Genomic DNA, 230,686 nt, shown 5'->3' with positions numbered 1-230,686 from the left:
TATCGCGCCTTACGGCCACAGTTCAGCACTCGGCCGAATCCGATCTCGCCCATGCCGGTTCCCCTTGCCTGTTCGGCTTTGGAGGCGAGGTTATTCCCATTCCACTATTTGTCAAACCTATATTTAAAAAGCAGTAGCCTTTTCATCCTCGCCATGGCATCACTAGCGTCATGAGACATGGCAAGAAATATGTCTGGGGAAGAGTGGCATGATCCTCAAATATGACGAGGTGGTTCGCACCGGCATCGCCAAGCAGGTGGCCGAAAATATCCGGTCCGCGATCATGGACGGCAGACTGAAGGTCGATGAACGCCTGCCGACAGAAGAAGAACTTGCCCGCAGCTTCGGCATCTCGCGCCCTACCGTGCGCGAGGCTCTGAAGCGCCTCGCCGCGCAGAATCTCATCCATTCCAAGCGGGGGCCTACTGGCGGCAACTTTGTCAAGCGTCCGGATCCGGAGGGGTTGTCCAAGGCGATTACCGGTGCTGCGACCCTCCTCGTCGGCGTCGGCGCTTTCGACATCGAGGAGATCATCACCGCCCGGCTGGAAACGGAGGCTGTCTGCTGCCGGCTGGCTGCCGAAAACCGCAGCGAAACGGACCTCGCCGCCATGGAGGCGGAGATCGCCGTCCAGTCCGACGAGAAAATCAGCGACGAGGATTTCTGTGCTTCCGATGTGCGCTTCCATCGGGCACTCGTGGAGGCGACCGGTAATGGGCCGCTGAAGCTGATGATGTACACGGTGATCGAAGCCTTCATTCCGATCACCAACATGATCGTCTTTCGAGTGCGCGAACGCCGGCACGTCGCATCGCTGCATCAGGAAATCCTGGATGCGGTGCGCGAGCGACAGGATGATAAGGCGACCGATGCGCTGGCCCGGCTGCTGGCTTATGTGCGCGAAAGCTATGCCGCCGTCCTCGATGCGCGGGCAAAACGTGACACCGCCGAGGCATCCGCCTGATCAATTGCCCAAAAAAAGTGGAGAGACGCCATGACCGAGACCTTTACCGCCATGGTGATCGATGCCGTGGACGGCAAGCCAAAAGGCAGTTTCAGGCAAATCTCGATTGCCGATCTTCCCGACCACGACGTGTTGGTCGAGATTGCCTATTCGACGCTGAACTATAAGGACGGGCTGGCTATCACCGGCAAAGGCCGCATCGCCCGCCGTATGCCCATGGTCGGCGGCATCGACCTGTCCGGCACCGTTGTCGAGTCTCGATCGCCGGAATGGAACCCGGGCGACAAGGTGGTGCTGAACGGATGGGGACTTTCCGAAACCGAATGGGGCGCCTTCAGCCGTTATCAGCGGGTCAGGCCCGAGTGGCTGATCCGGCTGCCCGACACCTTTTCCATGGAACAGGCGATGGCCGTAGGCACCGCCGGTTACACGGCTGCGCTCTGCGTCGACGCGCTTGAAAAATGGGGTTCCATCAAGCCCGGCGAAGGTGAAGTACTGGTAACCGGCGCGGCCGGCGGTGTGGGCTCGGTGGCGATCGCGCTCCTGGCGGCTCGCGGCTATAATGTCACGGCCTCGACAGGACGACCGGAAACCCACGACTATCTCGCCTCTCTCGGCGCCACCAACTTCATCGACCGGGCCGTGCTTCAGGAGAAAGGCGGGCCGCTGCAGAAGGAACGCTGGACCGGCGGCGTCGACGCTGTCGGCTCGACTACGCTCGCCAACGCGCTTTCCCAGACGGTGCGCGGCTGTGCAATTGCCGCCTGCGGGCTTGCAGGCGGCGCGGATCTGCCGGGCACGGTGCTGCCGCATATTCTGCGGGCGGTAACGTTAATCGGGGTCGACTCCGTTTTCGCCAGCCGCGAACAACGGCTCGCCGCCTGGGCCCGGCTGGCCCGCGACATGGACAAGGGCAAGCTCGACAGCATGACGGCCGTCGAACCCATGTCCAACCTTCCTCAGCTCGCAGAAGATATCGTCGCCGGAAAGATCCGCGGGCGCGTGGTCATCGATGTGACGAAGTAGAGCGAGGACCTCCAGCAGGTTCGGCACCGGTCCTGGGAATTCGGCAGGCGTTGAATCTGCTGGTGCCAGGAACGGGCAAACAGGATAGAAGCCGCGGGGTGTGATCTAACCGCAGGGTTCTGGAACCATGACACTGGACGATATCTCAAGCACCGTGATCGACCGCGCCAAGGGCAGCAGGCGCTTTATCGTGGCGATTGCCGGCCCGCCGGGTTCGGGAAAATCGACGCTTGCCGAGCGCTTGCACGAAGCCTTGCTGGCCAAAGGCGAAACCGTGGAGATCCTGCCGATGGATGGCTTTCACATGGACAACGCCATTTTGGAGGCGCGCGGCTTGCTGCTCCGTAAAGGTGCACCGGAAACCTTCGACGTGCGTGGCTTTTCGGACGTCCTGCGGGCCGTCCGCAGCGCCGAAGAGGAGGTGCTTGTGCCGGTCTTCGACCGATCCCGCGAGCTTGCCATCCCCTCGGCGCGGCCGATCGATCCTCAGACCCATATCGTGCTTGCGGAAGGCAATTATCTGCTGATCGACGAAGCGCCCTGGTCGAGGCTTGCGGACCTGTTCGACCTTACCGTCTTCGTCGGCCCGAGCGAAAATGTTCTGCGCGAGCGCTTGAGGCAGCGGTGGGTCCATTACGGGCTCGACGAGGCCGCGATCGACTGGAAGCTGGACGGCAACGACCTGCCGAACGGCCGCTACATCCTGCAGCATTCACGGCCTGCCGATATCCAGCTGGACACCTTCTAAGCTCCAATCACAGCGCAATGCCGCTTTCGCGATCGAAGACATGCACCTGGTCGGCGCTGATATTCGCCTCGAACCGGGCGCCGTAGCGGGCCGGATATTCGCCGTCGACAATCGCCGTCACCGGTTGGCCCGCGAGATCGAAGACCACATGGGTCTGGGCGCCGGTCGGCTCGACCAGAAGCGTCTGGCCCGCCAGCGCTGTTCCGCCGGTTCCGGGGCTCAGATGCTCGGGTCGAAGGCCCACCTTGATCGCCTGGCCGCGTTTTACCTTGCGGTCCGGCGCGATGCGGATCGCTGTCCCGTCTCCAAGGCGCGCGGCAGGCTCACCGCCCTCCCCCTCCACCGTGCCGTCGAGGATATTCATCGCGGGCGAGCCGATGAAGGCCGCGACGAAGAGGTTGGCAGGTGTCTTGTAGAGCTCCAGCGGCGTGCCCTCCTGCTCGACCCGCCCCTGATTGAGGACAACGATCCGATCAGCCAGGGTCATTGCCTCGATCTGGTCATGCGTGACGTAGATCGACGTCGTGCCCACCTTCTGGTGGAGCGTCTTGATCTCGGAGCGCATCTGCACGCGTAATTTGGCATCGAGGTTGGAGAGCGGTTCGTCGAACAGGAAGACGGCAGGGTTGCGGACGACCGCCCGCCCCATGGCGACACGCTGCCGCTGACCACCCGAAAGCTGCGCCGGCTTGCGGTCGAGAAGCGGCACGAGGTCAAGCATACGGGCCGCCTCGCCCACCCGTTCCGCGATCACCTGCTTCGTGGCACCCGAGAGACGGAGGTTGAAACCCATGTTCTCGGCAACGGTCATATGCGGATAAAGCGCATAGGATTGAAAGACCATGGCGATGTTCCGCTCGCGGGGCGTCAATTCGTTGACGACCTTGCCACCGATGAGGACATCGCCATCGGTGATCTCCTCAAGGCCGGCGATCATCCTCAGAAGCGTGGATTTCCCGCATCCAGACGGACCGACAAGGGCGATGAACTCGCCGTCCTCTATCGAAAGGCGCACCCCATGGATGATCTCCAGCGAGCCGTAGGATTTTTTGACGTTGGACAGTGTGACGGATGCCATGGGTGCTATCTCCGGTCAGGACTTGACGGCGCCGGCGGTCAGTCCGGCAATGATGTGCTTCTGGGCAAGGAAGAAGACGATGATGGTGGGCAGGATGGTGAGCGTGATGAATGCGAGCACCAGTTGCCACTCCGTCCCGAATTCTCCGCGATAGACCATGATCCCGAGCGGCCATGGATAGATGGATTCGGAGTTGAGCATGATGAGCGGCAGGATATAGCTGTTCCAGCTCGCCACGAAGGAAACGATCGCGACGGTCGCAATGATCGGGCGGGAGAGCGGCAGGGTGACGTGCCAGAAAAAACGCATATAGCCGCAGCCATCCACGAAGGCCGCCTGGAACAATTCCTCCGGAAGGTTGCGGAAATAATTTCGGAACAAAAGGATACTCATCCCGAGGCCGAAGGCGACCTGTGGCAGCACCACCCCCCAATAGGAATTGAGGAGGCCGAGATCGCGGATCCGGATAAAGAGCGGCAGGATCGCCGTGGCGGCGGGAAACATCAGCCCGATCAGAAAATAGTTGAGCAGAAAGGTCGCGCCGAAGAATTTGACATGCGCAAAGGTAAAAGCGGCCATGGCGGCGACGGATACGGTGAGGAACACGGTGAGCGTCGCGATGATCAGCGAATTCATCATCTGCCGCCAGTACCGCTCCCCGAACAGGATGTCGGTATAATTGGACCATTGCCATTCCACTGGCAGGCCGAACGGATTGACACGCAGATCGCCAAGCGTCTTGAAACCTCCGAGAGCTGTCGTCAGCAGCGGGATGACGACCACGGCCGCGATGATGGTGAGCGAGACGTAGAGGTAGATTTTCGTGCCGGCGCTCATCCGGATGGCGGTTCTCGTCTCAGTCATGGCGCATGAATATCCGTTTGTAGCTGAAGGCGAGCGTGACGCAGATCACGAACAGGACGACGCCGACAGCACTTCCAAGACCGACCTGCATCCGGGTCACCCCGAAATTGTAGAGGAAGGTCACCATGGTCTGGGTGGAATTGAATGGTCCGCCGCCGGTCAGAGGCATGATCATGTCGAAGAGCTGCAGCGAACCGACCACCGCAAAGAACACCGAGAGGCGCAGCGTCGAACCGAGCAGCGGCAGCGTGACGAAGCGGAATTTCTGCCAGCCGGTCGCCCCGTCGATCTCGGCGGCTTCGAGCACGCTCTTATCGAGCGACTGAAGCCCGGCGATGAAGAGCATCATGTGGAAGCCGAAATATTTCCAGACCACCACGGCCAGAACCGCGTAGATGGCGAGGTCCTTGTCGGCGAGAACGTACGGCGTCTCGACCCCGAGGAACCCGGCAACGGCCGCGAAAAGCCCGTAGTCGCCGTCATAGACAAAACGCCATATGAGCCCCGCCGCCACGTCAGCGAGCACATAGGGCAGGAAGAAGATCAGCCGGAAGACGACCACCCCAGTAATCCGGTTCGCCAGCATCGTGGCAAGCCAGATCGCCAGCGGTATCTGCAGCAACAGTGAAACGACTATGATCAGGAAATTGTTCTTGAGCGCAGTCAGGAAGGCGCTGTTCTTGAAAAGCACCTCGAAATTCCGCAAACCGACGAACTGCTCGGGCAGGCCGTAGCCGTCCCACCGATAGAGGCTGTACCAGGCGGCCTCCCCCATCGGCATGATCACGAAGATCGTAAAGAGAAGTAGCGCGGGCGGCAGAAACAGGATCAGAACCGGAAGCCGGCCGCGCGCCGTAGGGCTCTTGCGCCTGGCAACGCGCGGGGCGCCAGCCGCGTGATCTATGGCGGTCGTTGCAGAAATATTGGTCATTTTCGTTCCGACTGTCATGGTCGCATGGAGTGCACCGGCGGAGCGTCGGCCCCGCCGGTGCCTCGCATCACATCTTGTCCATCTCCACCGCGTCCTGGATCGCCTGCGCGCCCTCTTCCGGCGACATCTGACCCGACACGATGGCGACCGACGCGTCGTTCACGACCCGGCCGACGGAAGGACCGAGTTCCTGATCGAAGAAGTTCTGGTGCCAGGTGGAAGTTTCCAGCTGTTTGGCCGACTCCCGAAGGAGGGGATTGGTGACGCCATCTTCGGCTCCGACCGCCGCCGGCAGGATCATCCCGGCTTTCGCCATCATGCGCTCATTCTCAGCATTCGTTAGGTAGGCCAGGAAATCGAGAGTTTCCGGCGGCGCCTTCGCCGTCACGGCCCATGCGTTGATGCCGCCCAGCGTATCGGTGGCCTTGCCGGCTCCCCCGGCTACGACCGGGAAGGCAAACCGGCCGATATTGTCGCTCGCAAGCCCCTTGCCGTCGCCGGCATTCCTGCGTTGGAATGCTTCCGTCGTCTCGAAGCCGAGGATCATCGCAGCCTTGCCGTCGCCGAAGACCCCAAGCGCCTGCGGCCAGGTCGTGGCGAGATAACCTGGCTGGAACGGCTCGAGCTTGCCGAGTTGAGCAAGTTGCTCGCCGGCTTTCACCGCTTCCGGCGCCACAAAACCGTCGCCCGCGCCGGTCTTCATCGCGTCGAAGCCCTGCTGTCCGGCATTGCGCATGACGAGATAGCTCCAGTAGAAGTGGATCGGCCACTTCTCCCCGCCGCCTCCCGCAATCGGCACAATCCCGGCATCCTTCAGCTTTTTGACCGCTCCCAGGAAGTCGTCCCAGGTCTTGATGCTTGCGGCATCAACCCCGGCTTTCGTGAAATACGCCTTGTTATAGAAGAAGCTGACCGTTCCCATCTTGTAGGGCACGGCACTGACCTTGCCGTCGAAGGTGACCGCCTTGAGGGCAGCAGGATTGTAGCTCTTGCCCCAGGCGCCGCCATCCGCCTTCATCTTGTCACTGATGTCCTTCAGCGCGCCGGTCGCCTGTTGCTGCTTCAGCACGCCTCCGCCCCAGCTGTAGAAAAACGACGGCGCGTCAGCAGATTGCAGAAGCGTGGGTAGCTTTGCCTTGAAGGCCTCGTTCTCAAGAAACTGCATCTCGACCTTCACGCCGGGATGCTCGGCCTGATATTTGTCGGCGATACCGCGCCAGATCTTCACATATTCCGGATTGAGTTCCAGATGCAGCCATTTCACGACTGCATCAGCCGAGGCTGTGGCAGCCGTCGTGCACAAAGCCAGCATGCCGATGGCAGTGGCAGACGCGAAGCGAATTCCGAATTTTCCGATGGTCAGCATTTTGCACTCCTCCCGTAGCGCTTTATTTCCGATCCCGGATTAAATAAAGCGCGCAGGCTTGTCGACTGTCAATAGGAAGAATGGGAAAACGCCTATTGCCGCGCCAACCTCCGAGGAAGATGCAAATTTTTGTTGCGTCCTGCAGAAAATCGGTACTAGAAGATGACTGATTTAATTTGCCTCACGAAATAAATCGCGGCGCGATTCACTCGTCAGGCCTTGAGAGTGCCGATGAAGACCGCCGATCCCGAGCTGATGCGTGCCATCAATCGCCTGAGCGTGCTGGATACGATCCGCCGCCATGGCGCCATTTCCCGCGTGGAAATAAGCGAGCGCACCGAGCTTTCCACGACCACCGTTTCGGCAATCACGGCCTCGCTTCTCGATGATGGGCTGATCCTCACCCGCCACGAAGGCGATATACGCAATGAAGCCGTGCGCGGGAGGCCGCGGGTCATGCTGGAGGTCAATCCGGATGCTGCCCGCGTCGTGGGGGCGAAGATCGCCGCGAGCCGCATGGTTTTTGTCGTCGCCAATTTCAGGGGCGACGTGCTCTCGACGCTGACACTCCCGATTCGCATCGACCGGCAGCCGATCGCCGTCATTGCCGACCTGGTCGAAGATGGCGTCCGCCGCTGCGTCGTTGATGCGGGGCTGTCGCTGGAGGATGTCGACAGCGTCTGCCTCGGGCTGCCGGGCGTCATAGAACATCGCACCGGCTATATCCGCTCGAGCCCCATCTTTCGCGAAACCAATATCGATTTTGCCGCAGAAATGACGGCGCGCCTTTCGACGCCGACGATCATCGAAAGCGACGCGCATGCCATCACCCTCGCCCACCACTGGTTCGGTAAGGCCCGTGAGTTGGAGGATATGGTGCTGATCTCGCTCGAGCAGACGCTGGGGCTTGGCGTATTGCACCGCAATCGCCTCTTCCGAGGCGCCGGCGGCCTCAGCCACAACCTTGGGGATCTCGTGCTTGGCATGGGAGCACAAGGGATTGTCCGGCTTTCCAGCCAGGCCGGGGAAAGCGCGATCCTGGGGGAGAAGCAGGCCGACGGGCGTTTTGCCGAAGCAGTGCGGCTTGGAAGAGGCATGACCCATGTGCAGGCGCTGATCCAGGCCGATGATGACAGGCTGATCGCCGCAGCGGTGCGTGCCGGCGAAGCCGTCGGCATTACGATAGCCAATATCGTCACCCTGTTCGCCCCGCCACGGGTCATTCTGGTCGGCTCGTCGCTGGCTCTGGGGGAGCCGTTCCTGAACAGCCTTCGCGACGCCTATGCGCTTGCGGTGCCACCCTCGCTCAAAGGTGTCAGTGAACTCGTTTTCGACGATTCCACTGACGATTTCTGGGCGCAGGGAGCCGCTGCGGTTGCCCTTTACGAACTTTATGAATCGCCCTGGAGCACCACGGGACCCGCGCTCTGAGCGGAAAATGCAATTATCGGGAGGAGGAATAATGAACAAGGTCGGCATCGGCATCATTGGATGCGGCAATATTTCAGGCGCCTATCTGAAGGCGATGACCGCTGACTTTCCCATTCTCGACATTCGCGGCTTGGCCGACCTCAACCGCGAGCTGGCCGAGGCCAAGGCCTCCGAGTTCGGTCTGCCGGCGAGAACGGTAGACGAATTGCTTGGCGATCCGACGGTGGAGATCATCGTCAATCTGACTGTTCCGAAAGCGCATGTGGCGGTCGGTCTGCAGGCGCTCGACGCGGGAAAGCACACCTATTCGGAAAAGCCGCTCGGGATTAATTTCGCCGAGGGGAAAAAACTGGCGGAGGTGGCGAAGGCGAAAGGCCTGCGCATCGGCGCCGCTCCCGATACCTTCCTGGGCGGTGGTCACCAGACCGCCCGCGCATTGATCGATCAAGGTGTTATCGGCATCCCAGTCGGCGGCACCGCCACCTTCATGTGCCCCGGCCACGAGCGCTGGCACCCGAACCCTGCCTTTTATTACGAAGTGGGCGGCGGGCCTATGCTCGATATGGGGCCTTATTACATCACCGATCTCGTCAACCTTCTAGGCCCGGTCGCGCAGGTCGCAGGCTTCGCAATCACGCCCCGCAAGGAGCGCATCGTAACCAGCGAACCCCGCAACGGCGAGCGCATTCCCGTCCATGTGCCCACGCATGTCGCCGGCGTCATGGCATTTGCCAACGGCGCGGTCGTGCAGATCGGCATGAGCTTCGATGTTGCGGGCCACAAGCATGTGCCGCTCGAGGTCTACGGCACGGAAGGTACGTTGATCGTTCCGGACCCGAACCGTTTCGGCGGCCCGGTCGAGTACCTCAAGAAGGGTGGCCAGTTCGAAGATCAACCCGTGACCATGCCCTATGCGGACGGCAACTATCGGTCGATCGGGGTGGCGGACATGGCCCACGCGATCCGCTCCAACCGGGCACATCGCGCCAACGGCGATCTGGCGCTGCATGTGCTGGAGGTCATGGAAGCGTTCCATACCGCCGCCGAAACCGCCCGAACGATCGAAATCACCACCGCCGTGGTGCGCCCGGCGCCGCTCTCCGACTCCCTCGTCGACGGCCGGCTCGCCAAGTAAATTCCAGGAGGAAGACATGAAAGAAGCATTGATCGTCTGGGGCGGATGGAGCGGACATGAGCCGCAGGAATGCGCAGCCATCATCAAGGACATGCTCGAAGAGGACGGGTTCAAGGTCTATCTCGAACATTCGACCGAAGCCTTCGCCGATCCCTCGATCCATGACCTGAGCCTGATCGTCCCGATCATGACCATGTCGAAGATCGAGAAGGAAGAGGTCAAGAACCTTGCGGCCGCAGTCGAAAGCGGCGTCGGCATCGCCGGCTATCACGGCGGCGCAGGCGACGCTTTTCGCGAATCCGTCGACTATCAGTTCATTATCGGCGGCCAATGGGTCGCCCATCCCGGCAACATCATCGACTACACGGTCAACATCACCAAGCCGGACGATCCGCTGGTGGAAGGGATCACCGATTTCCCCTACACATCCGAGCAATATTACATGCACATCGACCCTTCGAATGAGGTGCTCGCGACCACCACCTTCACAGGCGACCATGCCTACTGGATCGACGGCGTCGTCATGCCGGTCGTCTGGAAGCGTAAATACGGCAAGGGCCGCGTCTTTTATTCCTCGCTCGGCCATCAGGCGAAGGAATTCGACGTGCCGCAGATGAAGACCATCTTCCGCCGCGGTGCGAATTGGGCTGCGCGTTGATATAGGTACGGGCGACGGAGTCGCCCCTATATCCCTCTTAAGGCGGCAAAGGTTTCCTTGAACAAGGCATCCGCCCGGTAGAAGACCGGTGGATGGCCGATCGGCGAAGCAACCGTCACTTCTTCCCCACCGGCAAACTCCTCGCCACTCCACACATGCACCCAATCTGCCCCTTCCGGCAGATAAACCAGGCGCTCTTCCTGCGCAGCGTGCCACACCGGCGCCACCAGCAGTTCGGAGCCGTAGAGGTAGGCATCCTGAATCGCATAGGTCTTCGGATCGTGCTCGAAATGCAGGAAGAGAGGCCGCTGCACAGGCAGGCCGCAGGTGGACGCCTCCCGCGACAAGCTCTTCAGATATTTCCCGAGATGAACATAGATCCGCGTCATCCGCGCGAAGTGAGCAAGGACGTCAGGGTCCTGATCGACCTGCACATTGTCGCGCGGCCGGTTCCCCTCATGCGTTCGCATGACCGGCGTGAACGCGGCCATTTCCGCCCAGCGCATGATCAATTCGGGTGTGCGGACATTGCCGAAGAGGCTGGTGTAACCGCCTATGTCGGAATGATGATAGGCGTTCCCCAGCAGCCCCGACGACAGCGCCGCACAAATGACGGTCACCAGTCCATCATGCCGGGAAAAATCCACGGACTGATCCCCGCCCCAAAGCAGCGGACAGTGCCTCTGCACGCCCGTGAAGCCGGCCCGCATGAAGAACAGCGCGTCCCCCGCCCTGCCGCGGCTTTCGACCGCCATGGCATTGACCTCGGCCCACAGCGTCGGCCAGGCATTATGCATCAGCTTGGCATCTATGCCGTTCGCAAGCTCGACGTCGATCGGAAGATATTCGCCGAAGTCGGCCATCCATCCGGACAGTCCATAGTCCAGCATACGCCGACCGATGATTTCCTCGGCAAACCAGTCGGCGGCTTCCGGGTTGGTGAAGTCGACGACGCCACAGTCGAACTCGCCGAAATCGACGATCGCCGTACGGCCGAGCTGGTCCTTGGCGAAATAACCGGCGGCTTCGGCCTCCGGGAAAAGAGATCCGTCGACAGCGAGATAGGGGTTCACATAACCCAGGAACCGGATGCCTTCGTCATTCAGGGCAGCAATGCGTTGCCGCAGATCGGGATAACGTTCCTCGTTGGCCTGCCAGTCCCAGAAAAGGCGTGAGCCGAACGAGGTCTGGCGGATGCCGACCCAATCTTCGCACCAGAGGCCGGAAACCTGCACCCCGGCTTTTCGCATCTTCTCCAGTCGCTCGAAGGAATTGGAGCCATCCTTGAGACCGATGATTGCTCCCTTGTAGACCCAGTCCGGCAACTCCGGCTGCCGGCCAAAACGCAGTGACAGCATGGTCACAAGCTCGGCAAAGGTCGGAGCGCAGTAAAATTCGATCCGCTCCGGCACGGCCCACACCTCAAGCTCGTGAAATGACCGGCGGCGAAAATCGAAGATGGAATAGGCAGTCGTCTCGACATGCAGCGCATATCGGGCAGAGGAGAGATAGGTCGGCTGGGGATAGTTGGTGTTGTAGTAATCTCCCCCGGCCTTGTCCTTGAGATCGGATTTGAACGTGATCTCGCTCGTCTTGTCGCGGCCGACGCCAGGTTCGGAGGTCCAGAGCGGAAAACGGCGCCCACGCATGTCGAAATAGGACATTTGCTCGCCGCCGCCCCAGACATGCTCGTCATGTTCGGCGTGGATGCGGATCCAGAAACGATTGATGCTGTCGTCCAGCGATCGGAAAAAGATCGTGGATCCCTCGATCGTCAGCTCCAGACGCGGCGGCAGGCCCTCAGCCTCCGACAGGCTAATCTTTGAACCATCCACCTCTGCATGCCGTAGCGGGCTGCGTTCGACGATATAATCCTCGACCTCGAAATTGCCGCGATACATATCCATCCGTTCCTGGCCATGCCCGACGAAGACGGACGGGGACGAGGCCGTATGCTGCAGGACCGTGCGGCCGCTCAAAGAGATGGAGAAACCTTCAGATGTCGCGTGGAATTTCATCATTCTGCTAATCAATTGAGATCCCTACCGGAGTCGCGACACGTAACGTGCCACCGAATGATCGAACCAGGTGCGGGAGACCTCGGCCACCGCACCGTCCTGCGCCTGACTGAGCCGCAATACGTGGGGAATCGGGGCGCCGGGTCTTTGCCCGAATGTCGGCGGAGCCCATTCGGGCACCGTGTCGAGATCGATCCTGTCCTCGGCCTTCGAGATCCAAAGACCGAGCCGGGTCCGATAATAGAGGTAGAGGGATTCCGAGAGATCTGCGGCCGTGATCGAGGGCGTATAGGACCCGTCGAGCCAGATCTCTTCCAGGGCCGCCATCTGCCCGGACAGCCGACGAATGCGGCGAATGCGATGTCCTTCCGGCGAAAAGCCGAATTTCGGCAATATCCCCGGTTTGTCGAGCCGAGTCACATCCAGCACTTCCGCCGTCGGCAATCCGCCGCCCTGGATGAGCTCCAGTCGGAACATCGCATAGACACTTCTCGGATCGCTCACCGCCCGGACGTAGTTGCCGGATCCCTGCACCCGCTCGAGGAGCCCCCGCGCCTGAAGCTCCGCCAGCGCCTTGCGCAGCGTCCCGACCGCAATGCCGAGCTGCGTGGCCATATCCCGCTCCGGCGCAAGCTTCTCGCCGTCGATTAGCCGGCCGGCAGCGATGTCGCGCACGAGCAGCTCGGTGATCTGCAGATAGATAGGCAGACTGCCGGGATGGCTCTCCATGAACTCTTTTCTCCTCCCCGAGAAAAATTGATACATCATTGATCTACATCAAATCGGATGTTATGCAAGTGACAATCGTCAAGGACGGAGGAGCGTTTATGAGTGTTGTGCCGATTACATCGCCGGAGCTCGATGCGGCGGAGGTCTCCTGGTTTTCGGCGCTGTGTTCGGACGACTATGCCTATCTCGGCGTACCCGAGGACAGTCTGAAATCGAGCTGGGAGCATTGCTCGGATATCGTCAAACGAGCGGAAAAACTAGGCTTCCGCAATATCCTCTGCCCCTCCTCCTACCAGGTCGGCCAGGATACGCTGAGCTTCGTCGCGGCCTGTTCGCAGATCACCGAGAAGATCAATCTTCTGGCCGCGATCCGTTGCGGGGAGATGCAGCCGATCATGCTTGCCCGCACCGTGGCCACCCTCGATCACATGCTGAAGGGCCGGCTGACCCTCAACGTCATCAGTTCCGATTTTCCGGGCGAGATCGCTGACAGCGCCTTCCGCTACCGGCGCAGCCATGAGGTGGTGCAGATCCTCCGGCAGGCCTGGACGCGCGAGACAATCGATCACGAAGGCGAGGTGTATCAATTCAAGGGCGTTTCGACCGAACCCGCGCGACCTTACCAACAGAATGGCGGCCCCCTTCTCTATTTCGGAGGCTATTCGCCGGATGCGCTGGAGCTTTGCGGCGCGCAGTGCGACGTCTATCTGATGTGGCCGGAACCCAAGGATCAGATCGCCGAGCGCATGAAGGCTGTCAATGAACGGGCACAGGCGCACGGCCGCACGCTGGATTATGGCCTGCGGGTCCATATGATCGTTCGCGATACCGAACAGGAAGCACGGGAATACGCCGAACATCTGGTCTCGAAGCTGGATGACGAATACGGCCGGCTGATCCGCAGCCGCGCTCATGACAGCATTTCCCTCGGTGTTTCACATCAGGCCCGCACCCGCGAACTCGCGGATAAATTCGGCTATGTGGAGCCGCATCTGTGGACCGGCATCGGCCGGGCACGTTCCGGCTGCGGCGCGGCACTTGTAGGATCCGTCGACCAAGTACTTTCGGAGATTGAGGCTTACCAGAAAATGGGTATCCGCGCCTTCATCTTTTCCGGTTACCCTCATCTCGACGAGGCGGAACATTTCGGCCAGAAGGTGCTGCCGCAGCTAAAGACCTGCTCCCTGCCGCATGCCTATGGTCGCGTGCCGGCAGAGACCCCCGCAACGTCCCTCGGTACAGGAAGACGCCACTGATGGACCGCATTCAACTTTCGCCCGAACTGAAACTGAGCCGCCTCGTCTATGGCACCTGGCGCATCTGTGACGATCCGGACACCTCACCCAAGCATGTCCAGGCGAAGATCGAGGCCTGCCTCGCTAAGGGCATCACCACCATGGACCACGCCGATATCTACGGAGGCTATACGGCCGAGGCGATCTTCGGCGCGGCGCTGAAGGCCTCGCCTTCCCTGCGCGACAAGATCGAAATCGTCACCAAATGCGGCATCGTTGCGCCTGCGGGCCGGCATTCCTCAGTCCGCGGCAAGCATTACGATACCAGTGCCGCACACATCAATGCTTCGGTCGAGGCGTCGCTGCGCGACCTCGCAACCGAACACATCGACCTGCTGCTGATCCACCGTCCCGACCCTTTCATGGATCCGGACGAAACGGGACCGGCGCTCGACGCGCTCGTCGCCTCCGGAAAGGTTCGCGCCGTCGGCGTTTCGAATTTCCGGCCGTGGGACTATTCGCTGCTTCAGTCGTCCATGGAAAACACGCTGGTCACCAACCAGATCGAGATGAGCCTTCTCGCTGCCGAAGCCTTTACCAACGGCGACCTCGCATACCTTCAGGAGCGGATGATTGCGCCCATGGCCTGGTCACCGCTTGGGGGAGGCTCACTCTTCAAGCCGGAAAATGCCGCTTTGATGAAGCTTCTGGAGCGGGTCGCCGGCGAACACGATGTCGATGCAACCGCAGTGGCGCTCGCCTGGCTGCTCGCGCATCCGGCCAATATCCTGCCGGTTCTCGGCACCAACAATATCGCCCGCATCGCGGCGAGCGTAGATGCCATGAAGGTCAAGATCGACCGCCAGACCTGGTTCGAACTCTACACCGCAGCCCTTGGAAAGCAGGTGCCATGATGCCTTCAGCCGACACCATCCAGAGCCTGAAAGAACAGCTCTTCATCCCCAATGCATCGACTGCAAGGCATTATCGCAATGCGCTCGGCACGTTCACGACGGGAGTGACGGTGGTGACGGCAAAGACGCCGAAAGGGCCGATCGGCATGACGGTGAACAGCTTCACCTCCGTGTCGCTCGACCCGCCGCTCGTCCTCTGGTCACCGGCCAAGAGCTCGAGCCGGCATCCGGCCTTCACCGCTGCGGATCATTTCGCGATCCATGTGCTGAGTGCGGAGCAGGATCGCCTAAGCGCCCGCTTCACGCGCGGCGGACTTGGGTTTGACGAGCTGGAGTGGAGCGAAAACAGCGAGGGTGTACCGGTCATTCCCGGCACACTCGCCCGGTTCGAATGCCGGCTCACCTCTATGCACGACGCCGGAGACCACACGCTGCTCATCGGCCTCGTCCTGCGTGCCGCCCATCGCGAAGGCGATCCGCTGTGTTTCTCGCGCGGCATGTTCGGACGTTTTGAGAGCGCGGGCAGCCAGTAGCCGGGAAAAATGTTGACCTCTCTGCGGAGTTGAGCCTAGGCAGGGAAGACGCAATTCCGACAGGCCAATCATGACAATCATCAGACCGGACATCAGCGCCCGCGCCGCGGCAGCGCCCCGCAGCGGCATCGGCGAAATCGTGACCTACGCCCGAGGCCGCGAAAACCTGATGCCGCTCTGGATCGGCGAAGGCGACCTTCCAACGCCCGATTTCATCACCCGCGCAGCCAGCGAAGCGCTTCTCGCCGGAGAAACCTTCTATACCTGGACCCAAGGCATTCCGGCGCTTCGCGAAGCGATCGTCCGCTATTACCAGCGGCACTACGGAGTAACCCTTGCGCTTGACAACATCTATGTCACCGGCTCGGGCATGCAGTCGATCGTGCTTGCGATCCAGACGGTTGCATCTGCCGGCGACGAGATCATCCACCTCTCGCCGGCATGGCCGAATGTGGTGAATGCGATCGGCGTTTCGGAAGCGAAGCCGGTTGCCGTGGAACTGGGCTTTGAGGACGGACGCTGGGTGCTCGACATGGAACGGCTGAAAGCGGCAATCACGCCGAAGACCAGCGCGCTCTTTATCAACTCGCCATCCAATCCGACCGGCTGGACGGCAACCCGCGAGGATTTAAAGGCGGTCCTCGAACTCGCCCGCCAGCACGGCCTCTGGATCATCGCCGACGAAATCTACGGTCTCTATTATTTCAATGGCGCCCGCGCGCCGTCCTTCATGGACGTCATCGAGCCGGAAGACCGGATCATCTTCGCCAATTCCTTCTCGAAGAACTGGTGCATGACCGGCTGGCGCGTCGGTTGGATGGTAGCACCTGCCGAGATCGGCCAGACACTGACCAATCTCATCCAGTATTCGACCTCAGGCGTTGCTCAGTTCATGCAAAAGGGCGCGATTGCTGCACTCGACGAAGGGGACGATTTCGTCCGCACCAATATCGAACGGGCACGCATATCCCGCGATATCCTCTGCGACGCGCTGATCGCCACCAACCGCGTCGAAACCCGTAAGCCGGATGGCGCTCTCTACGCCTTCCTGAAGATCGATGGCGTCACCGACAGCCGCGAAGAGGCGTTCAGGATCGTCGACAAGACGGGCGTCGGCATGGCGCCGGGAACCGCCTTTGGGCCGGGCGGCCAGGGTTTCATGCGCGCATGCTATCTGCGCGATCCGCTGCAGATCGAGGATGCGGCGAACCGGCTGAGCGACTATATCCGTAGCCGATAAGTCGCACTCTCCACCAAATGAGCTGCACCAATCCCACCTCCCCACGAAGGGAAATGGGTCGTCAATCGCCGAAATCCTCGGCCACGGCCACATTCGGGCGACCGCCGGCGATGATCTCGCGCTTGCCGACATGGTTCGCAGGCCCGACCAAACCTTCCTGCTCCATGCGTTCGACCAGGGAGGCGGCGCGGTTATAGCCGATCGACAGGCGCCGCTGGATATAGGAGGTCGAGCACTTCTTGTCCTTCATGACCACCTTGACCGCTTTTTCGTAAAGCTCGTCGCTGTCGTCACCGCCCATGGCGCTCTTATCGAAGACGGCTTCCTGCGAAACGTCCTCTTCTTCCGCCTCGTCCTCATCCTCGGTGACCGTGCCGAGATAATCCGGCCGGCCCTGGGTCTTGAGATGACGCACGACGGATTCCACTTCGGCATCCGACACGAAAGGTCCGTGGACGCGGGAAATCCGACCGCCGCCTGCCATGTGCAGCATGTCGCCCTGGCCGAGCAGGTGCTCGGCGCCCTGCTCGCCTAGGATCGTGCGGCTGTCGATCTTCGAGGTCACCTGGAAGGAGATGCGGGTCGGGAAGTTCGCCTTGATGGTGCCGGTAATGACGTCGACCGAAGGGCGCTGGGTCGCCATGATGAGATGGATGCCGGCGGCACGCGCCATCTGCGCCAACCGCTGGATCGCGCCTTCGATATCTTTCCCGGCCACCATCATCAGATCGGCCATTTCGTCGACGATGACGACGATGTAGGGCATCGGCGACAGATCGAGCTCCTGATCCTCGTAGACGATCTCGCCCGTGCTGCGGTCAAACCCGGTTTGCACGCTGACGGTGATCACCTCACCCTTGTCGCGGGCAAGCGCCGCGCGCTGATTGTAGCCATCGATATTGCGGACACCGAGGCGCGACATCTTGCGATAGCGGTCCTCCATCTCGCGCACCGCCCATTTCAGCGCAAGAACGGCTTTCTTGGGATCGGTAACGACGGGGGTCAGGAGATGCGGGATTCCGTCATAGACGGAAAGCTCGAGCATCTTCGGATCGATCATGATCAGCCGGCACTCTTCCGGGCGCAGCCGGTAGAGGAGCGACAGGATCATGGTGTTGATGGCAACCGATTTGCCCGAGCCGGTGGTGCCGGCGACGAGCAGATGCGGCATCTTGGCAAGCTCGGCGATGACGGGTTCGCCGCCGATGGTCTTGCCGAGGCAGAGCGCCAGCCGATGCTTGGTCTCCCAATAATCCTCGCATTCGATCAGCTCGCGGAAATAGACTGTCTCGCGGGTCGCATTCGGTAGTTCGATGCCGATCACATTACGACCGGGCACAACGGCGACACGCGCCGAAAGCGCCGACATCGACCGGGCGATATCATCCGAGAGGCCGATGACACGGGAAGATTTCACACCCGGCGCGGGCTCGAACTCGTAAAGCGTAACGACCGGGCCCGGCCGCACGTCGATGATCTCCCCGCGAATGCCGAAGTCCTCAAGAACGCTTTCGAGCAGGCCGGCACTCTGCTGCAGGGCATCCGGCTGAAACGCCTGGCCGCGCTCGCCTTGCGGCTCCTGCAGCAGGGAGATCGGTGGGAATTCATATTCCGCCACGGCCGGACGAACAGCCCGCGCACGTGGAAGCTCGGGCTGCGGCACCGCGGCAGCGGTGATAACAGGTACCGGTTGCGGCGGCTCTGCCAGAACGGGAGCCAGGGCCTTCGCGGCCGGCCGCGGAGCAACCTGAACGGGAACCACGGGCTCCGGAACCTTGATCGGCTCCGGCCTCGGAGACGGTGCAACGACGACGGCGCGGGCAGCCGGCTTTCGGGGCACCTCGCGGTAAAGATTGGTCACCGGTTGACCTGGCTGCGCCGCGATTGGCCGCATTTCCGGTTGAAGAGGAACAACCAGTGGTTCGACAGGCGCCGAGCCTTCCAGTTCGAACGGCATCACATCCCAGAATGCAAAGTCGGAAATTGCGATATCCCGCCGGCTTTCGGTAGGTGCCGCCATCACGGGAATTGCCTCTCGGTACGAAATGATCATGGTTTGCTCTTCGGCCGCGGTTCGCCGCATCGTCGCGGCGAGCCTCTGCAGGCCCGCTATTTCCTCGACCGGCACTATCGCCTGTTCAGCGACGGCTTCCGAATCATGGTCGGCGGCGTTGATGAACATCTCCGAGGAAACGGCTTCCGCCTCGCCGCCCGTCTCTGTGACGGCGGACGGGCCGGAAGGCTCGGTACCGAGCGGCCTCCGGTGCAAGACGCTTTCGGGCGTCCGCGTGAAGCGCACGTTCGGCGCAAGCCGAAACGCGGCCTGCCACGGCGCCTGCTCCAGCACGGGCTGGTTGAAATCCTCGAGACTCTTGGGATGGGCGCGCTCCTGCGCGGCATCGCCTTCGGCACCGGATTGGTCGGAACTCTGGGGAAAATTAAGACGTGAAAATTGCATGAGACCCGGACGAGATACGAGGATGGCACATCCTTTCATTAAGTAAAAAATAAAGGTTAACCGCTTCTTTCCAGACTGCCTCGCGACGATGCAATTCAGGCAATTGATGATCACGCTTGCCAAGGTTGCTGCACTGCGGCAACATTATATGAATGCGGGCTCCCGATCTCACCATTCTGGTCATGGACGAAAATGCCATCCGCGCTTCCATCATCGAGGAAGGGCTGCGGGAGGCTGGCCACAGCAATGTGACGGTCATCCATGAGGTTCAGGGCGTCGCCCGGATCATCGAAACCTTGAAGCCGGACGTCATCGTCATCGATATCGAAAACCCCAATCGCGACATGATGGAGCACCTTTTCCAGCTCACCCGCACCGTGAGCAGACCGATCGCCATGTTCGTAGACCGGTCCGATACGGCACTTATCGAGGCGGCGATGGAAGCAGGGGTCTCAGCTTATGTCGTTGACGGGCTGAAGAAGGAGCGCGTCAAATCGATCCTCGACATGGCGGTCAGCCGTTTCAACGCCTTCAGCCGCCTTCAGCGTGAACTGGCCGAAGCGAAATCGGCGCTGGAGGAGCGCAAGGTCATTGAGCGCGCCAAGGGCATTCTGATGAAGATGCGCGGCCTTTCGGAAGAGGAAGCATTCGCGCTGCTTCGCCAGACTGCCATGAATGAAAAAAAGAAGATGTCGGAGATCGCGCAAAGCGTCGTGACCGCCGCCGGACTTTTGATGTGATGTTTTCGCCCAGGAAGATTTCCGGGAGAAAGCCGGAGTGAACATGATGACGAAAATCGGCCAATCCGGAAGCGACCTCCCCACGCCCGCGCGCGTCAATGGCGAAGGTCCGAGAGTTTTGCGCGCCGGCTTCATTCCGCTGGTGGACGCCTCCGTGCTGATCGCCGCCGCCGAATTCGGCTTTGCGCGCAAGGAGGGCGTGACGCTTGACCTGGTGAAGGACGTATCCTGGGCGAATGTGCGCGATCGCCTCGCCTTCCGTCAGTTCGAAATCGCCCACATGCTGTCGCCGATGCCGGTCGCCTCCATGCTGGGGCTCGGCTCGAATCCATCGCCCACCATCACGCCGTTCTCGCTTGGCCAGGGCGGCAATGCCATCACCCTTTCCACCCGCCTTTTCGAACGCATGCGAGAGATTGCGGGGATTGCCGAAAACGCCACCGCTCTCGAAAACGCGGAAGCTTTGGCAAAGGTACTGGAGGTGATGAGAAAACGGGGAGAGCCTTTGCCGACGCTCGGCATGACCTACCCTTTTTCCTCGCACAATTACGAATTTCGCTACTGGCTTGCAGCAGGAGGAATAGATCCGGATCGTGACGTGAAGCTGGTCGTCGTCCCGCCGCCGATGACCTCGGACGCCCTCGCAGCGGGTGCGATCGACGGGTTCTGCGTCGGCGCGCCATGGAATATGGTGGCCTCCGAACGTGGTGTGGGCCGCATCGTCGCTGCCAAGCAGGATATCTGGCCGTCAGCACCGGAAAAAGTGATCGGCATGCGGCCGGACTGGGCCGAAAGCCGGCCAGAGACCGTATCGCGGCTCCTCGTGGCGCTCGATGAGGCAGCCCGCTGGTGCGACCGGCCTGAAAATCACGATGCGCTCGCCGAAGCCCTGGCCAGCCCCCGCTTCATCGCCGCGCCGGTGGATATCATCCGCCACGTTCTTGCGGGGCAATTCAGCCTCGACGCCAAGGGAAACCGCCGGATCATCGAGGACTATTTCACGTTTCATCGCGGCTTTGCGAATTATCCCCGCCCCAGCCACGCCCTCTGGCTCTACAGTCAGATGATCCGCTGGGGTCAGGCAGAGTTCAACGAACGGGGACTTCGCGCGGCGGCAAGCGCCTACCGACCCGACCTTTACCGTGCCGCCTTGGGCACCGGTCCGGCCAATGCCGATATCGGTATCGAAGGCGAACGCGATGGCGATCGCTTCATGGACGGCCATGTCTTCGACCCGTCCAACATCGCCGCCTATATTGAGAATTTCGCTGTCCGCAGCCCTTTGGCAGACAATGCCGAGCGACACGAAATCTGAGAATGCCGCAATCGGTGCACATCGTTTGCGCGCCTTCAATTTAGCAATCGCACAAAAATATTGCAGCACGGCACGCAGCTTCATATTTAAGCTGCGAATTTCATAGCGAAAATATTTCTTTAAATTCAGCGCTCTAGATCCCCACCCGCAAACTGGCACGCCCTTTGCATTGCTTTATCTGCACCGGTCAATGGCGACCGGCGCGGATAGGCGCGGCATAAGCGCTTACACAAGACACCGACGTCGCAAGGTCTTTGCTGTCCGGGATCCTCCCATCCCGTGGACGCAATTTCCGAGCGGCGTTTTTTTGTGCCTAAAACCGGCCAGCAGAGGGAACCTGCGCATGACCAAGATTTTGACGACCGGCATCACACGCCGCTGCATGCTCAAGACGACTGCCACTGCCGCCCTCATCGGCGCAGTCAAGACTGCCTTTCCGTCCGGTGCTTTCGCAGCCGGTGCTGGCCCGGAGGTAACCGGCGTCAAGCTCGGCTTCATCGCGCTCACCGATGCCGCTCCCCTCATCATTGCCAAGGAGAAGGGGCTTTTCGAAAAGCATGGCCTTCCTGATGCGGACGTCTCCAAGCAAGCCTCCTGGGGCGCGACCCGCGACAACCTCGTCCTCGGCGGCGCCGCGAACGGCATCGACGGAGCCCATATCCTTTCGCCGCTTCCCTATCTCATGCACACCGGCAAGGTGACGCAGAACAACAAGCCGGTGCCGATGGCGATCCTCGCTCGCCTGAATCTCGACAGCCAGGGCATTTCGGTCGCCAAGGAATATGCCGATACCGGCGTGCAACTCGATGCCTCCAGGCTGAAGGCTGCCTTCGAAAAGAAGAAGGCCGAGGGCAAGGAAATCAAGGCTGCCATGACCTTCCCGGGCGGCACCCACGACCTCTGGATCCGCTACTGGCTCGCCGCCGGCGGCATCGATCCGAACAAGGACGTATCCACCATCGTCGTGCCGCCGCCGCAGATGGTCGCCAACATGAAGGTCGGCAACATGGACGTCTTCTGTGTGGGCGAGCCATGGAACGAGCAACTCGTGAACCAGGGCATCGGGTTCACGGCCGCCACCACCGGCGAACTCTGGAAGGGGCACCCCGAAAAGGCGCTCGGCCTTCGCGCCGACTGGATCGAAAAGAACCCCAACGCCGGCAAGGCCCTGCTTATGGCCGTCATGGAAGCCCAGCAATGGTGCGACAGCATGGACAACAAGGCGGAAATGGCCGAGATCCTCGGCAAGCGCCAGTGGTTCAACGTTCCCGCGAAGGATGTTCTCGGCCGTCTCCAGGGCGACATCAACTACGGCAACGGCCGCGAGGCCAAGGGCACCGATCTTTACATGAAGTTCTGGAAGGATGGCGCCTCCTATCCGTTCAAGAGCCATGACACCTGGTTCATGGCCGAAAACGCCCGGTGGGGATACTTGCCCGCCGACACCGATATCAAGGCATTGGTAAATCAGGTGAACCGCGAGGATATCTGGCGCGTGGCCGCCAAGGAGCTTGGCGTCGCGGCTGCCGATATCCCCGCCTCGTCCTCGCGCGGCAAGGAAACCTTCTTCGACGGCAAGGTCTTCGACCCGGAAAATCCCTCGGCCTATCTCGACAGCCTTTCGATCAAGGCTGCGTCCTGAACCCCCGCCTCCGGCGCGTGACGGGCGCGCCGGCTTTTTATTCATAAGGAGCGCTGATGTCCGCCCTGGCAAAAAAAGAAAAACTCTCCACGATCGCCTCAGCCAAACCGGCTGGCAAAGTCGTCCCCTTTTCCGGCAGACAGGTCGCCAAGATCGATGTCCGCCGGATGGGGGCGGCCGCCTTGCGTAACGTTGTTCCGCCGGTCGTCGTCCTGGCGCTGATCCTACTCGTCTGGCAGGTACTTTGTTCGTCGCCGCAGGCCTCGCTGCCATCGCCGCATGTCGTCTGGACGGAAGCCTATGACCTGATCGCCTACCCCTTCTTCAACTATGGCTCCCAGGATATCGGATTAGGCTGGCGCGTCCTGGTATCTCTGCAGCGCGTCGCCTACGGCTTTGGGCTTGCCGCAATCGCCGGCGTCATCGTCGGCGCGATCATCGGCCAGTCCGTCTGGGCGATGCGCGGCCTTGACCCGATCTTCCAGGTCCTGCGCACCGTGCCGCCGCTCGCCTGGCTGCCGCTGTCGCTCGCCGCCTTCCAGGACTCAAACCCATCGGCAATCTTCGTAATCTTCATCACCTCGATCTGGCCGGTGATCATCAACACCGCCGTCGGCGTGCGCAATATCCCGCAGGATTATCGCAACGTCGCCCAGGTGCTGCGCCTTAACCAGTTCGAATTTTTCTTCAAGATCATGCTGCCGTCGGCGGCACCCTACATCTTCACCGGCCTGCGCATCGGTGTAGGCCTTTCCTGGCTCGCGATCGTCGCGGCCGAAATGCTGACCGGCGGTGTCGGCATCGGCTTCTTCATCTGGGATGCCTGGAACTCGTCGCGGCTGCCCGACATCATCGTCGCACTCGCCTATATCGGCGTTGTCGGCTTCGCCCTCGACAAGCTGGTTTCCGCGCTCGGCAAGATCATCACCCGCGGCGCTTCGGCAAACTGAGGAGCGGACCCATGAACGCCTATCTGAAGCTCGACCATATCGACAAATATTTCGACCGCGGCGGCGTGCGCGCCGAGGTGTTGAAGGACATCAACCTGACGATCTCCAAGGGTGAATTCGTCTCCATCATCGGCCATTCGGGTTGCGGCAAGTCCACCTTGCTGAACCTCGTCGCCGGGTTGACGCCGGTTTCGGCCGGCGCTGTCCTGCTTGAAAACCGCGAGGTCAATGCGCCCGGGCCGGAACGTGCCGTGGTCTTCCAGAACCACTCGTTGCTGCCCTGGCTGACGGTGTATGAAAACGTCAATCTCGCCGTCGCCAAGGTCTTCAGCCGGACGAAAACCAAGGCCGAACGCCACGACTGGGTGATGGCCAATCTCGACCTCGTCCAGATGGCACACGCCAAGGACAAGCGGCCCTCGGAAATCTCCGGCGGCATGAAGCAGCGCGTCGGCATCGCCCGGGCTCTTGCCATGGAGCCAAAGATCCTGCTGCTCGACGAGCCCTTCGGCGCTCTCGACGCATTGACCCGCGCGCATCTGCAGGATGCGGTCATGGAAATCCACTCGCGCCTCGGCAACACGATGGTCATGATCACCCATGACGTCGACGAGGCGGTGCTGCTTTCCGACCGCATCGTCATGATGACCAACGGACCGTCGGCCCGGATCGGCGAAGTCCTCGACGTGCAGATCGACCGCCCCCGAAACCGCATCGAACTCGCCTCCGACCGCACATACCTCAAGTGCCGCGAGGCCGTCCTCAAATTCCTCTACGAACGCCACCGCTTCGTTGAAGCCGCGGAGTAATATCATGACTGAGAAACTTGTTATCATCGGTAATGGCATGGCCCCCGGGCGCATGCTGGAACACCTCTTCGAACAGGCGCCGGGCCGCTATCAGGTCACGATCTTCAATGCCGAACCGCGCGTCAACTACGATCGCATCATGCTCTCGCCCGTCCTTTCGGGCGAGAAGACCTACGAGCAGATCGTCATCCATGGTGACGGCTGGTACATCGATCACGGCATCACGCTCTACAAGGGCCACAAGATCGTCGCGATCGACCGCGCCGCGAAGACGGTCACCTCCGATCACGGCGTCACCGAGAGTTACGACAAGCTGGTGATCGCCACCGGCTCGGTACCTTTCATCATTCCGGTGCCTGGCAAGGATCTTCCCGGCGTCATCACCTATCGCGACCTGGACGACGTCAACGCTATGCTGCTCGCCGCCCAGTCACGCGCCAAGGCCGTGGTGATCGGCGGCGGTCTGCTTGGGCTTGAAGCTGCGGCCGGACTTGCCGAGCGTGGCATGGACGTGACCGTGCTGCATGTCATGCCGACGCTGATGGAACGTCAGCTCGATCCCGCCGCTGGCTATCTCCTTCAGAAAGCCGTCGAAGATCGCGGCATCAGGGTCATCTGCAAAGCCAATACCAAAGCGATCATCGGCGATGGCAAAGTGGAAGGCATCGAACTCGACGACGGCCGCATCATCCCGGCAACGCTCGTTGTCATGGCGGTCGGCATCCGGCCGAATGTCGGCCTGGCCAAGGAAGCCGGACTTGCCGTCAATCGCGGCATCGTTGTCGACGCCGGCATGCAGACCTCGGATGGCGACATCTTCTCCATCGGCGAATGTGCGGAAGTGGGCGGCATGGTCTACGGCCTCGTCGCGCCGCTCTACGAAATGGCGCGCGTCGCGGCCGCGCACCTCGCGGGCGATACGAAGCCTGCCTTCGTCCATTCCGACACGCCGACCAAGCTCAAGGTCACCGGCATCGATCTCTACTCGCTCGGTGATTTCGCCGACGGCGACGACCGCCAGGAAATCGTGCTGCGCGATGCCACTGCGGGCGTCTACAAGCGCCTCGTCCTCAAGGACAACCGCATCATCGGCACCGTGCTTTACGGCGAGACCTCCGACGGCGCCTGGTTCAACGATCTGAAGAAAAAAGCGACCGACATTTCGGAAATGCGTGACACGCTGATCTTCGGACAGGCCTATCAAGGGGGTTCTCCGCTGGACCCTATGGCGGCCGTTGCAGCCTTGCCGGATGATGCGGAGATCTGCGGCTGCAACGGCGTCTGCAAAGGCAAGATCACCTCAACGATCACAGCCAAAGGCCTGACGTCGCTGGACGATGTGCGTGCTCACACAAAGGCCTCCGCTTCCTGCGGCAGCTGTACCGGGCTTGTCGAGCAGTTGATGGCGCTCACGCTTGGTGACGCCTACAACCCGGCCGCTGTCACTCCCATGTGCACCTGCACAGAACTCGGCCATGACGACGTCCGCCGCTTGATCAAAGCGAAGAAGCTGAAGACGATCCCTGCCGTCATGCAGGAACTGGAGTGGAAGACCTCCTGCGGCTGTGCCAAGTGCCGCCCGGCGCTCAACTACTACCTCGTCTGCGACTGGCCGGACGAATATGCCGATGATTACCAGTCGCGTTTCATCAACGAGCGTGTCCACGCCAATATTCAGAAGGACGGCACCTATTCCGTTGTTCCGCGCATGTGGGGCGGTGTCACCAACTCCCAGGAATTGCGCGCGATCGCCGATGTGGTCGACAAGTTCGAGATTCCGTTGGTGAAGGTGACGGGCGGTCAGCGTATCGACCTTCTAGGCGTCGAGAAGGAAGATCTGCCGGCTGTCTGGGCCGATCTCGGCAAGGCGGGTTTCGTCTCCGGCCAGGCCTATGCCAAGGGCTTGCGCACAGTAAAAACCTGCGTCGGCTCCGACTGGTGCCGCTTCGGCACGCAGGATTCGACGGGCCTCGGCATCCGCATCGAGAAATTCATGTGGGGTTCCTGGACGCCTGCCAAGCTGAAAATGGCCGTCTCCGGGTGTCCGCGCAACTGCGCCGAGGCAACCTGCAAGGATATCGGCGTCATCTGCGTGGACTCGGGCTTCGAGATCCATTTCGCAGGCGCCGCTGGCCTCGACATCAAGGGCACGGAGGTGCTTGGCCTGGTGAAGACCGAGGACGAGGCGCTGGAGCACATCGTGGCACTGACCCAGATGTACCGCGAGCAGGGCCGTTACCTGGAGCGCATCTACAAATGGGCGAAGCGCATCGGCCTCGACGAAATCCGCCGGCAGATCATGACCGATACGGAAAAGCGCAAGGCCTATTACGAGCGCTTCGTCTTCAGCCAGAAATTTGCGCAGGTTGACCCCTGGTCCGAGCGCGTTTCCGGCAAGGACAAGCACGAGTTCAGGCCGATGGCGACTGTCGGCTTCAATCAGGCCGCGGAGTAAAGGAGATGACGATGAACTGGATTGCAATCGGCAAGATCGATGACATCCCGCTTCGCGGCGCCCGCTGCGTGAAGACGCCCATGGGTAAGATCGGGGTGTTCCGCACTGCTGAAAACCAGGTTTTCGCCATCGAAGACCACTGCCCTCACAAGGGCGGCCCACTCAGCCAGGGGATCGTGCACGGCACTTCGGTGACCTGTCCGCTCCACAACTGGGTGATTTCGCTCGAAACCGGCAAGGCGCTCGGTGCCGACGAAGGCTCCGTCAAAACCATCCAACTGGAATTACGCGGCGACGAAATCTTCATGGCTCTCGAGAGCCTGGCGCTCGCCGCAGCCGAATGATGCTTGCCACACTCTCTACAAAAATCATGACTGGTGGAGGAAATAAACCATGTCCTATGTAGCCCCGCAGGAACTCGCGACGAAAATGATCGACGCGGGTGAATCGAAAATCTTCATGTCCACCAAGGACACCCTGATCCGCGCCTATATGGCCGGCGCCATCCTGGCACTGGCAGCAGCCTTCGCCGTCACCATCACGGTCAATACCGGACAGCCGCTGCTAGGCGCACTGCTCTTTCCGGTCGGCTTCTGCATGCTCTACCTGATGGGCTTCGACCTCCTTACCGGCGTCTTTACGCTCGTACCGCTGGCCTTGATCGCCAAGCGGCCAGGCGTGACGCTCGGCGGCGTGCTGCGCAACTGGGGTCTCGTCTTTGTCGGCAATTTTGCCGGCGCCATGACGACCGCCCTCTTCATGGCGATCATCTTTACCATGGGCTTTTCCGAAGCGCCCAACGCCGTCGGCCAGAAGATCGGTGTGATCGGTGAATCGCGCACGATCGGTTACGCTGCTGCTGGAGCGGCCGGCATGCTGACCCTTTTCGTGCGGGCGGTCATGTGCAACTGGATGGTTTCGACGGGCGTCATCGGCGCCATGATGTCCAATTCGGTATCCGGCAAGGTCATTGCCATGTGGATGCCGATCCTGGTCTTTTTCTATCTCGGTTTCGAGCACTCCATCGTCAACATGTATCTCTTCCCGTCGGGCATCATGCTGGGCGGTCATTTCACCTGGCTGGACTACTTCCTCTGGAACGAAATCCCCACCGTAGTCGGTAACCTTGTGGGCGGCCTGACCTTCGTCGGCGGCGTGATCTACGCCACCCACTACAAGACCTCGCCAAGCCGCAAGGGTGAAGAAAAGCCCGCGACACGGCTTGTCGCCGCGGAGTAGTCTGCACTGGCTCCGCCGCGGCCGGCGGAGCCACCCTCCAGGAAAAATCTATGCTGCAGTCTCTCGCCCCGGGCAAACTCAAGGTCGACATCGGCCAGTATTCGGCGCCGGGCCGCAAGGCAATCAATCAGGATTTCCACGGCGCCATCGTCCCCGAAGGCGCCGTTCTTGCAATGAAGGGCGTGGCGCTTGCCATCGCCGACGGCATCTCCTCAAGTCCGGTCAGCCACATCGCCGCCGAGACTGCGGTCAAGAGCTTCCTGACCGATTACTACTGCACCTCCGATGCCTGGACGGTGAAGACTGCGGCGAGCCGTGTGATCGACGCCACTAATTCCTGGCTCCATGCGCAGAACCGGGGTGTGGAGAATCTCGATCGCGCGCATGTCACCACATTTTCGGCGCTCGTACTGAAGGGGCGTCGGGCACATATTTTCCATATGGGCGACAGCCGTATCTGGCGGTTGTCGGGCGACAGTCTGGAGCCGCTGACAAGCGACCACCGCCTGACCCCATCGCAGAGCGAAAGCTATCTCGGCCGCGCGCTTGGCCTCCTTCCTTCGGTGGAGATCGATTATCACCGGCTGGACATCCATACCGGTGACGTTTTCGTACTGACCACAGACGGCATCCATGACCATGTCGCTCCTCGCCATATCGCAGCGCGCCTCATGTCAAAAGGAGATCTGTCCGCTGCGGCCAAGGACATTGCCGCCTCGGCATATGAAGCGGGAAGCGACGACAATCTGACGATCCAGGTCGTTCGGATCGACAACCTGCCGCATGACGATTTCGAACCGGTCTTCGATCTTGCGGGTTCCCTGCCTCCAGCCTCCCTGCCCCGGATTCCCGGCGATTTCGAGGGATATCGGCTCCATCGGCAGATCCATGCAAGCAGTCGCAGCCACATCTTTTTCGCAACCCAGCCGGAAACCGGCGAGAACGTGGTCTTGAAATTTCCCTCCGCAGACATGCGCCAGGACGAGAACTACCTTCGGCGCTTCGCGATGGAGGAATGGGTCGCACGCCGGGTCTCAAGCATTCACGTGTTGAAGAGCCGGCAGCCGCTCAAGCCGCGCCGGTCGCTCTACCTGGTGATGGATTATGTGGAGGGCGAGACCCTTGCCCAGTGGATGGCCGATCGGCCAAAGGCGGATCTTCGGTCGGTGCGGGATATCGTCGGCCAGATCGCCAATGGGCTTCGTGCCTTGCACCGGAAGGAGATCATCCACCAGGACCTGCGGCCTGAAAACATCATGATCGATCGGAGCGGTACCGTGAAAATCATCGACTTCGGATCGGCAGCAGTGGCCGGAGTGATCGAAGCGGCGCCGAGCCTTGATGACCCCGACATACTCGGGACGGTGCAATACGCCGCGCCGGAATATTTCGCAGGCGAGCGGGGAAGCGAGCAGTCCGACCTCTACTCGCTCGGGGCGATTGCCTACCACATGCTGACGGGCCGACTGCCCTATGGCCCGGCGGTCGCACGCACAAGAAGCAAGAAAGAGCAGCGGAAACTTCGTTTCGCCGGCCTTCGCGAAATCCGCCCCGATGTGCCGGACTGGGTCGAGGAAGCCATCCGCAAGGCCGTCGATCCCGATCCAGCCAAACGATACACCGAACTCTCGGAATTCGAATATGACTTGTCGCATCCGAATGCGAAGCTCCTCAGGACCCGTTCGCCTTCGTTGATGGAACGTAACCCGCTGCTGTTTTGGAAGGTGCTAAGCCTGTTTTTAGGGCTGATCATTATCAGTCTACTGGCCCAAGACTTCACCTGAAAAGGCATATGCACAATTTTTGAGCTGCAATTGCATCTTATTAAATCTTGTGCAATTCCGTTTCTTTTGCGATGATACAGGCGGAGCAAAAGGCCCTTTCAGCCATGTTCCAACCGGCAAATCTGCAACGGAGCGGACCCGCCGAAAGCCCAAATTCAGGCGCCAGCATCGACGCTGTGTACTCACCCAGAGTCCTTTCGGGACTGGTTGATTGCGCAGCGTTTTTCGTTTCCGGCTCCTGGGAATGCCGCTTCAGCAATCTGTCGTCCAGCGAGGAACTAGTAGGCCGATGCGCCCAGAACTCCGGAATGAGAACAGCACAAGGACCACCTGCCCCTATTGCGGCGTAGGCTGCGGCGTCATCGCCTCCGTCGATGGGACAGGTACGGTCAAGATCGCGGGCGATGCCGACCATCCCGCCAACTATGGCCGCCTCTGTTCGAAAGGCTCGGCGCTTGCCGAAACCATCGATCTTGACGGTCGGATCCTCTATCCGGAGATTCACGGCGAGCGCAGCAAATGGGACGAGGCCCTGGATCTTGTCGCCCGCAAGTTTTCCGAGGCCATTGCCGAACATGGACCCGATTCAGTTGCCTTCTATGTCTCGGGACAATTGCTGACGGAAGATTATTACGTCGCCAACAAGCTGATGAAGGGCTTCATCGGTTCTGCGAACATCGATACCAATTCCCGGCTCTGCATGTCCTCCTCCGTTGCCGGCCATCGCCGCGCCTTCGGTTCCGACACCGTTCCCGGGACCTATGAGGACCTGGAACTTGCCGATCTGGTGATCCTCACCGGCTCCAACCTCGCATGGTGCCATCCGGTGATCTACCAGCGCCTTGCGGCCGCTAAGGCTGCGCGGCCGGCTATGAAAGTAGTCGTTATCGATCCCCGCCGCACCATGACCTGCGACATTGCCGACCTGCATCTGGCGATCCGCCCCGATGGGGATGTTGCGCTTTTTATGGGCCTGCTTGCCCATCTCAGCAAAAGCCTGGCCATAGACGAAGCCTATATCTCCGCCCACACAGAAGGTTTTGCAGACTCACTCGCATCCGCATCGGCGCTCACGCTCGACACTTTGATCACGCGCACCGGTCTGCCGGTTTCCCAGCTGCTCGAATTCTTCCGGCTGTTCGAAACGAACGAAAAGGTGGTGACCTGCTACAGCCAGGGCGTCAACCAATCCTCGACCGGTACCGACAAGGTCAATGCCATCCTCAACTGCCACTTGGCCACGGGCCGCATCGGTAGACCCGGCATGGGGCCTTTCTCGCTGACCGGTCAGCCGAATGCCATGGGCGGACGAGAAGTCGGCGGGCTGGCAAACATGCTTGCCGCCCATATGGCGGTCGAAAACCCGGAGCATCGCGACCGTGTGCAGCGGTTCTGGGCATCGCCGACACTCGCGCAGAAACCTGGGCTGAAGGCGGTGGATATGTTCCGCGCCGTGGCTGACGGACGTATCAAGGCGCTGTGGATCATGGCAACGAACCCGGTTGTTTCAATGCCGGATGCGAATGCGGTCGAGGCAGCCATACAGGCCTGCCCCTTCGTCGTGGTCTCCGATATTCAGCACGAGACCGATACGGCGCGCCATGCGCACGTGCTGTTGCCCTCTGTCGGCTGGGGCGAAAAGGATGGCACCGTCACCAATTCCGAACGCCGCATTTCCCGCCAGCGACGCTTCCTGGCCGCTCCCGCGGAAGCCAGGGCCGACTGGTGGCAGGTTGCTGAAGTCGGACGCCGCATGGGTTTCACAGGCTTCGACTTTTCGTCGGCGGCCGAGATTTTCGCCGAACACGCGGCGCTTTCGGCATTCGAGAACGAGGGCAGCCGCGATTTCGACATCGGCGCTCACGCGGCAATCGATGGCCCTTCTTATAACGCCTTGATGCCTTTCCAATGGCCGCAACCTGCTGGCTCGCAGCCCGCGACGACCCGCTTCTTCGCAGAGGGCGGTTTCTTCCACCCTGATCGCAAGGCCCGCTTCGTTGCGGTCCAGGCGCCGGAGACGGACCGGAGCAGCACGCGATATCCGCTGACACTCAACACCGGCCGCGTCCGCGATCATTGGCATACGATGACCCGCACGGGCAAAAGCGCCAGGCTTTCGGGCCATATCGCCGAACCCTTTGCCGAACTACATCCACGCGATGCGATGGAGCTCGGCGTCCGAGGCGCCGGGCTTGTGCAGCTGGAAAGTCCTTACGGCAAAGCCATCGTGCGTGCGCTGGTAACTGAGCGGCAGGCGCAAGGCAGCGTCTTCGTGCCGATGCATTGGAACGACCAGTTCGCGGCGCAGGCACGCATCGACGCACTCGTCGCTCCGGTGACCGACCCCCATTCCGGCCAACCTGCGTCCAAGAACGTCGCCATTGCCGCGCGGTCCTTCGCTGCCGCTCTTTATGGTTTTGCAGTGTCATCCACCAGACCGGCCACACCGAAGGCCGATTATTGGGCTCTTGCCAAAGCCGAGGGCGGATGGCGGGTGGAGCTGGCATTCGCGGATCAGGTCGGCGACTGGACGGCCTGGTGCCGGAAAGCCTTTTCCATAGGCGGCGATATCGAGCCCCTCGGTTATGCCGATCATGACACCGGAGATCTTCGGCTCGCCTTCTTCGATGGCTCGAGACTGCTTGCCGCCCTGTTCCTTGCGCGCCAACCCGTTGCCGTCGCCCGCAACTGGGCGATCGCCCAGCTGACGGCCGAACATAGCGACCTGCGCAAGCGCTTTGCCATCGTCGCCGGTCGGCCCGGCGCTGACCAACCCGACCCAGGCGCCACCGTCTGCTCCTGTTTCTCGGTTGGCGTCAACCGCATCGTCAGTGCCGTCCGGGGCGGCTGCCACAGCGTCGAAGCCATCGGCAGGGAAACCAATGCCGGCACCAATTGCGGCTCCTGCCGCGCAGAAATCAGGGGGATCATCGATGGATGTCTTGCAGCAGCAGCGGAATGATGCGCCCGCCCGCCTGGCGCCCCTTGCGAAGCTTCCCGTCTTCTGGGGGCTTGAGGGCAAGCGGGTGATTGTCGCAGGCGGATCGGATGCCGCGGCATGGAAAGCGGAACTTCTGGCCGCCTGCGGTGCCGAGGTCCACGTTTATGCCAAAGACCTCACCGAGACCTTCGGCCAGTTGGTCGGGCGCGGATCCGAACATCCGCAAGGCCGTTTTGTACATCACCCCCGGATGTGGAGTGCCGAAGTGCTGAACGGGGCCACCCTGGCGGTCGCCGATTGCGAAGAGGAGGCCGAAGCGGAAGCCTTCTTCCATGCAGCGCTGAGAGCCGGCGTACCGGTCAACGTGATCGACAAGCCGGCCTTCTGCCAGTTCCAGTTCGGTTCGATCGTCAATCGTTCGCCGGTCGTCGTGTCGATCTCCACGGACGGCGCAGCCCCGATCCTGGCTCAGGCGATCCGTCGGCGTATCGAGACACTCCTGCCGCAATCGCTGAAAGGCTGGGCAGAGCTTGCCCAATCGATGAGAGAAAAGATCAATGCCCGGCTCGCGCCTGGTCAGCAACGGCGCGCCTTCTGGGAGCGTTTCGTCGATCGTGCATTTGCAGGTTCCAATACGCCGGAGGAGGCGGTCGGCGGGGCGCTTTTGAGGGAGGCGGAAAGGCTCTCGGAAGCCCCCGCCATCGGCCGCGTCACCTTGGTCGGAGCCGGTCCCGGCGACGCGGAATTGCTGACGCTGAAAGCCATGCGTGCCCTGCAGGCCGCAGATGTCATTCTCTTCGACGATCTTGTTTCCGACGATGTGCTGGAACTCGCTCGACGCGAGGCAAAGCGGATGCTGGTCGGCAAACGCGGCGGCCGTGAAAGCTGCAAGCAGGAAGACATCAACGCGATGATGGTCAAGTTCGCCAAGGCCGGAAAACGCGTCGTGCGTCTGAAATCCGGCGATCCGATGATCTTCGGCCGTGCTGGCGAGGAGATCGCCTGCCTGGAGCAGGAGGGAATACCCGTCGACATCGTACCTGGCATCACCTCGGCCAGTGCCATGGCCTCCAGGCTCGGCGTGTCGCTCACCCACCGCGACCATGCGCAGGGTGTCCGATTCGTCACCGGCCATTCCCGCAAAGGGGTGCTGCCGGATAATCTCGACTGGCGTGCGCTCGCCGACTCCAGCACTACGACCATCTACTACATGTCCGGCCGCACTGCCGGAGAGATTGCCGCCAGACTTATGGCGGCGGGAATGAACTCCACCATGCCTGTCGTCATCGTCAGCGCGGTGAGCCGGCCAAACGAACGGCGCTGGAGCGGCTCGTTGAGCGATATGCCTGCCGCGATGGCTGAAATCGGCATCGACAAGCCGGTGCTGATCGGCATCGGCGACGTATTCCGCAAGGCTCTCCGGACTGCGGACGTAAATCGCCTGGATGGCAGGATGGCCGTACGCGCCTGAGACTTGCGGATGAGCTGGAATGAGAAGGGGCGGTAAACCGCCCCTTTCAGTTTATCGAGGCGCCGACGCGGAGCCTTCCTTGTAGTAGGAGAGGTAATTGTTGCGCAGCCGCTCGGGTGCGCCAGGATCCGCATAGCGGTGCAGTTCCGACATCTCCGTCTTGTTGAGGATGACGCCGACCGTCTTGGAAGCGATCTGCGGCTCCGAACGCATCACCGACTGCACTGCCTTCGTCGGTGTGACACCCCATTCGGTCACGAAGACAAAGCCGTCGACATAAGGCTCGAAAGCCTTGGCATCGATCACCGGGATAAGCGGCGCCAGATCCACGACGATGACATCGAACGCATCCTTGACGCTTTCAAGGAACTGGCTCATGCCGGCTGAAGCAAGGAGTTCGCTCGTATGGGCAAGCTGCTTGCTGCGCGTCGTCATCGGCAGGATTGTCAGTCGCGACCGGCGATCTACCCGGGCGGCATTGGTCCAGGACGTCTTCTGCAACACGACCTCGACCAGACCGATCTCCGGCTCCGATGCCAGCATGCGGCTCAAGCCCGGATTGCGGAGATCCGCATCGATGACGAGGGTGCGCACGCCGCTCGAGGCGATGAGACCTGCGAAATTCGCGGCAACCATCGACTTGCCCTCGCCAGGAAGGCAGGAAACGACACCGATGACCCGGCATTTGCGCTCCTGCAGCATGATATCGCAGGCAAGCTTGGTATTTCTGAGCGTTTCGGCAAACTGCGAACGCGGCGCTTCGACAGCGACCCTCATCAGACGCCTGAACGAGATCGGGTTGCCGGGCGGTGCAGCCGCAGCCTCCGCTTCGGTCGGTTGAGGTGCCGGCTTTTCTTCGGCATGGATGCCGGAGAGCGTCGGCAGGTAGCCGAGGAAGCGAAGGCCCAGCTTGTCCTGAACATCATCACCGGTGCGGAAGAAGCGCTCGCGCAGTTCCAACAATGTCGCTGCCGCGCAGCCGAGCATCAGCCCGAGGACGACCGACAATGCCATGGTGAGCGTCTTGCGCGGGCTGGAGGGGGCCGTCGGTGTACCAGCCTCGGAAATCACCCGTGCCTTGGCGATCGGGAACGATTGCCTCTGGGTCGCCTCTTCAAATCGACCGAGATATGACTCATAAAGCGTCTTCAGGGCCGCAGCCTTCTGCTCCAGTTCGCGAAGCTGCACCATCGAGACATTGGCTTCGGAATTGCGGCCGGCGACCCGGTCGATGCTATCCCGCAGCGACTTTTCGCGAGAGCTCGCAACCTCGAATTCGTTGCGGAAACTTCCCGTCAGCTGCTGAAGTTCGCGGTAGATCTGCTGGGAGATCTCCTCCTTCTCGCTCTTGAGGGCAACTGCCTGGGGATGATCCGCGCCGAACTGCTGGATGACGCCCCGCTCGCGATCATTGATTGCGATATAGCGCTTGCGAAGATCCTGGATCACCGAGTTGTCGGTATCGCGCGCCGAAATGACTGCATTCTCGACGGCCGCCTCAGCACCCTTGTCGATGATCGCTTTATATTGCTGGTAGCGCGCTGAAGCGGTCGCGGAATCCGCCTGGGCGACGATCAACTGGCTGTTGAGATCGGAGAGCTGCTGACTGGAGAGGAGCTCACCGCGCGGAGAAACAAGCCCATGCTCGGTCTTGTACTGTTCAACAGCGAGGGAAGCCTGCTGCGCGCGGCTGTTGAGGTCGTTCAGCCGCTCCTGCAGCCAGAACGAGGCTCGTTCAGACGCGTCAAAATTGGCATTGAGCTGGTCGGTCAGATAGGAATCCGCATAAGTGCGAGCAATCGCCGCGGAAAGCTGCGGATCCGGAGAGCGGATGGAAATCGCGATGACCGAACTGCGCCCGACCCGCTCCACCGTCAGAGCCTGCTGCAGAACGGCGGCCGCCTTCTCGCGACGGCCCATGCGCTCGAGCTCTTCAGAGGGGGGCGGTCCGCCCGGCGTCAGCAGAGATGTCACGCTCTTGATCGCGCCCTTGGCGAGATCGACGGGTGATTTCGGTGGATTCACCAGCGTCTCGTTTTGGTCGAACTTCCCCTTATCAACGACGCGCAGTGCCAGTGCCTTCGATTTGAGGATTTCCACGGCGCTCGACATGCGGTTGTCGATCTGCTGGGCGGTCTGGCTGTCCTTCTCATCCTCAGCGTAGCGCGAGAGATTTTCGTCGATGAGAATCTGCGTCATCGCCGTGTAGATTGGCTGGGCCATGAAAAGATAGAGCCCTGCGAGAACGACCGTCGCAACTATGCATGCAATGATCACGCCCAGGCGGCGTATGACCGCTGCCCAGAGCTTGTCGAGATCGATGAACGTGTCGCTGTCGCGCGTCTCGCTCGGAAATATTGTTCGCGGTCGAAAGTTTACCTGATCCATTGGGCTCGCTTTCCGGAGCTTGTAAGTGACGGACGGCAGTTGGTGCTGCCGCCCGCCGCAAATAGGTTTGATTATGCTATGCGGCCTGGACGCGCGTCTCGTGCGACATCAGCAGCTCCTTGAGAGAGGCATGGATTTCTGCGCCCATGTCGGCGCGCAACATGGCGAATGCCACATTGGCCTCGATAAAGCCGCGCTTGCTGCCGCAATCAAATGTGCGCCCCTTGTAAGGATGCGCATGGAACGGCTGGACCTGGGCAAGCTTGTGCATGCTGTCGGTCAGCTGGATCTCGTTGCCGGCGCCACGTTCCTGGCTGGCCAGAAGCTCGAAGATCTCCGGCTGAAGAATATAGCGGCCATTCAGGTAATAATTTGACGGCGCGTCCTCCGGTTTCGGCTTTTCGACCATGGCCGTCACTTCGAAACCGTTCTTGACGCCCCGACCGACACCAACGACGCCGTAGCTCGATGTCTCCTCGGGTGCGCATTCCTCGACCGCGAAGACATTGCCTCCGACCTCTTCATATAGGTCCATCAGGCCGGCCATGCATCCCTGCGGGCCGTAGGACACCATGTCGGGAAGCAGGAGGGCGAAAGGCTCGTCGCCGACAAGCTCACGGGCGCACCAGACCGCATGTCCGAGGCCGAGCGGCACCTGTTGACGGGTGTAGCTTACGGTGCCGGCGACCGGCAGCATCTTCTCGAGCTGCGTTACCTGTACGGTCTTACCCGAGCGCGTCAGGGTGGCGATAAGTTCCGGAGCGCTGTCGAAATAGTCCTCGATCGCGGTCTTGTTGCGGCTGGTGACGAAAATGATGTTCTCGATCCCTGCCTGCATGGCTTCATCGACCGCATACTGGACGACGGGGCGATCGACGATCGTCAACATTTCTTTCGGCATGGCCTTGGTGGCCGGCAGGAACCGAGTGCCGTTGCCTGCGACGGGGATCACCGCCTTTCGAACTGGTCTGTTCATATCCATTCCTTCGTCCTTTCCGGAGGGCGCCCCCGCCCTATCCGATCGGATTTCAGTTGGCGCCAGCGGTGTCCCACCAGCCGGCGCATGCGGACAGCAATCGGCATACGCAGGTGCTTGAGTGCACCCGGATGCCGGACTGCTGTTTTCAAGAAGCCCCCCACGGAGCCTTTCTTGATTTCGTCGACGAGCGTTAGAAATGCCGTCGCCTCGTGGAAACTTCTGGTGCGGCGGGTTTGAGCCGCCATGGCCTTGGCATCCAGTTTGTAGCGGGCGAGAAAGGCCCGGTCGGAAGCCAGCATCGCGTCGATGTGGGACTGCTCCAGCACCCGCGAAATCGAACCCTGCCTCAGGTGATAGACGTAGCCGACATCCGGAGTGATTGCGCAGCGTGCACCGCAGGCAAGCGCCGACGCGAGCAGCAGGTAGTCTTCCCCTACCCTCAGCGTGTCATCAAAACGCAGTTGGTGACGGACCAGGAAATCGCGTTCAAAGATCGGCTTCATGTAACCGAAATTGAAGGTCGACTGGAAGATCACGTTCGAGCCGATGAAGTCGGCAAGCGTCAGGATCGGCCGCCGCTTGAGCTCTTCCCGGGCAAACATGGTCTGCGGCTTTCCGCCCTCAATGGGAACCACGTCGAGATTGTCGAGTACCACCTGAGCCTCGGCTTCCTCAGCACGCTCCAGCATCGTCAGCAGACGGGTGGGATAGACCGTGTCGTCGGCGTCGAGAACGGCAATCCATCGTCCCCGCGCCGCCGCAAACCCGGCATTGCGGGCCGCTGCAGGTCCGCCGTTTTCCTCCTGCTCGATGAGCCGCACCCGCTCGTCCGGATAGTGGCGTACGAGTTCTCGCGTGGCGTCCTTCGAGCAATCGTCGATGACGATCACCTCTACCGCTACGCCGATCTGGGCAAGAGCGCTGGCAATCGCTTGCCCGATCGTATCCTGGGCATTGTAAGCCGCGATCACAAAGCTCACATCTGGCTGGAAATCGGACATCGTCATGCGGTTTCGACGGCTCCATATTGTCGGATTTCGCGCATCCCCAGTGTGCCGGAGACCACGCCGGCATGAAGCGCAGCGCGCAGGACATAACGATTGCGCTTGACGGGTGAAAATGCCGTCGCCGCGCCCATTGCCGCGCAGAAGACGAATTTCAGGCCCGCAACTCCGGTCTGTTTGACACGGCTCAGGCCGGCATTTTTCGCGGCAAGAATGCGCCCATGCGTCTGACCTGACCGGAAACGGCGCTTGGCAAGCCAAGAAAAGCTGGCGCGCTTTTCCGGAACCCGTTCTTCGACGATGGCGTCCCGGGCGAACTCGATGCGCCCGCCGTCGTCGGTCAATCCCGTAAAGAAATGCGTATCCTCGCCACCGCTCTGTCCAAGCGACAGCGCAAACCGTCGCCCAGATACCGCCGGCGAGCGCATGTCGAGCAAAACGTTGCAGGTGTAACCGGTTCTGATACGCCCCTCGACCCACACCGGCATGGTGGAGTGGAAATCACCCTTCCGCATCCAACCGGCGCTTCGGCCATCATAAATCGCCCTGACCGGGCCTAGAACCGCATCGGCTCCGCTGTGCATCAGGGTAGAGAAGAGTTCGGCGAGCCATAGAGGCGTCGCCGTCTCGTCGTCGTCGATAAAGGCGAGATAGTCCGCATCGCTTTCGGCAAGGCAGGCATTGCGCGCGATGGAGATATTCGATTTTGGGCAATGCACGTAGTGGATCGGGAACGGCGAATGCACCCGCATCTCGTCTACCAGCGCCCGCGCACTGGGACTTGCGTCGTTATCGGCGACGATCAGGCGCAGCTGGACTCCCATGGGTTCGGCGAGCCTGAACAGGGATTCGAGCGTCGCCCGCAGTTCCGGCCTCCGATAGGTGCAGATGCCGATATCGATACGAACCGATCTTTCGCCTGCCGTCATCACGCCGCCCTCCGTCCGACGCCGGCCAATTCCAGCCAGAAGCCGGCAGACCAGGCAAAATGCATGATCATGGCCGAGAGCGAGGCGAGCGGGCCGTAGGGGTTTTTCTGTCCGACAGCCATCCAGAAGCCGTAACCGAGGCAGGCAGCAGCCCAGATCACCAGTGGTACCGCCGCCCACCAATAGATGAGTGCCAGAACCGCCCCGACAACGACCGGTGCGACTGCCAACGGAATCGCCTGCCGGAGCTTCGGGACTGAACGGTGTTTCATGAGATTTTTTGCCCGGCCGCGACCGTAGGCGAGATATTGCTTGAAGAGGGCCGAAGCGCTGGCTCGCGGATAATAGGTCATATAGGTCTTGCCGGTCATCCAGATCCGGAAGCCGGCGGCGCGCAGCCTGAAGTCAAGCTCGGCGTCCTCGTTGTGACTGAAATTCTCGTCATAACCCCCGACGGAACGAAAGGCCTCAATTCGCATCAGCGCGTGATGGCCGTGATCGACCCATTCGCCGCCCCCTCCCGCACGATGCTTGGAGCCGCCGTTGCCGAGCTTGGAGTTCTGAGCAATGGCGGTCGCCTTCTGAAAGAGGCCGAAACCGATGGTTTCCATGCCGACCACCACGGAATCGGCGTTCATCTCGATCGCCTCATGGATGAGGGTCCGGCAATAGTCATCCGGGTAATCGCCATGTGCGTCGATGCGGATGAGATAGTCCCGATCTTCTCCGAAACGATCGACGGCAAGATTGATGGCGGCGCTTTGTATCCGCTTGGCGTTGGCGAGCAGCAGGAGGTCTGGAATTTCGGACGTGAGACTGCTGACGATCTCGGGCGTGCCGTCCCGGCTGCCGCCGTCGGCCACGACGATCAGCATATCCATTGCTCCGCGCTGCGCATGAAGCTTGCGCAGAAGAGGTTCGATCGTCGCCGCCTCGTTGAGGCAGGGGATCACCAGAAGCGTTCGGGCATCCTGGATATCGGAGAGCAAACGCGAAACCATACTCCACCTCACGACTGCACGGTTGATACAGCCGGCACATCCGCCGGCGGCGAGATGTTGGGATGTAGGGCGGAGAGCCGGGAAACAAGGGCGCGGCAATCTGCAGGGCCTGTAACCCACTGGCTGCGTTCGACAGCGCTGAGGCGTGAAACAAGATCGAGGTAACGTGCCTCGGTCATGCCCTTGAACAGCATTTCGAGCGCTTCGGGCGTCGCTCTTTCGATCGCCGGGCCAATTCCCCGGTTCTCCACGAACCTCCCGGTCTCGGTTCCGGAAAGGGCAATCGGGACAGTGCCGTAAAGACCGCCTTCGTAGAGCCGGTTCGGCAGGAGCCAGCTTGAATTGAGCCCTTCCTCGAAGAAGTCGATCGCCCAGCTAAATTGGACGTCGCGATAGATCGCCGCAAGATCCTCCGGATTGCGGTAGGCGCCGTGGAATTCCACGTGAGGCGCACTGCTCACCTTCGCATCGAAATCATCGAACTCGCTGTAGGCAGGGCGACCGCGCAGAACGACCTCCACCCTGCCATCCATCCGCCTTGCCAATTCGAGCAAGATATCCAGCGATTTTCGGCAGCGGAGCGCACCGAACCAACCGATCCGCCAGGGTTGTCCAGGCTTCGGCAATCGCGGTGCCGGCGCGGCAGACACGATTTCGGGCTTCAATGCCAGCACCTTGTTCTCCAGGAGCAGGACCGGCAAGTCGAGCCCCGAACGGGGCTTGAAGAAATTCTCCACGAAAGCCGGCGAACTGGTGACCAGTAGGCTGGCACGGCGGCCGAAATAGCGCTGGACCTGACGCATCAGCCGGCCCTTGGCGCCTTCGTCCAGGAGCAGCCTGTGAATATCGAGGCATTCATAAACCACCGGAATGTCGCGACCGAACAGCGAGGCCGCGTGGCCCGCAAGCGCCAGGGTCTCCAGGTTGCGGGCGATGATGACGTCTGGCCGCGTCACTCCGGCCAATTTCGACTTCAAGGTCATTCGCGCAGCGATCACCGCGCCGATACGCTGGGCGAAACGGCCGTCCGCAGTTCTCCCGAGCACTGTGGTCGGTACATCGCGCTCGTCCGCCAATACGCTGGCTCCACGCTTGAAACCCGCGACAGTAACCTCTGCGCCACCCGCCTTCAGCGTGAGTACGCGGCGCCTGATCGCCGCGTCGGCCAGATCGTGAGCGAGATAGAGAACATTCAGACTCAAGTCGTCCAACTCCTTTCAGTCCCTCCCGGCCCTTCCAACCTGTTGGAAAACCGGGAGAGCAAATGCCTCAGTCAAGCGTGCAAAGCACGGATTCGGGAAAACGGCAGTCCTCGCCAAGCGCCGTAAAGGCGATGCGGTCGACAGACATCGAGGCCGGCTGGGTATAGGAGAACGCGCCCATCCAATTCTTCAGGGTGTCCGTACCCCAGAGGCTGAGGAAGATCTTCTGAGGGTTCGACGGTATCTTCGCCTTGTCGGTCACTTCCTGGACGAGTTTTCCGTTCAGGAAATAACGAAGGCGGTTTTCTTCCCAGATGAAGGCATAGTCGTTGAACCCCTGGTCGGCGCCGCCGGCGACCGGCACCAGCTTTTCATTGCCGCCCTTCGCACCGATATACTGATTGACCTGTACTTCGCCCGCGTTCTTGCCGAGAACTTCGAAGTCGATCTCGTCATGCGGTTTCTTGTCGGTGGGGCCGATATAGGTGAAGAACGCCGAATTCAGGCCGGAGCCGGTCGCCGCCTTCATGCGCACCTCGTAGGTACCATATCCGTAGCGAGCCTTCGTCTGAATCTCTCCGCAGGCGTAGTTTCGATCCTTGGCTTTGCCTTCGGAAAATTCCAGCTGCAAGATACCGTTCTCGACCCGTACCTGCTTCTTCGACCATGTGCAGTTCTGATGGCTGCCGTTATTCCAGCCGTCGGAAACGTACCAGAAGGAGCGGTCGAGGCTGTCGAAGTTTTCCACGAAGGATTTGCTGTTCGCACCCTGCTGCGCGAACGCGGCAGACGAAAGCATGCCCAACGCCGCGGTTGCGATGATGATCTTGCAGGTTTGCTGAATCTGTCTGGCTTTCGCCATCATGTTTCACCTTTGTTGTTGCGTCATGGCCGGCTCGCCAGGGCGAGAAAGTCCGGCAGGAGAATGGGACTTTGCAGCTGCGGTAAGTTTGGCCTTGCGCCCGCGGCTGCCGGTCAGCACTTCGTAAAGCGCCGGCATTGCACGAGAGATGTAGCGGTTGGAGAAGGCGAGGATGATGAAGCTCCCCAACGCCGCGCCGAAGTAGAAGAGCAGATAGAACTCATCCCCCGCCAGCCGGTTCCACACCATCCACATCACCACGAGCAGTGGATAATGGGCGCAGAATATCCAGAAGCTCAGGCTGCCGGTGGCGGCGAGACGTTGGCTGATAGGCAGCCGAATCAGGAAGGAGGACATCAGCCAGAAACCCACCACACCGAGCATCGACAGGGTATTGCGGGCAAGATCGACAACCCAGGGGAAGTCGGGCCCGGTATGGTATTGCGCGACGGAAAGCAGGGCTGCCGCTGCAAGGGCAGTTGCACTTCCGATGCCGGCAAAACGGTCGAGAGCCTTGAGGTCCTGCCGGTAGAGCGCCAGGAATATTCCCAGCGTGAAGCTGAAAAGGATCGTTTTCTTCAGCACGATCCCGAGCGTCACCTCGGGCAGGATCGCCACGAAAAACAGGACGCCGAGCGTAGGCCCGGGGTACCGGCGGACCAGGAACGCCAGGATCGGCGAAAGGATGATGCAGACGACGAGATCGCGCAGGAAATAGAGGGGAAGATTGATCGGCAGTTCTTCCGTCGCCAGCGCGGAACTGAGCAATTCGCGCGGCGCAGCATTCCACAGATCGGGGAAATATCCTTCGCCGATACCGATGCGCTGAGCAGCGAACACCGCAGCAAACAGGCCTACGTTCCAAAGCAGGAACGGAAGCAGCACGGTTCTCGCCTTCGAGCGGAGTGTCTTTGAATAGTCGAACCCGCTCCAGCCGCGCTGGAACAACAGGTAGCCCGAAATAACGCTCAGGCATGGCACGCCGATGCGGAACAGGCTGTCGCCTAGAAAGACCCTCAGCCAGTCGAAGAACCCGTTCGCCCCAATGAAGGGGCTGGTCTGCGGATCATGCGGCACATGCACGAAGACGATGCCGGAAATCAGCAGGATACGCATCAAATTGATACGGGAGGATATGTTCTGATCAACAGTCAAACGAGTCACCCCTTTTGGGCAGTGCCTCCCTTCACCGCCGTTTCAATCAGAGCAGACTTGAGCCCGCAATCCGAAAAAGGATCGCCCCGACTTTGGCGCAAAATGTGGCGACGCAGCAAAAAACGTTGATGACAGGTCTCGAAACGACGCGCCTCGACTGGTTTTCACCCCTCAGAAATTGTAGCACCCATCATAATTTCCAAGGGTTTCGTGCCAAGTTCTCATAGATGATTGTTGCAGTGCAGCACGCGAAAAAAATCTGTTTCTCGGCGACAAAAACGTTCTATGTGACCGTACGGGATTACCGCGCGAGATCTGAACCCATCTAAATTGGGGCAAAATAAAGGCGCTTTTGCGGCACATTAAGGCGGAGAAGGCAGAGTTACTGACCCTCGCCTCCATGTGGGATCAATGGCCGAATTTTTCGTAGAGCACATCAGACACCGTTGCGAAATATGGTGAGATCCACCGCGTCGATCACGGCCGGAAACTGCAGGAGAAATAGGCGTCTCAGCCGTTAATTCGAAATCTTCCGGCATGGGTGCTCTTGCCGGAATCGGCGCCGTGACAAATTTCAGCCTGAATGTGACGGTCTTTGATAGCCCGCTTCAGCCGGAATTTGGCGTGATCGCTTCACGCCTTTGGCTGGAGCATATGTCAAAATCCCGTTGCTGGAGTTCAGTCTAATACGGCAGCGAGCTGCCGCCTAAACCCGGAGCCCGACGAGAGTCAACGGCTTGCAATTCTTTGAGGAAGCAGGGGCGAAAACATGGCGACGTTCACGGTTGTTATCCCGTTTTACCAGAAAGAGGCCGGCATACTGCGCCGGGCGCTGACATCGATTTTCGATCAGAACTATCAGGACTTTGACATAGTCGTCGTCGACGATGAGTCCCCCCTGCCCGCCGACATTGAGCTTCAAGATGTTGATAAGGTTTGGAAATCTCGCATTCGCGTCATTCGCCAGCCGAACGGAGGACCAGGGAGCGCGCGCAATACCGGTCTCGACAATGTGCCCGCAGACACCCGATTCGTCGCGCTGCTGGATTCTGACGACGTCTGGCTGCCGGACCATCTCAAGAATGCCTATGACAGCATGACCCGGTTCGACGCGGAGTGCTATTGGGCCTCGATGCAGCCCAGTGAGGAATTCTATTACCACTTCGGAATGGCCGAACTCGAGCGGACGGAGGGCGGCGTTCGGGTCTCCGAGAACCCGTTGGTCATCGAGATGCCGGACCTGGCGAGCGTCATGCTCAAGAATTGGAGTTTCCTACATCTTTCCTGCATGGTCATCGGCCGGCCGGTCTTCGAAAGCATCCGGTTCGAGCCGTCGCTGCGGTTGGCGGCGGAGGATGTGCTCTTCTTCTGCGACTGCATCCTGAAATCGAAGCGGACACTGCTTTGCGATGCGCCGGGCGCGGCCCGCGGAATGGGGCTCAACATCTTCCACAGCATCGACAACCGCTCGCCGCAATTCCTTCGACAGCAATTCAACACCTGGGTGGCACTCGATACGCTCGAAGAACGTTTTCGCTCGCGCCCGAGCGACGTGGCGTCGATTGCCTCCTACAAGAACACCGCCCGCCGCCAGGCCCTCTGGAGCCAGGCCGGGCGGGTCAAACGGCGGCAATCGCCTGATTTTGGTCTGCTCGCCCGTTGGGTCATGCGCGACCCGGGGCTCATCCGGGCCGCTTTCGAACTTGGTGCTGGAAAGCTTGGCCGCAATGCGCGCTGATATCCGCACATCCCTTTCAATCATCATCCCATGGAGGCCCGCATGAAAGCGTACTACTGGGAATCGCATCACGGAAATTTCGGCGACGATCTCAATCTCTGGCTCTGGGACTTCCTGCTTCCGGGCTTCCGGGACGTCCATCCGGACGTTCTGCTGGTGGGAGTTGGCACGGTACTCAATCCGGTACTTCTTCCCAGCGGCCAGAAAAAACTCGTCGTTGGAAGCGGATACGGTTATGGCACCCCTCCTGAAACCGGCAATGCCGCCGAATGGGATGTCCGCGCGGTGCGCGGGCCTCTGACGGCCCAAAAACTCGGGCTTTCGCTCGATATGGGCGTCACCGATCCGGCCGCCATGATCGCTGACATGCCAGAATTCCAGAACGTTCCGAAGATCCACAAGAAGACTTTCATTCCCCATTGGGAATCGGCCGAATACGGAATGTGGGGGGCCGTCTGCGAGCCGGTAGGCCTCACTTATCTCGACCCCCGAGGCGAGGCGAAGTCGGTGATCCGACACATCGCCCAGTCGGAGCTGATCGTCGCCGAATCCATGCACGGGGCCATCCTTGCGGATGCATTCCGGGTGCCTTGGGTGGCAGTCAGCACGTCTCGTTCCATCAACAATTTCAAATGGAACGACTGGGCAAGCTCCGTAGGCACGACCTATGAGCCGCGCTACGTTCCAGTCTCGACGCGCGCTGAAGCGGCGGCCAAACAATCGCGTTTCTGGGGCATGCGTTTCGACAAACAGCCGCCGGCTTTCCCAACAGCTTCCGAAGCGCCTGCCGGCGAGGTCATCGTCCGCCCTGCCCCGCCCCAGAACGGGCTTCGGGGCGTGGCCAAGCAATTTCTTGCGGCCCCCTCCGTGCTGGCTCTCTGGCAGGCGAGCCGGGCTGAACCGCGGCTTAGCCCGGATAGCGTTCTTGAGGAGAAGAAACAGAAATTTCGCACGGTTCTCGACGGAATACGCAGGGATTACTTCTGAGCGGCGGGAATGCCCGGCAGCAGATAACGCATCGCGGGCGCTTCGGCCGGTACTCCCGACTTCGCGCGCAAGAGATCGAGCTTATCGAAGAAGATACCTGTGACAACGGCGGGAAACGCCTGCGGCCGCCCCAGCATGTGGCGGATCGCAGCGAGTTTTCCCGCCTTCGACTTGACGTCCAGGAAGGCACGTAGCTCGTATTTGCCGCGAATATGATCTCTATGCTGCTTGATGACGTCACGCGCCGCCGGCGGCAGTCCCGGATCCGCCAGGATGGCCTCATCCGCCTCGTAGAACTGGCGCAGATCTTCCGTCCGGTGGCGACCGCTCAGGGAATTTGCCCGTATCACGGCGCCATAACCGCAATGCTCGATCACCTTGTAGCGGGCGCCCTTGGCAAGCGCCCGGACATAGAAGTCATAATCTTCACCGAGACGCATTTCCTCCTTGTAGCGCAGGCGATGCGCCTCAATGAAGGACCGCCGGATCACCGGCTTCAGGAAGCCTGTTTCGCCTCGCTTCAGGCCGCGCCGAGAGATGTTGCCCTCCACGAATTCAACAAGCGGTATGGTGCGCGTACGGGCTTGGAAACGCTCCGGCCGGACCGTTTCTGCCTGCCCGTGGACGAAGGCAATATTGTCGGCAATGAGATCCCAGTCGTCTTCGGCGAGCATCGGTTCGAAACGATCGGAAAAGAAGAAATCGTCGGCATCCAGAATCGCAATCAGCGGAGCGGTCGCCATGGCGATGGCGTGGTTGCGGGCAGCCGAAGGACCGCGATTCCTGTCGAATGAAACAACCTTAAGCCGGCCGGTACCGTCGTCTACGTCACGCGCCGCATCCGCGGTCCTGTCGGTCGAGCCATCATCCACCACCACGACCTCGCTGACCTGAGCCTCTTGCAGGGCCGATCGGATGGCTATTCCGATGGTATCCGCGGCATCCTTGGCCGCGATGATGACGCAGATCGTCTGGTGAGCAGTTCCGGCCATAGCGGTCTCCATGCTTCATCGGTCACGGGAACTATGGACTTAGGAAAGTGGCCGCGATGTGGAAAGGGTAGAAAAACCTTCGAGGCTAGGCATCGCTTGCAGGGACGTTGGGAGCCGCATCGGCGCGCATCGTGTCCCGCCGGCTGCTTTCCCTGGCGCTTTTCGAAGAGACCGAATCCGGAGAAGCGGCCTCTTCACGGTACTTTTTTTCGCGATGCACCAGGTAAAGAACGCCTATGAAATAACCGACCTGAAGAATGACGGCACAGATAAGCGTCTGTATAAAGGCCGTATAAAACGAGTCGGTCATAAAATAGGCCGACACCGCAAAAGCGATTAGTACCCCTGTCATGCTGACAAAGACGCGCGGTGCGTACATGATCGTTCCTCCCGACCGCAAACTTGCTTGGCTTGACGGTCTTTCGGCTCCTCTCCCACAACAACAACCATAAGAGCCTGCAAGAGAGGATTCAAGTTTTCCTGCGCCCATTGTGCCGGACTGTTAGTGAAACTTTCGTAAGGTTCCGCAGGTTCCTTTTAAATATCTCGTTTCTTTCTCTCTTCTGGCTCGCCGTCGCAAGATCATTGCCACCTTTTCGCCATATTTTTGCCCCGGTTCGCAAGCGCTGGAACGTTTTTTCCGTTTCCGTCGCTCAGACGGACCGAGGCCGGATCAACTTTTGTTACAAAGCTTAAGAAGGCCGACCGGCGTTTATTGCAGCGCACCATTGTATTGCGGCGCAACAGGAGTGGGCCTTTGGTCCTAGCTGCAAGCTACTTTGGTCCCAGCGGCAAAGAAGCCAGCGGGAGTATAGCTGAAATGCAAGCGGGAGAACGCGTGATCTATAGATAAGGGAGTACGAATAATATTGGTAACCAGACCGTCTCTACGAGAGCCTTACAATAATTTTCCGGCTTTCATCAGCATAAATTGCAATAGAAGCAACCAGTCATAGGGTGGGCCAGCGGGGCCGGCCGACCATCCGGCGATGGTTGAGCCAAAAATTTGACTGGCATCAAATTCCGAACACAGACTTATTATCACATTGCACGCTAATACGCGCCGTAATGGCACCGACTATCGCAAAACCTAAATGGAGTTCACTCTATGAAGTCAGCGACACGTTCGGCAGGTTCGCCGTTTTCAACTTCTGACCAAGCCGGCAGGATTCTCCCCACCGGCGGCTTGGCGAAACGAAGCTTCGACATAACAGCCGCCGCCCTCGCACTCCTCCTTTTCAGCCCCATTTTCATTATGATCGCGGCGCTGGTAAAGTTTTCCGACAATGGACCGATCTTGTACGGACATCGTCGGATCGGTCATAACGGCCGCACGTTCAAATGCCTGAAATTCCGCACAATGGCCGTCAATGGCGATGAAATTCTGCGGAATTACCTCCGAGACAATCCGCAAGCTGCGGAAGAGTGGCGGGCGACCCGCAAACTCAAGAACGACCCCCGGGTGACAGTCGTGGGAACGGTATTGCGTAAACTCAGCCTCGACGAACTGCCTCAGCTCCTCAACATTCTGCGCGGAGAGATGAGCGTGGTCGGCCCAAGGCCGGTGGTGGACGAAGAGCTGAACCTTTATGACAGCTTTGCCGCCTTTTACCTTCGGACCCGCCCGGGCCTTACCGGCCTTTGGCAGATCAGCGGCCGTAACGATGTTTCCTACGAAAGCCGCATCGCCTTCGATACGCAGTATGTCCAGAACTGGTCGCTTCTCGGCGATGTCGCAATCATTGTGAGAACCATCCCTGCTGTTTGCATGGCACGCGGCAGTTATTGATCGTTCTTTCTCTTCCACAGGATCTGAACTCGGTCGTCTGACCGGATCGGAAAATGATGGACCCGGAGCGTGGAAGCAATTCCACGCCACTTGAGGAAAAAACCCATGCAGATAGGAACCGCCTCCGCGAGGAGCTTGCGTGTTTTATGCTTTCTGACCGGCGCATTTCTTGCGCTGACCAGCAGTGTCCTGGCGGACGACAACAGCTATCGCCTCGGCGTGATGGACAAGCTGCGCATCCGTGTGGCGGAATGGCAGCCGGCCGAAGGTACCGTGCGCAACTGGGACGCAGTCAGCGGCGACTATACGATCGGCCCTACTGGCTCGCTTTCGCTTCCGTTCATCGGCGACCTCCCCGCCGCGGGGAAGACGACCGGGGATGTAGCGAAAATCATCGGCGAGGAATTGCGCGGCAAGTTCGCGCTGCGCAACCTGCCGTCCGCTTCGGTGGAGATCGCCCAGTTCCGTCCGGTCTTTGTCACCGGCGACGTGACTACACCCGGCGAATATCCCTATGCACCCAATCTGACCGTGCTGAAGGCCGTCAGCCTTTCGGGGGGGCTTCGCCGTTCCGATGCCGGACAGCGTTTCGCGCGTGACTTCATCGATGCCCGCGGCGACGCTGCGGTTTACGATTCGGCCCGCGGCAGACTGCTGGCCCGTCGTGCACGGCTGCAAGCAGAAATCGCCCGCGCGCCGGAAATCAAGATGCCTCCGGAGCTGGAAAAGGTTCCAAACGCCGCCCAGTTGATCGCTAGCGAAGCGGCTCTCATGAAGTCCCGCCGCGATCGCTATGAACTTCAGCTAAAGGCCCTGGCGGACCTTCGCAGCCTTCTCGAAACCGAGGTGCAGTCCCTCAACCGGAAGGCTGAAACGCAGAAACGCCAGTTGCAACTCGTCAACGATGACCGGGACAAGATGGCGCGTCTGACGGAACAGGGGTTGGCGACCTCGAGCCGGCGCCTGACGGCCGAGGAACGCGCGGCAGACCTCGAATCGAACATGCTCGATACGGACACGGCCGCGCTGCGCGCCAAACAGGACATCAACAAGGCCAATCAGGACGAAGTCAACCTTCGCAACGACTGGGAGGCGCAGCGCGCCAAGGAGCTGCAGGACACCGAGGCCGAGCTCGAAAAGCTCGGATTGCAGCTCACTACCAGCCGCGAAATGATGTCCGAAGCATTGGCACAATCGGCAGAAGCTCTAAAATTCGATCCCGCCGGCCACTCCGCCACGATCAAATACCTGGTGGTGAGGGACGAAGGCCAGGGGCCGAAGGAGATGACTGTCGGCGAAAACGACAGGCTTCTGCCCGGCGACGTCATCAAGGTCAGCTCAGAACTCCTGATGCAGTGAGGACGGCATGAGGATCGCCAAATCTGCGCTGATCGATCCGGCTCGCAACGAGATCTATGGCATCGCGGCTATCGCGCTGTCATTTTTCGTCTTTGCCTATTCGAGCCGGTTCGGGCAGATTTCGATCCTTGCCTATTATGGCGCCTGGTTCCTGCTGGTGCTCGTCGATTATCGGCGGGTGCTGGGCAACTATCTGAAATACATCTGGATCTTCAGCTTTGCGCTGTTCTGTTTTCTTTCCGCCTTCTGGTCGCCTGCCTTCGGCGTATCGTTGCGGACGTCCATTCAGTATCTCACGCACATCATCTGTGCGCTGATCGCCGTTCGGACAATAAGCACACAGACCCTCACCCGCGGCGCGATCGTCGGCACTGCCGTCGTGCTGATGTATTCGCTGCTTTTCGGCACCTATCTCTACGACGCCATCGATGGCGGCTACAGTTTCGTCGGCGCCTTCTCCTCAAAGAACCAGCTTGGGTTTTATGCCTCGCTTGGCGCTTTCTTTTCCTATGCCGCAATCCTGGTCTTCCGGGCGCGATCTGTCTGGCTCGTCGGCGCCGCCGTAAGCGGCTTGCTTTCAGCCTATTCGCTCGCGGCATCGAAATCGGCGACCTCGGTCATCACCACGCTCGGTGTCATAGCGCTTTGTCTGGGGATGCAGGCGATCATGTCCTTGTCGCCCCGGACCCGGCGCATCTTCTTTGCCGCCTCCCTGGTTCTGGTGGTGATTGCAGCTGTCGGCGCGCTTCAGTTCGGCGCCATGGACGCGATCCTTTCCGTCTTCGGCAAGGATTCGACCCTGACCGGCAGAACCTATCTGTGGCAGCAGGGAATCGAGGCGGCCCGCCAGCACCCGCTATTCGGCATTGGCTATCAGGGATACTGGGTCGTCGGATTTTCCGAGGCAGAAAGGCTCTGGCAGGATTTCTTCATCGCGTCCCGCAACGGCTTCCATTTCCATAACACCTACATTGAAACCATGGTGGAAACGGGACTGGTCGGAACACTGCTCCTCACCTTCATCTTGCTGACCACCCTCGCCGGTCATTTGAGGCGGCTGTTGACGGTGGCCCGGAACCCGGAATCCCTCCTGCTCTTCAGCATTGCAGGCCTGCTGCTCATCCGGTCCTTCGTCGAGATCGACATCATGCATCCTTACCATGTCGGCTCGTTCCTGCTCTATTTCGCTACCGGCAAACTGGCGATCAGGCAGGTCCAGGCAAACCGGGCCTATTTCGACCGTTTCGCTACCGGCAGAAGCAACCCGCAAGGCGCCGGAGCGCCCGCATCCTTTAGACGCGCAAACGGCTTCGATCTGGGCCGTCGGAGCTCTTGATTGGGTCGAAACTGATCCGAGCGAGCTTCGCCTACATCTCTTTGTGTTTTGACTGCCATAATGAGGCTCCAACCTAGATGCAGACGCTATACTCCATCCAGTATCTGAGAGCATTCGCTGCCTTGGCCGTCGTGATATTCCACGCCGGCGAACGGACGGGCCTGCCCTTCACAATCGGTGCCGCCGGCGTCGACGTGTTCTTCGTGGTAAGCGGCTTCATCATGATGGCCATCAGCGACAGCCGACCGGTCAGTCCCGGGCACTTCTTCCGCAACCGTCTTCTGCGCATCGCGCCGGCTTATTGGGCTGCAACCTTCGCCATGGTGATCGGCGCGGCCGCCGGCGTCTTTCCGAACCTGCGGCTCGACCCCGCGCACACGCTCGGATCCTTCTTCTTCATTCCCATCGCCTCGCCCAGCAGCGGAAATCTCTGGCCGGTCCTGGTGCAGGGCTGGACGCTGAATTATGAGATCTTCTTCTACACCCTCTTCGCGCTCGTCCTGTTCCTCAGGCCCGGATCGCGGCTCCTGGCCCTGGCTCTCCTGTTCGGCGCCTTCGTCATCGCCGGCACCTTGCTGCAACCAAAGAACCCGATCCTGGCGTTCTACACGGCACCTCTTATTCTGGAGTTTGTCGCAGGCGCAGCGCTTGCGAAACTATGGGCCGCCCGGCGCCTTCCGTCCCCGACAGTCGGCCTTGCGCTCGTCGCTACGGCGGTCGCGGGTTTCGCAGCGATCCATCTGCTGAAGTTGGAGTTCGACGCCTTGACCTGCGGACCGCTGGCGGTCCTTCTCGTGCTCGGAGCTCTGGCGATGGAGGCCGGCGCCCGTCTGCGCAGACTCCCTCTCCTCGCCTACCTGGGCGACAGCTCCTATTCCATCTACCTCTGGCACACCTTCGCCATCTCCGTCATCGTCAAGATCGGTTTTATGCTCTCGCTTCCCGCCGCTGCGATCCTTTTCATAGCGGTCGTGCTGGGCACGGCATCCGGCATCGCCGCCTACGAATGCCTGGAGAAGCCGCTCCAGTCGTTGTTGAAGGGAAAGAGGCCTTCGTTCCGGCGTCTGCCGGTGCGTTCAGTTCGGTAAAGCGCCGGTGCGGTTAGCGGTTCGGAGCGGCTGCAGACTGATCCTTGAGATGATCCGCAAGGCGAAGGGCGAGTGCGACGGCCGGCAGGGTGGGATTGGCGTGCCCGCCCGTCGGGAACAGGCAGCTGCCTGCGAGATAAAGATTGGCTATCCCGTGGACGCGGCAATCGGCATCGGCGACACCTTCAGCCGGCGTTGCCGCCATCCGGCTCAGGCCGATCTGGTGGTACCCGTCAAAAGCCTGGTTCAACACCGCTTGCCGCCGCGTATCGGGATCATGCAGATATTCCAGCCGGCCAAGTCCATTGCGCCGCAGCCAGTCATCCAGAATCTCGTGCGACCTCAGCACGGATGACAGATCCTGATCGGTCACCCTGTAATCGACGGCCAACGCATCGCTGGGCGCCTGCCCGCCATTCGCCTTGAGGAACACTCGGCTTTCCGGATTGGGCACCTGCTCGGCGTGATAGCGGAGGAGATAGCGACCCTTCGGATTGATCAGAATACGCCACCGGTTGCGGCGCCGCTGGCGCATGTTTTGAAGCACACCGGATAGATCGATCAGCCAGCGCCGATCGGTGACGATATTCCTCCAGTGCTCCCTGCGGTTGATGTTCTGCGTCCCTCTCGATGTCGGAGCGAGCCCGTTCGAAAGGCGGCGATAGAGCCCCAAAGCCTTCAGGAAGAGATAGACGAGCGACAAGCTGCCGGATCCGTGGATCGGATCTGCGATCGAGACGGCATCCAGCCAAAAGACGCAGTTGAGTAACCGCTCCTTCAGCTGTACGGCCGTCGAGACCTGAAACCGTCTGCGAACGATGTAACCCTGGTCGTCAAGCTGAAAGGCGAACTGTCTCGCCATGGCGGGCTTCTCCAAGTGCAGCAACGCGATATACCCTGTCAGGTGCCCCTGATAGAACCGCCCGGTAGGACCCTCACTTCCACCACCGAATTCGGACCTGTCCCGTTGCAGCGAGAGAAGCAGGCGGGCATTTTCCAGCCCGCCACCCGCGAGGACAAAGTTCCCGGCTGCAACATGCATTTCCTCGCCGTCTCGATGAACCGTTATGCACTCGACCCGCCCGCCGGAGGAATCGAGCCGGATGCCGGTGGCTCGGCCATTCACCAGCCGTATCCGCCGGGAGCCGTTCAGCCGCCTCGCGCTTTCGGCACCGAGATCTGGCTGCCGGCTCCAGCGCTCGATCGCCTCGGTGGAGATCGACGCGTCGGCGATGCAAAGTTTCTCGGGAGCCGTTTGCGTCGGGCTGCAGTTGAGAAAGGAGAAGGCCTCCGGATAATATGAACGCAGGGATTCGTGCGGCAACGGCCAGCCGGAAAAAGGCACATGGCCGCGCTTCTCGAAATCCAGGTCGTCGAAGGCGACGCAACGTCCGCCCCAGAGCGCCGAGGCGCCGCCAATTCCGGGTCGCGACATCGCAAGCGAAGGCGCGTGATGAGCGTTCTGGAATTCGATATTGCCTGTATTGCCAGCGATGGCAGCGCCATCGGCTCCCATTTCCAGAAGAGTGACGTCAAGTCCAAGCTTTTCCAGCTTGAAGGCAAGCGCAAGTCCCACAGGCCCCGCGCCGACGATACATATGTCCGCCGTCTCTGATCCCCTAACACGGTCCGCCGCTGCCATGGCCGCCTTTCAGCAAGAGCCTACCATCAGCAGATAACGCGAAATGATCCACTTGGGACAGCTCAATTTCGCAAAGCCGGAACTTCTTTGTGATGTCGTGCCATGAATGTCTCCCCGCCACATTCCTGTCGGTCTCATCGTGTCAGCGGGTAAAGCAGTTGCCCATCCTCTTCGCCTCGCGGAAACGCTCCTTCTCGGCTTCTTCTTTCCGACTGCTGGTAGCCCAGCGGGCTGATGCCGATATAGCGTTTGAACATTCGGGAGAAGTAATAGGCATCCGAATATCCGGAGAGTTCGGCCGCGCGTTTTACACTGCAACCTCCGGCCATCAGTCCCATGGCGCGTTCCATCCGCTTGAACTCCTGATATTTGTCCGGCGTCCAACCGACCCGCTTGCGGAATTCACGCTTGAAGTAATCGCTGTTGTAGGGCACCGCGCCGACCGCCCGTTCCACGATCTCGTCGTTCAAGGGATCGGCCGCGATCTGGCTGGCGGCAACCATCACGGAAAACGAAAGGGCGTCGGGATTGTTCACGTTTCCGACCGACTGCTCCTTCCAGCCGATATGCGCCTGCTCGATGAACTCGATCAGTAGGAACATGAAGAGGTGATGCTGGAGAAGGGTCGTGGAATAGGGTGGCGCATTGTCGTGGTAGTAGCGGGTCAATGGCTGCATCATGTCCCAGCGGGCAAGCGTCACCGCTTTCCTGAGGTTCATCTGCGCAATCATGTCGAGGCGCCCGAAGAGATCGAGCGTGAAATGCTGGGCAATCCCGGTATAGGGCTCCGTTGACGTAGAGTAGCCGACGAAGCGTACGCCGGCAGGCAGAAGCATGGCCCTGCCCGGCGCCATGTCGATCGTCTCGTCCTCGACCTCGTAACGAGCCGAGCCCGTTAGGCATATAATCAGGTCATGGACGCTGTTCGATTTGTCGACACCCCAGGTATGGGAATGCTGCATCCTTATGGTTGAACGCGTCAGCGTCAGGGCGAGTGCCCCCATGGGAATTCCAGCCAGAACGCTACCTTCAATTTCGTCCATCCTTTTCCCCCAATTTGTCGATTTGATCCCGCCCCCAAGATGAGATTATCAGCGCAGGAGCTGAAACCTCAACACATCAGAGGGCCAGATTGGGAGGAAATGGCGGAAATCTGCAGGGTGCCCGATACGTATCGGACCCCCGGGGATTCCTATGCCAGAATTTGCGATGCACAATACGGGAACTGTCTCTTCGTTTAATATAGCCTATATCGGCGACCGCTTCCTCAACCGGGCGGCATTGTCTCGCGATCGTACTGCAGGCCTGTTCCGCGGGGGAATTGCCGCGGCGATGCACCGCCTGTCGGAGGCACCTGTTAAAGCGGGGAAAGCAACATGAGCGGAGACAGCCGGTTCCTCGGGCTCTTCTACCTATCGCCCTACATCATCGGGCTGCTGATCTTCACGGCAGTGCCCTTCGTCGCCTCGCTCTATCTGAGTTTCACGAACTACAACCTGATGGACGAGCCGATCTTCATCGGTCTGGCAAACTACGTCAAGCTCTTCACCAACGACCGCACTTTCCGCAAATCGCTCTGGGTGACGCTCGTCTATGTGTTTACGACCGTGCCGCTGAAGCTCGCCTTTGCGCTCTTCATGGCCGTGATCCTCAACTACAAGCTGAAGTTCATCAACGTCTTCCGCACGGCCTACTACGTCCCCTCGATCCTCGGCGGTTCGATCGCGATCGCGGTGCTGTGGCGCTACATTTTTGCCGATGTCGGCCTCGTCAATATGGGCCTGAACCTGCTCGGCTTCGAATCCGTCAACTGGTTCGGCGATCCCACCAATGCGCTTTTTACCATCACCCTGCTCCGCCTATGGCAATTCGGCTCGGCCATGGTGATCTTCCTGGCCGCGCTGCAGAGCATCGACAGGACGCTCTATGAGGCCGCCTCCATCGACGGCGCCGGCAAGTGGACGAGCTTCATCTACATCACCCTGCCGCTGATCACGCCTGTCATCTTCTTCAACCTGATCATGCAGATGGTCCAGGCCTTCCAGGAGTTCAACGGCCCTTACATTATCACCCAAGGAGGCCCGCTGAAGTCCACCTATCTCCTGCCGATCTACATCTATGACGAAGCCTTCAAGCGTTTCGACATGGGATATGCATCGGCCATCGCCTGGGTCCTCTTCGTCATCATCATGGCGCTCACCCTCATCGCCTTCTGGTCCTCGCGCCACTGGGTCTATTACGCCGGCGACAAGAGGAGCTGACCATGACCGAACACGTTCTCTCCCATGATCCGTCGACGGTTGGCGAGGTTGCCGGCATCCGTGCCCGCGAGCATCGCCGCCACAAGGCAGGCATCATGCTGCGTTATCTGATGCTCGCCGCTGTCGGCCTCCTGATGCTCTACCCGCTGATCTGGCTGATCGGGGCATCGTTCAAGACGAATTCTGAGATCTTTGCCAATCCCGGCTTCTGGCCGGAAAACCCGACGCTCGACGGTTATATCAAGGGCTGGCAGACCTCGACGCCCTATTCCTTCGGCACATTCTTCCTGAATACGCTGTGGATCGTGATCCCCAAGGTCATCGGCACCGCCATCTCGTGCACCGCTGTGGCCTATGGGTTCGCCCGCTTCGAGTTCCCGTTCAAGAAGCTGCTGTTTGCGTCGTTGATCGCGACGCTTCTGCTGCCGAATGTGGTGACCCGTATTCCGCAATATCTTCTCTTCCGCGATCTGGGATGGCTCGACAGCTTCCTGCCGCTCTGGGTGCCGTCTGCCTTTGCAGGAGACGCCTTCTTCGTCTTCATGCTGGTGCAGTTCCTGCGCGCCATCCCGCGCGACATGGAGGAAGCCGCCCGCGTCGACGGCGCCACCACCTGGCAGACGATGATCTTCATCGTCGTGCCGCTGCTGATGCCGGCGCTCATCTCGGTCTGCCTTTTCCAGTTCATGTGGACGATGAACGACTTCCTGGGGCCGCTGATCTACATTTCGTCGGTCGACAAATATCCGGTCTCGCTGGCGCTGAAACTCTCGATCGACACCACTGAGGCGTTCGAGTGGAACCGCGTGCTCGCCATGTCCGTGCTGGCGCTGACGCCGGCGCTCGCGGTCTTCTTCCTCGCGCAGAAATATTTCATCGACGGCATCTCGTCCGGCGGCATCAAGGGATAGCGACATGGCACGTCTGCAACTGAGAAATCTCGAAAAGGACTACGGTTCGCTTCGCGCCGTGCATGGCATCAACCTCGATGTCGAGGACGGCGAGTTCATGGTGCTGGTCGGCCCCTCCGGCTGCGCCAAGTCTACGACCTTGCGCATGATCGCGGGCCTCGAACGGATTACCGGCGGCGAAATCCGGATCGGCGGAGAACTGGTGAACGACAAACCGCCGGGCGACCGCGGTATCTCCATGGTCTTTCAGAATTATGCGCTCTACCCGCATATGAAGGTGCGCAAAAACCTGTCGTTCAGCATGCGGCTGAAGCGCCGCCCTGCCGAAGAAATCGAAAAGGCGACGGAGCACGTTTCGGGACTGCTGGAAATAGACCCGCTCCTGGAACGGCTGCCGAAGCAGCTTTCCGGCGGCCAGGCGCAGCGTGTCGCGGTCGGCCGCGCGCTGATCAAGAAACCGCAGGTTTTCCTATTCGACGAGCCTCTCTCGAACCTCGATGCAAAGCTGCGCGCCTCGATGCGCGTTCGCATCACCGACCTGCACAAGAGGCTGAAGGCGGAAGGACAGCAGGCAACGGTTGTCTATGTCACCCACGACCAGACGGAGGCCATGACCATGGGCGACCGGATCTGCGTCATGAAGGACGGCCACATCATGCAGGTCGCCGATCCCATGACGCTCTACAACCGTCCGGCCAATACCTTCGTCGCCGGCTTCATCGGCAGCCCGGAGATGAATTTTCTGGATGGCGAGCTTGAAGGACAAACCCACGTTAAGGCCGCGGATCAGACGGTCGCACTCGGGGACGAATTCGCGCACCGGCTGTCGGTTGGAAAGTCCGGTTGGGTGACGCTCGGCATCCGGCCCCAGCATCTGCGTATCGCCGAAGCCAAGACCGCGGGCACGCTCAAGGGCAAGGTGAACCATATCGAGTTCATGGGCCACGAGGTCTATCTCTACGTCGACATCGGGCCGAAGCGCCTGATCGCCATCGTACCTTCGGCTGCCTATGACCGGACCGCGCTTCGCGATGATTGGATCTGGCTGAGCCCGGACCCAAAGGGAGTCCACCTGTTCGATCGCCAAACAGGTGAAAACATCAGCCTGGCGATCTGAAACTTCAGCGTTCCAACTTGGGAGGAGCCAAAATGAGAACCATGATCATGACCGCGGCACTGTTTGCCGCCACCAGCCTTTCGACCGCATTTGCTGCGGACCTGCGCATGTCCTGGTGGGGAAGCGACGACCGCCACCTCGCAACCCAGGAAGCGCTAAAGATCTGCGGCAGCAAATTCGGCCATACCGTGGCGCCGGAATTCACCGGCTTCCAGGGGCATCAGGAAAAGATCGCCACTCAGCTCGCTGGCGGCACCGAAGCCGACATCATGCAGGTCAATTGGCCGTGGCTACCGCTTTTCACCAAGAACGGCACCGGCTTTGCCGATCTCTACCAGTACAAGGACATCATCGACCTCGGCCAATGGTCCAAGGCCGATCTCGACAGCGGTACGGTTAAGGGCAAGCTGAACGGCATCCCGGTCTCGACCACGGGCCGCGTCTTCATGTTTAACAAGACGACCTACGACAAGGCCGGCGTGCCGATCCCGACCACCTGGGAAGAACTGATCGCGGCCGCGCCGAAGATGAAGGAGAAGCTCGGCAAGGACTATTATCCTTTCGAGGGCGCTGCACTCGACGCCCGCCTCATGGTCATCCTGCGTACGACGCAGAAGACCGGCAAGGACCTGATCGATCCCGCAACGAACAAGGTTTCCTGGACAGAAGAGGAGCTCGTCGAAGGGCTGAAGTTCTACCAGACCCTAGTGGACAAGGGCGTGATCGAGTCCTGGAAGCAAGTCGCAGCCGGCGGCAATACGCCCCTGCATGAAAACCAGAAATGGGCAAAGGGTCAGATTGCCGGCACGTACCAGTGGGACAGCACCTACGGCAAGATTTCCACGCCCATGGAAAAGGGCCAGGAACTCGTCCCGGTCAAGTTGCTCACCGTCGCCGGAGCGAAGATCGACGGCGTCTATCGCAAGCCATCGATGCTGTTTGCCATCTCCAAGAACAGCAAGGACCCGAAAGCGGCAGCGCAGATCGTCAATTGCCTTCTCAACGATCCGGCGGCGGTAAAGGTGCTGGGCGCAACGCGCGGCATTCCCTCCAGCAAGGCCGCACTCGATGTGCTTAACAAGGAAGGCAAGGTCAAGCCTGTCCAGCTGGAAGCCTACAAGCGGGTGATGGAACCCAGCAGTCCTGGAGTTTCGCCGCTGAACGAGCATCCGCGTGTCACCGAAGCTTTCGACACGAACTTCGAGGCCTTCGCCTACGGCCAGCAATCCGCCGAGGACGCGGCCGCTGAGATCATCGCCGGCATCAACGAAGCGCTGACGGGGATCTGAACATCGTGACGATTGCCGCCATCGAACTTCTGACCACCGGACCACGCAGTGCGACCTTCAGTGTCGATGCCGAAAGGCATCTTTTCGAACGGGACTCTTCGTTGGCCTGGACCGTTCGGAAGGTCGATGGCGATATCGTGGCTGAAGGGACGACGAGACGCGTCGTCTTTACAGTCGCTGAACTCGAACCGGGCAGCCATCTTTCCCTCCAGATTGGTCAAGCCCGCCTTGAGTTCACGACAAGAAAGGAAACGGCTCTCACCGACATCAGCGATTTCGGCGCCTCAGTCGGCTCATCAGATAATGCTGAAGCGATCCAGGCCGCAATCGACGCTCTCCCCTCCGAGGGGACGCTTCGGATACCGCCCGGGCGCTGGCTGAGCGGCCCTGTCTTCCTCAAGAGCGACATGACGCTGCTGCTCGACGAAGGAGCCGAACTGGCTGCAGTCTCGGACCGCGAAACCTTTCCCATCCTCCCAGCCCGCCACCCGGATGGCCGCGTGCTCGGCACCTGGGAAGGTGTGACGGAGGCGTGTTACGCCAGCCTGATCAACGCGATCGACTGCCGCAATATCCGGATCAGCGGAAAAGGCATCATCGACGGCGGCGGCGATCGCGGCGACTGGTGGTTCTGGCCGAAGGAGACGCGACAGGGTGCCAGACGGGCCCGCACCGTTTTCCTTTCCGGATGCGAAGACATCACTCTCTCAGGCCTCACCATCCGCAACTCACCGTCATGGACGGTACATCCGGTGCTTTGCAGCCGACTGCTCGCGGCGGATCTCACGATCCGGAATGATCCGGACTCGCCCAATACGGATGGGTTCAATCCGGAAAGCAGCTCTGGTATCCGCCTTGCCGGCCTTCATATTTCTGTCGGAGACGACTGCGTTGCCATAAAGGCGGGCAAGCGCAGCCCGAACGGCGGGCCTGATCGGCCGACGGAGCGCGTTAGGATCTCCAATTGCCTGATGGAGCGCGGCCATGGCGCCGTGGTCATCGGCAGCGAAATGAGCGCCGGCGTCCGCGACATCCAGATCACGAATTGCCACTTCCGGGGAACCGACCGGGGGCTCAGGATCAAGACGCGCAGAGGCCGTGGCGGAACGGTGTCGAATATCCGGTTTTCAGACAGCCTAATAGAGGCTGTCGCAACACCGGTGGCGGTCAACTCCTTCTATTTCTGCGATGCCGACGGGCGGTCGGACTACGTCCAGTCGCGCGCCCGCCTGCCGGTTTCCGACGAGACGCCCAACATCCGGTCGATCTCGGTGAAGAACGTCACGGTCTCGGGCGCCCGCACCGCTGCGGCCGTATTCTACGGTCTGCCCGAAGCGTCCATCTGCGATATCGCTTTCGAAAACTACACAGTTTCCTTCGCGCCAGATGCCAAGGCGGAAGTGCCGGAAATGGCCTGTCTCCTCCCGCCCCTTCGTCACGCCGGCATTGTCGCGGAAAACACCACTTTTAGTCGCCTGGCGATGCTCTCGCCGGCTTCGATCCATCCAGCCCAAGACTGAGCCCATGCTTCAAACTTATTTCGACGATTACGCCCGCGGATACGAATATTACAAAGGCGGAGCCTGGTGTTATGAAGACGGATGCCTCTATCGCGGTCTGATTACGCTTTATCAAGCGACCTCCGAAAAGCGTTGGCTCGATCATCTCATCCGCCTGGTCGGCGGTCAGATCGATACGCAAGGCCGCTTGATCGGCTACGAGATCGATGAATTCAATATCGACAACATCCTCCCCGGCCGCGCCCTCGTTTTCCTTTATGGGTTGACCAGCGACGCCGCCTGGCTTGATGCCGCCGCTCCTCTCGCAAGGCAGCTCGATACGCATCCGCGTACCGGCAGCGACGTCTATTGGCACAAACTCCGCTACCCGCATCAGATCTGGCTGGACGGCCTCTATATGGCTCTGCCTTTCAAGATCGAATATGCGCGCGCCGCCTCCCGGCCGGATATGCTTGATGAGGCTCTTCAGCAATTTTCAACCGCCCTCGACCTGACCTACGACCGCGACGCGGCACTCTACCGGCATGGTTATGACGAGTCGCGCGAACAGACTTGGGCGGACCCGCAAAGCGGGCTGTCCCCGGCTCACTGGGCCCGATCGATCGGCTGGCTGGCCATGGCCTTTGTCGATATCATCGAGAGCCTTCCGCCGGGCCCGGCACGGCAAGATCTCATTCTCCGCGCTTCGGCACTCGCATCCAAGCTGCTTGCCTTGCAAACTTCCGATCATCGGTGGCTGCAGGTGATCGATCGGCCCGATGTGAGGGGGAATTACGCGGAAAGCTCCGCCACCGCGATGTTCGCCTATTTCCTTCAAAAACTCGCCCGCCTTAAAGGCTCGGCAGCTTTTGCTCATGCCGGGAAAGAAAGCCTCCGCTCCCTTGTCGAACATGAGTTGCGCCCGGATGAAACGGGAACATCGAGGCTGCAGAATATCTGCTGCGTCGCCGGTCTGGGCGGCTTCAACGGCCGCTACCGTGACGGGACGGTGGAGTATTACCTTTCGGAGGAAATACGGGCCGATGATATCAAGGGCGTCGGCCCGCTGATGATGGCTTTCGCAGAGACCTTGCGGACGCCAGCCGCCGCCCGGCGATCCTCTGACATTCCAACCGAGGAGCGGATCAAACTCAGCGCCGCCAGGCAATGAAACGGCTGGATCGCCGGATGCCGGCCCTAAGCGGAAGCAGCCATCCTTCCAACCGTCGGCTGCGAAAAGCCGATGGCGCCGACCATGACGGCAGGCATGCCAGCCTCGAGGCATGCTGAAATGAAGGCCTCGCGGGCGACTTCCGTGGGCACCATCCTGTTCAGGGCGGCGCGAGCACGGCGAACTGCGCGGTCATATCGTTCGCCGCGCTTCAGCGGCCACTCGTTCTCCAGGAAATCGAGCGCGTCGTAAACAGTTCTGAAGCATCGTTCCAGGCCCGACTGGAGACGGATCGTCACTGGCACTCTAAACGGCATATCCGGGATGTTCATGATTTCCTCCTTTCAATCTCAGCCGGATAAAAGAAGCGAAATCAATCTGGTGAATGGGATCTGACGTTTCAAGAGGCCTGAATCCGGTTCAGCGCTCCTTGCTCGCGTCCGCCGGATCGAAATTCGGATCCCAATCGTTTGCAACCCGTTTGGTGCCCGGCGGATTGCGATGGGCGGTAGCATCCTCTGATCCGGTGATGACGGTAGGTTTCGCGCTGTGCACGCCACTGCTCTTGCGATCAGCCTGAGACTTGGCGAACTGCCCCTTGGCATCAGCCTCGGGACCGGTGCCCGAATGGTTTTTCTTCATCTCAGTCTCCCTTGGTCTTGCCGGCATCCGACACCTTTTCCCGGGAAGGATCCTGATTGTTCTCGCCAAGCGCATCACGATCGTGATCGGGATCGTCTTTGGCTGGCATGTACCCGCGAGGCCTGTTTTCTTGCGGACCTTCCCAACGTGGAGATTGATCCGTAGTGCCGGGAGCGCCTGGTTTTGGTGTATTCATACCCATGTTTGAACCTCCTTGAGACAAGGATAACAAACTGGCACTCTCAGAGTTCCCCCGCGCGACGCGACGGCCCCGTCAGCCGCAGCTCAGGCCGCGCGGGACAGGAGCTTCTTCTGGATCTCAGCCGCTTCCATGGGTTTCCCCACAAGATGACCCTGCAGTTGATCGCAGCCGGAAAGGTAAAGAGCCTTGGCCTGCGCGGGTGTTTCTACCCCCTCGGCCGTCACGGGAATGTCGAGTGCATTTGCGAGCAGGATGGTTGCGTTGAGAATCTGTGCTCCCCGCTCGTTGTCGATCCCCATCACAAGCGACCGGTCGATCTTCATCCGGTCGAAGCCGAATTCGCGCAGCGCCCCGATGCTGGCGTAACCGCAGCCGAAATCGTCGAGAGCGAACTTGACGCCCACCGCTTTCAGGTTGGCAATCGATCGCTTAGCCTGCTCGGGATTAGCCATCAACACCCCTTCGGTAATTTCGAGCGTAAGCCGTCTCGGATCGAATGATTTCGCCTTCAGCAAGGCGACAACGTTCGCCGCAAAGTTCGGATTTCTCAGCTGGATCGGCGACGCATTCACGGAAATGGCGATATCCTGCCACGTCCCGACTTCATCGATTGCCGATGCAAGAATAAGCAGCCCAAGCTCGTCGATCAGGCCGGCCCGCTCGGCGATCGGAATGAAAATTTCGGGACTGACGGGACCGGTTTCCGCCGTCCATCGGGCGAGGACCTCGACCCCCCTCCATTCCTGAGTGGCGGCGTCGACAAGTGGTTGGTAGACCGGGCGGATGCTGTTGGACGCAATTGCCGCGCGGAGTTTCGTTTCGAACTGGCTGCGGCTTTCCCGTTCCAGGTCGAGTTCCGCATGATATGCGACCGCCTGTCCCCGGCCACTTTCCTTGGCCCGATACAAGGCGACGTCCGCGCGTCGGACGAACTCCAGCGGATCGGTAGCACTTGCATCCGTGGCCACGATGCCGATGCTCACGCCGATCTCGATCGTCCTGCCGCCTATCTCAAACGGACGGCTCAAGGCTTCCAGTATGGAGGAAGACAGTTCCCTGGTGTCACTTCTGGTCGCAGCGATCGCGAATTCGTCCCCGCCGAGGCGCGAAAAAGATGCGCCCGCAGGAAGTAGAGCCGTCACTCGCGCCGCGACGAGCTTGATGAGTTCGTCGCCGACCGCATGTCCCCATGCATCGTTGACTTCCTTGAAACCATCGAGATCGAGAAGGTGAAGTTCGACCTCCTCCTTGTCGGCCAGACGCCGCTCCACCTCCTCCAGGAACCCGGCGCGGTTGAGAAGCCCGCTCAACGGATCATGGATCGCCCGGTGATGCACCTCCTGGGCGCGCCGTTTGAAGCCGCGAGCGGAGAAGAGCCCGGTCGCTACGATGGCAATGAAGAAGGCTGACAGAAGCAGGGCGGCAGCCATCAGGTAGGCCTTGACCCCGTAGTATATCCTGGAGCCGGGATCCCGGCTCGGCCATTCCAGGTAGGACACGGCTTTTCCGTCGATGTCGGGCAGAACTGTATTCAGCGTCTGAATATGGGGGACATCGACGACAAATAGTCCACCCAGATCAAAAGTCTTGGCGATTTCGGCGATGGCTTCGGAGTTCAAGACTTTGGCAAAGATCAGCGTATTGAAGGCCTGCTGCACATCCGGGGTCTCCTCATAGGGCTGGATAGAACCGGCTCCGAAGAGGACGACGCCGTCGGCCGTTTTCACGAATCCGCTCACCGGCTCCTGACCCGATTGCGCCGCCTTCTTTGCGAGATCCGGAAGCGCCGTACCGAAATATTCAAAGGGATCGAATTCCTCGCCTTTCTTGTGAGCAGTCAGTGTGCTTCCATCGGCTCGAAGTACGATCGCAATATCGTACAGAGGGTAGTCCTCGGTCGTGCTTCCCCAGTTCTCATAGGCCCATTCCTGGGCGTTATCCGACGCCATGGCCTTGAAAGCATCGTCCCAGACCGCGTTATCCCTGACGGTTGCCCGCAATCGGCTTTGAAAAGCTTCCACGGCAGCCGAGGCCGCGTGTGAGGCCCGCGCGTCATCGATCGTCGTGGCCGCCTCGGTCATGTCTCGCACGGCGATGGCGACCAGGAAGGCGAGTACCGATCCAACGAGGACAAAAAAACTCGTCACGGCTGCGACGACGAGAAGTGCGGACCGAGATGATCGGGTGCGGAGGCTCTGCATTCTTGACCAGCGTTACTCTGTACAAACAGCAGGTTGGCCTGCCTGGTCAAATATTAGATCACCTTAATCAACGAGAGATTAAACTTGCCCCCATTTTTCGTTCCTGGTTAATGATTCTATCGGATGGAAGCCGTCATAGACACAGTTTGCAGCATCAGAAATCGTGCCGCTTCGCATGCCCTCGTTTCCGCACCTGCGGACAGCGGAACGGCCACCTGAGTTGAAGGAAGCAAACCGGGCGATTTTTTGTCAATCCGGCGACGGCATTTCTTGAAACCACTTGCCGTTACCATAGTTTAGCCCGCAACGGGGTGAAGTTTGCGGGACGAACGCCATGCAGGACTTCGAATACGCTCGTGAGCGCATGATAGAGGCGCAGATAGCACGTCGGGGCCTCAGGAACCCTGAGCTGCTCCGGGCTTTCCGCGAGGTGCCGCGCGAGGCATTCGTCGAGAGCGGGTTCGAAGAGTTCGCCTACGAGGACACACCCCTTGCGATCGGCGAAGGGCAAACCATCTCGCAACCCTATATCGTTGCGTTGATGATAGAACGGGCAAAGATCGGGCGAGGCGATGTCGTGCTGGAGGTCGGCACTGGCTCGGGTTATGCCGCGGCTGTTCTCAGCCCCGCATCGCCGATCAAGTTTACACCATCGAGCGATATCCGAGCCTTGGAGAACAGGCCAGACGCCGGTTCCGCCGCCTGGGGTTCGGCAACATCGCAACCAGGGTGGATGACGGGACCAAAGGCTGGCCGGAAGCCGCGCCGTTCGACGCAATTCTTGTGGCAGCCGGCGGGCCATCTGTGCCGCCGGCACTCAAGGAGCAGCTCGAAATAGGAGGCCACCTGATCATGCCCATCGGTTCGGAAGGCGCTCAACGGCTGGTCCGCGTGACGCGGACAAGCGCTGCGACCTTCGAAGAAGAGGATTTGGGAGGCGTTCGCTTCGTCCCGCTCGTGGGCCAATATGGATGGCGCGACGCGTATGAGAAATCGAGGCGTGTCCCAAAACCGCTTCCTGAATTGATCTCGGACGCACGGCACATCGGAATTCTATCGCGCCCGCGCCGCGATCACTCGCCGCCTCATCGAACATCACGGTTTTACGATCGTCGCCGTCGAGGCAGACTGGCCTGATGCCGCCGCGATCGACCGTTATGTCCGGCACAGGCCCGGAAGGTCCGGCGAGGTTGCGTTCCAGCGCTTCCCGACATGGATGTGGCGCAACCTTGAAGTCGCGGACTTTATCGGCTGGCTGCACAGATACAACGCCGCTGTGCCGGATCAGCGCAACCGGGTCGGCTTCTACGGTCTCGACATCTATAATATGAGCGGCTCAATCGCGGCCGTGCTTGCCTATCTCGACCGCACGGATCCAAAGGCCGCGAGGGTGGCGAGAGAACGTTACGGATGCCTGACGCCTTGGCAGAACGACCCTTCCACCTATGGCCGCGCGGTGCTGATCGAGGGTTACGACAAATGCGAGAAGGCGGTGGTCGCCCAGTGCAGGGAATTACTCGAACGTCAGCTCCAACGAGCCGGCGAAGATGGTGATGACCTCCTTGACGCAGCCCAGAATGCGCGCCTGATTGCTTCCGCCGAACGCTACTACCGGATCATGTATTATGGCGGTGCGGACTCCTGGAACCTGCGTGACACCCATATGTTCGAGGCGCTCCAGCAACTGCTGGAGGCGCACGGCTCGCAATCGAAGGCTGTCGTCTGGGCTCATAACTCCCACATCGGCGATGCGCGGCATACGGACATGGGAACATCCAGAGAAGAAGTGAATATCGGCCAGCTCTGCCGCCAGCGCTTTGGCGCTGCTGCTGCTCTCATCGGCTTCGGCACCCATGAAGGAGACGTGGTCGCCGCAACCGACTGGGATGGGGATATGGAGATAAAAACCATCCGCCCCACGTTGGAGGACAGTTATGAGAGCCTATTCCATATGACGCGGCACAAGCGCTTTCTGCTCGATATGCCGAAACACCCCGAAGTGCGGCAGCAATTGTTGGAGCCGCGGCTCGAACGTTTCATCGGCGTGATCTACCGGCCGGAAACCGAACGCCTGAGCCACTATATGTACGCATCGCTGCCGCAACAGTTCGACGCTTTCGTGTGGTTCGACACAACGACGCCGGTTACGCCGCTCGGACTCGTCGAAAAGCACGAGGGCGTCCCGGAAACCTATCCTTTTGGCCTGTAGCGACGAGCGGCGCCAGGTCGAGTCAGCTTGGGATTGGCTTCAGATGATCCCGCCACCGCCTGCAGCCGAGGCCGGCCGTTCCAGCGCGACCTTTTTGCGGTAACCGCTGGCACGATAAGTGGCTACCGGATCGACCGCCCCTCCCGCACGCCGGCGAGCCTCGGCGAGAATCGGCTCAACATCGGTCCTGTAGGCGCGCTTTAGTGTTTCCGACGCCATTAGCGCATCGTTCTCCTGCTGATAGTCATCCAGAGCTGCGCGATCGACCAACAAGGCCTGCGCATAAGCCCGGCGGATTTCGTTGGCGCTGGAGATCAGACTTTCAATCGGATCGGTGACGTTGTGTGACTGATCGATCATATGGGCCGGGTGGAAACCCTTAACGCCGCGGTGTTCGGCGTCGACCAGTTCATTGAAGACGAGGAACAGCCGGTAGGGCTCGATTGCACCGGCGTCGAGGTCGTCATCGCCATATTTCGAGTCGTTGAAATGGAAGCCGCCGAGCTTGCCGAATTGGATGAGGCGGGCGACGATCATCTCGATATTGGTATTCGGCGCGTGGTGACCGAGATCGACGAGGCAAAAGGCCTTCGGACCGAGCGTGTTGGCGATCACGTAGTTGGTGCCCCAGTCCTGCACCACCGTCGAATAAAACGCCGGCTCGTACATCTTGTGTTCGGAAAACAGCCGCCAGTCATCCGGCAGGGCCTTGTAGATTTCCGCCATGGCGGCAAGATAGCGCTCGAAACTCTTGGTGAAGTTACTTTGCCCCGGGAAATTTGAGCCGTCGCCGATCCAGACGGTCAGCGCCTTGGAGCCGACCGCCTTGCCAATCTCGATACATTCGAGATTATGCTCGATCGCTTGGCTGCGCGTCGCGGCATTAGTGTGGCTGAGCGAGCCGTATTTATAGGACTGGGCCTGGCCGGGTGCGTCGGAAAAGGTGTTGGAATTCATCGAGTCGAAGCCGAGCCCCAACGCGTCACCCTTGGCTTTCAATTCCTTCGCATCCGCCTTGTCCCAGGGGATGTGCAGCGAAACGGTCGGCGTTGCCTGGGTCAACTGATGGATGACAGCGCAATCATCCAGCTTGTCGAAGATGCCCCGCGGTTCGCCCTGCCCCGGAAAGCGGGCAAAACGTGTTCCCCCGGTGCCGACGCCCCAGGAAGGGACCGCGACGAAAAATTCGGATACCTTTCGGGTGATCGCGTCGATATCGATGCCGCGGCGTGACAGGTTCTCGCCAAGCGCCTGGTAGTCGGACTGGAGCGCTGGTGTCCGCTTTTCATTTTCAGCAGCGACAACGTCGCCGGCAATCTTCAGATCTGTCATGACGATCTCCTCCCTGATGCAACCGAAGCGTCCACCCGCCGCCGGCCTTGGGAGAGCCGGAAGCGGGCGGACAAGCTGTTAGCGCGTAAAACTCTGCGCGTTACCGGCATCCACATTGATGATATTGCCGGTCGACTTGGCGGACGCATCCGAAGCGAGGAAATAGATTGCCTCGGCGATGTCTTCCGGGAAGACGTTGAGCTTCAGCATCGAGCGCTTGCGGTAATGTTCCTCCAGATCGGAAACCTCGATCTTCGAGGAAGCCGCCCGCTGCTCGCGCCATTCGCCGTTCCAGATTTTCGAGCCGCGCAGCACCGCATCCGGATTGACCGTGTTGACCCGAATGCCGGCGTCGGCTCCCTCGAGCGCCAGGCAGCGCGCGAGATGAATTTCGGCAGCCTTGGCGGTGCAATAGGCCGATGCGTTCGGCGAAGAGGCAAGTCCATTCTTCGATGCGACGAACACGACGTTGCCGCCGAGCTTCTGGCGACGGAACAGCCGGAACGCCTCGCGCGACACGAGGAAATAACCCGTCGCCAGGATGTCGATATTCTTGTTCCACATCGCAAGGGTGGTGTCCTCGACCGGCGCCGAAGAGGCGATCCCGGCATTCGAGACGAGGATGTCGACGCCGCCGAACTCGACGCAGGCTTCCGCAAAGGCGGTAACGACGGCATCTTCCTTGGTGACATCAAGCACCACGCCGCGCACGGCGTCCTTGCCGAAAGATTTCTCGAAATCGGCTTTCGTTGCGTCGAGCGCTCCGCCGTCAATATCGGCCAGCACCACGCAGGCGCCCTCACCCATCAACCGCGCCGCGGTCGCACGACCGATACCGCCGGCACCGCCCGTGACGAACGCCACCTGACCGGCAAGGCTCTTCGGCTTCGGCATGCGCTGCAGCTTCGCTTCTTCAAGCAGCCAGTACTCGATATCGAAGGCCTCCTGTTCCGGCAGGCCCTGGTATTCGGAAACGGTGGACGCCCCACGCATCACGTTGATCGCATTCACATAGAATTCGCCGGCGATGCGGGCGGTCGCCTTGTCGCGGGCAAAGGACAGCATACCAACGCCGGGGACGAGGAAGATGACCGGGTTGGGGTCGCGGATTTTGGGCGAATTGTCGTGCTTGCAGGTTTCGTAGTAGCGGGAGTAGTCGGCACGATAGTTTTCCAGCGCCTTGTCCAGCGCCGCGATGACGCCGTCCACGTCCGGCTTGGCCGGATCGAAGTCGAGGATCAGCGGGCGGATCTTGGTGCGCAAAAAGTGGTCCGGGCAGGACGTTCCAAGGACACCGAGCGGCTTCAGGTTCTTCGAGTTGACGAATTCCAGCACCGCGTCCTGATCGTCGAAATGACCGAGCTTGCGCTCCGCCTTGCCGATACGGCCGCGGATTTCCGGCATGAGCTTTGCGGCGATCGACCGACGCTCCGGAGCCGGCAGGCTCTGCAGGACCTCGCCGCCGAAGATCGTCTTGCCCTCGGTATGCTGCGCGAACCACTCGATTGCCTTGTTGATGATTTCAAGCGTCAGTTCGTAGCAGGCCTTGGCATCGTTCGCCCATGTGAACAGGCCATGGCTTTCCAGCACCACGCCCTTGGCGTCCGGATTAGCCTTGACGAAGGCTTCGAGGTCGAGACCGAGCTGGAAGCCGGGGCGGCGCCAGGGCAGCCAGCCAATCGCGTCGCCGAAGATCTGTTTCGTCAGTTCCTTCGAATTTTTGGACGCGGCGATCGCGATGATCGCATCCGGATGCATGTGGTCCACATGCGTATAGGGCACGAAACCATGCAGCGGCGTATCGATCGAAGCAGCGCGCGGATTGAGGTTGAAGGTGCAATGCGGCAGGAAGCCGACCATCCGGTCTTCGTCCTCCACTCCCTTGTAGAGCCCCTTCAGTGCCTCCAGCTTGTCGAGATAGAGCGTCGCGAAACCATCGAGCTTGATCGTCCCGACGTCCCCGCCGGAGCCCTTGACCCACATGACGCGGACCTTTTCACCGCTCAGCGGGTCCGTTTCCATCACCTTGGCGGAGGTATTGCCGCCGCCGTAATTGGTGATGCGCTTGTCGGCGCCGAGGAGATTTGAGCGATAGAGCAGCTTGCCCGGCTCATCGAGTTTGGCTGCGTGGGAATCTTCCCAGCGGTTTTCGAGAAGGCGGGTTTGGCCCGACATCGCTTTCCTCCCAAAGTGTTTTGGTTCATGGCGACAGACCAGCCGCCACCTCCCATAACGTGGATATCGCGCATTGCCACGCCGCCTGTCAATCAAAAACGATCATAAACATTCATTGTGCAACGCAATAAAAGCGAATTTGATCGTTTATGATTGACAACGTAAATTTTCCAGCAATATTGGGATCGAGGAGGAGCCCATGCACGAACGTGAACGCCATCGCATCATTTTGAGCGCGATTCAGGAAAAGCCCGTCATCACGGTGCAGGACATCGCCGAATTGACCGAGGCATCCGAGGCGACGATCCGACGTGACATTGCCGCACTTCATGTTCAGGGCAAGCTCCGGCGCGTGCGCGGCGGGGCCGAAGCGGTGCATCCGCCGCAGATCGGCCAGCTTGCCGCCCGCTCGTTCCGGGTTTCCGAATCCGTCAATATCGACAAGAAACGCGCAATCGCGCGCCGCGCGGTGGAACTCTGTGAAGAAGGCGATTCCGTCATCATCAATGGCGGCACGACCACCTTCCAGATGGTGCACTTCATGTCGGCGCGCCGCCTGCAGGTCATGACGAACTCCTTTGCGATCGCCGAACACCTCGTCAAACATTCGAAGAGCACGGTGACCGTTCCGGGCGGCGCGATCTACCGCGAGCAGAGCCTGATCCTGTCGCCCTTCGAAAACGACGCCATCCGCAATTTCTATGCCCGGCGGATCTTTATCGGTGCCCAAGGCGTGGGGCCGCTGGGCGTGATGGAAGCCGACGCGCTGGTGATCCAGAGCGAGCAGAAGCTGATGCAGCAGGCGGAAGAACTGATCGTGATGGTGGATTCGAGCAAATTTCAGCGTCGCTCGAGCCTCATACTTTGTCCGCTGGAGCGGGTAACCACCGTCATCACGGATGACGACATATCCGAAGATGCCGCGCGAATGATCGAAGGCGCCGGCGTCAACCTGATCATAGCCGGCACTGCTGCGGCGGCGCCGGCCGAGGAGGATTCCACGTCGGCCGCATGAGAGCGCCCGGCGGGAGGGAAGTGAACTTTTTCAACTGGGAGGACTGACAATGAAACTAGCCAAGAAACTTGCCCTCGGCGTGGCAATTGCCTTCGCCGCCATGACGACGGCGGCGAGTGCCGCGGACATGAAGATCGCACTGGTCGTCAAATCGCTCGGCAACGGCTTCTTCGAAGCTGCCAACAAGGGCGCGCAGGAAGCCGCCAAGGAACTCGGCGGCGTCGAAGTCATCTACACCGGTCCGACGACCACCACGGCCGAAGGCCAGATCGAAGTGATCAATTCGCTGATCGCTCAAGGGGTGGATGCGATTGCCATTTCCGCCAATGATCCGGATGCCGTTGTTCCGGCGCTTAAAAAAGCCGCCCAGCGCGGCATCAAGGTGATTTCCTGGGATTCCGGCGTGGCCAAGGAAGGCCGCATCATGCACCTGAACCCGTCTTCCAACGAGTTGATCGGCAAGATTTGCCTGCAGCTTGCGGCAAATCATCTGGAAGGCGGCAAGGGGGACTTTGCGATTCTCTCGGCTACCACCACCTCGACGAACCAGAACACCTGGATCGCCGAGATGAAGAAGCAGATCAAGGATTTTCCAGGCCTTAACCTCGCCACGACCGTTTACGGCGACGACCTTGCCGACAAGTCCTATCGCGAAGCCCAGGGCCTCCTGAAATCGCAGCCGAACGTGAAGGTCATCGTCGCTCCGACGACCGTCGGCGTGCTCGCTGCTTCCCAGGCCGTCAAGGATGCCGGTCAGATCGGTAAAGTCTACGTAACAGGCCTCGGCCTGCCGTCCGAAATGGCGGGCGCCATCAAGTCCGGCGCGACGAAGGAATTCGCCATCTGGAACCCGATCGACCTCGGTTATTCCGCGACTCAGATTGCTTACCACATCGTCAAGGGTGATACGGACGGCAAGCCGGGCTCCGAGATCAAGGCTGGCCGCATGGGCTCGATCAAGGTCGGCGACAATGGCGAAGCCGCGATGGCCGACCCGTTCGTCTACAATGCCAAGAACATCGACGAGTTCTCCAAGATCTTCTGATCCTTTGAACACCTCCCCTCCGGCGGTCGCGAATGGCCGCCGGGACTTTATTCGGATTTCACTGGCTGATCGATGATGAACGCTGTCGCACCAACGAACGACTTGGCCCCGCTTGCCGCGGAAACGCCGATCCTGGAAATGCGCGGCATCAGCCAGATCTTTCCCGGCGTAAAAGCTTTGGATGGCGTCAGCATCAAGCTCTATCCCGGCCAGGTCACGGCGCTGATCGGTGAAAACGGCGCCGGCAAATCTACCCTTGTCAAGATCCTGACCGGCATCTATCGCCCGAACGAGGGCGAGATCCTGATCGACGGCCAGCCCATCGCTTTCCACAGCGCGCAAGCCGCGATCGACGCCGGCGTCACGGCGATCCACCAGGAAACGGTCCTGTTCGACGAGTTGACTGTCGGCGAGAACATCTTTTTGGGGCATGCCCCGCGCACCCGTTTCGGCACGATCGACTGGCGGCAGATCAACAGCCGCTCGAAAGCGCTCATGCACCAGCTCGAAAGCGAGATCGATCCGACGATCCGCCTGCGTGATCTGTCGATCGCCCAGCGGCATCTGGTGGCGATCGCACGGGCTCTGTCCGTCGAGGCGCGTATCGTCATCATGGACGAGCCGACCGCCGCCCTCTCCCGCAAAGAGATCGACGATCTCTTCCGCATCGTCGAAGGCCTGAAGCGCCAGGGCAAGGCGATCCTCTTCATCAGCCACAAGTTCGACGAGGTCTACGAGATCGCCGAAAATTTCGTGGTTTTTCGCGACGGCCGCGCGGTCGGACAGGGCAAGCTGAAGACCACCCCGCAGGACGAAATCGTCCGGCTGATGGTCGGCCGCGACGTCAAGGACGTCTTTCCCAAGGCCGAGGTTAATATCGGTGCCCCGGTATTGCGCGTCGAGAACTACTGCCACCCGACCGAATTCCGCGACATTTCCTTCGAGCTGCGTCGCGGCGAAATCCTCGGCGTCTACGGGCTGATCGGCGCCGGACGCTCCGAACTCTGCCAGTCGCTGTTCGGCATTACCCGGCCCTCAGCCGGGCGGCTGACACTCGAGGGACAGCCGATCGAGATCCGCTCGTCAAGCGACGCAATCCGGGCCGGGCTCGTCTATGTGCCGGAGGAGCGCGGGCGCCACGGCTTGGCCTTGCCCATGCCGATCTTTCAGAACATGTCGCTCCCGTCTCTGAAGAAGACCTCGCGCTCGGGTTTCCTGAAGGCCGCCAACGAACTCGCGCTCGCCCGCAAATATGCCGAGCGGCTGGATCTGCGTGCCGCCGCCCTTTCGGTGCCGGTCGGCACCCTTTCGGGCGGCAATCAGCAGAAGGTTGTCATCGGCAAATGGCTTGCCACCCGGCCGAAGGTGATCATCCTCGACGAGCCGACCAAGGGGATCGATATCGGTTCGAAGGCTGCCGTGCACGGCTTCATCAGCGAACTAGCGGCGGAAGGCCTGTCGATCATCATGGTCTCCTCGGAACTGCCCGAGATCCTCGGCATGTCGGACCGGGTGATGGTGATGCGCGAAGGTTTGGCCGCCGGTATCTTCGAACGTGACCGGCTCAGCGCCGAAGTTCTCGTCCGCGCCGCAACCGGCAACCAGTAGGAGAAGCCCATGAACCGCCTCCTGAAAAGCCGTGAGATCCTGCTGGTCGTCATCATTGCGATCATGGTCGCCAGCTTTTCCACCCGCGCACCGGGCTTTGCCTCGCCGGGCAACCTCGCCAATATCTTCAACGACACCTCGATCCTGATCATCCTGGCGCTCGGTCAAATGACGGTGATCCTGACAAAGTCGATCGATCTGTCGGTCGCCGCCAACCTGGCCTTTACCGGCATGGCCGTGGCGATGACCAATGCCGCCTATCCGGACCTGCCTTTGGCGCTGCTGATCGTGATGGCGATCGGCATCGGCGCCTTCCTGGGGGCCATCAACGGTTACCTGGTTTGGGCGCTGCAGATCCCGCCGATCGTCGTGACGCTCGGTACGCTCACCATCTATCGCGGCATGGCCTTTGTGCTGTCGGGCGGCGGCTGGGTCAATGCCCATCAGATGACGCCCTCCTTTCTCAATATCCCGCGGATGCCTGTGCTTGGCCTGCCGATCCTCTCCTGGATCGCAATCGTCATCGTGCTTGGCGCTTGGTTCGTGCTGACCCGCCTGCCCTTCGGCCGCGCCGCCTATGCATCTGGCGGCAACCCCACGGCAGCGGTCTATGCCGGCATCGACATAGGCTGGACCCGTTTTCTCGCTTTCGTCCTGTCGGGAGCACTGGCTGGCCTCTCCAGCTATCTCTGGGTATCGCGTTATGCGGTTGCCTATGTGGATATCGCCGCCGGTTTCGAACTCGATACGGTCGCAGCCTGCGTGATCGGCGGCATATCGATTGCCGGCGGTATCGGCTCCGTCGCGGGTGCCGTGCTCGGCGCGCTCTTCCTTGGCGTCATCAAGAACGCGCTTCCAGTCATCGGCATATCGCCCTTTGCCCAGATGGCGATCTCGGGCATCGTCATTGTGCTCGCCGTCGTCTTCAACGCCCGGGCTGAGAAGAAAGCCGGACGCATCATCCTGCGCGACCGCGCAGCTCCGGAGGTCACCGCATGAGCGACGTTGCAACGACGAAACGTGTGATCCCCGACCGGCTCGGAACGAAAACCTCACGGATGCTCGCAAGCTGGGAAGTGCTGCTCTTCGGCGTCGCGGTTTTGATCTTCATCTTCAATTCCTTCGCCTCGCCCTACTTCCTCAACGCCTGGAACCTCTCCGACGCAACCTTCAACTTCACCGAAAAGGCGATGATCGCCTTTGCCATGGCGCTGCTCGTGATCGCCGGGGAGATCGATCTTTCGGTGGCAGCAATCATCGCGCTTGCCTCGACCGCGATGGGCGCTGCGGCACAGATGGGCATCGGCACGCCCGGGCTGGTGGCGATCGGCATCGGCACCGGACTTCTCTGCGGCGCATTCAACGGCCTGCTCGTCGCCGGCTTGCGCCTGCCCTCGATCGTGGTGACCATCGGCACGATGAGCCTCTTCCGCGGCATTTCCTATATCGTGCTCGGCGACCAGGCCTATGGCAAATATCCGGAAAGCTTCGCCTATTTCGGTCAGGGTTATGTGGCCTGGGTCTTCTCTTTCGAATTCGTCCTGTTCATCGGGCTGGCGACAGCCTTCGCCATCCTCCTGCATGCCACCAATTTCGGCCGTCAGATCTATGTGATCGGCAACAATGAATTTGCGGCGCGCTTTTCCGGCATCCCGGTGGAGCGCGTGAAGTTCATCCTCTTCCTCCTGACCGGGCTGATGGCAGGCGTCGCCGCCGTCTGCCTCACCTCGCGCCTCGGCTCGACCCGCCCTTCGATCGCTCAAGGGTGGGAACTGGAAGTGGTCACCATGGTCGTGCTCGGCGGCGTCTCGATCCTCGGCGGTGCGGGCACGATCGCAGGCGTCGTCATTGCTGCCTTCGTCATGGGTCTCGTCACCTTCGGGCTGGGGCTCTTGAACGTTCCTGGCATTGTCATGTCGATCTTCGTCGGCCTCTTGCTGATCATAACGATTGCCGTGCCGATCATTGCCCGCCGCATCAAGGAAATGAACCGATGAGCCAGGAAAAATACGCTTTCAAGATGAAGCTCCATCCCGGCATGGAAGCGGAATACCGTGTCCGCCACGACGAGATCTGGCCGGAACTGGTAGGGCTGCTGCACGAGGCGGGGGTCAGCGACTACTCGATCCACCTCGACCCCGAGACCAACATCCTTTTCGGCGTATTGACCCGCCCGCAGAACCACAAGATGGCGAGTCTGCCGGATCATCCCGTCATGAAGAAGTGGTGGGCGCATATGGCCGACATCATGGAGACCAACCCGGACAACTCTCCAGTTGCCAAAGATCTGGTGACGGTTTTCCATCTGCCATGAGTAAGCCTGAAAGGATCGCCGTTCTCGATATCGGCAAGACCAATGCCAAAGTCGTCGTGCTCGATTGCGCGACGGGCAAGGAAATCGCCGAAAAGCGGACGCCGAACCGGGTTCTCGCCGGCCCGCCCTATCCGCATTACGATATCGAGGCGCTTTGGAATTTTGCGGTGGACGCCTTGAAGGTGTTTGCGGAGACGCTTGGCTTCGACGCGATCTCCATCACCACCCATGGAGCGTCCGCAGTGCTGCTTGACGCGGAAGGGGATCTCGCTCTTCCAGCGCTCGACTACGAGCATCTCTATCCGCAAGACGTGCAAACAGCCTATGCGGCAATCCGGCCGCCCTTTTCCGAAACCTTCTCGCCCGTCCTTTCCGGCGGGCTCAATGTCGGGGCGCAGCTCCATTACCAAAAGACGACTTTCGCGGACGACTTCGCCCGCGTCAGCAGGATCCTCACCTATCCCCAATACTGGGCCTTCCGGCTGACCGGTATCGCGACAAACGAGATGACGTCGCTCGGTTGCCATACGGACCTGTGGAACCCGCGCGAAGGAACCTTTTCCTCGTTGGTGGACGAACTCGGCATCCGCGATCTGATGGCGCCGGTGCATTCGGCCTTCGATATGCTCGGGCCGGTTTTGCCTGAGGTCGCGCGGGAGATCGGCCTCGACGAAGAGATACCCGTCCACTGCGGCATTCACGATTCCAATGCTTCCCTGCTGCCGCACCTGATCGGCCGCGAGCCGCCCTTCGCTGTTGTCTCGACCGGCACCTGGGTAATCAATTTCGCCGTCGGCGGCGATCTTGATCACCTCGACCCAGAGCGGGACACGCTCGCCAACGTGGATGCATACGGACGCGCCGTCCCTTCGTCCCGTTTCATGGGTGGCCGCGAATTCGAGATGCTAACATCGGAGCTCGGCAAGCTCTCTCCGGGAGCGGCATTGGCCGCCATGCCTCGGATCATCGAAAACGGCCTGATGCTGCTGCCGAACATCACCACCGGATCCGGGCCTTTTCCTGGCCGCGAGCGACAATGGCTCAACGACGAGGGGGTGTCGAACGACGAGCGCTGGGCCGCCGCCTGCCTTTATCTCGCACTGATGACCGAGACCTGCCTGAGCCTTGTCGGGGCAAAAGGACCAATTCTGGTCGAAGGCCCATTTGCCTCCAACGAAGCCTATCTGCAGGCGCTTGCTTCACTCACGTTGCGGGAGGTTGCTGCCTTGTCGGGATCAACGGGCACCAGCCAAGGCGCGGCACTCCTGGCCGGAGCCCTCCCGCCCCCCGAAACCCCCTCCACGAGATATCAGGGCATTCTGCCGGGATTAGGCGCCTATCGTCAGGAATGGCGGAACCGCCTGGGTCTTTTCGATTGCTGACCGCCGACGTGAGACGGCATCCCTTTACCGCCTCTTTCAATCCAGAAGCTGTCGCAGCCGCGTTGCAAGCTCTCTCGCCGTATAGGGCTTTTTGAGCCAGCTTCCGGATTGGGCAAGCTCGCGGCCGGCGATGGCGGGCTCGGCATAGCCGGACGTGAACAGGACTTTCATGTTCGGCCGCTCCTCTCTTACCCTTTGCGCGAGTTCGTCGCCAGTGATCCCGCCCGGCATGACGATATCGGTAAAGAGCAACGCGATATTGTCATGGCGTTCGAGCTGTTCGAGCGCCTCCTTGCCGTTTGCAGCTTCGACCACCTGGTAGCCGAAATCGGTCAGGCGGGAAATGGCGACGCGGCGAACGCGCGGGTCGTCCTCAACCACCAGAATTTTCTCCGTACCGCCCGGAATTGGCGCCGGGCGCGACACATCCTCATTGCTCGAAGCAGCTATTACGTCCTTCTGAGCGGCGTGCAGGAAAATCCTGACGCTCGTGCCCTGACCCGGCTCGCTGTAGAGCTGGATGTTGCCGCCCGACTGCTTGGCGAAGCCGTAGACCATGCTGAGGCCAAGCCCAGTGCCGGCCCCCACACCCTTGGTCGTGAAGAACGGCTCGAACGCTTTTTCCTTCACCTCCGGGGTCATGCCCATACCGGTATCGGTCACCGAAATCAGGACATAATCGCCGGTTCGCACATGGGGATACATCTGGGCATAATCGACATCCAGCTTGACCCGGGATATCTCGATGGTCAGCTTTCCGCCCTTCGGCATTGCGTCTCTCGCATTCAGCGTGAGGTTGAGAAGCGCGTTCTGCAATTGCGACGCATCGACAAGGGCTTCGTTGGAAGCACCCGTTACGACGGTCCGGAACTCGATCGTTTCCCCGAGCGTGCGGCGCAGAAGGTCGGAGAAACCGGTTACCAGCTGCCCAATGTCGACAAGCTTCGGGTTGAGCGGTTGGCGTCGCCCGAAAGCCAGCAACTGTCCCGTCAGCTTGGCACCATCGTCGGCGGCGTCCTGCGCTTCGCGCAACAGCACGAGTAGTTTTTCGTCGGCCAGCTTGTTTTCGATCATCTCGAGATTACCGCTGATGACGGTGAGCAGATTGTTGAAGTCGTGCGCCAGCCCGCCGGTAAGCTGGCCGATAGCCTCCATCTTCTGCGATTGCCGCAGCTCTTCCTCGATCTTGTGACGGCTGGTGAGATCCCGGATGAAGCCTGTGAAAATCCGTTCGCCGCCTGTAAGGGCCTCGCCTACTGCAAGTTCCATTGGAAATACCGACCCATCCTTCCGTTGCCCCGTGACCACTCGGCCATAACCGATGATACGGCGTTCGCCCGTGGTGAGATATCGAGAGAGATAACCATCATGAGCCTCCCTGTCCGGCGACGGCATCAGCATCTTGACATTGCGCCCGCAGACTTCATCCGCCGAATAGCCAAAAAGTCTCTCCGCGGCCGCGCTGAAAGAGGAGATGATGCCAACCTCGTTGATCACCACCATAGCTTCGGGCACGGTGTCGAGAATCGAGCGCAGATGCGCCTCTCGCCCCGCCAGATCGTTCTGCACCCTCCGCATGTCCGTCACATCGTTGTTTGTCTGGATGATGACGGCCTGTTCACTGTTGAGCGCAACCCAACGCGTCGCCACGAAGATACGCTGGCCGTTCTTGTGCTGGTGAACGACCTCACCTTCCCAGGATTGCGTCTCCAGAACCTGCTGCCGAATCGAATCCAGAGGCTCTGGAAATTCCGTGGCCAGTAACTCTTGCACCACTTTTCCGATCGCTTCCTCGGCCGTCCAGCCATAGAGGTTCGCACATCCGGCGGTCCAGCGGGTGATGACGCCATCCAGGCCGTGAATGATGAGGTTTGCATCATCGAGAAGGCGGGCGACGGCATCGAGCTCGGTTTCGGTGGTGCTGTCGGTATGCGTATTCGAAATCATTTCTCTTCCGTGAGCGGTGCCGCTAGTGGCGGCGACGTTCACCATGACCGTCGAAATCCCGCCTGCTGTCCTCGTATTCATCGCCGTCTCCGGCGAGATGCGCAAGGGCGGAGGGCTTTGTAATCTGCAACGAATGCCGCCCGGCGGCAGCCACGATTCCCTTGCCGGCCAGTTTCGTGATTGTACGCGAAACCGTCTCGATCGTAAGCCCCAGATAGTCCGCCATGTCCTGACGTGTCATCGGCAAGTCGACAATCCGCTTCATTGCGCCCTCGGCAATGGATCGTTTCAACCGCTTCTGGAGGAAAGTGCAGACCCTTTCCTCGGCATTTTTGCTGGACAGAAGAACCATCTGATCTTGGGCAGCAGCCATTTCGTCGCAAACATGGGCCAGCACCTGCGGCCGAAGTTCTGCTGAATCCGACACGGCCGCGTCGAATGTCTTGCGGGTGAGACGGCGAACCTTGGCAGAGGTGATCGCCTCTGCGCTATAGAGATAATTTCCTCGCAAAGAAACGCCAACCATGTCCCCCGCATCGAGGAACCCCGTGATGACACGACGCCCATCCGCTATGATGCGATAGATTCGCAATGTACCTTCAAGCATATCGAAGACATGTTTTGCTTGATCGCCTTCGAAGAACAGCGCTTGGCCGGGCGCCAGATGTTCAGCCGGCTGCTTCGCGAACAGCGTGCGCAGGGAGTTTGGGCCACTATCGTCAATTGTTGTTGCGAACGCGTCTTTATAAATGCGATTGCTGGTAACGAACATGGCCCTGCCTCCATCTGCGGATGGGCTCAATTGACCAAATCCGGGTAACACGCGAATGCTAACCCGGTGAAACATGGTTCTATTTGGTAACAGACTGTAACAACCCCATGACCCTGCTTTCATCCACTGCCGCACACATCCTCGTCGTCGACGACGACCCTCGGATCCGTCAGATGCTCATCCGATATTTCGAGGATGAAGGATATCTCGTAAGCACGGCTGGCGACGGCACCGAAATGAAGGTTCAACTCCGGCAGAAAGAGATTGATATCATCCTGCTCGATCTTTCGCTTCCCGGCGGGCAGGACGGTCTTGATCTCGCTCGCGAGGTTCGGAGCCACTCGGATGTGCCGATCATGATGCTGACGGGACGCGATGATGTGGTGGACCGGATCATCGGCATCGAGATCGGAGCCGACGATTATATCGCCAAGCCCTTTCATCTGCGCGAGGTGCATGCGCGGCTGAAATCGATTCTCAGGCGCCGCCAGCCTGGTACCTCCAAGCCGGAAGCCAACGAAGACAAGATCATCCGTTTCGAAGGATGGAGCCTCAATCTTTCCCGGCGGCAGCTTCTGGCGCCTGATGCTTCGGAAGTCGATCTGACGACGGGCGAATTCGACATGCTGGCAGCCTTCCTGCAGAATGCCGGGCGGGTGCTGACGCGGGATTTCCTAATGGATTCCACCAGAGGGCGTCAGCTTGAGGCATTTGATCGCACCATCGACGCACAAATCGTCCGGCTGCGCAGAAAGATCGAGGCAGACGCCAGCAATCCTCAATTGATCAAGGCCGTTCGTGGCGTCGGCTATATCTTCACCGGCAAGATCGAATGATACCGTGCTTCACGCAGCCCCTCGAAAGGGACTTGGCCCATCGTCAACGCGCCGCCTTGTCCGGATGTGCTGCAATAAAAGGCGCCAACTTCGCGCAACGGTCGGCAATTTCCACAACCTTTTGGAATCCGGAAAGCTCCACGTCCCATCGTCGCGCGTTGTAGATCTGGGGCACAAGGCAGATATCGGCCATGGTCGGTCGATCGCCATGGCAAAACGCTCCGGTCGACGGCGAATCCAGCAACGTTTCGAACGCGCCAAGCCCCTCATGGATGAACTTCTGCATCCAGGCTTTTCGCGTTTCCTCCGCACCGTCAGTCAGAGACATCACATGCGCCACGACATGCAGATTGCAGACGGGGTGGATCTCCATGGCGATGATATAGGAGAGCGCCCTCACCCGCTGCCGCCCGACGGGATCGTCAGGCAAGAAAGCTCCTCCGCGCGTTTCATCCAGATATTCGATCACCGCCAGTGACTGCGTAAAGCTGTGCCCGTCGATCTCCAGTACCGGCACCAGTCCCTGCGGATTGCGCCGCAGATATTCTTCGGATCTGTGGGCCTTTGCGAGCAGGTCGATGGGTACCGTGACAAAGGGTTCGGCCAGCATATTGAGCGCAATCCGCAGCCGGTAGCTCGCCGACGAACGCCAGTAATCATAAAGGACGGCGTCTGTCATTCGTACCCTCATATATCTCGTGACGAAGTCCTCAATCTAGGCTCCGATCCGCAAATTGCCATTCGCATCTTCCGCGATGGGCACGGGATCGAGCCCCTCTGCCGCATCACCGGAAAGGCAGGCACCGGTTGTCACATCGAAGGCGGCCCCGTGCGCTGAACACAGGAACCGCGCACCGTCGGCGGAAAGAACAGAATCGGATCGGTAGTCGAGCGGAAGATACTGGTGCGGACAGGCGTTAACGAAGGCCCGCACGCGACCGGACTTCCGCACCAGCAGAAGCGGAAAGATGCCTCTCTCCGTCTGCACTGATAGGCAGCGGGCGACGCCCTCGTCGATCTCGGAGGAAGCACAGACGAGCGCGCCGGTCTCCGGCGCACTCGAATAGGAGCGCCACCCATCACTCATCTGCCGCGGCACCCAAAACCAAGATCATTCGGCCGCATCGACCTTCAGAACCCCGCGCCGGATCTGGTCTTCCTCGATCGATTCGAAGAGCGCCTTGAAGTTGCCCTCGCCGAAGCCGTCGTCACCCTTGCGCTGAATGAACTCGAAGAAGATCGGGCCGATGACGGTTTTCGAAAAGATCTGGAGCAGGACGCGCGTCTCTCCGCCGCCCACGACACCTTCGCCGTCGATGAGGATGCCGCGCCGCTTGAGCTTATCGAGCGGCTCCTGGTGATCCTTTACCCTTGACTTCGACTTCTCATAGTAGATGTCCGGCGGTCCCGGCATGAATTCGAGGCCATTAGCCGCGACCGCATCCGTGCTGGCGTAAATATCGTTGGTGGCGACGGCGATATGCTGAATGCCCTCGCCCTTGTATTCGCGCAGATATTCCTCGATCTGGCTGCGATCATCGGAGCTTTCGTTGATCGGAATCCGGATCTTGCCGTCGGGTGACGTCAGCGCCCGGCTCGTCAGGCCGGTCATCTTGCCGGCGATGTCAAAATAGCGGATTTCTCGAAAATTGAACGTGTCGTGGTAGAATTTGTACCAGGTGTCCATGTTGCCACGCACGACGTTGTGGGTCAGGTGATCGAGGTAGTAGAAGCCAACCCCCTCCGGCTTCGGATTTTCCTCGCCAAGCCATTCGAATTCGGCGGAATAGCAGCTTCCATCATCACCGTAGGTCTCGACGAAGTAGAGCAGCGAACCGCCGATGCCGATGACGGCCGGTACGTCCAGCGACTTGCCTTCGCCGGTGTATTCCGTGGCTCCGAGATCGACGGCTCTTTTGAGAGCGTGCTTTGCATCGACCACGCGCCAAGCCATGGCGGGTGCACATGGGCCATGCTGGGCAACAAAGGCCGAAGCATGGCTGTCGGATTGGCGGTTGAGCAGGTAGTTGATGTCGCCTTGCCGGTAGAGAACGACATCTTTTTCGCGATGTCTGGCGACCGGCGTGAAGCCCATCTGCCGGAAGAGCGTATCCAGCTTCTCCGGCTCAGGATGGGCAAATTCCACGAACTCGAATCCATCGGTACCTGCGGGATTGGCAGCGCTGATCTCCGCCTTCGGCGCGTCGTGCGGGAACGGGCCCATGCAATTCTCCTCCATTGCTTGATGAAGAAAGCTTGCCGATTTCGGCCTGCAATGTCCTTGCAAAATGAGGAGCCTCCGGTCATCCTTTGCACGATTTATGCATCTGCGAGGGGTATCATGCACGAAACTTCCCTGGATACGTTTGACAAGGCCATTCTCAATGCATTGCAGCGCAATGCCGCACTGACCAATGCGGAGATCGCCGGCATCGTCAACCTTTCGGCTTCGCAATGCTCACGGCGGCGAGCCCGGATGGAGGCAGATGGCATCATTACGGGTTATTCGGCGCAGTTGGCGCCTGAAGCGCTTGGGTTTGGATTGCGGGCCATCACCCGCGTCAATCTTTCCACCCATAGCGAGAAGAACGCCGAGTCCTTTGCAGAATTTCTGTCCCGGCACAACGAGGTTCGGCAAGCCTATTCCGTCTCAGGGGATGCGGACTACGTGCTCATCATCCTTGCGCGGGACCTTGCTGCCTTTGCGGATTTCATCCACCGGACCCTGCTGCCGCATCCGCAGGTGGCGCAGGTTCGCTCGGAGATCGTGCTGATGCGCCTCAAGGACGAGCAAGGATTGCCACTCGGCTGACTCTGTAACGCGGCCGCGGCTTAATTCATCTTCTTCACGCGCTCCAAGGCATCCAAGGCATCGAGAAGTGCCTGGGCATGAATGCCCAGGGAGCAGAGCAGCTTCTCCTCGTAGGCAAGCGCGCTCGGCACGATATTTTCGTAGGCTGTGAGCCCCTGGGGCGTCAGGGCAAGCACTTCCTCGCGGCGATCCTCCAAGCTCTCCCGCCGCTTCAGCCAGCGCCTTTCTTCTAAAGCGCGCACCGCCCGGCTGACCTTGGTCTTGTGCATGAACGAATGCCGGCCAATGGCTTTGGCGCCCATCTCTCCAAATTGGCCAAGCGTTGCGAGAACCCGCCACTCCGGGATCGTCAGGTCATAGTCGCGGCCGTAGATCTCGCGGAACTCCTGCGAGACGACCGTCCCGATGCGGGCAAGCCTGTAGGGAAGAAAATGCTCAAGGGCGAGTTTTGTCATCATTGATAGTTACAAAATCGATGGTTACTTTTGCAACTAATTTCGTGATGGAGGACACGCCATGAATATTCAGCCTTCCGCCGCCCCTAAGGGTGCAGAACAATCGGCGATCCAGGCCGATTACATGTCCGGTTTCGGAAACGGCTTCGAAACCGAGGCGCTTGTGGGCGCACTGCCGTTGGGCAGAAACTCGCCGCAGAAATGCGCCTATGGGCTGTATGCGGAACAACTCTCCGGTTCACCCTTCACGGCGCCCCGTACCACCAATGAACGGTCGTGGCTTTATCGCATTCGGCCAACCGTGGCCCATTGGGGCAGCTTCGAGAAGATCGATCAGGGTCTTTGGCGCACAGCGCCGGCGCCCGAGGCGGAACTGCCGGTCGGCCCGCTTCGCTGGGACCCCATTCCGTTTCCGCCCGAACCGCTATCCTTCATCGAGGGCATACGCACCCTGACAACGGCAGGCGACAGCGGTGCCCATGGCGGCATGGGCGCTCACGTCTATCTCGTGACCCGCTCCATGGTGGACGAGTATTTCTACAATGCCGACGGGGAAATGCTGTTCGTGCAACAGCAGGGAGAACTGCGCCTTTGGACGGAGTTCGGTATCATTGACATCGAGCCCGGCGAAATTGCCGTCATTCCGCGTGGCGTGAAGATCCGCGTCGAACTGCGTGGCACGTCGGCTCGCGGTTATCTCTGTGAGAATTACGGCGGTGCGTTCACGCTGCCGGAACGAGGTCCGATCGGTGCCAATTGCATGGCCAACCCGCGCGACTTTCTCACGCCGGTGGCGGCCTATGAGGATAGAGACGCCCCGTCGAGACTTTTCGTGAAATGGGGGGGCAGCCTCTGGGCCGCAGAGATTGAGCATTCGCCCCTCGATGTAGTCGCCTGGCATGGCAATTACGCGCCCTACAAATACGATCTCCGACGTTATTCGCCGGTCGGTCCAGTGCTTTACGACCATGCCGACCCGTCGATCTTCACCGTCCTGACCTCGCCTTCCGAAACGCCCGGGACGGCGAATATCGACTTCGTGCTCTTTTCCGACCGCTGGCTCGTCGCCGAAAGCACGTTCCGCCCGCCGTGGTACCACATGAACGTCATGAGCGAGTTCATGGGCCTCGTCTACGGCCAGTACGATGCCAAGACCGGTGGCGGCTTCGTGCCCGGAGGCGCCTCGCTGCACAACACCATGCTGCCGCACGGGCCCGACGTGGATGCTTTCGAGAGGGCGAGCAAGGTCGAGCTCAAGCCCCACAGACTGGAAGGCACGATGGCCTTCATGTTCGAGACGCGTTTTCCCCAGCGGGTGACCGCTTTTGCCGCCGAAACACCTTGCCTGCAGAAGGATTACACCGCCTACGGCAAGAGTCTTGCGAAACATTTTGATCCGAACAGGCGCTGAGGCCGATATGTCCATTCTCGATGAAACGCACGCTCCGAAGCTTAGGAGTTTCGTGGCCACGGCAAACGGTCACCCCGATTTTCCGATCCAGAACTTGCCGATCGGTATCTTCAGCCGCGGCAGAGCCGAGCGCCGGGGCGGCATCGCTATCGGCGATGCGATTTTCGATATCGGCCTCGCGCTGCAATCGGACCTTTTCCAAGGAGAGGCGCAAGAGGCGGCCGAGACGGCGGCCGCTTCGGAGCTGAATGCGTTCCTTGGGCTGGGTACATCTGCCCGCATAGCGCTCCGCCGTCGCGTTTCGGCCCTGCTTGCGGCCGATTCCTCCGAACGGCCGCAGGTCGAAGCCTGCCTCCACCAATCCTCCGATTGCGCCATGCATCTGCCGGCTCGGATCGGCGACTACACCGATTTCTATGTCGGCATCCATCATGCAATGCATGTCGGGCAGCTCTTCCGGCCCGACAATCCGCTCCTGCCAAACTACAAGCACGTCCCGATCGGTTATCATGGCCGCGCCTCTTCGATCCTTGCCTCGGGCACGGCGATCCGCCGGCCGAACGGTCAGACGAAAACTCCCGATGCCGAGGCCCCGACCTATGGGCCGAGCCGCAGACTGGATTACGAGCTGGAAATCGGCGTTTTCGTCGGGCCCGGCAATGCTCTTGGAGAGCCCATTGCGATCGGCGACGCCGCCGAACATATTGCAGGCTTCTGTCTCCTCAACGACTGGTCGGCGCGCGATATCCAGGCTTGGGAATATCAGCCGCTCGGCCCCTTCCTCGCCAAGAATTTCGCCTCGACGATCTCACCTTGGGTGGTCTCACCCGAAGCGCTGGCACCCTTCCGCATCGCCCAGACACCGAGAGAGGAAGGCGACCCCCAACCCCTGCCCTATTTGTTCGATGAGCAGGACCAGCGTCAGGGGGCAATCGATCTGGAGCTGGAGGTTGCTGTCATGACGGAAGGACTGTCTCGAAAAGGCCTCCCGCCGCATCGGCTCGCGCTGTCGAACACCCGCCATATGTACTGGACGGTAGCCCAGATGATCACTCATCACGCGAGCGGCGGCTGCAATCTGCAGCCGGGCGATCTTCTCGGTTCCGGTACGATATCAGGGCCGGATCTCGCAGCCGCCGGCAGCCTTCTGGAAGCGACTGAAGGCGGCAAGTCGCCGATCCGCCTCGCTTCGGGCGAAGAGCGGCTGTTCCTGGAAGACGGTGACGAAGTTGTTTTCACCGCCCGCGCCCGCCGTGACGGCTATGTCACCATCGGCTTCGGTTCATGCAGGGGAAAGGTGCTGCCTGCCCTTCACACCCTGCGGAGCTGAGGTTTTGCTGATGCCTCTTCTAAGGCCGGTGTGATCCGACCTACTGGCGGCCGTCCGGTACCGGGCAAGCCTCACCGCATCCGCCGACACCTGGAAGGTTGTAACGAAGGCAGCAAATTTTCCGGCGCGAAAATTCCAGTCCACATTGTTGCCGCGCGATGCGGATCATCCCATGCATGGGATTTCGGCGCCCGTCCGGCCAGATCGGCTCATCAAGCAGCGCCAAACCGTCCTCGACCCGTTCGCGGCTGTGCTTATAGGCGATTTCCTTGAGTATCCAGGCAAGATAAGCGGCCACGTTGTTCCAGAGAAGCTTCGGCGCCACGACAGCATGGGCTGCGATCGCTTCGACAAGAGGCTCGACATGCCCGAGCAAGAGATTGTGAAGCTCGGCGCCCGGATCAGCCGCGGTGAATGTATCAGCCGTCATCAGAAAGGCTTCAGGCTCGGCCGTATCTTCGTTGCAGACTATCGAAACCTGGCTGAGCCCCAAAGGCAATCCGATCCGGTGAGCGAAGAGATGCACACACGGCGCCACGGTAAGGATGCTGAAATAATAAAGCGTCCACATCGACACGACGGCGCGCCGGTCGCTGCCGGGAAACTTGCTGGCATATCGGGAGATAACATCGTTCAGCGTCGCCGCTTCCCGCAGATCGCTGCAGGGAATGACGGATCCAGATCCCGTGGATGTTCGCAGGAGCTTGCCGCGGCAGTAGGAGAACGGGCTCTTTTCCACCAGTCTGTCGAGGTCGAAGGCCGGGTTGGCGATGAAACCTTCCTTGCCGTTCGAAGTCGAGACCTCTCCGCTCGCATCTCCTGCCATTCGTCACAATCGATGTTTCGGGCCGGCTGTGTTCAGCACTGGCCGCACGGAAACCCACCGCCCTGCTTCATTTCCAGGAGGAACTAAAGAACGCAGTCGGCGATGTCAATGTAAGATGAGTGAATTTATCATATTTAAAACAGACAGATTTTGGACCTCTGCTGCGAGGTAGGGTCGCCTGCGCCACTGCGACTGCAACCTCGGAACTATGTTGACTTGCCTTTTCCCAGGGCTACTTGAATTATTGGGAGAGCCGGCAGTCATGGCTGCCCGCCTGTCAAGGCTCGACCTTTGGGAGAAATGACATGTATTTCAATGTTTGCCTCGGCGCACTTGGCGTGATGATTATGACCGTGACTCACGCCCACTGTCAGGACGCCGCCGCCGGCGAAAAAGTTTTCGCCAAATGCAAGGCCTGTCACGTCGTCGATACGGATCAAAACAAAGTCGGTCCGTCGTTGAAGGGAGTGATCGGTAGAACTGCCGGAACGCTCGGCGACTTCAAGTATTCCAGCGCCATGGTCGATGCCGGCAAGAATGGCACCGTCTGGGATGAGGCAACGCTTGCCACATACCTTCGTGATCCCAAGGGCACGATCAAGGGAACGAAAATGGCATTCGTCGGCCTCAAGGCGGACGAAGACATCGCCAATGTCATTGCCTATATCAAGCAGTTCCCGAAATAGAGCCGCAGGAAAACGCGGCAATCACTTCGCCTTTAACGTCAATCCGAACTATGACTGACGACGGCGGCAATCACCGCCACGCAATCGCCCGCCTTGACTAGTCCCGGAAAATGCCGGGCGCACAGGATGCCATTCATTTTTGCATGAATCTCGCGCGGCGCAGCGCCGGTCCTTCCGGTCGGGTAGATACGGGCCACCACGGCACCTTCTTGGACCTGGTCTGCGAGGTCGAAGGTGAACTCGATCAGCCCGTCCTCTTCAGCGAACACGAAACAATCGCCGCCCGGCATATCGAGCCAGGTCGTCGATCCGACGTCGAACCTGCCCGCGACGATGCCGGCATGGCGCAGCACGTTCATGACGCCGCGTTTGGCGATGCCTGCGGTTTTCGCCGTTGCCGTGCCGCCGCCGCCAAGTTCCGTCGTGATGAAGACCTTGCCCATCTCCTCGGCGGCCGTGTCGTACATGCCGACGGCGTCGATTTCGAGCATCTTCATCGAATAGGGTGCGGAAAACGCCTTCACCAGCTCGAAGGCTTTTTTCTCCTGCTCTTTGTCAGGCAGGATGTGAGCGGCGCAGAAGGGCAGGAAATCCAGCGTCCTGCCGCCCGAATGGAAATCCAGTATGATATCGGCGCGCGGCAGCAGTTCGCGCTGAAAATAATCGGCGATCTTCTGCGTCACCGTCCCGTCCGGGCGGCCGGGAAAGCTGCGGTTCAGATTGCCCTTATCGATCGGCGAAGTGCGCGTGCCGGTCAGGAAGGCTGGGTAGTTCATTGCCGGGACGATGATGACCGTGCCACTTACATCCTCCACCTTCAGGCTGCGCGCGAGATCGAAGAGCGCGATCGGTCCTTCGTACTCATCGCCGTGATTGCCGCCTGTCAGGAGCGCGGTCGGCCCCTTGCCGTTGCGGATCACCGTTACTGGGATCATCACCGATCCCCAGGCGGAGTCGTCGCGGCTGTAGGGCAGCCGCAGGAAACCGTGCTGCACACCCTCGGCATCGAAATCCACCGTCGGGCTGATCGGCGAGGGCCGCAAAGCTGTCTCGCTCATCACCGTCTCAGTCCTTAACCATCAGCTTGCGCGGCACGTTCGCCAGGCATTCGACGCCGGTCTCGGTAATGAGAATGCTCTCCGTCGTCTCAAAGCCCATGTCTTCCAGCCACAGGCCGGTCATGAAATGGAAGGTCATGCCAGGTCTGAGCTCGGTGCGGTCGCCGGGGCGCAGGCTCATGGTGCGCTCGCCCCAGTCCGGCGGATAGGAAAGACCGATCGGGTAACCGGTTCGGTTGTCCTTGACGATCCCGTACTTCTTCAAGACGCCAAAGAAGGCATTGGCAATATCCTCGCAAGTATTGCCGGGTTTAGCCACCGCAAGGCCCGCCGCCATGCCCTCCAGCGTCGCTTTTTCGGCATCGAGAAAGGCTTGCGTCGGCTTGCCCAGAAACACCGTTCGCGAGAGCGGCACGTGATAGCGATTATAGCAGCCGGCGATCTCGAAGAAGGTGCCCTCGCCCTCCTTCATCGGCCGGTCGTCCCAGGTCAGATGCGGCGCCGAGGCTTCCACGCCCGACGGCAGCAGCGGCACGATCGCCGGATAATCGCCGCCGATACCGTCGACGCCGCGCGTGCCGGCGTCATAGATTTCGGCGACGAGGTCGCATTTGCGCATGCCGACCTCGATTTTGTCGAAGATCCGCGCATGCATCGCCTCGACGATGCGGGCTGCATTGCGCATATATTTGATCTCGGTTTCGCTTTTCACCGCGCGCTGCCAGTTGACGAGCGCGGTCGCATCCACGAACCGGGCGTTCGGCAGGTGCTTCGTGAGCGATGCGAAGGCAGCAGCCGAGAACCAGTAATTGTCCATCTCGACGCCGACAGTCAATTTGCCCAAGCCGCGGTCGGTCAGGATACCGGAGAGATAGTCCATCGGATGCCGCTCGGTCGACTGAACGTAGTGGTCCGGATACCCGACGATGTTTTCGTGGCGGAGATAGGCGGTCAGCTTGGCGCCATTGGCATCTTGACCTCGACCGAACCAGATCGGCTCGCCGGATGGCGGCACGATGACCGCCTGATGCACATAGAAAGACCAGCCGTCATAACCCGTCAGCCAGGCCATGTTAGAGGGGTCGCTGATGATCAGAAGATCGATCCCCTTTACCTCCATAGCGCGCCGTGTCTTTTCCAGCCGTGCAGCATATTCGCCAAGTGAGAATTTGAGATTGGGCTGGGTCATGTTTCTTCCCTTCATTATCCGGTGCAAGACCGGCTCAGCTTTCGAATGTGATGCCAGCGCCGGCGGCATCCGCTCGCGCGAAGGCAAGCGTGGCGATGGCGGTGTCCTGGATCCCCGTGCCGGTGAGGTCAGCGAGTGTGATCTGTCCGGGGTTCTCGCGGCCTTGATGGAGACCGGCGACGACGTCGCCTAGCTGCGGGAACACTGCATCCTCTGAAACCAGCCCGGCCGCGATCGCGTGATGCAGTTCCCCCAGCCGCCTGGTCTGTTTGAGGCTATCGGCGACATAGACGTCGATCTTGGCGATCGCCGTCGGCTCGACCTCGTTCTTGTGCTCGGCATCCGAGCCCATGGCAGTCACGTGCTGACCTGACCGAAGCCAGTCGGCCCTCAGGATCGGCGTTTCGGACGGCGTCGTGGTAACGATGATATCGGCCCCGGCGACGGCGGCCTGAGGGTCGGCTTCAGCGCGGATAGGAAAGTCGAGCTTGGCGGCCAGCTCGGTCGCAGCGGCTTCGGCCTTTGCCATATCGCGCGCCCAGATGCGCGCCTCCCGGATCGGGCGGACCAGCGTCAGAGCCTCCAGCTGAAGGCGCGCCTGCATGCCTGCTCCGAAGATCGCCGCAATGCTCGAGTCCGGACGCGAAAGGTGCCTGGCGGCCACCGCGCCGGCAGCTGCCGTCCTGACATCGGTGAGATAACCGTTATCGAGCAACAGCGCCTGAACGAGACCGGTGCGACTGGACAACAAGACCATCATCCCGTTTGTGCTCGGCAAGCCGATCTTCGGATTGTCGAAAAACCCGGGGCTGATCTTGATGGCGAAACCTTCCAGGCCGGGCACATAGGCGGTCTTTACGTCCACCTCGCCTCGATGCTCGGGAATATCGAGGCGCAAGATGGGGGGCATGGCAACAGGCTTGGTGGCGAGCGCGCGAAATGCGTCCTCAACGCAGGCGACCGCTTGGCCGTCGAGCGGAACAAGTTTGCGCAGGTCCCTTTCGGTGAGAATTACCATCCGGCTCATGCGGCATCCTTTCCATGGGAGATGTCACCGTTGATCACGCGCCGGTGCTGCTCCATGTCGATATTGCGGCCGGAGAGAATGGTGACGACAGGGCCTCGACTTGCGACCTTGCCCGCCAACAGCGCCGCGATGCCCACGGCTGCGGCGCCTTCGACTACTTCGCGCTCGACGGCATAGGCATGCCGCATGCCGGCCGCGATCTCCGCTTCGGAGAGAAGGACGACGTCATCGAGAAGATCCCTACACATCGCGAAAGTGACGCGGTTATCGAGACCGATGCCGCCGCCGAGCGAATCCGCCAGGCTCGATAGCTCCTCGACCAGCACCGGTCTGCCGGCGTCGAGGCTCGCCTTCATCGCTGCTCCGCGCTCCATCGTCAGGCCGATCACCCGGACCGATGGTTTCAGGCCCTTCACCGCAGCGGCAACGCCAACGGCAAGCCCCCCGCCGGACAACGGCACCAGAACGGTTTCCACCTCCGGGCACTGTTCGATGATCTCGAGGCCCAGCGTGCCCTGCCCCGCGACGATGGCCGGATGATCGAAGGGCGGCACCATGACCAGCCCCTCTTCCGCGACCAGTCTCTCCACCTCCTCCTGCGCCTCGTCCTGCGAGCGCCCGACAATACGTACATGGGCGCCTAGCCGGCGGATTTCCGAGACCTTGTTCTCCGGCACGAGCGACGACATGCAGACGGTCGCGACGGAGCCTTCTGCCTTGGCCGCAAAGGCGAGCGCCCGCCCGTGATTGCCGGTGGAAGCAGCCACCACCCCTCGTGACCGCTCTTTCCGAGAAAGGGAAAGTACGGCGTTCGTCGCGCCGCGCAATTTGAAGCTGCCGGTGGTCTGGTGATGCTCCAGCTTCAGATGGACCGGCACGCCCATATGCTCCCTCAGCGTTGCCGATTGCGTCATCGGAGTCCGGAGTACACGACCATCGAGCCGGGCCGAGGCGGCGCGGATATCGTCAAGCTGAACCGGCAAGGTTTTCCCGCTCATGAACTCAGCCCTCCGAATAGGGTTTTGTCATCAGCGTGCCCAGTTCTGGACGCAAAGCGGTTTCACCGCAGAGGCGCAGACAGGCCCAGGCAGTGGCCAGATTACTGGTAACCACAGGCTTACCTATCGCAGCTTCGACGCGCCCCGCGACTTGAGCGGCCCGGACGGCGGTACAGGAGATGAAAAGCGACTGCGACTGCGGATCCATCGCTTCGCTGGCGAGCGAAACGATCTCGTCTGGAGCAATGCGAGCCATTTCGCGATCATCTTCGAAACCAAGGCAGGTGAAGCGGTTGATCGTGAAGCCGAGGCCGGCGAAATAATCGGCCATCGGTCGGCTCGTCTCGACGGTATAGGGGGTCAGGATCGAGATACTGTGCGCGCCCAACGCCCGCAGTCCCCTTACGGCCGCGGCAGTCGGCGTCACGACCGGAACGCCCGGCTTGGCAGCACGTATCGCCTCCTCGATCCTGACATCTCCGATCACCACGGAGGCGGAGGTACAGGAATACATGACGGCATCAAGCGGCTCGTCGGGCAGAATGAGCGATGCGCCTTCGCTTAACGCCGGCTGCATCTTCATGAGATTTTCGGGCGTCGTGGGATTGGCATAGGGGATGCGATTGACGTAGACGCCGATGCGGTCGCTTGCGACCATGCGCTGGAAGTCCACCTCCGTCGTATGATCCGTGGACAGGATGACGAGGCCGATCCGCTTTTCAAGCGGCCGCTCGTCCAGCCGCGGTTTTCGGCCATGGAGGTTTATGTCGACAGGAACCATATCAGTCATCCATCCGGGCATAACGTTCCTCCAGCCAGCGCAGCCCGACGACCGAGAGCAGGCTGACGGCGAGGAAAAAGACGCCGACCAATGTCATCGGCTCGATGTAGCGGTAATTGCTGTTGGCGATGCTCTTCGCCTGGTTCATCAGTTCCAGCACGGTGATCGCCGAAAGCAGCGGCGTCTCCTTGAACATCGCGATAAAATAGTTTGCGAGCGCCGGGATCATCGGCGGAATGGCCTGCGGCAGGATGACGTGTATCCAGGCCTGCCGCGTGGTGAGATTGGTTGCGTTGGCTGCCTCCCATTGGCCGCGCGGCACGTTTTCGATACCGGCTCGGTAGACCTCTGCAGTATAGGTTGCGTAATGCACACCGATACCGATCACGCCGGCAACCAGCGGCGACAGGCGGATGCCGATATCGGGCAGCACATAGAATATGAAATAGAGCTGTACGAGAAGCGGCGTGCCGCGGATGAATTCCGAGACGAAGCCGACCGTGCGAGATACCGCGGCGATCGGCGAACGGCGCGCAATGGCGAGAGCGAGACCGATTACCGCAGCCACCAGCGCACCGAGAATGGTCGCCAGTATGGTGATCTTGAACCCTTCGAGAAGGGTCGGCATGATCTGCCAAACGAAATCCCAATCCCATTCCATGATCAGGTCCTCACGCCATCGAGACCGCGCGTCATCCGCCGCTCCAGCCAGCGCATGGCTGTGGAAATCGCCCACGCCATGACGAAATAGAGGAAGAGGATCGTGGTGAAGGGAATGAGTGTGTTGCCGGTCTGTGCGCGGACGACCTGTGCCTGGAAAGTCAGGTCCGTCAGCGAGATCAGCGACACGACCGCGGTTCCCTTCAAGAGCTCGATGGCATTGTTGCAGAAGGTCGGCAGCATCAGGGGCAGCGCCTGCGGCAGGATCACATGGCGCATGCGCTGATAGCGCGAGAGATTGAGCGCCACGCAGGCCTCGGTCTGCTGGCGCCCAACGGCCTTGACGGCACCGCGCACGACTTCGGCCCCATAAGCCCCGACGTTCAGCCCCAATGCAAGCACGCCTGCCTGAAGCGGGGTAAGCGTGATGCCTGCAAAAGGCAGGACGAAGTAGACCCAGAAGAGCTGTACGAAGATCGAAGTACCGCGGAAGAACTCGATATAGGTCGTGGCAAGCGCCCTCACGGCGAAGAAGCGTGAGAGCCGGCCGAGCCCGGCCAGAAAAGCCATCACCAGCGCCAGAGCCGACCCCATGACGGTCAACTTCAGCGTCACCAGCGCGCCCTCGAGGATCAGCGTCAAATAGCCGGACCAGACCGACATCAGCAAAAACTTCCCATCATCCGATACAGTGCAGAGACGGCCTTCGGCCGTGACCGGTGGCGGACCGGGACATAGACCGCTCCGTCCACCTGATCTCGGCAGCTTACTGGGCGGCAGTGCATTGCTTGTCCCGGGTCGTCGACATGGCGGCCTTGGCAGAGAAGCCGTAGGGCTCGATGAGCTTGGCGAACTCGCCGGATTCCTTCAGCTTCTTGAGTTCCACGTCGAAGGCATCGCGAAGCGCCACATCCTGCTTGCGGAAGGCCGCCCCATCACAATAAACCGGCGCTCCGACGACGGGTGCGACGACTTCGAGGTTTGGATCCTTGGCCTTGTCCATGAGGTCGTGGATCGAAAGGACCGGAAGCGAGTAGACGTCGATACGACCGTCCTGAAGCATCTTGACGCCGCTCTGCCCGTCGGGCACCACGATGACACGGTCGCGCGGCACGCCGGCCTGGAGTGCGAGCTTCTCCTCGGTGCCGCCGCCCGGTGCCCCGATCTTCGCGTTGGTGTTGTCGGCAATGTCCTTGTAGCTCGTGAGCTTCAGCGGGTTGCCTTTCTTGACGGCGAAAGCTTCCGCATCGCAGAGGATTGGCTCGGAATAGGCGACCGCGTTGCAGCGCTCCGGCTTCATGAAGAGACCGGCGGTAATGGCGTCGTGCCGGCCGGCCTGCAGGCCCGGGATCATCGCACCATATTCGGAGATCGAGGCCACGACCTCCTTGACGCCGAGGCGCTGGAAAATGACGCGCGCGACGTCCGGTGCGGCACCCGACACCTTGCCGTCGGCGCCGACGGCCGTATAGGGCGGCTCGTTGGCGATGGCGATACGGGCAAAGCCCTGTTCCTTGAGATCGTTCAGCTTGTCGTCAGCGGCGAACGCAGGCACCCCGGCTGCGATGGAAAGCAACGTTGCCATACTGACGGCGGTCGTGAGAATTCTTGTCTTCATTGTCCCAATTCCTCTGGTTTTCCTATTTATTATTCGGGCAATGTCACCGCTCCAGGCGGTCAGACGCGGTGCCCCGCCGCGATGATCTTGCGGAGAAAACCCTGCGTTCGCTCCTGCTTGGGGTTTCGGAAAATCTCCTCCGGCCTCCCCTCTTCGACGATCTTGCCGCGATCGAAAAACAGGACGCGATCGGCGAAATCGTGAGCGAAACCCATCTCATGCGTTACGAGAAGCATGGTCATGTCGGTCTCGGCTGCCAGCCGCCGCATAACGTTCAATACCTCTTCGACGAGTTCCGGATCGAGCGCCGAGGTCACCTCGTCGAACAGCATGATCTTCGGAGAGAGCGCGAGCGCCCGGGCGATCGCGACGCGTTGCTTCTGGCCGCCGGAAAGCTGGGCCGGCACCGCCTTCGCCTTGTCCGCCATGCCCACCATGTCCAGAAGTTCCATCGCCCGCTTTTCCGCGTCTGCGCGCCCCGCGCCCTGCGTCAGCATCGGCGCGAGCGTGATGTTGTCGAGCACACATTTGTGCGGAAACAGATTGAAGTGCTGGAAGACCATGCCGATCTTCTTGCGCATGCGATGCAGGTGGCGCTCGTCGGCAGAGATCAGGTCCGCGCCCTTCCTCATGTGATATAGCTGCTCGCCGTCAACCTCGATATGGCCCCCGCTGATCGTTTCCAACGTCATCAGAATGCGCAGGATGGTCGTCTTGCCGGAACCGGACGGACCGATCAACGCCAGCTTTTCGCCAGGCATCACCTTGATAGACAAGCCGTCGAGAACGGTGAGCGGACCATATCTCTTCACGATGTTGTCGATGCGGATGATAGGGGATGCCATTCATGTCTCTCCCTGTTGAGACAAGCAATGCACCAACGATGACGGCCTCAAGAAATCATGTCAATTCATAAAATAATATCATGACAATATTTATACATCTGCCCATTTCCCCAGCGCTAAACCTAAATCGCGAGCAGAAGCGCCTCTGGATTTCCTTGAGTGAGCGAAGCCACAATCCCGAGGCCTGTCCTCAGGTCGTCGCCTGACGTGGAGCCCAGCGAAATCCGCACAGCGGGCGCCCATCCCTGACCGGCGGTGCGAAACGATGTGCCCGGGGCGATTGCCACGCCACGCAACCTCGCTTGCGACACGAAACCCTCTTCCGAATGAGCGTCGGAGAGAGGAAGCCAGACATGCAGGCTCTGCGGATGCGAATAGTAACGCAGTCCCGAAAGCGCCTCCTGGGCGATGGCATGCCGGTCGGCAAGAGCTTGGCGCTGCCAGTTGACAAGCTCCATGGCAGTACCGTCGGCCACCCAACGGGTGGCGATCTCGGCGATTGCGGGGGTAGCCATCCAGTTCGAAACCAGATGCCGGTTTGCGACTGCGGCCACATACCGGTCGGGAGCGACGAGATAGCCGATACGCAAGCCGGGTACGGTAATTTTGGTAAAGCTCGTGACATACAGCGTGCGCTCCGGCGCGATTGCCGCAATCGGCGGAGGCCTGTCGCCCACCAAGGGGCCGAGGACGTCGTTTTCGATGATTGCGATATCATGCCGGCTTGCCACTTGCGCCAGAGCTTCCCGTCGCCGTGCACTCATCAGGGTGGCTCGTGGATTGATAACCGAGGGCTGCAGGAAGACGGCGCGGATAGGGCTCGTGCGGCAGGCTTCGTCTAACGCTTCCGGAATCATGCCGTCGTCATCGATCGGCAAGCCTTCCAGATGAATGCCGAGATAGGTGGAAAGCGGCACCAGCGTATGGTGGCTGATCGCCTCCGTGGCGACGATCGATCCAGGTGGAGCGGTGCTCATCAGCGCCACCGTCATGCCGGATGTCGCGCCATTGGTCAGGTTCACGTTCAGGGCGGAGGCCTGGATGCCGCAAAGAGCAAGCCACTCGGTCGCAATGGCGCGATGACGTGGAAAGACCATGTTCGGTCGAAAGGAGAGCGCAGAACTGGCCGGCAGGTTTTCCGAAAGCCAGCCGAAGGCCTGCCGCATCTTGTCCAGATGCATGTTTTCGCAGACCGGCTTGAGGATCGACAGATCGATAACCTCGCCCAGCCTCTCCGGCAGGTAGGGCGGCTCGGGCTCTCGGGGCCGGCTCTGGACGAAACTGCCGCGCCCGATCTCGCCGGAGATCAGCCCGCGGCGGATGAGGTCGTCATAGGCGCGGCTTACTGTCTGAACCGAAAGGCCGAGGTCGTCCGCCAAGCGGCGATGGGTGGGAAGTCTCGCGCCGCTGGCAAGTGTCCCCTCCTGGATGGCGCGCGCAATCTGCTCGGCGAGCGAGAGATAGGCCGGTCGGCGAAGTTGAGAGGGATCCGGTCGCCAATTTGTCATGATTTCGACTGTGCTTAAAATCAGTTCAATTGACAATGCCAAAACGAATTTTCATTGTCTTTCTTCACAACTGCACGACAGGAAACCGTATGAAAATCGACGCCATCGACCTGCGAATCCTGGAAGCCGTCCAAAGCGACGGTCGAATCACCAAGCTTGCGCTCGCCGAAAAGGTCGGGCTTTCACCGACGCCCTGCTGGATGCGCCTTCGAAAACTGGAGAAGGCGGGCATCATTGCCGGGTATCACGCGCACCTCGCGGCGCGGCGAATCGCACCCATTGCCAGCGTCATGGTGGAAGTCACGCTTGCCAACCACCGCCAAAGCGATTTCGATCGCTTCGAACGCGCTGTGTCAGCTATTCCGGAGATTACGGCCTGCTGGTCGGTCGGCGGTGGCGTCGATTACATTGCAAAGATCGTGACCCTTGATATCGATGCCTACCAGCGGCTGATCGACGATCTGCTCAACCGCGAGCTCGGTATCGAGCGTTATTTCACCTACATCGTTACAAAAACCGTGAAGGAAGAGACCGGGGTGCCGGTCTCGGCCCTCTTCCGGGCCGACACCGGTGACAGACAATTTCTCCGGACAGACCCGCCAGTTTAGACCATCTCTCTCTTTCCGCCCCGCGGAATGGACAATCTCTCGCCGAAGCTCCGCCACACTGGAGACGAGCTTGAATGAGGATCTGGCCATGACCGCAATTTTTGCACGCCCTGCCTATCACGAGGCCCTGATGCGTCTTATCGATCGTCATCTGCTGCGCGATCTCGCCTATGTGAACGGACGTTGGATCGCCGGCACGGAGGGCCACAGCTTCCAGGTGACCGATCCCTCCTCCTCCGCCACGCTTGCCTTTGTCGCGAGCCTGGGCGCGGAGGAAACCGGCATTGCGATCGACGCCGCCGCGGCCGCTTTTCCCCTCTGGCGGGCAAAACTGCCGCAGGAGAGGGCAGCGATCTTGAAGGAATGGCATCGGCTGGTATTGGCAGCCAAGGAGGATCTTGCGCTCCTGATGACCCTTGAACAGGGCAAGCCGCTTGCCGAAGCTCGCGGCGAGATCGACTACGCCGCATCCTTCATCGAGTGGTATGCCGAGGAAGGAAAGCGCGTAAACGCCGAAAGCGTCACCAGCCACCTGCCGGATGCGGAGATGATCATCCGGCGCGAACCGCTCGGCGTCGTCGGCGTGATCACACCTTGGAACTTTCCCTCCGCCATGCTGACCCGCAAGGGTGCAGCGGCGCTTGCCGCCGGCTGCACGATCGTTGCCCATCCGTCCTCCGAAACGCCACTTTCGGCCCTGGCGCTGGCCGAGCTCGCCGAACGTGCCGGCATTCCGGCCGGCGTGTTCAATGTCGTGACCGGTGACGCAGCCACCATCGTTGGTCGGCTTTGCGAAGATAACCGGGTGCGGGCGATGAGCTTTACCGGCTCCACCGAGATCGGCAAGCTGATCGCCGCGCAATGCATGCCGACAATGAAGCGGCTGGTCTTGGAACTCGGCGGACATGCACCCCTCATCATATTCGAGGACGCGGATATCGATCGCGCCGCCGATATAGCGATGGCCGCCAAATTCGCGACCTCCGGGCAGGACTGCCTCGCGGCCAACCGGATTTTTGTCCAGCGGCCGATCCTTAGCGCCTTCAACGCCGCTTTTGCCGGGCGGATCGCTGCCCTGAAAATTGGCAACGGGCTGACCGAGGGCATCGATATCGGCCCCCTCATGCATGAGCGCGCCATGACAAAGGTCGAGGCGCAGGTGGGGGATGCGATTAAGCGCGGTGCGCGACTGATCGCCGGAGGCAAGCGCCACGCGGCCGGTCCGTTGTTTTTCGAACCCACGCTATTGGTGGATGTGCCGGACGACGCGCTGGTCATGCGCGAGGAGACCTTCGGGCCGGTTGCGGCCGTAACTGCCTTCGACCACGAGGATGAAGTCATCGCCCGCGCCAACGACACCGAATACGGCCTGGTCGCCTATGCCGTCACGGAGAACGGCGCCCGCCAGCTGCGCGTCAGTCGGGCGCTCGAATATGGCATGGTGGCCATCAACCGCGTGAAGATTACCGGCGGGCCGATCCCCTTCGGCGGATGGAAACAGTCCGGTCTCGGGCGCGAAGGTTCTCGCCACGGCATCGAGGCCTTCAGTGAAGTCAAATACATCTGCATCGACACGGCCGGCTGAGCGGTCCCGTATCTCGAAGGAAAAGCCAATGCTCGAAAGAAATAATGAACTCACCGCCTGGGACCGGGACCATTTTTTCCATCCGTCGACCCATATGGGAATGCATGCGCGCGGCGAGACGCCGACCCGCGTGATCGGCAGCGGAGAAGGCGTCTACATCACCGACGTCAACGGGCGCACCAGCCTCGACGCCTTCGCCGGCCTCTATTGCGTCAATGTCGGCTATGGGCAGCAGAAGATCGCCGAAGCGATCGCCGAGCAGGCGAGAAACCTCGCCTACTACCATGCCTATGTCGGCCACGGCACCGAAGCCTCGATCACTTTGTCGAAGATGATCATCGATCGGGCGCCGGCCGGCATGAGCCGTGTCTATTTCGGCCTTTCCGGCTCCGACGCCAACGAGACCAACATCAAGCTGATCTGGTACTACAACAACATCCTCGGGCGATCGGAAAAGAAGAAGATCATTTCGCGCTGGCGTGGCTATCACGGTTCCGGGGTGATGACCGGCAGCCTTACCGGCCTCGAACTTTTTCACAAGGCCTTCGACCTGCCGCGAGCACCGGTCCTGCACACCGAAGCGCCTTATTATTTCCGGCGGCCGGACCGCTCCATGAGCGAAGAGCAATTCTCGCAATATTGCGCCGACAAACTCGAAGAACTGATCCTGGCTGAGGGCCCCGATACGATCGCCGCCTTCATCGGCGAACCGATCCTCGGCACCGGCGGCATCGTACCGCCGCCGAAGGGCTATTGGGAGAAGATCCAAGCCGTGCTCGGCAGATACGACATCCTGCTCATCGCGGATGAAGTCGTCACCGGCTTCGGCCGGCTCGGCACCATGTTCGGTTCTGACCATTACGGCATGAGACCGGATCTGATTACGATAGCCAAGGGCCTGACTTCGGCCTATGCGCCGCTCTCGGGAACCATCGTCTCTGACAAGGTCTGGCAGGTACTGGTCCAGGGCTCGGACCAGATGGGAGCGATCGGCCATGGCTGGACCTATTCTGCGCATCCGATCTGCTCGGCTGCGGGCATCGCCAATCTCGAATTAATCGACGAACTCGATCTGGTGACGAAAGCAGGCGAGACCGGCGCCTATTTCCGGAGCGAACTCGCCAAAGCGGTCGGTTCCCATAAGTATGTCGGTGAGGTCCGCGGCGACGGCCTGATGGCTGCGGTCGAATTCGTCGAAGACAAGGACGACCGCACATTCTTCGATCCTTCACAGAAGATCGGCCCCCGAGTCGCAACGGCACTCCTTGAACGCGGCGTCATCGGGCGCGCCATGCCTCAAGGCGACATCCTCGGCTTTGCGCCGCCCCTCTGCCTCACTCGCGAAGAGGCGGACACCGTTGTGAAAGCCACGGCGGAAGCGATCGACAGCGTCTTCAAGTCGATCTGAGGAGTGCCGAATGAATACGATTCCCAAAACCATGGCCGCCGTACAGCTGATCGGTCATGGCGGCCTCGACAAACTGATCTATAACCGCGCCACGCCCGTTCCGGTGCCTGCCGATGGCGAAGTGCTGATTAAAGTCACCGCTTGCGGCATGAACAACACCGATGTCTGGGTCCGCCAAGGGGCCTATGGCACCGAAGACGACCCGTCCGCCGTCTCGACCTGGCGCCGGCAAGGCAATACGTTGACCTTTCCGCGCATCCAGGGCACCGATACGGTGGGCTGCATCGTCGCGGTCGGCAAGGGCGTCGATGACGCCCGGATCGGCGAACGCGTCATGGTCGATTTCTCGATCTACAACCGCGACGACGACAGCCTCGCCGATATCGATTACATGGGCCACGGCCGGGATGGCGGCTATGCGGAATACATGGCGCTGCCATCCGAGAATGCGCATGTGGTCGATACCGACCTCACCGACGTCGAACTCGCGACCTTCTGCTGCGCCTATCTGACCGGCGAACGGATGCTCGAACGGGCGCGACTTTCGGCGGGTGAAATCGTGTTGGTCACCGGCGCATCCGGCGGCGTTGGCTCTGCGATCATCCAGTTGGCGCGAGCGCGCGGAGCCGTCCCCATTGCTATTGCCGGCGCCGGCAAGGAGCAGGCGGTGCTCGATATCGGCGCGGAAGCGGTCGTAACGCGAGGCGCGGGCAATCTGGTCGACGCCGTGCATTTGGCGACGCGAGGCAGACCAGTCGACGTCGTCGCCGATCTTGTCGCAGGACAGATGTTCAACGACCTGTTGAAGATCCTGCGCCCGGAGGGCCGTTATACGACGGCTGGCGCGATCGGCGGACCGGTCGTGCAACTGGATCTCCGGACGATGTATCTCAAGCAGCTCGAACTGCACGGGTCGAGCCAGGGGAGCCGGACCGATTTCCGACGGCTCGTCCGCTATATCGAGGAAAAGAAGATCCGGCCGCTTGTCGGCGGCGTCTATCCTCTCTCTGAGTTTCATCAGGCACAGACCGACTTCATGGCCAAGAATTTCGTCGGTAAATTGGTGGTGGTTCCGGACTGAAACCATCCCGTGCGCTGCGACGCAGAGCCTGCGAGGGGATCGATGGTTGAACGACGGAACCGGCCGACGCCGGGGACACATGCTTAAATTGCCGTAATTGCGGGTGTTTTCTATTTGTGAGATAATCAAAAAATAAGAGTTGCGAAATGCGGTTTCCTATCCACGGTCGGATCGGCTCAGGGAGGGGCGGAAATGGCTGTCGTGCTGATCCTCGTCTTGCTGGTGGTGGGCTCGCTGCTCTTCCATGTGCTGAGCCCATGGTGGTGGACGCCGATTGCGTCCAACTGGACCTATATCGATAGCACTCTCGTCGTCACCTTCTGGATTACCGGCGTGGTTTTCGTGGCCGTGGTCTTGTTCATGGCCTATTGCGTCTTTCGCTTCCGGCACAAACCCGGGAACAAGGCGGCGTACGAGCCGGAAAACCGCAGGCTGGAAATGCTGCTCGCCTCAGGCACCGCCGTCGGCGTCGCCGCCATGCTCGCGCCCGGCCTTGTGGTATGGAACCAGTTCGTCACGGTGCCGGACGAGGCATCACCTCTGGAGGTCGTCGCGCAGCAATGGCTGTGGAGCTTCCGTCTGCCGGGAGTGGACGGGAAACTCGGCCGCGCGGATACGCGTGACATCACCTCCGAAAATCCGCTCGGCCTTAACAGGAACGATGCCGCAGGTCTCGACGACGTGATCGTAGAGGGCGGCGAATTGCATTTGCCGGTCGGCAAACCGGTGCGGGTGCTGCTGCGCTCCGTGGACGTCGTCCACGATTTTTACGTGCCCGAATTCCGCGCCAAGATGGATATGATCCCCGGCATGGTGACCTATTTCTGGTTCACACCGACGCGAACCGGAACTTTCGACATTCTCTGCGCCGAACTGTGCGGCGTCGGCCATCCACAGATGCGCGGAACGGTCGTGGTCGAGGAGGCCGCGGACTATCAGATCTGGCTCGACCAACAGCAGACGTTCAACCAGCTTCTGGCATCGGGAGAGCAGCAGCCGGTCAACTGAGGCCGGGAAAGACAGTCAAAGCGGCATCGGATGAAACGGGAGGAGATATCATGGTCGAAATTCCGTCTGGCAGCGCAGGCGCCGTTCCGGCCGCCGAGGTGGAGGATGTCGAGCTTTATCATCCGAAAAGCTGGTGGACGAAATACGTCTTCAGCCAGGACGCCAAGATCATCGCCGTGCAGTACTCGCTCACGGCCATCTCGATCGGTCTGGTCGCGCTCGTGCTTTCCTGGCTGATGCGCCTGCAGCTTGCCTTTCCCGGCTATTTCGCCTTCATCGATGCCAATCACTATTACCAGTTCATCACCATGCATGGCATGATCATGGTGATCTATCTTCTGACAGCGCTGTTCCTCGGCGGTTTCGGCAATTACCTCATTCCCCTGATGCTCGGCGCCCGCGATATGGTGTTCCCGTATGCGAACATGCTGAGCTACTGGATCTATCTGCTTGCCGTCCTGATCCTGGTCGCAGGCTTTTTCGTCCCCGGCGGCCCGACAGGGGCCGGCTGGACCCTCTATCCTCCGCAGGCCGTTCTGTCCGGTACGCCGGGCGGCAGCGACTGGGGCATTCTCCTCATGCTCTTCTCACTGATCGTCTTCATCATCGGCTTTACCATGGGCGGCCTGAATTATGTGGTGACGGTGCTGCAAGGACGGGCGCGCGGCATGACGCTGATGCGCATGCCTTTGACCGTCTGGGGCATCTTCACCGCGACCGTGATGGCGCTGCTTGCATTTCCCGCCCTCTTCGTCGCCTGCGTCATGATGCTGTTCGACCGATTGCTCGGCACGAGCTTTTTCATGCCCGCCATCGTCGAGATGGGCGAGCAGCTGCAACACGGGGGCGGCAGCCCGATCCTCTTCCAGCACCTGTTCTGGTTCTTCGGCCATCCGGAAGTCTATATCGTGGCGCTACCCGCTTTCGGCATTGTCTCTGACCTTATCAGCACCCATGCCCGCAAGAACATCTTCGGCTACCGCATGATGGTCTGGGCGATCGTCGTCATCGGCGCCTTGAGCTTCATCGTCTGGGCGCATCATATGTATGTCAGCGGCATGAACCCGGCCTTCGGCTTTTTCTTCGCCACCACCACGCTGATCATCGCTGTCCCGACTGCCATCAAGGTCTACAACTGGGTGCTGACACTATGGCGCGGCGACATCCATCTAACCCTGCCCATGCTCTTCGCGCTAGCCTTCATCGTCACCTTCGTCAACGGCGGCCTGACCGGACTGTTCCTAGGCAACGTCGTGGTCGACGTTCCCCTGTCCGATACGCTGTTCGTCGTCGCGCATTTTCACATGGTCATGGGCGTCGCGCCGATCCTCGTCATCTTCGGGGCGATCTACCACTGGTATCCCAAGGTTACCGGACGGATGCTGGACGATTTCCTCGGTCATATCCATTTCTGGATCACCTTTCTCGGCACCTATGCGATCTTCTTTCCCATGCATTATCTCGGCCTGCTCGGCATGCCGCGCCGCTACCACGAACTGGGAGACACGGTCTTCGTTCCGCCTTCGGCCAACACATTGAACGTCTTCATTACCGTCATGGCGCTCGTTGTGGGCGCAGCTCAGATCGTCTTCCTGTTCAATCTGGTCTGGAGCCTCTTCAAAGGCAGGCAAGCAGGCGGCAATCCCTGGCGGGCAACGACGCTCGAATGGCAAACGCCGCAAACCCCTCCTGCGCACGGGAATTGGGGCAGGGATCTGCCGGTGGTCTACCGTTGGGCCTATGACTACAGCGTGCCGGGATCGGCTGAGGATTTCATTCCGCAGACGCAGCCTCCAAGCGGCGGCCTCACGAGGGAGGTCGTCGCATGAACGTCGTGCTGATCTTCCTTGCCCTAATCGGCGGCGTCATTATCTGGTGGCTGGCCGGGCAGCGGCTGATGTCGAAACCCTGGCTTGAAACGGGCCTGGAGCTGCCCGCGACAGACAGGCGGGAACTGCCGTCCAAACCTGCGGTGAAAATCGGCCTCTTTGTCTTCCTCGGCGTCGTCGGCGCCCTCTTCAGCCTCTCTGTCAGCGCTTATTTCATGCGCATGGCCTCGGCGGACTGGTGGGCCACTCCGGTTCCGCGCCTGCTCTGGGCAAACACCGCCGTGCTCGTGTTGAGCAGCGGCGCCCTGGAATGGGCAAAAAGAGAAGCGCGGCATGACCGCATGGAAAGCCTGCCGCTGGCGCTAGCAGCCGCTTTTTCGCTTGCCGTTCTCTTTCTCATCGGACAGATCCAGGCCTGGCGGGAGCTGGTATCGGCCGGCTACGTGCTTGCCGACAACCCAGCCAACAGCTTCTTCTATATGCTCACCGGCCTGCATGGCCTTCATATCCTCGGAGGGCTTGTCGTGCTTGGCCGTACGACAGTGCGGGTATTTGCAGCGGATGTACCGCGAGACAGGCTACGTCTTAGCGTCGATCTTTCCGCCATCTATTCCCATTTCATGCTCGCCGTCTGGCTGCTGCTCTTCGTGCTCTTTGCCGGCTGGGCGAATGATTTCATCGATCTCTGCCGCCAACTGATCAGCTAGGAGGTATCTCGGATGACACAGTCTCTCGGCAATTCCGACCTCGGTCCCACCGGGCTGCGAGGGGTCGCCGCCGATTTTTCCTCCGATCAGCGCGCCTTCAAGACCGCCTCCTGGGGCAAGGCGATGATGTGGATTTTTCTCCTCAGCGACACCTTCGTCTTCGGCTGCTTCCTGATTGCCTATATGACGGCCCGAATGTCGACGCCTGTCGCCTGGCCCAATCCGAGCGAAGTCTTCGCGCTTCATATCGGCGGGCAGGACGTACCGCTGATCCTGATTGCGATCATGACGTTCGTGCTGATCTCAAGCAGCGGCACCATGGCGATGGCTGTAAATTTCGGCTATCGCCGCGAACGCGGACGGACGGCCGCCCTGATGCTGGCGACGGCGCTTCTCGGCGCTACCTTCGTGGGCATGCAGGCCTTCGAATGGACGAAGCTGATATCCGAAGGTGTGCGTCCTTGGGAGAATCCCTGGGGTGCTCCCCAGTTCGGATCGACCTTCTTCATGATCACCGGCTTCCATGGCACTCACGTCACGATCGGCGTCATCTTTCTCCTCATCGTCGCCCGCAAGGTTTGGCGAGGGGATTTCGACGTGGCGCGCCGCGGCTTTTTCACAAGCCGGAAAGGCCAGTACGAGTCCGTCGAGATCATGGGCCTCTACTGGCACTTCGTCGATCTGGTCTGGGTATTCATCTTCGCGTTTTTCTATCTGTGGTGAAGGAGCGTCATCATGAGCGAGACAACATCGCATATGCAGACACCCACGCAAGCGCACAGCGCGCAGCATCCGATCCGGCTCTACCTCCTCGTTTGGGGCCTGCTCTTCGTGCTCAGCGCCTTTTCCTACATGGTTGATTATCTCGGGGTCCAGGGCTTGGCGCGCTGGTTGCTGATCATCGTCTTCATGATGCTGAAGGCAGGTTTGATCGTTGCTGTCTTCATGCATATGGCCTGGGAACGGCTGGCGCTCGTTTACGCTATCCTGCTGCCGCCGGCAGCCGTGCTGATCTTCATGGCACTGATGGTCTCGGAAGCGAACTACACCATCTTCACCCGGCTCGCCTTCTTCAACACCGCGCCCTGATCGCGCAGTGTTGGCGCCGATTGCATTCGGTAAAAATCTACCTTAAGTAGCATTATTTATATTTCCTAAAACAAAAAGTTGACAATCGCATTGGCATCCCCTATTTGAGAACCATCGATACTTTGTTTGCTGATATTGTTGTTGCTGCGCCTCGCGCTTCTTGACGAACGTTCCCTCTCAAAAGTCGAAAACATCCCGCCGTGCGTCGCCCGGCGGTCCACAATTGCTATGAAAGGGTTCGTTATGACCACTGGCACAGTTAAATGGTTCAATGCCACCAAGGGCTTCGGCTTCATTCAGCCTGACGACGGCAGCGCCGACGTTTTCGTTCACATCTCTGCTGTCGAGCGCGCCGGCATGAGCTCGATCGTTGAAGGTCAGAAGCTCGGCTTCGAACTCGAGCGCGACAAGAAGTCGGGCAAGATGTCTGCAGGCCAGCTTCAGGCTGCCTAAACTTTAGCTTCCATGACCACGGATGTACTGGCATGGGTAGCGAAAGTATGCGAAGGCCAGGCGGATGTCTGGCCTTTTTCTGTTAAGGTAATTGGCTGACGCGAATAGTCGCCCGGCTTCCCGCGAGCGATCTCCGCCTGCACCTGTAACATGCCGAAAAATACAAGGAAGATCCATTGAGACACCCGAACGACAACAGCTTTGCCGAGCGCCGCAAAACCGCAGCGGATGCCAAGCAAAGGCTTTTGGCGAAATTTGCGTCCGCCCCGAAAGCGGACGATCCCGCCATGCAGGAGCGGCGTGCTGAGCGCGAAGCCGTTGCGGCAGCGCGAGAAGCCCGCCGCGCCGAACGTGAAGCATTGAAGGCAGCGGAAAATGAGCGCCTCCGGAAGGAAGCGGCGGAATTGACCGCCGCCGCGGAAGCCCATGAAAAAGCCGAGGCTGCCGCCAGAGAAGCAGAAATCAACGAGCGCGTTTCCCGCGTCGTGGCCGATGAAGCCGCCCGCAAGGCAGAACGCGACCGCCGCTACGCGGCACGCAAGGCCCGTCAGCGCTGACGGTTGCAGAGCATATACCAGCAGAACGCAACGGCGAATCTCTCCTCGGAGCTGCTGCGCCCCGAGGCCGAGAAGGTGGATCGAACTCCATGAACGCCCATGTTTTTCCAATCGCCAATGTCGCAGATGACAACGTCGGCGCGTGGCTGAAGATTCTATCGAAATATCGGCAGCCCCGTTTTGGCCGCAGCGCATTCGAACTGATCGTCACGCTTCTTCCCTTCACGGCGTTCTGGGCCGGCGCCTATATCTCTGTCGTCCTGGGTTTTCCGATCGGGCTCGTCCTCGTTCTCCCGGCAGCCGCCTTTCTGCTGCGGCTCTTCATGATCCAGCACGATTGCGGGCACGGCTCGTTCTTCGCGCGCCGGCGTCTCGACAATTGGACCGGGCGGGCCCTCGGGGTTCTGACCCTGACGCCTTACGACTACTGGCGGCGGGCGCATGCCGCCCATCACGCCTCGGCCGGCAATCTTGACGAACGGGGCGTCGGCGATATCACCACGCTGACGGTTGCTGAATATCATGCCCTTCCCTGGTCGAAGCGTCTCGCCTACCGGCTTTACCGTCATCCGCTGGTCATGTTCGGCATCGGGCCTGCCTGGCTCTTTCTCTTCAAGCAGCGCCTGCCTTTCGGGATGATGAATTCCGGGGCTTTGCCGTGGGTTTCCACGATGGCGACCAATCTCGCGGTCGCAATCCTCACGGCTCTGATGATCTGGGCCGTCGGGCTCGTTCCCTTTCTGCTGGTCCATCTGCCGGTGGTTCTGCTTGCGGGTGCAGCCGGCGTATGGCTCTTTTACGTCCAGCATCAGTTCGAGGACACCCATTGGTCGAAGGGCGACGAATGGCAGTTCCCGAAAGCCGCGCTTCACGGCGCATCCCATTACGACCTGCCGCTGGTGCTTCGATGGGTTACCGGCAATATCGGCGTTCACCACGTCCATCACCTATCGAGCCGGATTCCTTACTACAGGCTGACGGAAGTGCTTCACGACCATCCCGAGCTTGCTGGTATCGGCCGCATAACCTTGTGGCAGAGCATTCAGTGCGTCAGGCTCGTGCTTTGGGATGAAAAGAGCAGCAAGCTCGTTTCCTTCCAGGATGCTGCGAAGATGGCAACGCCTGCGTGATTTAACCGGCAACGTGCGGCTCTGCCGGATTACCTCCGGAAATCGTATCCTTCCGCGGTTCATTGACGGCGTATTGCATCACGCCGGCATGATCTTTCATCGGGAGAAGTTGCAGTCGGCACGCCGTGATTTTACCCCATGGAAGCAGATTGCCCGCCCTTTCGGCCTTGTGCTTGAAAACGGACGTGACAGCTTCCTTGGATATCGATTTCGACTTCGGCTTCGATCCCAAAAACCTCGCGGATGCGTTTGGCGGTGAGCACCTCGGAAGGCGTTCCGAGCGCAGCCAGCCGCCCGCCCTGCATCACGGCGATCCGATCGCAGAACATGGCGGCATGGTTGAGGTCGTGCAGTGCCGCGACCACTGTAAGCCCCTGCCGGCCGACGAGATCGAGCAGGCTGATCTGGTGGCCGATGTCCAGGTGGTTGGTCGGCTCGTCCAGGAGCAGAATCTTCGGCTGCTGGGCAAGAGCGCGGCCAATATGCAGACGTTGGCGTTCCCCGCCCGAAAGCGTATGCCAAAGCCGATCGGCAAGATGAGCCATGTCGACATTGGCAAGGGTCGCCTCGACGACCGCATCGTCATTGGCTGACCAGGGCGACAAAGGTCCGAGATAAGGCGTGCGTCCAAGCTCGACGGCCTGCCTGGCAGTGATCCGCTCGGCGGTCTCCGCCTGCTGCTCCACAAAAGCCAGATGCCGGGCGACTTCGCGCCGACCGAGCCTGCCGATCGGCACGCCATCCAGAATGACCTCGCCGGACCGCGGCCTGCGGATGCCGGAAAGCAACGCCATCAGACTCGTCTTCCCCGAGCCGTTCGGACCGATGAGACCGAGAAACTCTCCTTCCCTGACCTCCAGCGAGATGCTCTTCACAATCGCAGCTTCCCCGACGCCCCAGGAAACGTCTTTTGCCGTAAGCGTCATCCGCGTCCCCTTCGCTGCCCCAGAACGAAAGCGAAGGCCGGCGCTCCGACAAGGGCGGTGATCACTCCGATCGGCAGGACCTGACCCGGGATGAGAACGCGGGAAAGGATATCCGCCAGGATCATGAAAACGGCGCCGATCAGCGCGGCAGCCGGCAACAGCACGCTGTGGCGGACGCCGACCAGCATGCGCGCTGCATGCGGAATGACCAGACCGACAAAGCCGATGGAGCCGACGATCGAAACCATGACCGCCGTCATCATTGCGGAGACTCCGACCAGTGCGACGTAGGTGCGGCGAACGGATATGCCGAGTGATGCCGCCGATTCCGCGCCGAACGTGAAGGCGTCAAGCGAGCGGGCATGCCAAAGGCAGACCAGAAGACCCGTCAATGCGGCAGGAATCGCCAGCCAGGCATCCGGCCAGCGGACTCCAGACAGATTGCCGAGCAGCCAGAACATGATGCCCCGCGCCTGTTCCGCGGTCGCCGCCTTGGTAACGATGAAGGAAGTGAGCGCATTGAAAAGTTGCGACCCCGCAACGCCTGCAAGAATGATGGCCGCCGTTCCCTTGCCCGCCTTGAGGGCCAGCAGGCTGACAAGGGCAAAGGCTATGAGGGCTCCGAGAAGTGCACCCATCGGGAGCGTCATCATGCCGCCCCCCAGGCCAAGAATCGCCACGCTGACGGCCCCGGTGGAAGCCCCCGCGGAGATCCCGAGGATATAGGGATCGGCTAGCGGATTGCGCAGCAGCGACTGCAGCACCACCCCGGACAAGGCGAGCGCCGCACCGCAGCAAGCCGCTACGACTGCCCGACTGAGCCGATAGCTCCAGACGATGCCTTCGTCGATCGGCTCGAGCGCATAGCCCGCACTCCACAGCCGGTTGGCCACCGTCTTGGCAACCACCCCGAACGGGATCGAAGTCTCGCCGATCGCTGCGCCAAGCCACAAGACTGCGACGAGGACCACAAGCGCCAGCGGAATAGCGCCCGTACGGCCAATGGAAGAGACTGCAGGTCTCATTTGACCAGACCGGCGCCTGCAATGGCATCGGCCAGCGCCTCAATGCCCTCGATGGTGCGGATCGTCGGATTCATGGCTTGCGCATCCATGTCGAAGACATGGCCGCTCCTAACTGCCGGCATCAGGCTGGCGACAGGATCGGTGTCCAGGAATTTACGTTTCGCCTCGATGCTGTCCAGCGGGTAACGGCGGCGATTCATTGCGCCGGCCACAATCATCGTCGGATTGGCCCTGGCGATTGTCTCCCAGCCCACCGTCGGCCATTCCTCGTCGGTTTTGATGATGTTTTCGATCCCGAGAGCCGACATGATGTAGCCGGGCGCCCCGTTTTTACCCGCCACGTATGGGTCAGCGTCTTGCTGGGCGCTGGAAAACCAAAAGACGGCCGAAAGCCTGCCCTCGACAGAAGCGACCTTGGCGCGCGCCGCTGCCTCACGCCGCTTGAGATCGGCCACTACTTCCTCGCCCTTTTCCTGCACGTCGTAGATCTTCGCGAGATCACGAACCTCCTGATAGACGAGGTCCATGGTAAAAACCTGATGGCGGACGCCGTCGCCGGCGGCGGAATTTTCCTTGCCCATGCAGTCGGACGGCGACGTGTAGACCGCGATGCCCAGTTCCTCGAACTGTTCGGGCTTTGCAACGACACCCTCGGGACCGACCTGCCACTGGAACTGCACGGTGACGATGTCCGGCTTCTTTCCAAGCACGCTTTCAAAGCTCGGATCGTTGTCGGCGAGGCGTTCGATCTTGGCGTTGACCTCTTCGTAGCCTTTCAGGACAGGCCCGACCCACAGCGCAGTGCCGATCACCTTGTCCGCAAGACCGAGAAGGTAGAGAATCTCGGTGCTGCTCTGGCCGATCGAGACGGTGCGTGACGGCGCGTTCTTGAAGGTTATCTGCCGCCCGCAATTCTCAAGCGTGAGAGGATAGACGGTTTCTGCCGCCAGGGCGTTGTGAAACAGTCCTGAAACAATCAAGGACAAAGCGCACAGGCCAACGTGCGGCCACCGCTTGGAAGTGATCATCGTTATATTTCCCGAAGTGTGATGTGAATGCGGGTCCTGAACGGGCCGCGCTAGATATCAGGATGCTTTCAAAGCACCCGGTCGCCCCGTCGACGATGGAGATCTGGGAAATATGATACGCAAAAGCGCGATGAAGCGCGGGTGTCGGCCATGTCTTTCTCCTCTTCGGGCATCCCCGCCCGTGATGATGGATCGATGTTCGACGGCAGGTCTCCTGGCTTGCGAATATCTGTCGCCCACCTGCCTTCCCGCGCCCAAAACCAGCGCAGTGGCATGGCGCCTTTCGGCACCACGAGGATGGACGGCAATCCGCTCACAGTTGCGGGGGCAGCCACGGTCTTGGATCCCCTTCGGGTCGTCCGCACCGTATTCCCTTTTCGTCCCGTTGCTTTTGACTCCGGGAACCGTCATCGCCAGATAAAGGCCCGTCCGTCTCGCCGTCAAGCTGGAAAAGACGGCAGCCAAGGTGCGGAGACCGAAGAGCAAGCGTATGAGATTTCCGCGCCCGTTCGGACCGGGGACTTTGGTCGAGATCGGCTCGGCGAGATACCGGTGATAGGTGAGGAGAAGCATACCGAGCCCCGTGTCGTATAATCACTCTCAAAAATCACACGGATCTGCATATGTAATGTTATTACATTCGTCAAATGAAAAGTTGCGCAAGAATGCTTCGTTACGGGCACCGGCCTTCTCTTTTCAGCCGCCGATGTCGTCCTTGCCGCTAATCGAGACGGAGGGGTGCGGCCGGGCGTCGTCGAGACGGAAGGATGCTGTCTCGCTGAAGACGGCAGCAGAGGCAACGCCTATGGATTGGTATCCATACTTCGCTTAATTTATCGATCCAGACCATAAGTCGTCTATGAAAACCGGACGGGGAAACGATGGCCAGGGAAGATTTCAACGACCTTTTATGGTTCCTGGCCGTGGCAGAGGAGCGGAGTTTCACCAGGGCTGCGGCCAAACTCGGTATTACTCAGTCCACGCTTAGCCACACGATCAAGCGCCTGGAGACACGCATGGGCCTGCGGCTTCTGTCCCGCACCACCCGTAACGTGGCGCTGACCGAAGCCGGTGAGCGTCTGTTTCAATCGCTGGCGCCTCGGGTCTCCGCCATAAGGGATGATCTTGCGGCACTCATGGCCCTGCGCGACAAACCGTCCGGCACTATTAGGATTACCTTGTCTGATCACGCGCTGGAAAGCATCGTCTGGCCCAGACTGCAGCCGATCCTTTCTGAATACCCCGATATCAAGCTTGAGCTGAGCCGGGATAACGGCTTGCGCAATATTGTGGAAGACGGTTTCGACGCAGGGATAAGGCTCGGCGAGAGCATCGAGAAAGACATGATCGCCATCAGGGTCGGTCCCGACTGGCGAATGCTGGCTGTCGCCTCGCCCCAGTACCTTGCCACGCAACCGCCGCCGCAGCATCCGCAGGACCTCGTACAGCATAACTGCATCAACATGCGCCAGGCCACCGGCGGCGGGCTCTACGTCTGGGAATTCGAGAAGGACGGGCAAGAGCTACGTGTCAGAGTCGACGGCCAGCTCACCTTCAATAGCTCTTACCCCATGATAGATGCTGCCATGAAAAATGGTGGCATCGCCTATCTGCCGGAAGATCTTGTCGCCGAACACATCGCGACTGGACGCCTCGTGCCCATGCTGGAAGAATGGTCGCCTCCATTTTCAGGCTATTTCATCTATTACCCGACCCGGCATCAGAACTCCCCTGCCTTCAAGGTCGTCGTGGATGCCTTGAGATACCACGGGCATTAGGCGGTAGGGACGAATTACGTTTCAGGGATTCCGGGCGGGCGCAATCGGTCCCAACTTGGCCACCCCCTCGGATAAGAGCCTCGCCAACTTCATCGATTCATCAAATTCGCCGCTACCGCGACATGGCTCGAGTGCCAGCTCGTTCCCAGAGAAGGTCTGCTGTAGACCGCGGCGCATCTGAGAAGCTGAGCAAGGGGTTCGAGCATCCGATTCCGCAACTACCGGAAAGGCCCGGGCCGTCGCCAATGACGCTTGTCCGCAGATCCCATGACGGCGAGGTCTCGTGTGTTCGCTTACGCCAGCACCGCCTCCACCGGGCGCCGCGGCGAATAGGGTAGCGTCGGCCCATATCCGAACCGCATGACGATGTCCGGCCGACGTCCAGGCAGGCCGGCGAGCGCGGCCAGCTCGGGTCGCAGTTGCGCGACTTCCACCGGTTGATTGATAAAGGCATGCTTGAGACCGAGCGCCGTCGCCTGCAGGGCGAAGCGCTGGCAGGCACGTCCGGCGCGGACCCAATGCTCCGCATCGTCGCGTTCGGAAACGAACACCGCTACGCCCGCTGACGAATGAAGCTGCCTTGCGTATTTATCGTTCTCGGTATCCGCGCGAAACGCGAGATCGAAGAGGTGCGGACCCAGCCAGCTCGGCAAGGATGGGTTGCCGCTCGTAGGGCCGAACAGCCCATCGCCAGATGCCATCGCCTGGCGCGGGTTGAAGCGCAACCAGGATTTCAGTTCGCGCATGAAGGCGGCGTCCGCCATCTGCGCGGTGTTTCCGGCGAGGACGAGATCCCGCACGCGATCCATCCCGGTCCTCCCGGTGATCAGCACGAGATCGACGCCCGGCATGTCTGCCGCCGCTACCAGAGCCCGGAGGTCTGCCGTGGAAACGCTTTTGCCGTCATAGTCGGCGCGGGTCGACTGGCGCCTCGGAATCGCCGCGAACAGATCGGATCGGCTCGCTGCTCCGTCGCCGAAAACCAGTGTCACGGTGCCTTCATGCGCCGGATCGAAGCTGATTTCTTTGGCAGGACGGCCAGCCGCGGAGGCGGCGAGCGCGAGGTTCTCGGCTGCGCATCCGAGGCTCGCAAACAGATGGTGGTCATCGGCATCGACCACCGGGGTGCGCCGCGTAGGGTCGGCGAGGATGTCAACGCGCCTCTCACCGAGGCGAAACCGCCACGGCTGCGTGTTGTGGCCGTTCGCGGCAAGCGTCGCGTAGCGGACAAGTTCGTGCAGCCGGGGGTTTTCAGAAAGCACGGCCCTGCTCGCCGCAATCGAAACTTCATACGCCTCCATCGAGCCCATCTGACGTAGGCTCCAATAGGTAGCACCTGCGCCCGCGATCGCCACCGCGCCGCCTCCGATGAGCAGACCGCGCCGCGTCATCATCCGAATAACTCCCGCGGCATGCTCTCATCCCGGCGGCCGGGGCCATCGGGCAGGAAGGCGACATGGTCGCGGCGGCAGATCGCCCGAACCGCTGCGCGCGCCGTCATGAGGCCGCACGGCAATCCTCCGCCGGGCTGCACCCATTGACCGACCATCCGGAACCGGTGGAGGCCCGGCAGAGTCTGGCGACGCGGCCGAAAGCCGACGCCTGGCGTAGGCAGAAAACCCTCCATGCTGCCTTTCCAGTTGCCGGTAAAGTGCATGACGCTGGCCGGCGTCGAAACATCCGTCACTTCGATGGCTTCGCGGACACCCGGCAGGCGGCGTTCGAGAATTTCGATCACGGCTGAAGCAATGCGCCGCTTCTCCACCTCGTAGGCGGTCGCATCCTTGCGCCGCAGATCCTGCCAATAGGCATAGTTCCATGTTGGCAGAAAGCAGGTGACCGCGGTCTTGCCTGCGGGCGCAAAGGTCGGATCGAAATGGAAGATGCGGAACGCGACGGTGTCGAGGCTGGTCTCGGGATCGATTTCGAGTGGCTTGGCCAGAGTTCGAGCGAGGAAGCCGGGTTCCTGCGAAAGGTCCCTTGCGACGCCCAACGAGACTTGCAGATAGGAAGGAAAGACCTTCTGGCTGTCGTAGAAGGCGTCGATCGCCGCGTTGCGATAGCGGCCCTCGAGCATATCGTAGATCGACGCGTGGCCGTCGGCGCCGGAGATCACCCAGCCGCCCTGATGATCTCGCCGTCGCTCAGCCTGACGCCCACGGCAACGTCATCCTCGACCAGGATCGTTTCGACTTTCGCCATGAGGCGCAATTTTCCGCCAAGCGCGCGGAAGCGTTGGGTGATCGCGTCGATGATCGACTTAGCGCCGCCCACCGCGTAACCCGCATTGCGTGCACTCATCCAGCCGAACATCAGCACGAGCGCGATGGCAGCCATGTCGGCCAGTGCAGGCAGGTTTCAAATGTGTAGCCGTTCCGCGTCCAGCTGGTCGCGAGGCCTCCCGGGATCGCATGCTGCTCCAGGATCGTCACCTGATAGCCGCAGAGCTGCGCGTAGACGCCGGTGCACAAGCCCGCGATCCCGCCGCCAATGATTACGATATGTCGAGCAGGTTCAGGCATGGAGAAACCCTCGTTGGACGAGGTAAAGCTGGGCGACTTTTCGGCTCCCTTCATTGAGGCAGGTCAAACGGCCGTCTTGTCACAAAGGTTGTCAGTTCAAACATCCACGGCACTGCCGTTTTCGCACTGCCAGCCGCGCCGCAGATCACGTCCGTCTGCTCCATACTCTGTCATACAAGGTCATTCCGCCCAGCATGGCTGCGACGAATAGGACCGTCTGGGGGAGGCCGACCGACAGGGATGCAACGGCCGGACCGGGACAGAAGCCGCCAATCCCCCAGCCCAGGCCAAACAAAGCCGAACCGACCACCAAGGGTGCATCGATCCGATTGTCCGTCGGCACATGGAAGCTGTCGTCGAGTACCGGACGCTCCATCCGCTTCATCACCTGCACGCCGGCGAAGGCGACGACGACCGCGCCGCCAAGAACGAACGCCAGGCTTGGGTCCCAGGCGCCGAAGATGTCGAGGAAACCCTGGACGCGGACAGGATTTAGCATGCCGGACAAGGACAGCCCGAAACCGAAGACGATGCCCGAAGCAAGCGCAGCGGAGAATTGAGATGCGTGGCGGTTCATAATCCGAATCCTCGCAGCACTGCGACGGCGACCACACCCGCCGTCATGAAGGTGGCGACGGCCACCATCGAGCGCGGCGACAGGCGAGCCAGGCCAAGGACGCCGTGGCCGCTGGTGCAGCCCGACCCCATCCTGGAGCCGAAGCCGACGAGCAGTCCGGCGACGATGATGAGCGGCCAGCCTGCCGTAATCTGCACAGTGGGCCAGCCGCCGAATACGAGCAGATAGGCGAGCGGCCCGAGGAGTAATCCGAGGACGAAGGCCACATTGGTGGTCAAGCCGATCCCTTGCGCAAGACGCCCGACAATCCCGCTGACCCCGGCGATGCGGCCGTTGAGGAGCAGGAGCATGACAGCAGATGTGCCGATCAACATGCCCCCGACCAATGAGGGGAGATATGTGTTCATTTGCCTTCCTTCACGCAGAAGATGTCATAAAGAGCGCCGACCAGCAGCGCGGCCTTTTCCTCCGTCAGGCGATAGAAGATTTGTTTCCCCTCCCGCCGCGTTTTGACGACGCCCGAGCCACGCAGCACGGTGAGATGCTGCGACAGATGCGGCTGGTGGACGTCGACCTTCTCTTCAAGCTCCCCGACGGAATACTCGCTCTCCACCAGGGTGCAGACGATCATCAGGCGCGCCGGATGGGACAGCGTCTTCAACAGGTTTGCCACCTCGCCCGCGCGCAGGGACATCTCCGCCGGAGACAGCCCTGCCTTCATCATCATCTTCAGGTCGGTACTCATTCCCACGCGGCTCCTTGCAAGGCATCCAGCGGAAACTTCAGGTAGCGCTTGCCGTTGGCTTCCGGTTCTGGCAGGCGGCCGCCGCAGATATTCACCTGCAAGGCATGCAGGATGAGCTTCGGCATCTGCAGCGTCTTGTCGCGCTTCGTCCTCAGCGCGACGAACTCTCGCTCCGTCACTCCGGCAATATGCGGGTTGGACTTCCTTTGCTCGGCGACAGTGCTTTCCCAGCGAGGCGCGCGGCCGTCGGGCTGGTAGTCGTGGCCGGTGAAGATCCGGGTCTCATCCGGCAATGCCAGAATACCCTGGATCGACTTCCATAAAACCCGTGCATCACCACCCGGGAAGTCCGCGCGCGCGGTGCCGCTGTCTGGCATGAAGAGCGTGTCATGCACAAAGACGGCGTCACCGATCACATAGGTGATGGAGGCAAGCGTATGTCCGGGCGAAAACAGCACCTTGGCCTCGATCGAACCGATCTTGAAGGTCTCGCCATGGGCGAACAGCCGGTCCCATTGCGAACCATCGGTCGCGAGCTCCGGCCAGTTGTAGATGCCTTTCCACAGCTTCTGGACGTCCACCACGTGCTCCCCAATGGCCGTTTGAGCGCCGGTCTTCTGCTTCAGATATTGTGCCGCTGAGAAGTGGTCCGCATGCGGATGGGTGTCGAGGATCCAGTCGACTGTGAGATTGTTGTCGCGGATATAGTCGAGAATCGCATCGGCATTGATGGTCGCGGTCGCTCCGGCCTTCTCGTCGAAATCGAACACGGGATCGATGATGGCGCAGTTGCCCGTTTCCGGGTCGGACACCACGTATTGGACGCTCCAGGTGCGCTTGTCGAAAAAGCCCTTCACCTGCGGCCTGCGCCCGGCATGCTTGGTGAGCCAGGCTGCAGCTGAACTGGTGTCGAACCCGCAACCGCGCCCGAACTCCACGACCTCGTCGGCAGACATGCGGCCGTCAAGGACCTCACCGATCAAATAGATGCTCAAGGAACGTTTGCCCGTCTGACAATGCGCGACAACCGGCCCGTCCGACTCCTTAACGGCGCGCTGAAATGCCCGCACATCCGCTTCGGTGATCGTATCCGCCGTGACAGGGATGAAGGCGTAGGAGAGGCCGCAGTGTTTTGCCTCCTGCTGTTCGGCGTGGGTCCCCGGTTGGGCGGGATCTTCGTTGTCCGGCCGGTTTTTGATGAGCGTTCGGAAGCCTCTGTCGCGAAACGACCGGATGTCCTCGATGCTCGGTTGCGGCGAGATCGACAGCTTTTTGGATATCTCGATGACAGGCATGGTTAGCTCCGTTAGCTCAACTCAATATTCATTATATTATATTATATTATATTATATATTGATATAATTTCAAGGGCACGCTCGAAGCGGACGCTCGTCCAGCTTTCTCGTTCGATATCTTTCCATATATAGTTGTTCGAGCCGTACTCCTGGTGTTGATATCGATCTGCCTGTTGCGGATCTGCCGCGACGCTGGAGAACGCCTCCAAGTGGCAAAGGTCCGGGTCAGCGCTAACCGGAATGGCGGTTGCTGTTGCTTTACCGGAGGCCTGATACATGGACCACTCGAGGGAAGATCGACTGAAGGCCGTTCTCCTCGTTGTCGCGATCGGCGGGCTCCTCCTGGGGCTTGGACTATCCCTTTCCGGCTGGGACGAAGCGGCGCGGCTTGCCTGGACCCTCGCCACCCTCCCCGTCTTGATGGCGCTCTTCATGGAAATTTTCCGGAGTCTATGGCACGGGGAAACGGGTCTGGACATAGTTGCGGCGCTTTCGATGACAGCAGCGCTCACCTTTGGCGAGACGTTGGCGGCTACGATTGTCGCTGTGATGTATACGGGCGGCACGTTCCTCGAGAGCTTCGCCGATGGGCGAGCCCGCCGCGAAATGCACGATTTGCTTTCCCGAGTGCCGCGGACAGCGACACGCTACTTCGGCGTAGGCCTTCAGGAACTTCCGGTCGATGGCATCCGGCCCGGCGATCGGCTTCTCATCCGCCAGGGGGACATCGTCCCGGTTGACGGGACCGTCGCCGCCAATGGCGCCTTCGTCAACATGTCCGCACTGACCGGCGAATCTCTTCCCGTATCGCTCGCCAGAAACGAAGACGTGCTGAGCGGTTCGACGAACGCAGGAGACGCGTTCGACCTCATCGCTACGCATGAAGCCAAAGATAGCACTTACGCAGGTATTGTGCGCCTGGTCGAGGACGCACAACGCTCCAAGGCTCCCATGTCCCGGCTCGCCGACAGATGGTCGATAGGATTCCTGGCGATCACTGTGATGATTGCCTTTGCCGCATGGTGGTTCACAAGAGACCCGATCCGGGCGGTCGCGGTGCTGGTCGTGGCGACGCCCTGTCCGTTGATCCTGGCGGTGCCCGTGGCTCTCGTGGCGGGGCTTTCGCGTGCCGCCCATTTCGGCGTCCTTATCAAGGGCGCACATTCACTCGAGAACATGGCTCGCATCCACACTCTGGTCCTGGACAAGACGGGGACGCTCACCGACGGCCGGCCCCAGATCGCCTCGATCCACAGCCCGTTGGGCTACACTGAGGACGAAATCCTACGGTTTGCCGCCTCCGTGGACCAAGCATCGAAGCACCCTATCGCCCAGGCTATCGTTGCGGCGGCCCGGCGGCGAAATCTCCCTCTCGCTCTGCCGTCGGAGGTAAACGAGGTGGCGGGAGAAGGGATAGCGGGCTGCGTGGACGATAAGGAGGTGACGGTCGGCGGCAATGGCTTCGTGGAAAGGCGCGTCCAAGCCACGCCATTTTCCATTCCGGAAACCGCAGCCGGTTCGGTTGTCGTCGCTGTCGCGATTGCAAACAGGCTGGTTGGTTACATATTGATGGCCGATCCGGTGCGGGAAGAGGCGGCGGAGATGCTTGACGGGTTACGCCACGAAGGCATCCGGCGTATTCTGCTCGCCACCGGAGATCGCGCCGCTGTAGCCGAACGTGTCGCCGATGGCCTCGGTCTCGATGGAATTCGTTCCAGCCTCACTCCGGATCAGAAGGTACTGGTGGTACTGACGGAGCGAAAGAACGGACCTGTCATGATGGTTGGGGACGGCGTCAATGATGCGCCGGCCCTTGCGGCGGCAGACGTCGGCGTCGCGATGGGCGCGAGGGGAGCCGCCGCCTCCGCCGAAGCAGCGGACATCGTCCTTCTGGTGGACAGGATCGACAGGCTCCGTACCGGGATAGAGATCGCCAGGCGATCACGCAGGATTGCGATCGAGAGCGTTGTCGTAGGGATCGGCCTTTCGGTGTTCGCCATGGTGGCTGCAGCGCTCGGCTTCCTGCGCCCGGTCGAGGGAGCAATCCTGCAAGAGGCAATCGACGTCGCCGTCATTCTAAACGCGCTTCGGGCGCTAAGGATAAACCCGCGATGAAGAGAATGGGCGCTGCTTGCTGCTTCATCTGACGGACGCCGATGCCGTCTATGCGGGTTTCGGCGAGCGGGCTCCACGCCCGCTGGCAAAGATTGATCCGTCCGCCATGGATGAAACGCAGTTCCCGGCAGGATCGACGCGGCGGCCCGCTTTTCAAGGAAGCCAGGCGTCGAGCCGTCATAGGCGGCCTGGAAGATGCCGCTGAAATTATTGCAGGGACAAAAGGAACTGTCTTTGAGAGGGATCAAAGATGATCTTCGCGGGGGGTGGCTACAATAACAATTGGAGGCTTTGCCTGGTTCGCCGGCATGAACGTCCAGCTCAGGCACATGCAGGAGGCGTCATTGGATCTTCATCGCGCAGCAGTCGAGAAATTATGGGAACGACATCGTCCATCTGACGCCCGCGGCCATGGCAAACTGCCAAGTCCGAATAATTCTTCCCCCGAAGAAACGATCAGTGTCGAAGCATTCTGCGGTTGCCATGGCATTGACGAGGCCGAGATCAGGCAGCTTCAACGGCTTTTGGGTCCCTTCGCTATCAGAAATGAGCTGTGGGCGAACATTCGTCGTCAGCCGCGCTTCAGATAGCCATCGGAGCACGACAATGCCCGCAGCACCGGCTGCGGGCATTGATCTGGTCCAACCCTGTTTCCCACCCCGCATACAGCAGGTCGCGACATCGGATCAGCGGGCGAGGAAGACGGGAAAATCGCACCTGTCCAGGATCGAGGCCGTGACGCCACCGAATATCCTCTCGCGAAGCCGCGAATGCCCATAGGCTCCCATGACGATCAGATCGCAATCGAAATCGAGCGCACGCTGCTCCAGAACTTCGGCGACGGGCCGTCCGCCGCTGGCAACCTGCTCGACCTGCACGGTGGCGCCGTGCCGGGCAAGATAGGTCGCCATGTCCGCGCCAGGCTCTCCGCCATTTTCCCAATAGGAACTGTCTGGATCGATCAGCACGACGTAAACGAGGTCCGCGGAAACGAACATGTCCAGCGCCTCTCGGGCGGCGCGAGCCGCCTCGCCCCGAGAATTCCAACCGAGCAATATCCGTTTGGGCTTCAAAGTCGACGCACGCTCCTTGGAGGCCAGGAGAAGCGGTCGGTGGGCATCGAAGACCGCACCGTTTATGATCGCCTTGGCAAGTTGAGGATCGCCGCGAACTCCATCGCCCAGAATGACCACATCCGCATAGAGCGCGCGCCTATATATCTCCTCGTCGAGCGTGACAGTCTCGGCATAGACTTCGCCGACGTCAAAAGACAGCCCGCTTGCTTTGCATTCTGCTTCCGCCTTCTTCCGGATCTCATCGAGAATTTTCAGCTCATCGTATCGCTGATCGAGCCATGCGGTACCGGCTGGAAAATCGCCGACATTTGGCGGTAGGGCCAGGCCTGCAACAACGATGGAAAGGTGAGCCTCGAGTTCCGAGCCGAGTGCGATAGCTTTCTTGATATCGGACGCAGCGCCGGAGGCACCTATGACGGCAAGAACTGTCTTGAAAGGCATGGCACGTTCCCTCACGATGGGCCTTAATTGACCTGATACCGAAAAGTTGTAACCGCGTAGCAGCGGGCAACGATGATCTGCGTCAAAGTGGTTGGCGAATTTCGACGCATAGAACCACAGCCCCGAAGATCATTGATGGGGACTAACGTTCTCCAGATGCTCCACCTTCTCATACAAACACGCGACCAATGGTGGGGCCGACAGAAACCTAGAGGTGCCCGCAGCATTGATCTCGATCACTGAAGATATGCGGGACATGCCTATACTGGAGCCTTCTACAGCGAGGAGGATGCTATGCCATTGAAGCTCAAGTCAGGATTTATGACATCCGACGGAGACGAAGGCCGCCTCTTGATGGATTCGGGAACAGGCGACCAGGTCGTGCTTGTGACTCATGACGCGCTCGAAACCATCGCCAATCCGCCACGAGCAGATGAATTCAGGCTCCAAGAATATGTCGACCTCTTTAGCCAGATCGCAAGTGACAAGTTCGACAGGAAGGAATTCGACGCCGTCGGCCATATTCGCGTGACGTCTGAGGACATCCGCACCTTCCGCTCCCTGCATGCGCGATAGCGTTGCTGGCTTTAACGGCCGGTGGAAAGACATCCGTTCCGTAAACCGCCACCACGAGTATAGGCAACAGGAACTTGCTCCCTGCCTAATCGAAAAATTCATCGAAGCTCCTCGGCCATATATCATTGATGCTGGTCAATGCGTGCAAATCTGACACGAGCTTGAATTACGGTGCTCGATGAAGAGCTGCCACCGGGACGAGGAGAGCGCTTGTTTGCGCTGCATAAAGTCCCTTAACAGCAAAGGAGAATGTAATGGTTGAGGCTGCGACGAAACTGCCCGTTCAGAAGGATGAAAAGCCAGTACAACCGGCTGGTCCCTTCTGGTCTCCCTTCCAAACGCTTCGCAATGAGATTGATCGGCTGTTCGAAGATTTCGCTCCGACCTCCTGGCGTAATCCGGAACGCTCCTTGTTCGGCCGAGCCATGCCGTCGTTGAACGGCTGGGCCACCGCGCCGGCTGTCGATATTGTTGAGAACGACGACGCTTTTGAAGTCACCGCGGAAGTTCCTGGCATCGACGAAAAGAACCTCGATGTGAAGCTTTCGAACGGTTACCTGATCATCCGCGGTGAGAAGACCGAGGAAAAGGAAGAAAAGCAGAAGGAATATCACGTCTCGGAACGCCGTTATGGCTCCTTCCAGCGGACGTTCCAGCTTCCGGACGGGATTGACGCCGAGAAGGTGGAGGCGACCTTCCATAAAGGCATTTTGAAGGTCAAGCTGCCCAAGAGCGCAGAAGCTAAGAAGAACGAGCGCAAGGTTGAGATCAAAGCTGCTTGATCGACCGGCTCTTGCTTTCCAACCCGGCGCGCATCAATATTTTGCGCGCCTTTTCTTTTTAGTCGGCCAATAGCTAACAGCCGCTCCAACCGCTCCAACATATCCATAACGTGGTCGGGCGGATCGAGACGGGAGAATTGCTGGTGAGTCGCCCCGCAGATACCATCAGCTTGGACACTACGAACCGGAGTTTCGATGAGCGGCCCGGCGTCTGCAGTCGCAGACGTCGTTATTGAAGCAATTGCTGAATACCGCGGGGTTGCATGAGTTGAAAGAGACCGGCAGGCAGTATCCGGCGGTCTCTTTCAGACTAGAAGGCCAGGTGCTTTTCGATTTCCTGCACCGGTAGCTTGATAAGATCCTTATCATACTCTGCAAGGATCAGCTTTCTGACCGAGACCGGCATCGCGTGACGCAGGTCTGCAAGCGCCTTCGGCGGTGCGACGACCACCAGCTTATGGACTTTCTTTTCTTCGCAAATCGCCTCCAACCTCTCGGCGACAGTGACGGAGAAGTGTTCCTCTTCCTGCTCATGGAAATCGGTTTGTCCAAGCGCGCTGCGTCGGCTACCGACCGCCGCTCGACCGGGCCTGTCCGTCCCCTGGCTACGTGCCGAAGGATTGTCAGGCGCTTCGATCACCTGTTCGACCTCCAACGCCAGTTTAAACGCCGTACCGGTATTGCGCAGCAAAAGTGCCTTCTGCCCGTCCGCAACGAGCACCCAGGCGTCGTAGGGAATGACCTTGCTCTTCATCACACACCCTCCTTGGAGATAGGAGCAGGATAATCATTTCAGAAGGGACGGATTTGATCAGCATCAATCATCCTACCGTTCTGGGCTCGGCCACCAGAAGCGCCTTTGACGCTGCTCGATACCATCCGCGGAAAAGATGGAGACCGTCCTGGAAGACGTGCGGATCTTAATATGCGACCGAAAAATTCCGCTCTCCCCGACATGACGGGCCTGCTCGAGGAGATCGCCAAATCCGGCCCACCGCTTCCGGCCGCCCGGCGAAATGGTTACCGCATATTCGCCGACCGGCGGAAGAACCGCAATCTTGAGAAGCGGAACAGCGACGTGAACGCCGCCCGATCCGGAGAGCGTAACTGCTCTTTGAAGAGCATAAGTACGGTGATTTCCGTCAACTTGCCGACAGTGCGGATGAGTTAGACGGAGAAATACGATATCTATTCATTTAAGACACAAGGAGGCCCGCGTTGAACGATCACTCCCCGCGTATCGCGTTCCACGGAGCAGCCGGCACTGTAACCGGCTCCTGTTTCCTCCTTGAGTTCGGAGATATCCGAATCCTCATCGATTGCGGGATGTTTCAAGGCTCAAAGACGGAAAAGGAACTCAATTATCGTCCTTTTCCGTTCGCACCCTCATCGTTGGATGCGGTTCTCCTCACACATGCCCATATCGATCACAGCGGCTTGCTTCCCAAGCTCGTTAAGGATGGCTTTGCCGGTCCGATCTTTTGCACGCCGGCGACCTTGGATCTGTGTGCAGTCATGCTGCCCGATTCCGCTCACATCCAGGAAATGGAAGTGGAGCAACTCAACCGGCGCAATGAGCGGCGGGGCCGCAAATCTGTCGATCCGATCTATACCGCGGCTGACGCTATGGCCGCTCTGGTTCAGATGAGAACTGTTGGGTTCGAGCAATGGGAGGAACTGGATCCGGCCATCCGCTTCCGTTTCTGGAATGCTGGGCATCTTCTCGGATCAGCCTCCATCGAGGTCGAGATCGGGACGGCCGCGGCGCGCCAGCGGCTTCTTTTCTCAGGCGATATCGGCCCGAGCCACAAGCTGCTGCAATTCGATCCTGAAGCCCCTCCCGGCTGGGACTATGTGATTTGCGAGAGCACCTACGGCGACGTCGACCGCCACGATCCTTCCGACGAAGCGCGGCGGACCATGTTGCGTGATGAGGTCCGCCATGCCTGTCGCCACCGGGACGGAGCTCTCCTTATACCATCCTTCGCCGTCGAACGTACTCAGGAGCTTTTGGCCGACCTGATCAATCTTATGGAGAGACACCAGATTGACCAATGCCCGATCGTCATCGACTCTCCGTTGGCCCTGCGAGCAACCGAGGTCTTCAAGAAACATGCCCGGGACCTCGAGAACGGTGACCTGCTGCTTCGTGCCCTTCGAGCCAGGAATGTCCGGTTTACCGAAACCGCCGAGCAATCCAAGGCGATTGACAACATGCGAGGTTTCCACATCGTCATCGCGGCGAGTGGCATGTGCGAGGCTGGCCGTATACGACATCGCCTGAAAAATTGGCTGTGGCGGGAGGAAGGGACCGTTCTCCTCGTAGGCTATCAAGCTACCGGAACGCTGGGACGCCTGTTGGAAGACGGTGCCCCTACCGTCCGGATCCAGGGCGACGAGATTGCCGTAAGAGCAAGCATCCGCAAGCTTGACGTCTACAGCGGCCATGCCGACGGGCCGGAACTCGCTGCATGGCTTGCGGCACGCGCGCCGGTCCGGAGAGCCGTATTTCTGGTCCATGGGGAACTGCCCGCAGTCGCGGCCATGAAGGAGCGCATTTCCACCCTGCAGCCTCACGTCAGGGTCATAGAGCCATCGCTCGATGCCGAGTATGCTCTGACGCCCAGGGAACCGAGAGAGATTTCCATCGCGCAGGCTCCGCCGAGGCTCAACGCATTGCAGGTTGGCCGTAGGGACTGGCACAACGACTTCCAGTCTCTGATTCTGGATCTCCAGGAGAAACTGGACAGGGCGGCGGACGAAAAAGCTCGCGGAGCAATCCTGCGAAAGGTCAGACGTGCCCTCTCGGGCTCCGAGGAGTAAGGCGTTAACTTGTCAGGGGATGAGGACGGCTGCGCCGCTCAGGCGCCCTTCCCTAAGATCATCGAGTGCGCGGTTTGCATCTGCGAGCGGATAGACGACAGTATGCGTCCTCACGTTTGCTGCCGCCGCGGTCGGGAAGAACTCCTGCGCATCTTCCCTGGTGAGGTTCGCGACGGAGACCACCTGCCGCTCCTCCCAAAGAAGGGCGTAGGGCATCTGCGGAATGTCGCTCATATGAATGCCACCGCAAACAACCCTCCCACCCTTTTTGATTGCCTTCAATGCTGCCGGCACCAGACTGCCGACTGGAGCGAAAATGATCGCCGCATCCAATGGCGCCGGCGGCGGCTCATCGGAACCACCCACCCATGCCGCACCGAGTTCCTGGGCAAAAGCCTGCGCCTGCCTGTCGTCCGGCCGCGTAAAGGCGTAGACCTGCCTTCCTTGCCAGCGGCAGACCTGCGCTATGATGTGCGCGGCCGCTCCGAACCCGTAAAGCCCCATCCGCCTGCCTTCTCCCGCCTTCTTCAGGGATCGCCAGCCGATCAAGCCCGCGCAGAGAAGTGGTGCCAAGGCAACAGGGTCGGCCGCCATCGGAAGATCGAAGGCATAGGCAGCATCTGCCACCGCATGCGTGGCGAAACCGCCGTCCCGCGTGTAGCCCGTAAAAAGAGGATCATCACAAAGGTTTTCGGCCCCCGACTTGCAATAGCCGCAATGACCGCAGGTATGGCCGAGCCAGGGAATCCCGACTCGTGAACCGATTCTCGCCGGGGGAACTCCCTCCCCGACCGCATCCACGATGCCGACGACCTCATGGCCGGGCACAAGCGGAAGTTTTGGGTTCGGAAGATCCCCGTCGACCACATGCAGATCGGTCCGACAGACCGCACATGCCTCTATCCGGACACGGAGCTCTCCCGCTTTCGGTTCAGGATCTGGCCGCTCCACCAGTTCGAGCGGCTTTCCGACCTCATGCAATACCATGGCCTTCATAAGGAACCTCCGCGCAATCGTCCATCCGTTGCAAGGCGTCGCTGGCTCGCCGCTCCGCCTGCGAGCTTCCGCGGAAAGTCGCTCCATAAACTACACCCGATCTGCCTCCTCAAAAACCGATTGCAAAATAAAATCGGTACGCTATTATGCAACCAGTTGCAAATTGCAATCAATATCAGGAGCAAATGGATCAATGAAGCTCTACTATGCGCCCGGCTTCACTAGCCTCGCCGACCACATCGCATTGCTGGAGGCTGAACTCCCGTTCAAGCTGGTCAAGGTCGACATCGAGACGAAGCAGATCGAAGGCGGCGGCAGCTATACGGCCATCAACCCAAAGGGCTACGTGCCGGCGCTTGAGTTCAACGACGGCGAGGTGCTGACCGAAAATGTCGCGATCCTGGCCTGGGTCGCCGATCGCGCACCGCAGCTCGCGCCGCAGGGTCATCTGGGCCGCGAGCGCCTGCTCGAAATGCTGAGTTTCATCGCGACCGAGATTCACAAGCGCTTTCCCACTTACCTGTCGCTTCCTGAAGGCATCCGGGAGCAGACCGCTCAGGAAATACTGCACTGGTTTGGCTTCGCAGCAGGCCGATTGGAGCGGGGATATCTGTTTGGAGAGACATTCACTGTCGCTGATCCCTATCTCTTCCAACTGGCGTGGGGTGCAGCTCAACTCGGCTTTCCGCTGCCCGAGCCCCTTGGCGATTATATCGCGCGGATCGAACAGCGGGCCGCCGTACAAGCGGCGCTTCGCCGGGAGGGCTTGGCATGAGTGAGCTTGTTATCCGCACTGACAGGCTCGAGCTCGCCACGCAGAGCTTCGGCGACCCGGTGCATCCACCCGTCATTCTGATCATGGGCGGGATGGCATCGATGTTGTGGTGGCCGGAGGAATTCTGCCGGCGGCTCGCTGAACAGGGCCTCTTCGTCATCCGCTACGACCAGCGCGACACAGGTCTTTCGACAAAATATCCGCCCGGTCGGCCCGGCTACACTTTCAACGACGCCGTCGATGATGTCTTCCGCGTGCTCGACGGCTACGCGATTTCGAGCGCGCATCTCGTCGGCTTTTCTCTCGGCGGCATGATCGGCCAAGGCGCCGCATTGAAGTTTCCGGAACGCGTGCTTTCCCTGACGGCGATCAGCACCTCGCCGGTCGGGGTGGACAAATCGCATTTCCCTCCGAGCGGCGAGGCCTGGATGGAGCATATGTCCGTGGAGGCGGATTGGTCGGACCGCTCAGACGCCGTCGCATATCTGGTCGAGGATGCGCGCCTGACCGCCGGGACGGCACATACGTTCGACGAAGCCGGGACCCGAGCCTTCCTTGAACGAGATTTCGACCGCTCCGGAGGTTATCTCAGCGCCACCAACCACAGCATCCTCTTTGAGGTCGGCGAAATATGGCGGGGCCGGCTGAACGAGATGATGGCGCCGCTTCTTGTCCTTCATGGCACGGCCGATCCAGTCTTCCCGCTGGCGCACGGCGAGGCACTGGTGCGAGCTGTGGTCGATGCAAAGCTCGTAAAGGTAGAGGGTGGCGGCCATGAAATTCATCCCGAAGATTGGCGACAGATCATTTCCGCCATCGACGAACATGTCCGAACATCCGCCCAGTAACAGTAACAGGCCAAATGAGGGTTGAGAACTGGATCGTGCCAACGTCTATGATGCCGGCAAGGAGTCGGCGTTTATAATCTCGCACCGAAATGGATCGGGCATTGATGCCGACTGACCTGCAGGCGCTACCGCACATTCGGTTATAGCCGGCACTTCGGGCGTGGTCAGCGCGGATATTCGAGCTGCATGGCGACCACATTGGTGGTGGGGTGACCGTAGCGCCCCGCAATCGCCTCCAGCGCCTGATCGAGCGCATCCGCCGGCTTCCGGTCGGGAAAGGTCGACGCGCGACGCCCTTCTGGCCAGTTCACACGCACCTGGTCCGGCATGACACGAATACCGCTGCGCGTTTCTACGACATCCGTCGAGGTGGAAAAGATCGTGACGCTCGAACGGTAGGTCCGCGACCAGACATCGGCCACCAGGGCAAGCGACACCTCATCCATGCGCGGCTCGACGCGGATGCCGAGCTCATCCCGGTTCCACAAGGCCACCTGGTTGGCAAGTACGGTCGTCGCAAACGGTCGAGTCAGTTTAAAAGCAGCGCTGGCATGCCGCGCATCCCACCGCTCGAGCCCGAGATCACGAGCCGCCGCTTCGGCCTTAATTCGGCCAGCGATCGCTTCGATCAACGTCAACATCATCGGCATTGAGGCGGTGATGCCGGTTGTCGTGGCGACGTTTCCGTCCGACACCATACGGCGATCGGCTACATATTCGATCGTCGGGCTGCGGCGAAGCATTTCACTCAGGTAATACCAGTGGGTGGTGGCGCGCCGCCCATCGAGAAGACCTGAAGCGCCGACGACCTTGGCGCCGGCGCAGATACCAATGATCTTCGCGCCCTTCTCCGCCTGGCTCCGTAGCCATGCAAGCGCTGCCGGATCGTCGTCGCGGCTCATGGCGGGCACGATGACGTAGTCCGCTCCGTCGGGATGGTTGGCGTCGAACTCCGTGATCGTCGCGTCCGGCTCGACCTTCAGGGCCGGATAGAGCTGAACCGGCCCCGGCCTGGTTGCCAGCATCATCACGTCGGCGACGTCCGCCCGCCGCAGGATGCCGGTAGGTACGAGATAGTCGGTCGTTTCGGTGGCATCGTTGATGCCGATGACCGCGACAAGCGGCCGCTCGCGCTTGGTTGGCCTGAGCGAAGCAAGCATCGCGTCCGCCTCCGCCTGCGGTACGAGGGGTGCATTTGCAGCCCTCGTACCAGACGGCAGGCTGATCATCCAACCGCCAAAACCTGCCATGCCAAGAGTGGCAACCGCGGCGGCACCCCATATCAAGACGGATTTCCGCATAGCTGAACTGCTCCGACGGTATCCACGAGTCTTTGAGAGCAGTCACTCCACGTGATGCTTTCGCTGATTAGCGCAATACTACCAAAGCACGCGTCTGACTGAAAAGATAAAAGCCGTCGTGAGAATTTGGGCTTACGCCGATTTCAGCGGTCGTCTGAAACGGCAATCCTGAGTTCGAGCATCGCCTGCCTTTTCTCCTTGCGGATCACGCCAATGGCGCGCTCCAGTGCCCCCGGAAGGTCGCGCCCGTGCTCGACCCGTTCAGTGTAAGCTCGGCTTGCGGCCGCGATCGCGCTGTAGTCCGGAGAAGGTTCAAGCGAGACGAGAGGCATCTTGTTCGCCATAACTGCCGCCCCATCCGGATAACTGCTGACGACGGACCGGCGGACCGCGTTCCAAATGCCGTTGTTTTTGACGATTGTTAGAATAGGGAGTTCCAGTGCCTCTGCAATCTGATGACATGCAACAGGATTGGCGAACATATAGGAACCATCGCCGATACAGGCGATGCAGAGCCTGTTGCGGTCGGCAAGCTGCGCTCCGAGCGCTGCCGGCAGTCCCCATCCAAGCCCGCCGGAATGCGGATTGTTGAAGATGCGATTGGGACCGCTCACCTTCATCACCTCCGGTACGACGCCGAGTTCAGAAAAAATCACCGCCCGACTGTCGATCGCCTCGGAAATGCAGCGGCTCATCCATTCGGCGGACATCGGGCTCTCACACCCTGCAGCAGCCAGTGCGGCGGCGCGCTCCACGCGCTGCTGCGCCCGCGCGGCGATCATCCTCCGCCGCTCCTCGGCACCGCCCGCCAACGGCCGCACCGCCTCGCGAAGCGCGGCCATGGCCGCGGCCGGATCGCTGACGATCGCAAGATCACTGCGATGACCGCGGATCGGCATGCGCTGGAAATGCGGATCGGGCCCTATCTGGATTACCCGCGTATTACTGTCCGGGCGGTGGAGCGACTCCATCCAGGGAATGGCGCTGTCGATCACCAGCACGACGTCCGCCTCCTTGAGCGGCGCCTTGACGTCATAGCCGAGAAACATCGAGTGCTCCGACGGCATCACGTTTCGCACCGTGTAGGGCTCGACGACCGGGATGGCGAACTCCTCCGTAAATCGAAGGATTTCCGCGGCCGCCTTTCCATCGGGACCGCTGCGCTGGCATATGACAAGCGGCGCGCGAGCCGCGGCAAGCCAGGCAGCAGCCGTTCGGATCGCCTCCGGGTCGGGATAGGCGACCGACGATACCGCTTGCGGGGAAACCGACTGCCCGGCAATAGGCGGGACAGCGTCCATCAAAGGCTCCCGTGGAAGGCTGACATAGACCGGCCCGCGCGGCTCGCTCATCGCAAGGCGCGTCGCACGGGTCGCAAGGATCTCGCCCTGCTCCGGGTAGCGCATTTCATAGTGAAATTTGGTGACGTCGCTTACCATCGAGGATTGATCGTACATCTCCTGCCCATACTGGATGGGCGTCACTCTGGTACCGCGGCGGCCGCTTTCGGTGATCGGCGTACGCCCTGAAAGCACCACCACGGGAACGTTGTCGCTCGCCGCATTGATCACTCCCATGACGGAATTTGCCAGGCCGACATTGACATGCACCATCGTCGCCTGCGGCCGGCCGGTGACGAGGTAATAACCGTGGGCCATGGCAACACTCGCAGTCTCATGCGGGACCGTGATAGGTTCGGGAACGGAGCTTTTATCAAGCGACACAAAGGCTTCGATAATCGGCGGAAAGTCCGTACCGGCATTGGCGAAGATGTAATCGATGCCATTGCGCTTGAGCCCCAAAAGGAGGGATTCCGCGCCCGTCGTCAGCGTTTGGACCTCCGTTCCTTCAGTCGCTTCGTCCATGAGGTCCTCCCAGTGTCCGTTTATCAGCCCCGCCCGGCCGTCCCGACCAACTCGCGTCACCTCAAAAATGCACTTGTAAATTATCAAAATGCAAGAGATGATCGATCAATAATCTCTCTTAATGAGATTTTATGTCGGTTGCTTGGCCGATGGAGGAAACAAGCGGAGGAGAGAAAATCATGAAGCAGCAGTTGTTTGCCGCCGCTCTGGCGGCTGGACTCGTCATGTTCGGCAGTGCGTCCGCCCAGACCGTCGGTATCGCAACTTCAAATCCCGGCTCGATTTTCCACAATATCGGTACGGCGGTGGCGAAGGCGGCCAACGACGCGGGATTGAATGCGACAATCCAGCCAGCAACCAGCCCGAACCAATACATGCCGCTGGTCAATCAAAACGACGTCGAATTCGGTGTCGGCAATCTGGAGGAGTTCAATAATGCCCTGAAAGGCGAGGCCTGGTTTTCCGGCAGCGTCAACGAAAACCTTCGTATTGTCGGGCTCATCATGCCGATCAAGGAAGCGATCTTCGTGCGGGCCGACAGCGACATAAAGACAATCGCCGACCTTAAGGGCAAGCCTATGGTCGACGGTTATACGGCGCAACAGACGATCCTGCCGCAGCTCGACGCCATCTATGCGACCGCCGGGTTGACGCGTGCGGATATGCGGCCTGTTCAGGTCCCGAGCGTCGTGGCAGGCGCAGATGCATTTATCTCTGGCCAGAGCGCCGGCTTCATCTTCGCCCATGGCGCAGGCAAGGTGCGCGAGGCTGACGCCGCCGTGGGCGGTCTAAGGGCGCTGACTATACCGGACACGGAGGAAGCGAAGGCCGCCATCCGAAAGCATTGGAAGTCAGGATATGTCGTGAAGATGGAGCCCGGCCCGGCCACTCCGGGCGTACGCGAAGCCGGCACCTACATCGCCTATCCGCAGCTTGTCTTCACAAACTCCGCCGCAGACGAGGAAGCCGTCTATAAAATGACGAAGATCCTTTATGAGAGCAAGGAAGCGATGAAAGCCGCCTTTCCGCCCTTCGGCGAATTCCAGCCCAAGAACATGGTGGGCGAGACCGCGCCGGGAGAATATCATCCGGGCGCTATCCGCTTCTACAAGGAAGTCGGGCTTTGGAAAGAGTGACCGCCATGGACGCGGAACGCACGAGGGAGCCCGATTTCGGCGTTCCCGCCCGCCTATGGAGACCTGTGGCTGCTGCGCTTGCCGCAGCCGTCACCCTATCGGCGATGGCGTGGTCTCTGGACGTGCCCCGGATGATGGGCGTCTCCTATTATCCGCAGCAGTTCCTCGCCGTCATCCTGGCGTTGACCCTGCCCCTCGCATTCATGCTCTATCGGCCTGATCGCGAGAAACGGACAGATCAGGCGTTGCCCTGGTATGACGTCGCCGGCGCGATCCTCAGCCTCACAGCCTGCGCCTATATCGCCATCAACTATGCTACGGTGGTGAATTTCGTATTCACCCGTCCGATCGAGGCTTGGCTGCCAGGTATTATCCTGCTGGTGCTGCTTCTCGAGGGTTTGCGGCGATCCACGGGCTGGGTTCTCGTCGTCATCATGATCGTATTCCTGCTCTATGCGATGTTCGGAAACATCGTTCCGGGGCGATTGGCAGGCCGTCCGCAGGACTGGCAGAAGCTTGCAGGCTACATGGCCTACGATGTCAATGGCGTTTTCGGATTGTCCCTCTCCGTCGGCGCCACGATCGTGGTGGCCTTTATATTCTTCGGCGCGCTCTTGGGAGCAACCGGCGGCGCAAAATTCTTCACGGATGCTGCGCTCCTCTCAATGGGGCGCTATCGCGGCGGCTCGATGAAGATCGCCGTCGTGGCGTCGGGCCTGTTCGGCTCGATCTCCGGCTCCGCTGTCGCCAATGTCGTAGCAACGGGCGTTGTCACTATCCCCATGATCAAACGTGACAAATATCCCGCGCACAAGGCTGGCGCCATCGAGGCGGTGGCTTCAACCGGCGGACAGCTGATGCCGCCCGTCATGGGCGCTGCTGCCTTTCTGATGGCCGAATTCCTGCAGGTACCTTATGCAGACGTGGCGCTCGCGGCTCTTGTCCCGGCCCTGCTCTACTATGGCGCATTGTTCATCCAGGCCGACCTCGAAGCGGCCAAACTAGGTATCAAAAGCGCTCCGGAGGATCAGATCCCTAGCCGCCGTACGATCATGGGCGGCCTCCACTTCCTGATCGCCTTCGGATTGCTGATCTATGCGCTCTTTGGAATGAACTGGCTCCCAGAACGCGCTGCCTTCCTTGCCTGCGCCAGTGTCGTGGCGACAGCCGCCGTCTTCGGTTACGACGGCATGCGTGCATCCGTCCGCCAACTCCTCGACACAATCGTGGAAACAGGGGAATCCGTCGTCGAGATCATCGTCATCTCGGCCGCCGCCGGTATTGTTATCGGCGTGATGAATATCACGGGCCTAAGTTTCAATCTCACCTACGCTCTCGTGCAGCTCGGCGGCGGCAGCGCGATCGTCCTGCTGCTGATGTCCGCCATCGTCTGCATAATCCTCGGCATGGGCCTACCAACGCTGGCCGTTTACGTACTGCTGGCTTCGCTGGTTGCACCCGCGCTGGTCGAGGTCGGCTTGCATCCGATGGCGGCCCACCTCTTCGTTCTATACTTCGGCATGATGTCGATGATCACGCCCCCGATTGCGCTCGCTTCCTTCGCCGCAGCCAGCATCGCCAAAGCTGATCCGATCAAGACTGGGCTTGCCTCGTGCAAGTTCGGCTGGATCGCTTTCGTGATCCCGTTCATGTTCGCCTACTCCCCCAGCTTGCTGCTGATCGGAGAGACTGGCGAGGTGGCGTGGGCGGTCCTTACCGCGACGTTCGGCATGTGGCTGGTGTCGGCAGCACTCGCCGGTTACTTCGCGAGCCGCTTATCTACGTTGATGCGGATCGTTTTCGCCGTCTCTGGCATCCTTTCGCTCATCCCCGCAGGCGCATTCCCGGGAGCGATCTACACCGATGCCGTGGGACTTGTGGTAGGGATACCCGCGATGATATTCGCCTATGTCACCGGGAGAAAAGTGGTGGAGCATGCAATAACTTGACGACAAAGGCGATCAATAGTCTCGAACGTCTGCAGGCCGTTCTGGAGGTCTTCAGCGAAGATCGCCTCGAATGGACGCCGGAAGAAATGATGGAGGTGTTGGGCTATAGCCGCCCCACCCTCTATCGCTATCTCAAGATCCTGAAATCGGCGGGGCTTCTCACCTCAATGCCGAACACGGGTTTCACGCTCGGGCCGAAGATCGTTGAACTGGACTATCTCCTGAGGAAGTCCGACACACTGATCTTGAATGGCGCCCCACATCTCGAGAATCTCACTTCGCGATACAGCTGTACCGCATTGGTCGTGCGTTGGTACGGCGAAAAGATCCTTTGTGTCGATTCGCGCAGTTCGGTGAAGAACCCCGTCAGTTCCTATCCCCGCGGCCGTCCGATGCCCTTGAGCCGCGGCGCGATCGGGCGCTCGATCATGGCCTTTCTTCCCAAGCGGCATCTCGTGCCGCTGATCGAAAGGGCAATGGCGGACATGAAGGCAGTCGGCCTAGGAAGCACTATAGAAGAAGTACTGGAAAGCCTAAAACGGGTCAAAAAGGCGGGGTTTGCGGTTGCCTATGGCGAGGTGACGCCAGGCGTAGTCGGAATAGCCGCCCCCGTCTTCGATGCAGGCCGGAGCCCGATTGCAAGCGTTTGCGTCACCATTTCCGGCAGCCTCGTCAACGGCACGACGATTGACGAGATCGGGCAGCACGTTCGCCGTTCAGGCAGCGAGATCAGCGCTGCACTGGCATCCCACCGACATCAGGCTACCACGCAATAAATCTCATATAGAGAGAAAATGTGTTGACTTGACTTTCCCGCCCCAGCATCTTGGGGGCCAAGGGAGGAGGAGCTGTGTCGACGTCGCAACGGCAGGCTCCCCATTTGGAAAAGGATCTGGCGAGTATGCCCGCCGGCGCCTGCAGGACGGCTAGGAGGAGGTCTCCCATGAAGAAGATCGACATTTTCAATCACATCTGGCCGAAGCCCTTCTTCGACGCGCTGATCGACCATATCGGCGCGATGACGGACATCACCATGCGTTCCGGCGCCGTGCCTATGATGACGGAGCTCGACCGGCGTTTTGAGGTGATGGATATGTTCGGAGAGGACTACCAGCAGGTCCTGTCGCTCGCCTCACCTCCGCTAGAAAAGCTCGCCGGGCCGGAAAAGGCGCTCGATCTCAGCCGGATCGGCTCGGATTCCATGGCCGAACTCTGCCTGAAATACCCGGAACGCTTTCCCGCCTTCATCGGCACCGCAGCACTCAGCAATCCTGACACGGCCGTGGCTGAGGCCAAGCGCGCGATCGAGGAACTCGGTGCCGTTGGCATGCAGATCTTCACCAATGTCGGCGGCAAGCCGCTGGACCTGCCGGAATTCGGGCCATTCTTCGAGTATATGGCCTCCGCCGGCAAACCGGTCTGGTTGCACCCTGCGCGCGGCGAAAACTTTCCCGATTATCTCAGCGAAAAACGCTCCGAGTACGAGATCTGGTGGACCTTCGGCTGGCCCTACGAGACCTCTGCGGCAATGGCGCGCCTGGTCTTCTCCGGCCTCTTCGACAAATATCCGGGCCTCAAGGTCATCACCCATCACGCCGGCGGCATGATCCCCTTCTTCGAAGGTCGGGTCGGCCCCGGCTGGGACCAGATGGGCAAGCGCACGACGGATCGCGATCTCGCTGCGGTCCGCCGCTCGCTCAAGCGGCCGCACCTTGAATATTTCAAGGACTTCTACGCCGATACGGCAAGCTTCGGATCCCGCATGGCGATCAAGCACGCGATCGAGTTCTTTGGCGAGGACCACGTACTCTTTGCGTCCGATGCCCCCTTCGATCCCGAGGGCGGTCCGATGTACATCCGCGAGACGATCCGCATCCTGGAGGAACTGGACGTCTCGGACGAGGTGCGGCGCAAGCTCTTCCAGGACAATGCCGTCGCGTTGCTCGGCCTCAACATCTGATGGAGTTCACGATGCTGGCGGAACTTGGGAGAGCCGACAACTACATCAATGGCGAATGGATCGCCGACGGCGGAACTGCCGAAAGCACCAACCCGGCCGACGGCAGCGTTCTCGGCCATTACGTGCCGGGCACCAGGGCTCTCGCCGATCAGGCCGTGGCCGTTGCGCGCCAGACCTTTGACCAGACCGACTGGGCCTCCTCCCCTCGCCTGCGCGCGGCGGTGCTGTTCGAATTCGCCGACCGGCTGGAAGCCGCGCGCGACGAGATCGCCGACCTCATCGTCGCCGAAAACGGCAAGCTGAGGCGCGAAGCGCTCGGGGAAACGATCGGCGCGATCTCGGAGGCCCGCTATTACGGCGGCCTTGCGCGCACCATCCTTGGCCGCACGATCGAAACCGCGCCGGGCAATTTCTCGATGATGAACCGCGAAGCCGCCGGCGTCGCAGCAATCATTGTCCCCTGGAACGCCCCGGTTACGCTTCTGGTCCGCTCGCTTGGTCCGGCACTCGCAGCCGGCTGCACGACCGTTATCAAGCCCGCACCACAGACACCACTCATTCACCAGCGCGTCATGCAATGCCTTCACGACTGCCCCTCCCTGCCGAAGGGCGTGGTCAATTCGGTAAACGAGAACGGCACCGAAGTAGGCGAAGCGCTGGTTGCTTCCGACGACGTAGACGTCATCAGCTTCACTGGCTCGAGCGCCACGGGCAAGCGCATCATGGCTGGCGCGGCGCCCACCTTGAAGCGTCTGTCGCTTGAACTGGGCGGAAAAGCTCCGGCTGTGGTCTTCGATGACGCCGATCTCGATCAGGCCGTGCGCGAGCTGACGAGCGGTTCGCTGATGATGGCGGGGCAGATCTGCGTCGCTGCCGCGCGTTTTCTCGTGCACAAATCGATCGAGCAGGAGTTCACCGCAAGGATGAAGGCCGCCTTTTCCGCCGTTCGCACCGGGCCGGGAGCCGATCCGCAGAGCCAGATGGGATCGCTGATAGATCTGCCTAACCAGAAGCGTGTTGCCTCCATCATCGAGCAAGCGGCGGACGAGGGAGAGCTTGTCCTGCGCGGCGAGCCGCTCGGCCAAGGCGCCTTCATGACGCCCAGTCTCTTCCGCATCGATAACCTTCAATCGGAACTGGTGCAGGAAGAGTTGTTCGGCCCGATCGTGTCAATCGAGGGCTTCGAGGACGAAAAGGAGGCAGTCGCGAAGGCCAATGCCACCCATTACGGTCTGGCAGCCAGCCTCTTCACCCGCGACCTCAACCGCGCGACCCGCGTTTCCCGTGCCATTCGTGCCGGCACAGTCTGGCTCAACTGCCACGGCCGGCTTTTTGCCGAGGGCGAAACCGGCGGCTATCGCCATTCGGGTCTTGGGCGGCTTCATGGACCGGAGGGCCTCAACGATTTTCTCGAGACCAAGCACGTCTACCTCGAGGCCGGCGCCGTCTGATTGCGGCAACTCCTGAGCGACAGGTATTTGGAAATGCAGAAGAAAACGGCAGACGTTGTCATTGTCGGTGGCGGTCCGGTTGGTACGGGCCTGGCGATCGAGCTCGGTCAGCGGGGCATCCACACCATCCTGGTCGAACGCTACCCCTCTCCCCAACAGGTGCCCAAAGGTCAGAACCTGACGCAGCGGACGATGGAGCACTTCCACTTCTGGGGGGCGGAGAAACAGTTGCGCGCCGCCCGCACCGTGCCAAAGGAATATGGGATCGGCGGCCTCACCGCCTATGGTTCATTGCTCGGCGATTATCACTACGATTGGCTCCAGCGCGAACTGGTCCGCCCCTACTATTTCACCGAGAACGAACGCCTGCCGCAGTACCGCACGGAGGAGGTCCTGCGCGAACGGGTGCGGGAGTTGCCAGCGGTGGAGCTCTTCTATGGCTGGACCGGCGAGGACGTGAGGCAGGACGAGGACGGGGTGACGGTCACGATCACCAGCCGTGACGGAAGCGAACAGCGCAGTCTCAGCGCCGCCTATGCCGTGGGCTGCGACGGCAGTCGATCCGTTATCCGCGAAAAGGCAGGCATCACCCAGACCAAATCCGACCACGACCGGCTGATGGTGCTACTGGTGTTCCGCTCGACCGGGCTTCACGAACTCCTGAAGCGTTTTCCAGGCAAGTCCTTCTACAATGTCCTGCATCCGGACCTGAAGGGCTATTGGCAGTTCTTCGGCCGCGTGGACCTCGGCAAAACCTGGTTCTTTCACGCGCCGGTACCGCCTGGAACCACAAAGGAAAACTTCGACTTCGCCAACTATCTCCACCGGGCCGTCGGAGCGGAATTCGACATAGAATTCGAGCATGTTGGTTTTTGGGATCTGCGGATCGCGACCGCCGACAGCTATCGCAATGGCCGGATCTTTATCGCGGGTGACGCGGCCCATAGCCACCCGCCCTATGGTGGCTACGGGATCAATACCGGTTTCGAGGATGCCCGAAATCTCGGCTGGAAGCTTGCAGCCACGCTACAGGGCTGGGGTGGAGAACGCCTGCTCGACAGCTATGATATGGAACGCCGGCCGGTCTTCATATCCACTGCCCGCGATTTTATCGGGAAGGCGATCGAGAGCGACAGGGCTTTCCTGGAGGCATTCGACCCTGCCCGCGACCGTCCGGCATTCGAGGCGGAATGGCAGGCACGGGGATCCGGGGCGCGTGCGGAAGTGAATGCTTTCGAGCCCAACTACCGGGGCTCTCCTGTCATCTGGAGTGATTTCGAGGGCATGCCGAATGCCATCGGTGGCCACGAACTGCGCGCCAAAGCCGGACATCACCTGCCTCCTCAGATGCTGTCCTCAGGCCGCAATATCTACGAAGAACTCGGCCCCGGTTTCACGCTGCTCGCATTCAAAGCCAGTCCTGCTCTTTTAGATGATTTCAGGATTGGCGCGGAACGCCTGGATCTACCACTCAAGATCGTCACAGATGACAGCGATGAGGCCAGATCCGCTTACAAAGCGCGTTATGTGCTTGTTCGACCCGATCAATTTGTCGCCTGGGCCAAGGAAGATGAGACATCTTCTGCACTATCAATTCTTCTTCGTTGCCAAGGTCGATCAGAAACATACGATATGACCCGGCATTTGAAGAGAAGCGAAGCGGACGCTCTCAAGACGCTCAATCCAGACGCCTGACTGGCGACGATTTCGCGAAAAGCAACGCAGAAAGCTCGCCAAGGTTTGGACTTGCAAGCCGGACGCTCTGCACCTAAATTTGCCAAATGCTTGATCATTTGTCCCGGCCGCCGTCGCCTTCACACATTCCGATGGATGCACTAAGCGAAGTGCTGCAAGACTTTCGCTTGAGTGGGGTGAATTATGGGCGCTGCGAACTCCGGCATCCATGGAGCATCGCCTTTACGCAACAGCAGCTGCTTCGTTTTCACTTTGTCAGCCAGGGTCCATGCTGGATTCATACCGAAGCCCAGGGATGGCAGGAGTTGAATGAAGGCGATCTGATGCTGCTGCCGCAAGGCATCGCGCATCGATTGGCCAGCGCACCGGATGTTGTCGGCGATTCACTCAAAAGTTGCCAGGTGACCAAGTTGGGGAGCAACGTCTGCGAAGTGGTGCAGCAAGGAACGGGTGCGACCAGCACCCTCTTCTGCGGCTCCATGGTTTTGGGGGCGAATGCACTTAATCCCTTGATTGCTTTGATGCCGCCAATGATCAAAGGCTGCGATGTGGCTGGCAATGATCCCATTGTTGGCCCCCTGCTTGCAGCTATGACGGCGGAAGCTGCACAGCCTCAAATGGGCAGCGCCACCGTCTTGTCACGTATGGCGGACCTGCTCGTTGCGCGGCTTATCCGCTGCTGGGTCAATTGCAGCGGAGCCTCGACTACCGGCTGGCTCGCCGCCATCCGCGATCCTCATATCGGCCGCGTTCTGGTAGCGATGCACCGAGACCCCGGCCATGACTGGACTCTCGAAAGTCTCGCTGGCGTGGCAGGCCAATCGCGATCCGTCTTTGCTGAACGCTTCAGCGCTGTTTTAGGGGAAGGCGCGGCGCGTTATCTCGCGCGTCTACGTATGCAGCTCGCCCGCGAATTGTTGGGCCAAAACGGCCTGTCGGTTGCCGAGGTTGCCTCGCGTCTGGGCTATGAATCCGAGGCTTCCTTCGCTCGTGCGTTCAAGCGCCTCACGAGCGTCTCACCAGGCCTTGTGCGTCGCACAAGTTCCGGACGAATTGATATGGATTTCGGATTTTAAGCTACATATCATCCTAAAGGGTTCGGTTATGAAATTTCCCTTGAGCTAAAGGGATATCTCAATGACGGACACAATTTCACAGCTTGAATCCACCACGATGGACCTTGATGCCGCCGAGCCAGTCGCATGGAGCGGGGCCACCTGGTTCGCCGTTCTTTCGATGGCGGCTACCAGCTTTGCTCTGGTATCGGCCGAATTCCTGCCGGCGGGTCTGTTGACGCCCATGGCGCGCGATCTCGGCATTACCGAGGGAACGGCCGGACAGGTCGTCACCGCCACGGCTTCCGTCGGCGCGGTGACGGCGCTCCTGAGCAATGTTCTCATAGGCAAATTGAACCGCAAGACGGTGCTGGTCGGCCTAAGTGCGCTGGCGATCGGTTCCAATATTCTTGCCGCGCTGGCGACCGATTTCTGGCTGTTGTTGTTGGGCCGGGCCGGGTTGGGCATCGCGCTTAGCGGCTTTTGGGCGCTTTCGGTCGCGGTCGTGGCGAGACTGGTGGGCGCCAATGCGACGGGTCGGGGCATGGCCATCGTCACCCTCGGCGTCTCGCTCGCCACCATAGCTGCACCATCAATGGGCGCCTTGATCAGCGACTGGCTGGGCTGGCGCAGCGCCATGGCTATGACAGCGGGGCTTGCCGCGCTGGCCATGCTGCTGCAGGTACTCAGCCTGCCAACGCTGCCTGCAAATACAAGCAACAGTCTCGCCGATGTTTTCCGGCTGACACGCCGGCGTGGCGTTCAATTGGGAATGCTGGCCATCCTTTTGCTGATGACGGGGCATTTTGCTGGCTCGGTTTATGTGCGTCCCTTCCTCGAACAAGTGACGCTCCTTGAAACCGGACCGATTGCCTTGGCGCTGCTCGGTTTTGGCATTGCCGCTGTGATCGGTAACATTGCCGGTGGCCGACTGGCGGACGCCAACATCCACATGGCACTCGCAGTCACCGCCGTGTTGATGGCGTTTGCGGCGCTCGCATTGGTGCTTTGGGGCGCCCATATTGGCGTTGCCTTCAGCTTCGTCACGCTCTGGGGCTTCGCCTTCGGCATGGCGCCGGTGGTACTGCCTACCAATCTTTCCCGCGAGGCACCCGACGCTCTGGAGGCAGCGGGAAGCCTGATGGTCGTCTCTTTCCAGGTGGCCATCAGTATCGGAGCGGTTTTCGGGGGTTACGTTGTGGACCACTATGGCGCTATGGGGCCCTTGGTCCTTACCGCCGTCCTGGCCGCATCGACGGTCGCCTTGGCGCTGCTGCAGCCCCGCAGCTGATCTTGCTTCTGGATGAGTAAAGAGTGGGCGGTGCTTCCTCACGTGACGGACAGCATCGCCCAGGCGCCCGAGGCAAATCAAGCCGGTACGGCCGTTGTTGACTGCATGTCCTGCTGCGGCCATCGCTGCAGCGCCTCCCGCCCAGCGTCGGTCAAGCCGTAAACGCCTCTATCGAGCCGTTCAAACCAGCCATAGACATTCGAAAGCAGGATTTTTCCGGCATCCGGTATGCCGGATTTGATTTCACGCACACGCAGCGGTCCTGATGCCAACGCTGCTGCACAACCGAGCGCCTGCTGGCGGTACGCGGTCATGACGGGCGCGCGCGTGCTCCCGCCTACTGCCGGGTCGCCGCGCCGCCTCTGGTGTTCGCGCATCAGCTTCGAACGCCGTTTCGGATTGGTGCGCGGCATTGGCGATATGGAGCCGACGATAACGCTGACGTCACCGGCATCGGAAATGCCGAGCATGCCGATTCCGAGCCTGCGGCAGAGATCGCGGTAGCGCTTGTCCGCCTCGCGACCTTTGCCCTTGGCCGATACTCGCGCCGCGATCCAGACCTCGTCAGCAACAGCTGCGCGATCGACGGCTTGCAGTATGAGCTCCAGGTTGAAGCTCAATTTTAACTCGCAGATCACCACAACAGCCGGATCACTGTCGCTCAAGCCGACGAGATCGCAGCCGCCAACCTCGCCCTTGACGACGTAACCTGCCTGTTCGAGAAAGCCTTTGACGGGCAGATAAAGCGAAGTTTCCATATGCCTGCGGGATTAAGCGGAGGTTCACTCCATACCTACATCGATTTGTCCCTCCAGGACACCGCTTCAATGGCGGCAACATCGTTGTTTCGAGACGTGGTCTCGTTATTCTGCGTGCGCACGTTAAATACGCTGCACATCAAGGGTGGCGAGGGATAACATGCGTGTTGCGATCCATACTTACGGCACGCGCGGCGACGTCCAGCCATTTGTCGCCTTTGCTCTGGCATTGCGGTCAGCCGGACACGATGTCCAGCTTGCCGGACCCGTTCAATATGCTTCGCTCGCCAAAGATCGGGAGATTGCATATGTGGCCCTGCCAGGAGACCTGGTGGCACTTATCGACACGCCCGAGGGGAAAGCAGCGATTGAAGGGGGCGAGGGTTTTGCAGCGGGTCTCAGACTGCTCAAAAATATCCGCCCATTGATCGAAGGTCTTCTTCTTGCAGAATGGGAAGCGGCTCGGGATTTCCGTCCGGATGCTATCGTCTACCATCCGAAGTCGCTGGCCGCGCTTCATATAGCAGAACAGCTTGGCTCGATCCCAATCCTCGCTGCGCCGTTGCCCGTCCTGACGCCTACGTCAGCCTTTCCCAGCCCCATTCTTCCTTTCCGCTCTCTGGGCCCATTAAACAGGCTCAGCCACAGGGCCGTCGCATGGGGCAGCCAGCGTCTGTTCGCCAGAACGGTTTCAAAGTGGCGCCACCAGCATCTGAGTTTGCTCCCGGACAGTCCGCAAACACTCCGCCCAAAGGCAACCCTATACTCATATAGTCGCCACATAATTCCCATTCCCGCCGACTGGGACAAAGATGTTCATGTAACCGGTCCCTGGTTCCTCGAAAGACCAGACTGGGCGATGCCGTCCACGCTGCAGGATTTTATCGCTGGTGGGAGCGCCCCGGTCTATGTTGGGTTCGGCAGCATGCCGGCAATGTCGTCTGGAACGCTGACCGAAGCAATCGTCGGAGCTCTTCGCCTGACCGGCCGGCGCGGCCTTCTGTTGAGCGGAGGGGGCGCGATCTCCCCTTCGTTGCAGGATCCTGACCTCTATGTCCTCCAAGATGCACCGCACGATCGCATTCTACCGTTCGCGCATTCGGCTCTGCATCACGGTGGCGCCGGAACGACTATGGCATCAGCGAAGGCAGGCATCCCCTGCGCCATATGTCCGTTCTTCGGCGATCAGCCATTCTGGGCGCGCCGGATGTACGATCTCGGCGTCTCTCCGCCCCCGTTGTCAAGGAAGCGCATCACGACAGACGCAATAGCCGGCGCAATCGACGCGATGGACGCTCCTTTGCTTCGCGATCGCGCCGCCTCGCTGGGCGAGCAGGTCAGGCAGGAGGAAGGGCTGAAGTCGGCGGTTGCGCTGCTGGAGCGATACTGCCTTTGACGCCTTTGGGACGGAGATCTGGCTCCGCTTGCCAGACCTGGTTGGGCGGCGTGTTTCGCCGGCCTGATCGGCGCCTGCTCATGCCGCGCCGCATAAGGCCACCTCCGTAGGCAAGGTGATCGATGCTCAGCGCCTGCCTGCAAGACAGTTACCTGCGAGACGACTACGAACCTGCGCCAACCCGATCAACGATACGCGTGGCAGTGTTTTGTGTTGCCTGAAGGCGCCGGCCGGTCGCAGCGTCGAAAAGGTGAATGTCTGTTGCATTGACATCAAGGAATATCGTCTCACCAGGGCGCAGCGCGACGCGCTCGCGCAGCAGCACGGTTAAATCTTGCTCTTCCACCCGGACGATGACCTGCGTTTCCGATCCGGTTGGCTCAACCACGGCGACGCGCGCGGGAATGCCCCCTTGCGCCACGATAGAAAGTTTTTCCGGCCGGACGCCGTAAATCAGTTCGCGATCTCCGCAGAGCGGCGTCCGCTCCGCTGGCAGCGGTAGCGGGACGCCGGCCGTCGTGCGAAACGTCCTGGGACCGTCGGCTTGTACGCGGCCTTTGATCAGGTTCATGGCGGGCATGCCGATGAAGCCGGCAACGAAGGTGGTGGCGGGATTGTCGTAAATGTCGAGCGGTGTGCCGACCTGCTCGACAATGCCATCGCGCATGACGACGATACGGTCCGCCATCGTCATCGCCTCCGTCTGATCGTGAGTAACATAGACCGTCGTGATCTTCAGTCGCTGGTGCAGTTCCTTGATTTCCGCCCGCATCGCGACCCTGAGCTTTGCGTCGAGATTGGAGAGCGGCTCGTCGAACAGGAAGACCTTGGGATCGCGCACGATGGCCCGGCCCATGGCCACGCGTTGGCGCTGACCGCCGGAGAGGTGGCGCGGATGGCGGTCGAGATAAGACTCAAGCGCCAGGACCTTTGCCGCATTGTCGACCCTCCGCGCGATCTCGTCCTTGGCCACGCCACGTAGCTTCAGCGAAAAACCCATGTTTTCCGCGACGGTGAGATGGGGATAGAGAGCATAATTCTGGAACACCATCGCAATGTCGCGATCCTTGGACCTGAGGCCGTTGACCACGGCTCCCCCGATCAAGAGCCGACCGTCGCTGATCGATTCCAGCCCGGCTATCATTCTGAGCAGGGTGGATTTTCCGCAGCCCGAGGGGCCGACCAGAATGATGAATTCGCCGTCTTCGATGGCGACGTCCACTCCGTGGATGACCGGAAGGCTGCCGTAGCTCTTCCTGATATTCTGCAATCCTATCGAAGCCATGTCTCTCCTCCCCCGACAGGCCCTCAGGCCGTGCCCTCGCCTTCGTGGTTCACGGCCGTGCGCTGCCCGGACGAAAACATGATGAGCGCAAACAGCGGTTCGGAGCCGAGCGCCCGCGCCCAGTGGTGGATGTTGCGGGGAATGCGAATGGCATCGCCCTGATGGAGCAGGTAGAGCGCGTCGCCGAGCTTGTGCTCGCAACTGCCGGAGATGACATAGAGGATTTCCTCGCAATCGGGATGGGAATGCAGCTGGTTGCGTTCGCCGGGATTGATGCGGCAGGTGCCGAAGGTCATTTCCGCGCCCGGCGTGCCTTCCCCGGTGATCTTCCAGTTCAATTCGCCCCAGGATGTCGGCACGAACTCGCCGCCCGCCTTCCTGAAAATGATGTCGCTTTCGGTCATATGCGGCTCCCGGATCAAAGATTTGTCGTGACGCCTGCATCGGCGCTTCGGTAGAATGCGAAAAGTTTCATGATCTCGCGGGCAACCTCGAGCGTGCCCTTCGTGATCGGGCGACCGGACTGGATCGCATCCGTCAGGTGCAGGATCTCCGGCACGTATCCGAGATAGAAGAGATTGTTGTTGTAGAGTTGCCCCAGCGAGTGTTCCGGCTCGTAGACAAGGGCAGCATTGGCATCGGGCTGGATGAAGCTCGCCGCCCGGCCGTAGCTTGGCAATGCGGCCTTGCGAAAATAGGTTAGCTTGCTGCCGTTCTCGACAACGGCATTTGCACCCTCGCCGATGATCTCGACCCGCTCGAACATGCTGCCGCCGGACTGGCCCGCCGCTAAATGCAGCGTGCCGATCGCGCCCGATCGAAATCTCATGTTGGTGACCGTTGCCCCGGTGCCAGGCTCCCACTCGTAGCTCGCACGCTCGATCTCTCCGCCGAGGAAGTTGAGAATGGATCCGGGATGATAGATGTGGTCGAGGAAGCTCTGCATCTTGACCAGGTCGCCGCGCTCGGTGGGCGCCGGCAGGCTCTGGGGGTAGCGCACGTTAATGGAGGTCAGTCTGCCGAATTCGGGCGAACCGACCAGATCCTTCAGCTTTTCGATCGTCGGGAAGAAGGTCTTCTTGAGGCCCGTCATGACCATGCGGCCGGCGGCGGCACTGGCGGACATCAGCCGCTCGATTTCCTCGGCGCTCGCTGCCGTCGGCTTTTCCATCCAGACATGGCAACCCGCCTTCAGCGCATCCAGCGCAAGGTCGGTTGCCTGCACCCGACCATCTGGATGATACGCCGTGACCAGGAATACCAGGTCGGGCTTTTCCTTCGCCAGCATCTCGTGATGATCGCTATAGGCCATTTCCGCACCGAACAGCTTGGCGAACTTGGCTGCGCGCGCGATGTCGAGGTCGCAGATGCCGAGCAGTTCGACCGGTGCATAGCGCAGGGCCGGATAGACATTGCGATAGGCATGGCCGCCGGCGCCGATGAAGCAGGCCTTGATGTGGTTGTCGAATTCGAAATTGTAGCGGATTTCCCGCTGGACATGATGTGACATGGTCAGCCCTTGATTGCACCCTGCGTCAGGCCCTCGGTGAAGCGGCGCTGCATTAGGATGTAAAGAATGATGATAGGCAGGAAGGAAATGACGGTGCCGGAAAACACCAGCCGGTATTCGGAAGCGTAAGTGCTGGCGAACCTGACCAAGCCGAGCGGAAGCGTCTGCACCTCGGGACTGATCAGCACGATCAGCGGCAGGAAGAAATCGTTCCAGGTGGATAGCGCGCTGATGATGATCAGCGCCTGGATCGCCGGCGTCGAGATCGGCAGAAGCACCTTGGTCAGGATCTGCAGATGCGATGCCCCGTCGATCTTGGCGGCCTCGACGAGTTCGTCCGGCACGCTGATGAAGAAGCTGCGCATCAGGAAGATGCCGAAAGGAATGCCGCTGCTCACCTGCGCCAGCACGATGCCCGACAGCGTGTTCACCAGGTTAAGGCCGAATAGCACCTGATAGAGCGGGATGACAACGGCCTGGACCGGAATCGTCAGCCCCAGGATGAAGGTGTAGAAAAGCCATTCCCGGCCCGGAAAGCGGATCTTTGCCAGGGCATAGCCGGCGGGCGCGCAGGTCAGCAGCGACAGGATCACGACGCCGGCGAGATTGAGCAGGCTGTTGCCGACCAGCTCGCCGAAGCCGCCGATTTGCCAGGCATCCTGGTAGTTGCGCCACATCAGATCGGCGGGCCAGGCATAGGGATCGGCCTGCCCGATCTCAGCCTCGGTCTTGAGGCTCGACACAATCAGCCAGGCAAAGGGAGCCAGGATGAGAAGCATGACGGGCGCCAGGCCGAGCACGACGGGCCATTCGCGGTGACGGGTGCTCATCGGGAAAGCCTCGCGCGCCAACGGTTGAAGACAAGGGTGATGGCGATCGCCAGCAGGCTGAGCAGTATACAGAGCACGGCCGCCCTCCCGTGATCCTGAGACTGGAAGGCGAGCCGGTAGATATAGGTGGTGATCAGCTCGCTCTGGTAGAACGGCCCGCCATTGGTCATGACGAAGACGGTAGCGAAGCCTTTCAAGCCGTTGATCATGGCCAGAGAAATAACGAAGGTGGTTACCTCCCTAAGTCCCGGCAACGTTACATATACGAGCTTTTGCCAGCTCGAGGCGCCGTCGACCTCCGCCGCATCGTAGAGCGAGTGGTCGATATTCTGCAGGCCGGCGATGAACAGCAGCATATAGAGGCCGAACCCCTGCCACGAGCTCGCGACATTGACGGAAAACAGCACCAGGGCGGGATCGGAGAGCCATCCTTGGGTGAAGGCGCCCAGACCCAGCTCCGTCAGCGCAGTGTTGAGAAGGCCGTAGAACGGGTCGTAGATATTTGCCCAGATGACCCCGACCACGGCCAGCGACACCAGATGCGGCAGGAAGAACGCCGTCCGGAAAAACACCTGCGTGACCTTCAGCCGGCTGATGGCGAGAGCCAGCGCCAGCCCGAGGCCGCCGGCCAGCACCACATGGTAGATCAGCCACAGGAACGTATGCCACAGGCTCTGCCAGACGATAGGATCGGCCGCCGTCGCCACATAATTGTCGAGGCCGACGAAGCTGGACGCCGCGTTGAAACCGGCCGAACTGTTGAAGCTCAGCCAGAAGGTGGCCGCAATCGGCAGCAGGCTGAACACCGCGTAGAGAGCCAGGGCAGGCGCCATCAGCCACATCGCGCTGCGGGCATCGTGGCTGTCGGAGTTGCCGCAACTGTCTTCCTTACCCGCTGACCTGGCAGGATGATGCCGGGATTGGGTGGCACCTGCTGGCCTCGGCCCGTCGACAGGGGTGCCAAGGGGAGCAGCAGCGCTGCTCCCGGGCGTTTGACGGATGACCACGCTATTTCGCCTCTGCCATTTTTGCCTGGAGCTGCCGCATTCCGGCCTCGCCGGTGATCTGCCCGGAGATCAGTCCCTGGATTACCTGGAAATAAGTGTCGAGCACCGTGGCGGGCAGGTAGACGCTGGGATTGTAGCCAACGCCGCCGGCTGCGACCGCGAAGATTTCCTTGAGCACGGGGGTCGGCGGCTCGACGCCGGTGAGTTCGCGGGGATAGATCATGGTGCTGGCCGGCGCCTGGGCACGCTTCTTCATGACGGCATCGGACAGCATGAAGTCGATCCATTTCATCGCGAGATCAGGCTGCCTGGAATTGACCGGCACGAGCCAGCTCCAGCCGACGCCGCCGGTCGGGATCGCCTCGCCAGGCAGATCGGAGGGCATAGGCGCATAGCCGGCATTAGCAAGGTCATATCCGGCCTTGCGCGCATTGGCGGTGAACCAGGGACCGGCGACGAACATGGCGGCGCGCTTGTTGAACCACAGCCGCGAGGCACCGTCGAGATCGAGACCCGCCATCTCCTTCTTGATGAAACCGGCCTCGACCAACTTCTGCAGCCGCACGGCACCGGCAGCGATCTTCGGATCGTCCCAGGCGATTTCCTTACGCAATGCCTTGCCGATGGCTTCCTTGCCGCTGGCCGACTGCAACAGGTTGCCGAACAGGTGGCCGGCACTGCCTGTTGTGCGCGGGCCGATGGCGATCGGCTGCAGGCCCTTGGCCTCGATGGCCGCCAGCAGGGTTTCGAACTCCTTCCAGGTGGCTGGGATCTTCCAGCCGGCCTGAGCGAAGATGTCCTTGTGATACCAGATGCCCAGCGCATCGAGGCCGTCGGGCACCTCGTAGATCTCTCCGCCGAATTGGCCTTTCAGCTCCGCATAGAGCCAGGGATAGATCTGGTCCTTCCACCCGCGCTTCTCGTATTGTTCGGTCAGCGGCATAACCTGCTTGGCATTCTTGACGATGCTGATGCGGCCGATGCCGGAGTTGGTGAGGATGACGTCCGGCCCGGCATCGGACTGGATAGCGGACTGCACGGCGCCGTTGCTGATCGTGCCGGTCGGCGGCATGAACTCCACCGTCACGCCGGGATTGGCCTTTTCGAAATCCGCTTTGATGCCGTTCCAGAGTTCGGCAACCAGCGGCTCGGTGATCTGCTCCGGCCCCCACATTTTCAGCGTCTGCGCATTGGCCACGGCACCGCCGGCGAAAATGGCGAGCGCGGCCACACCGGCTGCAAGAAATTTCAGCATTGTTTCCTCCTCTTGAGCGGCCACGCCATGGACCGCCTCCCGTTTTGCTGGAAAAGGGGAACCTCCCTCCCCTTCCCGTCGCCCGGCTAGGTCGCCGGGCTTTCCTTCCTGAAGCGCGCGAGCACCGCCTGCTGCACGTCGCTGATATGCGCATGCATCAGCGCCTTCGCCTGCGGGATGTCCCGGGTCCTGAACGCCTGCAGGATCTGATCGCGCTCCTGCGCGGCCCGTTCGGCAAACTCCTTGCTTTCATTGGCGATGGCGCGGCAGATCTGGATTTGCAGGGCCAGCCGCGAGAGCGTTTCGATGAGAGGCGCGCTGCCCGACAACTCGGCGATGGTCTCGTGGAACTCCCGGTCGCGGGCGCCATAGGTCTCAAGGTCGCCCCGCCGCAGCGCCGCCACGGCCTCGTCCAGGATGCGCTCGAAGCCGGCAATGTGGGCGTCGCTCATCTGCGGCACCGCCAGTTCGACGGCAAAGCATTCCAGCGTCTTGCGCAACTCGTAGAGATCGCTGACTTCCTTGCGGCTGAAGCTCCTGACGAAGAAGCCGCGATAGGGTTTGATCTCGATCAGGCCCTCCTTGGCGAGCGTGCCGATCGCCTCGCGGAACGGTGTGCGGCTCACCTGGAGCCGCTCCGTCAAAAGCTTCTCATCGATCGACACGCCGCTCGGCAACTCTCCCGATACGATCAGGCGAACGATCTCCTCATAGATCCGCTCGCGGAGGGTCTGGTGTTGCGGAGCATTCATGGCGTCATTTCCGTCTGGATTTCGATGATTAAGTATGCAATATCCAAAATAATATACAATATGCAAAATGCGGGTTTGCGAAAAATTCCGCGCCGTTGGTGGGGAGGCGGCGCCGAAAACGGGAGGAAAAATTATGAAAAAGGTTTATATCGTCGGCACTTGCGACACCAAGTTCGCCGAGCTGGACTATGCGCGGAGCGCTACCAGGCAGGCCGGCGCAGAGGCGGTGCTGGTCGATGTGGGCACCCAAAGTTCCCATCCCGGCGCCGACATCGCCGCCAGAGAAGTGGCGGCAAACCACCCCTCGGGTGCGGCTGCGGTACTCAGCCAGGCCGATCGCGGCAAGGCGATATCGGCCATGGCCGAGGCGCTCACAGTCTTCCTTCAGGAACGCAACGATATCGGCGCCGTCCTCGGCCTTGGCGGCACCGGCAATACAGTGCTCGTGACCCGAGTCATGCGCGACCTGCCCGTGGGTGTGCCGAAGCTCATGGTATCAACGGTGGCCTCCGGCAACGTCGCCCCCTATGTGGGGCCAAATGACATTGCGATGATGTATTCCGTCGTCGACATCGCCGGCCTCAATGCCATATCCCGCAAGGTGATCGGCAATGCCGCGCATGCGGCGGCCGGCATGGTGCTCCATCCACCTGTTCTGTCGGCAGATGACCAGCCGGGCGTCGGCATGACGATGTTCGGTGTGACGACCGCCTGCATCACGCAACTAAGGGATATGCTGGACGACGCTTACGAGCTGTTCGTCTTCCATGCCACCGGCGTCGGCGGCCAATCGATGGAGAAGCTGGTCGATTCAGGCCTGTTGCAGGCGGTCATCGATGTCACAACGACGGAAGTGCCAGACCTTCTGGTCGGAGGCGTCTTTCCCGCCACCGAGGACCGTTTCGGCGCGATCATCCGCACGAAAATTCCTTATGTCGGTTCGGTCGGGGCCGTGGACATGGTGAATTTCGGTGCGAAGGAGACCGTGCCTGCTGCATTCCGCGACCGCAGGCTGCATGTGCACAATGCCCAGGTGACCCTGATGCGCACCACGCCGGGGGAGAACCGGCGGATCGGTGCATTCATCGTCGAGAGGCTGAACCGCATGGAGGGCCCGGTCCGTTTCCTGCTGCCATTGCAGGGCGTATCTGCGATCGACGCGCCGGGACAGCCGTTTCACGATCCGGCAGCCGACGAAGCCCTGTTTTCGACCATCCGCGCCGGCTGGAAGGCGGCTCCGAACCGGCAGTTGATCGAACTCGACGCCCATATCAACAGCCCCGAATTCGCAGCGGCGCTCGCGGCCAATTTCCACGCCATCACTGCCTGAGGAAAAATCATGACACGCCATTCACGCAACGACATCCTGGACCGCCTGCGCCGCAAGATCGCCGAGGGCCGACCAATCATCGGCGGCGGCGCCGGCACGGGCCTTTCCGCCAAGAGCGAGGAGGCGGGCGGCATCGACCTGATCGTGATCTACAATTCCGGCCGCTATCGTATGGCGGGCCGCGGCTCGCTTGCTGGCCTGCTGGCCTATGGCAACGCCAATGATATCGTGCGCGACATGGGGCGCGAGGTGCTCCCTGTGGTACGCCACACACCGGTGCTAGCCGGCGTCAACGGAACCGACCCTTTCATGCTGCCCGACCTGTTCCTGGACGAGTTGAAGGCCATGGGATTTGCCGGCATCCAGAACTTCCCTACGGTTGGCCTGATCGATGGCACGTTCCGCACCAATCTCGAGGAGACCGGCATGAGCTTCGACCTGGAGATCGACATCATCGCGCGCGCCCATGCCAAGGACATGCTGACGACACCCTATGTCTTCAGTGGCAAGGATGCCGTCGCCATGGCTGAGGCCGGTGCGGATATCGTGGTGTGCCACCTGGGCCTTACGACCGGCGGCGCGATCGGGGCTGAAACTGCCGTGACGCTCGACGAATGCGTCGAGCGGATCGACGCCTGGGCGGACGCGGCGCGATCGGTGCGGGAAGATGTCATCGTCCTTTGCCACGGAGGTCCGATCGCCATGCCTGATGATGCGGCCTATGTGCTCTCCCGATGCAAGGGATGCGATGGCTTCTATGGTGCAAGCTCGATGGAGCGGTTGCCGACGGAACTGGCGATCAAGGCCCAGATAGAGGCTTTCAGCAGTCTCCCCGGTATACGATAAGGATACGCGGCGATGGCGGCACCGTTATTACTTCAGGCCCTGGACACGCACACCGCCATCCCGGCAACCTCCGGGCCAGCCATGGCCCCACTGCCTTTCAACGGCGGCTTTCTTCGCCGACCAGGGATATGGCATGGGACAAAGCCTGAGTCCGCGTGACGTCAAGAGGCTGGGAAACCGAGTGCGACCTCGTCATCATCTCGGCAAGCGAACCGCAGGGACAGCTGGCGCTTCAAGGCGGCCCGCATTGAGGGAGATATGCGCCGCTACGTCCCGACGGCGCGGAAGATTGCACGGCAGGTGGAGGGAGTTCAGAGGAAGAAGCCCGCATCCTCTTCCCTGAGATATTTCCTGGCCGCCTCAGCGTCGATATCGAGGCCCAAGCCCGGCGCTTCCAGTAGGTCCACCATGCTATCCTTCACGATCTGCGGCGGCAAGCCGATTATCAGATCCTCCCACCAGGAATCGGAGGCGGTCGGATATTCGAAGGCGATATAATTTGCAGGCAACGTGGCGCAGACATTGATCAACGCGCCAAGCCCCAGCAGGCCGTTGGCGGTGCCGTGCGGCGCCATCAGGATCGAATGCATATAGGCGTGCTCGGCAACCCATTTGAGCTCGGCGATGCCGCCGATGTCGGCCGGATCGGGGCCGATGACCCGCACGGCCTGGGTCTCGATCAACTCCTTGAAATTGTGCCGGAGGTAGATCTGCTCGCCCGTGTGGATCGGCGTCGAGGTTGAGATCGTCAGTTCCCGATAGGCCTGCGGATTTACCCACGGAACATAGTCGCCGGTCAGCATGTCCTCGAGCCACATCAAATTGTATTTCTCCACCGCACGAGCGAACCTTATCGCATCCGGCAGCAGCCAGCCCGGACCGCAGTCGAGCGCCAGGCTGACCTTGTCGCCCAGCACCTCCTTCATCGCGGCCACGCAGTCGAGCATGTGATTGAAACCGCGCTCGCTGATCACGCCCTGATCCATGGCGCCGTGATAGCCGGCTTTCTTCTGCGTGACGCCGTAGTGGAAGCCCTCGATACTATCCTTCATGTTCGAGTGGAACGAGATTCCCTGCTTGACCATGAAGAAGTTCTGCGGCTGCTCCATCATCCATTTGACGTCAGCGGCGTAATCCTCCGGCCGGTCGCCCACGCGTTTCTGGCGAACAGAACCGTTGTAGACGCGCACCTTGTCCCGCACCTTGCCGCCGAGCAGCTTATAGGCGGGCACGCCCGCGGCCTTGCCGGCAATATCCCACAGCGCATGCTCGATAGCGCTCACCGCCGCGCCATACGGCTTGAAAGAGCCGCGTTGGCGGATCTTCAGCATGACCCTTTCGACATCGGTCGGATCTTCGCCGATCAGCGCCTCGCGGAAATGCAGCACCCAGGGCTTGAGATAGGCCTTGGTGAATTCGACTTCGCCCAAGCCATAGAGGCCCTCGTCGGTGACGATGCGGACGATCGGGTGTTTGCCGATAACGGCGCAGCGCAGGTCGGTGATTTTCATGGCGCGCTCTATTTCACCGAGGAGAAGGAAGTCGGCGCCAGCAATTGATTGCTGATATTGGCGATGATCGGGCCGTCGGCCTCGGATTCATCGCGCGCCTTTAGCCATGCCGGATCTGTGGTGAACGCCTTCCATTTCACCTCGCGCTCGGCCAGCGATTCCCAGGCCAGGAAGTAGGTGAGGCGCTGACCGTGTTCGCCGACGATTGTTGTGAAGAACCCGGCCTGCCGAATGCCATGCCTGTCCCACAGGGCCAGGGTGTGGTCGTTGAAGCGCTTGAGAAGTGCGGGCAGCCGACCCGGCAGGCAGTCGTAGATACGAAGTTCGTAGATCATGGTCGCTCCTGACGTTCGTTATGTTTTTCCAGCCGGTCAGCTCCAGGTGCGATCCCAGGAATATTCATCGTCCCAGCGATCGGTAGGCTGCCAGATGCCGGTGACGCCCGGCTGCAGATGTTGCGAGATCACCTCATCGACGACGTCGTCGATCCCTAGGCCCGGCTTGTCCGGAACAGTGATGAAGCCATCCTTGACGAGCGGCTTGGGAAGGCCGGTGACGATATCGTCCCACCAGTCGACATCGGCGGAGTGGTATTCGAGCGCCATGAAGTTTTCGGTGGCTGTCGCGACATGTGCGGCGGCCATTGCGGCGATTGGACTTTCTGCCATGTGGATGGCCATGGCGACACCACGGTCCTGCGCCATGTCGCCGATCTTCTTGGTCTCGAGGATGCCCCCGCTCGTGAGCAGGTCTGGGTGGATGACCGAAACGCCACCGCTATTGAGCAGAGGCTCGAAGCCCTCCCTGAGGTATATGTCCTCGCCAGTGCAAATCGGCACCGTGGTGGAGTCCTGCAGCTGTCGGTATTGCTCGCTGTATTGCCAGGGGATCACATCCTCGAGCCAGGCCGGCACGTATTTTTCAATCCGCCTGGCAAGCCGAATGCCGTTCTGCACTGAGATATGGCCGATGTGGTCGATGGCGAGCGGAATATCCATGCCGATGACGTCACGAACCTCGGCAATGTATTGCTCAAGGAAGTCGAGGCCCTTGTCGGAAAAATGGAGGCCGGTAAACGGGTGCGGGACGTTATGCAGATCGTACGCAGCGTTGCGGACGCGCCGCTCTTCAATGGTTTTCAGCGGGCCGCGGCCGGGGTGGTGGCGATACCCTTCAAGTGAGCCGGCAGGAGACACGACCGCACCGGGCACATCCGCAATCTGCATCAATCCCAAATCCATCTTGAGGAAGGTGAATCCGAGCTCCATGCGCTGCTTGAGGCGCTTGCCGGTCTCGGTGCCGCTCGGCACGGTGGCGTCGGTATCGCAGTAGACACGCACCTTCTCCCGAAACCTGCCGCCGAGCATCTGGTAGATGGGAACGCCATAGGCCTTGCCGGCGAGATCCCACAACGCAATTTCGACCGCCGATACGCCGCCGCCTTGCCGGCCGTGCCCGCCGAACTGCTTGATCCGCCGAAACAGGCGATCGATGTTGCAAGGATTTTCACCAAGCAACCGGCTCTTCAGCATCAACGCATAAGTGGCGCTGGCGCCGTCGCGTACCTCACCGAGCCCGACGATGCCCTGGTTGGTGTAAATCTTGAGCAGAACGGAGGAGAAGGGGGCACCGTCGATTTCGGCTACCCGCATATCGGTTATGCGAAGGTCGGACGGTTTGGAATGCGTGTTCACCCGATTGAGCGCCTCGTCGGCTCCATATGCCTCTGGCATGATCTATCCTCGTTTCGGTCGTGGGGTGGTCGTCGCGCACGCGGGGCGGCATAGAGTGTTGCTAGTTCAGCTCTATCTCGTGGTTTTGAAGGTAATCGCGGTTCATCTCAACGCCGAGACCAGGCATTGACGTAAGCTTCAGGCTGCCGTTGGAGACGTCGAGCGGCCTGTCGATGAGGTGATCGTATTTGCCCAGGTTCCACTCCGACGTTTCCAGTTTGTAGAAATTGGGAACGGTCATCATCACCTGCGCGCCCGCGACCACGTTGATCGGCCCTGCGGCGTCATGCGGCGAGACCGGGATGTAATAGGCTTCACAGAGGGCAGAAATCTTCTTGAGTTCGGTAATGCCACCGGTCCAGGTGACATCGGGCATGATGTAGTCGGCGAGCCTGTTTTCCAGCACCGGCACGAAATCCCACTTCGTGTGGCCGCGCTCGCCCCACGAGATAGGTGCGCTGACCTTCTCGCGGACCTGTCTGAGAGCGTTGAGGCTCTCCGGTAGGCAGGGCTCCTCGAACCAGTCGATTTGGCCGGCTTCCTCAAGGCTCCGACAAAGGCGAATAGCGGTCGGAACATCAAACCGGCCATGCGCATCGATAAGGATGTCGACATCAGAGCCCGCTGTTTCACGGATCAGAGCCGTGAGTTCGGCAGCTTCGCGCTCATCCTTGCGGGTCATGCTGCCATCGAGGTAGCCGTCCCGCTGTTCGCGCGGCAGTCCACCGACGGCGCTGCCCTGGTAGGGGAAGGGATCGAACTTGAGCGCAGTATGGCCGGACTCGACGATATCCCTGATCTCGCGAACCACCGCCTCCTTACTGGTAAACTTGGCCTGGTTGGGGTGGGTGTAGAGCGAAATTTCATCGCGCACCGGTCCGCCCAGCAGTTCGTAAATCGGCTTGCCAAGAACTTTGCCTCGGATGTCCCAGAGAGCTATGTCGATGGCGCTTACGCATTCGACTGCAGCGCCGCGACTGCCCATATAGGTGAAGCTGCGGAATATCTTGTGCCACAGATACTCGATCCGCGCCGGGTCCTCGCCTGTCAAAGCGGCACCGATCTGCCGCAGGATCGTACAAAGGGCGCGATTGGCGAGTCTTGTCGTGGTGGTGATCTCTCCCCAGCCGCTCACCTCCTCGTCGGTCATCACCTCGACAAACAGGAATTCTCCCCAATAAGAAGCATCGGATTTGATGAGCCACGGCCGAACGCTGGTGATTTTCATCTCGACTGCCTTTAGCTGAAGTAGTGGGATAACGATATTTAACGGTTATGGAATTTATCCCGCCCGAGCGGCATTTCGCGCACGCATGTGTTCGAGGATGTGCCGGCCGGAGCCCTCGACATGGCGTGCAATGAGGTCGGCTGCCTCGTTCGCATGGCCTGCTTTTACATGCGCGATGAGCTCGCGATGTTCGCTTAGGATCGCAGCGCGCCGGGCGAGCGTGAAGTCGAAACGCCGGCTCACGGCTCGAAGCACTTCGCGATGCTTCCACCAAAGCTCGGCGGCATGGCGGTTGTAATGCTTCTGGTACATGACGGTATGAAAGGCGGTGTCCAGCTCGCTGTGCCTGAACGGATCGGCAAAGTTGTTCTCTTCAATCAAGCCCTGGATGCGTTCGAGTTCGGCAATGTCCTCGACGGTCGCCATATTCACGAACCACTTCGTCAGCGCCGGCTCGATCAAGACCCCAATCTCGTAGATGTCCCGAACGAAATCCTGATCTATGGGCCTTACACGCGCTCCGCGGTTGGGAACAAAGGTGACAAAACCCTCCCCCCGCAACAGTTGCAGGGCCTCGCGCACAGGGTTGGTTGAGGTGCCATGGCGCCGGGCGAGATCGGTCACGACAAGCCGTTCGTTGGCCGTAAGCCGTCCTTCGATGATGTCATCCCTGATCTGCTGGTAAAGCGAGGCGCCCTCGCTAGAGGCCCCCATAGCGTCGATGCCCTCGGGTGGTTGCGCCTTAAATTCAGTGGTCTCAGCCAAAATTATCCCCATTAAATACACACATTATTGGGATAACACGCGAATGTTCGGTAAACAATGTACGATTTCTCTCATTGACAGGAAATCTCTGATCTGAAAACGTATGATCAGGTCAAAGGGATACATTAGAGGAGGTCCCGCGGCCGGGGAGCAAGACCGCTCGCCTCGACGCAGAGCGGCATGGGAGAGAACCTGGGAGGTTACCTATGACGAGGATTTCATTCGGTCGTGCCGTCCTGCACGGCACTGTCTCGACTGCTTTGATGGTATCGTTGATGTCTGGGTCTGCGCTGGGTGCGCCGGTCGACCTCAGCAAGTGGTCGCCGGAATACGTGCGTTCCATCGCCGGCACACAGGATTTTGATACGGCGGGCGATTGCGCCAAGGTCACTCCGCTCGACTACAAGGGGCGCCTGACTTTCTGGTATCAGGGCGTGTTCGAGGGCGACCCCGACCTCCTGCGCCAGTATTACAAGGAGTTCTTCGAGAACTTCCGAAAAACCTACCCAAACATCCAGCTTGAAGAACAAGCCCTCACCTATAACGACCTGCTCGACAAATTCCGGACCGCCCTCCTTGGCAATGCGGCACCCATGGCGGTCCGCCTGCAGATCCTGGGCGGTACCGAGTTTGCCTCAAAGGGCTATTTGCAGCCGCTCAAACCCGAGGATGTAGGGTATTCGACTGAGGACTTCTGGCCCGGCGCAATGAAGGCTGTAACCTGGGAGGGGACGACCTACGGCATTCCGACCAACAACGAGACGATGGCGTTCATCTGGAACGCCGACATCTTCAAGCGTGCGGGTCTCGATCCGGACAAGGCTCCGGCAACCTGGGACGACGTTGTCAAATATTCCAAGCAAATCCATGATAAGCTCGGCGTCGCCGGTTACGGCCTCGTGGCGCGCAAGAATGCCGGCAATACGCCGTACCGTTTCATGCCGCAGCTGTGGGCCTATGGCGGCGGTGTCTTCGACGAAGCGTCCGCCAACCCGACCTATAAGGAGGTCCAGCTCAATAGTCCGCAGAGCAAGACGGCATTGCAGGCCTCCTACGATATGTATGTTCGTGACAAGTCGGTTCCGGTTTCGGCGCTCACCAACCAGCAGGCCGACAACCAGCCGCTCTTCCTCGCTGGCCAGCTCGGCATGATGATCTCGCACCCGTCCGACTACAACGTCATGCTCGACCTCCAGAAAAAGGCGACGGCTACCGACAAGGACAAGGCGCAGACCGTGATCGACAACATGCGTTACGGCCTCATTCCGACGGGCCCCGACGGCAAGCGTGCAGTCGTGTTCGGCGGCTCCAATATTCACATCCTGAAGCCGGAATATGTCGAGGGAGGCAAGGTGGACGAGCCGGCGGCAAAGGCTATCATCTGCATGTGGACGAGCCCCGAATGGTCGCTGAAGATGGCCTATGCCGGCTCAAACCCAGGAAACCTTAACGGCTTCAAGACCAAATGGATGAAGGAACGTCTGGACAGCATCAAGTTCCTTGATGTCACGACCTCGATGCTGCCATACGGCATCCCCTTCCCGGCACTGCCACAGTCCCCCGAAATCATGAACATCATCGTCCCGGATATGCTGCAGAATGCCCTAACCGGAGCCATGACGGTCGACCAGGCAGCGGATGACGCAGCCAAGAAGGTAAAAGAACTGATGGACGGCGGACTCTAGTCCAAACCTGACGATCTCACCGGCTGCACCCCAATTGCAGCCGGTTCGTTCCGAAGAATAAGGGCACCGTACAGTGACGATCTTGACTGGCAAGGCCGAGGCTCACCGAAGACTTCCATCCGATAAGTCCGGCATGCTGCGAAAGATCTGGTCGCATCGCGCTGACTACGCGTATGTGCTTCCCGCAATCGTCGTAATGCTCATCGTCATAGCCTACCCTGTCTACTACACGATCGAGCTGTCGTTCTTTAACACGCCGCCTGGCCTGCAGCTCCGGGACAAGATTTTCACCGGGCTCGACAACTACACCGCCATCCTTAAAAGCCCGGTGTTCTGGAAGGTCACCTCGAACACTCTTATCTGGACACTGGCATCCACCTTGATCGCATTTGTCCTGGGGTTTGCCTGCGCCTTGGCACTCCATCGCGACTTTGCCGGTCGCGGCATCCTCCGCGCCATCCTGATCATTCCCTGGGTCATCAGCGCGGTCGCCGCGTCGTATATCTGGAAGTGGATCTACCATTCGGACTTTGGGATCATCGGCGCGGTGCTGGTCGGCCTCGGCCTGGCCGATCGGCCGCCGAATTTCATCGACAGCGTCAGCACGGTGCTGCCCTCGCTGATCGTCGTCAACATCTGGCGAGAGTTTCCGTTTGCCATGATCATGATGATGGCTGGCCTGCAGACGGTTCCCGACCAACTGCTGCGCGCCGCAAAAGTCGACGGAGCCAATGCGTGGCAGCGGTTCTGCCACGTCACCTTTCCGCACTTGAGAAACGTTTCGACGGTGACGATCCTTCTGCTGGCAGTGGCCAACTTCAATTCTTTCATCATCCCCTGGATCATGACGGGCGGCGGGCCGTCGAACGCGTCGCATATCTGGATCACCCATATTTATGAACTCGCCTTTGGCCGCCAGCGCTGGGGGGTGGCGTCGGCCTATTCGGTGCTGCTGTTCATGATCGTAATGTCGCTCGGCTACTTCTATGTCCGTGCGCTAAGCGGCAACGAGCGAAAGGACGGGAACGTATGAGCGCGATTGCCGGGACTGCTTCTCGAGGTCAGGGCCGTCGCCGGCGCATCGACGGATGGCGATGGAGCGGCCGCATTTTCCTCGTGTTCATACTGCTTTACACCGCGTTGCCGATGATCTGGATGCTGATCACCTCGATCAAGTCCGGCTTCGCGGCCATGCAGTTCCCGCCGCAATGGTGGCCGGACCAACCAACCCTCGCCAGTTACCAGAAGCTGCTCGATCCGCAAAACAGCGTCGGCCAGGACTTCCTGCGCTTCTTCTGGAACAGCCTTTTCGTCTCCACAGCCACGACCATTCTTTCCGTGATCGTGGCAGTTCCTGCGGCCTACGCGTTTTCGCGCTTCACCTTCCCGGGCCGGAACTTTCTGTTCTTCGCCGTCTTGCTTCGCAACATGTTCCCAGCAGTGATCTTTCTCGTGCCGCTCTTCATCCTGATGCGCGCGATCGGGCTGGTGAACACGCATGGGTCGCTCATTCTCACCTACCTCACATTCGGCCTGCCGCTGGCAATCTGGCTCCTCAAGGGCTTCTACGACAACATCCCGGTGCAACTTGAGCAGGCGGCGCGCATCGACGGGGCAACCCGGTTCCAGGCCTTTGTCCTGATCGTGATGCCGCTCTCGGCGCCAGGAATCATCGCCACAGCGATCTATTCCTTCATCGGCGCGTGGAACGAGTACATATACGCCTACACCTTCCTCTCCAAGAATGAGCAGTTAACACTGCCGGTCGGCATCCAGCGCTTCTTCTCGGAAAATACAACGGACTTTCCGGGCCTGATGGCGGCGAGCTTCATGATGAGCGTGCCCGTCGTGGTCCTGTTCCTCGTCCTGCAACGATACTTCGTACGCGCTCTCACGGAAGGCGCAGTCAAGCAATAGGGGAGTTGCCGGTGGCCCACGTGGTCCTTAAAGATCTGGTCAAGACTTATGGCAGCTTCAAAGCTGTCAACAATGTTTCGCTGACGGTCAACGACGGCGAATTCGTTGCGCTCGTCGGTCCTTCAGGCTGCGGCAAGACAACCACGCTCAACCTTGTGGCGGGGCTCATCCCCCTCACATCTGGCGACATCGTCATCGGCGATCGGGTGGTCAACGACCTCGATCCCAAGGACCGGGACATCGCAATGGTGTTCCAGAATTACGCGCTCTATCCGCAGAAATCGGTCTACAAAAATCTGGCGTTCCCGCTGCAGATGCGCAGGCTGCCAAAAGAAGAGATCGACAGGAAGGTCAGGGAAGCAGCACGAGTGCTCGACATGACCGAGCTGCTCGAACGCAAGCCGCGGGAACTTTCGGGCGGGCAACAACAGCGCGTGGCGCTAGGCCGCGCCCTCGTTCGCGATCCATCGGTATTCCTGATGGATGAACCGCTCTCCAACCTCGACGCGAAGCTGCGCGTGCAGATGCGGTCGGAAATCAAGCGTTTTCATCAGGACCTCAAGGCGACGATCATTTATGTGACGCACGACCAGCTCGAAGCCGTAACCATGGCCGACAGGATGGCAGTGATGAACGGCGGCTACCTGCAGCAATACGATTCACCCGCGCAAGTCTTTGCCCACCCGGTGAACATGTTCGTCGCCAGCTTCGTCGGCAGTCCGGCGATGAGCCTTGTTCCGCTGGAGGCATCGACGGCAAACGGCAAGTCCGTGTTGACCAGCGCGGAGGGCTGGAGCCTCGAGCTCTCGCCACACAACGCCCAGAAGGTCGCGAAGGCAAAAACCAGGAAAATCGTGCTCGGCGCACGTCACTCGACGATCAAGCTGCACAAGAGTGCGGTGCCAGGAAGCATCCCTGCCAAGGCCTACACGGTGGAGCCGACAGGAGACGTCACTTTCGTACAGGCGTTCCTGTCCGGCGCTCTCGTCAACATCAGCATGCCGCCGACCATTGCCGTCGCGCCCGATGAGCAGATCTGGCTCGAGTTCGACCAGGAGCGGATGCATCTGTTCGACGGCGAAACAGAAATGGCCCTCAAGGCCCACTGAGACAGAGCGGATGCGTGAACGAGGGCGTGGATGACTACGAAATTCAAAATAACCGCTATCAGGCCCTATCCTGTATGGGTGGGGACACGCAACCAGATGCTCGTCAAGGTCGAGACCGACCAGGGCATCTTCGGCTGGGGCGAGAGCGGCTTGAGCGGTCGCGAGAAGGCGGTTGTCGGCGCGATCGAGCACTATCGCGAGTTTCTCATCGGCCGCGATCCGATGCAGATTGGTCGGATCTGGCAAGAAAGTTATCGCAGCCAATATTTCGAAGGCGGGCGTGTTCTCCAGGCGGCGATTTCCGCCATCGACATTGCCCTTCACGACATCAAGGGCAAGGCGCTGGGGGTTCCCGTTTACGAACTGCTGGGCGGCAAGCAGCGTGACCGCGTTCCCACCTTCGCTTCGACCGGTGACGAGGCCGAGGGCGAAGTTGCCATCGAACGGGCCCGCGAGCTGCGCGCACAGGGGTGGCAGGCGATCCGCTTCTTCCCTATCGGGCAAAGCAGCAGGGATATCTTTGAGCCGCGCGAGTCGATCGGCGCTACTGCAGCCATGTTAAACAAGGCACGCAAGGCGCTGGGCGAGGAGGTCGTGCTCGGCGTCGACTATCATCATCGGCTGTCGGTGGCGGAGGCGGCGAGCTTTTGCAACAAACTCGACCGTGGCGTGCTTGATTTCCTCGAAGAACCGATACGAGACGAGACGCCGGAGGCCTATGAATCCCTGCGCAAGATGACCGACATCCCCTTCGCGATCGGCGAGGAATTTGCCAGCAAGTGGCAGTTCCTGCCCTATATCGAGCGCGGCATTCATCAGTTCAACCGGCTTGATGTCTGCAATGTCGGCGGGCTCACCGAAGCCATGAAGGTCGCTGGCTGGAGCGAGGCGCATTACGTGGATCTGATGCCGCACAATCCCCTAGGCCCAGTCTGCACGGCCGCAACCATCCATCTCGCCGCCGCGGTGCCGAATTTCGCCTGGCTCGAGACCAGGGCACCCGAAACCAAGCTGGGTTTCGACAATTCCGACTTCTTCCCCGTGCAGCCACGGCTCGATGGTCCCGACTACCCCGTCAGCGATCTGCCGGGGCTCGGCGTCGAGGTCAACGAAGAGGCGGTCAAGGCGGAGAGCTTTCGTTTCTGGGAGGCGCCTCACCTGAGGCGCCGCGACGGTTCCGTTACGAACTGGTAGTTTCATCCATCGGAGTCTCAAATGACGCATATTCCAGACATTACGCGGCCGCCCAAGGACCTGATCGACGCGCTGAAGGACATCGGCGCCGCGACGGTTGCCGGCACGCTTGGCCATATGGGCTTCCGTAATCCGCACATGGTCGGTCCCGTGCCGCAGAACCATGGGAAGTCGATCGTCGGGCCGGCGCTGACGCTCCAGTTCCTGCCGCAGCGACCGGACCTCTTCACCGAGGGCGAATATGCCGATCCGGAGACGCAGTTGCACCGGCATGTGCTCTATCACGCGCAGGAGGGCGACGTGGTCGTGGTCGATGCGCGCGGCGACATGAGTTCGGGCGTATTCGGCGATATGATGTCGACGTATTTCAAGGGCAGAGGCGGCGCCGGCATCGTCATCGACGGGTGCATGCGCGATCGGCCCAATGTGGAGAAGCTGGATCTCCCCTTATGGCTGCGCGGCTGGACGCCCAATTATCATGTCCAGACCAGCATCTACCCCAATGCCGTCAACGTTCCGATCGCCTGCGGCGGTGTCACTGTCATCCCCGGCGACATCATCGTCGCCGACGATGATGGGGTAGTGGTGCTTCCAGTGGCAATGGCGTCGCAGGTAATCAAGGAGTCGCAAAAGCATCACGAATGGGAGGAGTTCTCGCGAGCGAAGCTTATGGAGGGGGGGTCGTTGCAGCGCTATTATCCGCTGCATAACGATGCGCAAGGAGAATACGAAGAGTGGCGCAAGACAAACCGCCTGGGAACAATTTAGCCGATGAATTACCCTGGGCGGGCGTCGGATTTCTAGGACCCAACAATCGAACGCCACCCTCAGTCCTTGGCCGCCTTAATCGAAACGAAATCATCTGCGTTGGACGGCTGGGAGTTCAACCGGCATGGATTGCCAGCAGATCGGCGTAGGCTGTCTGATTACTCGCCAGCACCGGATGGCCCTGCAACAGGGCTTCTCCCTCAGCGGGGAAAGGGAGATGGCTTCCACCGGCTTCCTTGACGAGGCAATAGCCGGCCATGCAATCCCAGGCGCGCATGTAGGGCTCGTAGTATCCGACAAGCCGGCCCGCGGCCACATAGGCCAGCATCAGGGCACCGGAGCCGTTCCGGATGAAATTTCCGCCTTTGCCGAGCAAGGCGGAGACAATCGCACCTACCCGTTCCGGGGTGACATAGGTGTTGCAGCCAATGCCGGTCATGCCGTTTTGCAAAGTTCTTGACGGATCGAGGCTGAGCGTCTTGTCGTTCAGGCTCGCGCCCGCGCCTGCTGCTGCTGCGTAGAGTTCATCATCGCATGGAACATGGATTACGCCGATCACCGGCACACCGCGGTGCAGAACTGCGATCGACACGCACCATGTCGGCATGCCATTGACGAACGGCGCCGTCCCGTCAATCGGATCGACCACCCACATCAATCCCGACTGTCCTTCCTGGTAACCGCCTTCCTCGCCCAAAAATCCGTCTGCCCCAAAGGCTTCCGCCACGCGCTGTCGTATGAGCGTCTCGACATTGCGATCGGCAATGGACACGACGTCCTGCAGATCCCGCTTCGTCTCGATCACGAGCGTCTCGCGCCGGTTGAAGTAATCGAGCGCCATAGCGCCCGCCTCACGTGCAATCGCTTTGGCGAGAGCGAAGCGCTTATCAAGTCCGGTTTCTTGCAACGTCATGCTGGTATTCCTTGAATGGTTCTGGTCGTTGACTGTTTAAGAGGTCGATGCCGTCAGCTTGCGAGGCCGGGGTGAGACAGCAAAGGTGACTAGGAGGATCGTTGCCGATGTTCGTCAGGGTTGCGCATCGAGCTGCCGCCTACCGTGGTCTCGCATTGCGGCTCGTGGAGAGCGAAGCTGTTTACATCAATGACGCTCATTCCCGCCCGTCGAGCTGCTTCAATTCCTTGCTCGCTGTCTTCGAACACGACACATCGGTTTGGTTCAATTCCCAACAAAGCGGCCGCCTTCAGGAACAGGTCCGGCGCCGGCTTTGGATTAGCCACATCATCTATCGTGACCACCTCGCTGAAATACTCCCGTAGACGAGTTCCTTGTAACGTGGCTGTAACGATTTCTCGGGAACCACCAGAGGCAACGGCCATCGGAAGCACGCCAGCCAGCCGGCGAACGGTTGCGGCAACCACGCGAACTTCGCGCACATTGTGTACATTCCGGAGAAAGCGCGATCGCATCGTGGCAATGACGCATTCGCGATCGAGCACAACGTCGAATTCTCGTTCGAAGGCATCCATGAGAACCGCTTCAGACATCCCCGCACGCGCCAAGTACCAGGCATGGCTCATCAGCTTGCCGGAAAGTGAAAAGCCGGAGGCCCATGCGTCCGCATAGACAGGGGGAGTGTGCACGAGCGTGCCGTCGCAATCGAAAATGACAGCCTCGAAATTATTCTCGAGCGATAGAATATCAATCATACTTGCTCCTTCGAACGCATTGGCTCAGGGGCTCTTAGGCGCTGATAAGAGCGATGCCGCGGCCGCGGAAGCCTAATGTGGCTTCGGACTCGGCAGGGAGGATACGGTCAACGGCATGGTCAACGATGAAGAGCGTGCCGACCTCCGTTTCGACCTCGTATTCGACATGGTCTCCAAGATAGGCCGAATGCAGAATGCGGCCGGCGAGCCCCTGCCCGCGCCCCTCCAACAGCGAGACAGCGCTCGGGCGGACGGCGAGGCTTGCTGCACCAGGCTTCGCCCTGCCCGCGGGCACCCGATGCAGGAATCCGCCGATACGGATTTCTGCGTCGGCGCCATCGATGCCGAGCACGTCGCACGGGATCACATTGGCTTCCCCCATGAAATCGGCGATGAAAGAGGAAGCGGGCGATTCATAAAGCTCGCGCGGGGCTCCCGACTGGGCAATCTGCCCGTCCTTCATGACAATGATGCGATCCGAGACGGCGAGCGCCTCGTCCTGATCATGCGTAACATAGACGGCGGTGAAACCGAGGCGCTGCTGGAGTTCGCGGATTTCCGTGCGCACCCGGCGGCGCAGGCGGGCATCGAGGTTGGAGAGAGGCTCATCGAGCAGAAGCACCTGCGGCTCCAGTACGAGCGCACGAGCCACCGCGACGCGCTGCTGCTGTCCGCCGGAGAGTTCGGCCGGCAGACGCTGTCCCATGCCGGCCAGGCCAACGAGCGCCAGCCCCTCCTCCGCCTTCTCCCGCGCTTGCCTGCGGGACAGGCCGGAAGATTCGAGGCCATAAGCGACGTTCTCAAGCGAGCTCATGTGCGGAAAGAGTGCATAGGACTGGAAAACCATGGAAACGTCGCGCTCGTTGGCCGGCAGCATGGTGACGTCCTTGCCGCCGATGAGGATTCTCCCCGCCGTCGGATGTTCAAGACCGGCGAGCATCCGCAGGGTCGTCGTCTTGCCGCAGCCCGAGGGGCCAAGCAGGGTGACGAGCGTTCCGGGCTCGATGGTGAGCGAGAGGTCGGGAATGGCGGTGAAGGCGCCGAAGGTCTTTTTCACGTTCTGGAAGACCACGGAACCGGCTTTCTGGGTAATCATGCGGTTTTCTCCTGACGAAGAGTGGCGGACGGGGTAATGCCGGCGACGCGGTTTTCGCGCCGAAGCCGCCGTTCGCCAACAAGAAGCTGGAAGCCGGTGATGACGGCGACCATGACGACGATGAGCATGGAGGAGTAGGCGATTGCCACCCCGTATTCACCGTTTTCGACGAGGCCGACGATGTAGGAGGTCGCCATGTTGTATTCGGCGCTGACGAGGAAAATGACGGCGCTGATGGAGGTGATGGCGCGCACGAAGGAATAGACCAGCGCCGCCGTGATTGCAGGCCGCAGGAGCGGCAGTATGATCTTGCGGATCGTGCGGAAGCTGTTGGCGCGTAACGTCAGCGAGGCTTCGTCCAGGCTCTTGTCGAGCTGGCTCATCGCCGCAATGCCGCCGCGCACGCCAACCGGCATGTTGCGGAATACGAAGCAGGCGATCAGGATCAGTGCCGAGCCGGTCATTTCGAGCGGCGGCAGGTTGAACGCCATAATGTAGCTGACGCCGATGACCGTGCCGGGAATGGCAAAGCTCATCATCAGAGCGAATTCGAAGGCGTTCTTGCCGGCAAACTTCTGGCGCACGATGATATAGGCTGTCAGCAAGCCGACGATCGCCGTCAACGGTGCAGAGATCAGCGCGATCTCCATCGTTGTCCAGAACGAGTTCCAGGCGACGCCCGTCCAGACAAATCCGTTGTCGAAGCTGATCGAGAAGGCCTTGGCGTAGTGGTCGAGGGTTAGGGAATTGTCGAGGCCCCAGGTCTTAACGAAGCCGCCAACGAGGATCATTCCGTAGATGACGAGCGTGAAGAGGCCCCACGGGATGACGAGAGCGTGTACGCCGATCGAGACACCGCGCGGCAGGGCGATGTGGGCACCGCTGTCACCCTTGCCCGTGACCGTCGCGAAATTCTTGCCGGAAAGCCAGAAACGCTGGGCAAGGAAGGCAGACAGAGTAAAGGCAAGCAGCACCATGGCGAGTACGGCGGCGCGCGAGGGATCGTTCTGCGAACCAACGACCGCGAAGAAGATTTCCGTCGAGAGCACGCCATGGCTGCCGCCGAGCACCAGCGGATTGCCGAAATCGGCCATGCTCTCGATGAAGCCGATGAGAAAGGCGTTGGCGAGGCCCGGCTTCATCAGCGGCAGCGAAACGCGCCAGAAGGTGCGCCAACGGCCGGCCCGCAGCGTCTGCGAAGCCTCCTCCATCGACGGGCTGACGCCCTCGACGACGCCGATCAGCACGAGGAAGGAAATCGGCGTGAAGGACAGCACCTGCGCGATCCAGATGCCGGTGAGGCCGTAAAGCCAGCGGCCGGGCTCGATGGCGAAGAGGTTGGACAGGCCCTGCGTGATGACGCCGGCACGGCCGAAGAGCAGGGTCAGCGCAAGACCGATGACGAAGGGCGGCGTGATGATCGGCAGGATGGTCAGGAGGCGCAGGCCCTTCTTATAGGGAAAGCGCGTACGGGTGGCGACGAGCGCGAAGGCAAGGCCGAGCAGTGTTGAACCGAGGCCGGTCATGATGGCAAGCCAGAGCGTGCGCCAGGCGACGCCGCAGCGCGCGCCACCGGTCAGGCAGCCGAGGCTCCAGATGCCGGAATCCTGCACGTTGCGGGTGAAGTTATCCGGATTGAACGAGCCGTCGAAATCCTGCACCGCACCGATGAACATGCTGCCGATCGGGTAGAAGACGAAGACGATGACGAGGAAGACGAGGAGCGAGATCGCACTGACGACGAAGGCATCTCCCTTCATCACACCACGCTCGGCAAGACCGAAGGCAAAGAGCAGCACGAAGGAGATGGCGGAAAGGACAGCACCGGCGCCCATCGCCGGCTGGCCGTCGGACAATGGCCCGAACAGCGTCCCGCTGATAGTCCATGTCCAGCCGGTAAGGCCGATGGCGAGGCCCTGGAACGCGAGGAACAGAATGCCCAGCGCGCCTACCCAAGCCAGAACGACGCCCCGGCGCATCGGATCTCCCATACCGCGGGCAGCACCGGCGATGAGGAGGAGCAGGACGGCACCGGCAAGCCAGAGCCGGCCGTGCACGCCGACCTGCACCAGATTCGGCGCCGCTGCGGAAGAAAAGGGGAAACCGGCCAGCCAGCCCAGCCCGTAGAAGCCACCGTCGATCCGGTACCAGGGCAGAAGGGTCATAGCGACCGCGCCCAGGAGCAGGACGACGTCCAGCCTTCGATTGCCATGCATCATGGCCGACCTCGCTGTCATTGCGTTGAAAGGAGACGGCACCCCAGAGGGAGGGCGCCGCCACTCAGGACACCATCAGTTGGCGGCGGCGCCGATTTCACGATCCCAGCGCTCGAGGAGCGCCTTGCGCTTTGCCGGGTCGCCGTAGGTCTTGAAGTCGTAGTCGATCAGTTTGATGTTCTCGAAGCGCGGAGCTTCCTTGGGGATTTGGGCGCTCTTGTTGGAGGGGAGCTGGAAGGATTTTGCGTCCTTCATTCGCGACTGGACTTCCGAGGTCAGCGCCCAGTCGTACCAGATCTTGGCATTGTCGAGGTTGCGCGCACCCTTGATGATCGACATGGAGCCGATCTCGTAACCGGTGCCTTCGCACGGCGTAACCGACTTGACCGGGAAGCCTTCTGCCGTCTGCGCCACCGCATCGTGCACAAAGACGATGCCGAGAGCCGTTTCGCCGCGGGCGGCCGCCTTGACCGGCGCGGAACCGGACTTCGTGTATTGCGAGATGTTATTGTTGAGCTTCTTCAGGTAATCGAAAGCCTGATCCTCGCCCATGATCTGCACCAGAGAGGCCAGCGCCGTGTAGGCCGTACCGGAGGAATTTGGATTGGCGATCTGGATCTCACCCTTCAGTTCCGGCGTCAGGAGGTCCGCCCAGCAAGCCGGCTCTTTGAACCCCTTCGATTTGAAGATTTCCGTGTTGTAGCCCCACCCGAGCGCGCCGGCGTAAACGCCGACGGTGCGGTATCCGGAGCTTTCCGCCTGACTCTTCGCCCAGTCGTGCAGTTCGTTGAGTTTAGCCGACTTGTATTCGAGCGTCAGGCCTTCAGAAGCGGCCTGCAGATGCGGGTCGCCCGTCCCGGCCCACCAGATGTCCGTCTTTGGGTTGCGCGCTTCCGCACGTACCTTGGCATAGGTCTCGCCGGATGAGAGGCGCACCATGTTCACTTTGATGTCGCCATGGGCTTTCTCGAAATCGCCCTTCATTTGCTCGCAAATGACGACGTCCGCCGAGCAAATGAGGTTGAGGTCGCCGGCCGCCTGCGCCGGGAGAGCTGCAAGCGCCGTACCAGCGAAGAGCATAAGGGAAAGGGTCTGTTTCATCGGGGCATCCTCCTGTTGCCTGGTTTTCCGATTTTGGTGCGAACGAGACACGGCAGGGCCTTCGGCCTGCTTGCGAGCGGCGCGTTCACGAAGTTCGGGTCGTGGTTGGTGTTGGCAGTTAGTTAGTCGCTGATATCACCGCGTCGAACTGTTCGAGCAGCCGACTTCGCTCTTCCGGCGAGCCAAAGGTAGCGAAGTCGTAATCGACCATCTTGATCAACGAGATATCGGGGGCGGCGAGCGGCAAGGTCGATTTCGCGTTGGACGGGACCTGGTTCTGGCCGGCAGCGGCACCGGTCCCCTGACCTTCCGGGCTCAGGGCGAAATCGACGAACTGCCTTGCCTCTTCCGGATGCCGGGTACCCTTGACGATGCTGACAGCCCCGATCTCGTATCCGGTACCCTCACAGGGGGCGACGATGACGAGAGGCGATCCCGCCTGTTTCTGCGTCACGGCGTCATGCATGAAGGAAATGCCGATCAGGGTTTCTCCGCGCGCCGCCGCCTTGACCGGTGCGGCACCTGCGGTCGTGTACTGGTCGATATTGCGGTTGAGAGCCGCAAGGAAGCGGAAAGCCTCGTTTTCGCCGAAAAGCTGCACGAGCGTCGCAAGCGTCGTGAACGCGGTCCCCGACGACTTAGGATTGCCGCTCTGGATACGGCCGCGGTAGGCGATGTCCGTCAGGTCCTTCCAACAGGTCGGTGCAGGCAGCTTCAGTTCACGCAGAAGGTCGGCGTTGTAGGCAAAGCCGAGCGCTCCGGCATAGATGCCCGCCGAGCGGCTACCGGACATGGCAAAAAAATTCAGCGCCCAGGGCAGCAGGTCTCGCTCATGCGCCGGCTGATACGTTTCGAGCAGGTTTTCCGAACCCGCCTGCAGATGCGTGTCACCAGTGCCGCCCCACCAGACGTCGACTGTCGGGGCCGCCTTCTCGGCACGGATCTGGTTGAGAATATCTCCGGTGCTCTTGCGGGTCATCGCAATTTCGAGGCCGGTTTTCGTCTCGTAGGCCGTCTTCATCTCGGCGCACCACGCTTCATCGACACCGCATAGCACGGTGAGCGATGGGGCGGCCATGCCAGCCGAAACGCTGCACAACCACAATGCAACGCCCGCGCCGAAAGCGCTTTTACCTCTCACGATATCCTCCCATTTGGAACGGTGAACGTCCCAATCTCCGCAGTCAGGATGCCACATCTACCAGCTGCCGCAACCCTCAGAATGGTTACCGTTCTTACAACCGCGGGCAGGCCCGGCATTCCGAAAGTGACAAAGATTACAAATATGACAGGCCCCATAATGCGAGCCGCTTTGAAGATTGCGATGGCCCCGCCTATGATGGGCGCGGGAGGACGTGCATATGTTGAATGAGAGGATAAGGATTCTGATCGTCGAGGACGATCCGGATATGGCCGAGCTCATTTCCGACCTGGTGGAGGCGGAGGGCTGGACGCCGCTTACCGCACCGTCGGCAGAAGAGGCCGCTGGCGTGATCAGCCGCGAAACCGTGCATCTGGTTCTGGTCGACCACAATCTTCCGGGCACCTCCGGTCGCACCTTCGCGCAGCGCCTCCGTGCGCAGACCAATATCGGCATCGTCATGGTGACGGCCGCCGGCAGCGCCGCCGACCGGGTGCTCGGCCTGGAAACGGCGGCGGACGACTACGTCGTCAAACCCTTCGAGCCGATCGAGCTGACGGCGCGCATCAAGGCTGTGCTGCGCCGGACGATCCCCTCGCTGAAGCACGAGCCGGAAATCGACCGCAAGCATGAACCGGCGGCGCTGAGGCTCGGCGACTGGTCGGTCGATCTTAAAAACCGGCGCGCCGTCTGCCTGAATGATCCCGCCAAATCCCTCACCAACGCCGAATTTGCCCTCCTCGAAATTCTTGCCGAGACCCCGAACCTGCCCGTCAGCCGCGCTCACATCCTCGACAGGCTTGGCGCCGAAAGCGAGCGTTATATCGACCGCAATGTCGACGTGCTCGTGCTGCGCCTTCGCCGCAAGATCGAGCGCAATCCGGACCTGCCGCGCCACATCCAGACACGCCGCAGCAAGGGCTATGTACTGAGTACCGACGACGGCGAGCTCTCGCCGTGATCAGTCGCCCGTTTCTCTCCTCGATCGCCTTTCGGCTGCCCTTCGCGATTGTCTTCATCTGCGTACTTGTCTTCAGTCTGGCCACGGTCGCAGTCTACGGCCTCCAGCGCGCCCGCGAGGAGATGGCGGCTTACGGCCTGCAGGCGTTTTCAAGTCTCGCCAAGGCATCACTTGTCTCGCGGCAGGTCTCCGATCTGGTGTCCAGCGCGCCTTTCCTGATGAACGCCACGTCGCCTTACAGGGTCTCCAGCGAAAGCAGGTCGGTCGTCGCCCAGGTCGATGCGCTGCTTCTCACCATGCAGCCGAAACACGACGAGACGGTTATGAAGGGGTTTGCCGGGGCCCACATCGTCGAGCTGCTGGAGACGATCCGCATGCAGACGACGACACTTGCCGGCGATGCGGAAGCGGCTCAGCAGCACAAGGCAGAGGCCGCGGCCGCGCTCGGGGAAATTGCTACCGGCGGCGGGATCGCAGACGCCGATTTCCGCCGGCAGCTCAACGATATCGTGCAGTCGGCGTCGAACTCGGACAGTCTTTTCCAGCTCGGCGAACTGCGTCGCCGCTATGTCGCTGAAACGACGCAGCGCCTTGAACGGGCCGCCCCGGATTCGCGGATTTCCCCCGACGAGTTGATGCCCTATGAGCGGGTCTTTGAGGCTCAGACCCGTTATCTGCTTGAAATGTTTTCCATCCGCGCCGCAGTGGGGCGCCTGCATTCCGTTTCTCGCGATCTCTCGCATGCGACCGAGACCCAGAGCGAGGCCGTCGCCCGGGGTCTCAACGAAGATCTCATTTCGACGTCCGACGCTCTGAGCCGCTTGCTTGTCATCGTCGCCCTGGCGTCGCTGCTTGTGCTGGTCATGGCGATTTTCTCCATCCGCTCCGTCATGCGCGTTTCGCGCGGAATCGTCGCGCTCTCCACCGGCATGAACGCGCTGGCCGAAGGACGCAAGGATGTCGAGACGCCGAGCTATGAGGGCACGGAGACGGAACTGGTCCGTCTGCTCGAAGCTTTCCGTGCGTTCCGGGAGAGTGTCGAGCGCGTGACGCGGCTGCGGCGCACGGCCGAGGCGGCCGCCCGCACCATCCGTTCCACTTTCCGCAGCATGAACGAGGGCATCGCGTTGTTCGATCCGCGCGGCCGGCCAATCACGATGAACCGGCGCGTCATCGAGCTGGTCGGCTGGTCCGGCTCGGCCCGGAAGCTGCCGCTCCGCAGTTTCGTCGCGCCCCTTGAAGAGATCGATCCGGCACTTCTGCCGGCCGAGAACGATGCCGGACTGCTCCGCGACCGGGCCGTGCTGCGCCATCGGTCCGATGCCGGCCGGGTGACGGAAGTTTCGCTATCGCGCCAGCCGGATGGCGGGATCATCCTTCTCGCACGCGATATTACCGACATGGATCGGCAGGAGGCCGAGGCTGCGAAGATCCAGCGCCTCGACGGCATCATGCGCATGACCCATCAGGTGAGCCATGAGGTAGGCAACATGATCGGGATCATCACCGGCAGCCTTGGCCTGCTGGAGCGCGAAGCCGGCTTCAATGACCGGCAAAAGCGGCACATCGCCCGCATCCGCAAGGCAGCCGACCGGGGCAGGTCCCTGGCCGGAAGCATGCTTTCGATCGGCAGCCAGCAGCCGAGCAATCCTGGCCCGGTGGAGATCGGCGCAGTGCTGCGCGGCATGGCCGACGTGCTGGAAATCGCCATCGGCGAAAAGTGCCGGCTTTCCTTCGAGATAGACGACGACTTGCCCACTGTCTTCATCGACGCGGCCCTCTTCGAGCAATCGATCCTTAATCTCTGTCTGAACGCCGCTGCGGCCATGCCGGCGGGCGGAACGATTCTCATCCGTTGTTCCCGCAGCGATGCCGGCGTCAACGTCAGCGTGGCGGATAACGGCATCGGCATGACAGCGGAGGCGATCGACAAGGCGTTCGAACCTTATTTTACCACCCGCGATGCCGAAGGGGGCGCCGGTCTTGGTCTGGCTGTGGTCTACGGCTTCGTGCGCCAAAGCGGCGGAGACGCCCGTATCACCTCGTTGCCGGGCAAGGGAACGGTCGTCGAACTTTTCTTTCCCGCATGAAACCTGCCATCCGCTCTTGAAGAGACCGACGATCCTACGACCTTTGCTAGTCGTGTTCATCGACCCACTTCCTTTGTTTCATCGCGCCGGCCTGCAACGCGCCGTAGTTGATGGCACCTACCCGCCTCGCATGACGAGCGGCATCAGAACACGCATGAGCAATTTCAAACCGCGAGCGCCGTCGAAGGTCGTATCTTTCTCGAAATTTCCTGAAGGCTGAGAAAAGCTTGGTAACGCTGTTCATGAACCCCGACCATATCCTGGTCCCTCGGCTCATACACCGAGGCAACTGATGAGAGCGTGCCCATGGCGTGGCGAACATCGGGATAGACGCCGGCAGCGACACTGCCGAGGATGGCCGAGCCGAGCAGGACCGGTTCCTCTGCGACTGGGGCGAGAACCGGCTTGCCACAGGCATCCGCGAGGATCTGCCGGACCAGCGGACTTGCCCCCGCACCGCCGCTGATGACGACCCGTTCCACCGAAGCGCCGGCCTTGGCCTGCGTCTCGATGATCTGGCGCAGTCCGTAACCGATGCCACAAAGGCCGGCGATGTAGAGAGCGACCAGGTTGTCGAAGTCGCGCTCCATTCCAAGCCCCGCGATGACCGCGCGGGCATGCGGATCGGCGAAGGGCGCGCGATTGCCGAGAAACTCCGGGACGACATGCAGGCCGGCCGCGAGCTCGACCGCCTCCGAGGCATTCGCGACCTTGCCCGTGGCGATTTCGGCCATAAAGGCTGGAAGCGACTTGCCCGCTACGCGCGCCCTGGCTGTCGCCTCGCTTGCTGCCGGATGGAAGGAGAGAAGCTGGTCGATCGCAGCGCCGGCCGCACTCTGACCGCCCTCATTCAGCCACATGCCCGGCACCATGGCCGAGTAATAAGGCCCCCAGACGCCGGGCACGAAGACCGGCTCTGCGGTCGAGGTCATGGTGCAGGAGGAGGTGCCGAAGACATAGGCGAGGTTCTCGGTGGGATTGCCGCCGATCCCGACCGTGCCGATCCCGCCCGCATGGGCGTCGATCATGCCGGCCGCGACCGCGGTGCCAGGCTTCAGCCCCATTTCATTTGCCGCCTCTTCCGTCAGCCCCTGGCCGAGACGGGTCCCGGGCTCGACGATCGCTGTACCGATGCGGGCAAAGCCCTCAGCCGCCAGTTCGTTGAGACCGATCTTCTCGAAATAGCTTTCATCCCAGCGCGCCTCATGGGCGAGATAGGTCCACTTACAGGTCACGGTGCAAGTCGAGCGGGAAAGATCGCCGGTCGACTTCCAGGTGAGGAAATCGGCAAGGTCGAAGAATTGCCAGGCGGCCGCAAAGATCGCGGGGCGGTTTTCCTTCAGCCACAGGATCTTCGGCGTCTCCATCTCGGGAGAAATGCGCCCGCCGACGTAGCGCAGCACGTCATGACCCATGGCGTTGATGCGCTCGGCCTGGGCAACCGCGCGATGGTCCATCCAGACGATGATATTGCGTTCGGCCTTCTCCGACGGCCCGACGGCGAGCGGCTTGCCGCCCTCCCCGAGCACGACGAGCGAGCACGTCGCATCGAAGCCGAGCCCGACGACCCGGGTCGGATCAACCCCGGCAGAAGCGACCGCCTCACGGATGATCGCGCAGACCGCGTTCCAGATTTCCGTGCTCGACTGTTCGACGATCGAGCCGGCCTCGCGAAAAAGCGTGATGTCGCGCTTGGCGACCGACAGCATCTTGCCGGAGAGGTCGAACAGACCCGCACGCGCGCTTCCCGTTCCGACATCAACGCCGATGACGTATTGCTGGGCTCCCTCGGACGAGTTTTGGGCTGGGGTCATGATCTTACGCTCTGCTGTCGGCTTGTAGTGTGCGTGCTTCCGGATCACGCCGGCGTCAGAGATCGACGCTGTTCGGGAGGATCACGAGATCGCGGATCGTCACGTTGCGCGGCCTCGACAGCATGAAGAGCACGGCGTCGGCCACTTCCTTTGGCTGCATCAGGCTGCCATTGGCAAGCGCTTCCTCCATCTTGGCCTTCGGCCAGTCGTCGAGCAGTGCCGTGACGACTGGCCCTGGCAGGACCGCACCGACACGCACGCCGTGCGGAGCGAACTGACGGCGGGTCGAATGCACGAAGGCCTGGACTGCGAACTTCGATGCCGTGTAGATCGGCTCCCAGACCACCGGCACCACCCCGGCAATCGAACTGGTGAACAGGATGTCGCCCGACTTCTGCGCGATCATGTGCGGCAGGACCGCATGCACCGAGCGGAAGGCGGCATTGATGTTGAGATTGAGCATCCGGTCCCAGGCATCCGGATCTCCCTCGGCCACCGGCCCACCGATATAGGCGCCGGCATTGGCATGGAAGATATCGAGCCGGCCAGCAAGCTCCAGGATGCGGGGAAGCATGCTGGAGACGGCAGGACCGTCGAAGAGATCGACCACCAGGGGCTTTGCGCGCTCGCCGAGTTCCTGGCAAAGCGTCTCGAGCTTGTCCTTGGCGCGGTCGATCAGAACGACGGTCGCGCCTTCGGCGATCAGTGTGCGGGCGCATTCAAGCCCGATACCTGAGGCGGCGCCGGTGATCCCCGCAACCTTGCCCTTCATCAGTTCAGTCATAACAGGTCTCCAGTTTTCAAATCAGGCGCGGCCATGGCTGACGCGCGAACGGCGAGCGAGCGAGTCGACGATCACGGCGATGGCGAGAACGGCACCGGTGATCATGTAGCGAAGCGACGAGCTGAGGTTGAGCAGCGTCAGGCCGTTCGAGATCGCCTGGATGACGATGATGCCGAGAAGTGCCGAATAAGCGCTGCCGCGACCGCCGAAGAGGCTGGTGCCGCCGATGACGGCTGCGGCGATGGCGTTCAGATTGACGTCACCTGTGCCCGCCTGCTGGCTGGACGAGGCGAGACGGGCTGCCGAGAGCGTGCCACCGAGCGCGGCCAGCGTTGAGCACAGCATGAAGGCGCTCATGTAGATGCGGCGGACATTGATGCCGGAGCGGCGGGCGGCTTCACGGTTGCCACCGACCGCGAACATGGACCGACCCCACTGAGTCTTGGTCAGTGCATAGTTGAGGATGACGACAAGAGCCACGAAGAGGCCGAACATCCATGGCACGCCGCGCCCCATATTGAGGTAGTAGACGGCAGCTTCCAGGACCAAAGTCAGAACGGCGGCCTTGACGACGAGGCTGCTCAGCGGCTGCGAGGAGAGATTGACCGCCTGACGGCGCTTCCTGATCACCAGACCGGCAGCAATCAGGACGGCACCCGGGACCAGGGCGAGCAGGTAGGACAGCCAGTCCGGCATCACGAGGATCTGGCCGAAGCGGACGAGCGGCGAAGCATAAGGCAGATTAATGCTGCCCGTTGGGCCGAGGATATAGAGTTGCATCCCAAGCAATGCCAACAAGCCTGCAAGCGTGGCAACGAAGCTCGGCATGCCGAGACGATTGTAAAGCATGGCGTAGAGTGCACCTACTGCCGCGCCCGTGACCAGGGCGGCACCAATAGCGAGCGGCAGCGAAATGCCGGAATTGACCCAGAGCACGCCAATGATCGCGGAGGCGAGACCACTCATCGAGCCGACCGACAAGTCGATTTCGCCGAGGATGAGGACGCAGACGATACCGAGCGAGATGATGCCGACGGTGGCGCTATCGAACAGCAGGTTCACCAGATTGTTCGGTGCGAGGAAGATCGGGTTGAGGATGCTGAAGACCGTCGAGATGACGATCAGGCCGATCGCAACCGGTAGCATGCCGAGATCGCCGGAGCGGACGCGGCTGATGAAGGCGCGGATTGTGCCGCCGATGCCGTCGGCGTGGCTGACACGCTCGTCGCTGCGATCGAGTGCGAGCGAGGTGGGCTTGGAATTGGGGGACATGTCGGTGCTCATGCGTGGCTCCCGCCGGTTGCTGCCTGCTCGCCGCTCTTGCGGCCGATACGGCGCGAGACGGCGTTTTCCGTGGCCCCTGTGATGGCGGCCACGAGTTCGTGGCTGGACGCGTCCGGACTGAAGACGCCGTTGTTCTTGCCGAGACGCAGGACCACGATGCGGTCAGCGACTGCTCGTACGTCTTCCATGTTGTGGCTGATGATGATGACGCCGAGGCCGCGCTCACGCACGCGCTCGATCAGATTCAGAACCTCTGCCGTCTGGGCGACACCGAGGGCAGCGGTCGGCTCGTCGAGCATGATGATCTTCGGGTCGAGCAGCAGCGAGCGCGCGATCGCGACCGTCTGGCGCTGGCCGCCGGAGAGCGAGGCGATCGGTTCTCGGACCGAGGGGATACGGGCCGCGAGCTCCCGAAGCAGGGTCCAGGCTCGCACTTCCATCGCCACCTCGTCGAGGTTCCAGGGCGATATCTCGTGGCCGAGAAAAAGATTGGCTACGACGTCGAGATTTTCGCACAACGCCAGATCCTGGAACACCGTCGCGATGCCGAGTTCGAGCGCGCGGCTAGGGCTGTCGAGCGAGACTTCCTGGCCACAGAACTCAATCCGGCCGGAGCTCGGCCGATGGACGCCCGCCAGAACCTTGATTAGCGTCGACTTGCCGGCGCCGTTGTCGCCGACCAGAGCGACGACCTCGCCCGCCTTCACCTCCAGCTCGATGTCGGACAAAGCGGATACAGCACCGAAGTTCTTCGAGACATTGCTCAGCTTCAGGATGGTCGTGCCTTTTGGAGGCAGACCGATGTCATTTCGTTGCATGACGGGCGCTCTTCTTTCGACATGGGTCACGCCCGGCCGGAGCAAGCCCCGGCCGGGCGCCTTGGGAGATCATTACTGGGTGATACCGAGCTTCTTGCAACCCTCGGCATATTCGCCGGTGCAGATTTCTTCGGGCTTCTGGATGCCCTTGTCGAAGATCTCAGCCTTGATGTTTTCCGCGGTCACAACGGCCGGCACGAAGAGCTCGGACGGTGTGTTGTAGAGCGTGGTCTTGGCTTCCGGGGTTTCGCCCTTCAGGAGCTTGACCGCGACGTTGGCGGCGGCAGCGGCGACGATTTCCGAAGGCTTGGAGATCGTGTTGTACTGGTCGCCCGAGATGATGAGCTGCAGGGCAGCGATCGTCGCGTCGTTACCCGTGATCGGTGGAACCGGGTTTACGCCGGCGGCCTTGAAGGCGGCGATCGCGCCACCGCCGGTCCCGTCGTTTGCGGCAACCACGCCCTTGATCTTGGCGCCGAAGCGGGTGATCTGGCCAGCCGCCCATTCCTGTGCCTTCGGCGGCGCCCATTCCGGCGTGTCGAATTCGGCAAGCGTCTTGTAGTCCGAGTCCTTCAGACCGCGATGGATACCGTCACGGATGAGGCCTGCCGCCGCATCGGTCGGTGAACCGTTGATCTGCAGGACGCCCGAGCCGCCCGGAACACCACTCGCTTTCAGGTGATCGACGAGCGACTTGGCAATCGCATGGCCGATGCCTTCGTTGTCGAAGGAAACGTAGTAGTCGGCAGCCTTGTTCGGGATCGGCCGGTCATAGGCGATGACCTTGACGTCCTGGGACTGGGCGATTTCGACAAGCGCAGCAGCCGCAGCGGAATCGACCGGGTCGAGAACAACGACCTTGGCGCCCTGCGCGATCACCGAGTTGAACTGCTGTTGCTGGAGTGCGACGTCCGCATTGGCATTCTGATAGATAACAGTGCAGGACGGGCAGAGCTTGGCCATCTCGGCCTTGAAGCCCGGATAGTCGTGCTCTTCATAGCGCGTCGATGCCTGGTCGGGCATCAGGAAGGCGACGGTTGCCCCCTCCTGCGCGAGAGCGGAACCGGAAACCATTGCGGCGAGACCGGCGGTTGCCAGCAGCATGGAACGAATTTTCATATCTCATTCTCCTCCTTGAATGGGAACAGCTCGCCTTAAAGAGACTGCCCCGGATCATCGCTCCCCATACCCATTCCGCATCGCCTGACATGAGGACGCAGCTCATCGTTCGTCGCCGAACACATCGGCGCCGCAAGACATGGGCACTGACAGAACGCCTCCCGGCTGACTCTCCACAGCCGACCTGCATTATCGATGGAGCAAGATTGCTCAATCGATGAAGCATCAATTGCCACTTCTCTCGTTTGATGTCAAGTTGGGTTCATCAGGAGGAATTCGTGAATCAGCAGCGCCCGCAGAAAAAGACGACGATCTACGATCTGGCCGAACTTGCCGGAACGTCGGCGAGCGCCGTCAGCGCCGTGCTAAACGGGAACTGGAAAAAGCGCCGGATCAGCACGCAGCTTGCGGAGAAGATCACCCGGATCGCCGAGGAGCAAGGCTACGCGGTGAACATGCAGGCGAGCCTGTTGCGGCGCGACAAGTCAAAGATCATCGGCATGATCGTGCCGAAATACGACAACCGCTATTTCGGCTCGATCGTCGAAACCTTCGAAATCATGGCGCGGGAACGCGGCCTGTTCCCTATCATCACCTGCACTTTGCGCGATCCGGATCTTGAGGTCGAGGCAGCTCGAACCATGCTATCTTACCAGGTCGAATGGCTGATCTCGACCGGCGCAACCAATCCCGACCGGATTACCGACATCTGCCTTGCAGCCGGTGCCCACAGTCTCAATCTCGATCTGCCGGGAACCAAAGCGCCCTCGGTCATCTCTGACAATTTCGCCGGCGCGCGCGAACTGACCAGGCGCACCCTCATCAATCACCGGCGTAAGACCGGCGTGATGTCGCCACTACTCTTTATCGGCGGGCGGGGCTCAGACCATAACACCGCTGAGCGTATCCGCGGTTTTCGCGTGGCGCACCAAGATCTCGGCGTCCCGATCGAGGAACACCATATCCTTGCCTGCGGCTACGCCCCGGAAAAGGCTGCACAAGCGCTAAGCGCGATGGCAGCAAGGGAAGGAAGCGTGCCGCGCGGCATGTTCGTCAATTCGACCATCTCGCTGGAAGGCGTCATGCGGTGGATCAAGTCATCGCCGCACTTAAACGGAGCGCCTCCCATCATCGGCTGCTTCGACTGGGATCCGTTCGTCGCGCTGCTTGGTCACGACATCGAGATGGCGCGACAGGACGTGCCCGGCATGCTGACGGCCGCCTTTGACATCCTCGAAAAGGGTGGCGATGATACCAGGAATCTAATCGAAATTCCGCCTATCTTTGCGTGAGCCAGACAAGAGGGGGTTGTCCAACCCAGGGGACTTCCCAGGGACGGGAACGTGCAGGTATCCCCACAATGGACGCAGAAGCGGACGGGCGGATATCGATGGAATCTGAACCACCGAAGCCGTTGTTATGCGGCAGGAATCACGTCGGTCAAAGCAAGCGGGATCTTTGCAGCGGGCTTCACCTCAGCGATCTGCCGGTGAAAGCGGGCGTCGGCAAAGCGCAAGTCAAAAAAAGGTTGCGCAGCAGCTGGTCGAACGCGCCCGCCCTTCTGATTTCCAGCACCCATCCGGGCACGCTGTCCATCTTTGGCGCTACGCGGCCACATCCACCGATACAAAACTCCCCGCCGTTGCCACGGCGCTTACCACTCCCGTCCCTTGGACAGGAGTTAAAATTCTTTGACCTCCAGAAGATGTAACAAACATATTGAATCTATTCGATAAAAATCCGGTTCAGACAGCATCAAGACCGACACCCTATTACTGCGAATCAGCTATTTACAACTAACATGTTAAATGCATATTATAATGATGTTAGTTCGGAGGAGCAGTCTATTGGCAACGAAGTTTGGCCTGTCAGCGGCGCTGACCACACCGTTTGACGAAAGCGGCAGAATCCTGCTCCCCCTCCTCGTGGAACATGCGAAGTTTTGCCTCGCTCATAGTTGCGATAGCGTCACGGTGTTCGGCACCACCGGCGAAGGCAGCTCGATTGGCTCTCACGAGCGCGGCAAGGTTCTTTCGGCGCTGACGTCCGCCGGTATTTCCGGCAGACAGATCGTTGCGGGTGTTCTTGTGGATTCCGTTTCGGATGCGGTGGAGCAGATGGCTGAAGCGCTGGACGCCGGTGCCCGCAATATTCTTCTGGCCCCTCCTTCGTATTTCAAGAATGTCACCGATGATGGTCTGTTCGGATGGTTTTCCGCAGTCTTTGCCGGACTAGGTTCCAAGGCGCGCGATGTGATCGTCTACAACATTCCCTCGGTCACCATGGTCAAGATCTCGGTTGAGCTTGTTGCGCGGATGCGGGCGGCTTTTCCTGCCATCGTGGTCGGCGTCAAGGATTCTGGCGGCGATTGGGCGTATACGGAGCATCTTTTGAAGGGCCACGGCGACCTGGCGATCATGATCGGCGATGAACGTCATCTGGCCCAAGGCACCGGCATGGGCGGCCAGGGCGCCATTTCCGGCATGGCCAACCTCTTGGGCGCTGAAGTGCGCGCCATGGCCGTGGATGGCAAGGATGATCGCCGCATCACCGATCTTGTGGAAGTCATCCTGAAATATCCGGTCACCCCGTCCGTCAAGGCGCTGGTTGCCCATACGAGCGGGAACACGCTATGGCTGAACGTGAGGCCTCCGCTCGTTACCGTCGCGCCGCAGGATCGCGAACGGATTGCTCTGGCATTCGATCAGGCTTTCGCAACGCGGGCCGCCTGAGGCTCAATGGAGACGTTCATGGAGGAGACAGGCGAACAGGTTCCGTTGCGGGAAAAGGCATATGAGAGCTTCACGCGTCATCTGCTCGCGCGGGATGTTCGCCCCGGCCAGTTTATTTCGCAGCGGCAGCTGGTGGAACTGACGGGGCTGACCCTCGGTGCGATCCGTGAACTCATTCCGCGGCTGGAAACGGAAGGACTGATCAAGACCGTGCCGCAGCGCGGGCTTCAGATCGCTCATATTGATCTCAGCCTGATCCGCGAAGCCTTTCAGTTCCGCATCGTGCTGGAAAAAGAGGCGGTCGTCTTCTTCACCCGCAATGCAAGCGATCAGGCGGTCCAGCAACTGCTGGAGCAACATCGGGATATCGTGCAGCGGATTGAGGCGAACGGCCCTTCACCCGAGCTGGAACAGCATGCACAGGCAACGGACTGGGGCATGCACAATGCCTTTGTCGATGCCATGGGCAATTCGATCATCTCGAATGCCTATCGCGTCAACGCCATCAAGATGCGCCTGATCAATCAGGAGCGCATCCGCATCGAAGGGCGCGTGGGCCCGGTCATGAAGGAACATTTAGCGGTGCTCGAAGCCATCGAACGCCGATCGGTTGAAGACGCGATTCAGCGCCTTGTGGCACATATCGGAAATGCGAGGGATCGCGCGCTCGCAGTGTGATTTTGTCAATCGGCCGCTCGGAGGAGATGCGGTCGTTCAAAGGGAGGATAATATGACGACTTCGATCATGAAGCCGACGCGCCGCTCGTTTCTGGCGGCCAGCGCGGCATTGGGCGGCGCTGCCATGCTGGGCGGCAGGACGGCATCCGCCGCAGTGGACTGGAAGCGATTTTCCGGCACGACGCTAAACGTCAACCTGGTCAAGAGCCCGCGCAGCGAAACCCTCATCAAGTATATATCGGAATTCGAGAGCCTCACCGGTATCAAGGTGAATGCCGAAGCAACGCCGGAACAGCAGCAGCGCCAGAAGACGGTGATCGAACTCAGCACCGGCAAGCCAAGCTTCGATGTGGTGCATCTGAGCTATCACGTCCAGAAGCGCCAGTTCGAAAAGGGCAATTGGCTGGCCGATATCAGCGGCTTTCTGAAAGACCCGTCGCTGACTGATCCTTCCCTGACGGAAGGCGATTTTGCCGAAGCAGGTCTGCTGTTTGCCAAGGATGCCAAGGGCGTTCTGCGGTCGCTGCCCTTCTCGGTGGATTACTGGATCGTCTACTGGAACAAGGATCTCTTCGAAAAGAAGGGGCTTTCCTACCCCACCACATTCGAGGAAATGGTTGCCGCTGCCGAGAAGATTACTGATCCTTCGTCAAACACCTACGGCTTCGTCGCGCGCGGCCTGAAGAATGCGAACACCCCAGTCTGGACTTCGCTGATGTTGGGTTACGGAGCGGCCCCCATCGGTGCCGACGGCAAGGTGAACACGACATCCAAGGAAGCGGTGGAGGCGGCGAAACTCTACCAGCGCCTGATGACCAAGGCGGCCCCTCCCGGAGTCTCCGGTTTCAACTGGGCGGAAGCACAATCGGCCTTCCTTCAGGGCAAGATCGGTATGTGGTTCGATGGTGTGGGCTTTGCGCCGCCAATCGAGGATCCGCAGAAGTCGCGGGTGGTCGGCAAGACCGGCTATGGCGTGATGCCCAAGGGTCCAGCGGCACAGGCTTCCGGCACCTTCGGCGATGGCCTTGGCGTTGTCGAAGCTTCCGCCAACAAGGAGGCAGCCTACCTGTTTTGCCAGTGGGCCATCTCGCACGATATGGGCGCACGCCTGTTGCAGGCCGGTGCTGGGGTTCCGTTCCGGCAGTCCATCCTGTCCGATCCCAAGGTGCGCGAAGGTGTAAAGATGCCGGGCGCATGGCTGGATGCGGTCGCTGGTTCCGGCAAGATTTCCAAGCTCGCGCTACCGGTTGTGATCCCGGTTACCGAATTCCGCGATATCTACGGGGTTGCGCTCACCAATATGATCGGCGGTGCCGATCCTGAAACAGAATTGAAGAACGCAACGGCCCAGTTCGAGCCGGTTCTGGCGCGAAGCGAGGGATAATGGCATCGTTGGGCATCGAAAACTCGATGGCTGACGGCAAGGCAAAGAGGGGCAAGCCATCACGGCTTGCTCCCAATTACTGGCCTTTCGTTTTGCCATCCCTGCTGGTCGTGTCGGCGGTCATCGTTTTTCCATGGCTCTTCACGCTGTGGATGAGCGTCAATAGCTGGACATTGGGGCAGCCACGCACCTTCATCGGTTTTGCCAATTTTGTGCCGCTGGCGCAGGATATGCGGTTCTGGGAATCCCTGTGGCACACCACGACATACACGGCCCTTTCTGTCGTCCTCCCGCTGTTCTTAGGCACGCTGGCAGCATTGGTTTTCGATGCAAAATTCCCGTTCCGTGGCTTGCTCCGCGGCGTCTTCGTGATGCCGATGATGGCAACGCCGGTGGCCGTGGCACTGGTCTGGACCATGATGTTCCATCCGCAACTTGGCGTTTTGAACTATATGCTGTCCTTCATCGGTGTCGGGCCGCAGGAATGGATCTACAACCAGTTCACCGTCATCCCGTCCCTGGTGCTTGTCGAAACCTGGCAGTGGACACCGCTCGTCATGCTGATCGTGCTGGGCGGGCTGGCTGCCGTACCGCGCGAACCCTATGAAAGCGCGGAAATAGACGGTGCCAATGCCTGGCAGAAATTCCGCTACCTCACCATGCCGATGATCGCGCCCTTTCTGATGATTGCCGTCATCATCCGCTCCATCGATGCGATCAAGAGCTTCGACATCATTTATGCGATGACGCAGGGCGGACCGGGCACGGCCTCGGAAACCATCAATATCTATCTCTACAATACGGCATTCGCCTATTATGACATTGGTTACGGCTCAGCCATGGCCGTGGTCTTTTTCCTGATCATCATTGCGCTCTCCTTCGTTCTTCTGATGGTTCGCCAGCGCGCTCAGTGGTCGGATATGGAGGACCGCTGATGACCAGCCGCATCATTCGCAAGAAGACGCTCGATCAGGTCGGCCTTCTTTTCGTCGCCTTCGTCATGGTTTCGCCCGTCATCCTGTTTTTTCTCTGGATGATTTCGCTGTCGCTGAAATACGAGATCGACAACGGTGCCTATCCGCCGATCCTCATCCCTGAAACGTTCGCCTGGTCGAATTATGCGAAGGTGTTCGAGGAAAACAATTTCCTCCTCTACTTTTGGAATTCCGTTCTGGTCACAGGTTCGGCCACGCTGCTGGCGCTGATCATCGGGGTGCCATCCGGCTATGGAATTGCCCGGTTGAAGGCGGAAAAATCGGCTGTCGTCATCATGATCGCCCGCATGACGCCCGGCCTCTCCTTCCTCATCCCCCTCTTCCTGCTATTCCAATGGACTGGCCTCATCGGCACGCTCTGGCCGCAGATCATCATTCATCTCGTCGTCACGGTTCCCATCGTGGTCTGGATTATGATCGGTTACTTCGAAACGACACCAATGGAACTGGAAGAGGCCGCCAGCATCGATGGCGCGACACCGTGGCAGGTCTTCCGGATGGTGGCACTGCCTATCGCCAAGCCGGGTATCGTCGTCTCCTTCATTCTGGCGCTCATCTTTTCGTGGAACAACTTCGTCTTCGGCATAGTGCTTGCCAATCGCGAAACAAGAACGCTGCCGGTCGCCGTCTACAACATGCTCTCCTTCGAGCAGGTCAGCTGGGGGCCGCTTGCAGCCGCAGCCCTGATCGTCACCCTGCCCGTGCTATTGCTGACCATGTTTGCGCAAAAGCAGATCGTGGCCGGTCTCACCGCCGGTGCCGTCAAGGGCGGTTAAAGGCACCGAATTTCTCGCCAGTACCCACAGATCTCAGGAAACGACCATGGCAACCGTGAACATTCAAAATATCCAGAAGAACTACGGCTCGGTGAAGGTCATCCATGGCGTCGATATAGACATCGCGGACGGCGAGTTCGTGGTTCTCGTTGGCCCTTCCGGCTGCGGCAAGTCCACGCTTTTGCGCATGATCGCTGGTCTTGAGGAGGTAAGCGGCGGCGAAATCCGGATCGGGCCGCGCGAAGTCTCGCATATGCCCGCGCGTGATCGCGACATCGCCATGGTGTTTCAAAACTACGCCCTTTATCCGCACATGACGGTGGCCGACAATATGGGCTTTGCGCTGAAACTGAAGAAGGTCGATCAGTCGGAGATCCGCGCCAAGGTGGGACGGGCAGCGGCTATTCTCGGCCTTGAGAAGCTTTTGGACCGTTATCCGAAACAATTGTCCGGCGGCCAGCGCCAACGCGTCGCCATGGGACGCGCCATCGTCCGCGATCCGCAGGTGTTCCTGTTCGATGAGCCGCTCTCTAATCTCGATGCGAAACTGCGCGTGCAAATGCGCGGCGAGATCAAGACCATGCATCAGCGGATCGGCACCACCACGATCTACGTCACGCATGATCAGGTGGAAGCCATGACAATGGCCGACAAGATCGTCGTTCTTCACGACGGCTATATCGAGCAGATCGGCGCGCCGCTGGAGCTTTACGACCGCCCAGCCAACATCTTCGTGGCTGGCTTCATCGGCTCGCCCGCGATGAACCTCATCCACGGTCGCGTGGAAGAAGGTGCATTCCGCACTTCCAAGGGGCTCATTCTGCCGCTGCCGCAATCCCTGCCTGCCGATGTGGGAGGCCGCGAGCTGATCTATGGTATTCGTCCGGAACATATTCGCGCCGAGCCGCAAGGTATCGAAGGCCGGGCAATCCTTGTGGAAGGCACGGGATCGGAGATTTTCGCCCGGCTGGATGCCAAGGGTGAGGATATTGCCTGCCTGTTCCGCGAAAGGTTCGACATCCGCTTTGGCGATACGGTCCATATGGTTATCGATCCGGCTCGCGTGCATCTGTTCGATAAGCAGACCGGCCGCAGGCTCTGATCTATGCAAAAGCGCGTTCTTTGCGTCGGAGCAGCTGTACTCGACACGATCTTTCGCGTCCACGAATTGCCGAAGGGCGAAGGCAAGATCCTGCCTTCGCAGATGGTGCAGATTGCGGAAGGCATGGCCGCCAGCGCCGCCTACGCCATCGTGCGGTTGGGCGGCAGCGCCTCGCTTTGGGGCGCCGTCGGAACAGATGAAACGGGTAAAAGAATACGCGGCGATTTGGCTCGCGACGGTATCGACGTCAGCGAAATGACAATTGTAGCCGGCGCGCCCTCCGCAATTTCCACAATTCTGCTGGACGACCGGGGCGATCGGCTGATTGTGCCGTTTTACGATACCCGGCTTCACGCCACCTTGCCACCGGTCACCAGGGCGGAGATTGGCCGCTTCAATGCGGTGTTGGTGGATGTGCGCTGGCCTGCGCTCGCGCTCGAAGTGCTGAAACTAGCCCGAGAGGCGGGTATCCCTGCCATTCTGGATGGTGATGTCGCGCAGGTGGAAATACTGGAACGTCTTGCCCATGCGGCTGACTACATCATCTTTTCGGAGCCTGCGGCGCGCGCGCTTTGTGACCTCCGGGAGGAAAGCGAACTTGTTCGCACCCTCGCCGCACGTTTTCCCCATGCTCTTGTGTGCGTAACTTTCGGACCGGGCGGTGCCTATTGGCAGGATCTCCGGAGCCAAACTCTATTTCACCAACCTGCTTTGCCGATCGTTCCGGTCGATACGCTTGCTGCGGGCGATGCATTTCACGGCGCCTTCGCTCTTGGCATTGCCGAGGGCCTCGATGTTGGAAATGCTGTGCGGCTGGGCTCGGTTGCAGCAGCTTTGAAATGCACCGTTTTTGGGGGACGCGTCGGCATGCCCTCGCGCGCTGAGGCCGAAGCCGCACTTCAGCAACTGGCTCCTTGCAATGTCTACGTCTAAGAGAGCTTTTTCCGAATGCGCCTTGAAAGAGTGTATCGGTAGGACATCGAGACTTTCATTTCGCCGAGATCCCTTCCCGTCCTGCGATGGGCACGCTCGGTCAGTTCGCGCTCGGTGATTGCCGATAGGAAGCGAGCGGCTGACCATTCTTCCCGATCGGCATATTCGGCAAATTACGGTCAGAGGGTCTTAATTGTGGGCTACCGGAGCTCGTTGAGCATAATGCCAGCCTTATTCCATTAATGACACCTGCGCGACCGCGAGAAGCTGACATACATCCTAGTCAGCCACGACCTCGCCGTGGTCGCCCATCTCTGCGACCGCGTTGACATCATGCAGAACGGCGGCTTCGTGGAGGCGGCAGCAAAGGCTCAGTTGTTGAAGGGCACCGTGGCACACCCCTACACCCGCACCCTGATCGAGGGCAGCAAGGGGTACGTCGGCAGAGTCCGCTTGAAGAGCGTCGTGCCGTAGCAAGCGTCCTCAGCACGCCTGTAGATCTGGTGGCAGCGCACCCGTCCCAGCCTGCTGACGGCATTCTTGCATTTAAAAGGGATCCGAACCGCTAACCAGACTCTCGCCGACGTGTAACCTACTGAACAGACACACAAATAACCTCTGCGACCGCGTTAACAAGCAGACATCTAACAACTGCTTTCGGCTCGATGAATCCCAAGACCATCCGACAAGCGCGACGTAATGTTTTTCATCAGATCGGGCGAGCTTCTATCTACACCATAGACGAAACCAGGAAAATCCAGTGTCTTCTGGACTGTCCATATGGCTTCATGCTGGTCGGGGGGCAGAATTTGTGCCGGGTCACCGACAGCGATCCATCCGATCGGCACGGTCGAGCCCGGTTCCAGTCGGGTTCGCAGGTGCACGGTTCCGTTGATGCGAACTTCGGACCCGCGCCCGATCTGCGCCCCGTGAAATACGGCTGCCCCGGTGGCGATGAAAACTTCCCCGTCGATTTGAGCACCAACCACGTGGCTGTTAGGACCGACGATGCAATGGTCCCCAATGGAACAGGCATGGCGACTGGTGGCGCGGATCACCGCATTCTCGAGCACGATGCAATTCCGTTCGATGAGGATGGAGCCGCCGGCTTCCGCCACCAAGCGAGCTCCATGCATGATTCTGCTGCCCGCACCGATGGTAACATCACCGCAGACCGTCGCGTCCTGCGCAACCCAGGCGTCGGAATCGACCGATGGCGACCGTTCGTCGTAAGACAAAATCATGTTTTACTCTCCTCTCACAATCTCGGCTGCTATGATGTTGTCTTCACACGTTCGAGATGCCAGACCTTGGCGACGATCCGCCAGCCCTCAGTCCCTTTCACGAAGCAAAGGTGATCGACGAAGACGTTCGCGTGGATCCGCAGCCTGACCTTCACGGTGGCTGCAGCCGGCGAAAGCCAATCGATCAGGATGATTTCGTCTTCACGTTCCTGCGAGCGACTTGCGGGAGATTCGCGCTTTGCAATCACCTGCCGATAATCTGCAATCGGGTCCACCGTGATTGCGCCTTCGTCAGCGTCGAACAGGCTTGAGGCCGGATGAAAGACCTGATCAAAGAGCGAGAGATCGCAGGCGTAGAGGGCATCGAAATAGGTTTGGATGGCGTTTAGCAGCTCTGTATCGCGGCTCATCTGGCTTCTCCGGATTTGTTGGCGAGTGACCGTTTCGCACACCGGCAGTTCGAGTTGCCAGCGGCAGGATTGCCAGATAAGACGGCATTCATGCCAAAAACTGAGAATCCACGCCTTCTCGCAAACAGACGTGTCGTCAGCCTCGTCTACGACGGCCTCTGTACCTTCGAGTTCGGGATCACGGCCGAAGTCTTCGGATTGGACCGCCCTGAAGCAGGGCCCGACTGGTATCAGTTCAAATCGGTCTCGCTGGAGGATCAGTTTCTTCATGCCTGTGGTGGTCTGACGATCGCAGCAACAGGCACTGAAGCCGATCTGCATCGGGCCGGAACAATCATCGTCCCCGGTTGGCGAGGACCCGATGAACCGGTACCGGAACAGATTTGTAAGGCATTGGTTCACGCTCACGAGGGCGGCGCTCGCATTGTTTCCATCTGCGGGGGCGCTTATGTGCTTGCGGCCGCCGGCCTGCTAGATGGCCGCCGTGCGACGACACATTGGCGTTTCGCCGAGGATCTGGCCCGCCGCTATCCTGCTATCGAGATCGACGCGAGCTGTCTCTATGTCGATGAGGGTGACATTCTGACTTCGGCGGGCAGCTCGGCAGGCATTGATCTGTGCCTGCATATCGTCCGTTCGGATTTCGGGGCAGAGCTCGCCAATATGGTGGCGCGTCGCCTCGTGATGTATAGCCATCGCCAGGGCGGGCAATCCCAGTTCATCGAGCGCCCCGTGCCGCTCCGGCGGGAGGCCGATCGGTTATCCTCGATCCTGGACCACATTCTGGCCAACCTTCACCATCCACATACGATAAGTTCTCTCGCTCACCACGCGGGCATGAGCGAACGCACCTTTCAGCGTCGCTTTCATGCCCTGACCGGCTTACCACCGCTCAAGTGGATCCTCAGGGAGCGGCTGGAGCAAGCCCGCATCTTGCTGGAGACTGATTCTGCCGAGCCTGATGACATCGCAAGCGTGACCGGACTCGGAAGCGCGGAAAACCTGAGGCTGCAGTTTGGTCGACATTATGGCGTCAGCCCGTTGACCTATCGTCATCGTTTTGCATAGCGCGCTGAAATGGGCCAGTCTCCTCTGAACCGCCGCGGAGAACGTCGTGAAACGTCCATTTTCGCGGTGGCCGAATTGCAGCTCCTCCCCGCGAATGTCGCGGTTCATGAAGCAGGATAGGCGCCCCGCAAATGTGGCCCCGTTGCAGCTCCCGGCGAGCCTGCCGGGGAACGCTGTTTGGCGGCTTTCGGCGGTGGCATGCGCGTGCCGATCGCGAACAGAACTGCACTGACGGCCGCAAACCCGGCAAACAGCAGGAACATGCCAGGTCCGCCAAAAGCGCCGAGCATGAAGCCGCCGAGAGTCGGCCCGATGAAATTGCCGATGGTCGAAAACGAGTGCGCGCCGAAATAGCTGCCTCTGTTCCGATTGTTGGAGATACCATCGACCAGCATATATTCAGATGGCACGACGAGGATCTCGCCGATCGTGAACACGATCATCGAGAACGCCAGCCCCCAGAAACCGACAGCACCAAGGAAACCGATCTCACCCAGCGCAAACAGGACGCAGCCGACCACAAGACCGTTGAGGGCGCCCGCGCGTTCGATGATGCGCCGGGCGAACGGGTTCCCGATCAGGACGACCGCACCGTTGATCGAAACGAGATAGGCGTAGATTTCCATGCCCCCGGTGACGTTTCCCGTCAGGTAGGGGGCAAGCGTCGCCGACCATTGGCCATAAACTGCAATCAGCAATGTGCCGCCACCGACAAAGAAAGCCAACCGTGGATCGCGGACCGCCGCCTTCAGACTCTCGATCAACGGCAAGGAGGCCGATGCTTTGGAAACACCATCGCGCCGGTACACCGGTACCTTCAATAGATGCAGGACCAGCGCGAACATTGCATAGATAAAGCCCGCAATAACGAAAAGAGTGGTGGACGCTGCACCGGCAGCGATCCCCATCAATGGTCCAACGGCCCAGCCGACATTCGTGGCCGTATAACGCCACGAAAAATATTTGAGACGCAGCGGCTCGGGGCACACATCACTCATCAGGGCGCGTGAAATCGGCTCGTAGATCGCAAGAGCGACGGCAGCAGCGATCTGAGCAATGCAAAATGCAACAACCGTTTCGGCGAGCCCCATACCAACCAAGGCAAGAGCCATTGAAAGCAAGGTAAGCACCAGCACTGTCTTGCGCCCCACCCTATCCGACAGTGTGCCTGCGAAGGGAGCCGTGAGAGCGCCAAGCAGGGGGCCGATCCCGAGAAGCGCACCAATCATGGCCGGACCGAGCCCGAATGACTGCTGCAATTTGATAGCGAGGAACGACAGCGTCATGGCGCGGGCGATGGTCACGAATCCGGAGCCCGCAATGAGGAGCAGAACATAGTTCAGTCGTTGTCTATCATACGTCATCTGCGCCCTCAGGGATTTACTGTCGAATGAAGCGATTCCCGCGCTAGCCTATCCGATCTTCCATCAGATGACCTGGATTCTTGCAACGTATGAAGGCCGGAATCTTGCTGCATCGCTTTTTACGACTATCATCAATTGACGCGCTTTTCGGGCGAGAAGAGAAGCGCGGGTGACGTCTGCTATCGAATCGATTGCGGATGTAACGCAACCACGCCTCATGAGTGGTCACTTGCTTGCCGGCTGCCTCATGGCACTAGCTATCGGCGACTCCGTTCGCCGGTAGCCAGGTCAGTTCGTCGCGGACTTCTTTTGCATTCCGCGACAACACGTGCCCGCACTGCCCGTTCGGCCTCCAGTCCTCCTGCGGACAGCACGAGTTCATATCCAGGTCACTCCTGGAACGACACCTGATACAGGTCATTAGATTTCGGCTTCACTCTTGCTCGGCCATTCGATAGCCCACGCCAGGCTCCGTCCTGACGATCCTCGGCTGCGTCGGATCCCGTTCGATCTTCTGGCGCAACTGACCGATGAAGACTCGCAGATAATGCAAGTCGTCACCATGGGCGGGACCCCAGACGGTCGTCAGGAGAGCACGATGTGTCACGACGCGGCCGGCATGGCGCGCAAGCAGCAAAAGCAGGTCGTATTCCTTGGGCGTCAGGTGAACCGTTTCGCCATCGCGGGTGACCCGTCTCTTGATCGGGTCGATCGTCAAACCGTCGATCTCCGTAACGGCCGGGATCGCGTCGCGCCGCCCGCGGTGGCGGAGCGCGGTGCGGATCCGGGCGGTCAGTTCGCCGATGCCGAACGGTTTCTCGACATAATCGTCTGCCCCAAGATCGAGCGCCGCGATCTTTTCGCTTTCGCGGTCACGGGCCGACAGGATGAGGATCGGGATGTCCGACCAGCCGCGCAGGCTGGTGATGACTTCCTTGCCATCCATGTCGGGAAGGCCGAGATCGAGGATCACCAGGTCAGGTGCCTGGGTCGCCACGGCCTTCAGCGCTTCGGCGCCCGTGCCGGCCTCGACCACCTCGTATCCGGCAGCGGAGAGAGAAGGTTTGAGGAAACGCTGGATCTGCGGCTCGTCGTCGACAACCAGGATGCGGGACTGGTTCATCTGACGTCGTCCCTGGCTTCACTGCTTGCTGGAAAGCGCATGACGATTCGCGTGCCCCTCTTCTTCAAGGCCGGGCTCTCCGCATGAATCTTGCCACCCATGGCCTCGACGAAGCCACGGGCAATGGAAAGCCCGAGCCCCGTTCCCGGCGCGCGCCCGTCCGGCTTTCCCCTGCGATAGAATTTTTCGAAGATGCGGTCCAGATCTTCGGGCGGAATGCCCTTACCCTGATCGGTGACCGAGATCAGCACGTCCCTGCCGTCACGTCTTGCATAGACGTTGATCGGCTCTTCACCGCCGTATTTCACGGCGTTGTCGAGAAGGTTGAAGAGGACCTGGCCGATCAGCACGCTGTCGCCTCGGATCAGCGGCATGTCAGCGGCTATGCCGGTTTCGATGATGCGCCCTGGCGCATGCTTTCGTGTGCGTTCGACGGCGGACTGGACGACATCGGCGACATCTACCCAGTCCTGCTTTGGCTTCAGCGTGCCAGCCTCGATCCTTGTCATATCCAGAAGATTGGCAACAAAGCGGCTCATGCGGCTGCTTTCTTCCTCGATCGACTGCAACAGATCGTCGCGGTTTTCCGGCGTCATCCGCTCGCCGAGCTGGCGGAGACCCGTGACGGCACCAGTGATCGTCGCGAGCGGCGTGCGCAGATCGTGCGAGATCGATGACAGAAGGGCTTCGCGGTAGCGCTCGCCCTCCAGCCGGGCTGCCTGCTCCACCGTCTCGTCGGCGAGGCGCGCGCGGTCCAGTGCAATCGCAGTCTGGTCGAGAATGGCAGTCAGCGAACGTTCAGCGTTGAGATCCAGGCTTGCGCCCGAATGCTCGATGCCGCAGACGCCGACAATGCCGTGCGGTCCAAGAAGCGGCCGAAATTCGAAGCGGCTGTTCGGCAGCGTCCCGGTGCCATGGCCGGCGGGCTCGCGCTTGTCATGGGTCCAGCGGGCGGCGGTCATGTCGGTCACGTCGAGTTCGGTGTCCGGCGGCCAGGCGGCCGTCACGGCAAGGTCTCCCTTACGCGGCACGAGAAGCACGACATTGCGCTTCAGGCTCGCCTGCAGTTGTGAAACAGCGAGCCAGATCGCGTCCTCGCCCTTTGCCGTGCTCGCGAGCTTGCGGGAGAAATCGTAAAGCGATTGCAGCGCGGCCGCGCGGATCCGCGCCACCTCCGCCTGTTCGCGGATGCGCGAGGCTAGACCGCCAGCAATGATGGCAACGGCAAGAAAGACGAAGAGCGCGAAGACCTCGTGCGGGGCCGCGATGGTGAAGGTGTGGCGGGGATCGATGAAGAAGAAGTTGTAGGCCAGCGCCGACAGGATAGCGGCCAGGAATGCCGAAGCGTAGCCGCCGACCACCGAGGCTCCGAGAACTGCCAGGAGAAAGAGCAGCGATATGTTCGGCAACTCAACGAAGACGTCGATCCCCTTGCCCACGACCGTCGTCGGGGCGACGAAACCGAGAGCCCAGATTGCCGATTGCCTGAGCGCGGAAGCCCTCGGCAGGCTGACTGAGGGCCGCGCGCGTTCAGGGGGCGACCCCTCCGGTGTGACGATGTGGACACCGAGACCCGAGGCCTCGCGCGCCAGCGCATCGGGCAGCGAGCGGGAGACGAGCTTCTGCCAGCGGCTGCGCTTGCGCGTGCCGATGACGATCTGCGTCGCATGCTCTCGACGCGCGAGCTTCAGGATTTCCTCAACGAAATCATTGCCGACGACACGGCGCGTTTCCGCGCCCAACTGCTCGGCGAGACGAAAGAGCGTTTCAATCCGCTGCAAGCGTTCCGGTGTCTCCACCTCTCGGTCGGCCCTCTCGATCGAGACGACTAGCCACGGTGCGTTCAAACCCGAGGCGAGACGGCTTGCCACGCGCACCACCTTTTCCGACAGCAGATCCGAACCGACGCAGACCAGGAGCCGTTCGCCGGTGGCCCAGGGGCCGTCGATGGCATTTTGCTTCAGGTAGTCGACCATCTGGTCGTCGACCCGGTCGGCGGTGCGGCGCAGCGCCAGTTCCCGAAGCGCCGTCAGGTTGCCGAGGCGGAAGAAGCGATCGACGGCGCGGTTGGCGCTTTCCGGCAGATAGACCTTGCCCTCCTTCAGGCGTTCGATCAGCTCCGAGGGCGCCAGGTCGACGAGAAGCACTTCATCGGCACGTTTGAGGACCACGTCGGGCACGCGTTCGCGCACGGTGACACCGGTGATCTGGGCGACGAGATCGGCCAGACTTTCGAGGTGCTGGATGTTGAGTGCCGTCCAGACGTCGATGCCGGCCGAAATCAGTTCCTCGATGTCCTGGTAGCGCTTGGGATGGCGGCTGTCTTCCGGATTGGAGTGGGCCAGCTCGTCGACGATGATGATGCGGGGACGCCTTGCGAGAGCCGCATCGAGATCGAACTCCTCCAGCATCCGTCCGCGATGGGCAACACGCCGGCGCGGCAGGATCTCCAGTCCGTCGAGCAGGCCTGCCGTTTCGCTTCGCCCATGGGTTTCAACCAGGCCCACGACGACATCGCTGCCATCGACCTTCAGGCGCCGGGCGCGCGACAGCATCGCATAGGTCTTTCCAACGCCGGGCGCAGCCCCCAGAAAAATGGTGAGTTTGCCCCGGCGGTCTTTCTCCGCCAGGGCAAGCAGGGCATCGGGATCGGGACGTCTTTCGTCCTTACGGTCGTCATCCGCCATCAGGCTCTCACATCTTCAGGGCGTCGAGCGCCAGATTGAGCTCTAGCACGTTGACCCTTGCTTCGCCGATAATGCCGAAGGCCGGGTTTTCGATCGACCGGGCGACAAGTTCTGCGACAACAGTGGGCTGCAGCCCCCTCGCCTGCGCGATACGGGCAACTTGCGCCTCGGCAAAGGGGGGCGAGATATGCGGGTCGAGGCCGGAGCCCGAGGCGGTGACAGCATCGCCCGGAACGGGTGCGGCAAGTCCCGTTCCCTTCAGCCTTTCGACGTCGGCAACGACCCGATCCTTGAGCTTCACCGAGGTCGTGCCGAGGTTCGAACCGGACGAAGCGGCTGCGTTGTACGGGTCAGGATCCGTGGCCGAAGGACGCGGCCAGAAGTAGCGGTCGGAAGTGAAGTTCTGGCCGATCAGCACTGAGCCGATGACTGTGCCGTCGCGTTCGATCAGGCTGCCATTGGCTTTTGCTGGCATGACCGCCTGGGCAATGCTGTTGATCGCCAGGGGATAGGCGAGACCGGTGAGTGCGGTCAGGGCGACAACGAGGGTGAGTGCGGGCCTGAGATGGTTGAGCATAATTACACCAGACGAAGGGCGCTGACGGCAAGGTCGATGACCTTGATGCCGGCGAAGGGAAGAACGAGCCCACCGAGGCCATAGACCAGCAGGTTGCGGCGAAGCAGCGCTGCCGCACCGGAGGGGCGATAGGCGACGCCTTTCAGCGCCAGCGGGATCAGCGCCACGATGATCAGCGCATTGAAGATGACGGCCGAGAGGATGGCCGACTGCGGCGAGGCAAGCCCCATGATATTGAGCGCTTCGAGCGCCGGATAGGTGGCCACGAACAAGGCCGGGATGATGGCGAAGTACTTGGCCACGTCATTGGCAATCGAAAAGGTCGTCAGCGATCCGCGTGTCATCAGGAGCTGCTTGCCGATCTCGACGATCTCGATGAGCTTGGTCGGACTAGAATCGAGGTCCACCATATTGGCGGCCTCGCGGGCGGCCTGGGTGCCGGTCTGCATGGCGACACCGACATCGGCCTGGGCAAGCGCCGGCGCATCATTGGTGCCGTCGCCGCACATGGCAATCAGGCGACCGCCCTGCTGTTCCCGGCGGATATAGGCAAGCTTGTCTTCCGGGGTCGCCTGGGCGAGGAAGTCGTCGACGCCGGCTTCCGAAGCAATCGCGGCGGCCGTGACCGGGTTGTCGCCCGTTACCATGACCGTGCGAATGCCCATGGCGCGGAGCGCCGCAAAGCGTTCTTTGATGCCGGGCTTCACAACATCCTTGAGGTGGATGACGCCGAGCAGGCGGTCTCCGTCGGCAACGGCGAGCGGTGTGCCGCCGGTGCGGGCGACCTGGTCGACGGCGCGGCGGAATTCGGCCGGCGCATCCTGATCGGTCAGACCGGCGAACTTCAAGACCGCGTCGACAGCGCCCTTGCGCAGCCGGCGCTGACCGATGTCGACGCCAGAAAGGCGGGTTTCGGCAGTGAAGCCGATGACGGCATCGAACTCGGTCTTCGGCATGGGTACACCGAATTCGCCTGTCGCCAGTGCCACGACGGAGCGTCCCTCGGGCGTTTCGTCGGACAGCGAGGCGATAAGGGCTGCCTCTGCCAGTTCGCTCGGCGTCACACCGGGGGCGGCCAGGAAGTCGCTCGCCATGCGGTTGCCGAAGGTGATCGTGCCCGTCTTGTCGAGAAGCAGCGTGTCGACATCACCGGCTGCCTCGACGGCGCGGCCGGAGGTGGCGATGACGTTGAAGCGCACCAGGCGGTCCATGCCGGCGATGCCGATGGCCGAGAGAAGGCCGCCGATCGTCGTCGGGATCAGGGTGACGAGAAGGGCTGCCAGCACCGTGACCGAGAGCACCGTGCCGGAATAGCCGGCCAAGCCCCAGATCGCGACGCAGACGAACAGGAAGATCAGCGTCAGCCCCGAGAGCAGGATCGACAGGGCGATCTCGTTCGGAGTCTTCTGGCGCTGGGCGCCTTCGATCAGCGCAATCATACGGTCGACGAAGGACGAACCGGGCTGGACGGTGATCTTGATCTTGATTTCGTCTGACAGAACCTGCGTGCCGCCTGTCACCGCCGAGCGGTCGCCGCCGGATTCCCGGATGACAGGCGCGGATTCGCCGGTGATGGCGCTTTCGTTGACCGAGGCAACACCTTCGATCACTTCGCCATCGCCGGGGATGAGTTCACCGGCCGCGACCAGCACGATGTCGCCGACCTTGAGGCTGGAGGCCGGGATGGTTTCCGTCTTGCCGTTAGCGGCAAGACGACGGGCGACGAGTTCGGACTTGGTCTTCTTCAGGCTGTCGGCCTGGGCGCGGCCACGGCCCTCCGCCACTGCTTCGGCGAAGGTGGCGAAGAGCACGGTGAACCAGAGCCAGGCGGCGATCTGGCCGGAGAAGCCGGCCTCACCGGGATTTCCGGCGAGGTCGCGGATGAAGAGGATCGTCACGACAACGGCGACGATCTCGGTCACGAAGATGACCGGATTGCGCAAGAGCTTGCGCGGATCGAGCTTGACGAACGCATCGCGGATCGCCGGAAACAGGATCGAGGGGTCGAGAAGACCTGGAGCTTGGTGGTCTTTTGACATGATGGTTCCTTAGAAGGTCTGGCCGGCGAGCATGGCGAAGTGTTCGACGATGGGGCCGAGCACCAATGCGGGCAGGAATTGCAGGCCGCCGAGAATGAGGATGATGCCGATCAAGAGGCCAACGAAGAGCGGGCCGTCCGTCGGGAAAGTGCCAGCAGAGGCAGGCGACTTGACCTTGGCGGCGAGCGATCCAGCGATCGCCATGACCGGCACGACATAGGCGAAGCGGCCAAGCAGCATCGCGATCCCGAGCGTGGTGTTGTACCAGGGCGTGTTGCCTGTGAGGCCGCCGAAGGCCGAGCCGTTGTTGCCGGCTGCCGAGGTATAGGCATAGAGGATTTCCGACAGACCGTGCGGGCCAGCCGTACCGACGCTTGCCACTGCGAAGGGCAGCATGGCCGAGACGGATGTGAAGCCGAGGATGACCAGCGGCAGGATGAGCACGGCCAGCATGGCGAACTTCATCTCGCGGCCCTCGATCTTCTTGCCGAGGAATTCCGGCGTGCGTCCGACCATCAGGCCGGCGACGAAGACGGAGAGAATTGCGAAGACCAGCATGCCGTAGAGACCCGAGCCGACACCGCCGGGGAGCACTTCGCCGAGCTGGATGAGGAACATCGGCACGAGACCGCCCAAGCCCGTGAACGAGCCGTGCATGCCGTTGACGCCACCATCCGAGAGGCCAGTCGTCACCGCCGCATAGAGCGCGGTCATTGCCTGGCCGAAGCGGACTTCCTTGCCTTCCATATTGCCAAGTGCCGGATCGACACCGATCGCCGTCAGAATGGTGTTGCCCTGGGCTTCGGCCCAGTAGGTGACGGCCACGCCTGAGATGAGCAGGAACGCCATGGCCGAGATCAGCGCCCAGCCCTGCCTGCGGTTTCCGACCATCTGGCCGAAAGTGTAGGCCATGGCGGCCGAGATCGACAGCATGGCGAAGATGTTGAGATAGTTCGACCAGGCGGTCGGGTTCTCGAAGGGATGGGCAGCATTGACGTTGAAGAAGCCACCGCCATTGGTGCCGAGCTGCTTGATCGCTTCCTGGGAGGCGACGGGGCCGAGTGAAATCACCTGATTGGCGCCTTCCAGCGTCGTGGCCGTGACCGAGCCGGCGAGCGTTTGCGGCAGGCCCATGGCGACGAAAGCGAGTGCGACGACAATGGCGAGCGGCAGCAGCACGTAGAGCGTGGCTCTCGTTACATCGACCCAGAAATTGCCGAGCGTGGACACTTTGGATCGGGCAAGCGCACGGGTCACTGCGATGGCGAGCGCCAGGCCAATCGCTGCAGACAGAAAGTTCTGCACGGTGAGGCCGGCCATCTGGCTGAAATGACTCAGCGTGGTTTCGCCGCCATAGTTCTGCCAGTTGGTATTGGTGACGAAAGAGACGGCCGTGTTGAAGGCGAGGTCCGGCGCCATGCCGGCAAAGCCTTGGGGGTTCAGCGGCAGATAGCCCTGAAGGCGCAGCATCGCATAGAGGACAAGGAAGCCGGCAAGCGAGAAGGCGAGCATGGCGAGCGTATAGCCGAGCCAGCTCTGCTCCTTCTCCGGGTTGATGCCGCTTACCCGGTAGAGATCACGCTCCACGCGGCCGAGAATGGAGGACAAAAAGGTCCGCTCACCGGAAAACACCCGCGCCATGTAGAGGCCGAGTGGTTTGATGACGATGAGAACGGCGAGGAAGAGGAGGCTGATCTGCAGCCATCCGACAATGGTCATGGATCTGCTCCGATCAGAAGCGTTCGGGACGCAGGAGCGTCACGACGAGATAGACGCCGAGGGCGATGGCGACAGCGAGGCCGAAGAGAGGTTCAAGCATTTGCGTTGCCCTCACAGCCGGTCGAGCGCGCGGGCATAAAGGGCCAGCATGAGAAGCGTGCCGCCGCCGAGCGCGATAAAGATGAGGTCGGACATGTCCGGGTCTCCTGTTGATACAGGAGGAGAATTAAGGGCGTTTCGGGTTAGGCTTCGATTGGGAAGGCGCGTGGTGGAGATAAAGAAAACATAAGGATGCACCCCCGACGGTCGAGTATCGCCCCATTGCCATGATAGCCACAGCTACCAAGCAGGCTTCGTCTGTCCGAGCCGGAGGGCCGGTTGGCTGGCGGATCACCTGCCCGCTTCGCGGCGGTCGCCGTCAAACCGCCTTCAGTGGTTCGAAGACGGCTTTCATGGCGGGATCGAAGCGGATAGCGGGCAACGCTGCGATGTAAAGGGCGTCTCGCACGGGCTTGCGACCACCTGCGATCATCCTCTTGCCGCGCATCAGACCACTGTCGCGATTGACGGGCGTAACGCCGACCAGCTTAGCAATCTCGCCTTTGCCAATCAGCCCCAGTTCGGGAAGGCCGGCAATCAGGAAGCATGCGGTTCGCAGATCGATGCTCTTGAGCGACATGAGAACCTTCGCCTTGAGGGGCAAGGCCTTCATCCGACTTGAGGCATGCTTCCATAGCATCGACCCCCGACTGGCGCTGCTGCTGCAGGAATGCAAGTGCCTCCTCGATCCACGCCCCGGCATTGGTGCCGGCGACGAATACGAATCCAAGATCGGCATGAGAAACCAAACTGCTTCATCCATTCCTTTTCAGTGTAAAATTGCCGAATTCTGCAACGTCCGCCTGGCCCCGCTCGTCTCGAAATGAACACTGGACAACATCAAGCCGTACCTGACTAGCCTGATCATCTACCGCAAAATCATCTACCGCAAACACCCGCCGATGCGGATGAACTGCATCAACTGGCGTTCAATAAGCGATGCATGCGGTCTCGAAGACGAGCTGACGGCGGCGCTTAAGAAGAACCTGCTGCCAGGCCTTGAAGCCATCGCACGCTGGATCGACAAGGAGCGAACGATAGATGATAATCGGCCCACGCCGGATGACGAGCGCCGGGCGCCAGCTGCGCGACGGGATAAGTCCTTATCTGCGCCCCGAGAACAGGCATCGCCTCGCACGATCCCGCTGCATGACATCCATACCAAATTGCGACAGAGCCTTCTTGAGATTACTGGGCCAGAGCCGCCAGCCGACCGCTTGAAGGCTGGCGCATGATGTCCATCCGGACGTCGTAGATGCGAACAAGTTCCTCGGTCGTCATGACCTCTCCCGGAGTGCCATGGGCAATCAGCCGGCCGGAATGCAGTGCAACAATCTCATCGCAGAAGCGGGCGGCCATGTTGATGTCGTGCAGTACGGTGATGATGGTGATGCCCTTGTCGCGGCAAAGATGGTGCGTCAGAGACAGGACGTCCAGCTGATGGCCGATGTCGAGTGCGGAAATGGGTTCGTCGAGCAGAAGGCAGGCGGCATCCTGCGCCACGAGCATGGCAAGCCAGACACGCTGGCGTTCGCCGCCCGACAGGCTGTCCACCATGCGCTCGGCAAAAGGACCTATACCGGTGAGTTCAATTGCCTCCTCCACCTTCTGCCTGTCGATGGCGCGGAACCGGCCGAGCGCGCCGTGCCAGGGATAACGGCCCAGCGCCACCAGCTCCTTGACCAACATGCCGGGCGCTGCCGGCGTCCGCTGCGGCAGATAGGCGAGCCGGCGGGCGAGTTCCCGTGTACCCCAGCCTTCAAGGGGCTTGCCTTCGAACTGGATAGTGCCCGCGCTCGCCGCCTGCTGCCGGCCGATCAACTTCAACATTGTTGATTTGCCGGAGCCATTGTGACCAATCAGAGCAATGGACCGGCCTGCCCGAAGATCGACCGTCAGCGGATGCAACAGGACGCGACCTTCGATTGCAAAGCTCACCTCCTTCAATGAGAGGAGAGGAGGACTTGGCTTGGCGATCTCACGCTCGTTTGCGTTCAGCGGCATAGTGCATCATCCATAAACTGCAAGGGTAGGCTTCCTTTGTTATCAACAGATGGCCTGCTTGAAGACCACACGCAGGCAGGATTGATACCCTGCATTAAAGTTGATAACTATACACATGTTTATTCGATCAGGATAGCTGCATGACTTTCCAGCCACGAATGCAGAACAGGATCGAGGGTTTTTCGGTGATGGGCGGGCTGAAGCGCCGCTACTGGAACGGCATGACCGCCGACCTGTGGGACGTGGAATGCGCCGCCTATGCGGGCGGCCACTATGTGGCACGGGATCCAAGACTGTTCATCCTGCTCGACCAGCGCGGCCACGGGCGTCCTCTGGTCAAGCTTTCGCCGAAATCCCGCGGCGCCCCACAGGACAGCAACCAGAGCCCGATCTCGTACATTCCCGCCGGCATGGATCTCTGGATGGACTTTGCCGACGTGCAGTATGTGCGTCATCTCGATATCCACTTCGACGCGGATATCCTCGGCCGTCGGCTCATGGAAGAAATCGACCCGAAAAAGCTCAAGGACCCCCAACTGCTGTTCTCGGACCAGCGCGTCATGGCGCTTGCCGGACTGATTGCCGCCGAGATTTGCAATCCCGAGCCGTTGCACGATCTCTACGGGGACGGGCTTACCCTGGCGCTCCTCATCGATGTCCTGAAAATGGTGAAGACACCGCCGCGGCGGCGAGGAACGCTGGCAATCTCCCAGCTTCAGCGCGCCACAGATTTCATCACCGCAAACTGCATGCGCAATATCCGTCTGCAGGAACTCGCGGACTTGACGGGGCTGTCACCATCGCATTTCAGCCATTCGTTCAAGGCGTCGACTGGCATGGCGCCCCACGACTGGCAGATGAATGCCCGGCTGGAACGTGCGAAGGATTTGCTGGTGTCAGATGCCTATCCTTTGACAGAAATCGCTGCTGAAACCGGGTTCTCGGATCAGGCGCATTTTACCAAGGTCTTCCGCAAGCATATCGGAACGACCCCGGCCCGCTGGCGGAAGGCGAAGCAGGAGTGATGCATTTTTGCATATATTTGCCCGCCGTTTCTGAATTTGCCCAAAAACGTCCAATTGCCGCTGATCGAACCAAGCCGAAACTTTAAATATGAGCTAGCTGCTCATCTTATTGCGATGCCGCTTCTCGCGAGCGGCGGAAAAGTTCGTGTGAGTGGGGCTTGAAATGGAAAAGAGAGAAGCGGCCTTGGGGGCAAGGCTAGGACTGGGTACGGGTGTAGCACTGGCAGCCCTTTGCGCCGCCTGGGCGGCGCACGCGCAGAATGCCGATACGACACTGGCGCCGATCGTTCTTCATGGCGAAGGCGAAGGCGATGGAACCGGCCCGGTCAAGGGTTATGTCGCGAAGAAATCGACGACCGGCTCCAAGACCGATATGCCGCTCAGGGAAATCCCCCAATCCGTGTCGGTCATCGGCAGGGAAGAGATGGACGACCGCGGCGCCGTCAGCAAGATCGATCAGGTGCTCCTCTACACGCCCGGCGTGTTCGGTCAGCCCTATGGCTCGGATCCAGACACCGACTGGATCTATGTTCGCGGCTTCAACGCATCGCAGACGGGCGTGTTCTTCGACAGCCTGGCGCTCACCAGTCACTCCTACGGCGGCTTCCAGCTTGATCCGTTCATGCTCGAGCGCGTCGAGGTCCTCAAGGGACCGGCCTCCGTCCTGCTCGGTGGCGCCAACGCAGGCGGCGTCGTCAACCTGATCCGCAAGCGCCCGACCGACGAGCCTTATTACTACACAGAAACCGGCATCAACACGAACGGCAACGCCTTCTTCGGCTTCGATCTCTCGGACAAGATCACGCCTGACGGCAGCTTCAGCTATCGCCTGACCGGCAAGCTGGCGGGCGGTGACAACTATACCGATTACAGCGAGGACCTGCGCGGCTTCATCATGCCGCAGTTCACCTTCTCGCCGGACGCGGGCACCAGCCTGACGGTCTGGGGTTATATCAGCGGCCTGGATCAGGTCCATACGACGAACGGCCTGCTGCCCTACGGCGGCACGGTCGTCAGCGCCGGCTACGGCAAGATCCCGCGCGACATGTTCCTCGGAGACCCCAATTTCGACGACGGCACGGTCGTCCAGAAGATGGTTGGTTACGAGTTCGAGCACGAATTCGAAGGCGGCTGGAAGTACACGCAGAACCTGCGCTATTCCAACCTCTTCAAGCGGGAGCAATACGTTTATCCGTTCGATATCGACCAGACGGACGCGGTGGTCGGCCGCTATAGCGAGGACATCACTTCGAAGGCCAACGCCTTCAACGTCGACAACCGGATTGAAAACGAATTCGACCTGGGCGGCGCCTCGCACAAGGTCATGGCGGGCCTGGATTATCGATATTACCGCCTCGATACCGACCAGTTCGCGAGCGCCTTCGGATCAGTGCCCGCTTTCGATCCCGCCAACCCCGCCTACGGCGTCGCCCTGCCGCCGGTCGCCCGCAACCTGCACCAGGTCTATACGATCAACCAGGTCGGCGTTTACGCCCAGGACCAGATCAAGTTCGGCGACGGCTGGATCGTCACCTTGAACGGCCGCTACGATTACGTCCACAACGAGATCGAGGACCTGCTCGCGGGAACGCAGAACTATTCCAGTAACGATCGTGCCTGGAGCGGCCGCGCGGGCCTGGCCTACGAGTTCGCCAACGGCCTGACGCCCTATGTCAGCGCCGCAAGCTTCTTCAGCCCGATCGTCGGCCTGACGGGGGGCGCCGCGCCGAAGCCCGAGGAAGGCTACCAGCTCGAGGCAGGTGTCAAATACGAGCCGACCTGGCTCGATGGCAGCCTGACGGCCTCGGTGTTCGAGATCACCAAGCAAAATTACACGATCACGACCGGCGGGATAACCAGCCAGATCGGCGAAGTCCGCTCTCGCGGTATCGAAGTGGAAGGTAAATTCAACCTGGACCAGAACTGGAAAGTCATAGCGGCAGCGTCCTATACCGACATCGAGATCACCAAGGACGATCCGACGCTGATTGGAAAGACGCCCAATGTCGTGCCAGATGTCCTGGCCTCGCTCTGGCTCGACTACACCGTCACGGAAGGACCGCTGGAAGGGCTCGGCTTCGGCGCCGGCGTGCGTTACCGCGGCAAGTCCTGGGCGGACAATGCGAATACCCTGCGCGTTCCGGATGCGACCGTCTTCGACGCAGCGATCCACTACGAGAAGAACGACTGGAAGGCGTCGCTCAACGTCACCAACCTGTTCGACAAGGAATATGTCGCAGGCTGCAACACGCAATATTTCTGCGGCTACGGCGAGGCACGCACCGTCAACTTCAAGATCAGCAAGGTCTGGTAATTTGACAATCTTAGACAAGTTTTGCAGGAAGGCCATTTTGGCCTTCCTGTGCCTTGGGAGACATGTCAAGAGTGCACCGATTTAGCCGCAGAGCCATCCTTTCAGCCGCCGCTGCGTCGGCTGCGGCGCGCGTCCTGCGCGCGCAAGATGCGGGTCCGCGGATTGCGACTCTCGACTGGGCACTTCTTGAAACGCTGCTTGCGGTCGGCGCCAATGTCGTGGCTGCAACCGAGCTTCGCCAGTTCCGCCAGGTTGCGGTCAAGCCCGATGTGCCGCAGGGCGTCGCCGATCTCGGCCTGCGGGGCACGCCGAATTTCGAGGCGCTGCGTTTCGCCCGCCCCGACCTGATCTTCAACTCGAACTTCTATGCCTGGGCCGATCCGCTGATGAGCCGTATCGCGCCGGTCGAAAGTCATCCGATCTATAAGCCCGGCGAAAGTCCATATATCCTCGCAGAACAGGCGACGCTGGCGATCGGCGAGCGCCTGCGGCTCCCCGCAGCCCGCCGGATGGTCGAGGATCTCGCGGACAGGCTCGATCGCTATAAGAACCTCTTTGCCAAGGGTGACGGCCGTCCCCTCCTGCCGATCAACCTCGGCGATGCGCGCCACTACAGGGTCTTCGGGTCCGACAGCCTGTTCGGCGAGGTGCTGAAACGCATGGGGCTGGCCAATGCATGGGTAGGCGCGACCAGCTATTCGGCCATGGCGCCGATGGGCATCGAGACGCTGGCTTCGATGCCCGAAGCCTGGATCGTCCTCATTCCTCCGCATCCGGAGGATGCCTTTGCGGCACTGACCGAAAGCGTGTTCTGGAAGGCCTTGCCGGCGGTGCGGGAAAACCGCGTTCTGACGGTCGGATCGATCAATCCCTACGGGGCTCTGCCCGCAGCAAGCCGCTTTGCCGAGTTCGTGGTGAAAGGGTTTTCTTATGTCCGGAACGGTTAGTCTCCCCATGCCCATACGTGCCGGCCTGCCCCACTTTCTCCCTGCCGTCGTGCTCGGCATCGCTTGCGTTACGTCGTTCATTCTGCTGCTGGCGTTTCGCCCGCACGTTCCGGGGGAGGCAGCGCCGACCGCGGCGCTCGACGCAATCCTGCTGTGGAACAGCCTTCTGCCCCGCGCTGCAATCGCTTTGATCGCCGGTGCCGCGCTCGGCCTTTCCGGTGCGCTGCTGCAAAGGGTGCTGCGCAATCCGATCGCCGATGCCTCGACCCTCGGCATCGCATCGGGTGCGGAACTGGCGCTGGTTTTCAGTCTCGGTTTCCTGCCGCTTCTGGGCGGCATCTCCCGCGAGCTGATCGCTTTTGCCGGCGGCTTTGTGGCGGTCGCCATCGTGCTGGCGCTGAGCTGGCGGCGCGGGCTCGATCCGGTCACGGTAGCGATCTCGGGGATGATTGTCAGCCTGATCGCGGCCTCGCTCAGCGTGACGCTCATCCTGGCGCGCGGCGAATATGCGATGTCGATCCATATATGGGGTGCGGGTGCCCTCAACCAACAGGACTGGAGTGGCGTCAACTCGCTCGCGCCGCGGCTCGGAGCGGGCATCGTCGCCGCGGCGATGTTGTTGCGACCGCTGAATGTCCTGGCCCTTGATGATTCCAGCGCTAAAAGCCTCGGCGTGGCGCTGCACGGGGTCCGGTTTTCGATCCTTATCCTCGCCGTCTGGCTATCCGCCTCGGTCACGGCAACAGTCGGCATCATCGGCTTTCTGGGGCTTGCAGCGCCCGCCATGGCAAGGTTCTGCGGCGCGCGAACAACCGGACAGGTGATGATAACGTCTCCTCTTGCGGGAGCCGCGGTTCTCTTTCTGGCCGATTGCCTGACGCAATTGCTGGGTCCAGGTTTTTCCGATCTCGTACCGACAGGTGCCGCAACCGCGCTGCTCGGCGGGCCGTTGCTTCTCCTCCTTCTGCCGCGCGTCAACGGATTCTCTGCCATGACCGCAACAGCCGATGCCACCTCGCGACAGTTTCGAAAGCCTGCCGTCGCGCTGTCGCTCCTGGCAGCGGCGCTTGCCGTCATCCTCGCACTCGTGCTGACTTTGGGCCCAACGGATAGGGGCTTGAGCGTTGCACTTGGTCCGCTCTTTTCCGAGCTCCTGCCCTTCCGCCTGCCGCGTATCCTGGCAGCCGGCGGGGCCGGCGCGCTGCTCGGAGCAGCCGGTTTCACCATGCAGCGGGTGACAGGCAATCCGATCGCAAGCCCTGAAGTACTCGGTGTTTCGAGCGGCGGCGGCGCCGGTTTGACGATCGCTCTCTTCGTCTTCGGTGTCCCGTCACCTGCAATCGTGCTTCTCAGCATGGCGCTCGGCTCGCTTGGCGCCTTCCTGGTGACGATCGCAATTGCCGGCCGCTCCGGATTTTCGGCCGAACGGCTGCTGCTTGCCGGCATCGCCATCAGCGCCTTCTGTATGGCAATCGTCAGCATGGTGCTCGCCCAGGGCGACATGCGCAGTTATGTCCTGCTCACCTGGATGTCGGGATCGACCAATCGCGCTGGCGCTGTCGAAGCCTGGACGGCAATGATCACGCTCGTGGTGTTGACAGCACCGCTTTTCCTGATGACCCGCTGGCTCGCCATCCTGCCGCTCGGCACCAGCCTCTCCCGCAGCATCGGTCTTCATGTCCTGCTGTCCCGCCTTTTGCTCGCCATTCTTGCTGCATTGATGACGGCGATCTCATCTTTCCTCATTGGCCCCTTGAGCCTGGCGGGATTGATCGCGCCGCATCTCGCCCGGCTTCTCGGCTTCCAGAAGCTGCAATACAATCTTGCCGCGGCGATCCTGATCGGCGCAGGCGTGATGATGATGGCCGACTGGCTGTCGCGGGTTGTCATCTATCCCTATCAGGTGCCGGTCGGCCTCTTTGCCGCGCTGATCGGCGGTCCCTACCTTCTCTGGCTGCTCGGCCGAAAGGAAAGATCCGCATGATGGCAGAACGCTGAAGGAAGCCTTGGGAAAAAAATAACACGGCCGTCTCAACGCCGAGAGCCTTACGGCAAATGCGAGCATTTGCCTATCGGCCAAGGGATGGCCGGGAAAGCAGTGGCGTTGCACGGGGTGAGCATTGCGCTTGCCTGCCGCACCTTCGAGGTCAGCGAGACCTGCTATCGTTACAGCGCCAAGCTGAACGACGAGAACGAGCAGATCGCCGATCTCCTCATCGGACTGACGCGGGCAAAGAAGACCTGGGGCTTTGGCCTGTGCTTCCTTTACCTGCGGAATGTCCGAGGACATCGCTGGAACCACAAGCGCGTATACCGCATCTACCGTGAGCTGGAGTTGAACCTCAGAATCAAGCCACGCAAGCGTTTGAAGCGGGACAAGCCGGACGCTCTGACTGTGCCGGATGCGCCGAACCTGGTCTGGTCAATGGATTTCGTGGCGGATCGTTTGGAGGATGGTCGGCAATTCCGACTGTTGAATGTCTTGGACGACTTCAACCGCGAGGGGCTGGGCATCGAGGTGGACTTTTCGCTGCCTGCTGAAGGCGTCATCCGCAGCCTGAACCAGATCATCGAATGGCGAGGCAGACCATTCGCAATTCGTGTGGATAACGGACCTCAGTATGTCAGTGGCAAACTGATGGAGTGGGCAGCAACGCAAGGAATTGCCTTGAGCCATATCCAGCCCGGAAAGCCGCAACAGAATGCCTATGTCGAGCGCTACAACCGCACCGTCCGACATGAATGGCTTGACCAGTACATCATCGAAAGCATTGAGGAGGCGCAGGAATTCGCCACGCAGTGGCTCTGGATGTACAACAACGAACGGCCCAATATGGGCATCGGCGGCATAACGCCCGCACAGAAACTGAAAATGGCCGCGTGAATTTTACTGCCGAGCCCCGTTAAGAATGGGGGATTACCGGAGCGGCTCAGCGGGTGGTGGAAAGCGAGTTCTACGGTCCCCTACTGCTTGCCAAATAGGGTGCTCCCTCTCTGCCTTCGTCGCGCCTTCAAGCAAGCCATTTACGCGGCAGTCGATTTCGTAAGCGAAAATGGTCCACAACTGATGGTGCAGACTTTCATCGACGAAGAGCAACTGACCGCCATCAGCTATCAACTTTATCGAGATTCCGAAGCAATCCTCGAACACTGGCGGCATGCCGATCCCTACATCGCTGAAGTTATGCGGTATTGCACGGTTGTCGCGTTCGAGATTTACGGCGAGCCAAACCCCGCGGTTATGGAACGGATGAACCCCATGCTTCAGGCCGGTCGCGCTACCCAAATGGTCCGTCTCGCGGGTTTCGTTCGGCAATAACCAGACGCTCGATCGCGTTACCACGCTCTCGGGCGAGAGCTTATGTTGGAACTGCAGTGCGGCGCTGAAGGCAGACTGACGTTCTGATGTGTTTAGGCGCTTGCACAAGCAAGTCCGGTGTTGCCACAACAACAGCTCAATGCCGCCGGTCGCGGCGCCCGGATTACCTTAACAGCTGCTCACACCTTAATGGGAGTTGGACCAGCGATATCGGTTTTCGGCCAGAGCGTGCTGGAAATCGGGCGGTCGTAAGGCTGGGATCTCGCGTGGGCTATTCACCTTCGATGGACACCTTCACCCGTCGTGCCAGCGTATCCATGTCGAACGGCTTGGTCAAAACCTCCATGCCTGGCAATAGATGCCCTTGGTTTAACACTGCATTCTCCGCGTAGCCCGTCACAAACAGGACAGGTAGGTTCGGCCGCGTCTCGCGGGCACGATCTGCAAGCTGGCGGCCATTCATGCCATTTGGCAGCCCCACATCGGTCAGCAACAGGTCGATCTGTCGATCTGCTTCCAGGACCTCGGTTGCCTCACGTGCGTCACCAGCCTCAATGACCACATAACCCAATTCCTCCAGTTGTTCAGCAGCGACCATGCGGATCAGAGGCTCGTCGTCCACGAGAAGGATTGTCTGACTTGGCGCCGCAGCAGTCGGCCTGCCGGCAGGTATCGTCTCGTCCGCGCCAACCTCCCCCGTGAACCTAGGCAGGTAGATGAATACAGCCGTACCTTCGCCCAGCTCCGAAAAGATCCTGACGCTGCCGCCGGATTGGCCGGCGAACCCCCATACCATCGACAAGCCGAGGCCGGTCCCCTGGCCGATGGGCTTCGTAGTAAAGAATGGATCAAAGGCGCGAGCGACTGTTTCTGGTGCCATGCCCGTACCCGTGTCCGAGACAGAAACCGATAGATATTGACCGGCCTTCAACCCCAGAGCAGGCGCCATGCGATCATCAATCCAATGGTTTGCCGTTTCGATCGTCAACGTGCCGCCGGATGGCATCGCGTCGCGTCCGTTGATACACAGGTTCAGAAGCGCGCCTTCCAATTGACCCGGATCGACAAGTGTCGGCCATGCTCCGGATCCCTGAACGACCTCGACGGCGACTGCGGGGCCAACGCTCCGACGCACCAGCTCCTCCATCGAAGTTATGAGCTTGTTGACATCCGTGGGCTTGGGAGCAAGCGTTTGTCTCCGGGAGAACGCGAGCATACGCTGCGTTAAAGATGCGCCGCGCGCGGCCGCGCCAGTTGCAGCAGTCAGATAACGATCGATATCGCTCAAACGCCCCTCTGCCACGCGGCTCCTCATCACCTCGAGACTGCCGAGGATCCCTGCCAGGAGATTGTTGAAGTCATGGGCCAGCCCGCCGGCGAGTTGCCCTACGGCCTCCATCTTTTGCGCGTGCCGCAGAGTTTCCTCCGCTGCCATGAGTTCGCCAGTGCGCTCCGCGACCGTTGCCTCCAATGACTCGTTGGCGCGACGCAACTCCGCCTGGCTCGCGAACAACTCGGCCTCTGATCTTACGCGTTCAATATGGGCCCATGAGCGCTCGGTGACTTCCTGGACCAGCGCAAGTTCATGAGACGTCCAATTATGCGGCAGCTTGCGATGGACGGCCATGAGAGCCGTAAGTTTTCCATTTTTCACCAGTGGCAAGCAGATCGTCGCCGCGATGCCAATTTTCCTGAACGTGGCTGCTTCTTCCGGGGCAAGTTCCTTCAAATTGTCACTGATCACGAGGGGGCGTCCCGCAGAAAGCTCGTCAACGGCTAATCTGCCAAAATCTCTGAGATGATATCGGCCAGTAATGTGGTCGGAACCGGGGGCCGCCCAGTCTCCTCGTATGGTGAAGCCGTCCTCGTCAGCGTCCATGTCGGCGTAGGCGCAAACGGATACGCCCAGTTGTTCGCCGAGCATACGGGTGCTGGTTTCCAATATGGCGTCCGCATCCTTTAGCGGAGACGTCGTCTTTCCTAGCGCATCGAGGAAATCCAGCCGCGCCGTATACCGTGCCTTTTCAGCTTCCGATTTTGCGCGCTCGACAGCCGACCACGTCCGTTCGGCAACCTCGGTCGCAAGAGCAACATCGTTATGCGTCCACTTGAGTGGAAGCGGATGGTGAAGAAATAACATAGCTCTTAATTGGCCATGTTTGATCAGGGGCACTGCCAAGACGGTTCGCGATCCGATTGCATGGAACACCGCAGCCATGCTCCCGATCCGATCATCCTGGTCGACGTCGTCTACGCACAGGACTCGACCGTGTTTGAGCTCTTCGATGATCGACGGGCCGAAGTCATTCATGCGGTATTTGCCAGCAGCACTCGCGATTCGCCCGTCTGTCCAATCGCGCTCCACGATGACGTGTTCTTCTTCATCATCGATTTCACCGTAACCAACTCTTGCTACGCCGAGCGCTCTGCCCAGTGCTTCGGAAGCTGCGGCCATCACTGCAACTGGATCTGCGATATCCCTCAGCGTTTCCTCCAACGCGAGATGAAAGGCTTGCCTCTTCTCCAGCATAACGCGCTGGGTGGTTTCAGTGACGGCGCAGAACATTCCCCGCACGGCGCCATGGTGATCCCGTACCGGCGAATACGAAAAGGTAAACCAGCTCTGTTCGTCATAGCCGGCGCGGTTCATAATCAGCGGAAGGTCCTCGCTGAAGGTGGCGATGCCCCTCATCGCTCTATCAATAAGAGGGAAGATGTCGTCCCAAATCTCGTGCCATATATCCTTGAACCGCGCGCCAAAGGCGGCCGGATGCTTTCCACCGAGTATCTGCGCATAGGCGTCGTTGTAAAGGAAGGCCAGTTCGTCACCCCATGCCACGAACATGGGGAACTGGCTATCGACCATCAGGGCTATCACCGATTTGAGAGAGGGATCCCAACAGTCCGGCGGGCCAAGGGATGTGCGTGCGAAGTCAACCGTTTTCAGGAGTTCGGCAACCGGATGTAGAGTAAGAGGCGCCTGCAGAATATTCGGCCCGGAATCCATCAATCCGTCATCGATCGCGATCCACGCATTAGCCATTAGCACCCCCGGCGCATCAAAAACGCTGTTTAACGTCTGTTAGCGCGACAGAGTTCCGCCAGCTAAACTCAAGTTCAGAATCTCAGACGCGGACACGCGCTATCTTGCTGATGCCAGTGATCGTAGTAATGCCACGGACTTACCTGAGCCGGTGGCCGGATTTACCTGGTATCATCACCACTTTCCGACGGATCTTCACTGAGCGTCCGAATGTCGGCCGCTGAGTTTATGCCGACGACGCACGGAGAGTGCGGCTCTTCGAGGCATCACAACGTCGAGTGGCACTACATCGCACCGGGAAAGCCGAGGCAGAACGGCTATGTCGAGTCCTCCACCGGCCGTATGCGTGGCGATCTCTTGTACGAAAGCCTGTTCTTCGGCGTTGATCGTGCCCGCAGCACCATCGAAGAATGGCCGGAGGATTTTAACCATTTCCGACCGCGGCGCCTGTTGAGCATTTGTACTCATTCAAAAGACGAAATCAGCAGGAACCCTCGGCAAGACGACGTTCTTAACTGCCGAAGAAGAGGCTGTTGTGCAGCCTCTTCACTGATCCGCTTGTTTCACCGGATGACAGCCGGTTGTCGGACCTTAACCGTAGTTGATCGGCAGCCAGTCGTAATTCGTGCTGTCTTTGCGCACATGGCCGATGCCCGGAAAGGCGATATGCGCGCCTGCCACAAGATATCTGCCTTCCACCGCCTGCTTGAAGGCAATGTCGCGTGCGGCCACGGCGCCTGTCTGGTCGATGTCGAATTCAATGGCGACGCCCGGTTCATCGAATTGCACGATATCGCCATGGGTGATGTCGCCCCAGAATACGATCTTCTGGCCTTCGCTTTCCAGCGTGATGGCGCTGTGACCCGGCGTATGCCCCGCATAAAGAATGGAACCGAGACCGGGAACAGGTGCCGCGTTATCCGCGAAGGTCTCGAATTTTCCAGCTTCAGCATATGGTGTTACACATTGATCCGCCTCGACGAACTGCTGCTTGACGATGCCCGAGGCTGCCTTCGCATTCGCCGCACTCAGCCAGAATTTTGCCTCTCGTTCATTGACCCGCAACATGGCGTTCGGGAAGGTACGTTTGCCATTGCTCATCAACCCGCCGGAGTGATCGGTATGAATATGAGTGAGGACGACATCATCGATGTCATCCACCTTGTAACCGGAAGCCTCAATGCTGGACACGAGTTTGCCGAGCGATGGCCCTAGATAGGCACCGGTGCCTGCATCGATCAGCACCAGTCTTTCTCCAGTATTGACAAGGAAAGCGTTGACGGAGGTTGGGACCATGTCCGGCAGAAACGCATCTTTCAGCGCGTTTTGTGCATCGTGCTCGCTGGTGTTGGTGTAGAGCTTGGCAAGCGGCAGGGCTACAGTTCCGTCCGACAGGGCCGTAACCTCCACAGTGCCGATTTTTAACCGGTAGAATCCGGGTGCTTGAACAGCTGCAAAGGGTGCTTTGGCGAAAGTGACTGACGGCACGACAAAAGGTACGACGACCAGGCCGGTCAGAGCGCTTTTGAGAATGGAACGGCGGGATGGCATAAATTTGATCCTTGATTGAGGGTGCGGAGTGACTTGCAAGTTCCTCGTCATCAGCTAAGGATGTCTCGATCAGCAATCAAATCGATACCACTTATGCAAGTCATCGATCACTTCAATCTACGTTCATTCGATCTCAATCTTCTCGTAGCTTTCGATGCCATGATGGAAGAAATGAGCGTCACCCGTGCAGCGCAGCGGCTGAAAATTCAGCAGCCTGCCATGAGCCACAATATATCGACCCTGCGGACCTTGTTTCAGGATGAGCTCTTCATCCGTATAGGACAGGTGATGAAGCCCACGGCACGAGCGCTCAATCTGGCCGGTCCGGTACGGCAAGCTCTACGGCAGGCGCAAGCGGCCGTCTTGATGGCGGACGTATTCGATCCGGCCACCGAGCAACGCACGTTCCGGCTGGGACTTTCCAGCGAAGTGGAACTGCTGTTGCTGCCCGATCTGACGGCACGCCTGCGAGAAACCGCACCGGGCATACGCATTCTGGCTCGCGGAGGTGATGCGGCAGAGGTCGACGCGATGCTGGATGCGGGCGTCATCGATCTGTCTGTGGGGTGCAGCTATCTACCGGACTCACGGCACCATTGCGAGCCGCTGTATCAGTCCAGCGTATTGTGCTGTTTCAATCCGCATTTGCTGAAGCTTTTCAATCCGGTGGGCCTTGATGCCTATATGGCAGCACAGCATGCGGTGATCTCGCAAACCGACAGCCTGCATGGCTGTGTCAAGGATGCGCTGGAGCATGCGGGTGCAGAACTGGAAGTGGTGGCGGCAGCTCCCGATTTCATGTCGGTATTGGCGACTGCACATTCATCAGCGGTGATTGCCACCGTCTCATCGCGCATTGCGCTTCGTTACGGGCCGCTGCTGGGCCTTGAGGTCAGCCCGGTGCCACTGGCGCTTTCTTTTCCACCGGTCGCAATGGTCTGGCCGCTTCAGATGGATAGCGATCTTGGCTGCACATGGTTACGGCAACAGATCCGTGAGGCGATGCTGACGACGAACGGGGGCAATGTCGTGGATGTTGCGGCCTGACGTTCCATAATGAGCAGCGTGCGTTTGAACGCCATCCGGCCTAATGGGGGACCTAACCATCTATCTAGGCATTCCGAAATCTGGCCGTTGAAGGGATGTGAACTGCCGATCTGGTTGTCAAGATCAACTTATCATCTCGACTGCACTTATAACATACGTCGGCCGCAGCCGAGAAAGAATTACCGATTTGGGCCGGAAGATATTCGATCACCAAGTCTGGACGATCCCGGCCATCATAGAGCGCACCACGGTCGCCATCCGTGGTTTAGGTGCTATTGCAGGAAATGCGGCCCAACCCAGCTCCGAGATTTTTAGGGAGTCGTCGACGCTGCAGCCACTGTCGGGAAAATTCGCGATCGATCCTTGATCCAAAGAGCCTGCAAACCTATCTGGCTATTGCGGACCGGGCCCCTCTCGCGGAGGCTGATCAAGCCTCGTGATGTCGGACCGCATCGGAACGATCCCGATGCTCTGACAGCCCGGCATTCGCGCCACAGTCATGTGCGGTCGCTCCGATCATTTCCGATCAAGAGGAGCGACAAAATGGATTTTCTCTTCACCGACTTGCTTGGCACGCCTGTCTGGTTCTGGCTGGCATTTCTTGGCCTCGTCGCCGCGCTCACCGCATTCGACCTCGGGGTCCTTCACAAGGAGGATCGCGAAATGGGGATCAGCGAGAGCTTGAAGCTCTCAGCCTTCTATATCGGGATTGCCCTGCTGTTCGGGGCCTGGGTCTGGTATGCGCGCGGGCCTGAACCCGGCATGCAATACTTCACCGGCTTCTTCATCGAGAAGGCGCTTTCGATCGACAATGTCTTCGTCATCAGCCTGATCTTCACCTATTTCGCGATCCCGCCCAAATACCAGTACCGGGCGCTGCTGTGGGGCATCCTGGCTGTGATCGTGTTGCGCGGCCTGATGATCGCCGGTGGCGCGGCGCTGGTGAATGAGGCGTATTGGGTCCTCTACCTCTTTGCGGCATTCCTGATCTTCACAGGCGTGAAGATGTTCTTTGCGGGCGACCAGCCGATGGACGTCGCGAACAACCGCGCGGTACGGTTCATCTCGACCCATATGCCGGTCACCAGGGAACTGCATGGCCAGCGCTTTTTTGCGCGTGTGCGGGACGGAAAGACGGGCAAGCCGGTCATTGCGGCGACGCCACTGTTCCTCGCGCTCGTCGTGATCAACCTGGCGGATCTCGTGTTCGCGGTGGACAGCGTGCCGGCCATTTTTGCAATCACCACCGACACATTCATCGTCTACACCTCCAACATCATGGCGATCCTGGGTCTGCGCGCGCTTTATTTCGCGCTCGCGGCCATGGTTCACCGCTTCCACTACCTGAAATACGCGCTTGCGGCGGTGCTCGTGTTCATCGGAACAAAGATCTTCGTCGCTGACTTCTGGCTCGGAGGAGATAAGTTCCCGCCTGCGGTAAGCCTTGGCGTCACCTTCGCGTTGATCGCAGCCGGTATTGCGTATTCGCTGTGGCAAACACGTAGCGAGCCGGAGCCTGACCGATCAAGAGAGGCGGGATCAAAGGACTCAGCCCGCATCTCAGACCCTAAACCATAAGGTCAGGTGGTGGCTCGGTTGGCGAAACACAGCATTTCGCGCCGGACTCGAACTTCGAAGCCGGACCGTAAGGAAGGTCCGGCAACCGGTTATTGCCCAGCTTTCCTTGCCGCCAGAAGAAGGCTCTCAAGCCGGTCGGCGAACAGGCATCCCCCCGCGGCCAGCATCATCAAGATCATTCCGGTGACGCTCTGCAGGGTGATCGCCTCCCCTGCCAGCAAAGCACCCACGCCGACGGCGATCGCCGGAGATACGAAGGCAAAACTGCCGGCTCGCGACGGGCCAATGTCCCGCAAGAGCTGCATGTAAATGCTGTATCCGATCAAGGAACCGAAGATGACAAGAAAGAGCCATCCCGCGATTGCGCGCCAGCTCCACATGGTCCCGATGGCGGCCGTGGCATCCGGCTCCATGATGAAGGAAACTGCGAGCAGCACGCCACCGCCGATCAGCGTCGTTGATCCAGACAGGACCACGCTTCCATAGCGCGATATGAGCGGTCGCGCGAGCACCGATCCCCATGCCGAGGAGATCGCTGCCCAGGCAACCGCTACAAGACCGAGCACTGCCGACGAGCCTGCATTGGTCGCCGCGAGCGCAGGTGCGAAGAGAACGGCCAGTCCAGCCATGCCGAGCACCATGGCGCCAAAGCGAACGATGCTCCAGCCCTCCTCACTCAGCGCGATGCCGAAAACAAGCAGAGCCAGCGGCGTCAATGACATCTCCAGCACGGCGGCCGTGCCGGAGGGGACGAATTTCATCCCCCAAAACAAGGGACCATAACAAAGGGTAATCATAAGCAGACTGGTGACGAGCAGCCGAACTACGTGCTGCCCCTGCATCAGCGTCAGGGAGCGCCGGATCGCACCCCATCCCAGGAGCACGATCCCTGCGCAGATGAAACGTGTCGCGGCAAAGAGCATCGGAGGAACGGTTGTGACGCCGATTTTGACGGCGATCCATGTCAGTCCCCAAACGAGGCAAAGGATGAGGAACTTGGTGAAGTTGCCAACAGATGTCACTGGGCTTATCCTATGTAACGGTTTAAATGCATTACATACGTTACAACAAGGTGCCGGCGAACTTGTTCCGGTGGTGACATGGCGACTTCGACGAGAGACATGCCGCTGAATGGCGGCCATCCGGCTCTTGACTTCGTCAACACGGTTGACAGCCGAAGGGGACGATGGGGCCCTGACCTGCTGCGGTGTTGCGACGACCTTATCGTCCTGGCGGCGCGGGTTGGCCTGATCGATGAGAAGCAGGCGGTCATCCTTGACCAACTTGCTAAGAGGCGGCCGCAACAAGCAGGAACCTTAGTTGAAGAGGCGATCAGCTTGCGGGAGGCGATATACGACCTCTTCGTGGTGGAAGACACAAATCAGCCCTACCCGGACAAGCCGTTTGCAGTTATCCACGAGAGGGCCAGGCGCGCGCGTGCGCGGCAGCGTCTCTTCGAAACAAAAGAAGGCTTTCAGTGGCTGCAGCCGATTAGCGAACTTACCGACCTTGTGGACCTGTTCGCCTGGCAGGCGTCTGAACTGCTCATCAGGCGACATGAGCGCCGTCCGGTGCGAGAATGCAAAGGCGATAATTGCGGCTGGCTGTTTCTCGACACTTCGAAGGGCGGGCGCCGTCTTTGGTGTTCCAATGCAACCTGCGGCACGCACGCAAGGGTCAAACGCTTTCGAAGAAAAGCAGACCCCCAGAATTAGGGCCGGCATACATCCGCTGTGCAGCAGGGTCGGTGCATAAAAACAACCCATCGGGTCGAAAAAACGGGAGACTTCGACTATCTATCTCGGCATGATCGATTTTGCGGACCGAAGCCGGCAATGACGCGGAAGATGAGCAGGGCTTGGCTCACAAAGCTGCTCGCCGGTGCGGGCGGACTGTTGGCCGCAGCGCTTTCCCTAGGATATTCCCTATACGAGCAGCGCGAAGCCGACATGATTCCGCAGGTGGAAGCGGCGACGCCGGTTGAAGCCGGACGCTGGAAGGTTTCCGTCAGCAGAAGCACTATCGACGCAGCGATGCCGAACGGGGCACGAATATCGCCAGGCAAGAAGGCGGTCGTCGTCGAGATGATGCTAGAGAATATCTCGGCGGAAAGCTCGAACCTCTATGGCAACCTGATCAAGCTCGCCAATGTCCACGATGCATCAAAGCCACAATACTATTTGAAGCGTGACCGGGCCATATTGTGGGACTTGCATCCGAGAATGCCTGAAGCTGTAACTGCAGTCTGGGAGGTTCCGGCGACACTTTCGCTACCGACTGTTTTGCGGCTACGGATCGAGGGCGCCATCTTCAAACCGCGGGACAATCTCTATGCCGCGCCCGGCTGGTTTCCTTCGGGCAGCGTTGCGGAGGTAGCATTGCCCCTCAATGTGGGGATTGAGCCATGACGCGGCAAGCCCCGATGGTCCTCACAATAGTCCCCGTCGCTGCGCTCCTCGCGGCGTTGCAAGCAACGACGCCGCCCTATGCCATGCTGACCGGCCCAATCCGCACGACAGGGCACCAGACCGAGACGGTTTTGAGCACGACCTTCGGCGTGAAGGTCCATCGCGTATTGAAGGCCGGAACGATTGCCTACGCGCGGTTCGGGCGGGCAGTCCAACTGCAGACTTCCGGAGTTTGGATCGTGGTCTCCGCCGAGCTGCGGGCCTTCCAGAAAACGATGCCGGTTCGCGCAGCGACCCTCATCGGCGCCTCCGGCCGATCGTATCGCCAGTCTCGGCGCGCAGGGGAGGCTCCAGGCATTCTCTCGGCGAAAGTCGTTCAGCCTGGCTTGCCGACGACAGGCATTTTCGTTTTCGAGCTCCCCGACGACGAGACACTAGGCATGAAGCTCGTGCTTTCGGAGCAATATGATCCACAACTGAAGGACGAGATCGGCGTGTTTCTCGAAGACGATGGAACGGCCTCGCGCGACAGGCTGGAGATTGGCAAAGATGGTGTTTGACGGCGAGCGGAAGATGTGGTGGCTTTCGCTCGCCAGCCTGCCAGCGCTCGTCGCTGTCGCCGTCGTGATCAATGCCTGGCGCAATATCGAGAATTACAGGCACCGCATCGAGACCGATATCACGCAAGGGCCGGATCACCTCGATTACGCAGGCGCGACGTGGCGGCTCGAAAACGTACGCCTGCTTGGTGATGGCCGGGACGCCAAACTGCGCCTTCCCGGTCAGATGCGACTTGTCATCGTTCGCTTGGTAGCGACAGCCACGCGCGACATCGGTGATGCCTGGGGACAATGCGAGGTCAGCCTGACGGATGGAACGGGGCGTCGCTGGTTGCCGCTCGACGTCAGCCTGTCAAACGATATCAGCCGCGACCTCGATCCTGGCAGGGAACCCGTCAGTGGCTGCGGTATCACGTCGCTGAAACCGCCTCCAAAGGATCATGCTGCCCTGATCGAAGAGAAGTTCGTGGTTCCGGCTGAGGCAGTTCCGGTCCTCTCGGTCAAATTGAGCACAGCTGCCTTGCGGCCGAAAGCAATCGGTTTTGCTCTTGATTTGAATTGAAGTCGCGGCGCTCCGCCTTCATTTTCGGCCCCTCCACTCTCGCCCTTGTGCGAATCCGATCTCGAGCGTGGCCGCCAGAAGGCAGATCTTGATCGGCGTCACCAGTAGTCCTTCGCCCGGCTCGCTTGGCGTGCCTATGAAGGGTGAGATGGTCTGCGCGATGATCTGCCAGAGCGACAGGTCATGTGGGCCAATGAACTGCGTGAGACCGTACCAGGCCCACGCGGATCCCCAATCCAGCAGGCGATAGACAAGAATGGCGGCGAGGATCGCGACGATGCCGGAGTTCAGCGCGAGGCCGACGCCCTCGGCGAGGGCGCGATACCGTTTAAGTGTGCCCTCAACGAAGTGCGAAATGAAATCGCGTACGGATTTCGGCAGCGTCTGCCAGCGGGAAACGGCACGAGCGAAACGCCCCTCACCTAACGCGGGCTCGCCGTGGATGTCATAGCCGTAGACAAGAGCTGCGAGCGTCAACCAGACCACGGGGTAGAGCGAATAGAAGAATAGCCCGACTAGTCGTGTGTGGAGCGGCAGGGGGGAAAATTCTGGAGGCAGCGGAATGGCTTGCTGTGCGGCGGCGTCTGCTACCGGCGTCAGGGAGCTAAGCAGCATGCCCATCGTTTCCGGCAGATGACTGAACCAGGCTCGAACGTCATCCTCCCATTCAGAGAGGACGAAGAGGCCGATAAAAGCCCAGTTGGCTTCGCAAATCACGATAAGGATCGGCCATATCGAGGCACGCGAACGTTTGTGCATAGCCTTTGCGAAACGGCGCACGGCCCAGGCGACGACCACGGGCGCGATCAGCCATGCGCTACCCGATACGTCAAGCAGGCCGACTGCCTCGCCCGAAAGAAGGAGACTGAGAGACAGGCGGGAGTAGTCGCGCACGGTGTCGCCCAGAAAACCCCAGGCTGCGTAGAAGGCGAAGAAGGGGACCAGAGTGAGAGCCAGAGCGCTCACGAAATTGCCGGGAACCGTTTCGATCTCGGCATGCGGCTGTCCCGTCAGCGTCCGCGAGGCCGCGTCGAGGGCCGGCAGGCCGCGGCGGACCGTCTCGAACAAAGCAACGACGACGACGAGCTTCAGCAGGACCACTAACGCCAGCGCCGACAGGCCGGCCAGCGAATTCCATCGCCCGATCATGGCTGCGGCCTCGTTCAGCAGGAGATTGCCGATAAACCCCAGCAGCCAGAGCGCCGCCAGTTGCGGCCAGAAACGCCAAAGCAGGGAGGCCGTCAGATGCAATAGTTGAAGGGCGGTTCGAATACCGGCGCTGAATCCGATCGACGAAGCAGGATTTGACATCTGTTCCCAATAGCATTTCGTTGACTGCGGGCCAACGGCTCAGAACATGAAGATGCAGCGCGCGCATTACCATTTGGGGCGTGACGACAGGCAGTTGATAGCCACCTTTTATCCGGTTCAGAACGGCCTGCTGATCACTGGACAGAATGCCCGCTCGTGGTGGACCGGGCTGGAACCCTTGCCAGTACGCTAAGGTTCACCAAAACCTCTTGATCAAACGCCTTTGTGACGAAGGCGGCAGTCAAACCTCCCCTCGTCTCAAACACTAGGTAGTGGCTGCGAGCGGCGCCTCCTCCGTTACCCGAATTTTCCGGGCGAGGTTGCGAGAAGCCTCTTACGCTCCACTACCTTCCTATTGTACTTGGGTGGCCGGGTGGCGGACGTCCCTTACTCGGTACAAGAATTATCGAGGGGCCTCCTACCCGCGAACCTCTGCCAGTGAGGATAGGTGACCGTCCGACCATCATCGCGAACTGAGAGCCGCAGCCATGCAGAAGTGGAATGAAATCGCTCACCTGCAGGCAGCGTAAGCGAAGTGGCGGGCGAGGCTTTTGACCGCAGCCTGTTAACTTGACGGTGTCATTGCGTGATCCGATCAGCTTATATAGGGTTACATCCGTCGCGAAAATCGGCTGCCGGTCCTGGCAGTCGCAGATACGTCCGTCATGACTTTTGTCCTGGCCGCACCAGCGTCTCCCGAAGCAACAGATCTATCTGCAGGAGCGCTTACATGCGTCATTCCATCACGATTATCGGTGCCGGCCTTGCCGGCCTGACCCTCGCACGAATTCTTCATCTTCACGCTATTGCGGTAATCATCTACGAAGCCGAACCCACCGCCAATGCTCGTTCACAGGGCGGCCTGCTCGACATTCACGAACACAACGGCCAGATCGCACTCAAGGCCGCAGGACTTTATGAAAAATTTCTCGGTCTCGTCCGTCCCGGTGAGGACGCCAAACGCGTGGTCGATAGGAATGGTGCGGTTCTGTTCGAGCATCCCGGAGACGGGTCTTTCCGGAGTCCGGAAGTCGACCGGGGCGATCTGCGCGCGATGCTGATCAACTCGATCCCGGCCGATGCGATCAAGTGGGGGCACAAGCTGACATCCGTCACGTCTCTGGAGGGAGGCCGCCGTCGTGCCACGTTTGCCAATGGGACAAGCGTAGAGACCGATCTCCTTTTGGGGGCGGACGGCGCATGGTCGAAGGTTCGTCCGCTTGTCTCCGATGCGAAGCCCATTTACTCGGGGATCTCATTCATCGAAACGATGCTGCTCGATGGGGATCGGCGGTTCCCGGCCATTGCCGAGGCAATTGGCGAAGGCACGCTGATGGCTGTCGCGCCCGGTCAGGCCATCCTCGCCCATCGTCATGCGGACGGAACGCTCCATACCTATATCGCCCTGCGCAAGCCCGAGGATTGGACGAAGTCGATAGACCTGACCGATACCAGGGGGGCCCTGGCTCGGATTGCCGTCGACTTCGAAGGATGGTCGGAGCCTTTGCTGACGCTTGCGACCGAGAGCGACACCGCGCTCGTGTTCCGTCCGATCTATGCGCTGCCGGTTGAGCACCGCTGGTCGCGCAGGCCCGGCGTGACTTTGCTGGGCGATGCGGCGCATCTCATGTCTCCCTTTGCAGGGGAAGGGGCTAATCTGGCGCTTTATGACGGTGCAGACCTCGCCGAGGCGCTCATCGCGTCGCCGGACGACCTGGAAGCGGCCCTCGGTCGCTATGAGGAGAAGCTCTTTCCTCGAAGTGCCCGTATCGCGTCTCTGACGGCGAAAAATCTGGACTGGTTCTTTGGCGAGGGCGCCCCTGAAAGCGTCGTGGCGCTGTTTCGGCCGCATCTTGGATAGGGCCCCGCCCCTGAGTCATTGCCCGGCCAACCTTGACGATCTCACTGGACCGACATAGTGGACGAGACTGCCGCGTTCGGCCGCCGTACTTAGGTAGAGGAGCTGCGCGCCGAACACGATCCCGGTCGCGATGATCAGCAGGGCCACACGGCGCTTCGACAGGATCCGCCCGCTATTCCGAACCAACAGTTTCGGCCGGAATTCTATACGTTTAGCGACCGGCAATGTTTCCGGGTGTCGCATTTCCAGCCAGATGCCAAGCAGGACCGTGATCAAGAGACAGATACCGAAGACGCTGCGCCAACCGGCAAGCGAGATCACACCCTGACCCAGGGCAGGAGCCAGCATCGGCACGAGAATAAAGAGCGTGAACATGAAGGACATAACGCGCGCCATCGCGTCGCCTTCGAACTGATCGCGGATCATCGCGCGTGTCGCGATCTTCGGCCCGGACACGCCTACACCCTGAAGGAACCGGCCCAGGATCACTATTTCGAGCGAGCCTGCCAGCATCGACGTGACGGTCCCGATCGCATAGAGGCAAAGGCCGAGCACGAGCGCCTTCTTGCGCCCTATCGCATCGGACAACGGCCCTAACAGCAATTCCCCGAACACCATGCCGAAGATGAACAGCGATATGACGTGCTGCGTGGATAGCGGCGGCGCGACACCAACCTCTTCTCCGATCTGGCGTAATGCCGGCAGGAGCGCATCGATGCTCAGCGAGGTCAACGAGGTCAGAAGGGCATAGAGGATAATGCGTTCGCGGAAGCTGATGGAATATGTCATGTGGTTATATACATTTATAGAGATACCCAGCGAAGAGACCTGCCGGGCTTTAAGAGATCCTCAGCCGCGAGGTCTTCGCATGCCTGGCTTCATGCCGTCCGGGCATTGTCCTTGATACACGGCCTCGACCGTCGAAATCAGCTTGTCTCCTTTCCCGCCTATTCCCTCGAACAAACTGGCGGAAACAAAGTGGTAACGGGATGTGAAATCTCCTTCATAGGTGACAGTAAGCTTTACCTTGCCCGTCATCGAGGATTGGCAGTTCGCCTCGATTTTCCGGGACCCGAGCGTAGCCATCCTGTTGGATACCACACACTCCTGCGCGAAAGTCGACCAGACATCCGTCTCGATGAAGTTGGTATGAGTGTCATCGACGCACAAACTCCCTTTTACCAAGCGATTATCTGGCGAGTCGAATACCCACAAACCTGTCTGACGCTTTGGAAAGTCGTCAGCGGCGACCGCCGCTGGAGGCCAAGCTGCAAGCAGTGCGAAAACCGAAAGAAGTTTAACTGACATATTGTCCTGGTCCTTCATTTGTTTGTTTGTTTGAGAATGCGAGGCCCAACAGGACACCTTCCATCAACGAAAATCGCCAACACCGTTGTTTTCCACCCGCACTGTATCCACAACCTCGAGAATGGCGGCAATGACCACATCGGGCCGAGTGAACTGGATATAGTGTCCGGAATCAGCCACCAGCTGATGACGGCTGCGCGTTGA

The 230,686-nt window shown here is 60.4% G+C and carries 204 protein-coding genes, 5 pseudogenes and 1 riboswitch; of the genes and pseudogenes, 110 read left to right on the top strand and 99 right to left on the bottom strand.

Features of this window, described 5'->3' with window-relative positions:
* Window positions 1–208: 208 nt before the first annotated feature.
* The 3 genes from EDE05_RS08130 to EDE05_RS08120 all read left to right on the top strand — a co-directional run bounded on the left by EDE05_RS08130 (window position 209) and on the right by EDE05_RS08120 (window position 2,738).
* Window positions 209–964, top strand: a complete 756-nt coding sequence (locus EDE05_RS08130) for a FadR/GntR family transcriptional regulator (RefSeq protein WP_132409451.1) — start codon at window positions 209–211, stop codon at window positions 962–964.
* Between the two features lie 30 nt (window positions 965–994).
* Window positions 995–1,990, top strand: a complete 996-nt coding sequence (locus EDE05_RS08125) for an MDR family oxidoreductase (RefSeq protein WP_132409453.1) — start codon at window positions 995–997, stop codon at window positions 1,988–1,990.
* 127 nt (window positions 1,991–2,117) lie between these two features.
* A complete protein-coding gene (locus tag EDE05_RS08120; protein ID WP_105371396.1) occupies window positions 2,118–2,738 on the top strand; it encodes a nucleoside triphosphate hydrolase in 621 nt (206 codons plus the stop codon).
* Window positions 2,739–2,745: 7 nt separating this feature from the next.
* On the opposite strand, the gene ugpC (EDE05_RS08115) is transcribed toward EDE05_RS08120, so the two are convergent.
* From ugpC (EDE05_RS08115) to EDE05_RS08100, 4 genes are all read right to left on the bottom strand, one after another.
* Window positions 2,746–3,816, bottom strand: coding sequence for a sn-glycerol-3-phosphate ABC transporter ATP-binding protein UgpC (ugpC, locus tag EDE05_RS08115; RefSeq protein ID WP_105371395.1), 1,071 nt, complete (start codon window positions 3,814–3,816; stop codon window positions 2,746–2,748).
* Between the two features lie 15 nt (window positions 3,817–3,831).
* Complete coding sequence (locus tag EDE05_RS08110) at window positions 3,832–4,680, bottom strand: carbohydrate ABC transporter permease (RefSeq protein ID WP_105371394.1); 849 nt, start codon at window positions 4,678–4,680, stop codon at window positions 3,832–3,834.
* Complete coding sequence (locus tag EDE05_RS08105; protein ID WP_105371393.1) at window positions 4,673–5,611, bottom strand: sugar ABC transporter permease; 939 nt, start codon at window positions 5,609–5,611, stop codon at window positions 4,673–4,675. Before EDE05_RS08105 ends, EDE05_RS08110 begins: the two co-directional genes overlap by 8 nt.
* A gap of 67 nt (window positions 5,612–5,678) precedes the next feature.
* Entirely contained in the window at window positions 5,679–6,977 is a 1,299-nt protein-coding gene (locus EDE05_RS08100; RefSeq protein WP_105371392.1) for an extracellular solute-binding protein, read from the bottom strand.
* 231 nt (window positions 6,978–7,208) lie between these two features.
* Here EDE05_RS08100 and EDE05_RS08095 point away from each other — a divergent pair, with 231 nt between their 5' ends.
* Genes EDE05_RS08095 through EDE05_RS08085 form a run of 3 tightly spaced genes read left to right on the top strand, consistent with a single transcriptional unit; the run spans window position 7,209 to window position 10,201 of the window.
* A complete protein-coding gene (locus tag EDE05_RS08095; protein WP_132409455.1) occupies window positions 7,209–8,408 on the top strand; it encodes an ROK family transcriptional regulator in 1,200 nt (399 codons plus the stop codon).
* A 31-nt stretch (window positions 8,409–8,439) separates the two neighbouring features.
* Window positions 8,440–9,543, top strand: a complete 1,104-nt coding sequence (locus EDE05_RS08090; protein WP_132409457.1) for a Gfo/Idh/MocA family oxidoreductase — start codon at window positions 8,440–8,442, stop codon at window positions 9,541–9,543.
* Between the two features lie 16 nt (window positions 9,544–9,559).
* Window positions 9,560–10,201, top strand: a complete 642-nt coding sequence (locus tag EDE05_RS08085; protein WP_105371389.1) for a ThuA domain-containing protein — start codon at window positions 9,560–9,562, stop codon at window positions 10,199–10,201.
* A 26-nt stretch (window positions 10,202–10,227) separates the two neighbouring features.
* On the opposite strand, the gene EDE05_RS08080 is transcribed toward EDE05_RS08085, so the two are convergent.
* On the bottom strand, window positions 10,228–12,219 hold the full coding sequence (locus EDE05_RS08080; RefSeq protein ID WP_105371388.1) for an alpha-glucosidase: 1,992 nt from the start codon (window positions 12,217–12,219) through the stop codon (window positions 10,228–10,230).
* Window positions 12,220–12,243: 24 nt separating this feature from the next.
* Complete coding sequence (locus EDE05_RS08075) at window positions 12,244–12,948, bottom strand: GntR family transcriptional regulator (protein WP_105371387.1); 705 nt, start codon at window positions 12,946–12,948, stop codon at window positions 12,244–12,246.
* Window positions 12,949–13,046: 98 nt separating this feature from the next.
* On the opposite strand from EDE05_RS08075, the gene EDE05_RS08070 reads away from it, so the two are divergent.
* From EDE05_RS08070 to EDE05_RS08055, 4 genes are all read left to right on the top strand, one after another.
* Window positions 13,047–14,204 carry an LLM class flavin-dependent oxidoreductase gene (locus tag EDE05_RS08070; protein ID WP_105371386.1) on the top strand — a complete coding sequence of 386 codons (1,158 nt, stop codon included), beginning with the start codon at window positions 13,047–13,049 and terminating at the stop codon, window positions 14,202–14,204.
* Entirely contained in the window at window positions 14,204–15,097 is an 894-nt protein-coding gene (locus tag EDE05_RS08065) for an aldo/keto reductase (protein ID WP_105371385.1), read from the top strand. Before EDE05_RS08070 ends, EDE05_RS08065 begins: the two co-directional genes overlap by 1 nt.
* Window positions 15,097–15,630 (top strand): flavin reductase family protein, encoded by a 534-nt coding sequence (locus EDE05_RS08060; RefSeq protein WP_105371569.1) that lies wholly within the window; start codon window positions 15,097–15,099, stop codon window positions 15,628–15,630. The genes EDE05_RS08065 and EDE05_RS08060 overlap by 1 nt, the downstream gene beginning before the upstream one ends.
* A 70-nt stretch (window positions 15,631–15,700) precedes the next feature.
* Complete coding sequence (locus tag EDE05_RS08055) at window positions 15,701–16,870, top strand: pyridoxal phosphate-dependent aminotransferase (protein ID WP_105371384.1); 1,170 nt, start codon at window positions 15,701–15,703, stop codon at window positions 16,868–16,870.
* Window positions 16,871–16,931: 61 nt separating this feature from the next.
* Here the strand turns inward: EDE05_RS08055 and EDE05_RS08050 are convergent, their stop codons facing one another.
* Window positions 16,932–19,328 (bottom strand): DNA translocase FtsK, encoded by a 2,397-nt coding sequence (locus EDE05_RS08050; protein ID WP_105371383.1) that lies wholly within the window; start codon window positions 19,326–19,328, stop codon window positions 16,932–16,934.
* A gap of 152 nt (window positions 19,329–19,480) precedes the next feature.
* Here EDE05_RS08050 and EDE05_RS08045 point away from each other — a divergent pair, with 152 nt between their 5' ends.
* From EDE05_RS08045 to cysG, 11 genes are all read left to right on the top strand, one after another.
* Window positions 19,481–20,068 (top strand): ANTAR domain-containing response regulator, encoded by a 588-nt coding sequence (locus EDE05_RS08045; protein ID WP_105371382.1) that lies wholly within the window; start codon window positions 19,481–19,483, stop codon window positions 20,066–20,068.
* A gap of 37 nt (window positions 20,069–20,105) precedes the next feature.
* Complete coding sequence (locus tag EDE05_RS08040; protein WP_205839316.1) at window positions 20,106–21,383, top strand: CmpA/NrtA family ABC transporter substrate-binding protein; 1,278 nt, start codon at window positions 20,106–20,108, stop codon at window positions 21,381–21,383.
* 343 nt (window positions 21,384–21,726) lie between these two features.
* On the top strand, window positions 21,727–23,025 hold the full coding sequence (locus EDE05_RS08035; RefSeq protein WP_105371380.1) for a CmpA/NrtA family ABC transporter substrate-binding protein: 1,299 nt from the start codon (window positions 21,727–21,729) through the stop codon (window positions 23,023–23,025).
* A 56-nt stretch (window positions 23,026–23,081) separates the two neighbouring features.
* Complete coding sequence (ntrB, locus tag EDE05_RS08030; protein WP_105371379.1) at window positions 23,082–23,975, top strand: nitrate ABC transporter permease; 894 nt, start codon at window positions 23,082–23,084, stop codon at window positions 23,973–23,975.
* A gap of 11 nt (window positions 23,976–23,986) precedes the next feature.
* Complete coding sequence (locus EDE05_RS08025; protein WP_105371378.1) at window positions 23,987–24,784, top strand: ABC transporter ATP-binding protein; 798 nt, start codon at window positions 23,987–23,989, stop codon at window positions 24,782–24,784.
* Window positions 24,785–24,788: 4 nt separating this feature from the next.
* Window positions 24,789–27,239: a nitrite reductase large subunit NirB gene (gene nirB / locus EDE05_RS08020; protein WP_112799415.1), complete on the top strand. Its 2,451-nt coding sequence runs from the start codon at window positions 24,789–24,791 to the stop codon at window positions 27,237–27,239.
* A 5-nt stretch (window positions 27,240–27,244) separates the two neighbouring features.
* On the top strand, window positions 27,245–27,583 hold the full coding sequence (gene nirD, locus EDE05_RS08015; protein ID WP_105371376.1) for a nitrite reductase small subunit NirD: 339 nt from the start codon (window positions 27,245–27,247) through the stop codon (window positions 27,581–27,583).
* Window positions 27,584–27,632: 49 nt separating this feature from the next.
* A complete protein-coding gene (locus EDE05_RS08010) occupies window positions 27,633–28,478 on the top strand; it encodes a formate/nitrite transporter family protein (RefSeq protein ID WP_105371375.1) in 846 nt (281 codons plus the stop codon).
* A 50-nt stretch (window positions 28,479–28,528) separates the two neighbouring features.
* Window positions 28,529–30,262, top strand: a complete 1,734-nt coding sequence (locus EDE05_RS08005) for a bifunctional protein-serine/threonine kinase/phosphatase (protein WP_132409459.1) — start codon at window positions 28,529–28,531, stop codon at window positions 30,260–30,262.
* 289 nt (window positions 30,263–30,551) lie between these two features.
* A complete protein-coding gene (locus tag EDE05_RS08000; protein WP_132409461.1) occupies window positions 30,552–33,224 on the top strand; it encodes a nitrate reductase in 2,673 nt (890 codons plus the stop codon).
* Window positions 33,196–34,674 (top strand): siroheme synthase CysG, encoded by a 1,479-nt coding sequence (cysG, locus tag EDE05_RS07995; RefSeq protein WP_132409463.1) that lies wholly within the window; start codon window positions 33,196–33,198, stop codon window positions 34,672–34,674. Before EDE05_RS08000 ends, cysG begins: the two co-directional genes overlap by 29 nt.
* A 51-nt stretch (window positions 34,675–34,725) precedes the next feature.
* Here cysG and EDE05_RS07990 read toward each other — a convergent pair whose 3' ends face one another.
* From EDE05_RS07990 to EDE05_RS07955, 8 genes are all read right to left on the bottom strand, one after another.
* On the bottom strand, window positions 34,726–37,062 hold the full coding sequence (locus EDE05_RS07990) for a polysaccharide biosynthesis tyrosine autokinase (RefSeq protein WP_112799424.1): 2,337 nt from the start codon (window positions 37,060–37,062) through the stop codon (window positions 34,726–34,728).
* A 76-nt stretch (window positions 37,063–37,138) separates the two neighbouring features.
* Window positions 37,139–38,044 carry a UTP--glucose-1-phosphate uridylyltransferase gene (locus tag EDE05_RS07985; protein ID WP_132409467.1) on the bottom strand — a complete coding sequence of 302 codons (906 nt, stop codon included), beginning with the start codon at window positions 38,042–38,044 and terminating at the stop codon, window positions 37,139–37,141.
* On the bottom strand, window positions 38,035–39,048 hold the full coding sequence (locus EDE05_RS07980; protein ID WP_132409469.1) for a glycosyltransferase family 2 protein: 1,014 nt from the start codon (window positions 39,046–39,048) through the stop codon (window positions 38,035–38,037). The genes EDE05_RS07985 and EDE05_RS07980 overlap by 10 nt, the downstream gene beginning before the upstream one ends.
* Window positions 39,045–39,974, bottom strand: a complete 930-nt coding sequence (locus tag EDE05_RS07975; protein ID WP_132409471.1) for a glycosyltransferase family 2 protein — start codon at window positions 39,972–39,974, stop codon at window positions 39,045–39,047. The genes EDE05_RS07980 and EDE05_RS07975 overlap by 4 nt, the downstream gene beginning before the upstream one ends.
* Window positions 39,974–40,975, bottom strand: coding sequence for a glycosyltransferase family 2 protein (locus EDE05_RS07970; protein WP_132409473.1), 1,002 nt, complete (start codon window positions 40,973–40,975; stop codon window positions 39,974–39,976). Before EDE05_RS07970 ends, EDE05_RS07975 begins: the two co-directional genes overlap by 1 nt.
* 8 nt (window positions 40,976–40,983) lie before the next feature.
* Window positions 40,984–42,177, bottom strand: a complete 1,194-nt coding sequence (locus tag EDE05_RS07965; RefSeq protein ID WP_132409475.1) for a glycosyltransferase — start codon at window positions 42,175–42,177, stop codon at window positions 40,984–40,986.
* A 67-nt stretch (window positions 42,178–42,244) separates the two neighbouring features.
* Entirely contained in the window at window positions 42,245–43,042 is a 798-nt protein-coding gene (locus EDE05_RS07960; protein WP_162712387.1) for a glycoside hydrolase family 16 protein, read from the bottom strand.
* Window positions 43,043–43,045: 3 nt separating this feature from the next.
* Entirely contained in the window at window positions 43,046–44,203 is a 1,158-nt protein-coding gene (locus EDE05_RS07955) for an acyltransferase (protein WP_245505081.1), read from the bottom strand.
* A gap of 760 nt (window positions 44,204–44,963) precedes the next feature.
* On the opposite strand from EDE05_RS07955, the gene EDE05_RS07950 reads away from it, so the two are divergent.
* Together EDE05_RS07950 and EDE05_RS07945 are read left to right on the top strand one after the other, a co-directional pair.
* Window positions 44,964–45,932, top strand: coding sequence for a glycosyltransferase family 2 protein (locus tag EDE05_RS07950; protein ID WP_132409477.1), 969 nt, complete (start codon window positions 44,964–44,966; stop codon window positions 45,930–45,932).
* 42 nt (window positions 45,933–45,974) lie between these two features.
* Window positions 45,975–46,919: a polysaccharide pyruvyl transferase family protein gene (locus tag EDE05_RS07945; protein ID WP_105371365.1), complete on the top strand. Its 945-nt coding sequence runs from the start codon at window positions 45,975–45,977 to the stop codon at window positions 46,917–46,919.
* Here EDE05_RS07945 and EDE05_RS07940 read toward each other — a convergent pair.
* Window positions 46,910–47,911, bottom strand: a complete 1,002-nt coding sequence (locus EDE05_RS07940) for a glycosyltransferase family 2 protein (RefSeq protein WP_132409479.1) — start codon at window positions 47,909–47,911, stop codon at window positions 46,910–46,912. The two genes, EDE05_RS07945 and EDE05_RS07940, sit on opposite strands and share 10 nt — an antisense overlap.
* 85 nt (window positions 47,912–47,996) lie before the next feature.
* Window positions 47,997–48,290: an exopolysaccharide production repressor protein gene (locus EDE05_RS07935; RefSeq protein ID WP_105371363.1), complete on the bottom strand. Its 294-nt coding sequence runs from the start codon at window positions 48,288–48,290 to the stop codon at window positions 47,997–47,999.
* Between the two features lie 729 nt (window positions 48,291–49,019).
* Between EDE05_RS07935 and EDE05_RS07930 the strand changes: the two genes are divergently transcribed.
* The 4 genes from EDE05_RS07930 to EDE05_RS07915 all read left to right on the top strand — a co-directional run bounded on the left by EDE05_RS07930 (window position 49,020) and on the right by EDE05_RS07915 (window position 53,483).
* Window positions 49,020–49,700, top strand: a complete 681-nt coding sequence (locus tag EDE05_RS07930) for a sugar transferase (RefSeq protein ID WP_105371362.1) — start codon at window positions 49,020–49,022, stop codon at window positions 49,698–49,700.
* A 105-nt stretch (window positions 49,701–49,805) separates the two neighbouring features.
* Entirely contained in the window at window positions 49,806–51,059 is a 1,254-nt protein-coding gene (locus EDE05_RS07925; protein ID WP_105371361.1) for a polysaccharide biosynthesis/export family protein, read from the top strand.
* Between the two features lie 7 nt (window positions 51,060–51,066).
* Window positions 51,067–52,395, top strand: coding sequence for an O-antigen ligase (locus EDE05_RS07920; protein WP_105371360.1), 1,329 nt, complete (start codon window positions 51,067–51,069; stop codon window positions 52,393–52,395).
* 77 nt (window positions 52,396–52,472) lie between these two features.
* Window positions 52,473–53,483 (top strand): acyltransferase, encoded by a 1,011-nt coding sequence (locus EDE05_RS07915; RefSeq protein ID WP_105371359.1) that lies wholly within the window; start codon window positions 52,473–52,475, stop codon window positions 53,481–53,483.
* Window positions 53,484–53,496: 13 nt separating this feature from the next.
* Here the strand turns inward: EDE05_RS07915 and EDE05_RS07910 are convergent, their stop codons facing one another.
* Both EDE05_RS07910 and EDE05_RS07905 read right to left on the bottom strand, forming a co-directional pair.
* On the bottom strand, window positions 53,497–55,125 hold the full coding sequence (locus EDE05_RS07910; protein WP_105371358.1) for an FAD-dependent oxidoreductase: 1,629 nt from the start codon (window positions 55,123–55,125) through the stop codon (window positions 53,497–53,499).
* Window positions 55,126–55,259: 134 nt separating this feature from the next.
* Complete coding sequence (locus EDE05_RS07905) at window positions 55,260–56,168, bottom strand: helix-turn-helix domain-containing protein (protein ID WP_105371357.1); 909 nt, start codon at window positions 56,166–56,168, stop codon at window positions 55,260–55,262.
* A 151-nt stretch (window positions 56,169–56,319) separates the two neighbouring features.
* Here EDE05_RS07905 and EDE05_RS07900 point away from each other — a divergent pair, with 151 nt between their 5' ends.
* From EDE05_RS07900 to EDE05_RS07870, 7 genes are all read left to right on the top strand, one after another.
* A complete protein-coding gene (locus EDE05_RS07900) occupies window positions 56,320–56,505 on the top strand; it encodes a hypothetical protein (protein WP_132409481.1) in 186 nt (61 codons plus the stop codon).
* The gene (locus EDE05_RS07895; protein ID WP_132409483.1) at window positions 56,502–57,386 is read left to right on the top strand and encodes a sugar ABC transporter permease; all 885 of its coding nucleotides are present in this window, start codon (window positions 56,502–56,504) and stop codon (window positions 57,384–57,386) included. Before EDE05_RS07900 ends, EDE05_RS07895 begins: the two co-directional genes overlap by 4 nt.
* Window positions 57,387–57,481: 95 nt before the next feature.
* Complete coding sequence (locus EDE05_RS07890; protein ID WP_105371567.1) at window positions 57,482–58,297, top strand: carbohydrate ABC transporter permease; 816 nt, start codon at window positions 57,482–57,484, stop codon at window positions 58,295–58,297.
* 4 nt (window positions 58,298–58,301) lie between these two features.
* Window positions 58,302–59,414 carry an ABC transporter ATP-binding protein gene (locus EDE05_RS07885; protein ID WP_105371355.1) on the top strand — a complete coding sequence of 371 codons (1,113 nt, stop codon included), beginning with the start codon at window positions 58,302–58,304 and terminating at the stop codon, window positions 59,412–59,414.
* A 32-nt stretch (window positions 59,415–59,446) separates the two neighbouring features.
* A complete protein-coding gene (locus tag EDE05_RS07880; protein WP_105371354.1) occupies window positions 59,447–60,703 on the top strand; it encodes an ABC transporter substrate-binding protein in 1,257 nt (418 codons plus the stop codon).
* Window positions 60,704–60,708: 5 nt separating this feature from the next.
* Window positions 60,709–62,223: a glycoside hydrolase family 28 protein gene (locus EDE05_RS07875; protein WP_105371353.1), complete on the top strand. Its 1,515-nt coding sequence runs from the start codon at window positions 60,709–60,711 to the stop codon at window positions 62,221–62,223.
* A gap of 4 nt (window positions 62,224–62,227) precedes the next feature.
* Window positions 62,228–63,373: a glycoside hydrolase family 88 protein gene (locus EDE05_RS07870; protein ID WP_105371352.1), complete on the top strand. Its 1,146-nt coding sequence runs from the start codon at window positions 62,228–62,230 to the stop codon at window positions 63,371–63,373.
* A gap of 26 nt (window positions 63,374–63,399) precedes the next feature.
* Here the strand turns inward: EDE05_RS07870 and EDE05_RS07865 are convergent, their stop codons facing one another.
* The 4 genes from EDE05_RS07865 to EDE05_RS07850 form a co-directional block, all read right to left on the bottom strand.
* Window positions 63,400–63,705 carry a DUF982 domain-containing protein gene (locus tag EDE05_RS07865; protein WP_105371351.1) on the bottom strand — a complete coding sequence of 102 codons (306 nt, stop codon included), beginning with the start codon at window positions 63,703–63,705 and terminating at the stop codon, window positions 63,400–63,402.
* A gap of 88 nt (window positions 63,706–63,793) precedes the next feature.
* Complete coding sequence (locus EDE05_RS07860) at window positions 63,794–64,015, bottom strand: hypothetical protein (protein WP_105371350.1); 222 nt, start codon at window positions 64,013–64,015, stop codon at window positions 63,794–63,796.
* 1 nt (window position 64,016) lies between these two features.
* Entirely contained in the window at window positions 64,017–64,211 is a 195-nt protein-coding gene (locus EDE05_RS07855; RefSeq protein ID WP_105371566.1) for a hypothetical protein, read from the bottom strand.
* Window positions 64,212–64,300: 89 nt separating this feature from the next.
* Entirely contained in the window at window positions 64,301–66,364 is a 2,064-nt protein-coding gene (locus EDE05_RS07850) for an EAL domain-containing protein (RefSeq protein ID WP_245422798.1), read from the bottom strand.
* 388 nt (window positions 66,365–66,752) lie between these two features.
* Between EDE05_RS07850 and EDE05_RS07845 the strand changes: the two are divergent.
* Window positions 66,753–68,627: pseudogene (locus tag EDE05_RS07845) on the top strand (protein-L-isoaspartate(D-aspartate) O-methyltransferase).
* Window positions 68,628–68,666: 39 nt separating this feature from the next.
* Here the strand turns inward: EDE05_RS07845 and rhaI are convergent.
* Window positions 68,667–69,959 (bottom strand): L-rhamnose catabolism isomerase, encoded by a 1,293-nt coding sequence (gene rhaI, locus EDE05_RS07840; protein ID WP_105371347.1) that lies wholly within the window; start codon window positions 69,957–69,959, stop codon window positions 68,667–68,669.
* Window positions 69,960–70,037: 78 nt separating this feature from the next.
* Entirely contained in the window at window positions 70,038–72,134 is a 2,097-nt protein-coding gene (locus EDE05_RS07835; RefSeq protein WP_105371346.1) for a bifunctional rhamnulose-1-phosphate aldolase/short-chain dehydrogenase, read from the bottom strand.
* A 199-nt stretch (window positions 72,135–72,333) separates the two neighbouring features.
* On the opposite strand from EDE05_RS07835, the gene EDE05_RS07830 reads away from it, so the two are divergent.
* The 7 genes from EDE05_RS07830 to EDE05_RS07800 all read left to right on the top strand — a co-directional run bounded on the left by EDE05_RS07830 (window position 72,334) and on the right by EDE05_RS07800 (window position 79,498).
* Window positions 72,334–73,149, top strand: coding sequence for a DeoR/GlpR family DNA-binding transcription regulator (locus EDE05_RS07830; RefSeq protein ID WP_105371345.1), 816 nt, complete (start codon window positions 72,334–72,336; stop codon window positions 73,147–73,149).
* A 49-nt stretch (window positions 73,150–73,198) separates the two neighbouring features.
* On the top strand, window positions 73,199–74,194 hold the full coding sequence (gene rhaS, locus EDE05_RS07825; RefSeq protein WP_134100644.1) for a rhamnose ABC transporter substrate-binding protein: 996 nt from the start codon (window positions 73,199–73,201) through the stop codon (window positions 74,192–74,194).
* Between the two features lie 72 nt (window positions 74,195–74,266).
* Window positions 74,267–75,802: a sugar ABC transporter ATP-binding protein gene (locus tag EDE05_RS07820; RefSeq protein ID WP_105371343.1), complete on the top strand. Its 1,536-nt coding sequence runs from the start codon at window positions 74,267–74,269 to the stop codon at window positions 75,800–75,802.
* A gap of 9 nt (window positions 75,803–75,811) precedes the next feature.
* A complete protein-coding gene (locus tag EDE05_RS07815; protein ID WP_105371342.1) occupies window positions 75,812–76,801 on the top strand; it encodes an ABC transporter permease in 990 nt (329 codons plus the stop codon).
* Complete coding sequence (locus EDE05_RS07810) at window positions 76,798–77,799, top strand: ABC transporter permease (RefSeq protein WP_105371341.1); 1,002 nt, start codon at window positions 76,798–76,800, stop codon at window positions 77,797–77,799. The genes EDE05_RS07815 and EDE05_RS07810 overlap by 4 nt, the downstream gene beginning before the upstream one ends.
* Window positions 77,796–78,116: an L-rhamnose mutarotase gene (gene rhaM / locus EDE05_RS07805; RefSeq protein ID WP_132409487.1), complete on the top strand. Its 321-nt coding sequence runs from the start codon at window positions 77,796–77,798 to the stop codon at window positions 78,114–78,116. The genes EDE05_RS07810 and rhaM overlap by 4 nt, the downstream gene beginning before the upstream one ends.
* Entirely contained in the window at window positions 78,113–79,498 is a 1,386-nt protein-coding gene (locus tag EDE05_RS07800; protein ID WP_132409489.1) for an FGGY-family carbohydrate kinase, read from the top strand. Before rhaM ends, EDE05_RS07800 begins: the two co-directional genes overlap by 4 nt.
* A gap of 36 nt (window positions 79,499–79,534) precedes the next feature.
* Here the strand turns inward: EDE05_RS07800 and EDE05_RS07795 are convergent, their stop codons facing one another.
* Both EDE05_RS07795 and EDE05_RS07790 read right to left on the bottom strand, forming a co-directional pair.
* Complete coding sequence (locus tag EDE05_RS07795; RefSeq protein ID WP_105372790.1) at window positions 79,535–81,445, bottom strand: PAS domain-containing sensor histidine kinase; 1,911 nt, start codon at window positions 81,443–81,445, stop codon at window positions 79,535–79,537.
* 22 nt (window positions 81,446–81,467) lie between these two features.
* Window positions 81,468–82,217 carry a helix-turn-helix domain-containing protein gene (locus EDE05_RS07790; RefSeq protein WP_134100641.1) on the bottom strand — a complete coding sequence of 250 codons (750 nt, stop codon included), beginning with the start codon at window positions 82,215–82,217 and terminating at the stop codon, window positions 81,468–81,470.
* A gap of 107 nt (window positions 82,218–82,324) precedes the next feature.
* Between EDE05_RS07790 and EDE05_RS07785 the strand changes: the two genes are divergently transcribed.
* On the top strand, window positions 82,325–83,053 hold the full coding sequence (locus tag EDE05_RS07785; protein WP_105372792.1) for a response regulator: 729 nt from the start codon (window positions 82,325–82,327) through the stop codon (window positions 83,051–83,053).
* Between the two features lie 43 nt (window positions 83,054–83,096).
* On the opposite strand, the gene maiA is transcribed toward EDE05_RS07785, so the two are convergent.
* The 3 genes from maiA to hppD are packed head-to-tail and all read right to left on the bottom strand — an operon-like array spanning window position 83,097 to window position 85,277.
* Window positions 83,097–83,732, bottom strand: a complete 636-nt coding sequence (maiA, locus tag EDE05_RS07780; protein WP_105372793.1) for a maleylacetoacetate isomerase — start codon at window positions 83,730–83,732, stop codon at window positions 83,097–83,099.
* 36 nt (window positions 83,733–83,768) lie between these two features.
* On the bottom strand, window positions 83,769–84,140 hold the full coding sequence (locus EDE05_RS07775; RefSeq protein WP_105372912.1) for a Rieske 2Fe-2S domain-containing protein: 372 nt from the start codon (window positions 84,138–84,140) through the stop codon (window positions 83,769–83,771).
* A 24-nt stretch (window positions 84,141–84,164) separates the two neighbouring features.
* Window positions 84,165–85,277: a 4-hydroxyphenylpyruvate dioxygenase gene (gene hppD, locus EDE05_RS07770; protein WP_105372794.1), complete on the bottom strand. Its 1,113-nt coding sequence runs from the start codon at window positions 85,275–85,277 to the stop codon at window positions 84,165–84,167.
* A gap of 117 nt (window positions 85,278–85,394) precedes the next feature.
* Here hppD and EDE05_RS07765 point away from each other — a divergent pair, with 117 nt between their 5' ends.
* Window positions 85,395–85,865 (top strand): Lrp/AsnC family transcriptional regulator, encoded by a 471-nt coding sequence (locus EDE05_RS07765; RefSeq protein ID WP_105372913.1) that lies wholly within the window; start codon window positions 85,395–85,397, stop codon window positions 85,863–85,865.
* Window positions 85,866–85,885: 20 nt separating this feature from the next.
* On the opposite strand, the gene EDE05_RS07760 is transcribed toward EDE05_RS07765, so the two are convergent.
* Complete coding sequence (locus EDE05_RS07760; RefSeq protein ID WP_342588633.1) at window positions 85,886–86,323, bottom strand: MarR family transcriptional regulator; 438 nt, start codon at window positions 86,321–86,323, stop codon at window positions 85,886–85,888.
* A 58-nt stretch (window positions 86,324–86,381) separates the two neighbouring features.
* On the opposite strand from EDE05_RS07760, the gene hmgA reads away from it, so the two are divergent.
* Together hmgA and fahA are read left to right on the top strand one after the other, a co-directional pair.
* Window positions 86,382–87,731, top strand: coding sequence for a homogentisate 1,2-dioxygenase (gene hmgA, locus EDE05_RS07755; RefSeq protein ID WP_105372795.1), 1,350 nt, complete (start codon window positions 86,382–86,384; stop codon window positions 87,729–87,731).
* 7 nt (window positions 87,732–87,738) lie between these two features.
* Entirely contained in the window at window positions 87,739–89,061 is a 1,323-nt protein-coding gene (gene fahA / locus EDE05_RS07750; RefSeq protein WP_132409491.1) for a fumarylacetoacetase, read from the top strand.
* A 40-nt stretch (window positions 89,062–89,101) separates the two neighbouring features.
* On the opposite strand, the gene fhuF is transcribed toward fahA, so the two are convergent.
* Complete coding sequence (gene fhuF / locus EDE05_RS07745; protein ID WP_134100638.1) at window positions 89,102–89,887, bottom strand: siderophore-iron reductase FhuF; 786 nt, start codon at window positions 89,885–89,887, stop codon at window positions 89,102–89,104.
* A gap of 341 nt (window positions 89,888–90,228) precedes the next feature.
* On the opposite strand from fhuF, the gene EDE05_RS07740 reads away from it, so the two are divergent.
* The gene (locus EDE05_RS07740; protein ID WP_245422919.1) at window positions 90,229–90,573 is read left to right on the top strand and encodes a cytochrome c family protein; all 345 of its coding nucleotides are present in this window, start codon (window positions 90,229–90,231) and stop codon (window positions 90,571–90,573) included.
* Window positions 90,574–90,611: 38 nt separating this feature from the next.
* Here the strand turns inward: EDE05_RS07740 and doeB are convergent, their stop codons facing one another.
* The 10 genes from doeB to EDE05_RS07690 all read right to left on the bottom strand — a co-directional run bounded on the left by doeB (window position 90,612) and on the right by EDE05_RS07690 (window position 100,257).
* The gene (gene doeB, locus EDE05_RS07735; protein WP_105372799.1) at window positions 90,612–91,631 is read right to left on the bottom strand and encodes a N(2)-acetyl-L-2,4-diaminobutanoate deacetylase DoeB; all 1,020 of its coding nucleotides are present in this window, start codon (window positions 91,629–91,631) and stop codon (window positions 90,612–90,614) included.
* Between the two features lie 7 nt (window positions 91,632–91,638).
* Window positions 91,639–92,820: an ectoine hydrolase DoeA gene (gene doeA / locus EDE05_RS07730; protein WP_105372800.1), complete on the bottom strand. Its 1,182-nt coding sequence runs from the start codon at window positions 92,818–92,820 to the stop codon at window positions 91,639–91,641.
* Between the two features lie 34 nt (window positions 92,821–92,854).
* Window positions 92,855–93,847, bottom strand: a complete 993-nt coding sequence (gene eutC, locus EDE05_RS07725) for an ectoine utilization protein EutC (RefSeq protein ID WP_105372801.1) — start codon at window positions 93,845–93,847, stop codon at window positions 92,855–92,857.
* Complete coding sequence (gene eutB / locus EDE05_RS07720; RefSeq protein WP_132409493.1) at window positions 93,844–94,845, bottom strand: hydroxyectoine utilization dehydratase EutB; 1,002 nt, start codon at window positions 94,843–94,845, stop codon at window positions 93,844–93,846. Before eutB ends, eutC begins: the two co-directional genes overlap by 4 nt.
* A gap of 4 nt (window positions 94,846–94,849) precedes the next feature.
* On the bottom strand, window positions 94,850–95,635 hold the full coding sequence (eutA, locus tag EDE05_RS07715) for an ectoine utilization protein EutA (RefSeq protein WP_105372915.1): 786 nt from the start codon (window positions 95,633–95,635) through the stop codon (window positions 94,850–94,852).
* The gene (gene ehuD, locus EDE05_RS07710) at window positions 95,628–96,287 is read right to left on the bottom strand and encodes an ectoine/hydroxyectoine ABC transporter permease subunit EhuD (protein ID WP_105372803.1); all 660 of its coding nucleotides are present in this window, start codon (window positions 96,285–96,287) and stop codon (window positions 95,628–95,630) included. The genes eutA and ehuD overlap by 8 nt, the downstream gene beginning before the upstream one ends.
* A gap of 2 nt (window positions 96,288–96,289) precedes the next feature.
* The gene (gene ehuC, locus EDE05_RS07705) at window positions 96,290–96,949 is read right to left on the bottom strand and encodes an ectoine/hydroxyectoine ABC transporter permease subunit EhuC (RefSeq protein ID WP_105372804.1); all 660 of its coding nucleotides are present in this window, start codon (window positions 96,947–96,949) and stop codon (window positions 96,290–96,292) included.
* Window positions 96,950–97,052: 103 nt separating this feature from the next.
* Window positions 97,053–97,904, bottom strand: coding sequence for an ectoine/hydroxyectoine ABC transporter substrate-binding protein EhuB (gene ehuB, locus EDE05_RS07700; RefSeq protein WP_105372805.1), 852 nt, complete (start codon window positions 97,902–97,904; stop codon window positions 97,053–97,055).
* Window positions 97,905–97,963: 59 nt separating this feature from the next.
* The gene (gene ehuA, locus EDE05_RS07695) at window positions 97,964–98,749 is read right to left on the bottom strand and encodes an ectoine/hydroxyectoine ABC transporter ATP-binding protein EhuA (RefSeq protein ID WP_105372806.1); all 786 of its coding nucleotides are present in this window, start codon (window positions 98,747–98,749) and stop codon (window positions 97,964–97,966) included.
* A 122-nt stretch (window positions 98,750–98,871) separates the two neighbouring features.
* A complete protein-coding gene (locus tag EDE05_RS07690; RefSeq protein WP_105372916.1) occupies window positions 98,872–100,257 on the bottom strand; it encodes a PLP-dependent aminotransferase family protein in 1,386 nt (461 codons plus the stop codon).
* Between the two features lie 89 nt (window positions 100,258–100,346).
* Between EDE05_RS07690 and EDE05_RS07685 the strand changes: the two genes are divergently transcribed.
* From EDE05_RS07685 to EDE05_RS07630, 12 genes are all read left to right on the top strand, one after another.
* Complete coding sequence (locus tag EDE05_RS07685) at window positions 100,347–100,865, top strand: Lrp/AsnC family transcriptional regulator (protein ID WP_105372807.1); 519 nt, start codon at window positions 100,347–100,349, stop codon at window positions 100,863–100,865.
* Window positions 100,866–100,953: 88 nt separating this feature from the next.
* The gene (locus EDE05_RS07680) at window positions 100,954–102,450 is read left to right on the top strand and encodes an NAD-dependent succinate-semialdehyde dehydrogenase (RefSeq protein ID WP_105372917.1); all 1,497 of its coding nucleotides are present in this window, start codon (window positions 100,954–100,956) and stop codon (window positions 102,448–102,450) included.
* Between the two features lie 28 nt (window positions 102,451–102,478).
* Window positions 102,479–103,858: an aspartate aminotransferase family protein gene (locus EDE05_RS07675; RefSeq protein WP_105372808.1), complete on the top strand. Its 1,380-nt coding sequence runs from the start codon at window positions 102,479–102,481 to the stop codon at window positions 103,856–103,858.
* Between the two features lie 10 nt (window positions 103,859–103,868).
* Window positions 103,869–104,939 carry an alcohol dehydrogenase family protein gene (locus EDE05_RS07670; RefSeq protein ID WP_105372809.1) on the top strand — a complete coding sequence of 357 codons (1,071 nt, stop codon included), beginning with the start codon at window positions 103,869–103,871 and terminating at the stop codon, window positions 104,937–104,939.
* A gap of 192 nt (window positions 104,940–105,131) precedes the next feature.
* Window positions 105,132–105,947 carry a cytochrome c oxidase subunit II gene (locus EDE05_RS07665; protein WP_132409495.1) on the top strand — a complete coding sequence of 272 codons (816 nt, stop codon included), beginning with the start codon at window positions 105,132–105,134 and terminating at the stop codon, window positions 105,945–105,947.
* A gap of 50 nt (window positions 105,948–105,997) precedes the next feature.
* On the top strand, window positions 105,998–107,776 hold the full coding sequence (gene ctaD, locus EDE05_RS07660) for a cytochrome c oxidase subunit I (protein WP_105372811.1): 1,779 nt from the start codon (window positions 105,998–106,000) through the stop codon (window positions 107,774–107,776).
* The gene (locus EDE05_RS07655; protein ID WP_132409497.1) at window positions 107,773–108,483 is read left to right on the top strand and encodes a cytochrome c oxidase subunit 3; all 711 of its coding nucleotides are present in this window, start codon (window positions 107,773–107,775) and stop codon (window positions 108,481–108,483) included. The genes ctaD and EDE05_RS07655 overlap by 4 nt, the downstream gene beginning before the upstream one ends.
* Window positions 108,484–108,495: 12 nt before the next feature.
* Window positions 108,496–109,206, top strand: a complete 711-nt coding sequence (locus EDE05_RS07650; protein ID WP_112799537.1) for a heme-copper oxidase subunit III family protein — start codon at window positions 108,496–108,498, stop codon at window positions 109,204–109,206.
* A gap of 12 nt (window positions 109,207–109,218) precedes the next feature.
* Entirely contained in the window at window positions 109,219–109,572 is a 354-nt protein-coding gene (locus EDE05_RS07645; protein ID WP_132409499.1) for a cytochrome C oxidase subunit IV family protein, read from the top strand.
* Between the two features lie 243 nt (window positions 109,573–109,815).
* Complete coding sequence (locus tag EDE05_RS07640) at window positions 109,816–110,025, top strand: cold-shock protein (protein WP_007754805.1); 210 nt, start codon at window positions 109,816–109,818, stop codon at window positions 110,023–110,025.
* 176 nt (window positions 110,026–110,201) lie between these two features.
* Window positions 110,202–110,582, top strand: coding sequence for a DUF6481 family protein (locus tag EDE05_RS07635; protein ID WP_105372815.1), 381 nt, complete (start codon window positions 110,202–110,204; stop codon window positions 110,580–110,582).
* 89 nt (window positions 110,583–110,671) lie between these two features.
* A complete protein-coding gene (locus tag EDE05_RS07630; protein WP_132409501.1) occupies window positions 110,672–111,712 on the top strand; it encodes a fatty acid desaturase in 1,041 nt (346 codons plus the stop codon).
* Window positions 111,713–111,843: 131 nt separating this feature from the next.
* Here the strand turns inward: EDE05_RS07630 and EDE05_RS07625 are convergent, their stop codons facing one another.
* From EDE05_RS07625 to EDE05_RS07615, 3 genes are read right to left on the bottom strand one after another with little or no spacing between them, the layout of a single operon-like run.
* Window positions 111,844–112,638, bottom strand: a complete 795-nt coding sequence (locus EDE05_RS07625) for an ABC transporter ATP-binding protein (RefSeq protein ID WP_132409503.1) — start codon at window positions 112,636–112,638, stop codon at window positions 111,844–111,846.
* Window positions 112,635–113,663 carry an iron ABC transporter permease gene (locus EDE05_RS07620; protein WP_132409505.1) on the bottom strand — a complete coding sequence of 343 codons (1,029 nt, stop codon included), beginning with the start codon at window positions 113,661–113,663 and terminating at the stop codon, window positions 112,635–112,637. The genes EDE05_RS07625 and EDE05_RS07620 overlap by 4 nt, the downstream gene beginning before the upstream one ends.
* Complete coding sequence (locus EDE05_RS07615) at window positions 113,660–114,691, bottom strand: ABC transporter substrate-binding protein (protein WP_132409507.1); 1,032 nt, start codon at window positions 114,689–114,691, stop codon at window positions 113,660–113,662. Before EDE05_RS07615 ends, EDE05_RS07620 begins: the two co-directional genes overlap by 4 nt.
* 186 nt (window positions 114,692–114,877) lie before the next feature.
* A riboswitch (cobalamin riboswitch) is annotated at window positions 114,878–115,115 on the bottom strand.
* Window positions 115,116–115,572: 457 nt separating this feature from the next.
* On the opposite strand from EDE05_RS07615, the gene EDE05_RS07610 reads away from it, so the two are divergent.
* Window positions 115,573–116,469: a LysR family transcriptional regulator gene (locus EDE05_RS07610; RefSeq protein ID WP_132409509.1), complete on the top strand. Its 897-nt coding sequence runs from the start codon at window positions 115,573–115,575 to the stop codon at window positions 116,467–116,469.
* 293 nt (window positions 116,470–116,762) lie between these two features.
* On the opposite strand, the gene EDE05_RS07605 is transcribed toward EDE05_RS07610, so the two are convergent.
* The 8 genes from EDE05_RS07605 to blh form a co-directional block, all read right to left on the bottom strand.
* Entirely contained in the window at window positions 116,763–117,863 is a 1,101-nt protein-coding gene (locus EDE05_RS07605; protein ID WP_348631310.1) for a nitroreductase family protein, read from the bottom strand.
* The gene (locus EDE05_RS27035; protein WP_207914814.1) at window positions 117,860–118,585 is read right to left on the bottom strand and encodes a hypothetical protein; all 726 of its coding nucleotides are present in this window, start codon (window positions 118,583–118,585) and stop codon (window positions 117,860–117,862) included. Before EDE05_RS27035 ends, EDE05_RS07605 begins: the two co-directional genes overlap by 4 nt.
* Window positions 118,582–118,806, bottom strand: coding sequence for a hypothetical protein (locus EDE05_RS27030; RefSeq protein WP_207914815.1), 225 nt, complete (start codon window positions 118,804–118,806; stop codon window positions 118,582–118,584). Before EDE05_RS27030 ends, EDE05_RS27035 begins: the two co-directional genes overlap by 4 nt.
* The gene (locus EDE05_RS27025; protein WP_207914816.1) at window positions 118,782–118,991 is read right to left on the bottom strand and encodes an FAD/NAD(P)-binding protein; all 210 of its coding nucleotides are present in this window, start codon (window positions 118,989–118,991) and stop codon (window positions 118,782–118,784) included. The genes EDE05_RS27030 and EDE05_RS27025 overlap by 25 nt, the downstream gene beginning before the upstream one ends.
* 145 nt (window positions 118,992–119,136) lie before the next feature.
* The gene (locus EDE05_RS07595; RefSeq protein WP_132409511.1) at window positions 119,137–119,568 is read right to left on the bottom strand and encodes a YeeE/YedE family protein; all 432 of its coding nucleotides are present in this window, start codon (window positions 119,566–119,568) and stop codon (window positions 119,137–119,139) included.
* A complete protein-coding gene (locus tag EDE05_RS07590) occupies window positions 119,565–119,975 on the bottom strand; it encodes a YeeE/YedE family protein (RefSeq protein WP_132409513.1) in 411 nt (136 codons plus the stop codon). The genes EDE05_RS07595 and EDE05_RS07590 overlap by 4 nt, the downstream gene beginning before the upstream one ends.
* The gene (bigR, locus tag EDE05_RS07585; protein WP_132409515.1) at window positions 119,972–120,319 is read right to left on the bottom strand and encodes a sulfite-sensing transcriptional repressor BigR; all 348 of its coding nucleotides are present in this window, start codon (window positions 120,317–120,319) and stop codon (window positions 119,972–119,974) included. Before bigR ends, EDE05_RS07590 begins: the two co-directional genes overlap by 4 nt.
* Window positions 120,310–121,608, bottom strand: a complete 1,299-nt coding sequence (blh, locus tag EDE05_RS07580; protein WP_134100635.1) for a bifunctional sulfur transferase/dioxygenase Blh — start codon at window positions 121,606–121,608, stop codon at window positions 120,310–120,312. Before blh ends, bigR begins: the two co-directional genes overlap by 10 nt.
* Before the next feature lie 276 nt (window positions 121,609–121,884).
* Here blh and EDE05_RS07575 point away from each other — a divergent pair, with 276 nt between their 5' ends.
* Window positions 121,885–123,723, top strand: coding sequence for a heavy metal translocating P-type ATPase (locus EDE05_RS07575; protein WP_132409519.1), 1,839 nt, complete (start codon window positions 121,885–121,887; stop codon window positions 123,721–123,723).
* A gap of 686 nt (window positions 123,724–124,409) precedes the next feature.
* Here the strand turns inward: EDE05_RS07575 and EDE05_RS07570 are convergent.
* Entirely contained in the window at window positions 124,410–125,240 is an 831-nt protein-coding gene (locus tag EDE05_RS07570) for a universal stress protein (protein WP_132409521.1), read from the bottom strand.
* Between the two features lie 294 nt (window positions 125,241–125,534).
* Between EDE05_RS07570 and EDE05_RS07565 the strand changes: the two genes are divergently transcribed.
* Together EDE05_RS07565 and EDE05_RS07560 are read left to right on the top strand one after the other, a co-directional pair.
* Window positions 125,535–125,816 (top strand): hypothetical protein, encoded by a 282-nt coding sequence (locus tag EDE05_RS07565; RefSeq protein ID WP_132409523.1) that lies wholly within the window; start codon window positions 125,535–125,537, stop codon window positions 125,814–125,816.
* A 254-nt stretch (window positions 125,817–126,070) separates the two neighbouring features.
* Complete coding sequence (locus EDE05_RS07560; RefSeq protein WP_132409525.1) at window positions 126,071–126,598, top strand: Hsp20/alpha crystallin family protein; 528 nt, start codon at window positions 126,071–126,073, stop codon at window positions 126,596–126,598.
* 310 nt (window positions 126,599–126,908) lie between these two features.
* Here EDE05_RS07560 and EDE05_RS07555 read toward each other — a convergent pair whose 3' ends face one another.
* Window positions 126,909–127,352, bottom strand: a complete 444-nt coding sequence (locus EDE05_RS07555; RefSeq protein ID WP_105372920.1) for a host attachment family protein — start codon at window positions 127,350–127,352, stop codon at window positions 126,909–126,911.
* A 464-nt stretch (window positions 127,353–127,816) separates the two neighbouring features.
* Between EDE05_RS07555 and EDE05_RS07550 the strand changes: the two genes are divergently transcribed.
* Complete coding sequence (locus tag EDE05_RS07550) at window positions 127,817–129,421, top strand: MBL fold metallo-hydrolase (protein ID WP_132409527.1); 1,605 nt, start codon at window positions 127,817–127,819, stop codon at window positions 129,419–129,421.
* Between the two features lie 12 nt (window positions 129,422–129,433).
* On the opposite strand, the gene EDE05_RS07545 is transcribed toward EDE05_RS07550, so the two are convergent.
* Window positions 129,434–130,417 (bottom strand): zinc-dependent alcohol dehydrogenase family protein, encoded by a 984-nt coding sequence (locus EDE05_RS07545; protein WP_112799571.1) that lies wholly within the window; start codon window positions 130,415–130,417, stop codon window positions 129,434–129,436.
* Between the two features lie 193 nt (window positions 130,418–130,610).
* Between EDE05_RS07545 and EDE05_RS07540 the strand changes: the two genes are divergently transcribed.
* Both EDE05_RS07540 and EDE05_RS07535 read left to right on the top strand, forming a co-directional pair.
* Entirely contained in the window at window positions 130,611–131,192 is a 582-nt protein-coding gene (locus tag EDE05_RS07540; protein WP_132409529.1) for a glutathione S-transferase N-terminal domain-containing protein, read from the top strand.
* On the top strand, window positions 131,189–132,040 hold the full coding sequence (locus EDE05_RS07535; protein WP_132409531.1) for an alpha/beta hydrolase: 852 nt from the start codon (window positions 131,189–131,191) through the stop codon (window positions 132,038–132,040). The genes EDE05_RS07540 and EDE05_RS07535 overlap by 4 nt, the downstream gene beginning before the upstream one ends.
* Window positions 132,041–132,204: 164 nt before the next feature.
* Here EDE05_RS07535 and EDE05_RS07530 read toward each other — a convergent pair whose 3' ends face one another.
* Both EDE05_RS07530 and EDE05_RS07525 read right to left on the bottom strand, forming a co-directional pair.
* On the bottom strand, window positions 132,205–133,341 hold the full coding sequence (locus EDE05_RS07530) for a DJ-1/PfpI family protein (protein WP_134100631.1): 1,137 nt from the start codon (window positions 133,339–133,341) through the stop codon (window positions 132,205–132,207).
* Between the two features lie 143 nt (window positions 133,342–133,484).
* Entirely contained in the window at window positions 133,485–135,206 is a 1,722-nt protein-coding gene (locus tag EDE05_RS07525) for a thiamine pyrophosphate-requiring protein (protein ID WP_105372830.1), read from the bottom strand.
* A 179-nt stretch (window positions 135,207–135,385) separates the two neighbouring features.
* On the opposite strand from EDE05_RS07525, the gene EDE05_RS07520 reads away from it, so the two are divergent.
* From EDE05_RS07520 to EDE05_RS07485, 8 genes are all read left to right on the top strand, one after another.
* Entirely contained in the window at window positions 135,386–136,342 is a 957-nt protein-coding gene (locus tag EDE05_RS07520) for a TAXI family TRAP transporter solute-binding subunit (protein ID WP_105372921.1), read from the top strand.
* Window positions 136,339–138,291 carry a TRAP transporter fused permease subunit gene (locus tag EDE05_RS07515; RefSeq protein WP_245505088.1) on the top strand — a complete coding sequence of 651 codons (1,953 nt, stop codon included), beginning with the start codon at window positions 136,339–136,341 and terminating at the stop codon, window positions 138,289–138,291. The genes EDE05_RS07520 and EDE05_RS07515 overlap by 4 nt, the downstream gene beginning before the upstream one ends.
* A complete protein-coding gene (locus EDE05_RS07510) occupies window positions 138,288–139,067 on the top strand; it encodes an IclR family transcriptional regulator (RefSeq protein WP_132409535.1) in 780 nt (259 codons plus the stop codon). Before EDE05_RS07515 ends, EDE05_RS07510 begins: the two co-directional genes overlap by 4 nt.
* A 167-nt stretch (window positions 139,068–139,234) precedes the next feature.
* Window positions 139,235–140,251, top strand: coding sequence for an amidohydrolase family protein (locus EDE05_RS07505; RefSeq protein WP_105372833.1), 1,017 nt, complete (start codon window positions 139,235–139,237; stop codon window positions 140,249–140,251).
* 11 nt (window positions 140,252–140,262) lie between these two features.
* Window positions 140,263–141,702 (top strand): aldehyde dehydrogenase family protein, encoded by a 1,440-nt coding sequence (locus EDE05_RS07500; protein ID WP_134100628.1) that lies wholly within the window; start codon window positions 140,263–140,265, stop codon window positions 141,700–141,702.
* Window positions 141,703–141,735: 33 nt separating this feature from the next.
* Entirely contained in the window at window positions 141,736–143,397 is a 1,662-nt protein-coding gene (locus EDE05_RS07495) for an FAD-dependent monooxygenase (RefSeq protein WP_132409539.1), read from the top strand.
* 86 nt (window positions 143,398–143,483) lie between these two features.
* Window positions 143,484–144,473, top strand: a complete 990-nt coding sequence (locus EDE05_RS07490; protein WP_134100624.1) for an AraC family transcriptional regulator — start codon at window positions 143,484–143,486, stop codon at window positions 144,471–144,473.
* A 61-nt stretch (window positions 144,474–144,534) separates the two neighbouring features.
* Complete coding sequence (locus EDE05_RS07485; protein WP_132409543.1) at window positions 144,535–145,743, top strand: MFS transporter; 1,209 nt, start codon at window positions 144,535–144,537, stop codon at window positions 145,741–145,743.
* 77 nt (window positions 145,744–145,820) lie between these two features.
* Here EDE05_RS07485 and EDE05_RS07480 read toward each other — a convergent pair whose 3' ends face one another.
* Window positions 145,821–146,501: a DUF2161 domain-containing phosphodiesterase gene (locus EDE05_RS07480; RefSeq protein ID WP_132409545.1), complete on the bottom strand. Its 681-nt coding sequence runs from the start codon at window positions 146,499–146,501 to the stop codon at window positions 145,821–145,823.
* Between the two features lie 160 nt (window positions 146,502–146,661).
* Between EDE05_RS07480 and EDE05_RS07475 the strand changes: the two genes are divergently transcribed.
* Window positions 146,662–147,897 (top strand): glycosyltransferase, encoded by a 1,236-nt coding sequence (locus EDE05_RS07475; RefSeq protein WP_132409547.1) that lies wholly within the window; start codon window positions 146,662–146,664, stop codon window positions 147,895–147,897.
* Window positions 147,898–148,060: 163 nt separating this feature from the next.
* On the opposite strand, the gene ugpC (EDE05_RS07470) is transcribed toward EDE05_RS07475, so the two are convergent.
* The 7 genes from ugpC (EDE05_RS07470) to EDE05_RS07440 form a co-directional block, all read right to left on the bottom strand.
* Window positions 148,061–149,182 (bottom strand): sn-glycerol-3-phosphate ABC transporter ATP-binding protein UgpC, encoded by a 1,122-nt coding sequence (gene ugpC, locus EDE05_RS07470; protein WP_132409549.1) that lies wholly within the window; start codon window positions 149,180–149,182, stop codon window positions 148,061–148,063.
* Window positions 149,183–149,205: 23 nt separating this feature from the next.
* Window positions 149,206–149,586: a cupin domain-containing protein gene (locus EDE05_RS07465; RefSeq protein WP_105372840.1), complete on the bottom strand. Its 381-nt coding sequence runs from the start codon at window positions 149,584–149,586 to the stop codon at window positions 149,206–149,208.
* Window positions 149,587–149,600: 14 nt separating this feature from the next.
* Window positions 149,601–150,692, bottom strand: coding sequence for a Gfo/Idh/MocA family oxidoreductase (locus EDE05_RS07460; protein WP_132409551.1), 1,092 nt, complete (start codon window positions 150,690–150,692; stop codon window positions 149,601–149,603).
* Window positions 150,693–150,694: 2 nt separating this feature from the next.
* The gene (locus tag EDE05_RS07455) at window positions 150,695–151,522 is read right to left on the bottom strand and encodes a carbohydrate ABC transporter permease (protein ID WP_112799601.1); all 828 of its coding nucleotides are present in this window, start codon (window positions 151,520–151,522) and stop codon (window positions 150,695–150,697) included.
* Window positions 151,519–152,529, bottom strand: coding sequence for a sugar ABC transporter permease (locus EDE05_RS07450; protein WP_245505082.1), 1,011 nt, complete (start codon window positions 152,527–152,529; stop codon window positions 151,519–151,521). The genes EDE05_RS07455 and EDE05_RS07450 overlap by 4 nt, the downstream gene beginning before the upstream one ends.
* Before the next feature lies 1 nt (window position 152,530).
* On the bottom strand, window positions 152,531–153,784 hold the full coding sequence (locus EDE05_RS07445; RefSeq protein ID WP_132409553.1) for an extracellular solute-binding protein: 1,254 nt from the start codon (window positions 153,782–153,784) through the stop codon (window positions 152,531–152,533).
* An 86-nt stretch (window positions 153,785–153,870) separates the two neighbouring features.
* Entirely contained in the window at window positions 153,871–154,536 is a 666-nt protein-coding gene (locus EDE05_RS07440) for a GntR family transcriptional regulator (protein ID WP_132409555.1), read from the bottom strand.
* 133 nt (window positions 154,537–154,669) lie between these two features.
* Between EDE05_RS07440 and EDE05_RS07435 the strand changes: the two genes are divergently transcribed.
* Both EDE05_RS07435 and EDE05_RS07430 read left to right on the top strand, forming a co-directional pair.
* Window positions 154,670–155,866, top strand: coding sequence for a Tm-1-like ATP-binding domain-containing protein (locus EDE05_RS07435; RefSeq protein WP_132409557.1), 1,197 nt, complete (start codon window positions 154,670–154,672; stop codon window positions 155,864–155,866).
* Between the two features lie 9 nt (window positions 155,867–155,875).
* Window positions 155,876–156,712, top strand: coding sequence for a phosphoenolpyruvate hydrolase family protein (locus tag EDE05_RS07430; protein ID WP_132409559.1), 837 nt, complete (start codon window positions 155,876–155,878; stop codon window positions 156,710–156,712).
* Window positions 156,713–157,023: 311 nt separating this feature from the next.
* Here the strand turns inward: EDE05_RS07430 and EDE05_RS07425 are convergent, their stop codons facing one another.
* The 5 genes from EDE05_RS07425 to EDE05_RS07405 form a co-directional block, all read right to left on the bottom strand.
* Entirely contained in the window at window positions 157,024–158,223 is a 1,200-nt protein-coding gene (locus tag EDE05_RS07425; RefSeq protein ID WP_132409561.1) for a mandelate racemase/muconate lactonizing enzyme family protein, read from the bottom strand.
* Between the two features lie 8 nt (window positions 158,224–158,231).
* On the bottom strand, window positions 158,232–158,558 hold the full coding sequence (locus EDE05_RS07420; RefSeq protein WP_132409563.1) for an NIPSNAP family protein: 327 nt from the start codon (window positions 158,556–158,558) through the stop codon (window positions 158,232–158,234).
* A 36-nt stretch (window positions 158,559–158,594) separates the two neighbouring features.
* Window positions 158,595–159,956: a mandelate racemase/muconate lactonizing enzyme family protein gene (locus tag EDE05_RS07415; protein ID WP_132409565.1), complete on the bottom strand. Its 1,362-nt coding sequence runs from the start codon at window positions 159,954–159,956 to the stop codon at window positions 158,595–158,597.
* 61 nt (window positions 159,957–160,017) lie between these two features.
* On the bottom strand, window positions 160,018–161,184 hold the full coding sequence (locus EDE05_RS07410; protein ID WP_132409567.1) for a mandelate racemase/muconate lactonizing enzyme family protein: 1,167 nt from the start codon (window positions 161,182–161,184) through the stop codon (window positions 160,018–160,020).
* Window positions 161,185–161,238: 54 nt separating this feature from the next.
* A complete protein-coding gene (locus EDE05_RS07405; RefSeq protein ID WP_105372852.1) occupies window positions 161,239–161,949 on the bottom strand; it encodes a GntR family transcriptional regulator in 711 nt (236 codons plus the stop codon).
* A gap of 206 nt (window positions 161,950–162,155) precedes the next feature.
* Here EDE05_RS07405 and EDE05_RS07400 point away from each other — a divergent pair, with 206 nt between their 5' ends.
* The 6 genes from EDE05_RS07400 (at window position 162,156) to EDE05_RS07375 (ending at window position 168,622) form a co-directional block, all read left to right on the top strand.
* Window positions 162,156–163,634, top strand: coding sequence for a sugar ABC transporter substrate-binding protein (locus EDE05_RS07400; protein ID WP_105372853.1), 1,479 nt, complete (start codon window positions 162,156–162,158; stop codon window positions 163,632–163,634).
* 73 nt (window positions 163,635–163,707) lie between these two features.
* Window positions 163,708–164,667, top strand: a complete 960-nt coding sequence (locus tag EDE05_RS07395) for a sugar ABC transporter permease (protein WP_132409569.1) — start codon at window positions 163,708–163,710, stop codon at window positions 164,665–164,667.
* Window positions 164,664–165,551, top strand: a complete 888-nt coding sequence (locus tag EDE05_RS07390) for a carbohydrate ABC transporter permease (protein WP_134100621.1) — start codon at window positions 164,664–164,666, stop codon at window positions 165,549–165,551. The genes EDE05_RS07395 and EDE05_RS07390 overlap by 4 nt, the downstream gene beginning before the upstream one ends.
* Before the next feature lie 11 nt (window positions 165,552–165,562).
* The gene (locus EDE05_RS07385; RefSeq protein ID WP_132409571.1) at window positions 165,563–166,660 is read left to right on the top strand and encodes an ABC transporter ATP-binding protein; all 1,098 of its coding nucleotides are present in this window, start codon (window positions 165,563–165,565) and stop codon (window positions 166,658–166,660) included.
* A 30-nt stretch (window positions 166,661–166,690) separates the two neighbouring features.
* The gene (locus EDE05_RS07380; protein WP_132409572.1) at window positions 166,691–167,854 is read left to right on the top strand and encodes a mandelate racemase/muconate lactonizing enzyme family protein; all 1,164 of its coding nucleotides are present in this window, start codon (window positions 166,691–166,693) and stop codon (window positions 167,852–167,854) included.
* Between the two features lie 21 nt (window positions 167,855–167,875).
* Window positions 167,876–168,622, top strand: a complete 747-nt coding sequence (locus EDE05_RS07375; protein ID WP_105372857.1) for a ribonuclease activity regulator RraA — start codon at window positions 167,876–167,878, stop codon at window positions 168,620–168,622.
* A 115-nt stretch (window positions 168,623–168,737) separates the two neighbouring features.
* On the opposite strand, the gene EDE05_RS07370 is transcribed toward EDE05_RS07375, so the two are convergent.
* The 6 genes from EDE05_RS07370 to EDE05_RS07345 form a co-directional block, all read right to left on the bottom strand.
* Window positions 168,738–169,535 carry an inositol monophosphatase family protein gene (locus tag EDE05_RS07370; protein ID WP_132409573.1) on the bottom strand — a complete coding sequence of 266 codons (798 nt, stop codon included), beginning with the start codon at window positions 169,533–169,535 and terminating at the stop codon, window positions 168,738–168,740.
* An 89-nt stretch (window positions 169,536–169,624) separates the two neighbouring features.
* Window positions 169,625–170,290: an HAD family phosphatase gene (locus EDE05_RS07365; RefSeq protein WP_105372859.1), complete on the bottom strand. Its 666-nt coding sequence runs from the start codon at window positions 170,288–170,290 to the stop codon at window positions 169,625–169,627.
* A 34-nt stretch (window positions 170,291–170,324) separates the two neighbouring features.
* On the bottom strand, window positions 170,325–171,386 hold the full coding sequence (locus tag EDE05_RS07360; protein ID WP_112799638.1) for an ABC transporter ATP-binding protein: 1,062 nt from the start codon (window positions 171,384–171,386) through the stop codon (window positions 170,325–170,327).
* Entirely contained in the window at window positions 171,383–173,605 is a 2,223-nt protein-coding gene (locus EDE05_RS07355; protein WP_132409574.1) for an iron ABC transporter permease, read from the bottom strand. The genes EDE05_RS07360 and EDE05_RS07355 overlap by 4 nt, the downstream gene beginning before the upstream one ends.
* A 72-nt stretch (window positions 173,606–173,677) precedes the next feature.
* Window positions 173,678–174,703, bottom strand: a complete 1,026-nt coding sequence (locus EDE05_RS07350) for an ABC transporter substrate-binding protein (RefSeq protein ID WP_132409575.1) — start codon at window positions 174,701–174,703, stop codon at window positions 173,678–173,680.
* A 118-nt stretch (window positions 174,704–174,821) separates the two neighbouring features.
* The gene (locus EDE05_RS07345; RefSeq protein ID WP_207914817.1) at window positions 174,822–175,844 is read right to left on the bottom strand and encodes an ABC transporter substrate-binding protein; all 1,023 of its coding nucleotides are present in this window, start codon (window positions 175,842–175,844) and stop codon (window positions 174,822–174,824) included.
* Between the two features lie 220 nt (window positions 175,845–176,064).
* Between EDE05_RS07345 and EDE05_RS07340 the strand changes: the two genes are divergently transcribed.
* Window positions 176,065–176,805, top strand: a complete 741-nt coding sequence (locus EDE05_RS07340) for a response regulator transcription factor (RefSeq protein ID WP_132409577.1) — start codon at window positions 176,065–176,067, stop codon at window positions 176,803–176,805.
* The gene (locus EDE05_RS07335; protein WP_132409578.1) at window positions 176,802–178,895 is read left to right on the top strand and encodes an ATP-binding protein; all 2,094 of its coding nucleotides are present in this window, start codon (window positions 176,802–176,804) and stop codon (window positions 178,893–178,895) included. Before EDE05_RS07340 ends, EDE05_RS07335 begins: the two co-directional genes overlap by 4 nt.
* A gap of 164 nt (window positions 178,896–179,059) precedes the next feature.
* Here EDE05_RS07335 and EDE05_RS07330 read toward each other — a convergent pair whose 3' ends face one another.
* The 5 genes from EDE05_RS07330 to EDE05_RS07310 all read right to left on the bottom strand — a co-directional run bounded on the left by EDE05_RS07330 (window position 179,060) and on the right by EDE05_RS07310 (window position 184,714).
* Complete coding sequence (locus EDE05_RS07330; RefSeq protein ID WP_134100618.1) at window positions 179,060–180,709, bottom strand: FGGY-family carbohydrate kinase; 1,650 nt, start codon at window positions 180,707–180,709, stop codon at window positions 179,060–179,062.
* 55 nt (window positions 180,710–180,764) lie between these two features.
* Entirely contained in the window at window positions 180,765–181,493 is a 729-nt protein-coding gene (locus EDE05_RS07325; protein WP_132409582.1) for an SDR family oxidoreductase, read from the bottom strand.
* A 21-nt stretch (window positions 181,494–181,514) separates the two neighbouring features.
* Window positions 181,515–182,765: a sugar ABC transporter permease gene (locus EDE05_RS07320; RefSeq protein ID WP_132409675.1), complete on the bottom strand. Its 1,251-nt coding sequence runs from the start codon at window positions 182,763–182,765 to the stop codon at window positions 181,515–181,517.
* An 8-nt stretch (window positions 182,766–182,773) separates the two neighbouring features.
* Window positions 182,774–183,595 carry an ATP-binding cassette domain-containing protein gene (locus tag EDE05_RS07315; protein ID WP_112799653.1) on the bottom strand — a complete coding sequence of 274 codons (822 nt, stop codon included), beginning with the start codon at window positions 183,593–183,595 and terminating at the stop codon, window positions 182,774–182,776.
* Window positions 183,596–183,667: 72 nt separating this feature from the next.
* The gene (locus EDE05_RS07310; RefSeq protein WP_105372868.1) at window positions 183,668–184,714 is read right to left on the bottom strand and encodes a sugar ABC transporter substrate-binding protein; all 1,047 of its coding nucleotides are present in this window, start codon (window positions 184,712–184,714) and stop codon (window positions 183,668–183,670) included.
* A 278-nt stretch (window positions 184,715–184,992) separates the two neighbouring features.
* Here EDE05_RS07310 and EDE05_RS07305 point away from each other — a divergent pair, with 278 nt between their 5' ends.
* From EDE05_RS07305 to EDE05_RS07265, 9 genes and pseudogenes are all read left to right on the top strand, one after another.
* Complete coding sequence (locus tag EDE05_RS07305) at window positions 184,993–186,006, top strand: LacI family DNA-binding transcriptional regulator (RefSeq protein ID WP_132409584.1); 1,014 nt, start codon at window positions 184,993–184,995, stop codon at window positions 186,004–186,006.
* A gap of 555 nt (window positions 186,007–186,561) precedes the next feature.
* On the top strand, window positions 186,562–187,446 hold the full coding sequence (locus EDE05_RS07300; protein ID WP_132409586.1) for a dihydrodipicolinate synthase family protein: 885 nt from the start codon (window positions 186,562–186,564) through the stop codon (window positions 187,444–187,446).
* An 18-nt stretch (window positions 187,447–187,464) separates the two neighbouring features.
* Window positions 187,465–188,124: a GntR family transcriptional regulator gene (locus EDE05_RS07295; protein ID WP_132409588.1), complete on the top strand. Its 660-nt coding sequence runs from the start codon at window positions 187,465–187,467 to the stop codon at window positions 188,122–188,124.
* Between the two features lie 52 nt (window positions 188,125–188,176).
* Window positions 188,177–189,508, top strand: coding sequence for a sugar ABC transporter substrate-binding protein (locus EDE05_RS07290; RefSeq protein WP_132409590.1), 1,332 nt, complete (start codon window positions 188,177–188,179; stop codon window positions 189,506–189,508).
* On the top strand, window positions 189,508–190,443 hold the full coding sequence (locus EDE05_RS07285; protein WP_134100614.1) for a sugar ABC transporter permease: 936 nt from the start codon (window positions 189,508–189,510) through the stop codon (window positions 190,441–190,443). Before EDE05_RS07290 ends, EDE05_RS07285 begins: the two co-directional genes overlap by 1 nt.
* 14 nt (window positions 190,444–190,457) lie before the next feature.
* Entirely contained in the window at window positions 190,458–191,279 is an 822-nt protein-coding gene (locus EDE05_RS07280; protein WP_207914821.1) for a carbohydrate ABC transporter permease, read from the top strand.
* Window positions 191,280–191,325: 46 nt separating this feature from the next.
* Window positions 191,326–192,381 (top strand): sn-glycerol-3-phosphate ABC transporter ATP-binding protein UgpC, encoded by a 1,056-nt coding sequence (gene ugpC / locus EDE05_RS07275; RefSeq protein WP_132409594.1) that lies wholly within the window; start codon window positions 191,326–191,328, stop codon window positions 192,379–192,381.
* A gap of 3 nt (window positions 192,382–192,384) precedes the next feature.
* Entirely contained in the window at window positions 192,385–193,314 is a 930-nt protein-coding gene (locus tag EDE05_RS07270; protein WP_132409596.1) for a sugar kinase, read from the top strand.
* A gap of 252 nt (window positions 193,315–193,566) precedes the next feature.
* A pseudogene (locus EDE05_RS07265) lies at window positions 193,567–193,788 on the top strand (ABC transporter ATP-binding protein); the annotation flags it as partial.
* A gap of 170 nt (window positions 193,789–193,958) precedes the next feature.
* Here EDE05_RS07265 and EDE05_RS07260 read toward each other — a convergent pair.
* The gene (locus tag EDE05_RS07260) at window positions 193,959–194,558 is read right to left on the bottom strand and encodes a gamma carbonic anhydrase family protein (protein ID WP_134100611.1); all 600 of its coding nucleotides are present in this window, start codon (window positions 194,556–194,558) and stop codon (window positions 193,959–193,961) included.
* Between the two features lie 29 nt (window positions 194,559–194,587).
* Window positions 194,588–194,968, bottom strand: a complete 381-nt coding sequence (locus EDE05_RS07255; RefSeq protein ID WP_112799675.1) for a nuclear transport factor 2 family protein — start codon at window positions 194,966–194,968, stop codon at window positions 194,588–194,590.
* Between the two features lie 90 nt (window positions 194,969–195,058).
* Here EDE05_RS07255 and ftrA point away from each other — a divergent pair, with 90 nt between their 5' ends.
* Window positions 195,059–196,036, top strand: a complete 978-nt coding sequence (gene ftrA / locus EDE05_RS07250) for a transcriptional regulator FtrA (protein ID WP_132409600.1) — start codon at window positions 195,059–195,061, stop codon at window positions 196,034–196,036.
* A 104-nt stretch (window positions 196,037–196,140) separates the two neighbouring features.
* On the opposite strand, the gene EDE05_RS07245 is transcribed toward ftrA, so the two are convergent.
* From EDE05_RS07245 to EDE05_RS26755, 8 genes and pseudogenes are all read right to left on the bottom strand, one after another.
* Window positions 196,141–197,400, bottom strand: coding sequence for an MFS transporter (locus tag EDE05_RS07245; protein ID WP_132409602.1), 1,260 nt, complete (start codon window positions 197,398–197,400; stop codon window positions 196,141–196,143).
* 433 nt (window positions 197,401–197,833) lie between these two features.
* Entirely contained in the window at window positions 197,834–198,523 is a 690-nt protein-coding gene (locus tag EDE05_RS07235; protein WP_105372880.1) for a response regulator, read from the bottom strand.
* Window positions 198,520–201,210: a sensor histidine kinase KdpD gene (locus EDE05_RS07230; RefSeq protein WP_132409604.1), complete on the bottom strand. Its 2,691-nt coding sequence runs from the start codon at window positions 201,208–201,210 to the stop codon at window positions 198,520–198,522. The genes EDE05_RS07235 and EDE05_RS07230 overlap by 4 nt, the downstream gene beginning before the upstream one ends.
* Window positions 201,211–201,217: 7 nt before the next feature.
* Window positions 201,218–201,787: a potassium-transporting ATPase subunit KdpC gene (kdpC, locus tag EDE05_RS07225; RefSeq protein WP_132409606.1), complete on the bottom strand. Its 570-nt coding sequence runs from the start codon at window positions 201,785–201,787 to the stop codon at window positions 201,218–201,220.
* A 2-nt stretch (window positions 201,788–201,789) separates the two neighbouring features.
* A complete protein-coding gene (gene kdpB, locus EDE05_RS07220; protein WP_132409608.1) occupies window positions 201,790–203,826 on the bottom strand; it encodes a potassium-transporting ATPase subunit KdpB in 2,037 nt (678 codons plus the stop codon).
* A gap of 9 nt (window positions 203,827–203,835) precedes the next feature.
* Window positions 203,836–205,545 (bottom strand): potassium-transporting ATPase subunit KdpA, encoded by a 1,710-nt coding sequence (gene kdpA, locus EDE05_RS07215; RefSeq protein ID WP_132409610.1) that lies wholly within the window; start codon window positions 205,543–205,545, stop codon window positions 203,836–203,838.
* Between the two features lie 13 nt (window positions 205,546–205,558).
* A complete protein-coding gene (gene kdpF, locus EDE05_RS07210; RefSeq protein WP_207914818.1) occupies window positions 205,559–205,660 on the bottom strand; it encodes a K(+)-transporting ATPase subunit F in 102 nt (33 codons plus the stop codon).
* Window positions 205,661–206,011: 351 nt separating this feature from the next.
* Window positions 206,012–206,185: pseudogene (locus tag EDE05_RS26755) on the bottom strand (transposase); the annotation flags it as partial.
* Window positions 206,186–206,222: 37 nt separating this feature from the next.
* On the opposite strand from EDE05_RS26755, the gene EDE05_RS26750 reads away from it, so the two are divergent.
* Window positions 206,223–206,471, top strand: a complete 249-nt coding sequence (locus EDE05_RS26750; protein WP_165924133.1) for a hypothetical protein — start codon at window positions 206,223–206,225, stop codon at window positions 206,469–206,471.
* 361 nt (window positions 206,472–206,832) lie between these two features.
* On the opposite strand, the gene EDE05_RS07195 is transcribed toward EDE05_RS26750, so the two are convergent.
* Entirely contained in the window at window positions 206,833–207,648 is an 816-nt protein-coding gene (locus EDE05_RS07195; RefSeq protein WP_132409614.1) for an ATP-binding cassette domain-containing protein, read from the bottom strand.
* 140 nt (window positions 207,649–207,788) lie between these two features.
* Between EDE05_RS07195 and EDE05_RS07190 the strand changes: the two genes are divergently transcribed.
* The 6 genes and pseudogenes from EDE05_RS07190 to EDE05_RS07165 all read left to right on the top strand — a co-directional run bounded on the left by EDE05_RS07190 (window position 207,789) and on the right by EDE05_RS07165 (window position 215,253).
* Window positions 207,789–208,673, top strand: a complete 885-nt coding sequence (locus EDE05_RS07190; RefSeq protein WP_132409616.1) for an AraC family transcriptional regulator — start codon at window positions 207,789–207,791, stop codon at window positions 208,671–208,673.
* A gap of 163 nt (window positions 208,674–208,836) precedes the next feature.
* Window positions 208,837–210,987 (top strand): TonB-dependent siderophore receptor, encoded by a 2,151-nt coding sequence (locus tag EDE05_RS07185; RefSeq protein WP_165924134.1) that lies wholly within the window; start codon window positions 208,837–208,839, stop codon window positions 210,985–210,987.
* A 62-nt stretch (window positions 210,988–211,049) separates the two neighbouring features.
* The gene (locus tag EDE05_RS07180) at window positions 211,050–211,934 is read left to right on the top strand and encodes an ABC transporter substrate-binding protein (RefSeq protein ID WP_132409618.1); all 885 of its coding nucleotides are present in this window, start codon (window positions 211,050–211,052) and stop codon (window positions 211,932–211,934) included.
* Window positions 211,935–211,941: 7 nt separating this feature from the next.
* A complete protein-coding gene (gene fhuB / locus EDE05_RS07175) occupies window positions 211,942–213,918 on the top strand; it encodes a Fe(3+)-hydroxamate ABC transporter permease FhuB (protein WP_245505083.1) in 1,977 nt (658 codons plus the stop codon).
* 12 nt (window positions 213,919–213,930) lie between these two features.
* Window positions 213,931–214,818: pseudogene (locus tag EDE05_RS07170) on the top strand (IS3 family transposase); the annotation flags it as partial.
* 183 nt (window positions 214,819–215,001) lie between these two features.
* Entirely contained in the window at window positions 215,002–215,253 is a 252-nt protein-coding gene (locus tag EDE05_RS07165) for a hypothetical protein (protein WP_132409622.1), read from the top strand.
* Window positions 215,254–215,524: 271 nt separating this feature from the next.
* Here the strand turns inward: EDE05_RS07165 and EDE05_RS07160 are convergent, their stop codons facing one another.
* Window positions 215,525–218,296, bottom strand: a complete 2,772-nt coding sequence (locus tag EDE05_RS07160; RefSeq protein WP_132409624.1) for a GAF domain-containing protein — start codon at window positions 218,294–218,296, stop codon at window positions 215,525–215,527.
* A 258-nt stretch (window positions 218,297–218,554) separates the two neighbouring features.
* Here EDE05_RS07160 and EDE05_RS07155 point away from each other — a divergent pair.
* Window positions 218,555–218,737 (top strand): annotated as a pseudogene (locus EDE05_RS07155) (transposase); the annotation flags it as partial.
* Between the two features lie 150 nt (window positions 218,738–218,887).
* Here EDE05_RS07155 and EDE05_RS07150 read toward each other — a convergent pair.
* Complete coding sequence (locus EDE05_RS07150) at window positions 218,888–219,847, bottom strand: MBL fold metallo-hydrolase (RefSeq protein ID WP_132409626.1); 960 nt, start codon at window positions 219,845–219,847, stop codon at window positions 218,888–218,890.
* 93 nt (window positions 219,848–219,940) lie between these two features.
* On the opposite strand from EDE05_RS07150, the gene EDE05_RS07145 reads away from it, so the two are divergent.
* Together EDE05_RS07145 and EDE05_RS07140 are read left to right on the top strand one after the other, a co-directional pair.
* Complete coding sequence (locus EDE05_RS07145) at window positions 219,941–220,894, top strand: LysR family transcriptional regulator (protein WP_132409679.1); 954 nt, start codon at window positions 219,941–219,943, stop codon at window positions 220,892–220,894.
* 543 nt (window positions 220,895–221,437) lie between these two features.
* Window positions 221,438–222,472, top strand: a complete 1,035-nt coding sequence (locus EDE05_RS07140) for a TerC family protein (protein WP_132409628.1) — start codon at window positions 221,438–221,440, stop codon at window positions 222,470–222,472.
* 89 nt (window positions 222,473–222,561) lie between these two features.
* Here the strand turns inward: EDE05_RS07140 and EDE05_RS07135 are convergent, their stop codons facing one another.
* On the bottom strand, window positions 222,562–223,494 hold the full coding sequence (locus EDE05_RS07135; RefSeq protein ID WP_132409630.1) for an EamA family transporter: 933 nt from the start codon (window positions 223,492–223,494) through the stop codon (window positions 222,562–222,564).
* Window positions 223,495–223,572: 78 nt separating this feature from the next.
* Between EDE05_RS07135 and EDE05_RS07130 the strand changes: the two genes are divergently transcribed.
* From EDE05_RS07130 to EDE05_RS07115, 4 genes are all read left to right on the top strand, one after another.
* Window positions 223,573–224,187, top strand: a complete 615-nt coding sequence (locus EDE05_RS07130; RefSeq protein WP_105372906.1) for a CGNR zinc finger domain-containing protein — start codon at window positions 223,573–223,575, stop codon at window positions 224,185–224,187.
* A 132-nt stretch (window positions 224,188–224,319) separates the two neighbouring features.
* Window positions 224,320–224,880, top strand: a complete 561-nt coding sequence (locus tag EDE05_RS07125; RefSeq protein ID WP_132409636.1) for a hypothetical protein — start codon at window positions 224,320–224,322, stop codon at window positions 224,878–224,880.
* A complete protein-coding gene (locus EDE05_RS07120) occupies window positions 224,877–225,440 on the top strand; it encodes a hypothetical protein (RefSeq protein WP_132409638.1) in 564 nt (187 codons plus the stop codon). Before EDE05_RS07125 ends, EDE05_RS07120 begins: the two co-directional genes overlap by 4 nt.
* Window positions 225,430–226,002, top strand: coding sequence for a hypothetical protein (locus EDE05_RS07115; protein WP_132409640.1), 573 nt, complete (start codon window positions 225,430–225,432; stop codon window positions 226,000–226,002). Before EDE05_RS07120 ends, EDE05_RS07115 begins: the two co-directional genes overlap by 11 nt.
* An 18-nt stretch (window positions 226,003–226,020) precedes the next feature.
* Here EDE05_RS07115 and EDE05_RS07110 read toward each other — a convergent pair whose 3' ends face one another.
* Window positions 226,021–227,313 carry a hypothetical protein gene (locus EDE05_RS07110; RefSeq protein WP_132409642.1) on the bottom strand — a complete coding sequence of 431 codons (1,293 nt, stop codon included), beginning with the start codon at window positions 227,311–227,313 and terminating at the stop codon, window positions 226,021–226,023.
* Between the two features lie 730 nt (window positions 227,314–228,043).
* Between EDE05_RS07110 and EDE05_RS07105 the strand changes: the two genes are divergently transcribed.
* Complete coding sequence (locus tag EDE05_RS07105) at window positions 228,044–229,174, top strand: NAD(P)/FAD-dependent oxidoreductase (protein ID WP_132409644.1); 1,131 nt, start codon at window positions 228,044–228,046, stop codon at window positions 229,172–229,174.
* Window positions 229,175–229,189: 15 nt separating this feature from the next.
* Here EDE05_RS07105 and EDE05_RS07100 read toward each other — a convergent pair whose 3' ends face one another.
* Window positions 229,190–229,963, bottom strand: a complete 774-nt coding sequence (locus EDE05_RS07100; RefSeq protein WP_245505084.1) for an MFS transporter — start codon at window positions 229,961–229,963, stop codon at window positions 229,190–229,192.
* A gap of 60 nt (window positions 229,964–230,023) precedes the next feature.
* Window positions 230,024–230,500 (bottom strand): hypothetical protein, encoded by a 477-nt coding sequence (locus EDE05_RS07095; protein ID WP_134100608.1) that lies wholly within the window; start codon window positions 230,498–230,500, stop codon window positions 230,024–230,026.
* Between the last annotated feature and the right edge of the window lie 186 nt (window positions 230,501–230,686).

This window comes from Neorhizobium sp. R1-B, from assembly GCF_004368875.1.
Lineage (GTDB): Bacteria > Pseudomonadota > Alphaproteobacteria > Rhizobiales > Rhizobiaceae > Neorhizobium > Neorhizobium huautlense.
This window is presented reverse-complemented; position numbering and strand designations above follow the sequence as displayed.

Excerpts from the sequence above, each read along its gene's own strand:
- EDE05_RS08130 (WP_132409451.1), top strand. The coding sequence starts at position 209 with ATGATCCTCAAATATGACGAGGTGGTTCGCACCGGCATCGCCAAGCAG.
- EDE05_RS08125 (WP_132409453.1), top strand. The coding sequence starts at position 995 with ATGACCGAGACCTTTACCGCCATGGTGATCGATGCCGTGGACGGCAAG.
- EDE05_RS08120 (WP_105371396.1), top strand. The coding sequence starts at position 2,118 with ATGACACTGGACGATATCTCAAGCACCGTGATCGACCGCGCCAAGGGC.
- ugpC (WP_105371395.1), bottom strand. The coding sequence starts at position 3,816 with ATGGCATCCGTCACACTGTCCAACGTCAAAAAATCCTACGGCTCGCTG.
- EDE05_RS08110 (WP_105371394.1), bottom strand. The coding sequence starts at position 4,680 with ATGACTGAGACGAGAACCGCCATCCGGATGAGCGCCGGCACGAAAATC.
- EDE05_RS08105 (WP_105371393.1), bottom strand. The coding sequence starts at position 5,611 with ATGACCAATATTTCTGCAACGACCGCCATAGATCACGCGGCTGGCGCC.
- EDE05_RS08100 (WP_105371392.1), bottom strand. The coding sequence starts at position 6,977 with ATGCTGACCATCGGAAAATTCGGAATTCGCTTCGCGTCTGCCACTGCC.
- EDE05_RS08095 (WP_132409455.1), top strand. The coding sequence starts at position 7,209 with ATGAAGACCGCCGATCCCGAGCTGATGCGTGCCATCAATCGCCTGAGC.
- EDE05_RS08090 (WP_132409457.1), top strand. The coding sequence starts at position 8,440 with ATGAACAAGGTCGGCATCGGCATCATTGGATGCGGCAATATTTCAGGC.
- EDE05_RS08085 (WP_105371389.1), top strand. The coding sequence starts at position 9,560 with ATGAAAGAAGCATTGATCGTCTGGGGCGGATGGAGCGGACATGAGCCG.
- EDE05_RS08080 (WP_105371388.1), bottom strand. The coding sequence starts at position 12,219 with ATGAAATTCCACGCGACATCTGAAGGTTTCTCCATCTCTTTGAGCGGC.
- EDE05_RS08075 (WP_105371387.1), bottom strand. The coding sequence starts at position 12,948 with ATGGAGAGCCATCCCGGCAGTCTGCCTATCTATCTGCAGATCACCGAG.
- EDE05_RS08070 (WP_105371386.1), top strand. The coding sequence starts at position 13,047 with ATGAGTGTTGTGCCGATTACATCGCCGGAGCTCGATGCGGCGGAGGTC.
- EDE05_RS08065 (WP_105371385.1), top strand. The coding sequence starts at position 14,204 with ATGGACCGCATTCAACTTTCGCCCGAACTGAAACTGAGCCGCCTCGTC.
- EDE05_RS08060 (WP_105371569.1), top strand. The coding sequence starts at position 15,097 with ATGCCTTCAGCCGACACCATCCAGAGCCTGAAAGAACAGCTCTTCATC.
- EDE05_RS08055 (WP_105371384.1), top strand. The coding sequence starts at position 15,701 with ATGACAATCATCAGACCGGACATCAGCGCCCGCGCCGCGGCAGCGCCC.
- EDE05_RS08050 (WP_105371383.1), bottom strand. The coding sequence starts at position 19,328 with ATGCAATTTTCACGTCTTAATTTTCCCCAGAGTTCCGACCAATCCGGT.
- EDE05_RS08045 (WP_105371382.1), top strand. The coding sequence starts at position 19,481 with ATGCGGGCTCCCGATCTCACCATTCTGGTCATGGACGAAAATGCCATC.
- EDE05_RS08035 (WP_105371380.1), top strand. The coding sequence starts at position 21,727 with ATGACCAAGATTTTGACGACCGGCATCACACGCCGCTGCATGCTCAAG.
- ntrB (WP_105371379.1), top strand. The coding sequence starts at position 23,082 with ATGTCCGCCCTGGCAAAAAAAGAAAAACTCTCCACGATCGCCTCAGCC.
- EDE05_RS08025 (WP_105371378.1), top strand. The coding sequence starts at position 23,987 with ATGAACGCCTATCTGAAGCTCGACCATATCGACAAATATTTCGACCGC.
- nirB (WP_112799415.1), top strand. The coding sequence starts at position 24,789 with ATGACTGAGAAACTTGTTATCATCGGTAATGGCATGGCCCCCGGGCGC.
- nirD (WP_105371376.1), top strand. The coding sequence starts at position 27,245 with ATGACGATGAACTGGATTGCAATCGGCAAGATCGATGACATCCCGCTT.
- EDE05_RS08010 (WP_105371375.1), top strand. The coding sequence starts at position 27,633 with ATGTCCTATGTAGCCCCGCAGGAACTCGCGACGAAAATGATCGACGCG.
- EDE05_RS08005 (WP_132409459.1), top strand. The coding sequence starts at position 28,529 with ATGCTGCAGTCTCTCGCCCCGGGCAAACTCAAGGTCGACATCGGCCAG.
- EDE05_RS08000 (WP_132409461.1), top strand. The coding sequence starts at position 30,552 with ATGCGCCCAGAACTCCGGAATGAGAACAGCACAAGGACCACCTGCCCC.
- cysG (WP_132409463.1), top strand. The coding sequence starts at position 33,196 with ATGGATGTCTTGCAGCAGCAGCGGAATGATGCGCCCGCCCGCCTGGCG.
- EDE05_RS07990 (WP_112799424.1), bottom strand. The coding sequence starts at position 37,062 with ATGGATCAGGTAAACTTTCGACCGCGAACAATATTTCCGAGCGAGACG.
- EDE05_RS07985 (WP_132409467.1), bottom strand. The coding sequence starts at position 38,044 with ATGGATATGAACAGACCAGTTCGAAAGGCGGTGATCCCCGTCGCAGGC.
- EDE05_RS07980 (WP_132409469.1), bottom strand. The coding sequence starts at position 39,048 with ATGACGATGTCCGATTTCCAGCCAGATGTGAGCTTTGTGATCGCGGCT.
- EDE05_RS07975 (WP_132409471.1), bottom strand. The coding sequence starts at position 39,974 with ATGACGGCAGGCGAAAGATCGGTTCGTATCGATATCGGCATCTGCACC.
- EDE05_RS07970 (WP_132409473.1), bottom strand. The coding sequence starts at position 40,975 with ATGGTTTCGCGTTTGCTCTCCGATATCCAGGATGCCCGAACGCTTCTG.
- EDE05_RS07960 (WP_162712387.1), bottom strand. The coding sequence starts at position 43,042 with ATGATGGCGAAAGCCAGACAGATTCAGCAAACCTGCAAGATCATCATC.
- EDE05_RS07950 (WP_132409477.1), top strand. The coding sequence starts at position 44,964 with ATGGCGACGTTCACGGTTGTTATCCCGTTTTACCAGAAAGAGGCCGGC.
- EDE05_RS07945 (WP_105371365.1), top strand. The coding sequence starts at position 45,975 with ATGAAAGCGTACTACTGGGAATCGCATCACGGAAATTTCGGCGACGAT.
- EDE05_RS07940 (WP_132409479.1), bottom strand. The coding sequence starts at position 47,911 with ATGGCCGGAACTGCTCACCAGACGATCTGCGTCATCATCGCGGCCAAG.
- EDE05_RS07935 (WP_105371363.1), bottom strand. The coding sequence starts at position 48,290 with ATGTACGCACCGCGCGTCTTTGTCAGCATGACAGGGGTACTAATCGCT.
- EDE05_RS07930 (WP_105371362.1), top strand. The coding sequence starts at position 49,020 with ATGAAGTCAGCGACACGTTCGGCAGGTTCGCCGTTTTCAACTTCTGAC.
- EDE05_RS07925 (WP_105371361.1), top strand. The coding sequence starts at position 49,806 with ATGCAGATAGGAACCGCCTCCGCGAGGAGCTTGCGTGTTTTATGCTTT.
- EDE05_RS07920 (WP_105371360.1), top strand. The coding sequence starts at position 51,067 with ATGAGGATCGCCAAATCTGCGCTGATCGATCCGGCTCGCAACGAGATC.
- EDE05_RS07915 (WP_105371359.1), top strand. The coding sequence starts at position 52,473 with ATGCAGACGCTATACTCCATCCAGTATCTGAGAGCATTCGCTGCCTTG.
- EDE05_RS07910 (WP_105371358.1), bottom strand. The coding sequence starts at position 55,125 with ATGGCAGCGGCGGACCGTGTTAGGGGATCAGAGACGGCGGACATATGT.
- EDE05_RS07905 (WP_105371357.1), bottom strand. The coding sequence starts at position 56,168 with ATGGACGAAATTGAAGGTAGCGTTCTGGCTGGAATTCCCATGGGGGCA.
- EDE05_RS07900 (WP_132409481.1), top strand. The coding sequence starts at position 56,320 with ATGCCAGAATTTGCGATGCACAATACGGGAACTGTCTCTTCGTTTAAT.
- EDE05_RS07895 (WP_132409483.1), top strand. The coding sequence starts at position 56,502 with ATGAGCGGAGACAGCCGGTTCCTCGGGCTCTTCTACCTATCGCCCTAC.
- EDE05_RS07890 (WP_105371567.1), top strand. The coding sequence starts at position 57,482 with ATGCTGCGTTATCTGATGCTCGCCGCTGTCGGCCTCCTGATGCTCTAC.
- EDE05_RS07885 (WP_105371355.1), top strand. The coding sequence starts at position 58,302 with ATGGCACGTCTGCAACTGAGAAATCTCGAAAAGGACTACGGTTCGCTT.
- EDE05_RS07880 (WP_105371354.1), top strand. The coding sequence starts at position 59,447 with ATGAGAACCATGATCATGACCGCGGCACTGTTTGCCGCCACCAGCCTT.
- EDE05_RS07870 (WP_105371352.1), top strand. The coding sequence starts at position 62,228 with ATGCTTCAAACTTATTTCGACGATTACGCCCGCGGATACGAATATTAC.
- EDE05_RS07865 (WP_105371351.1), bottom strand. The coding sequence starts at position 63,705 with ATGAACATCCCGGATATGCCGTTTAGAGTGCCAGTGACGATCCGTCTC.
- EDE05_RS07860 (WP_105371350.1), bottom strand. The coding sequence starts at position 64,015 with ATGAAGAAAAACCATTCGGGCACCGGTCCCGAGGCTGATGCCAAGGGG.
- EDE05_RS07855 (WP_105371566.1), bottom strand. The coding sequence starts at position 64,211 with ATGAATACACCAAAACCAGGCGCTCCCGGCACTACGGATCAATCTCCA.
- rhaI (WP_105371347.1), bottom strand. The coding sequence starts at position 69,959 with ATGACAGATCTGAAGATTGCCGGCGACGTTGTCGCTGCTGAAAATGAA.
- EDE05_RS07835 (WP_105371346.1), bottom strand. The coding sequence starts at position 72,134 with ATGTCGGGCCAAACCCGCCTTCTCGAAAACCGCTGGGAAGATTCCCAC.
- EDE05_RS07830 (WP_105371345.1), top strand. The coding sequence starts at position 72,334 with ATGCACGAACGTGAACGCCATCGCATCATTTTGAGCGCGATTCAGGAA.
- rhaS (WP_134100644.1), top strand. The coding sequence starts at position 73,199 with ATGAAACTAGCCAAGAAACTTGCCCTCGGCGTGGCAATTGCCTTCGCC.
- EDE05_RS07820 (WP_105371343.1), top strand. The coding sequence starts at position 74,267 with ATGATGAACGCTGTCGCACCAACGAACGACTTGGCCCCGCTTGCCGCG.
- EDE05_RS07815 (WP_105371342.1), top strand. The coding sequence starts at position 75,812 with ATGAACCGCCTCCTGAAAAGCCGTGAGATCCTGCTGGTCGTCATCATT.
- EDE05_RS07810 (WP_105371341.1), top strand. The coding sequence starts at position 76,798 with ATGAGCGACGTTGCAACGACGAAACGTGTGATCCCCGACCGGCTCGGA.
- rhaM (WP_132409487.1), top strand. The coding sequence starts at position 77,796 with ATGAGCCAGGAAAAATACGCTTTCAAGATGAAGCTCCATCCCGGCATG.
- EDE05_RS07800 (WP_132409489.1), top strand. The coding sequence starts at position 78,113 with ATGAGTAAGCCTGAAAGGATCGCCGTTCTCGATATCGGCAAGACCAAT.
- EDE05_RS07795 (WP_105372790.1), bottom strand. The coding sequence starts at position 81,445 with ATGATTTCGAATACGCATACCGACAGCACCACCGAAACCGAGCTCGAT.
- EDE05_RS07790 (WP_134100641.1), bottom strand. The coding sequence starts at position 82,217 with ATGTTCGTTACCAGCAATCGCATTTATAAAGACGCGTTCGCAACAACA.
- EDE05_RS07785 (WP_105372792.1), top strand. The coding sequence starts at position 82,325 with ATGACCCTGCTTTCATCCACTGCCGCACACATCCTCGTCGTCGACGAC.
- maiA (WP_105372793.1), bottom strand. The coding sequence starts at position 83,732 with ATGACAGACGCCGTCCTTTATGATTACTGGCGTTCGTCGGCGAGCTAC.
- EDE05_RS07775 (WP_105372912.1), bottom strand. The coding sequence starts at position 84,140 with ATGAGTGATGGGTGGCGCTCCTATTCGAGTGCGCCGGAGACCGGCGCG.
- hppD (WP_105372794.1), bottom strand. The coding sequence starts at position 85,277 with ATGGGCCCGTTCCCGCACGACGCGCCGAAGGCGGAGATCAGCGCTGCC.
- EDE05_RS07765 (WP_105372913.1), top strand. The coding sequence starts at position 85,395 with ATGCACGAAACTTCCCTGGATACGTTTGACAAGGCCATTCTCAATGCA.
- EDE05_RS07760 (WP_342588633.1), bottom strand. The coding sequence starts at position 86,323 with ATGATGACAAAACTCGCCCTTGAGCATTTTCTTCCCTACAGGCTTGCC.
- hmgA (WP_105372795.1), top strand. The coding sequence starts at position 86,382 with ATGAATATTCAGCCTTCCGCCGCCCCTAAGGGTGCAGAACAATCGGCG.
- fahA (WP_132409491.1), top strand. The coding sequence starts at position 87,739 with ATGTCCATTCTCGATGAAACGCACGCTCCGAAGCTTAGGAGTTTCGTG.
- fhuF (WP_134100638.1), bottom strand. The coding sequence starts at position 89,887 with ATGGCAGGAGATGCGAGCGGAGAGGTCTCGACTTCGAACGGCAAGGAA.
- EDE05_RS07740 (WP_245422919.1), top strand. The coding sequence starts at position 90,229 with ATGATTATGACCGTGACTCACGCCCACTGTCAGGACGCCGCCGCCGGC.
- doeB (WP_105372799.1), bottom strand. The coding sequence starts at position 91,631 with ATGAGCGAGACAGCTTTGCGGCCCTCGCCGATCAGCCCGACGGTGGAT.
- doeA (WP_105372800.1), bottom strand. The coding sequence starts at position 92,820 with ATGACCCAGCCCAATCTCAAATTCTCACTTGGCGAATATGCTGCACGG.
- eutC (WP_105372801.1), bottom strand. The coding sequence starts at position 93,847 with ATGAGCCGGATGGTAATTCTCACCGAAAGGGACCTGCGCAAACTTGTT.
- eutB (WP_132409493.1), bottom strand. The coding sequence starts at position 94,845 with ATGAGCGGGAAAACCTTGCCGGTTCAGCTTGACGATATCCGCGCCGCC.
- eutA (WP_105372915.1), bottom strand. The coding sequence starts at position 95,635 with ATGACTGATATGGTTCCTGTCGACATAAACCTCCATGGCCGAAAACCG.
- ehuD (WP_105372803.1), bottom strand. The coding sequence starts at position 96,287 with ATGGAATGGGATTGGGATTTCGTTTGGCAGATCATGCCGACCCTTCTC.
- ehuC (WP_105372804.1), bottom strand. The coding sequence starts at position 96,949 with ATGTCGGTCTGGTCCGGCTATTTGACGCTGATCCTCGAGGGCGCGCTG.
- ehuB (WP_105372805.1), bottom strand. The coding sequence starts at position 97,904 with ATGAAGACAAGAATTCTCACGACCGCCGTCAGTATGGCAACGTTGCTT.
- ehuA (WP_105372806.1), bottom strand. The coding sequence starts at position 98,749 with ATGGCATCCCCTATCATCCGCATCGACAACATCGTGAAGAGATATGGT.
- EDE05_RS07690 (WP_105372916.1), bottom strand. The coding sequence starts at position 100,257 with ATGACAAATTGGCGACCGGATCCCTCTCAACTTCGCCGACCGGCCTAT.
- EDE05_RS07685 (WP_105372807.1), top strand. The coding sequence starts at position 100,347 with ATGAAAATCGACGCCATCGACCTGCGAATCCTGGAAGCCGTCCAAAGC.
- EDE05_RS07680 (WP_105372917.1), top strand. The coding sequence starts at position 100,954 with ATGACCGCAATTTTTGCACGCCCTGCCTATCACGAGGCCCTGATGCGT.
- EDE05_RS07675 (WP_105372808.1), top strand. The coding sequence starts at position 102,479 with ATGCTCGAAAGAAATAATGAACTCACCGCCTGGGACCGGGACCATTTT.
- EDE05_RS07670 (WP_105372809.1), top strand. The coding sequence starts at position 103,869 with ATGAATACGATTCCCAAAACCATGGCCGCCGTACAGCTGATCGGTCAT.
- EDE05_RS07665 (WP_132409495.1), top strand. The coding sequence starts at position 105,132 with ATGGCTGTCGTGCTGATCCTCGTCTTGCTGGTGGTGGGCTCGCTGCTC.
- ctaD (WP_105372811.1), top strand. The coding sequence starts at position 105,998 with ATGGTCGAAATTCCGTCTGGCAGCGCAGGCGCCGTTCCGGCCGCCGAG.
- EDE05_RS07655 (WP_132409497.1), top strand. The coding sequence starts at position 107,773 with ATGAACGTCGTGCTGATCTTCCTTGCCCTAATCGGCGGCGTCATTATC.
- EDE05_RS07650 (WP_112799537.1), top strand. The coding sequence starts at position 108,496 with ATGACACAGTCTCTCGGCAATTCCGACCTCGGTCCCACCGGGCTGCGA.
- EDE05_RS07645 (WP_132409499.1), top strand. The coding sequence starts at position 109,219 with ATGAGCGAGACAACATCGCATATGCAGACACCCACGCAAGCGCACAGC.
- EDE05_RS07640 (WP_007754805.1), top strand. The coding sequence starts at position 109,816 with ATGACCACTGGCACAGTTAAATGGTTCAATGCCACCAAGGGCTTCGGC.
- EDE05_RS07630 (WP_132409501.1), top strand. The coding sequence starts at position 110,672 with ATGAACGCCCATGTTTTTCCAATCGCCAATGTCGCAGATGACAACGTC.
- EDE05_RS07625 (WP_132409503.1), bottom strand. The coding sequence starts at position 112,638 with ATGACGCTTACGGCAAAAGACGTTTCCTGGGGCGTCGGGGAAGCTGCG.
- EDE05_RS07620 (WP_132409505.1), bottom strand. The coding sequence starts at position 113,663 with ATGAGACCTGCAGTCTCTTCCATTGGCCGTACGGGCGCTATTCCGCTG.
- EDE05_RS07615 (WP_132409507.1), bottom strand. The coding sequence starts at position 114,691 with ATGATCACTTCCAAGCGGTGGCCGCACGTTGGCCTGTGCGCTTTGTCC.
- EDE05_RS07610 (WP_132409509.1), top strand. The coding sequence starts at position 115,573 with ATGGCCAGGGAAGATTTCAACGACCTTTTATGGTTCCTGGCCGTGGCA.
- EDE05_RS07605 (WP_348631310.1), bottom strand. The coding sequence starts at position 117,863 with ATGATGACGCGGCGCGGTCTGCTCATCGGAGGCGGCGCGGTGGCGATC.
- EDE05_RS27030 (WP_207914815.1), bottom strand. The coding sequence starts at position 118,806 with ATGGCTGCCATCGCGCTCGTGCTGATGTTCGGCTGGATGAGTGCACGC.
- EDE05_RS27025 (WP_207914816.1), bottom strand. The coding sequence starts at position 118,991 with ATGCCTGAACCTGCTCGACATATCGTAATCATTGGCGGCGGGATCGCG.
- EDE05_RS07595 (WP_132409511.1), bottom strand. The coding sequence starts at position 119,568 with ATGAACCGCCACGCATCTCAATTCTCCGCTGCGCTTGCTTCGGGCATC.
- EDE05_RS07590 (WP_132409513.1), bottom strand. The coding sequence starts at position 119,975 with ATGAACACATATCTCCCCTCATTGGTCGGGGGCATGTTGATCGGCACA.
- blh (WP_134100635.1), bottom strand. The coding sequence starts at position 121,608 with ATGCCTGTCATCGAGATATCCAAAAAGCTGTCGATCTCGCCGCAACCG.
- EDE05_RS07575 (WP_132409519.1), top strand. The coding sequence starts at position 121,885 with ATGGACCACTCGAGGGAAGATCGACTGAAGGCCGTTCTCCTCGTTGTC.
- EDE05_RS07570 (WP_132409521.1), bottom strand. The coding sequence starts at position 125,240 with ATGCCTTTCAAGACAGTTCTTGCCGTCATAGGTGCCTCCGGCGCTGCG.
- EDE05_RS07565 (WP_132409523.1), top strand. The coding sequence starts at position 125,535 with ATGCCATTGAAGCTCAAGTCAGGATTTATGACATCCGACGGAGACGAA.
- EDE05_RS07560 (WP_132409525.1), top strand. The coding sequence starts at position 126,071 with ATGGTTGAGGCTGCGACGAAACTGCCCGTTCAGAAGGATGAAAAGCCA.
- EDE05_RS07555 (WP_105372920.1), bottom strand. The coding sequence starts at position 127,352 with ATGAAGAGCAAGGTCATTCCCTACGACGCCTGGGTGCTCGTTGCGGAC.
- EDE05_RS07545 (WP_112799571.1), bottom strand. The coding sequence starts at position 130,417 with ATGAAGGCCATGGTATTGCATGAGGTCGGAAAGCCGCTCGAACTGGTG.
- EDE05_RS07540 (WP_132409529.1), top strand. The coding sequence starts at position 130,611 with ATGAAGCTCTACTATGCGCCCGGCTTCACTAGCCTCGCCGACCACATC.
- EDE05_RS07535 (WP_132409531.1), top strand. The coding sequence starts at position 131,189 with ATGAGTGAGCTTGTTATCCGCACTGACAGGCTCGAGCTCGCCACGCAG.
- EDE05_RS07530 (WP_134100631.1), bottom strand. The coding sequence starts at position 133,341 with ATGCGGAAATCCGTCTTGATATGGGGTGCCGCCGCGGTTGCCACTCTT.
- EDE05_RS07525 (WP_105372830.1), bottom strand. The coding sequence starts at position 135,206 with ATGGACGAAGCGACTGAAGGAACGGAGGTCCAAACGCTGACGACGGGC.
- EDE05_RS07520 (WP_105372921.1), top strand. The coding sequence starts at position 135,386 with ATGAAGCAGCAGTTGTTTGCCGCCGCTCTGGCGGCTGGACTCGTCATG.
- EDE05_RS07505 (WP_105372833.1), top strand. The coding sequence starts at position 139,235 with ATGAAGAAGATCGACATTTTCAATCACATCTGGCCGAAGCCCTTCTTC.
- EDE05_RS07500 (WP_134100628.1), top strand. The coding sequence starts at position 140,263 with ATGCTGGCGGAACTTGGGAGAGCCGACAACTACATCAATGGCGAATGG.
- EDE05_RS07495 (WP_132409539.1), top strand. The coding sequence starts at position 141,736 with ATGCAGAAGAAAACGGCAGACGTTGTCATTGTCGGTGGCGGTCCGGTT.
- EDE05_RS07490 (WP_134100624.1), top strand. The coding sequence starts at position 143,484 with ATGCTTGATCATTTGTCCCGGCCGCCGTCGCCTTCACACATTCCGATG.
- EDE05_RS07485 (WP_132409543.1), top strand. The coding sequence starts at position 144,535 with ATGACGGACACAATTTCACAGCTTGAATCCACCACGATGGACCTTGAT.
- EDE05_RS07480 (WP_132409545.1), bottom strand. The coding sequence starts at position 146,501 with ATGGAAACTTCGCTTTATCTGCCCGTCAAAGGCTTTCTCGAACAGGCA.
- EDE05_RS07475 (WP_132409547.1), top strand. The coding sequence starts at position 146,662 with ATGCGTGTTGCGATCCATACTTACGGCACGCGCGGCGACGTCCAGCCA.
- ugpC (WP_132409549.1), bottom strand. The coding sequence starts at position 149,182 with ATGGCTTCGATAGGATTGCAGAATATCAGGAAGAGCTACGGCAGCCTT.
- EDE05_RS07465 (WP_105372840.1), bottom strand. The coding sequence starts at position 149,586 with ATGACCGAAAGCGACATCATTTTCAGGAAGGCGGGCGGCGAGTTCGTG.
- EDE05_RS07460 (WP_132409551.1), bottom strand. The coding sequence starts at position 150,692 with ATGTCACATCATGTCCAGCGGGAAATCCGCTACAATTTCGAATTCGAC.
- EDE05_RS07455 (WP_112799601.1), bottom strand. The coding sequence starts at position 151,522 with ATGAGCACCCGTCACCGCGAATGGCCCGTCGTGCTCGGCCTGGCGCCC.
- EDE05_RS07445 (WP_132409553.1), bottom strand. The coding sequence starts at position 153,784 with ATGCTGAAATTTCTTGCAGCCGGTGTGGCCGCGCTCGCCATTTTCGCC.
- EDE05_RS07440 (WP_132409555.1), bottom strand. The coding sequence starts at position 154,536 with ATGAATGCTCCGCAACACCAGACCCTCCGCGAGCGGATCTATGAGGAG.
- EDE05_RS07435 (WP_132409557.1), top strand. The coding sequence starts at position 154,670 with ATGAAAAAGGTTTATATCGTCGGCACTTGCGACACCAAGTTCGCCGAG.
- EDE05_RS07430 (WP_132409559.1), top strand. The coding sequence starts at position 155,876 with ATGACACGCCATTCACGCAACGACATCCTGGACCGCCTGCGCCGCAAG.
- EDE05_RS07425 (WP_132409561.1), bottom strand. The coding sequence starts at position 158,223 with ATGAAAATCACCGACCTGCGCTGCGCCGTTATCGGCAAACACCCGATC.
- EDE05_RS07420 (WP_132409563.1), bottom strand. The coding sequence starts at position 158,558 with ATGATCTACGAACTTCGTATCTACGACTGCCTGCCGGGTCGGCTGCCC.
- EDE05_RS07415 (WP_132409565.1), bottom strand. The coding sequence starts at position 159,956 with ATGCCAGAGGCATATGGAGCCGACGAGGCGCTCAATCGGGTGAACACG.
- EDE05_RS07410 (WP_132409567.1), bottom strand. The coding sequence starts at position 161,184 with ATGAAAATCACCAGCGTTCGGCCGTGGCTCATCAAATCCGATGCTTCT.
- EDE05_RS07400 (WP_105372853.1), top strand. The coding sequence starts at position 162,156 with ATGACGAGGATTTCATTCGGTCGTGCCGTCCTGCACGGCACTGTCTCG.
- EDE05_RS07390 (WP_134100621.1), top strand. The coding sequence starts at position 164,664 with ATGAGCGCGATTGCCGGGACTGCTTCTCGAGGTCAGGGCCGTCGCCGG.
- EDE05_RS07380 (WP_132409572.1), top strand. The coding sequence starts at position 166,691 with ATGACTACGAAATTCAAAATAACCGCTATCAGGCCCTATCCTGTATGG.
- EDE05_RS07375 (WP_105372857.1), top strand. The coding sequence starts at position 167,876 with ATGACGCATATTCCAGACATTACGCGGCCGCCCAAGGACCTGATCGAC.
- EDE05_RS07370 (WP_132409573.1), bottom strand. The coding sequence starts at position 169,535 with ATGACGTTGCAAGAAACCGGACTTGATAAGCGCTTCGCTCTCGCCAAA.
- EDE05_RS07365 (WP_105372859.1), bottom strand. The coding sequence starts at position 170,290 with ATGATTGATATTCTATCGCTCGAGAATAATTTCGAGGCTGTCATTTTC.
- EDE05_RS07360 (WP_112799638.1), bottom strand. The coding sequence starts at position 171,386 with ATGATTACCCAGAAAGCCGGTTCCGTGGTCTTCCAGAACGTGAAAAAG.
- EDE05_RS07355 (WP_132409574.1), bottom strand. The coding sequence starts at position 173,605 with ATGATGCATGGCAATCGAAGGCTGGACGTCGTCCTGCTCCTGGGCGCG.
- EDE05_RS07350 (WP_132409575.1), bottom strand. The coding sequence starts at position 174,703 with ATGAAACAGACCCTTTCCCTTATGCTCTTCGCTGGTACGGCGCTTGCA.
- EDE05_RS07340 (WP_132409577.1), top strand. The coding sequence starts at position 176,065 with ATGTTGAATGAGAGGATAAGGATTCTGATCGTCGAGGACGATCCGGAT.
- EDE05_RS07330 (WP_134100618.1), bottom strand. The coding sequence starts at position 180,709 with ATGACCCCAGCCCAAAACTCGTCCGAGGGAGCCCAGCAATACGTCATC.
- EDE05_RS07325 (WP_132409582.1), bottom strand. The coding sequence starts at position 181,493 with ATGACTGAACTGATGAAGGGCAAGGTTGCGGGGATCACCGGCGCCGCC.
- EDE05_RS07320 (WP_132409675.1), bottom strand. The coding sequence starts at position 182,765 with ATGTCCCCCAATTCCAAGCCCACCTCGCTCGCACTCGATCGCAGCGAC.
- EDE05_RS07315 (WP_112799653.1), bottom strand. The coding sequence starts at position 183,595 with ATGCAACGAAATGACATCGGTCTGCCTCCAAAAGGCACGACCATCCTG.
- EDE05_RS07310 (WP_105372868.1), bottom strand. The coding sequence starts at position 184,714 with ATGAAAATTCGTTCCATGCTGCTGGCAACCGCCGGTCTCGCCGCAATG.
- EDE05_RS07295 (WP_132409588.1), top strand. The coding sequence starts at position 187,465 with ATGGAGGAGACAGGCGAACAGGTTCCGTTGCGGGAAAAGGCATATGAG.
- EDE05_RS07290 (WP_132409590.1), top strand. The coding sequence starts at position 188,177 with ATGACGACTTCGATCATGAAGCCGACGCGCCGCTCGTTTCTGGCGGCC.
- EDE05_RS07285 (WP_134100614.1), top strand. The coding sequence starts at position 189,508 with ATGGCATCGTTGGGCATCGAAAACTCGATGGCTGACGGCAAGGCAAAG.
- ugpC (WP_132409594.1), top strand. The coding sequence starts at position 191,326 with ATGGCAACCGTGAACATTCAAAATATCCAGAAGAACTACGGCTCGGTG.
- EDE05_RS07270 (WP_132409596.1), top strand. The coding sequence starts at position 192,385 with ATGCAAAAGCGCGTTCTTTGCGTCGGAGCAGCTGTACTCGACACGATC.
- EDE05_RS07260 (WP_134100611.1), bottom strand. The coding sequence starts at position 194,558 with ATGATTTTGTCTTACGACGAACGGTCGCCATCGGTCGATTCCGACGCC.
- EDE05_RS07255 (WP_112799675.1), bottom strand. The coding sequence starts at position 194,968 with ATGAGCCGCGATACAGAGCTGCTAAACGCCATCCAAACCTATTTCGAT.
- ftrA (WP_132409600.1), top strand. The coding sequence starts at position 195,059 with ATGCCAAAAACTGAGAATCCACGCCTTCTCGCAAACAGACGTGTCGTC.
- EDE05_RS07245 (WP_132409602.1), bottom strand. The coding sequence starts at position 197,400 with ATGACGTATGATAGACAACGACTGAACTATGTTCTGCTCCTCATTGCG.
- EDE05_RS07235 (WP_105372880.1), bottom strand. The coding sequence starts at position 198,523 with ATGAACCAGTCCCGCATCCTGGTTGTCGACGACGAGCCGCAGATCCAG.
- EDE05_RS07230 (WP_132409604.1), bottom strand. The coding sequence starts at position 201,210 with ATGGCGGATGACGACCGTAAGGACGAAAGACGTCCCGATCCCGATGCC.
- kdpC (WP_132409606.1), bottom strand. The coding sequence starts at position 201,787 with ATGCTCAACCATCTCAGGCCCGCACTCACCCTCGTTGTCGCCCTGACC.
- kdpB (WP_132409608.1), bottom strand. The coding sequence starts at position 203,826 with ATGTCAAAAGACCACCAAGCTCCAGGTCTTCTCGACCCCTCGATCCTG.
- kdpA (WP_132409610.1), bottom strand. The coding sequence starts at position 205,545 with ATGACCATTGTCGGATGGCTGCAGATCAGCCTCCTCTTCCTCGCCGTT.
- EDE05_RS26750 (WP_165924133.1), top strand. The coding sequence starts at position 206,223 with ATGAGAACCTTCGCCTTGAGGGGCAAGGCCTTCATCCGACTTGAGGCA.
- EDE05_RS07195 (WP_132409614.1), bottom strand. The coding sequence starts at position 207,648 with ATGCCGCTGAACGCAAACGAGCGTGAGATCGCCAAGCCAAGTCCTCCT.
- EDE05_RS07190 (WP_132409616.1), top strand. The coding sequence starts at position 207,789 with ATGACTTTCCAGCCACGAATGCAGAACAGGATCGAGGGTTTTTCGGTG.
- EDE05_RS07185 (WP_165924134.1), top strand. The coding sequence starts at position 208,837 with ATGGAAAAGAGAGAAGCGGCCTTGGGGGCAAGGCTAGGACTGGGTACG.
- EDE05_RS07180 (WP_132409618.1), top strand. The coding sequence starts at position 211,050 with ATGTCAAGAGTGCACCGATTTAGCCGCAGAGCCATCCTTTCAGCCGCC.
- fhuB (WP_245505083.1), top strand. The coding sequence starts at position 211,942 with ATGCCCATACGTGCCGGCCTGCCCCACTTTCTCCCTGCCGTCGTGCTC.
- EDE05_RS07165 (WP_132409622.1), top strand. The coding sequence starts at position 215,002 with ATGGTGCAGACTTTCATCGACGAAGAGCAACTGACCGCCATCAGCTAT.
- EDE05_RS07160 (WP_132409624.1), bottom strand. The coding sequence starts at position 218,296 with ATGGCTAATGCGTGGATCGCGATCGATGACGGATTGATGGATTCCGGG.
- EDE05_RS07150 (WP_132409626.1), bottom strand. The coding sequence starts at position 219,847 with ATGCCATCCCGCCGTTCCATTCTCAAAAGCGCTCTGACCGGCCTGGTC.
- EDE05_RS07145 (WP_132409679.1), top strand. The coding sequence starts at position 219,941 with ATGCAAGTCATCGATCACTTCAATCTACGTTCATTCGATCTCAATCTT.
- EDE05_RS07140 (WP_132409628.1), top strand. The coding sequence starts at position 221,438 with ATGGATTTTCTCTTCACCGACTTGCTTGGCACGCCTGTCTGGTTCTGG.
- EDE05_RS07130 (WP_105372906.1), top strand. The coding sequence starts at position 223,573 with ATGGCGACTTCGACGAGAGACATGCCGCTGAATGGCGGCCATCCGGCT.
- EDE05_RS07125 (WP_132409636.1), top strand. The coding sequence starts at position 224,320 with ATGAGCAGGGCTTGGCTCACAAAGCTGCTCGCCGGTGCGGGCGGACTG.
- EDE05_RS07120 (WP_132409638.1), top strand. The coding sequence starts at position 224,877 with ATGACGCGGCAAGCCCCGATGGTCCTCACAATAGTCCCCGTCGCTGCG.
- EDE05_RS07115 (WP_132409640.1), top strand. The coding sequence starts at position 225,430 with ATGGTGTTTGACGGCGAGCGGAAGATGTGGTGGCTTTCGCTCGCCAGC.
- EDE05_RS07110 (WP_132409642.1), bottom strand. The coding sequence starts at position 227,313 with ATGTCAAATCCTGCTTCGTCGATCGGATTCAGCGCCGGTATTCGAACC.
- EDE05_RS07105 (WP_132409644.1), top strand. The coding sequence starts at position 228,044 with ATGCGTCATTCCATCACGATTATCGGTGCCGGCCTTGCCGGCCTGACC.
- EDE05_RS07100 (WP_245505084.1), bottom strand. The coding sequence starts at position 229,963 with ATGACATATTCCATCAGCTTCCGCGAACGCATTATCCTCTATGCCCTT.
- EDE05_RS07095 (WP_134100608.1), bottom strand. The coding sequence starts at position 230,500 with ATGAAGGACCAGGACAATATGTCAGTTAAACTTCTTTCGGTTTTCGCA.